The 230,686-nt window shown below is 35.2% G+C and carries 191 protein-coding genes, 3 tRNA genes and 1 pseudogene (2 of these 195 running past the window's edge); 82 read left to right on the top strand and 113 right to left on the bottom strand.

Annotated elements, in window-relative coordinates; translation table 11 throughout:
* From BN1354_RS03970 to BN1354_RS03935, 8 genes are all read right to left on the bottom strand, one after another.
* Positions 1-988, bottom strand: partial view of a hypothetical protein gene (locus tag BN1354_RS03970; RefSeq protein WP_053826282.1) — the beginning only. 1,175 nt of this gene lie to the left of the window's left edge; 988 of the gene's 2,163 nt are visible here — the first part of the coding sequence; it begins with the start codon at positions 986-988; its stop codon lies off the left edge, out of view.
* A 21-nt stretch (positions 989-1,009) separates the two neighbouring features.
* Positions 1,010-2,962, bottom strand: coding sequence for a fimbrial tip adhesin FimD (gene fimD, locus BN1354_RS03965; RefSeq protein ID WP_082331530.1), 1,953 nt, complete (start codon positions 2,960-2,962; stop codon positions 1,010-1,012).
* Positions 2,963-2,981: 19 nt separating this feature from the next.
* Positions 2,982-4,382: a fimbrial protein gene (locus tag BN1354_RS03960; RefSeq protein WP_053826280.1), complete on the bottom strand. Its 1,401-nt coding sequence runs from the start codon at positions 4,380-4,382 to the stop codon at positions 2,982-2,984.
* Between the two features lie 13 nt (positions 4,383-4,395).
* Entirely contained in the window at positions 4,396-5,301 is a 906-nt protein-coding gene (locus tag BN1354_RS03955) for a FimB/Mfa2 family fimbrial subunit (protein ID WP_082331529.1), read from the bottom strand.
* Positions 5,302-5,401: 100 nt separating this feature from the next.
* Positions 5,402-6,559: a fimbrial protein gene (locus BN1354_RS03950; RefSeq protein WP_053826278.1), complete on the bottom strand. Its 1,158-nt coding sequence runs from the start codon at positions 6,557-6,559 to the stop codon at positions 5,402-5,404.
* A gap of 62 nt (positions 6,560-6,621) precedes the next feature.
* On the bottom strand, positions 6,622-8,079 hold the full coding sequence (locus BN1354_RS03945; RefSeq protein WP_053826277.1) for a DUF3868 domain-containing protein: 1,458 nt from the start codon (positions 8,077-8,079) through the stop codon (positions 6,622-6,624).
* Between the two features lie 13 nt (positions 8,080-8,092).
* Complete coding sequence (locus BN1354_RS03940; protein WP_045089617.1) at positions 8,093-8,662, bottom strand: DUF3575 domain-containing protein; 570 nt, start codon at positions 8,660-8,662, stop codon at positions 8,093-8,095.
* A gap of 563 nt (positions 8,663-9,225) precedes the next feature.
* Positions 9,226-10,725: a tetratricopeptide repeat protein gene (locus tag BN1354_RS03935; RefSeq protein ID WP_053826276.1), complete on the bottom strand. Its 1,500-nt coding sequence runs from the start codon at positions 10,723-10,725 to the stop codon at positions 9,226-9,228.
* Positions 10,726-10,939: 214 nt separating this feature from the next.
* On the opposite strand from BN1354_RS03935, the gene tyrS reads away from it, so the two are divergent.
* Entirely contained in the window at positions 10,940-12,232 is a 1,293-nt protein-coding gene (gene tyrS, locus BN1354_RS03930; protein WP_045090887.1) for a tyrosine--tRNA ligase, read from the top strand.
* Positions 12,233-12,370: 138 nt separating this feature from the next.
* Positions 12,371-12,441 (top strand) — tRNA-Gln (locus BN1354_RS03925).
* Between the two features lie 109 nt (positions 12,442-12,550).
* Here BN1354_RS03925 and BN1354_RS03920 read toward each other — a convergent pair.
* The 6 genes from BN1354_RS03920 to BN1354_RS03895 form a co-directional block, all read right to left on the bottom strand.
* On the bottom strand, positions 12,551-13,423 hold the full coding sequence (locus BN1354_RS03920) for a DUF805 domain-containing protein (RefSeq protein WP_052673149.1): 873 nt from the start codon (positions 13,421-13,423) through the stop codon (positions 12,551-12,553).
* Positions 13,424-13,682: 259 nt separating this feature from the next.
* Complete coding sequence (locus BN1354_RS03915) at positions 13,683-14,576, bottom strand: sugar phosphate isomerase/epimerase family protein (RefSeq protein ID WP_045089619.1); 894 nt, start codon at positions 14,574-14,576, stop codon at positions 13,683-13,685.
* Positions 14,577-14,640: 64 nt separating this feature from the next.
* A complete protein-coding gene (locus BN1354_RS03910) occupies positions 14,641-15,507 on the bottom strand; it encodes a 3-keto-disaccharide hydrolase (RefSeq protein ID WP_045089620.1) in 867 nt (288 codons plus the stop codon).
* A gap of 92 nt (positions 15,508-15,599) precedes the next feature.
* Positions 15,600-17,069: a Gfo/Idh/MocA family protein gene (locus tag BN1354_RS03905; protein ID WP_045089621.1), complete on the bottom strand. Its 1,470-nt coding sequence runs from the start codon at positions 17,067-17,069 to the stop codon at positions 15,600-15,602.
* A gap of 338 nt (positions 17,070-17,407) precedes the next feature.
* Complete coding sequence (locus BN1354_RS03900) at positions 17,408-19,048, bottom strand: RagB/SusD family nutrient uptake outer membrane protein (protein WP_045089622.1); 1,641 nt, start codon at positions 19,046-19,048, stop codon at positions 17,408-17,410.
* Positions 19,049-19,085: 37 nt separating this feature from the next.
* A complete protein-coding gene (locus BN1354_RS03895) occupies positions 19,086-22,049 on the bottom strand; it encodes a SusC/RagA family TonB-linked outer membrane protein (protein WP_045089623.1) in 2,964 nt (987 codons plus the stop codon).
* A gap of 437 nt (positions 22,050-22,486) precedes the next feature.
* On the opposite strand from BN1354_RS03895, the gene BN1354_RS03890 reads away from it, so the two are divergent.
* Positions 22,487-24,142, top strand: a complete 1,656-nt coding sequence (locus BN1354_RS03890) for an AMP-binding protein (RefSeq protein WP_053826275.1) — start codon at positions 22,487-22,489, stop codon at positions 24,140-24,142.
* A 111-nt stretch (positions 24,143-24,253) separates the two neighbouring features.
* Here the strand turns inward: BN1354_RS03890 and carB (BN1354_RS03885) are convergent, their stop codons facing one another.
* From carB (BN1354_RS03885) to carA, 3 genes are all read right to left on the bottom strand, one after another.
* The gene (gene carB / locus BN1354_RS03885; protein WP_053826274.1) at positions 24,254-27,469 is read right to left on the bottom strand and encodes a carbamoyl-phosphate synthase (glutamine-hydrolyzing) large subunit; all 3,216 of its coding nucleotides are present in this window, start codon (positions 27,467-27,469) and stop codon (positions 24,254-24,256) included.
* Positions 27,470-27,533: 64 nt separating this feature from the next.
* Positions 27,534-30,839, bottom strand: a complete 3,306-nt coding sequence (gene carB / locus BN1354_RS03880) for a carbamoyl-phosphate synthase large subunit (protein WP_053826404.1) — start codon at positions 30,837-30,839, stop codon at positions 27,534-27,536.
* Between the two features lie 15 nt (positions 30,840-30,854).
* Positions 30,855-31,973, bottom strand: coding sequence for a glutamine-hydrolyzing carbamoyl-phosphate synthase small subunit (carA, locus tag BN1354_RS03875; protein ID WP_053826273.1), 1,119 nt, complete (start codon positions 31,971-31,973; stop codon positions 30,855-30,857).
* Between the two features lie 308 nt (positions 31,974-32,281).
* Between carA and BN1354_RS03870 the strand changes: the two genes are divergently transcribed.
* Positions 32,282-32,983: an SIMPL domain-containing protein gene (locus BN1354_RS03870; protein WP_045089627.1), complete on the top strand. Its 702-nt coding sequence runs from the start codon at positions 32,282-32,284 to the stop codon at positions 32,981-32,983.
* Positions 32,984-32,990: 7 nt separating this feature from the next.
* On the opposite strand, the gene BN1354_RS03865 is transcribed toward BN1354_RS03870, so the two are convergent.
* From BN1354_RS03865 to BN1354_RS03840, 6 genes are all read right to left on the bottom strand, one after another.
* Positions 32,991-33,683, bottom strand: coding sequence for an NUDIX hydrolase (locus BN1354_RS03865; RefSeq protein ID WP_053826272.1), 693 nt, complete (start codon positions 33,681-33,683; stop codon positions 32,991-32,993).
* 93 nt (positions 33,684-33,776) lie between these two features.
* Positions 33,777-34,925, bottom strand: coding sequence for a galactokinase (galK, locus tag BN1354_RS03860; RefSeq protein WP_053826271.1), 1,149 nt, complete (start codon positions 34,923-34,925; stop codon positions 33,777-33,779).
* 36 nt (positions 34,926-34,961) lie between these two features.
* A complete protein-coding gene (locus BN1354_RS03855; RefSeq protein ID WP_053826270.1) occupies positions 34,962-36,251 on the bottom strand; it encodes an MFS transporter in 1,290 nt (429 codons plus the stop codon).
* Between the two features lie 98 nt (positions 36,252-36,349).
* A complete protein-coding gene (locus BN1354_RS03850; RefSeq protein ID WP_045089631.1) occupies positions 36,350-37,426 on the bottom strand; it encodes an aldose epimerase family protein in 1,077 nt (358 codons plus the stop codon).
* Between the two features lie 133 nt (positions 37,427-37,559).
* The gene (locus BN1354_RS03845) at positions 37,560-38,870 is read right to left on the bottom strand and encodes a hemolysin family protein (protein ID WP_052673150.1); all 1,311 of its coding nucleotides are present in this window, start codon (positions 38,868-38,870) and stop codon (positions 37,560-37,562) included.
* A 31-nt stretch (positions 38,871-38,901) separates the two neighbouring features.
* Positions 38,902-39,804: a sugar phosphate nucleotidyltransferase gene (locus BN1354_RS03840; protein ID WP_045089632.1), complete on the bottom strand. Its 903-nt coding sequence runs from the start codon at positions 39,802-39,804 to the stop codon at positions 38,902-38,904.
* Positions 39,805-40,087: 283 nt separating this feature from the next.
* Here BN1354_RS03840 and BN1354_RS03835 point away from each other — a divergent pair, with 283 nt between their 5' ends.
* Positions 40,088-40,423, top strand: a complete 336-nt coding sequence (locus BN1354_RS03835; RefSeq protein WP_045089633.1) for a DUF4870 domain-containing protein — start codon at positions 40,088-40,090, stop codon at positions 40,421-40,423.
* Between the two features lie 46 nt (positions 40,424-40,469).
* Positions 40,470-41,267 (top strand): DUF4412 domain-containing protein, encoded by a 798-nt coding sequence (locus tag BN1354_RS03830; protein WP_053826269.1) that lies wholly within the window; start codon positions 40,470-40,472, stop codon positions 41,265-41,267.
* Here BN1354_RS03830 and BN1354_RS03825 read toward each other — a convergent pair whose 3' ends face one another.
* From BN1354_RS03825 to BN1354_RS03805, 5 genes are all read right to left on the bottom strand, one after another.
* Positions 41,268-41,951: an RluA family pseudouridine synthase gene (locus BN1354_RS03825; RefSeq protein WP_045089635.1), complete on the bottom strand. Its 684-nt coding sequence runs from the start codon at positions 41,949-41,951 to the stop codon at positions 41,268-41,270.
* Position 41,952: 1 nt separating this feature from the next.
* The gene (gene fabG / locus BN1354_RS03820; RefSeq protein ID WP_045089636.1) at positions 41,953-42,699 is read right to left on the bottom strand and encodes a 3-oxoacyl-[acyl-carrier-protein] reductase; all 747 of its coding nucleotides are present in this window, start codon (positions 42,697-42,699) and stop codon (positions 41,953-41,955) included.
* A 72-nt stretch (positions 42,700-42,771) separates the two neighbouring features.
* Positions 42,772-43,311 (bottom strand): TetR/AcrR family transcriptional regulator, encoded by a 540-nt coding sequence (locus tag BN1354_RS03815; RefSeq protein WP_053826403.1) that lies wholly within the window; start codon positions 43,309-43,311, stop codon positions 42,772-42,774.
* Between the two features lie 104 nt (positions 43,312-43,415).
* Entirely contained in the window at positions 43,416-44,000 is a 585-nt protein-coding gene (locus BN1354_RS03810) for a DUF3109 family protein (RefSeq protein WP_045089637.1), read from the bottom strand.
* Positions 43,969-44,883 (bottom strand): CPBP family intramembrane glutamic endopeptidase, encoded by a 915-nt coding sequence (locus tag BN1354_RS03805; protein WP_154904819.1) that lies wholly within the window; start codon positions 44,881-44,883, stop codon positions 43,969-43,971. Before BN1354_RS03805 ends, BN1354_RS03810 begins: the two co-directional genes overlap by 32 nt.
* Positions 44,884-45,064: 181 nt before the next feature.
* Between BN1354_RS03805 and tig the strand changes: the two genes are divergently transcribed.
* From tig to BN1354_RS03770, 7 genes are all read left to right on the top strand, one after another.
* Positions 45,065-46,510, top strand: coding sequence for a trigger factor (gene tig / locus BN1354_RS03800; protein WP_082331528.1), 1,446 nt, complete (start codon positions 45,065-45,067; stop codon positions 46,508-46,510).
* 144 nt (positions 46,511-46,654) lie between these two features.
* A complete protein-coding gene (clpP, locus tag BN1354_RS03795) occupies positions 46,655-47,326 on the top strand; it encodes an ATP-dependent Clp endopeptidase proteolytic subunit ClpP (protein ID WP_045089639.1) in 672 nt (223 codons plus the stop codon).
* 23 nt (positions 47,327-47,349) lie between these two features.
* A complete protein-coding gene (gene clpX / locus BN1354_RS03790) occupies positions 47,350-48,591 on the top strand; it encodes an ATP-dependent Clp protease ATP-binding subunit ClpX (RefSeq protein ID WP_045089640.1) in 1,242 nt (413 codons plus the stop codon).
* Between the two features lie 261 nt (positions 48,592-48,852).
* The gene (recQ, locus tag BN1354_RS03785) at positions 48,853-51,054 is read left to right on the top strand and encodes a DNA helicase RecQ (protein ID WP_045089641.1); all 2,202 of its coding nucleotides are present in this window, start codon (positions 48,853-48,855) and stop codon (positions 51,052-51,054) included.
* 106 nt (positions 51,055-51,160) lie between these two features.
* On the top strand, positions 51,161-53,098 hold the full coding sequence (dxs, locus tag BN1354_RS03780; RefSeq protein WP_045089642.1) for a 1-deoxy-D-xylulose-5-phosphate synthase: 1,938 nt from the start codon (positions 51,161-51,163) through the stop codon (positions 53,096-53,098).
* A 44-nt stretch (positions 53,099-53,142) separates the two neighbouring features.
* Positions 53,143-54,480, top strand: coding sequence for a Trk system potassium transporter TrkA (gene trkA, locus BN1354_RS03775; RefSeq protein ID WP_045089643.1), 1,338 nt, complete (start codon positions 53,143-53,145; stop codon positions 54,478-54,480).
* Positions 54,481-54,492: 12 nt separating this feature from the next.
* On the top strand, positions 54,493-55,959 hold the full coding sequence (locus BN1354_RS03770) for a TrkH family potassium uptake protein (RefSeq protein WP_053826267.1): 1,467 nt from the start codon (positions 54,493-54,495) through the stop codon (positions 55,957-55,959).
* A gap of 87 nt (positions 55,960-56,046) precedes the next feature.
* On the opposite strand, the gene clpB is transcribed toward BN1354_RS03770, so the two are convergent.
* Positions 56,047-58,638, bottom strand: coding sequence for an ATP-dependent chaperone ClpB (clpB, locus tag BN1354_RS03765; RefSeq protein ID WP_045089645.1), 2,592 nt, complete (start codon positions 58,636-58,638; stop codon positions 56,047-56,049).
* Between the two features lie 236 nt (positions 58,639-58,874).
* Between clpB and trhA the strand changes: the two genes are divergently transcribed.
* The 3 genes from trhA to BN1354_RS03750 all read left to right on the top strand — a co-directional run bounded on the left by trhA (position 58,875) and on the right by BN1354_RS03750 (position 65,226).
* Complete coding sequence (gene trhA, locus BN1354_RS03760; RefSeq protein ID WP_045090893.1) at positions 58,875-59,534, top strand: PAQR family membrane homeostasis protein TrhA; 660 nt, start codon at positions 58,875-58,877, stop codon at positions 59,532-59,534.
* A 593-nt stretch (positions 59,535-60,127) separates the two neighbouring features.
* Positions 60,128-63,265 (top strand): SusC/RagA family TonB-linked outer membrane protein, encoded by a 3,138-nt coding sequence (locus BN1354_RS03755; protein ID WP_082331527.1) that lies wholly within the window; start codon positions 60,128-60,130, stop codon positions 63,263-63,265.
* Between the two features lie 53 nt (positions 63,266-63,318).
* Entirely contained in the window at positions 63,319-65,226 is a 1,908-nt protein-coding gene (locus tag BN1354_RS03750) for a SusD/RagB family nutrient-binding outer membrane lipoprotein (RefSeq protein ID WP_045089647.1), read from the top strand.
* A gap of 87 nt (positions 65,227-65,313) precedes the next feature.
* Here the strand turns inward: BN1354_RS03750 and BN1354_RS03745 are convergent, their stop codons facing one another.
* The 9 genes and pseudogenes from BN1354_RS03745 to BN1354_RS03705 form a co-directional block, all read right to left on the bottom strand.
* On the bottom strand, positions 65,314-66,699 hold the full coding sequence (locus BN1354_RS03745; protein ID WP_045089648.1) for an MFS transporter: 1,386 nt from the start codon (positions 66,697-66,699) through the stop codon (positions 65,314-65,316).
* Positions 66,700-66,821: 122 nt separating this feature from the next.
* Positions 66,822-68,321: a histidine ammonia-lyase gene (gene hutH, locus BN1354_RS03740; protein WP_045089649.1), complete on the bottom strand. Its 1,500-nt coding sequence runs from the start codon at positions 68,319-68,321 to the stop codon at positions 66,822-66,824.
* A 14-nt stretch (positions 68,322-68,335) separates the two neighbouring features.
* Positions 68,336-68,920 carry a cyclodeaminase/cyclohydrolase family protein gene (locus tag BN1354_RS03735; protein WP_045089650.1) on the bottom strand — a complete coding sequence of 195 codons (585 nt, stop codon included), beginning with the start codon at positions 68,918-68,920 and terminating at the stop codon, positions 68,336-68,338.
* Between the two features lie 53 nt (positions 68,921-68,973).
* Entirely contained in the window at positions 68,974-70,053 is a 1,080-nt protein-coding gene (locus tag BN1354_RS03730; protein WP_053826265.1) for an amidohydrolase family protein, read from the bottom strand.
* Positions 70,046-70,639: a nicotinamide riboside transporter PnuC gene (gene pnuC / locus BN1354_RS03725; protein WP_045089653.1), complete on the bottom strand. Its 594-nt coding sequence runs from the start codon at positions 70,637-70,639 to the stop codon at positions 70,046-70,048. The genes BN1354_RS03730 and pnuC overlap by 8 nt, the downstream gene beginning before the upstream one ends.
* Positions 70,640-70,643: 4 nt before the next feature.
* The gene (gene ftcD, locus BN1354_RS03720; protein ID WP_053826264.1) at positions 70,644-71,540 is read right to left on the bottom strand and encodes a glutamate formimidoyltransferase; all 897 of its coding nucleotides are present in this window, start codon (positions 71,538-71,540) and stop codon (positions 70,644-70,646) included.
* 84 nt (positions 71,541-71,624) lie between these two features.
* Positions 71,625-72,263 (bottom strand): annotated as a pseudogene (locus BN1354_RS03715) (urocanate hydratase); the annotation flags it as partial.
* Positions 72,260-72,463 (bottom strand): hypothetical protein, encoded by a 204-nt coding sequence (locus tag BN1354_RS03710; RefSeq protein ID WP_053826263.1) that lies wholly within the window; start codon positions 72,461-72,463, stop codon positions 72,260-72,262. The gene BN1354_RS03710 and the pseudogene BN1354_RS03715, both read right to left, overlap by 4 nt.
* A 187-nt stretch (positions 72,464-72,650) precedes the next feature.
* Entirely contained in the window at positions 72,651-73,775 is a 1,125-nt protein-coding gene (locus tag BN1354_RS03705; protein WP_053826262.1) for an acyltransferase family protein, read from the bottom strand.
* A gap of 213 nt (positions 73,776-73,988) precedes the next feature.
* On the opposite strand from BN1354_RS03705, the gene BN1354_RS03700 reads away from it, so the two are divergent.
* On the top strand, positions 73,989-75,080 hold the full coding sequence (locus BN1354_RS03700) for an alkaline phosphatase (protein ID WP_053826261.1): 1,092 nt from the start codon (positions 73,989-73,991) through the stop codon (positions 75,078-75,080).
* A gap of 429 nt (positions 75,081-75,509) precedes the next feature.
* Here the strand turns inward: BN1354_RS03700 and BN1354_RS03690 are convergent, their stop codons facing one another.
* Entirely contained in the window at positions 75,510-76,160 is a 651-nt protein-coding gene (locus BN1354_RS03690) for an HAD family hydrolase (RefSeq protein ID WP_045089660.1), read from the bottom strand.
* 262 nt (positions 76,161-76,422) lie between these two features.
* On the opposite strand from BN1354_RS03690, the gene BN1354_RS03685 reads away from it, so the two are divergent.
* The 3 genes from BN1354_RS03685 to BN1354_RS03675 are packed head-to-tail and all read left to right on the top strand — an operon-like array spanning position 76,423 to position 79,513.
* Entirely contained in the window at positions 76,423-77,943 is a 1,521-nt protein-coding gene (locus BN1354_RS03685) for a Gfo/Idh/MocA family protein (protein ID WP_053826259.1), read from the top strand.
* Positions 77,944-77,992: 49 nt separating this feature from the next.
* Complete coding sequence (locus tag BN1354_RS03680; protein WP_053826258.1) at positions 77,993-78,895, top strand: sugar phosphate isomerase/epimerase family protein; 903 nt, start codon at positions 77,993-77,995, stop codon at positions 78,893-78,895.
* Between the two features lie 42 nt (positions 78,896-78,937).
* Positions 78,938-79,513 (top strand): DUF4126 domain-containing protein, encoded by a 576-nt coding sequence (locus BN1354_RS03675; protein ID WP_045089662.1) that lies wholly within the window; start codon positions 78,938-78,940, stop codon positions 79,511-79,513.
* On the opposite strand, the gene BN1354_RS03670 is transcribed toward BN1354_RS03675, so the two are convergent.
* The gene (locus BN1354_RS03670; protein ID WP_045090896.1) at positions 79,507-80,061 is read right to left on the bottom strand and encodes a plasmid pRiA4b ORF-3 family protein; all 555 of its coding nucleotides are present in this window, start codon (positions 80,059-80,061) and stop codon (positions 79,507-79,509) included. The genes BN1354_RS03675 and BN1354_RS03670 overlap by 7 nt on opposite strands.
* Before the next feature lie 280 nt (positions 80,062-80,341).
* Between BN1354_RS03670 and BN1354_RS03665 the strand changes: the two genes are divergently transcribed.
* Both BN1354_RS03665 and BN1354_RS03660 read left to right on the top strand, forming a co-directional pair.
* Entirely contained in the window at positions 80,342-81,094 is a 753-nt protein-coding gene (locus BN1354_RS03665; protein ID WP_045089663.1) for a copper homeostasis protein CutC, read from the top strand.
* A 43-nt stretch (positions 81,095-81,137) separates the two neighbouring features.
* Positions 81,138-83,471: a glycoside hydrolase family 20 protein gene (locus tag BN1354_RS03660; RefSeq protein ID WP_394331725.1), complete on the top strand. Its 2,334-nt coding sequence runs from the start codon at positions 81,138-81,140 to the stop codon at positions 83,469-83,471.
* A 141-nt stretch (positions 83,472-83,612) separates the two neighbouring features.
* On the opposite strand, the gene nfo is transcribed toward BN1354_RS03660, so the two are convergent.
* From nfo to BN1354_RS03615, 9 genes are all read right to left on the bottom strand, one after another.
* Positions 83,613-84,455, bottom strand: a complete 843-nt coding sequence (gene nfo / locus BN1354_RS03655) for a deoxyribonuclease IV (protein WP_045089664.1) — start codon at positions 84,453-84,455, stop codon at positions 83,613-83,615.
* A gap of 25 nt (positions 84,456-84,480) precedes the next feature.
* A complete protein-coding gene (locus BN1354_RS03650; protein ID WP_074010727.1) occupies positions 84,481-86,241 on the bottom strand; it encodes a sensor histidine kinase in 1,761 nt (586 codons plus the stop codon).
* Complete coding sequence (locus BN1354_RS03645; RefSeq protein WP_053826255.1) at positions 86,234-86,929, bottom strand: response regulator transcription factor; 696 nt, start codon at positions 86,927-86,929, stop codon at positions 86,234-86,236. The genes BN1354_RS03650 and BN1354_RS03645 overlap by 8 nt, the downstream gene beginning before the upstream one ends.
* Before the next feature lie 15 nt (positions 86,930-86,944).
* On the bottom strand, positions 86,945-87,685 hold the full coding sequence (locus BN1354_RS03640) for a phosphate signaling complex PhoU family protein (protein ID WP_053826254.1): 741 nt from the start codon (positions 87,683-87,685) through the stop codon (positions 86,945-86,947).
* Positions 87,686-87,753: 68 nt separating this feature from the next.
* Entirely contained in the window at positions 87,754-88,539 is a 786-nt protein-coding gene (gene pstB / locus BN1354_RS03635) for a phosphate ABC transporter ATP-binding protein PstB (protein WP_197271967.1), read from the bottom strand.
* The gene (gene pstA, locus BN1354_RS03630) at positions 88,527-89,402 is read right to left on the bottom strand and encodes a phosphate ABC transporter permease PstA (protein WP_045089667.1); all 876 of its coding nucleotides are present in this window, start codon (positions 89,400-89,402) and stop codon (positions 88,527-88,529) included. The genes pstB and pstA overlap by 13 nt, the downstream gene beginning before the upstream one ends.
* Complete coding sequence (pstC, locus tag BN1354_RS03625; protein WP_045090900.1) at positions 89,399-90,256, bottom strand: phosphate ABC transporter permease subunit PstC; 858 nt, start codon at positions 90,254-90,256, stop codon at positions 89,399-89,401. Before pstC ends, pstA begins: the two co-directional genes overlap by 4 nt.
* A 24-nt stretch (positions 90,257-90,280) precedes the next feature.
* A complete protein-coding gene (gene pstS, locus BN1354_RS03620; protein ID WP_053826253.1) occupies positions 90,281-91,342 on the bottom strand; it encodes a phosphate ABC transporter substrate-binding protein PstS in 1,062 nt (353 codons plus the stop codon).
* Positions 91,343-91,451: 109 nt separating this feature from the next.
* Positions 91,452-91,805, bottom strand: coding sequence for a hypothetical protein (locus tag BN1354_RS03615; protein ID WP_045089669.1), 354 nt, complete (start codon positions 91,803-91,805; stop codon positions 91,452-91,454).
* A gap of 487 nt (positions 91,806-92,292) precedes the next feature.
* On the opposite strand from BN1354_RS03615, the gene queC reads away from it, so the two are divergent.
* The gene (gene queC / locus BN1354_RS03610; protein ID WP_053826252.1) at positions 92,293-92,955 is read left to right on the top strand and encodes a 7-cyano-7-deazaguanine synthase QueC; all 663 of its coding nucleotides are present in this window, start codon (positions 92,293-92,295) and stop codon (positions 92,953-92,955) included.
* A 21-nt stretch (positions 92,956-92,976) separates the two neighbouring features.
* Positions 92,977-93,435: a preQ(1) synthase gene (gene queF / locus BN1354_RS03605; protein WP_053826251.1), complete on the top strand. Its 459-nt coding sequence runs from the start codon at positions 92,977-92,979 to the stop codon at positions 93,433-93,435.
* 25 nt (positions 93,436-93,460) lie between these two features.
* On the opposite strand, the gene BN1354_RS03600 is transcribed toward queF, so the two are convergent.
* Positions 93,461-94,264, bottom strand: coding sequence for a glycoside hydrolase family 16 protein (locus tag BN1354_RS03600; protein WP_045089672.1), 804 nt, complete (start codon positions 94,262-94,264; stop codon positions 93,461-93,463).
* A 163-nt stretch (positions 94,265-94,427) separates the two neighbouring features.
* Here BN1354_RS03600 and BN1354_RS03595 point away from each other — a divergent pair, with 163 nt between their 5' ends.
* The 8 genes from BN1354_RS03595 (at position 94,428) to BN1354_RS03560 (ending at position 105,659) form a co-directional block, all read left to right on the top strand.
* Positions 94,428-95,627 carry a pyridoxal phosphate-dependent aminotransferase gene (locus tag BN1354_RS03595; protein WP_045089673.1) on the top strand — a complete coding sequence of 400 codons (1,200 nt, stop codon included), beginning with the start codon at positions 94,428-94,430 and terminating at the stop codon, positions 95,625-95,627.
* 7 nt (positions 95,628-95,634) lie between these two features.
* The gene (locus BN1354_RS03590) at positions 95,635-96,882 is read left to right on the top strand and encodes an ABC transporter permease (RefSeq protein ID WP_045090901.1); all 1,248 of its coding nucleotides are present in this window, start codon (positions 95,635-95,637) and stop codon (positions 96,880-96,882) included.
* 316 nt (positions 96,883-97,198) lie between these two features.
* Positions 97,199-98,425, top strand: coding sequence for a metallophosphoesterase family protein (locus BN1354_RS03585; RefSeq protein ID WP_053826250.1), 1,227 nt, complete (start codon positions 97,199-97,201; stop codon positions 98,423-98,425).
* Positions 98,422-101,505, top strand: a complete 3,084-nt coding sequence (locus tag BN1354_RS03580) for an SbcC/MukB-like Walker B domain-containing protein (RefSeq protein ID WP_053826249.1) — start codon at positions 98,422-98,424, stop codon at positions 101,503-101,505. The genes BN1354_RS03585 and BN1354_RS03580 overlap by 4 nt, the downstream gene beginning before the upstream one ends.
* Before the next feature lie 94 nt (positions 101,506-101,599).
* Positions 101,600-103,105 (top strand): acetyl-CoA carboxylase biotin carboxylase subunit, encoded by a 1,506-nt coding sequence (gene accC / locus BN1354_RS03575; protein ID WP_045089676.1) that lies wholly within the window; start codon positions 101,600-101,602, stop codon positions 103,103-103,105.
* Positions 103,102-103,605 carry an acyl-CoA carboxylase biotin carboxyl carrier protein subunit gene (locus BN1354_RS03570; protein ID WP_053826248.1) on the top strand — a complete coding sequence of 168 codons (504 nt, stop codon included), beginning with the start codon at positions 103,102-103,104 and terminating at the stop codon, positions 103,603-103,605. Before accC ends, BN1354_RS03570 begins: the two co-directional genes overlap by 4 nt.
* Positions 103,606-103,616: 11 nt before the next feature.
* Positions 103,617-105,149: an acyl-CoA carboxylase subunit beta gene (locus tag BN1354_RS03565; RefSeq protein ID WP_053826247.1), complete on the top strand. Its 1,533-nt coding sequence runs from the start codon at positions 103,617-103,619 to the stop codon at positions 105,147-105,149.
* 165 nt (positions 105,150-105,314) lie between these two features.
* A complete protein-coding gene (locus BN1354_RS03560) occupies positions 105,315-105,659 on the top strand; it encodes a DMT family transporter (RefSeq protein WP_045090902.1) in 345 nt (114 codons plus the stop codon).
* 983 nt (positions 105,660-106,642) lie between these two features.
* Here BN1354_RS03560 and BN1354_RS03555 read toward each other — a convergent pair.
* The 4 genes from BN1354_RS03555 to BN1354_RS03540 form a co-directional block, all read right to left on the bottom strand.
* Entirely contained in the window at positions 106,643-107,236 is a 594-nt protein-coding gene (locus BN1354_RS03555) for an RNA polymerase sigma factor (RefSeq protein ID WP_053826246.1), read from the bottom strand.
* 235 nt (positions 107,237-107,471) lie between these two features.
* On the bottom strand, positions 107,472-109,199 hold the full coding sequence (locus BN1354_RS03550) for an acyl-CoA dehydrogenase family protein (RefSeq protein ID WP_045089680.1): 1,728 nt from the start codon (positions 109,197-109,199) through the stop codon (positions 107,472-107,474).
* Positions 109,200-109,248: 49 nt separating this feature from the next.
* Positions 109,249-110,268 carry an electron transfer flavoprotein subunit alpha/FixB family protein gene (locus tag BN1354_RS03545; protein ID WP_045089681.1) on the bottom strand — a complete coding sequence of 340 codons (1,020 nt, stop codon included), beginning with the start codon at positions 110,266-110,268 and terminating at the stop codon, positions 109,249-109,251.
* 50 nt (positions 110,269-110,318) lie between these two features.
* A complete protein-coding gene (locus BN1354_RS03540; protein WP_053826245.1) occupies positions 110,319-111,191 on the bottom strand; it encodes an electron transfer flavoprotein subunit beta/FixA family protein in 873 nt (290 codons plus the stop codon).
* A 253-nt stretch (positions 111,192-111,444) separates the two neighbouring features.
* Between BN1354_RS03540 and BN1354_RS03535 the strand changes: the two genes are divergently transcribed.
* Positions 111,445-112,491 carry a DUF6340 family protein gene (locus tag BN1354_RS03535; protein WP_154904817.1) on the top strand — a complete coding sequence of 349 codons (1,047 nt, stop codon included), beginning with the start codon at positions 111,445-111,447 and terminating at the stop codon, positions 112,489-112,491.
* Between the two features lie 298 nt (positions 112,492-112,789).
* Complete coding sequence (rho, locus tag BN1354_RS03530) at positions 112,790-114,748, top strand: transcription termination factor Rho (protein ID WP_045089684.1); 1,959 nt, start codon at positions 112,790-112,792, stop codon at positions 114,746-114,748.
* A 103-nt stretch (positions 114,749-114,851) separates the two neighbouring features.
* Here rho and truA read toward each other — a convergent pair whose 3' ends face one another.
* The 8 genes from truA to BN1354_RS03490 form a co-directional block, all read right to left on the bottom strand.
* Positions 114,852-115,601: a tRNA pseudouridine(38-40) synthase TruA gene (truA, locus tag BN1354_RS03525; RefSeq protein WP_053826243.1), complete on the bottom strand. Its 750-nt coding sequence runs from the start codon at positions 115,599-115,601 to the stop codon at positions 114,852-114,854.
* Positions 115,602-115,614: 13 nt separating this feature from the next.
* The gene (locus tag BN1354_RS03520) at positions 115,615-116,385 is read right to left on the bottom strand and encodes a 3'-5' exonuclease (protein ID WP_045089686.1); all 771 of its coding nucleotides are present in this window, start codon (positions 116,383-116,385) and stop codon (positions 115,615-115,617) included.
* An 18-nt stretch (positions 116,386-116,403) separates the two neighbouring features.
* Positions 116,404-117,531, bottom strand: a complete 1,128-nt coding sequence (gene dnaN, locus BN1354_RS03515; protein ID WP_045089687.1) for a DNA polymerase III subunit beta — start codon at positions 117,529-117,531, stop codon at positions 116,404-116,406.
* Between the two features lie 129 nt (positions 117,532-117,660).
* Positions 117,661-118,560 carry a site-specific tyrosine recombinase XerD gene (xerD, locus tag BN1354_RS03510; RefSeq protein WP_045089688.1) on the bottom strand — a complete coding sequence of 300 codons (900 nt, stop codon included), beginning with the start codon at positions 118,558-118,560 and terminating at the stop codon, positions 117,661-117,663.
* A gap of 1 nt (position 118,561) precedes the next feature.
* Entirely contained in the window at positions 118,562-121,054 is a 2,493-nt protein-coding gene (locus BN1354_RS03505) for an ATP-binding protein (protein WP_053826242.1), read from the bottom strand.
* 10 nt (positions 121,055-121,064) lie between these two features.
* Complete coding sequence (locus BN1354_RS03500) at positions 121,065-122,354, bottom strand: sigma-54-dependent transcriptional regulator (protein WP_053826241.1); 1,290 nt, start codon at positions 122,352-122,354, stop codon at positions 121,065-121,067.
* 21 nt (positions 122,355-122,375) lie between these two features.
* Positions 122,376-122,708 carry a hypothetical protein gene (locus tag BN1354_RS03495; RefSeq protein WP_052673158.1) on the bottom strand — a complete coding sequence of 111 codons (333 nt, stop codon included), beginning with the start codon at positions 122,706-122,708 and terminating at the stop codon, positions 122,376-122,378.
* 61 nt (positions 122,709-122,769) lie between these two features.
* Positions 122,770-123,081: an FtsB family cell division protein gene (locus BN1354_RS03490; RefSeq protein ID WP_045089691.1), complete on the bottom strand. Its 312-nt coding sequence runs from the start codon at positions 123,079-123,081 to the stop codon at positions 122,770-122,772.
* Positions 123,082-123,274: 193 nt separating this feature from the next.
* On the opposite strand from BN1354_RS03490, the gene BN1354_RS03485 reads away from it, so the two are divergent.
* Genes BN1354_RS03485 through BN1354_RS03475 form a run of 3 tightly spaced genes read left to right on the top strand, consistent with a single transcriptional unit; the run spans position 123,275 to position 127,145 of the window.
* A complete protein-coding gene (locus BN1354_RS03485) occupies positions 123,275-124,915 on the top strand; it encodes a dipeptidase (protein ID WP_053826240.1) in 1,641 nt (546 codons plus the stop codon).
* 26 nt (positions 124,916-124,941) lie between these two features.
* Positions 124,942-126,690 carry a phospho-sugar mutase gene (locus tag BN1354_RS03480; RefSeq protein ID WP_045089693.1) on the top strand — a complete coding sequence of 583 codons (1,749 nt, stop codon included), beginning with the start codon at positions 124,942-124,944 and terminating at the stop codon, positions 126,688-126,690.
* Entirely contained in the window at positions 126,687-127,145 is a 459-nt protein-coding gene (locus tag BN1354_RS03475) for a methylglyoxal synthase (protein ID WP_045089694.1), read from the top strand. Before BN1354_RS03480 ends, BN1354_RS03475 begins: the two co-directional genes overlap by 4 nt.
* 100 nt (positions 127,146-127,245) lie before the next feature.
* Here the strand turns inward: BN1354_RS03475 and BN1354_RS03470 are convergent, their stop codons facing one another.
* Both BN1354_RS03470 and BN1354_RS03465 read right to left on the bottom strand, forming a co-directional pair.
* On the bottom strand, positions 127,246-129,372 hold the full coding sequence (locus tag BN1354_RS03470) for a S46 family peptidase (protein ID WP_053826239.1): 2,127 nt from the start codon (positions 129,370-129,372) through the stop codon (positions 127,246-127,248).
* Between the two features lie 68 nt (positions 129,373-129,440).
* The gene (locus tag BN1354_RS03465; RefSeq protein ID WP_231623065.1) at positions 129,441-130,943 is read right to left on the bottom strand and encodes a lipopolysaccharide biosynthesis protein; all 1,503 of its coding nucleotides are present in this window, start codon (positions 130,941-130,943) and stop codon (positions 129,441-129,443) included.
* A gap of 190 nt (positions 130,944-131,133) precedes the next feature.
* Between BN1354_RS03465 and BN1354_RS03460 the strand changes: the two genes are divergently transcribed.
* Positions 131,134-132,681: a glycine--tRNA ligase gene (locus BN1354_RS03460; RefSeq protein WP_045089697.1), complete on the top strand. Its 1,548-nt coding sequence runs from the start codon at positions 131,134-131,136 to the stop codon at positions 132,679-132,681.
* Between the two features lie 19 nt (positions 132,682-132,700).
* Positions 132,701-133,243 carry a BamJ family beta-barrel-assembly machinery protein gene (locus BN1354_RS03455; protein ID WP_052673159.1) on the top strand — a complete coding sequence of 181 codons (543 nt, stop codon included), beginning with the start codon at positions 132,701-132,703 and terminating at the stop codon, positions 133,241-133,243.
* A gap of 84 nt (positions 133,244-133,327) precedes the next feature.
* Here BN1354_RS03455 and dacB read toward each other — a convergent pair whose 3' ends face one another.
* From dacB to BN1354_RS03400, 11 genes are all read right to left on the bottom strand, one after another.
* On the bottom strand, positions 133,328-134,767 hold the full coding sequence (gene dacB / locus BN1354_RS03450) for a D-alanyl-D-alanine carboxypeptidase/D-alanyl-D-alanine endopeptidase (RefSeq protein WP_053826238.1): 1,440 nt from the start codon (positions 134,765-134,767) through the stop codon (positions 133,328-133,330).
* A 78-nt stretch (positions 134,768-134,845) separates the two neighbouring features.
* A complete protein-coding gene (locus tag BN1354_RS12110) occupies positions 134,846-135,637 on the bottom strand; it encodes a polysaccharide deacetylase family protein (protein WP_231623064.1) in 792 nt (263 codons plus the stop codon).
* Positions 135,583-137,373, bottom strand: coding sequence for a glycoside hydrolase family 9 protein (locus BN1354_RS03440; RefSeq protein ID WP_053826237.1), 1,791 nt, complete (start codon positions 137,371-137,373; stop codon positions 135,583-135,585). The genes BN1354_RS12110 and BN1354_RS03440 overlap by 55 nt, the downstream gene beginning before the upstream one ends.
* 267 nt (positions 137,374-137,640) lie before the next feature.
* Positions 137,641-138,249, bottom strand: coding sequence for a porin family protein (locus tag BN1354_RS03435; RefSeq protein WP_053826236.1), 609 nt, complete (start codon positions 138,247-138,249; stop codon positions 137,641-137,643).
* Between the two features lie 173 nt (positions 138,250-138,422).
* Positions 138,423-139,688 carry a M16 family metallopeptidase gene (locus BN1354_RS03430; RefSeq protein ID WP_045089701.1) on the bottom strand — a complete coding sequence of 422 codons (1,266 nt, stop codon included), beginning with the start codon at positions 139,686-139,688 and terminating at the stop codon, positions 138,423-138,425.
* On the bottom strand, positions 139,663-140,427 hold the full coding sequence (locus tag BN1354_RS03425) for a DNA alkylation repair protein (RefSeq protein WP_074010704.1): 765 nt from the start codon (positions 140,425-140,427) through the stop codon (positions 139,663-139,665). Before BN1354_RS03425 ends, BN1354_RS03430 begins: the two co-directional genes overlap by 26 nt.
* A gap of 56 nt (positions 140,428-140,483) precedes the next feature.
* A complete protein-coding gene (locus tag BN1354_RS03420) occupies positions 140,484-141,440 on the bottom strand; it encodes an NAD(P)-dependent oxidoreductase (RefSeq protein WP_045089702.1) in 957 nt (318 codons plus the stop codon).
* Positions 141,441-141,559: 119 nt separating this feature from the next.
* Positions 141,560-141,633 (bottom strand) — tRNA-Asn (locus BN1354_RS03415).
* 33 nt (positions 141,634-141,666) lie between these two features.
* Positions 141,667-141,740, bottom strand: a tRNA-Asn gene (locus BN1354_RS03410).
* Between the two features lie 87 nt (positions 141,741-141,827).
* The gene (miaA, locus tag BN1354_RS03405; protein WP_053826235.1) at positions 141,828-142,733 is read right to left on the bottom strand and encodes a tRNA (adenosine(37)-N6)-dimethylallyltransferase MiaA; all 906 of its coding nucleotides are present in this window, start codon (positions 142,731-142,733) and stop codon (positions 141,828-141,830) included.
* Positions 142,734-142,793: 60 nt separating this feature from the next.
* On the bottom strand, positions 142,794-143,357 hold the full coding sequence (locus tag BN1354_RS03400) for an IS1096 element passenger TnpR family protein (RefSeq protein WP_045089704.1): 564 nt from the start codon (positions 143,355-143,357) through the stop codon (positions 142,794-142,796).
* 127 nt (positions 143,358-143,484) lie between these two features.
* On the opposite strand from BN1354_RS03400, the gene BN1354_RS03395 reads away from it, so the two are divergent.
* From BN1354_RS03395 to BN1354_RS03360, 8 genes are all read left to right on the top strand, one after another.
* Positions 143,485-143,811 (top strand): hypothetical protein, encoded by a 327-nt coding sequence (locus BN1354_RS03395; protein ID WP_053826234.1) that lies wholly within the window; start codon positions 143,485-143,487, stop codon positions 143,809-143,811.
* A gap of 44 nt (positions 143,812-143,855) precedes the next feature.
* Entirely contained in the window at positions 143,856-145,310 is a 1,455-nt protein-coding gene (gene rpoN, locus BN1354_RS03390) for an RNA polymerase factor sigma-54 (RefSeq protein WP_053826233.1), read from the top strand.
* 9 nt (positions 145,311-145,319) lie between these two features.
* On the top strand, positions 145,320-145,928 hold the full coding sequence (locus BN1354_RS03385; protein ID WP_045089707.1) for a phosphatase PAP2 family protein: 609 nt from the start codon (positions 145,320-145,322) through the stop codon (positions 145,926-145,928).
* A gap of 74 nt (positions 145,929-146,002) precedes the next feature.
* A complete protein-coding gene (gene gcvH / locus BN1354_RS03380) occupies positions 146,003-146,383 on the top strand; it encodes a glycine cleavage system protein GcvH (protein WP_045089708.1) in 381 nt (126 codons plus the stop codon).
* A gap of 6 nt (positions 146,384-146,389) precedes the next feature.
* Positions 146,390-146,896: a 5-(carboxyamino)imidazole ribonucleotide mutase gene (gene purE / locus BN1354_RS03375; RefSeq protein ID WP_045089709.1), complete on the top strand. Its 507-nt coding sequence runs from the start codon at positions 146,390-146,392 to the stop codon at positions 146,894-146,896.
* A gap of 10 nt (positions 146,897-146,906) precedes the next feature.
* Complete coding sequence (locus tag BN1354_RS03370; RefSeq protein WP_045089710.1) at positions 146,907-147,539, top strand: SIS domain-containing protein; 633 nt, start codon at positions 146,907-146,909, stop codon at positions 147,537-147,539.
* A gap of 4 nt (positions 147,540-147,543) precedes the next feature.
* Entirely contained in the window at positions 147,544-149,607 is a 2,064-nt protein-coding gene (locus BN1354_RS03365; RefSeq protein ID WP_053826232.1) for a dipeptidyl-peptidase 3 family protein, read from the top strand.
* Positions 149,608-149,782: 175 nt separating this feature from the next.
* On the top strand, positions 149,783-151,069 hold the full coding sequence (locus BN1354_RS03360; RefSeq protein ID WP_053826231.1) for a bifunctional folylpolyglutamate synthase/dihydrofolate synthase: 1,287 nt from the start codon (positions 149,783-149,785) through the stop codon (positions 151,067-151,069).
* A gap of 2 nt (positions 151,070-151,071) precedes the next feature.
* Here BN1354_RS03360 and BN1354_RS03355 read toward each other — a convergent pair whose 3' ends face one another.
* The 3 genes from BN1354_RS03355 to BN1354_RS03345 all read right to left on the bottom strand — a co-directional run bounded on the left by BN1354_RS03355 (position 151,072) and on the right by BN1354_RS03345 (position 152,914).
* Complete coding sequence (locus tag BN1354_RS03355) at positions 151,072-151,539, bottom strand: hypothetical protein (protein ID WP_045089713.1); 468 nt, start codon at positions 151,537-151,539, stop codon at positions 151,072-151,074.
* Between the two features lie 178 nt (positions 151,540-151,717).
* Entirely contained in the window at positions 151,718-152,317 is a 600-nt protein-coding gene (locus BN1354_RS03350) for a hypothetical protein (protein ID WP_154904816.1), read from the bottom strand.
* 6 nt (positions 152,318-152,323) lie between these two features.
* Entirely contained in the window at positions 152,324-152,914 is a 591-nt protein-coding gene (locus BN1354_RS03345) for a DUF937 domain-containing protein (RefSeq protein ID WP_053826230.1), read from the bottom strand.
* A 268-nt stretch (positions 152,915-153,182) separates the two neighbouring features.
* Between BN1354_RS03345 and BN1354_RS03340 the strand changes: the two genes are divergently transcribed.
* The 17 genes from BN1354_RS03340 (at position 153,183) to BN1354_RS03260 (ending at position 175,293) form a co-directional block, all read left to right on the top strand.
* Positions 153,183-153,977 carry a thymidylate synthase gene (locus BN1354_RS03340; RefSeq protein WP_053826399.1) on the top strand — a complete coding sequence of 265 codons (795 nt, stop codon included), beginning with the start codon at positions 153,183-153,185 and terminating at the stop codon, positions 153,975-153,977.
* A complete protein-coding gene (locus BN1354_RS03335) occupies positions 153,974-154,471 on the top strand; it encodes a dihydrofolate reductase (RefSeq protein WP_045089716.1) in 498 nt (165 codons plus the stop codon). Before BN1354_RS03340 ends, BN1354_RS03335 begins: the two co-directional genes overlap by 4 nt.
* Positions 154,471-155,046 (top strand): RNA polymerase sigma factor, encoded by a 576-nt coding sequence (locus BN1354_RS03330; protein ID WP_053826229.1) that lies wholly within the window; start codon positions 154,471-154,473, stop codon positions 155,044-155,046. The genes BN1354_RS03335 and BN1354_RS03330 overlap by 1 nt, the downstream gene beginning before the upstream one ends.
* 58 nt (positions 155,047-155,104) lie before the next feature.
* A complete protein-coding gene (locus BN1354_RS03325; RefSeq protein ID WP_053826228.1) occupies positions 155,105-156,259 on the top strand; it encodes a FecR family protein in 1,155 nt (384 codons plus the stop codon).
* Positions 156,260-156,477: 218 nt separating this feature from the next.
* Positions 156,478-160,179 (top strand): SusC/RagA family TonB-linked outer membrane protein, encoded by a 3,702-nt coding sequence (locus BN1354_RS03320; RefSeq protein WP_231623063.1) that lies wholly within the window; start codon positions 156,478-156,480, stop codon positions 160,177-160,179.
* 12 nt (positions 160,180-160,191) lie between these two features.
* Positions 160,192-162,027 (top strand): RagB/SusD family nutrient uptake outer membrane protein, encoded by a 1,836-nt coding sequence (locus tag BN1354_RS03315; RefSeq protein ID WP_045089719.1) that lies wholly within the window; start codon positions 160,192-160,194, stop codon positions 162,025-162,027.
* A gap of 148 nt (positions 162,028-162,175) precedes the next feature.
* Positions 162,176-165,256, top strand: a complete 3,081-nt coding sequence (locus tag BN1354_RS03310; RefSeq protein WP_394331718.1) for a golvesin C-terminal-like domain-containing protein — start codon at positions 162,176-162,178, stop codon at positions 165,254-165,256.
* A 43-nt stretch (positions 165,257-165,299) separates the two neighbouring features.
* Entirely contained in the window at positions 165,300-166,766 is a 1,467-nt protein-coding gene (locus BN1354_RS03305) for a glycosyltransferase family 2 protein (protein WP_053826227.1), read from the top strand.
* Positions 166,721-168,085 carry a SpoIID/LytB domain-containing protein gene (locus BN1354_RS03300; protein ID WP_045089723.1) on the top strand — a complete coding sequence of 455 codons (1,365 nt, stop codon included), beginning with the start codon at positions 166,721-166,723 and terminating at the stop codon, positions 168,083-168,085. Before BN1354_RS03305 ends, BN1354_RS03300 begins: the two co-directional genes overlap by 46 nt.
* A 49-nt stretch (positions 168,086-168,134) precedes the next feature.
* Positions 168,135-169,466 carry an MFS transporter gene (locus BN1354_RS03295; protein WP_053826226.1) on the top strand — a complete coding sequence of 444 codons (1,332 nt, stop codon included), beginning with the start codon at positions 168,135-168,137 and terminating at the stop codon, positions 169,464-169,466.
* Positions 169,467-169,502: 36 nt separating this feature from the next.
* Complete coding sequence (locus BN1354_RS03290) at positions 169,503-170,747, top strand: exo-beta-N-acetylmuramidase NamZ family protein (protein ID WP_045089724.1); 1,245 nt, start codon at positions 169,503-169,505, stop codon at positions 170,745-170,747.
* A 37-nt stretch (positions 170,748-170,784) separates the two neighbouring features.
* Positions 170,785-171,957 carry an acyltransferase family protein gene (locus BN1354_RS03285; protein WP_045089725.1) on the top strand — a complete coding sequence of 391 codons (1,173 nt, stop codon included), beginning with the start codon at positions 170,785-170,787 and terminating at the stop codon, positions 171,955-171,957.
* Positions 171,958-171,972: 15 nt separating this feature from the next.
* Positions 171,973-172,815, top strand: a complete 843-nt coding sequence (locus BN1354_RS03280) for an ATPase (RefSeq protein ID WP_053826225.1) — start codon at positions 171,973-171,975, stop codon at positions 172,813-172,815.
* 10 nt (positions 172,816-172,825) lie between these two features.
* Complete coding sequence (murQ, locus tag BN1354_RS03275) at positions 172,826-173,638, top strand: N-acetylmuramic acid 6-phosphate etherase (protein ID WP_045089727.1); 813 nt, start codon at positions 172,826-172,828, stop codon at positions 173,636-173,638.
* An 8-nt stretch (positions 173,639-173,646) separates the two neighbouring features.
* Complete coding sequence (locus tag BN1354_RS03270; protein WP_045089728.1) at positions 173,647-173,988, top strand: hypothetical protein; 342 nt, start codon at positions 173,647-173,649, stop codon at positions 173,986-173,988.
* 20 nt (positions 173,989-174,008) lie between these two features.
* Positions 174,009-174,833 (top strand): alpha/beta hydrolase, encoded by an 825-nt coding sequence (locus BN1354_RS03265; protein WP_053826224.1) that lies wholly within the window; start codon positions 174,009-174,011, stop codon positions 174,831-174,833.
* A gap of 25 nt (positions 174,834-174,858) precedes the next feature.
* On the top strand, positions 174,859-175,293 hold the full coding sequence (locus BN1354_RS03260; RefSeq protein ID WP_045089730.1) for a GNAT family N-acetyltransferase: 435 nt from the start codon (positions 174,859-174,861) through the stop codon (positions 175,291-175,293).
* A gap of 18 nt (positions 175,294-175,311) precedes the next feature.
* Here the strand turns inward: BN1354_RS03260 and BN1354_RS03255 are convergent, their stop codons facing one another.
* A complete protein-coding gene (locus BN1354_RS03255; protein ID WP_053826223.1) occupies positions 175,312-176,394 on the bottom strand; it encodes a 3-oxoacyl-ACP synthase III family protein in 1,083 nt (360 codons plus the stop codon).
* A gap of 138 nt (positions 176,395-176,532) precedes the next feature.
* Positions 176,533-177,687: a mechanosensitive ion channel family protein gene (locus BN1354_RS03250; RefSeq protein ID WP_231623062.1), complete on the bottom strand. Its 1,155-nt coding sequence runs from the start codon at positions 177,685-177,687 to the stop codon at positions 176,533-176,535.
* A 337-nt stretch (positions 177,688-178,024) separates the two neighbouring features.
* Here BN1354_RS03250 and BN1354_RS03245 point away from each other — a divergent pair, with 337 nt between their 5' ends.
* From BN1354_RS03245 to BN1354_RS03225, 5 genes are all read left to right on the top strand, one after another.
* Entirely contained in the window at positions 178,025-179,227 is a 1,203-nt protein-coding gene (locus BN1354_RS03245) for a saccharopine dehydrogenase family protein (RefSeq protein WP_053826221.1), read from the top strand.
* 79 nt (positions 179,228-179,306) lie between these two features.
* A complete protein-coding gene (gene pyrB, locus BN1354_RS03240) occupies positions 179,307-180,224 on the top strand; it encodes an aspartate carbamoyltransferase (protein ID WP_053826220.1) in 918 nt (305 codons plus the stop codon).
* A gap of 56 nt (positions 180,225-180,280) precedes the next feature.
* Positions 180,281-180,733, top strand: a complete 453-nt coding sequence (gene pyrI, locus BN1354_RS03235; RefSeq protein ID WP_045089735.1) for an aspartate carbamoyltransferase regulatory subunit — start codon at positions 180,281-180,283, stop codon at positions 180,731-180,733.
* 36 nt (positions 180,734-180,769) lie between these two features.
* Positions 180,770-181,705, top strand: coding sequence for a homoserine O-acetyltransferase MetA (gene metA / locus BN1354_RS03230; RefSeq protein ID WP_045089736.1), 936 nt, complete (start codon positions 180,770-180,772; stop codon positions 181,703-181,705).
* A gap of 146 nt (positions 181,706-181,851) precedes the next feature.
* Positions 181,852-182,853, top strand: a complete 1,002-nt coding sequence (locus BN1354_RS03225) for a lysylphosphatidylglycerol synthase transmembrane domain-containing protein (RefSeq protein WP_045089737.1) — start codon at positions 181,852-181,854, stop codon at positions 182,851-182,853.
* 77 nt (positions 182,854-182,930) lie between these two features.
* On the opposite strand, the gene BN1354_RS03220 is transcribed toward BN1354_RS03225, so the two are convergent.
* Positions 182,931-184,121, bottom strand: coding sequence for a lactonase family protein (locus tag BN1354_RS03220; protein WP_074010703.1), 1,191 nt, complete (start codon positions 184,119-184,121; stop codon positions 182,931-182,933).
* Between the two features lie 201 nt (positions 184,122-184,322).
* Between BN1354_RS03220 and BN1354_RS03215 the strand changes: the two genes are divergently transcribed.
* From BN1354_RS03215 to BN1354_RS03205, 3 genes are all read left to right on the top strand, one after another.
* Positions 184,323-184,769: a DUF5606 family protein gene (locus BN1354_RS03215; protein WP_045089739.1), complete on the top strand. Its 447-nt coding sequence runs from the start codon at positions 184,323-184,325 to the stop codon at positions 184,767-184,769.
* A gap of 60 nt (positions 184,770-184,829) precedes the next feature.
* A complete protein-coding gene (locus BN1354_RS03210) occupies positions 184,830-185,681 on the top strand; it encodes a phosphatidate cytidylyltransferase (RefSeq protein WP_045089740.1) in 852 nt (283 codons plus the stop codon).
* Between the two features lie 111 nt (positions 185,682-185,792).
* Positions 185,793-186,011 carry a winged helix-turn-helix domain-containing protein gene (locus BN1354_RS03205; RefSeq protein ID WP_045090909.1) on the top strand — a complete coding sequence of 73 codons (219 nt, stop codon included), beginning with the start codon at positions 185,793-185,795 and terminating at the stop codon, positions 186,009-186,011.
* A 79-nt stretch (positions 186,012-186,090) separates the two neighbouring features.
* On the opposite strand, the gene galE is transcribed toward BN1354_RS03205, so the two are convergent.
* On the bottom strand, positions 186,091-187,122 hold the full coding sequence (galE, locus tag BN1354_RS03200; RefSeq protein ID WP_045089741.1) for a UDP-glucose 4-epimerase GalE: 1,032 nt from the start codon (positions 187,120-187,122) through the stop codon (positions 186,091-186,093).
* A 307-nt stretch (positions 187,123-187,429) separates the two neighbouring features.
* Here galE and BN1354_RS03195 point away from each other — a divergent pair, with 307 nt between their 5' ends.
* Positions 187,430-188,293, top strand: a complete 864-nt coding sequence (locus BN1354_RS03195; protein WP_197271966.1) for a peptidoglycan bridge formation glycyltransferase FemA/FemB family protein — start codon at positions 187,430-187,432, stop codon at positions 188,291-188,293.
* Positions 188,294-188,569: 276 nt separating this feature from the next.
* Here BN1354_RS03195 and BN1354_RS03190 read toward each other — a convergent pair whose 3' ends face one another.
* Entirely contained in the window at positions 188,570-189,319 is a 750-nt protein-coding gene (locus BN1354_RS03190) for a lysophospholipid acyltransferase family protein (RefSeq protein ID WP_045089743.1), read from the bottom strand.
* Between the two features lie 194 nt (positions 189,320-189,513).
* Between BN1354_RS03190 and BN1354_RS03185 the strand changes: the two genes are divergently transcribed.
* Positions 189,514-189,798, top strand: a complete 285-nt coding sequence (locus BN1354_RS03185) for a hypothetical protein (RefSeq protein ID WP_045089744.1) — start codon at positions 189,514-189,516, stop codon at positions 189,796-189,798.
* 72 nt (positions 189,799-189,870) lie between these two features.
* Here the strand turns inward: BN1354_RS03185 and kdsB are convergent, their stop codons facing one another.
* Positions 189,871-190,623 (bottom strand): 3-deoxy-manno-octulosonate cytidylyltransferase, encoded by a 753-nt coding sequence (kdsB, locus tag BN1354_RS03180; protein ID WP_045089745.1) that lies wholly within the window; start codon positions 190,621-190,623, stop codon positions 189,871-189,873.
* 33 nt (positions 190,624-190,656) lie between these two features.
* Positions 190,657-192,039, bottom strand: coding sequence for an NfeD family protein (locus tag BN1354_RS03175; protein WP_053826219.1), 1,383 nt, complete (start codon positions 192,037-192,039; stop codon positions 190,657-190,659).
* Between the two features lie 146 nt (positions 192,040-192,185).
* On the opposite strand from BN1354_RS03175, the gene BN1354_RS03170 reads away from it, so the two are divergent.
* The 3 genes from BN1354_RS03170 (at position 192,186) to BN1354_RS03160 (ending at position 197,862) form a co-directional block, all read left to right on the top strand.
* Positions 192,186-195,431 carry a S41 family peptidase gene (locus tag BN1354_RS03170; RefSeq protein WP_045089747.1) on the top strand — a complete coding sequence of 1,082 codons (3,246 nt, stop codon included), beginning with the start codon at positions 192,186-192,188 and terminating at the stop codon, positions 195,429-195,431.
* 150 nt (positions 195,432-195,581) lie between these two features.
* Positions 195,582-196,874 (top strand): PQQ-dependent sugar dehydrogenase, encoded by a 1,293-nt coding sequence (locus BN1354_RS03165; protein ID WP_082331526.1) that lies wholly within the window; start codon positions 195,582-195,584, stop codon positions 196,872-196,874.
* Positions 196,867-197,862, top strand: a complete 996-nt coding sequence (locus BN1354_RS03160; protein ID WP_053826218.1) for an aldo/keto reductase — start codon at positions 196,867-196,869, stop codon at positions 197,860-197,862. The genes BN1354_RS03165 and BN1354_RS03160 overlap by 8 nt, the downstream gene beginning before the upstream one ends.
* 141 nt (positions 197,863-198,003) lie before the next feature.
* Here the strand turns inward: BN1354_RS03160 and BN1354_RS03155 are convergent, their stop codons facing one another.
* The 8 genes from BN1354_RS03155 to BN1354_RS03120 all read right to left on the bottom strand — a co-directional run bounded on the left by BN1354_RS03155 (position 198,004) and on the right by BN1354_RS03120 (position 205,112).
* On the bottom strand, positions 198,004-198,423 hold the full coding sequence (locus BN1354_RS03155) for a VOC family protein (protein WP_045089749.1): 420 nt from the start codon (positions 198,421-198,423) through the stop codon (positions 198,004-198,006).
* Between the two features lie 64 nt (positions 198,424-198,487).
* Positions 198,488-199,327, bottom strand: a complete 840-nt coding sequence (locus BN1354_RS03150; RefSeq protein ID WP_053826217.1) for a VOC family protein — start codon at positions 199,325-199,327, stop codon at positions 198,488-198,490.
* Between the two features lie 88 nt (positions 199,328-199,415).
* The gene (locus tag BN1354_RS03145; protein WP_045089751.1) at positions 199,416-199,865 is read right to left on the bottom strand and encodes an SRPBCC family protein; all 450 of its coding nucleotides are present in this window, start codon (positions 199,863-199,865) and stop codon (positions 199,416-199,418) included.
* A gap of 107 nt (positions 199,866-199,972) precedes the next feature.
* Complete coding sequence (locus BN1354_RS03140) at positions 199,973-200,881, bottom strand: TIGR01777 family oxidoreductase (protein ID WP_053826216.1); 909 nt, start codon at positions 200,879-200,881, stop codon at positions 199,973-199,975.
* Positions 200,882-200,973: 92 nt separating this feature from the next.
* Complete coding sequence (locus tag BN1354_RS03135) at positions 200,974-201,657, bottom strand: zinc metallopeptidase (protein ID WP_053826215.1); 684 nt, start codon at positions 201,655-201,657, stop codon at positions 200,974-200,976.
* A gap of 90 nt (positions 201,658-201,747) precedes the next feature.
* Positions 201,748-203,007, bottom strand: coding sequence for an adenylosuccinate synthase (locus BN1354_RS03130; RefSeq protein ID WP_053826214.1), 1,260 nt, complete (start codon positions 203,005-203,007; stop codon positions 201,748-201,750).
* 50 nt (positions 203,008-203,057) lie between these two features.
* The gene (locus tag BN1354_RS03125; protein ID WP_045089755.1) at positions 203,058-203,564 is read right to left on the bottom strand and encodes a Fur family transcriptional regulator; all 507 of its coding nucleotides are present in this window, start codon (positions 203,562-203,564) and stop codon (positions 203,058-203,060) included.
* Positions 203,565-203,660: 96 nt separating this feature from the next.
* A complete protein-coding gene (locus tag BN1354_RS03120) occupies positions 203,661-205,112 on the bottom strand; it encodes a glycoside hydrolase family 10-like protein (RefSeq protein WP_045089756.1) in 1,452 nt (483 codons plus the stop codon).
* Between the two features lie 170 nt (positions 205,113-205,282).
* Here BN1354_RS03120 and BN1354_RS03115 point away from each other — a divergent pair, with 170 nt between their 5' ends.
* A complete protein-coding gene (locus BN1354_RS03115; protein ID WP_045089757.1) occupies positions 205,283-205,795 on the top strand; it encodes a UpxY family transcription antiterminator in 513 nt (170 codons plus the stop codon).
* Here the strand turns inward: BN1354_RS03115 and BN1354_RS03110 are convergent.
* The 9 genes from BN1354_RS03110 to BN1354_RS03070 form a co-directional block, all read right to left on the bottom strand.
* Positions 205,787-206,257 (bottom strand): GAF domain-containing protein, encoded by a 471-nt coding sequence (locus BN1354_RS03110; protein WP_045089758.1) that lies wholly within the window; start codon positions 206,255-206,257, stop codon positions 205,787-205,789. The genes BN1354_RS03115 and BN1354_RS03110 overlap by 9 nt on opposite strands.
* A 77-nt stretch (positions 206,258-206,334) precedes the next feature.
* A complete protein-coding gene (locus tag BN1354_RS03105) occupies positions 206,335-207,015 on the bottom strand; it encodes a YiaD family glycine zipper/OmpA-like lipoprotein (RefSeq protein WP_053826213.1) in 681 nt (226 codons plus the stop codon).
* Positions 207,016-207,059: 44 nt separating this feature from the next.
* A complete protein-coding gene (locus tag BN1354_RS03100) occupies positions 207,060-207,383 on the bottom strand; it encodes a hypothetical protein (protein WP_045089760.1) in 324 nt (107 codons plus the stop codon).
* Between the two features lie 72 nt (positions 207,384-207,455).
* Positions 207,456-209,435, bottom strand: coding sequence for a membrane protein insertase YidC (gene yidC / locus BN1354_RS03095; RefSeq protein WP_053826212.1), 1,980 nt, complete (start codon positions 209,433-209,435; stop codon positions 207,456-207,458).
* A 13-nt stretch (positions 209,436-209,448) separates the two neighbouring features.
* On the bottom strand, positions 209,449-211,068 hold the full coding sequence (locus BN1354_RS03090) for a CTP synthase (RefSeq protein WP_045089762.1): 1,620 nt from the start codon (positions 211,066-211,068) through the stop codon (positions 209,449-209,451).
* A 140-nt stretch (positions 211,069-211,208) separates the two neighbouring features.
* On the bottom strand, positions 211,209-211,880 hold the full coding sequence (locus BN1354_RS03085; RefSeq protein WP_045089763.1) for a cell division ATP-binding protein FtsE: 672 nt from the start codon (positions 211,878-211,880) through the stop codon (positions 211,209-211,211).
* A complete protein-coding gene (locus BN1354_RS03080) occupies positions 211,880-212,338 on the bottom strand; it encodes a magnetosome magnetite crystal formation protein family (protein WP_045089764.1) in 459 nt (152 codons plus the stop codon). Before BN1354_RS03080 ends, BN1354_RS03085 begins: the two co-directional genes overlap by 1 nt.
* A gap of 39 nt (positions 212,339-212,377) precedes the next feature.
* On the bottom strand, positions 212,378-212,971 hold the full coding sequence (locus BN1354_RS03075) for a TlpA family protein disulfide reductase (protein ID WP_082331525.1): 594 nt from the start codon (positions 212,969-212,971) through the stop codon (positions 212,378-212,380).
* Positions 212,972-213,009: 38 nt separating this feature from the next.
* Positions 213,010-213,393 (bottom strand): VanZ family protein, encoded by a 384-nt coding sequence (locus BN1354_RS03070; RefSeq protein WP_045089765.1) that lies wholly within the window; start codon positions 213,391-213,393, stop codon positions 213,010-213,012.
* Positions 213,394-213,600: 207 nt separating this feature from the next.
* On the opposite strand from BN1354_RS03070, the gene BN1354_RS03065 reads away from it, so the two are divergent.
* Together BN1354_RS03065 and BN1354_RS03060 are read left to right on the top strand one after the other, a co-directional pair.
* Complete coding sequence (locus BN1354_RS03065; protein ID WP_053826211.1) at positions 213,601-215,313, top strand: S41 family peptidase; 1,713 nt, start codon at positions 213,601-213,603, stop codon at positions 215,311-215,313.
* A gap of 82 nt (positions 215,314-215,395) precedes the next feature.
* A complete protein-coding gene (locus BN1354_RS03060) occupies positions 215,396-215,854 on the top strand; it encodes an MgtC/SapB family protein (RefSeq protein ID WP_045090913.1) in 459 nt (152 codons plus the stop codon).
* A 5-nt stretch (positions 215,855-215,859) separates the two neighbouring features.
* Here BN1354_RS03060 and BN1354_RS03055 read toward each other — a convergent pair whose 3' ends face one another.
* The 6 genes from BN1354_RS03055 to BN1354_RS03030 form a co-directional block, all read right to left on the bottom strand.
* Positions 215,860-216,732, bottom strand: a complete 873-nt coding sequence (locus BN1354_RS03055; protein ID WP_052673163.1) for an N-acetylmuramoyl-L-alanine amidase-like domain-containing protein — start codon at positions 216,730-216,732, stop codon at positions 215,860-215,862.
* 21 nt (positions 216,733-216,753) lie between these two features.
* Positions 216,754-217,830: a chorismate synthase gene (gene aroC, locus BN1354_RS03050; protein WP_045089766.1), complete on the bottom strand. Its 1,077-nt coding sequence runs from the start codon at positions 217,828-217,830 to the stop codon at positions 216,754-216,756.
* A 3-nt stretch (positions 217,831-217,833) separates the two neighbouring features.
* Positions 217,834-218,445, bottom strand: a complete 612-nt coding sequence (locus BN1354_RS03045) for an FKBP-type peptidyl-prolyl cis-trans isomerase (protein ID WP_045089767.1) — start codon at positions 218,443-218,445, stop codon at positions 217,834-217,836.
* Positions 218,446-218,508: 63 nt separating this feature from the next.
* Entirely contained in the window at positions 218,509-219,681 is a 1,173-nt protein-coding gene (locus BN1354_RS03040; RefSeq protein WP_053826210.1) for a MalY/PatB family protein, read from the bottom strand.
* Positions 219,682-219,699: 18 nt separating this feature from the next.
* Entirely contained in the window at positions 219,700-220,539 is an 840-nt protein-coding gene (locus BN1354_RS03035; protein WP_045089769.1) for a DUF3316 domain-containing protein, read from the bottom strand.
* A 36-nt stretch (positions 220,540-220,575) separates the two neighbouring features.
* Positions 220,576-223,311, bottom strand: coding sequence for a DNA gyrase/topoisomerase IV subunit A (locus tag BN1354_RS03030; protein ID WP_053826209.1), 2,736 nt, complete (start codon positions 223,309-223,311; stop codon positions 220,576-220,578).
* A gap of 312 nt (positions 223,312-223,623) precedes the next feature.
* Here BN1354_RS03030 and BN1354_RS03025 point away from each other — a divergent pair, with 312 nt between their 5' ends.
* Positions 223,624-224,538, top strand: a complete 915-nt coding sequence (locus tag BN1354_RS03025) for a M48 family metallopeptidase (protein WP_053826208.1) — start codon at positions 223,624-223,626, stop codon at positions 224,536-224,538.
* Here BN1354_RS03025 and BN1354_RS03020 read toward each other — a convergent pair.
* The 5 genes from BN1354_RS03020 to BN1354_RS03000 form a co-directional block, all read right to left on the bottom strand.
* A complete protein-coding gene (locus BN1354_RS03020; RefSeq protein ID WP_045089772.1) occupies positions 224,535-224,993 on the bottom strand; it encodes a DUF4293 domain-containing protein in 459 nt (152 codons plus the stop codon). The two genes, BN1354_RS03025 and BN1354_RS03020, sit on opposite strands and share 4 nt — an antisense overlap.
* Before the next feature lie 3 nt (positions 224,994-224,996).
* Positions 224,997-225,329 (bottom strand): DNA-directed RNA polymerase subunit omega, encoded by a 333-nt coding sequence (locus BN1354_RS03015; RefSeq protein WP_045089773.1) that lies wholly within the window; start codon positions 225,327-225,329, stop codon positions 224,997-224,999.
* A 26-nt stretch (positions 225,330-225,355) separates the two neighbouring features.
* Positions 225,356-226,171, bottom strand: coding sequence for an outer membrane protein assembly factor BamD (locus BN1354_RS03010; protein WP_045089774.1), 816 nt, complete (start codon positions 226,169-226,171; stop codon positions 225,356-225,358).
* 80 nt (positions 226,172-226,251) lie between these two features.
* The gene (locus BN1354_RS03005; protein WP_045089775.1) at positions 226,252-227,763 is read right to left on the bottom strand and encodes a GH3 auxin-responsive promoter family protein; all 1,512 of its coding nucleotides are present in this window, start codon (positions 227,761-227,763) and stop codon (positions 226,252-226,254) included.
* A gap of 88 nt (positions 227,764-227,851) precedes the next feature.
* Positions 227,852-228,493 (bottom strand): Crp/Fnr family transcriptional regulator, encoded by a 642-nt coding sequence (locus tag BN1354_RS03000; RefSeq protein ID WP_394331724.1) that lies wholly within the window; start codon positions 228,491-228,493, stop codon positions 227,852-227,854.
* Between the two features lie 218 nt (positions 228,494-228,711).
* Between BN1354_RS03000 and BN1354_RS02995 the strand changes: the two genes are divergently transcribed.
* A protein-coding gene (locus tag BN1354_RS02995; protein ID WP_053826207.1) for a DUF5686 family protein crosses the window boundary here: on the top strand, positions 228,712-230,686 show its 5' portion. The gene runs 176 nt beyond the window's last position; the window shows 1,975 of its 2,151 coding nt (coding positions 1-1,975); the start codon lies at positions 228,712-228,714; its stop codon lies off the right edge, out of view.

Genomic DNA, 230,686 nt, shown 5'->3' with positions numbered 1-230,686 from the left:
GAATTACCAATGTTTTTTCAACCTCGAGCTTACTAATCCCATCTGATATGATTGGGTACTTTTCAATAATTGGGTCAAGTGCTGTATTATTGTGTGAAGCACCTTCGAGAGCATCATTAAACGATGTATATCCAGCTCTGGTTACGGTCTTAATTTTTACTATATAGTGATAATTACGCTCAATATCATACCTATTCTTTTCTAAATCTATTAAGTCGATTTTATAGTAGTATTGCTGTCCATTATAGTTTCCTCTTACAATTACAGTGGTTATATCAGTAGCATAAGCATTTTTACGCTCGAATAGATACTTTTCATCTGTTGAAATATCTGATGATTGTGCAGGAATTAAGGTCATATCCAAAGGTTCAGTTATCACACCTTCTTCAAAACCGGTAGTTGAACTATACTGAGCCACGGAACCTTTTGATGGTTTATTGTGAATTGTAAATCCATTAAATGTTAACTCATCAGCTTCATTTACTACACTTATCTTTGCCTGATTGCGTAGCAGGCTCACTGTTAAGCCACTGAAGCTAGTTGAAGAAATACCATTCTCAAGTTCTACTCTGGACCAGAATGTGGTGTTAGAAGTACTAAGTAATGCAACAACAGTTGCTTCATTCAACCCTGCAATATCGTTAAATCCACTCCAATCGTAATTTGATATGAAGTGAACAATTCTACTATTGCTACTTGATGGAAGTTGTACTATAAAAGTTCCACCTGTTTCTGTTTGATTACTCAACGTGGCCTGTCTTCTTGCAATGTAGTTCCCATTTTCATCGAAAACAAGCACATACATATCATTTACACCACCATTAGCACGAGTGACAACAGTTTTGAATTCCGGAATTATAGTGTTAAAACTCACAGCTATCTCCTCGCCCTCCTGTATCTGTTGATCAGGAGTTATAATTACATCCTGCGAGCAGCCTGCAATGATAATCAAGCAAATTAATGATATGGCTTTTATAATTTTACTCATAGCTTTATTGTTTTTACACTGTTAATTTTTTATGTCTCTAATGCAACGTACATAAGCTGAAGTTGAGCTACCATCGCTACCTCCAATCATTTGATAGGCTCCGTTGGAACTATAGGCATCCCAATACCATTTAGCAGTCATTACAAGACCCAGGCTATTATTAGGATTATTTTGCAATTCATCTATGAATTTTATTTCAGCCTGTGTAGGTAATCTCCAGCCTGATTTTTCAGTACCATCTTCTGCTGTTTCTGTATATCTTCTGCATTGTTCCTGAGCAAGTAAATAACTCTTAGGTAAACTTGCACCAAATTGTGAAGCCATTTCAAATCGCGGAGAAATCATATTAGCTACTTCTTCACTATTTACTGTTTGACCTTGGCTATCAGTAGGTGGAAATCCCCATATTAAATCACCTGCTGGTGCTAATGTGGTGATTGCATACATATATGGGTTATTCAAATTACTAGGTAATTCATAGCGAATCCCCCAAACATCTCGTCCCAACCAGTCTCTATCTACCATATATGACTGAACACCTTTTGTTACAGTAAAGTAAGTTGCAGGTAATTGTCTAACAGTAACTGTCTCCGTCAATGGACCGTTCGTAATCTGAAATTCAATGTCTTTTGGAATGAAGTTTATTGGTATTGCACTGGTTATTGTGATATTACCAGCTGCCACATTGGGTTGTACTGTTACAGAAGGCATTTGAGGTCCTGATGTAATAAATTGAGTTACAGGCTGACCTGTACTTGCATTAACATACGTATAAGAAGCCTTTAAACTGTTTGGCACCAATGTTACATTAGGAATTGATGAGTTGAAAGTAACTATATAGCTGTTTCTATTTGGCATAGTAACGACTCTTTCTGAAACAACCAGATAGTGAGAACCTTTAATATCTACCAATATTTCTTGTGTACCCCAATCTTTTATAATATAATTACCTTCAACTTCAACTGGCAATTCTTCAATACTTCCTAATATTTTTACTGTTACTGAAACATCATAAAGAAAATTACGCTGAATCTTTTTCATGTATTGAGCATCGTCGCCTGTTAAGTCTTTGGGTGATATTGGCACTCGGTATTTGTATGTTTTTGTTAGTTCAGTTGCATCTTCCTTTAAAGGGATAAATAGTTCGAAGTATGTTTCACGAGAGCCATTGCTACTCCAATCATTTTCATAAGCATAAAAAGGAGTAACAGTAGTATTTTTGTTATTCAGTTCTCTGGAAAGCTCATAGTAACCGGTTTCTTTCCAATCTGAACTACCTGGTGTGAAAGGAGTACCCTCATCCATTAAAGATGATTTATCTGTAAAATGAACAAGTCGGGCACTTGCATTTCCATCAAGTGTATAACCTGGTATATCAACTTCAACAAGATTGAGTCTTATTTTGGCTGCAGCACGTTTCAGATTTACTGTACCCAAATCAGGACTATTGATATTCACCACTTTAGAGATCATACCATCCATAACAAACGATGATTGTGGCGTAGATCCTCCGGTAGTTGTAAAACTTGTTGTCTGGAATACTATATCTTTCAATGTCTGTAAATTATCAGCACCTTCGGTTATAGTTGACAGATCTGCAGTATTATTTGCCACTACATAAATATCATATGATTTGGAGTTATCAACAAAAAGGGATCTTTTATCAGCTGATATAGGAATTGTGGCCTTTTTTGAAGCCTCATCATAAGTCAAACTATTAACTTTCCATTTGAGTGTTGATCCTTCATAAAAGAATATATCCAGGGAGTTTATTTTGTTTTCATTAAATGCTCCGTCTTCATCACCATCTTCTGTTGATAATGCTCTTGTTGATAGCTTTCCAAAAGAGATATTGATAGAAAAACTATCTTTATCTGCAATAGGAAATTCTTCTGCCTCATCACGATTACAAGCTGTTGTAATCAAGAACATCGAAGCAATGATTGCAATTAATATTTGTATATTCTTATTCATATCTTAGTCTCCTCTTTTTCTAGTTTGCCGGCTGACGAATAACTACTCTATTTCCTACACCAATTAAGTCGCTACCACTTATCAATGGTATTTCTGACCAGTTTCCACCATATCCAACATTTATGTAAAATTCTGTTACTCGCTCTTCATCTCCAGGGAGATTAATTGCTTTAATTATAATTTCAACCTCTTCATCTGTTATACCTTGATTTGTTCCAACGAATTCGAATGCTCCCACCATTGAAAGGTTAGCCACCCATGATGCATCTATTGGACTAGTTAGTTTAAAAGTGAATCTAACCTCTCTATTATTATCAACTGTATAGGTGTGGTTTGCAAGAGTTGGAGTGGGACTTATTGTGAATTTCCTTTCAAACGAGATTGAAGAAGGCAATACATTCCATGGAAGTACATTGGTTGTAAGCGATAATCCGTCGAATTCACCTATCCCTTTTATCGTACCATTTAACTGATAATGATAATTTCTTTTCAGAGAATAAAGATGATCAGCTGGTGTAATTTCAGATGATATTGGATCGCCTGCATTTCCGCTTGCTGATGTTATATTCTCATTTACATATACTCTGTATTTTGTTGGTATCCCATTATATAGCGCTTCAACCTCTAACTGAGTTGCTTTAGACTTATCTCCATTTGTAAGATTTTCGTATAGATATATATTTTCAAAATTGCTAATAGCAGCAGCGTCTGATGTCAAAGGCAGAGCCAAGTCAGGAGTGTGATTCCAATTCCAGTTATTAGCACCATCGTTTAAAACTCCATTATCCCAAATTGTTGTTATTCCCGCATTATTTAATAAAGAAACCTTTGTAATTGACACTTCTGCACTGGTATCTTTTTTAAATCTCAGGCTTAATTTTGAAGCTATACGAGTTAATACAATATCAGTACTATTGTGGTTAGATCCTTCAAGTGTTTCAACAGAAACCCCTGTTCTATTTCCGGTCATTACCAAAGGAAGATCCAATGGTCCGGTTACTTCTGATATAGTTTCGGACATAATACCAAAGAGCTGACTCTTTAAATTAACAGAAGCGAGTTGAGTTGATAATACACCACTTTCATTTGCTACTATATAAATATCTTTTAAACCGGTTGTAACTTCAAGAACAAAAGGGTTATTAAACTCAGACTCACCAATATTATATAATCTGTTAACCTCTAAAAAATCACCTGTGAAAACAAACACTCGAACTTTTGTGATTGCTTCATCACCGGTAAATAGCTGACCACCTGCTGCACGTGTAGTCATTCCATTAACACCTAGGTTCAATACAATAACACCTTTCTCTTCACAATCCACCGCTAACTCTTCGAACTGGCAGGATGAAAAAGCAGTAATGAACAACAGGGTGATAACTATATTCTGTAAGTAGTATGTATATTTATTCGTTTTCATAATTTCTCTTGTTTTAAAATTCTACATACTGATATACAACATTCCAAGGAGTGATCACCGACTTAATGCTTATCTCAGCACGGAAATCAATGATTATATTCAAGGTCTTACCAACTTCCGGTACCAATAGATTTCCATCGGAGTTTCTTTCGGCAGTGTGTATCAACTCACCATTATAATAGATATCTACTACGAAATATTCCGTTGGAAATGTATAGAATATTGGTGCAGAGAAATCTCCATTCTGATTTAAAGCTGCTCTTGGTGAATAGTTTACAGATTCACCAACAAGATTTCCATCAGGGTCGTATGTATTCATAGATGAACGGACTACATAAGTGTAGTTACCATCCTTGTTTCCATTCCACTCCTTAAGATTTATTGCTGTGATAGTTACACCACTTGTCATTCTTTTGATCTCAACAACGTGCGACTGGCCCCAACCGGAACCACCATACTCTACTGGTACAATAAGGTTTCCACGGAAGAAGTCTGAAGCAGGCTGTGCAAAACCATCCTTAACAGAAAGCTTTACATATAGGTCAACCAATTTCTTAACAGAGGATATTTGTGAGTATTCTAAATTGCTGTCAACATTACCCCAGGCAATAAAAGTAAGTGCTGTGAAACCGGGATAATCTATAACAATATCTATTGGCTTTCTGCTTTTTACCTGATCTTCATTTAGTTCAAAGGCTCCAACAAGATTTTGGTCTTCATCAAAAGCAAACAGAATAGCATTATATACTTCACCCGACTCTGTAATATCATTAAGATTGATATCCAGCGCTTTTATTGTCACTTGAAATGGCAGGGGACAGTCCGACAAATCCTCTTTAAAACAACTGCTAAGTAGCCCCGTAATCATCAATGTGACTACCACCATTAAGCTGAATTTGCTATTGTTGTTCATCTTCATCTATTTTTAGTTTTCTTCTTGTTCCGCGGAGGGGTATCACTCCCCAACCGCGGTATTTTTGTCGGATTTAATATCCTGTTTAGTAATTACAGCTCGTTAATTACCACTCAACGTTTTGAGTTACAACGGCCCAAGGAGCAACAGATACGTTGACATCAAGGAATGCCTCTTCGACCTCATCAATTGTAGGATTTCCAATTCCATTTATGGTCAATGAAATATTATATTGAGTATTGCGAGAAATAACATTTGTAGCAGCATATTCATTACCATAATCGTATCCTTTGTCATTTGCATTTACCCATATAGGATAGTAAGTGTATCCCTCTACGTCAGTATAAAGTCCCTCAGCAACTACAGGATTACCACCTTTTGTAGGTTTACCTCTTAAGACAATAAACATTCTCTGATTATCTTCTGTACTTGTATTTTCTGTTACATAGAAATATGGAGCATAAGTGTTTGAAATAGGAAATGAAAGTTCTGTTTTTTTAAAATTATCATTTTCAACTCCTACAGTGTAAGTGTTTTGAGTAGTAGGCCAAGCTTCACCAAAAAGGAAATTTTCATTTATTTCTAAAGATTCTCCAAATAGATTTGATGCTTTTGGCACATTAAACATAGCTACTTCGATATCGGTCAAATCATCAAAAATAGCTTGCTGATCTGCTGGAAGATTATTGCTCAATGCTGCAGATACAATTGCAACACGGGCATTTACACGTACTAGTGCTACTGGAGTTTCCGAAAGATTATTGGCTGATACTTTGTAATTATCAGATCCTGATGTAAAGCCATACTGATTTTCACCGGCAACTAATACAACTTCCTTCCTATCTGATGTCATTGGCAATCCATTGTCAATTACTACAGGCAATTCTTTAGTTTTAGCTAACAAATCTACTTCACTATCAACCTTACCAATATTTGCATTAGCTACAACATAAAATGTTTTAGGACCTGAATGGGTTTCAATTCCTATAACTTGTGTTACATCATCTGCAGTTGCTGTACCATATCCATCAGGCATACCACCTGAGAAAATGAACACCTCTAATGTCTTGATAACGCTCTCTGCCGCAAGTGTACTAGTTATATCACCGGCCAATCTAACGGATGGACCGTTACTTGTGGGAACCACTCTAACTGAAACTGTTGCCTCTGGTCCATCAATAATTTCAGGAACATCCTGTTCATTGTTACAAGCCATCATACCTAGTGCGATAGCTACTACTAATAATACTTTAAAAATTTTCATATTGAATTAATTTTAGAAAAGTGAATAAATGATTTTTAAATTTTCTCTATGTGTATGAATTACTAATTGTTTTTTATATATCTTTCTAACTGTTTCAAATTGCCTGAAGCAGCTTCATCGCCATTATCTATTGCTCTGTTGAAGTATATTACAGCTTGCTCGTTCATACCCTTTTGTGCATAACATACTCCAAGTAAATTCCAGGCAGCAGGGTTGTCTTTCATTTTTTCAAGTCGACTGAGTGCCGCATCTATATTATTGTTGTTTAGTTCAGCTACTGCTACATTTATGTTTGCTGTTTCGCTTTCCGGAAATGTGTTGACTGCAATCACAAACACTTCTCTGAATTCTTCACTATCTGCAGGGAATGTGTTGGCAACATGGAACATTTCGTTAAGACTTAGCAGGTTGGGGCTTGTTTTTATAATTTCAGACGCTTCCTTTACATTAAAAGGACGGGAAACAAAGGCAATATTGTAATCGTTTCTTCTGAGTTGTGGATAGAAATCGTTCAGAAGCCTTTTATAGGTTACTCCATTATCTAGTGCAATGATTCTTCCATCGCGTGCATCCTGATCTGAGACTGTATTTATTATCTCAATTATATCGTTCTTATTTGCTAAACCAGATGCTGCAACTGCTTCTTTTAAACCATTCCAGTCCTCTCCTGCCCATTTTATTGTGAATTGACTTACATCGTATTCATACTTGGTTTCTAAGAATTTGGCAAATGATTCTGCTCTTCTTTGAGATAAGAGAAGGTTGCTCTGACTTGATCCCTCGGGAGATGCATAACCTGTTATTGTGAAATCTGATATTGTTAGGTCCGGATTATTTTTTAGCTCCATAATAATATCTTCAACTTTCTTCAATTCAGTTGCATTGTTTTTATACTCTCGAAGCAGATTCCATCGTCCTACCATATAGTTTAGATATGCACTGTATGTTTCACTGCGCTGCTTTACCTCTTCTACATCAGGAACGATATAAGTGTAGCTGTATTCAGGAACAAATCTCTCTGGTAATAATCTATCTGTCAAAAGCATATCTGGCTCATTATCCAGGCAATCGGCACATCCAATTACTTCAGTTCTTAGCACAAACTGTGCATCGCGCTGCCATCCATCAAATGGAAGTGATGAGGCGTACTGAATAGATTGATCTGTTCCGTTTTTACGAATAACCTTACTGTTTTCTGGAAAATTGAGAACTACCTTTCCTATGCTGTTGTATGATCTTTGAAGTACCTTGTTTCTAAGTTTCCCTATTACTGTAAAAGGCTCCAGTTCTTTAGCATCTTCTGTTTCCTTTGAAAGAATTACAGGTGTAACTATTAACATCTCATTTTTATTCAACTTCAGGTTGTTTAGATTTACATCCATTGAAATGTTGATGACATCACCCTCTTTTGAGATGTTGAGATTTTCTATTGTCAGTTGATCATTATAGTATTCCTGACCAAATACATCGGGTAATGTGATGGTCATCAATGCAATTACTATATATATAATCTTATTCATAAGTTTATCTTTTTTATTTTATCAGATATATAAGGGATACTGCTGCCTTGGTAACTCCAAAGTAGTTTTTGTTGTTGCTTTCTAATAAGGTACCACATTTTGCACATGGATATTTATCATAATCAAGGTATACATACCCGGCACCCAGACTGGCTTCAAGGTTCCATCGCTTAGATAATATCCATTGATAACCATATGTTAAACCGCCTCCATAACCGTAACCTTGATATCGGTACTCTTTCAGATCTTTTAATCTGCCAAGTGGTACATCAACTCCACCTACATTATACTCACCAATTAATGCATGTATACCAAAAAAGTGACCATTAAAGCTTTCACATGTCCAGTAACGAAGTTCGGGTTGTACAATCCAATGTTGTACTTTTTTATTATCTTTGAAGACAAATGGGTTGTAACCAACACCTATATCTATAGTGACTTTTCTATTAAATGAAAACTCAAGTCCCAGGTTTGGTGTGGTGGTTGCCCAATGGACTAAATTTGTCTTTAATCCTACACTTTGAGAAAAGGAGTAGGAACTGATAACAAATAGGATTACAATTGAAAGAAATAATCGTTTCATATCTCGCTTATTTTTGACTCAAAATTATTGTCATTAGTGGACAAACGTTTGTCCTAAATCTGCAACTTTTATAACTAAAACGTCATTAACATTAGTTAAATTGTAATTTAAAAAGCATTTCATTTGCATATCCACTTGATTATCAGGCTTATTTTTAGTCAAATATTTTTGCTCTCTTAAATCCACTTTTTAACTATAATTTTTACTGAAAACTTACAAAATCGCTCCAGTCATGACTAAAAAGAATGTATTTCTTTTGATAAATAATCTGAACTGTGATTTTATTACTTTCTTAAAAAATTCTACGCAAAGTAAAATACAAACAAAGCAATGTCAAAAAAACGACATACTACAAAACTACAACATCTTATATATATCTGTTTATTAGATAGATGCATGTATATAAAGTCCACAAAGTCTAATTTAACAGAAAAAAAGACTTTCTGGGGTTATGTGAAAAATATAAATTTTTAATGGTGCAAAAAGAGATATTTGGAGTATTTAGGTAATACTCCAAAAAACGATAATAAAAATAATTTTATGGACAGAGTATGTAGGATATATTAATCAGAAAAAGAGGAAAGATAGTGCTCTATACTAGCACCGGCAGGTAGGTTTAATTTTTTTCTTAAACGGTTTTTTTTAGTTTGTACGGTTCGATGTTCAACAAAGGTATATGTCGCTATATCCTTAGATGGGAAATTAAGGAAAATCATGGCTGCAAGATTAAGTTCTGTATTTGTAAGATTAGGATGCTCTTTTAGTAACCGTTTTGTTGGTTCTGGATAAATTTCCTGAAATCTTTTTAAAAATGCAGGGGCATTTGTTTTTGCAAGCTCAATTAATTCCGAAAATGATTCATTTAGTTTTTGTTCTAACTCCTTAGTCTTTTCCTTTTTTAATTCAACCTGCTTTATTGTTTCTTGTAATTTGGCTTGCAACATTTTTTCCTCTTTTTCTTTTTTTAATAAAAGCTTCTTTCGGGAGTTTTTAGAGACTAAAAATATTAATACTATAAGAATTATTGAAGATATAGAAATATAGGTAAATTCCTTAATTCTCTTTTTACTGTTATTTATTCTCTCTTCTTCAATAAATATCTGTAATGCTGGCTTTACACTATTTAATCTCTCGGTTGTAAGCTCTTCATTTATTATATTCTGCTTTTCTGTATAAAACCTTACAGAATCTTCATTACCCATTTGTCTGAATAAGTCGGCCATTTGTCCATATACTACACTAGATTCACTCTTTATCTTAGTTACTTCAAGGTTCTCAAGAGCTTTTTTATAGTAATACATGGCAGAGTCCGGATTTTCTTTGTATAGCTCCATATCACCAAGATATATATATGTTCTTGATTGATATCTATATTGATATTTATCTGTCAGTTCCAATGCTTTATCAAAAAATTCCTTTGCTAATTCAAAATCTCCCACCTTGGAATACAAACTGCCAAACGAAGAGTATAAATTAACTAGATTACTAAAGAATATTGATTCATCTAAAGACTCCAGAAGTTCTCTGTTTCTATTCATATAATATAATACTGAGTCTGAATCATCTATTGTACCATAAACAATGCTCATATTTTCATATGTAAGACTCATACAGTAGTCTCTATCCTTCTTTGGTTCTATCTTTTGTGCTATATCAAGACATTTTATAAACTCTCTGATGGATTGATTTGACAAATTAAGGTATGAGAAGATTTGCCCTCGAACCCTACTTAATTCAAACAATACAGCAGGATCGTTTTTTGCAAAAGGCTCCTTTTCCGCAAGAGACAAGAACTCCAATGATTTTTCGTAACTACCTAAATAGAATAGTGTTTGGCCTAAATTAAGGTATGATTTTGCTTTTCCTCTTGAATAACCTATCTCATCACTTATTGAAAGAGCTCGATATGCATATTCAATTGCTGACTCAATCTCTACATTTAATTTACTTTCATAGCTTTTCTCCAGTAGACTGTCTACTATAGCTGATTTGTTATCCTTATTTTCTTTTGAAAATAGACCAGGGGGTAACAATAGTAAAATAGATAAGATTAAATAAAACATATTTGCAAAAGAATTGAAGATTCATTCAAAGTTAGTCCTTTTTTTCTCACTTTTTACATAAAATTGGCAAAAGTGAGAAAAATATCTACAAGTAAGATTAATTAAAATGAGTGATTTACAGTCTGTGTGATTTCCATAAAGTATTATATCGTATTCTTTTTTATTATCTTTGCAACTCTTTAAAACAATATACAGATTATATAACTTATTTATGTTGAATTTCGTAGAAGAACTGCGCTGGCGTGGCATGATTCATGAGATTATGCCGGGTACAGAAGAGCAGTTACAGAAAGAACGCACATCAGGATATCTTGGAATTGATCCTACCGCAGATTCACTACATATTGGTCATCTGGTAGGTGTAATGATGTTGAAACATTTCCAGAGAGCAGGACACACCCCTATTGCACTTGTGGGCGGAGCAACCGGAATGATTGGTGACCCATCGATGAAGTCAGCTGAAAGAAAGCTGTTGGATGAAGATACTTTGCGCCACAACCAGGAGGCTATCAAAAAACAGTTAGCTAAATTTCTTGACTTTGAAAGTGATATACCAAACAGAGCAGTATTAGTTAATAACTACGACTGGATGAAGGATTACAGCTTTCTTAATTTCATCAGAGACATCGGAAAGCATATAACTGTGAATTATATGATGGCTAAGGACTCTGTAAAAAAACGTTTAAGCGGGGAATCAAGCGAAGGGATGTCGTTTACCGAATTCTCTTATCAATTATTGCAGGGCTACGATTTTCTGCATCTGTATAGAGAAAAAGGTTGCCGAATACAGTTAGGCGGATCTGACCAGTGGGGAAATATTACTACCGGTACTGAACTCATCAGAAGGGTTGAAGGTGGTGAGGCATTCGCCTTGGTTTGTCCACTTATAACTAAAGCTGACGGTGGTAAATTTGGAAAAACTGAAAGCGGTAATGTATGGCTTGACAGACGCTACACCTCTCCATATAAATTTTATCAGTTCTGGCTAAATATAAGCGATGAAGATGCAGATAAATATATAAAGATATTTACATCTCTTCCTAAAGAGGAAATTGATGCGCTGACTGCTGAACAGGCTGCTGCTCCACATTTACGCCCATTGCAAAGGAAACTTGCAGAAGAGCTTACAGTAATGGTTCATTCTCGTGAGGACTATAACATGGCTGTTGATGCTTCTCAGATATTATTCGGAAGATCTACTTCTCAGGCTTTGCGTAATATTGATGAGGAAACATTTATGCAGGTGTTCGAAGGTGTTCCTCAATTTACAATTTCAAAAGATAAATTGTCAAATGGTATTAAGGCAGTTGATCTGCTTACTGATGATGCAGCTGTATTTCCTTCAAAAGGTGAAATGAGAAAAACTCAGCAAGCTGGTGGGGTGATGATCAATAAAGAAAAACTGGCGAATTTTGATGAAAATATTGATCTCTCTTATCTTATAGGTGGTAAGTTTATTGTTGCCCAGCGTGGTAAGAAAAACTATTTCCTTCTGATTGCAGAATAATGTCTCCTATTATTTATGACAACAGTTTAGAAAGAGACTATAATAGCTGCTTTTTTGATAAATTGAGGTCGAAATATTTGGAACGTTAAAACTTTTATTATACTTTTGCACTTGCTTTTCACGAAGCAATTTAAGGATTGTCCCATGGTGTAATGGTAGCACATCTGATTTTGGTTCAGCCGGTTGAGGTTCGAGTCCTTGTGGGACAACACAAATAACGGCATATTTAGCAAATTTACTGCTTTATATGCCGTTTTTGTATTTATAAATATGAGTTTTAGTTAGAATATAAATTCACAATCAATCCTATCTCATATTTTATTTTCTAAATCTCGTGGAAATAATACTAATAAGTCGTGGAAATAAAAGCAACACTCCACCAATTAACCACATCCACCTGATATAGTCATCTAAAGTTTTCCAGGTAATAAGATCAAAACTTATGGCTTCATGTATTGTTGCCGAAACAGCAAATAGAGTACCTCCTACTATTTCTAATTTAGCAACTATAGATGCCTTTTTTACTCTCTCTTCAACTTTAATCTCTTCGGATTTGGTTAAATAAATCTCTTTATAGATAGTTTTCGACGGATCTGATCCATATCGATTATCACCTTTTGTTCCTTTCAGAAATAATAGTATAAAGTTTAAAAATGGAATTAATATCAACCACCCGGATCTGTTTATATCATGTATACGCCTTACCCAAACAGTAGTCATAGGTATCATCATTGCTAAAGGAAATATTAAAACCAAGAACTCCAGAAATGAATTTAAAATGGTTTGCTCTAAACTAAAATTGGATATAATCAGTAATACAATCCAAATGAAATATGAGACTAAAATGAAATACCAGAATTCAGAGCGACTTGCTCTTCCATTAAATTCTGTATATTTCTTCAGTGCATTCCAGTAATGCAAAAACATGCTGATTTTATTCGGTTTTATTTCAATTATTTCTTTATGTGGTTCCTCCTTTACGTTTACTTGAGTTGATATTAATTTCTTTTCTCTTGCAATCTCGGCCTTTAATATCATTTCTACTTCATAAGGATCATCTCCAAACTCTTGTGCTTTACGCCTTAAAAGTTGAATTTCTTTTTCTTCAAGATTACCCACAATAACCGCTGTATCAATATAAGGCCGTATTGCCTCTGAAACTCCAAGATACTTTTTATCTATGTTACTCATATATATTTTTCTGACGCACTTTCTAGATACTAAAATATAAAAAAAGGAGAAAGATACAGTAGTTGCAGGAAAAAAAATTAATTCATTCGTTTAATGATTTTATCCATTTTTTACCCAAATCGTAGTTAGCAAAAAAGGAAACTAAAATCCAAATATGAACCGTTGAGAATGGGATCAAGAAAAAATAAAAAACCCCGAACAAAACTGTTCGGGGCAGGAATATTTGTTTATTAAATTGGGTATTATAAACAATATTTCTTTATTTTGAGTAGCTTGCTTTTACAAACTCTGCATTGTTAAGATAGTCGTAACTTTCTTTTACACCATCAAGAGGAGTACCTGTGTATCTCTCAACTTCTACTACCATATATTTGGCACCTGCAACTTCTGCATTATTGTAGATAGCTTCAAAATCAACCTGTCCGCTCTTACCAATTTCCAGTTCATCCTTAATATGAAGTATTTCAAAGCGACCTGGATATTTATTCATGTAAGCAACTGGATCTTGGCCGCCTTGACCTACCCAATAAACGTCCATCTGATAGAATACTTTGTCTGGATCAGTATTATTAATCATGTAATCATACATCATTTCACCTTCAATTTCAGTAAACTCAAAATTGTGGTTGTGATATCCAAATCTGATACCTGCAGCATTACATTTTTCACCAATCTGGTTGAAGTAATCGCAATAAGCCTGAAGATCAACAAGTGTTTTTGGAGTAGGAATCCAAGCAACAACAAGATATTTCATGCCAGCCTCTTTATGAGCCTGAATTGCGGTATCCCACCATGCCCATGTTTCTTCCCAATTGGTATCAGCAGCTGGGTCTGCAAGGGGTCTTCCTGCATGTGAAGAAAGAACTGTCATTCCTGCGTCTTCAATTGATTTTTTGAAATCTGCCGGAGACATATCATAGAATTTTCCATCATTGTAACCAGCAGCTTCTACACCTGTATATCCCATCTCAGCAACAGCTGCGATTGTACCTGTATAATCAGCTTTTATGTCATCACGTACAGAGTAAAGCTGAATGTATATGTCTTTTTTGTTTTCAACAACTGCTTCCTGCTTTTGGCCCTGATTGCAAGCAGTAAAAATAAATAGGCAGCTCAGGAATAATGCACTTAGATAAGTAGAATGTTTTTTCATTGTAATTGAATTTAAAAAAAAAGAATATTATCGCAATTCAGCAATAATATTCTTTTAATTGTTTTTAGTCTAATATTTTAACTCTAATATTTTTAAACCAAACATCATCACCATGGTCTTGTAATCCGATATAACCTTTTCTATCAGGTCCGCCACAGTTATTTAGCAATTCAAATGCGAGAGGCCATTTGTCCTGACTGAACTTACTTGCCTGAAGCATGTCTGTCCACTGCTGAGTCCATAAATGATACTCAACAACATTTTCATTATTCTGTCCATGTACTACAGTACCTTTATAAACCATAATCTTTGCACTGTTCCATTCTCCGAATGGGTTCTGATTTTGAGGTACAGCTGGAATCATGTCATAAAGAGATGCAGACTGTCTGTTGTTATCCTTGCCTAATTTAGCATCTGGGTGGTTTGCATTATCCAATACCTGGAATTCAGGAGCAGAGATATAGATTGGTTCCATTCTCTCATTTCCATTCTCGTCGGTAGTACTGATTTCTTGTGCAAGATAGAAAATACCTGAATTTCCACCTTTAGAAACCTTCCAGTCTAAAAGAAGTTCAAAGTTCTGAAACTTGTGGCTGAAGATTAAATCACCTCCATCACCATCTTGTGCTTCACCACCACCTGAACCATTAAATTTTATAGCTCCATCCTCAATTGTCCATTTGCCAGGAACTTTATCTTTTCCATAGCCTCTCCAACCGGTAAAATCTTTACCGTTGAAAATTACAATATAACCTTCACTATCAGTTTCGAATTGTGATAAATCCACCTCAGGATTATCAACTACTGTATATTGAGGAGTTCCACTTACATCTTCAGTACTTTCTGCTTCCTGAGATTTCTGTGCGCCTCCTCCACAAGCTGCAAACATTGTTGCAGCCATTAATGACGCTGCATAAAAAATTTTCTTCATAACTTCTTCAATTTAAATTATACTGGTTAATCATCTTCAAAAGAGAGGAGCGGCGTTAATATAACGCTACTCCCTCCTCATTAGTTGATTTATTACGGCATGTCTGGTAATTTCCAGCCGTTGTGATAAGTATGTTTAATCATTTCATTTGCGTACTCAACAGCATTAACAGGTTCTGTCCATGTTTTTGCAAATGTTGGGTGACCGTCTGTAATCTTGAAACCATCTTCGATGATTGTTCTTACAGTTGCATCAGAAGGAATATTAGTGAAACGCATATTTTCACCATCCCACTCAAGCTCCTGATTCAGTCCCTGAAGTCTTACAGCAAGAACTCCCATAACAACCATTTCATTGAAAGGACCTGCTTCAGAGAAAGGAGATGCTGTTTCAACACGATTTTCAGGAGATTCTTTACATGCACGTACCCAGTCCATTTCATGTGAAAGAGTAACTTCACGCTGAGTTTTTGGAGAGTTTGGTGTGCGACCTGATACTAACCATGGGTTAACACCGTAGCAACCACAAATCAATGTATCTTTAGTTCCGTGGAAAATAACACCACCACCCTGATCATTCAGGTTCTTTCCTGCAGGAACGCCTTCCGGACGCATTGGCTGAAGACCTCCGTCGTACCAGTAAACTTCTACTTCAGGCATAGCAACCTTAGGAAGATTTGGACGTGCAGGGAATGTAAATTTAACCATCTGAGCTGTAGGAGCGCAGTCAGTTAGAAGCATAGTTGAAGAAGCTTCTACTTTTGATGGGTAACCAAGGTTCAAACCTTTAAATACTGGATGTAAAATATGGCAAGCCATATCACCAAGAGCACCTGTACCAAAATCCCACCATCCGCGCCAGTTCCATGGGTGATAAATTTCATTGAAAGGACGTTTTTTTGCCGGTCCAATGAAAAGATCCCAATTCAATGTGGATGGCACTTTATGAGCTTCTTTAGGTGTCATTAAACCTTGTGGCCAAATAGGACGGTCTGTAAATGTTTCTACTTTAGTTACTTCACCAATCACTCCATCTGCGATCCAGTCGATTACCTGACGTACACCTGCACCTGATGATCCCTGGTTACCCATACTGGTAGCAACTTTATATTTCTCTGCCAGTTTGGTTAACAGACGAGACTCATAAACACTGTGTGTCAATGGTTTCTGAACATAAACATGTTTTCCCATTGTCATTGCATCAGCTGTAATGATAGCATGAGTATGGTCTGATGTAGCTACAACAACTCCGTCGATAGATTTGCCCAGTTCATCATACATACGTCTGTAATCGTAATACTTTTTAGCTTTTGGGTATTTCTCGAATACACGCTGACTATATTTCCAGTCCACGTCACAAAGACCAACGATATTCTCGCTTTGAAGGGCGTTCAGGTTTGAATTTCCCATACCTCCGATACCTACAGCAGCGATATTTAGTTTATCACTAGGTGCTTTGTAGCCCATGCTTTTTCCAAGTACCGATGAAGGTACTACAGTTAAGCCGGCAGCCGCAAGTGCTCCGGTTTCTAAAAATCTTCTTCTTGAAATGTTTGATGACATAAGTACTTTTTTTTAGGTTTCACTTATTGATAAATGTATATATTTTATACTATCTTATTTACAAATATTTAATCTATTTTTCAATAGTTTTCAGAGCATTAAAATAAATGTAATTCACTTATTTACCTTTATGGGACTACATTAGAAATACGCAATTTATATTTTTTCTTTTTCGCTTTTCATTAAATAGATGCGTAAAAGTAAGATAAATTAATTTGAAAACGAAATTTTAGGTGTAAAATTCACCCATTATTACTTATTTTAATATCTGAGAAACTTTTGCAACAAAAAGCCCCGGCAATACCGGAGCTTTTATGTATTATTATTAATTACAATGATTATTGATTTCCTTCATAACCCGGATTCTGAATCAGATTAGGATTAGCCGCTAACTGAGTATGAGGAATTGGGTAAAGCTCTTTGCTTGGATCGTTACTTGGTTCATGATCCCACCAGCTTTTTGTAACATAAGCACCAAATCGTATAAGATCTGTACGTCTTTTACCTTCGAAAATAAGCTCTCTTCCACGTTCTTCCAACAGCTCATCCATAGTCAATGTAGCAGTTGTATACTGCTCTGCTGGCCAATCTTCTTCGGTAAATGCACGCTTTCTTACAGCATTAACCAGATCAACAGCTTCCTGAGTTGCAACACCACCATTTTTGCGCATGATTGCTTCAGCTTTATTCAAATAGATTTCAGATAATCTGTAAATCATATAGTGGTTCTCGTGATAATTATCTTCATCGAGTCTTCCAGCTTTATATTTATTGAATCTAGCTCCACTGTTTTCTTCACCTTCTGCCATGCTGCCTTCACTTGTAAAGTCACCTTCACTCTCTCTTCTGATTGAGTTCACATATACAAGTGGCTCACCATTATACTCTTCAGTTCCGAGGATAGGTTCTCCTGAATCTATATCATACTGAGGTCCGAATAGGAACCATTCCTTTTTACGAAGGTCATTATCCTGATATGCATCAAATGCAGTAGGTATAACAACAAATGCATTCCAACCAGAGAAATCATAACCTAACGCTCTACTCATATTAGAGTATCCAAAGTAAAAGCCTCCCCAACCAAAAGAGAAACCACCCTGTTTACTGAAAGCAAATTGGAATAATGCTTCATCAGCAAATTTATTGGTATTAGAGAATGTCTCCAACAGATCATCAGCCAGCTTTGGTGTACCATTAACGCCACCTGCCTGACCGCTTATGATTTTATCACATGCAGCAATTGCTTCATCATACATTGGAGTACCAATATGATATTCTGCATTAAGGTAAAGTTCAGCCAACATTGCATAACCTGCAGTTTGTGATACCCTTCCCACCATTTCCTGTGAATAAGGAAGAAGTTTGGGCACATAAGTTTCAAGTTCCTGCTTTATGAAAGCAAATACTTCTTCTTTCGACTGTGTGGGAGGATTCTGTGGTTCACCAACAGTAGTAATGATAGGTACATTACCCCACAGTTCCATAATTTTCATATAGTGGAAAGCACGTAAAACATATAGTTCTCCCAATATAGCAGCCATTTCAGTATCAGAAATATCAATAGCATTATTGTCGATACTTTCCAGGTCCATTATCGCAGAGTTTACATATCCAAGACCTGTCCACATTAGAACCCAAGCATTACGCATACGGTTTTCATTTGCTGTCCAAGTGTGATAATGTTGTCTGAAGTGGTCACCTCCATCATATCCGTGTCTTCCTTTCTGTGGCCAGGCAACCTGATCTGAAGAAAGCTCAGCATGATAATAATAACCATTTTGTCCTGTTGGTGCTAACCATGCCTGCATATGAGTAAATGGCCTCAATGCAGCTTGTAAAACCTCTGTCCTATTATTATAGAAATTAGATTTATTCAGTTCACTGTAAATGTTCTCATCTAAGTCAGTACAGCTATTCAGTGTGAAAACCAATACCGCAGTGAGAAACAGAGCAATTCTATTCAGTATATTTTTTTTCATAGATTATTTATTTTTTTCTGTATGGTATTCATACTTATTAAAAACTAACATTTACTCCAATCGACCACGACTGTGTTCTTGGATAGTAATCTCTTTTGTCAACACCAGCTTCAAAACCTGTGTCCTGAAGTTCAGGGTCAACTCCTGAATAACCAGTTAAAGTAAGAATATTTCTACCTGTTACATAAAATCTTAGATTAGACACATAATCAGATTTCAATGGAACATTATAGCCTAAAGTAACATTATCTAGTTTAACGAAATCACCTTTTTCTAGATAGTAGTCAGAATACTGAGGATCATCGTTCAACTCATTATGCTTGGTAACAGCTGTTTTAAGCATATTATTTGGTAACCATTTTTTATTACCGAAATAAAGCTCTTTAAGATTAAGAATATCAAAGCCAAATTTACCTCTGAAAAGAAGAGTCAGGTCAAAATTCTTATATCTGAATGTATTATTAAGTGATGCTTGTACTTTTGGTACACCATTACCAATAATTTTAAGATCATCTTCCGAAATTTCAGAAGCTCTTGCAGTAGATCTATCTTTCTTATAGAACAACCACTTACCATCTTCATCAAAACCTGCAAATTCTTTACCATAGAAGTTACCTACTGCACCACCCTCTTCAAGTCTGAATGCCTCACCAAGGTTACCCGGTGAAGGTAATCCATAGAATGAAAGCCAGTTTGCTTTAAATACATCACTTGAAAGCTTTGTAAGTTCGTTTGTCTGGTAACTTGTTGCAAGATCGATATCCCAGCTGAAATCTTTATTATTGATAGCTACACCAGAAAGTTGAAGTTCAACTCCTGAGTTTCTGATTGAACCTACATTAGTATAGATGAAATCCCTTACATATGGTGGCTGTTGTGCATTGTAGTTATACAGCAAGTCTTTTGTATTTCTGTTATACAGATCCAAAGAACCGCTTATTCTTCTTTTAAATAATGCGAAATCAACACCAACATTTAGCTCCTGCTTCTGTTCCCAGCGAAGATCAGGGTTTGGGTTTCTTGCAGCACCATAAGTCTGATAGTAAACACCATTTTGTGGGTAAACACCACCTGTACTTAGAGTAACTAGCGACTGATAGTTAGGAATTCCCTGGTTACCAGTAACTCCATATCCTACTCTGAGCTTCAGTTCATCTATTGCATCAACATCATACATGAATCCTTCTTCCGAAATGGTCCATCCTGCCGATAATGCCGGGAAAGTACCCCATTTGTGGTTAGCACCAAAACGAGATGATCCTTCATGACGTACAATTGCTTGTAAATAATATTTATTATCAAATGAGTAGTTTACACGACCAAAGAATGCAACCAATGTATTGTCATTTTTGCTGCTTCCCATACCTGGACGTGGTAATCTGGTATTCTGTATTGCACTTCCGGCTCCAAGATTCCAATCCAAGAAAGCATCAGTTGTGAATCCATTATTATTAACATTAAAGCTTTCTTCAGTATTGTACTGATAGCTATAACCAACAAGTCCGGTTACAGTATGAACATCATTGAATGTTCTTCTATAATCTGTTGTTGCTTCAAATGTTTTGCTCCATGATAAATAGTTTGATTTAGAAGCATATCCCATTCCCTGGTAAGAAGAACCCGGTCTGTTATCCCAGTCTTTTGAAGAACGGTAGTATCTGTCGTTATAAGTATTGCGCAGATAAGAACCAAAACCTGATACCGACCAGTAATCAGTTAATTTAACCTGCAGGCGGACATCTGCTGATGTAGTTTGCTGATCTCTTTCTGATATCCTGTTAGCAAGACGAGAAAGAGGATTGTAGTTATTGTAAGCAGTTGTTTCATAGAAAGTTCCATCTTCATTATAAAGAGGAGCTGTAGGATTACGTTGAATAGCCTGCTCAAAATCACCTGTTCCACCACCAAGAAGGTTAGCCTTATTGAAATTGGTAGCAAGATTTAAAGACATTGTTAATCTGTCGTTAAGTCCTTTTTGATTAACATTAACACGTCCACCAAACTGTTCGCGAGAGTTTTCCTTAGCTATACCCTCCATATTACTATAAAATACAGATGCTCTATAGTTTGTATTTTCAGTTCCTCCTGAAGCAGCAAAATTGTGATATTGGCTTAGGTTGCTTTTATTAATCAATTCATCAAAAAGATCAGTATCAGCACCAAAATCCTGATTTTCATTAATTAAACCCTGTTTAATCAAATCTCTGAAACCAGCTGCATCAAAAATTTTCGGTCTCTCATTTAAAATCTCATGCTGTGCATAAGATGAATAATTGAACTGAGGTGCGCCAGCGCGACCTTTCTTAGTTGTAATTAAAATTACACCTGAGTTACCACGTGTTCCATAGATAGCTGCTGCAGAACCATCTTTCAGGATATTGAAAGACTCGATATCATCAGGTTGCAGAAGATCAAGACTACCTCCTGGAATACCATCAATAACGATTAGTGGAGTTCTTGTTCCTGACAAAGAAGCAATACCACGCAACTGAATATCCATACCTGAGTTAGGGTTACTGCCTCCAACACGTGTCATGTTTAATCCTGCTACCTTACCCTGAATAAGGTCCATAGCATTTCTTACTCCTCCCTGATTAAAATCAGCTGCAGTAATAGTCTCAATAGAAGAAGTAACTTCTCTTCTGTCCATTGTACCATAACCAACTACCACAACCTCATCCAATAGTTCAGTGTCTTCTGTTAAAGTGATGTTAATAATAGATCTGCCTCCAACCTGAACATTTTGATTCTGCATACCAACGTATGACACCTCAATAACACCATTGGACGGTACTCCGGATAAGGTATACTCCCCATCAATGTTTGTAACTGTTCCGTTAGTTGTACCCTGAACAAGGAGTGTTACTCCGATCAATGGCTCACCGTTCACATCAGAAACAACACCTCTTACGGTAACATTCTGTGCAAACAAACCTAGCGATAATACCCACACAAATGCAGATAAAATCACTCTCACATGAATAGTCTTAAGTTCTTTCATTCTTTAATTTTTAAGTTAAACGACAAAATAGTTTGAGTCACGAAAAATTCGAATTTCTCATGTATTTAATAAAAATTTTTTTGTATTATTTTCACAATATGAAGAAGTTTCACACAGTTTAGTTTACATATAGCTCCAAACGTTTATAATGGAGTAGTTTTAACACATTAAAACTGTTTATTCACTAATAGTATCAATTTTTCGCAGACAAAGATATAACAAAATTAATATAAAGCAAACTTTATTAAGTAAAAAGGAGCCAAAGAACCGACACTTTAACATTTAATGCTATTAATCTATTGTGATCTAATAAATTAATATTATTTAAAATCACACCCCTATATTATTTATGTAAATAATATGATAATAAATACTTGTTTATTTTTATATTATGTGTAACTTTATCACACACAAATAAGATATAATAAAGCACAATAATGAATCAAAACAGTTTTTTAGGTATAATAGAACAGAGTATTAGAAATAACTGGGATCTGCCTGCTATGACAGACTACGAGGGAAAGACTTTATATTACAGAGATTTCGCTCGTGAAATTGATAAACTTCATGACATTTTTAAAGTAGCCGGTGTACAACGGGGAGATAAAATCTCACTTTGCGGAAGGAACAGCTCTAACTGGGCTATAGTCTTTTTCGCAACACTGTCATATGGTGCTGTATCTGTAAATATCTTAAATGAATTTGATAAAAGCAGTGTACAGTTTATTGTGGATCACTCCGATTCTAATCTATTTTTTGTAGATGAAAGTATCTGGAGTGGAATTGATGAAACCAAAATTCCTAAAGCAGAAACTGTTTTCTCTTTGGATAATTTCTCATTACTGAAGTCTGTTTCAGATGACTTGAAACAATTTATTTCTAATGCTTCTGACTATTTTACTGAAAAATATAGTAAAGGCTTTTTTGTAAATGATATAAATTTCAGAACAGACAAGCCTGAAGAGCTGGCATTAATCAACTACACCTCAGGCACCACCAGTAGTCCAAAGGGTGTAATGCTTCCCTATAGAAGTCTATGGTCAAATACCAAGTTTGCAATGGAAAATGTGAATTTCCTTCTGCCCGGGGATAATGTAGTATGTATGCTGCCAATGGCACACACTTATGGTCTTGCATTCGAGATTCTGAATTCCATAGCAATAGGCTGTCATATCCATTTTCTTGGAAAAACACCTTCTCCAAAGATTCTTAAGGATGCATTTACAAAAACAAAACCCAAGCTGATTCTTGCAGTACCACTTATTATTGAAAAAGTTGTCACTAAGGTAGTATTCCCAAAACTGAAAAAAGGTTCAGCTGCTACTCTTAAGAAAATACCATTACTGAATGTTCTTGTATTTTCTAAAATACGTAAGGGGATGATTGAGTTTTTCGGAGACAATCTGGATGAAGTTGTTATTGGTGGAGCTGCTTTAAACAAAGATGTTGAAAATTTCCTGAAGAAGATAAAATTTCCTTTTACAGTGGGATATGGTATGACTGAATGCGGACCTCTCATTTCTTATGCTTACTGGAAAGAGTATAAGAAACGTTCTTCAGGTAAGGTTGTAGACAGAATGCAGGTTAAAATTGATTCAAGTGATCCTGAAAATGTTGTTGGTGAAATACTGACCAAGGGAAGTAATGTTATGCTTGGTTACTATAAGAATGAGGAAGCAACTAAAGAGACATTTACTGCTGATGGATGGCTAAAGACGGGCGATCTTGGTACTATGGATAAAGACAATTTCATCTTTATCAAAGGCCGAAACAAAAATATGCTTTTAGGTCCTTCAGGTCAGAATATCTATCCAGAAGAGATTGAAGAGAAGCTTAATAGCTCAGATTACATTAGCGAGGTCCTTGCAATTGAAGAGAATCATAAGATTGTAGCACTAATAGTACCTGATAAAGATGTGCTTGAGTCAGAAGGTGTAAAAGAAGAGCAGTGGAACTCTTTCTTCTCTAAAATAATTGATGATGTGAATTCCTCACTTCCTAATTATAGTCAGATTTCATCTTTCCGCATTCAGGAAGAAGAGTTTGATAAAACACCTAAAAGAAGTATTAAGCGATTTAAATATCAGAAGTAACGTATTAAAAAGTAAAATGATTGTTTTTTCGAAGTTTTACATTATTCAATTAAAGAATTTGTACTACATGAAAAAACAATCATTTTTTATTTTATATTAAAAATATCCCGTTTAATATTCGTCCCAGCTTTTAATCTGAACATCATCGAGATCCATTGTGCAAAATGCAGTAATAAATGCACTTGCCAATCTTGCATTTGTAATCAACGGAATATTGTAATCTATTGCACCGCGACGAATTATATAGCCGTTGGTTAACTCTCTGCGAGTAACATCTTTTGGAATATTTATAATGAGATCGAATTTCTTATCAGCTATCATTTTCTGAATATTGTTCTCTCCATCTTCATCAGGCCAGTTTACTTCGATAGCGTTTATGCCGTTATCAACGAGAAACTTCTGGGTACCGTGACTAGCATATAATTCATAATTCCTTTCTGCCAGTAGTTTACAAGCATCAAGCAGATCAACTTTTGATTTCATCTCTCCTGAAGAGATCAGAATTGCTTTTTCAGGAACTTTATATCCTACAGAAAGCATCGATTTTAGTATTGCTTCTGAAAAATCATCACCAATACAGCCAACCTCACCAGTTGATGCCATATCAACACCCAATACCGGGTCGGCATTCTGTAGTCTTGAAAATGAGAATTGCGATGCTTTAACACCAATATATTCAAGATCGAAGACTGAACTGTCCGGTTTTGTATAAGGTGCATCCAGCATTATTTTTGTCGCCGTTTCAATAAAATTCTGCTTTAATACCTTTGAGACAAAGGGGAAGGAGCGACTTGCCCTCAGGTTACACTCTATAACTTTGATCTCGTTGTTTTTAGCTAGATATTGAATGTTGAAGGGACCGCTTATATTAAGCTCTTTAGCAATCTGTTTTGAGATCTTCTTTACACGACGCATGGTCTCAAAATAGATCTTTTGAGCAGGAAATACCAGTGTTGCATCACCTGAATGAACACCAGCAAATTCTACATGTTCAGATATTGCATACTCAACAACTTCTCCATTCTTCGCAACTGCATCAAACTCGATCTCTTTTGCGTTCTGCATAAAGCTTGACACTACAACCGGATGTTCTTTAGAGACGCTCACAGCCATTTCCAGGAATGTACTCATCTGATCTCTGTCATAACAAACATTCATAGCAGCACCTGAGAGTACATATGATGGTCTGATAAGTAAAGGAAAACCAACCTCATCAATAAAAGCATCAATCTCTTCTTTACTACTAGCCTCTTTCCATCTTGGCTGATCAATGCCAAGCTCATCCAGCATGCCGGAAAATTTATGCCTGTTTTCTGCCCTGTCAATATCTGTAGGCTGAGTTCCGAGAATAGGAACATTTTGGCGGTAAAGCTTCATTGCCAGATTATTAGGAATCTGTCCTCCAACTGAAAGTATAACCCCCTTAGGAATCTCCACATCAATAACATCAAGCACTCTCTCGAAAGTAAGCTCATCAAAATAGAGTCTGTCACACATATCATAATCGGTAGAAACAGTCTCAGGATTATAATTTATCATTACTGAGTCATACCCAAGCTCACGAGCAGTTTGCACTGCGTTTACAGAACACCAGTCGAACTCTACAGATGATCCTATCCTGTATGCTCCTGAACCTAATACTATTACTGACTCCTTACACTCCTCTTTGTATGGAATATGTGGTTTAACTTCTCCATAGGTGAAATATAGATAGTTTGTTTTATCAGGATGGTCAGATGCCACAGTATAAATTCTGCGAATTACAGGAGTGATATTCAAACTTTTCCTGTGATTGCGGACTCGTATCTGCTCATTCTCCATATTACCATCAGGTTCCTCAATTAACCTTGCAATCTGGAAGTCAGAGAATCCAAGTCTTTTTGCTTCACGAAGTACATCTTCAGGAAGCTCCTCTATCTTGTTGTATGAAGATAAAACTTTGGAGTATTTATGAATATTTTCAAGCTTTTCCAGAAACCAGGGATCAATTTTGGTAAGCTCTTCAATTTGTTCAACACTATAACCTTTTTCAAAAGCATCAGCAATTGCAAAAATACGCAGATCGGTAGGTTTGGAAAGGGACTCTTCAATATTGTCGAAAGTGATCTCTCTGTTGCCAACAAAGCCGTGCATCCCCTGCCCGATCATTCGCAAACCTTTCTGTATGATCTCTTCAAATGACTGACCAATTGACATTACCTCACCTACTGACTTCATTGAAGATCCAATCTCGTGACTTACACCGTAGAATTTGTTTAGATCCCAGCGAGGAATCTTCACAATCATATAATCTACCTTAGGTGCTGTGTAAGCTGAGTTGGGTGTACCCATTTCACCAATCTGATCTAAAGAATAACCTAAGGCAAGTTTTGTAGCTACAAATGCAAGAGGATAACCTGAAGCTTTTGATGCAAGTGCAGATGAACGACTCAATCGTGCATTGATCTCGATAATCCTGTAATCATTTGTCTCAGCATTAAATGCATACTGTATATTACATTCACCTACTATACCAATGTGGCGAACAACTCTCCTGGCTACATCTTCCAATAGTTCAATCTGATCCTTACGAAGTGTGATAATAGGTGCAACAACAATACTCTCACCTGTATGAATACCCAGTGGATCAAAGTTTTCCATAGGTACTACAGTAAAGCAGTGGTCGTTTTTATCCCTAATCACCTCAAATTCAATTTCCTTCCAACCTTTGAGACTCTCCTCTACCAGTACCTGATTAGAGAATGAGAGTGCACTTTTACACAACTCAACAAACTCTTTCTTATTTGCACAGATACCTGAACCCTGTCCTCCTAATGCATATGCTGAACGGAGCATAATAGGAAAACCAATTTCATTAGCAGCTTCAAGAGCTTCATCGAGCGACTCAACAGCTCTTGATTTTGGCGTTTTTGCCTCAATCTCATCAAGTTTCTTCACGAACAGATCACGGTCCTCCGTAATCATAATCGCTTCAACGGAAGTTCCCAGTACCTTCACATCATACTTTGCAAGTATACCACTCTGGTAAAGCTCAGTTCCACAGTTTAATGCTGTCTGTCCCCCAAATGCCAGAAGTATTCCGTCAGGCTTCTCTTTTTGTATAACCTTCTCAACGAAATAGGGAGTTATAGGCAGGAAATAAACCTTATCGGCTACACCCTCTGATGTTTGTATAGTAGCAATATTAGGGTTTATTAATACTGTTTCAATACCCTCTTCACGCATAGCTTTAAGAGCTTGCGAACCTGAATAGTCAAATTCACCCGCTTGTCCGATTTTAAGGGCTCCGGAACCCAGTAGAATTACTTTCTTAATAGATTGATCCATTTATATTATATTTTCTGAAATATTAGTCTGCTTAATTAATCATAACTTAATTAACAGCCTGATTTTAATTATACTCTCCCCAATGTTTAATTTTAATATTATCCTGCGAGATTCTGCAGAAAGCTTTAATAAAAGCACCTGCAAGTCTTGCATTTGTAATCAGAGGAATATTATAATCAATTGCTCCTCGCCTGATTCTGTAACCATTTGTAAGCTCTCTTTCAGTCAGGTTTTTTGGAATATTTATAATCAAGTCGAATTTTTTATCGGCTATCATATCATTTACTTTCAGTTCTGCATTTTCATCATCAGGCCAGGCAACAAAGGTACTCTCTACCCCATTCTCTTCCAAAAACTTTTGAGTACCACCGGTTGCAAATAGATTATAACCATTTTTCCTGAGCAGGCGGCATGCATCAAGCAGTGCTACTTTTGACTTTGTACCTCCCGAGGATATCATAATATTCTTTTCAGGAATCCTGTAACCAACGGCCAGCATCGAAGTGAGCAAAGCATCATCAAAATTACTGCCAATAGCTCCCACTTCGCCTGTAGATGCCATATCAACACCAAGTACAGGATCGGCTTTCTGCAGTCGTGTGAATGAAAACTGAGGTGCTTTAATACCTACATAATCAAGATCGAAAGCCGATTTTTCAGGTCTCTCCACCATTATATCAAGCATCACTTTAGTTGCTAACTCAATAAAGTTTATTTTCAAAACCTTAGATACAAATGGGAAAGATCTTGATGCTCTCAGGTTACACTCGATAACTTTTATATCATTATCCTTAGCTAGGAATTGGATATTGAATGGTCCTGATATATTTAACTCTTTTGCGATTTTACGAGTTATCTGTTTTATTCGTCTTACTGTCTGCACATAAATCTTCTGAGCAGGGAACAAAATGGTAGCGTCACCCGAGTGAACACCGGCAAATTCTATATGTTCTGAAATCGCGTATGCTACCAGTTCACCATTCTGTGCTACAGCATCCATCTCAATCTCTTTAGAATCTTCAATAAATTCTGATACCACCACAGGATATTTGCTTGAAACTTCAGTAGCCAGGGTTAGGAATCTTTCCAACTCTGTTTTATTGGAACAGACATTCATTGCGGCACCTGATAAAACATATGATGGTCTCACCAGCAATGGGAATCCAACTTCATCAACAAACTGATGAATCTCATCAAGTGTAGTAAGCTCCTTCCATCTGGGCTGATCAATCTCAAGTCTGTCGAGCATAGAGGAGAACTTATGACGATCCTCTGCGTTATCTATACTTTTTGCAGATGTCCCCAATATATTGACACCGGAATTATCCAGTCTGACCGCCAGATTATTAGGAATCTGTCCTCCTACAGATACAATTACTCCATATGGATTCTCAAGCTCTATTATATCCATAACCCTCTCATATGAAAGTTCATCAAAATAGAGTCTGTCACACACATCATAATCAGTTGATACCGTCTCAGGATTATAGTTGATCATTACAGAGCGGTAACCCTCTTTACGTACGGTATTCAGTGCGTTAACCGAACACCAGTCGAATTCTACCGACGACCCTATTCTGTAAGCACCGGAACCCAGTACAATCACCGAGCGGTGGTCACCCAAGTACTTAACATCACTCTCTGCTCCATTATATGTCAGATATAAGTAGTTTGTCTGTGCAGGAAACTCTGCAGCTAAAGTATCTATTTGCTTAACGAATGGAACTATTCCAAGTTTCTTCCTGTATGCTCTTATATTGAGAGGACCATTTTCACTGATATTTTCTTTATAAAGAGCTTTAGCTATCTGATAATCTGAAAAACCTTGCTGTTTTGAAAGTCTCAGTAATTCGATAAACTTGTTAAGCTGATTATTTTGATTCTCATTATATTCATGAAGTTTACTATTTCCATTTCCAATAACTTCATTAATATCTGCATTCAGATCTATTCTTTCAGAATCCAGTTGTTCAAGCTGTTCGGCAGTGTCAACAATCTTGCGTAATTTATTCAGGAACCATCTGTCAATTTTGGTCAGATCATGTATCTGATCAACTGTATATCCCTTTCGGAAAGCTTTACTGATAACAAATATACGCTGATCTGTAGGCTCCCTTAAAGCCTTATCTATATCCGGAATTACCAGTTCTTTATTTTCCACAAAGCCATGCATGCCCAGACCAATCATTCTGAGTCCTTTCTGAATTGCTTCTTCAAAAGTGCGGCCAATTGACATAATCTCGCCAACCGATTTCATACTGGAACCGATCTCTTTTGAAACACCGCTGAATTTACCTAAATCCCAACGTGGTATTTTTACAACTATATAATCCAGTGCCGGTTCAAAGAAGGCACTTGTGGTTTTAGTAACCGAGTTTTTAAGATCGAAGAGTCCATAACCGAGTCCCAGTTTCGCAGCAACAAATGCCAGCGGATAACCAGTGGCCTTGGAAGCAAGAGCAGATGAACGGCTCAGTCGCGCATTTACCTCAATAACTCTGTAATCTTCTGATTCAGGGTCGAGGGCGTACTGAACATTACACTCTCCAACAATTCCGATATGTCTCACAATTTTAATTGCCAACTCACGAAGTTTATGATACTCGGAGTTGGTAAGGGTTTGTGAAGGAGCAACTACTATACTTTCTCCAGTATGTATGCCTAATGGATCAAAATTCTCCATATTGCACACTGTGATACAGTTGTCGAATCTATCTCGTACAACCTCATATTCAATCTCTTTCCATCCTTTTAAAGATTTCTCTATAAGTAGTTGGTCAGAATAATTTAATGCTTTTACTGACAGCTCTTTCAGCTCTTTTTCATTATTGCAAAAACCTGAGCCCAATCCACCAAGTGCATAAGCAGCCCTCACAATTACAGGATATCCGAGCTTTTCCGCTGCTTCAAGTGCTTCATTAGTAGTAGAAACAGCGTAACTCTTGATTGTCTTAACATCAATCTGATTGAGCTTCTTTACAAACAGATCGCGGTCCTCAGTATCCATAATTGCCTGCACGGGAGTACCCAGCACCTTTACACTATATTTTTCAAAGATACCCGACTTATACAGCTCTACTCCGCAGTTAAGTGCAGTCTGACCACCAAATGCCAAAAGAATTCCATCTGGATTTTCTCTTTCAATTACCTTCTCCACAAAATAGGGAGTTACAGGTAAGAAATATATTTTATCGGCCACACCTTCAGATGTTTGTACCGTTGCAATATTTGGATTGATAAGGATAGTTTCAACTCCCTCTTCACTTAGTGCTTTAAGTGCCTGAGAGCCTGAATAGTCAAACTCTCCCGCTTCACCTATCTTCAGGGCTCCAGAACCCAGCACCAATACTTTTTTTATATTATCTAAAATCTGATTTGTCATAAATCACAATAATTTTACAAACTCGTCAAAGAAATAGCGTGTATCATTTGGACCTCCATTTGCTTCCGGATGAAATTGTACTGAGTAAAATGGTTTTGATTTGTGCCTGATACCCTCATTGGTTCCATCATTCAGGTTAACATACCATGGTTCCCACTCTTTGCCTAAACCCTTATCATCTACTGCATACCCATGATTTTGGGATGTAATGAAACATTGATTACTCCCTACTCTTCTAACCGGTTGGTTATGGCTTCTGTGTCCATATTTAAGCTTATATATTTTTGCTCCGGCTGCTTTAGAAATCAACTGATTTCCCATGCAAATTCCGAATATTGGTTTATCACTATTCATCGCTTTGCGGATATTTTCAACTGTTGCTATACAGTGGTCAGGGTTGCCGGGACCGTTTGAAATCACTACACCATCAAAATCTATTGTATTGAAGTCATAATCCCAGGGCACACGTATCACTTTTACTCCCTGCTTAATAAGTTCTCTCAGAATATTTAGTTTGACGCCGCAGTCTACAAGTACTACCTTTTTTACTCCATCCCCATACTCAATTACCTCTTTACAGCTTACTTCTGCAACCAGATTTGTAAAATCAGGATTGTAAAAACCATCTTTACTTATGTTGACTTCTGCCTTGCTTGCATCTTTTGTTTTTTCTGAAACATGACTCTCATCAAAAACAATCTTTCCCAATAGTGAGCCTTCTTCACGAAGTATTTTAGTGAGTTTACGGGTATCTACATCGCAAATACCCGGGATATTCTCATTCTTAAGCCATTCTCCAAGGCTTTCAATTCCGTTCCAGTGAGAGTATTCAGAAGTATAATCCTGTATTATCAACCCTGAAGCATGAATATGTACAGATTCAAAAAAATCGGAAATTCCGTCTGTTTCGCCTTTGGCTGGAACTCCGTAATTTCCGATTATTGGATAAGTTAGTGATAATATTTGTCCTTTGTAGGAGGGGTCTGTCAAGCTTTCGGGATAACCTACCATTGAAGTACTGAAAACAACCTCTCCCGATGTCGGCTTTTCAGCCCCAAACGATTTTCCTTGAAAGACCATCCCGTTTTCAAGGATCAATCGCACCGGTGTTAATTTGTGCATAGTGCGAGTATTAATTTTGTTTGATATATACTATGTGATATTAGGGTACAAAGATAGAAAAAATATTTTGAAGTAATAGATAGTAATTGAAATGTAATAGCATTTAGAAGTTCTAAATTTTATTTATGCAAAAGATGATAAATTATAAAAAAGATCTTTTTTCCTGCTATGAAAACAATTATTTATTTTAATCATTATATTTGTAAAAAGCTTTTATATAAAACATTTCAATATTTGACAGTTATATAAACTTTTTCAGTATGATTTAAAATCATATATTTATAATCAAAAACCTAAAAAACAGGATTATGAAAAACTGGATTGTAGAATCTATAATTTTAGCGATCGCACTATTGGCGTTTGGAATTTTATTAAACAGAGGTATTAACAACTTTACAGATCGCGACCGCGTTGTAACTGTAAAAGGACTTGCAGAGATGGAGGTGCCGGCAGATAAAGTTATCTGGCCTTTGATGTATAAAGATCTGGGAAATGATCTGACAACTCTTTATACAAATATTCAAAGTAAAAATAGAACTATTGTTGATTTCCTGAGGTCGAACGGTATTACAGATGATGAGATAAGCATAGCTCCACCTGAAATAATTGATATGGAGGCTGAACGTTACCTTAACCAGGCAATTCAGTACAGGTATAATGCAACCTCTGTGATAACTGTTACTTCTAATAATGTGGATCAGATTCGCAAACTAATTTCGGAGCAGACAGAATTGCTTAAACAGGGGGTTGCAATAACAGGTGGTGATTATAGATATAATACATTATATGAATTCACAGGCTTGAATAGTATCAAGCCCGCTATGATTGAAGAGGCAACTAAAAACGCGAGGGAGGCTGCAGAGAAATTTGCTCTTGACTCCGGAAGTAAGCTGGGTAAAATAAGAAATGCATCTCAGGGGCAGTTTACCATTACAGACCGAGATGCAAATACTCCATATATTAAAAACGTGAGAGTTGTGACTACTGTAAATTATTATTTAAAAAATTAATTATTTATCATAGCGAGAATCGATTTCCCTCTTCTATAAATTTTTCGTATCTCTCTTTATTGAAGGTGTAGTAATATGCCCCCCTCCTGGAGTTTACTTTATCTTTCTCGTCAAGTTTGTCGAGAAGATTCATGTTGCTTAGCTTTTTCCTGAAATTGCGTTTGTCTAATTGCATTTGATAAATGGCTTCATATAGATCCTGTAGTTCAGTAAGCGTGAATTTTTCATCGAAAAATTTAAATACAATCGGCTGATTTGAGGCTTTATATTGCAAAAGCTTTATAGCGTCTTCTACCATTTTGTTATGATCAAAAACAAGCTTTGGCAATTTACTTACACTTAGCCATTTTGCATCATACTTTTTTGCAAGTGATGTATTGAAATTTTCGGAATTGACTAAAGCGTAGTAAGCAACAGAGACTACTCTACCACCTGAATCACGGTCTACATCACCATACGCACCAACCTGTTCCATATATATATCTTTGTGGCTTGTATAACGAAATAGTATTTTTTCAGCAGCTTGATCAAGACTTTCCCCATTTTCCATAAACCCACCCATCAGTGACCATTCGTTTTTCAAGGGTTCTACAGGTCTGCGGGTTAATAATACATTAAGTTCTTTATCTTGAAATCCAAAAATAATACAATCAACTGCAATGAGGAATTTATCATTGTTTTCGTAGTATGTTTGTAACATAGTAGGTAAGGTAAAAAAATTATGTTTAAAAAAAAGTTGGAAGCCGGAACAAATAGTAGCTCCAGGCTTCCAACTAAATTTTAGTTGATAAAATTATAGTTTGCGTGCACCGTCGCTGATAACAACGTCATACACTTTTGGTTCATGACCATACTTTTCTTTAAATTGTTTTTTTGCATCTGCAATAAATGAGTCGTACAACTCATCTTTTACAAGGTTAATTGTGCAACCGCCGAAGCCGCCACCCATTACTCTTGAACCGGTAACGCCATGCTCTTTGGCAATATCGTTAAGGAAATCGAGCTCTTCGCAGCTAACATCATAGAGTTTACTCATACCGTGATGGGTTTCATACATCTTTTGACCAACGGTTTCATAATCTCCCTGCTGAAGTGCATTACTTACATCAATCACACGTTGAGTTTCCTCTATTACATATTTAGAACGCATGTAATCTTCTTCCGAGATTTGATCTTTAACTTCATTAAGCATGTCCATTGATGCATCACGAAGGAATTTAACTTCCGGATGAAGTTTGCTTATAGTTGCAGCTGTATTTTCGCATGATGCACGACGTGCATTGTATGCTGAAGATGCTAGCTCATGCTTAACAAGTGTATCTAACAGAACTAGTTTATAGCCTTTCGGATTAAAAGGGAAATATTCATATTCCATTGATTTGGTGTCTAAACGAATAAGATGACCCTCTTTTCCAAAGATTGAAGCAAACTGATCCATAATACCGCACTTTACACCAACATAATTGTGTTCGGTGCTTTGACCAATGCGTGCAAGCTCAAATTTATCAATTCCCAGGTTCAGTAAATCGTTAAGAGCGAATGCGTATGTACTCTCCAGTGCTGCTGATGAAGACATACCTGCTCCAAGTGGAACATCACCTGCAAAAACAGTATCAAATGCTTTTACTGTGCCTCCTCTTTTTATTATCTCACGGCATACACCAAAAAGATACTTTGCCCAGCCTTCATTTGGAGCATCCTCCTCAATAAGACCAAATTCTGAGCTTTCGTCCAAATCAATTGCGTAAGCTCTTATTTTATCTGTACCATTGAATCTGATGGCAGCTATCATACCTTTGTCGATAGCTCCCGGAAATACAAAACTTCCGTTATAATCGGTATGTTCCCCAATTAAGTTTACACGTCCGGGGGACGTGTAAACTTCAGGGTTTTCATTATTGAATTTCTCTTTGAATATCTTAATTACTTGTTCTTTTGTCATATTTAATTTTTAAAGTTTAGGAAAAGGATCTAATCCTTATTCTGTTGCTCTTTTGTTTACTTTAGATCCTATTAGGCCGTAGAATAACAGATAAGCCAGTGCAGCAATAATTAACCAGTAACTAGAAATGTATCCTACAGCATCTGCAATGCCACCCTGGATTGCAGGAAGAATACCACCACCGCAAACCATAGTCATGAAAATACCTGCAGCTGCCGGTGTATATTTACCCAATCCTTCAACTGCAAGATTGAATATACTTCCCCACATAATTGAAGTACAAAGACCAACCAATACAAAGAACAGTGCATTGATAGGCACTTCGGCCAAACCAAATGAAAGAGCACCTTCAGCAGATCTTTGTAATACAGGAAGTTCAACAAGGTTGGTTGTTGGTGAGAAGATAGCAGCCAGAACCAGTACCAATCCCACTATTGAGAGAGAGCTGAGCATAGTCTTGCTTGACACCTTGCTTCCTAGTGATGCTCCAACCAAACGGCCGATTAACATAAGGAACCAGTATGTACCTGTAACAAATCCTCCGATAGTGGCACCTACAGATGGCATCTCTTCAAGCCAGTACAACATGATGTAAGGGTTACCAACCTCAATACCAACATAGATGAATATGGCTATTGCACCTAATACGAAATGTTTGAATTTAAGGGCACCTGACATCAGACTTCCCATTGATTCCTTTGATTCGGTAATGTGTGGTTCAGGAATATTTACTGACCATAATACAAAGAATACAACTGCAAATACGCCCATTGCAATATACATAACAGGGAATACATCGCTGATTCTTGCACTTACAGCATCACCAATAAGGATACCTACGAAAGCAGGTGTGAAAGTAGCCATCAATGAGTTGAAAGATCCACCAATTTGAATCAGCTGATTTCCTTTGTTACCACCACCACCTAATGTATTCAACATTGGGTTTACTACGATGTTTAATAAACACATAGAAAAACCTGCAATAAATGCACCAAGCAAATAAATAGTAAAGGCTAAAGATTCAGGTGAATGTCCTGATAGGAATTGCACTAATACTCCTATGAAACCTACAGCAACTGCAATAAGGGCAGTTTTCTTATAACCTACACGTTGCAATAGAATACCACCCGGTATACCCATTACTGCATAAGCAATGAAATTGGCAAGGTTTCCTAATAGTCCAAGGAAATTTGATACAGCAAACTGTTGTTTTAATACTAATCCCATTGGTGCGGCCAGATTGGTCACAAATGCGATCATTCCGAAAAGTGCGATCATCATAATAATTGGCACTATCCGATTCTTGTTTTGAGTAGTAGTGTTCATACTTTTAATTTAATTAATGATTTTATATTACTTTTTGACTAAATTTACACTTTTACAATTGCCTGTTTTATAGGTTCTTATTATCTTATTTTAAAGCATTACTCTACAGAAAATCTAAAATCTGTTCTTGAGCTAAACGTTTCCCCCGGCTCTAATATAACCGATGGATAATCAGGTTTATTTATGCTGTCGGGAAAATGTTGCGTTTCAAAACAGACAGATGATCTCTCAGGGTAATTATGACCATTCTTGCCAATGAAGTTTCCTGTAAGCCAGTTAGCAGTATATAGCTGAAGTCCCGGTTCCGTAGTATATATATCCATTCTGATACCGGTCTTGGGAGATTTGCAATAACCTGCAAAAGAAAACTCTTCTGAGCTATTCTTATTTAATACAAATGTGTGATCATATCCTTTACCAAATCTCAGTTGCTCGAAATCATCATTTATTCTTTTACCTATTTCAACCGGAGTTGTAAAATCCATTGGAGTATCCTTTACAGGTTCAGGATCTCCATAAGGAATTGCAGTGTTATCTGTAGGGAGATATTTATCTGCATTCAGCATAAGAATATGATCTCCAACATGAGGATCACCTTCGCCGGAAAGATTGAAATATGAATGATTCGTGAGATTGAGTATTGTGGTTTTATCTGTTTCAGCTTTATAATCAATTCTGAGTGTGTTATCTTCTGTTATAGTATATGTAACCCATACAGAAAGATTACCTGGGAATCCCTCTTCTCCATCAACAGAGAGATAATATAATTCAATGCTGTTTTCTGTGAGTTTTGTTACCTCCCATACAACTGAATTAAATCCTTTAATACCACCATGTAGGGAATTGGGACCGTTATTGACTGTAAGCTTATACTCTTTGCCATTCAGATAAAAAAGGCCGTTGGCAATTCGATTTGCTGTTCGGCCACATATTGCTCCAAAATAGGGTTCTTCTGAATCGAGATAGTCATTGATATTGGGATGTCCTAAAACAATATCCTGAAAAAAATCATCTTTATCCGGTACCATCAGTGATACTATTTTAGCGCCATAATTTGTAATCGTTACTTCACTTCCAACTTTGTTTGTTAGAATGTATAATCCGGTTTGCTTGCCATCTACGATTTTTTCAAAAGCTTCACCAAGCAAACCGGACTTGCTATACATTTTGTTCATGTTATTTTCTTGGTTTTTAAATTAAGATAAGGATGAAGATTGATTTTTTAAATTGGTGTAAAATTAACACAGTTAGTATTAACTACCTAACATTTTTTTGTGTTATAAAACATAATATAGCGATTTTAACAAATCATATTACTACACCTTTCACATCCATCTTCCTCGTTATCAAAACTTTATCAATTTTATTACCATCAACATCCATAATCTCGAAAATAAGATTGTTATACTCAAACTTATCACCGACACCTGGAATCTTATTAATACAGGTAAAAACGAAACCTGCAACAGTAGAATAATCAATTTTATCGAAGTCGACTATGAAGTCTTCGTCAAATTGAGTTAATATTTCAATTGGTGCCTCTCCGCTTACCAACGCAGAATTATCTTCCCTAATAAATATAAGTGGTTCAGTTGATTCTACATCCGTTTCCTCAGGAACATTACCTACAAGATTTTCAAAAATATCATGAATTGTAATAATACCATCGAGGCTGCCATACTCATCTACAACAACTGCAACGAACTTATAACTGTTCTTGAAGTTCTCAAGCACTTTCTGGGCTCGTACGGTATTTGGAACTATAATTGGCTCCATTATCAGCTCTTCAATTGTGAAATCTTCCTTGCTGTTAAGTCGCATAAGAAAATCACGCATTGATATGATCCCTACAAAATCATCTATTTTTTTTCTGCATGCAAGTATCTTACTATGCTTTGTCTGTAGTAATTGTTCAATTACCTCTTCCTTGCTTTTACTTATATCCACCCATTCTACATCTGTTCTGTGGGTCATTAGATGTCTTGCACGTTTATCTGAAAAATAGAACACCTGTTCGTGGATGATATTTTCCTGAACATCAATTATACCTTCATGAGAAGCAGTTTTTAGCATAGCACGCAATTCCATTTCTGAAATTACATCTTCCTTTGGTTTCAATCCGATTAACCTGTTGATAAAACCGGTAGAAAAAGAGAGAAGCTTGACAAAGGGATAAAAAATAATACTTACTGCATAAATAGTTGGAGCTACTGCCACTGCCATTTTTTCTGAATAATTCAGAGCTATTGTTTTGGGCACCAGCTCGCCTATTACAATGGAGATATAAGTGATCAGAAATACAACGGTCACCATTGATATCCCTTCTGCAAAAGGAGCAGTGAATGCGAATTGATCGAAAAAGGGCACCAGTTTGCCTGCGAAGGCCTGACCTCCGTAAGCACCATTTATAATACCTATTAAAGTAATTCCTACTTGTACTGAGGATAAAAAATTATCAGGGTCGGACTGAAGCTTCAGCGCACGAGAAGCTCCGTTTGAACCATTCTTATATGCTGATTCCAGTTTGTTTTTCCTCGCTGAGACTATTGCTATCTCGGAAAGGGCAAAAAAACCATTTAGCAGAATCAGCAAAAGAATGATGATAATATCTATCCACATAATATAATGATAGAAAAATTACTTGAATTTATTACCACAATGGCGTTGGATAAGTACCATTATCTGATAGTTCTTTCAATTTGGCTACAACATCTGGTCTGTCTTCAGCATATGTTACTCCAAACCATTTTGAAGGTGTATCCAAGACCCTAACTTTAGCTGTTTTATTAACTATCAAATGGTTTACTAATAAAGGAATAAAAAATTCTGCTTTGATATTATCCTGATTATCTTCCAAAAATTTTACAAAATAATCATCTGAATATTTAAAGTAATCGGGAGTAAAACCCCACATATTCATTGATACTGGTGTATTATCTTCTACAGCAATCCACTGGTCATTCTCATCCTTAAAGCAAACTTCACCATTAATTCGCTTAACCTGGGTGCGTTCTACAACACCAGTAAGATAACCGTTTTCATCTGTCTCACATACACCACGTGCAACTGTACCACTTTCAGAAAGTGTGTTTCCTATGCGGTATCCTATCATACAGTAGTTGTTTTCGCTATTATTAAGTTCAGAAAGTGTATCGGCCAAAATCTTAAAGCTTTCGCGACCATAGAAATCATCTGCATTGATCACTGCAAAAGGCTCATTGATAACATCTTTTCCCATCATTACAGCATGGTTTGTGCCCCATGGCTTTACTCTTTCAGGGTTAGGTTTGAAGCCTTCAGGTAATTTATCAAACTCCTGGAATACCAGTTCAACAGGAATTTTCTTCTCATACTTCTTAACTATTTTGTCTCTGAAGTCCTGTTCAAAAGATTTACGAATTACAAATACCAATTTGCCAAATCCGGCATTTACAGCATCAAATATTGAATAGTCCATTATGGTTTCCCCATTAGGTCCTACTCCATCTAATTGCTTTAGACCGCCATAACGGCTTCCCATTCCTGCTGCTAATACAAAAAGTGTAGGTTTCATTTATTATCTTTTTAATTTAATCTCTTATGCAAATGTAATGTTTTTATATAAAAAGCGGAAACAAAAAAAGATTATTGATTATATCGCTTCAATTCAGGCTACATTTTGGTAGTAGTAATTTTGTTAAATTTTTACATTTCGCTGATTAGTTAAAACAATTTTTAAAGCTATGCGTTAAGTAGTGAAAGTAAGGTGATTGTGTAAACTATCCGAAACATGTTCTAGAGATTAATACACTTAATTATAGGTACTTTTACATTTAAATTAATTAAAATAATAAATCATGGAAACAAATGTATCAAATGATGTACAGGGCAAAAACATTGCCATTATTTCTTATCTCACCGTTATCGGGTTAGTACTCGCTTTTGTTATGAACAACGAGAAAAAAGAACCGTTTGCAAGTTTTCATATCAGGCAATCTTTAGGTCTTGTTATAACAAGTATAGCTTTAGCTATTATAAATGTAATTCCTGTACTTGGATGGATAGTAAGTATTATTGGCTACTTAGTTCTTTTATACATGTGGATAGTTGGATTACTTAACGCTGTAAACGGCAAAGAAAAAGTTGTCCCTATTCTTGGTAATAAATATACAGAGTGGTTTAAAACTATTTGAAGTTTAGACCAATGTTTATATATTCATATCTAAAGATTTACAAATAATGAAAAAAGTAAATTTATTTATCCTGTTTATAATTATTTTCGGATTTGGATTTACTGATAGTGCAAATGCTCAGTTTCTAAACAGACTAAAAAATAAAGTGCTTGAAAAAACAGAGGAGGTTATAATAGACAAAGCAGCGGACAAAGCCGCGGAGAAGACTTCTAATGCAATGGAAAAGATACTTAATCCAAATCTTGAAGGTCTGTTTAACTTTGGTGGAAAATCTGTAGATCTCGCTGATCTGCCTGAAGTTTACCGTTTTGATTATGACTATACTGTAAAGATGACTACAGAAGGTGGAGAGACAAATATGAACTACCTATTCAGTAAAAATGATTCTTATATAGGTATAAAAACAGAGATTTCTCCTGATATGATTATGATTTTAGATAATTCAAAGAATGTCTTCATAATTAAATCAAACGAAACTGTAATTGCAAGGGAGTTAACTACCGATCAGGAATTAAGCGAAGAGGATCTTGATATTAAATATGACTATACTTTTTCTGAGTTACCTGATCGTGAATATCTTGGATATAATTGTAAAGGATTTAAATTAGAAAGTGATGAGCATAATATAATTGTATATTTTGCACCTGAAATAAATGTCCGTTTTGGGGATACTCGAGGCCAGGGTATTGCTAATATGCCAAAGGAGATGATAGCATTCACAAAGAAGTATGAAAATGGACTCATGATGTTTATGGAAATGGAAGATAATTCAAAGAAGGGCAATAATATGACAATGGAATGTATTGCTTTTAATGAATCGTCTACAAATATCAGATTAAAATAACTATCTGTCTCTGACAGATTCTTCAAAGGATTTCCATAAATTATCCATGGGAACTGGTGCAGTAACTTCTATTTTTACTTTTGATACGGGATGTATAAAAGATATGCTTCTTGCATGTAAACTAATACTACCATCGGGATTTGAACGTTCAGCGCCATATTTTAAATCTCCTTTAATTGGAGAGCCTATCTTGGCTAGTTGACATCTAATTTGATGATGACGCCCAGTCTCAAGATTAACTTCAAGTAGGCTATAGTTCTGTGATGTACTAATCAATTTATAGTGCATCACAGCTTTTTTTGTATTAGGTTTCTCTGTATTGAAGGCGGATGACTTATTCTTTTTTTCGTCCTTGATAAGGTAATGAACTAATTTATCCTCTATTTTAGAAGGTCTGTTTTTAACTATTGCCCAATAAACTTTATCAATTGAATCTTTTCTGAACATCTCATTTAACCTTGATAAAGCTTTACTAGTTTTTGCAAATATCACTACCCCACTTGTTGGTCTGTCAAGTCTGTGAGTTACTCCACAAAAAACGTTGCCGGGTTTGTTATATTTATCTTTAAGATAATCTTTAACAATTTCCGACAACGGTTTGTCTCCGGTTTTATCGCCTTGAACGATCTCACCGGGTAATTTATTAATTATGATTATATGATTGTCTTCGTAAAGAACAGTCATATCAGCTATTCATACCACCACAAACGTTAATAACTTGACCACTTACATACGAAGAGAGGTCTGAAGCAAGAAAAAGAGCTACATTCGCAACATCTTCAGGTGTTCCGCCACGTCTTAATGGTATCTGCTTTGTCCACTCTTTTTGAACTTCTTCAGAGAGCTGACCTGTCATATCGGTAATAATAAATCCTGGAGCAATTGCATTTGCACGAATTCCACGTGAGCCCAATTCTTTTGCGGTTGATTTTGCTAAACCTATCATACCGGCTTTTGAAGCTGAGTAGTTTGCTTGTCCTGCATTACCTGACACGCCTACAACAGAGCTCATATTTACTATGCTTCCTGATTTCTGACGCATCATTATTGGTGTAACTGCATGTATAAAATTGAATGCTGATTTCAGATTCACATTAATAACAGCGTCCCACTGCTGCTCAGACATTCTCATGATAAGACCATCTTTTGTAATTCCTGCATTATTGATAAGAATATCAATTCTGCCAAAATCTTTCATTATCTCATCAACTACAGCATGCGATTCATCAAAATTTGCCGCATTTGAAGCGTATCCTTTACATTTTACCCCCATAGAGGAAATTTCCTGTTCTGTAGCTTTGCCTGATTCATCTATAACTAAATCTGTAAAAGCTATATTTGCTCCTTCAGATGCAAATTTCAATGCAATAGCTTTACCAATACCACGTGCAGCACCGGTTATAAGCGCTGTTTTACCTTCTAATAATTTCATATGAATTGTTGTTTCTAATTAATTAGTTCTGATTTTATTAAAATATTTTTGTAGCAGAATATTGATGGAAAATCATTCTGAATATAGGCCTTTGAATATCAGGTTAGATATCAGCTCCCTGTCGCCCTTTTTACTGTAATCTAGTTTAAGCGCACCTCTTATAGTTGGAACTTCTAATCCCTTAAATGCGTAATGCAATATTTCTGCTGTCTGTTTTATATCTTTAAGGTGAAATATTCCTTTTTCACACCCATCTCTAATGATAACCTCAAGATAATATATCTCTTTGTTATCAAACCCTTTGCGTACTGTTTCTACCTGCCATATATCTCTGAAAAAATCTGCTTTCAGAGTACCATTGCGGGTAACAACTTCTTTAATAGCATTAAGTCTTGTAAATGCCAGCATTAGTAATTTGTCATCAGCGGGCATGTCACGTCTGGTTACTTCCTCCAGTTTATTATATAGAACATCCAGCTCTGATTCTATTACAGCCTTGTAAATATCATTTTTACTACTGAAATAGGTATACAATGTTCTCCTACCCCGTTGAGATGCTTTGGCTATGTCGTTCATAGTGGTGCTTTCTACACCATTCTTTGCGAAAAGCATACGGGCTACATCAATTAAATCTTTTCTAGTTTTTGAAATCGCAGATGACACTTTTTGCACATTTTAAATATATATGTGCAAAAATATAACAAAGATTTATATTTTCAACTCTTTTCTTCGTTTTTTTCCATCAGTTTGCCAGCCTCACAGACTTCATTGTACCATTCCTGTCCAAATTTTCTAATTAATGGCTCTTTTAGAAATTTGTAGAGGGGTAATCCGTGCTGTCTACCAAGAACAGTGGCTGGTTCGCAGATCGACCATTTATGATAATTTACTGCCGTAAATTCTACATACTTTTGAAGTCTTATAGGATATAGATGACAAGAGATTGGCTTTTGGATGTTTATTCTTCCTTCACGATATGCATTATCAATTGCACATTTGCATACTCCATTCTCATCGAAATATGTAAAGACACACTCCCGGCCTTTGATAATAGATGTAACAAGTTCTCCATCATAATCTTTATAGGCAATACCCTGCTCTTTTATCAACACTTGAGCTGCTGGTGAAAGGTCATCCCAAATCTCCGGAAGAATTTCATTAATTTCTTCGAATTCGTAATCCTCTAACGGAGCTCCGGATTCTCCATCTACACAACATTGTCCTTTACACTTACAAAGATCACAAATAAAGTGTTCTTTAAATATATCGTCAGATATTATTGTATCTTGAATTTGTATCATTATTATTATTTTTTGAAATTAGTCTATTGTATATCCAAAACAGTGCTATTGTAAGCACCAAGCTAAAAATAGCCAAAACCACAAACTGAGGTGTTATTGAAATATTTTCAATATTCTTATACCACTCAGCATCGCCCCAGAAGAAATTTATCAAGATTACAGTGGCATTATTCAGAAAATGGAATATGATTGGAACATATAGGTTTTTAGTATATATAAATAGATAACCAAGTATTGCCCCTAAAAATAATCTTGGCAAGAATCCATAAAACTGAAAATGTATAATACTGAAAACAAGGGCGGTCAACCAAACTGCGATATGACCATTTTTAAACTTTTCCTGTATAAACTGTTGTAATGCACCGCGAAAGAACAGTTCTTCTGAAATTGCAGCGAAACCTGCTATCACAATGATATTTAGGAAAAGTGCACTAAGCGATTTTCTCGATAAGATCAAATTAGTAGTTTCCAAGGCTGCATCTTCCATCATTCGCATAAATTCTTCAATACCTTTCATACTTTCCGGCAACACCATTCCTTTATTCAATTGCACTAAAAATGATGCAAAAAGATAAGAGAAAATAAATGCAAGAATAGCAAAAGGGATATTGTACGACTGTTTAACATTATCTGCTACTCTGAGGTATTGTACGGGTTTGTTATTTGTCCATGCTACAATTAAATACGCAGGTAATCCGATTGCAAAAATCGATTGCATGATTGTATCTACATAAATACCTGAAATCTCTCCATAATCTTTGATTACAGGTATCATCAAAATTAATCCGGCAAATAATCCTGCAAAAAAAACTCCAATTAATAGAAATAAAAAAAGATAAGCTATTTTAAATCCCGGAGAAGCAGATATAAGAATTGGACGCATCCTTCCTGTTCTTTTATTAAAGATATCTTTATCAAACCACAAAGATAATAGAATTACTTTTTATAGGACCAGAAAATAATTTTTGCAATTTGAAAGAATAACACTAATTTTGCACTCTTGTTTAAAAAAATGTTTCAAACGGTTGAATTTAACCGACTTTGAATAAAATAATCCATTTCAAATGAAGTCAACACTTAACAAAATCGACGAGGTAAACGGAACAATCCTAATTGAGCTGGAGAAAGCTGATTATCAGGATAAAGTAGATAAGTCGTTAAATCAATTCAGACAAAGAGCTGAAATACCGGGATTTCGACAGGGTAAAGTTCCAAAAAGCGTTATACAGAAACTTTATGGAAAATCAGTCCTGATTGATGAAATCAACAAAATTGTGACAGAAGAGGTTAGTAACTTTGTACGCGATAACAAGTTGAAAATACTTGGAGAGCCTCTGAATGACCAAAGTGAAGACAGGCAGGTTGATTTAGATAAAGATGAAAATTATAAATTCTATTTCAATATTGGACTGACTCCTGAATTCGACCTAAAACTGGGTAAAGAGATTGAACACACATATTATAGTGTAGATCTGGAAGAAGATTTGCTTAACAAGCAGATTGATGCATACAAGCAGAACTATGGCACTTATCTGAAAGTTGAAGAGGAGTCTGTTGAAACAGACCTGATTAAAGGAACTCTTACTGAAGTAGAAAATGGAGAAGATAAAGAGAATGGCAAAGTAATTGAAAACGCCATCTTAATGCCATCATACATAAAGGATGAAGCAAGTAAAGCTAAATTTATTGGATCAAAAGTAGGTGACAATATTATCTTCAACCCAAAAACTGCCTACAATAATAATGAGGCTGAGGTAGCATCACTTCTGCAATCTACTAAAGAAGAGATTAAAGACGTTAATTCTGATTTCCGTTTTGAAATAAACGAAGTTACTCGTTATAAAGAGGCTGAATTAAATCAGGAGCTGTTTGATCGTGTTCTTGGAGAAGGTGGAGCGACAACTGAAGAGGAATTCAGAACAAAAGTTAAGGAACAGCTTGAAAAACAATTCAAGCCTAATGCTGATCATCTGTTCATTCATGAAATGAGAGACATCATTGTTGAGCAAATGAAAGATGTTAAATTCCCTGATGAGTTCCTGAAGCGCTGGCTGCTTGAATCAAGCGAGAATAGAACTGAGGAGCAGGTAGAGGAAGATTATCCAAAAATACTGGAGGATCTGAAATTTCATATCGCAAAACAGAAGATCATTGAAGAAAATGAAATAAAAATTGAATTCAAGGATATTGAAGAACTGGCAACTGAAGTGGCAAGAGCACAGTTTGCTCAGTATGGTATGACAAACTTACCGGCAGGTGTACTTCAGAATTACGCTAAGAGCATGCTTGAAAAAGAAGAGACTGTTCAAAATCTGTTTGAAAAGGCTACTGAAGATAAAGTAATCGACTGGCTGAAAGAAAATATAACAGTAATCGAGAAAAAAGTTTCTTCTAAAGAATTCAATGAAATTATGACTGAACATTCGCATTTACACAGCGAAAATGTAGCGGATGAAAATGAAGTTGAAAGTGAGACTGAAGAAGTATCTTCAGACGAAACTAACGAATAAGATGTGAATAGGTGCTGAAAACAACTTATTTTTTCAAGTAATTGTTTATAAATTCAATTTTTAGAATTAAATTTGTTTTATTTCTGGCACCTTATTTGCAACAGTTCAACTGATAAACTATGTTGAACAACCAAAATAAAAATTATGCAAGACGATTTTAGAAAATATGCAGTAAAACATCTTGGGATGAGCGGATCCAGACTGGATAGTTATATGAAAATAACCAGTCAGGGTGGCTACATATCTCCTACTATTATTGAAGAGCGTCAATTGAATGTTGCTCAGATGGATGTTTTTTCACGATTGATGATGGATAGAATTATCTTTCTGGGTACAAGTATAGATGATTATACTGCCAACGTTATGCAAGCTCAGTTACTTTATCTGGATTCATCTGATCCCGGTAAAGATATTTCAATTTATATTAATTCTCCGGGTGGTTCTGTTTATGCAGGGTTAGGAATTTACGATACAATGCAATTTATTTCAAGTGATGTATCAACAATTTGCACCGGAATTGCTGCATCTATGGCAGCTGTTTTATTAGTATCAGGAACTGAGAAAAAGAGATTCGCACTTACTCATTCAAGAGTGATGATTCACCAGCCTATGGGAGGTGTTCAAGGGCAAGCTTCTGATATCGAAATAACTGCTCGTGAAATAGCTAAAATAAAGAATGAACTATACACTATCATATCCAAGCACTCCGGAAAACCTATCGAAGAAGTAAGCAGGGATTCTGACCGTGACTTTTGGATGACTGCTTCAGAAGCAAAAGAGTATGGTATGGTTGATGATGTATTGATAAGGAAATAAATCCAGGAAATTAATATATTATTATGGCGAAAAAAGCAAATAGTAGTAACCACTGCAGTTTCTGCGGAAGAAGTGAACAGGAAGTAAATCTACTTATTTCCGGGGTAACGGGTTATATTTGTGACATGTGTACCGAGCAGGCACACGAAATTGTCAATGACTCATTTAAAAGTAGTGGAAAATCTGATGTGGGTATTACACTTTCGACATTGCCAAAACCTACTCAAATCAAAGATTTTCTAGATCAATATATTATAAAACAGGATAGTGCTAAAAAATTTCTATCAGTAGCGGTTTACAATCATTATAAACGTATTTTACAGAAAAATGCAAAGGATGAAGTAGAGATTGAAAAGTCTAACATCATAATGGTTGGAGCTACCGGTACCGGCAAGACACTTTTAGCAAGGACTATAGCTAAAATGCTTCAAGTACCTTTTACAATTGTTGACGCTACAGTTCTTACTGAAGCCGGTTATGTAGGAGAGGATATTGAAAGTATACTTACAAGACTACTTCAGGTAGCTGATTACGATGTGAATGCTGCTGAGAGGGGAATTGTTTTTATAGATGAAATTGATAAAATAGCACGAAAGAGTGATAATCCGTCTATTACAAGAGATGTAAGTGGAGAGGGAGTACAACAAGGACTTCTTAAACTCCTTGAAGGATCGATTGTAAATGTTCCACCTCAGGGAGGCCGTAAGCACCCTGAACAGCGTATGATTGCGGTTAACACCAAAAATATACTTTTTATATGTGGTGGTGCTTTCGACGGCATCGAGAAAAAGATTGCTCATCGTCTTAACAGTCATGTAGTTGGCTTCGCAGCTTCTCAGGAAAAAGCAATAATAGACAGAGATAATATGCTCAAATACATTACTCCACTTGATCTGAAATCATTTGGACTTATTCCTGAAATTATCGGTCGTCTACCTGTTCTGACCTATCTGGAACCTCTTGATAGAGATTCACTTTTACGCATTCTTGTTGAGCCCAAGAACTCAATAATCAAACAGTATCAGAAGTTATTCAGTATGGATGGCGTTACTCTTACATTTGATCAAAGTACATATGAGTTTATTGTGGATAAAGCGATTGAGTTTAAATTAGGTGCACGAGGTCTCCGATCTATTGTTGAAGCAATCATGATTGATGCGATGTTTTCATTGCCATCAGGGGATAAGAAAAAACTACATGTTACCCGAAAGTATGCAGTAGAACAGCTGGAGAATTCCGATATTCATCATTTGAGAGTGGCATAGAGAAAATTTTTCTATAACTTCCGTACTTTTTAATATCGGAAGTAAATTAAAAAAACGCATGGTTTAACCTGCGTTTTTTTAATGGATATAAATGGTTTTATTTGGAGCAAAATATTTTTTAAACTATCTTAGAAGTGAATTTATAATAAATGTTCAGAAGGTAAATTTCAAGTTTAATGCATTAATATTGGATATAAGTAATACTTTTCTATATTTGTAGAATACTTGTCATTTTAGGTTTTTCCCCGGATAGTTGAATAAATGAAAAATAAAGATATAATATATAATGGTTTAAAAAAGTATTTTGGATTCGATACTTTTAAAGGCAATCAGGAAGCCATAATAAATAGTATCTTATCAGGTAAGGACACTTTTGTTCTAATGCCTACAGGTGGTGGAAAATCTCTTTGCTATCAATTACCTGCACTTTTAATGGAAGGTACTGCAATTATTATTTCTCCACTGATTGCATTAATGAAGAATCAGGTAGATGCAATGCGGAGCTATAGCGAGAAAGACGGTATAGCTCACTTCCTCAATTCTTCTTTAACCAAAGCTGAGATAGAAGAAGTGAAAAAGGACATTGTATCCGGAAAAACCAAGATGCTTTATGTTGCTCCTGAATCTCTTACAAAACAAGAAAATATTGAATTTCTAAGAAGTGTCCCTATTTCATTTTATGCAGTCGACGAAGCACATTGTATTTCAGAGTGGGGGCATGATTTTCGGCCTGAATATCGTAGAATCAGACCTATAATTAACGAAATAAGTCCAAGACCTATAATCGCACTTACGGCTACTGCAACTCCAAAAGTTCAGCATGATATTCAAAAGACATTGGGAATGACTAACGCAGAAGTATTCAAATCTTCTTTCAATCGTCCCAATCTAAATTATGAAGTACGTAAAAAAACAGATCAAATAGATAAGGAAATCATTAAGTACATACTTTCACAAGGCAGAAAATCAGGTATTGTTTACTGTCTGAGTCGAAAGAAGGTTGATGATTTTGCAGAGATACTGCAAGCCAATAATATAAGAGCACTGCCTTACCATGCAGGAATGGATGCGGCTACACGCTCAAGCAATCAAGATGCTTTTCTGATGGAAAAAGCAGATGTAATTGTTGCTACAATAGCCTTCGGAATGGGTATAGATAAACCGGATGTACGTTATGTAATCCATTATAACATTCCAAAAAGTCTTGAAGGTTACTATCAAGAAACAGGTCGCGCCGGAAGAGATGGTGGTGAAGGCAAGTGTATTGCTTTTTATTCAGAGAAAGACTTACAAAAACTTGAGCGTTTTATGCAAGGCAAGCCGGTATCGGAGCAGGAAATTGGCAAACAATTGCTTCTCGAGACAGCTGCCTATGCAGAAACATCTGTTTGCAGAAGAAAAATGCTGCTGCATTATTTCGGTGAAAATTTTGATCTCCCTAATTGTGAAAATTGTGATAATTGTTTAAATCCTAAAATAAAAGTGGAAGCAAAGGAATTACTAATTACTGTATTAGAAGCTATTACTGCTCTTAAAGAAAAACAAAAAGCCGAATATATTATTGATTTCCTTGTCGGAAAAGAATCATCTGACATTGAAACATATGGTCATGACCAACTTGAAGAATTTGGTTCGGGTGAAGATGAAGAAGAGAGCACATGGGAGGTTGTCATAAGACAAGCATTACTTGACAACTATTTGAAAAAAGAAATTGAGAATTATGGTATTCTCAAAATTACGAAAAAAGGTAAAGATTTTCTCAAGAATCCTGTTTCATTTAAAATAACTAAAATAGATGAAGATGAGGATGATATTTCTGATCTGGAAAGTGAGGATTCAGATATAATGGCATCAGGAGGAGTCAGCGGAGGAGCTGCAGATCCTGTACTATTTTCGATGATGAAGGATCTCAGGAAAAAATTATCCAAAAAACTGAATGTACCTCCATATGTGATTTTTCAACCCTCATCTCTTGAAGCAATGGCAACCTCCTATCCTATTACTTTGGATGAACTGCAAAATATACCAGGAGTAGGATCAGGAAAGGCTAAACGCTATGGTAAGGAATTCGTAGAACTTATTAAAAAACATGTTGAGGAAAATGATATCACACGTCCTGAAGATCTTCGTGTGAAAACAGTACCTAACAAGTCTAAACTTAAAGTATCAATCGTACAGGCTATTGACCGTAAAGTAGCTCTTGACGATCTTGCTGAATCCAAAGGTATCGACTTTAATGAGATGTTGTCCGAAGTTGAGGCAATTGTTTATTCAGGAACTAAAATCAATATTGATTATTTTCTGAATGAGGTAATGTCTCAGGATGTAATCGACGACATCTACGCCTATTTTAAGGAAACCGAGAAGGATGACCTTGAAAAAGCTCAGGAAGAACTTCCTGAATATGATGAAACCGAAATAAGGCTTGTCAGAATTAAGTTCTTCTCAGAATTGGCCAATTAAGAAGTTATTGAAATAAACTATTTCTCTTAACTGTCGTTATAAGTAATTGAAGGGTTAATGACTAAATGGTTCTTAAAGATACCCCGAAATAAGGAGTTTGATCCAAATGAAATATTTGCAAAATATAAATAGTCCCGACGATCTTAAAAAACTAAATGTTGATCAACTTGAAACAGTTTGCAGTGAGTTAAGGGATTTTATTATAGAACAACTTTCGTATAATCCTGGCCATTTCGGCTCAAGTTTAGGTACCGTAGAGCTTACTGTGGCCCTTCACTATCTGTATAACACCCCATATGACCGTTTGGTGTGGGATGTTGGACATCAGGCATATAGTCATAAGATACTTACCGGACGTCGCGATAGATTTTCTACTAACCGTAAGTTAGGAGGACTATCTGGCTTCACAAACCCTTCGGAAAGTGAGTATGATACGTTTATAGCAGGACATGCTTCAACTTCAATCTCAGCAGCACTCGGTATGGCTGTATCAGCATCATTGCGTAAAGAAAATCGCAATATAGTTGCAATAATTGGTGATGGTGCTATGACCGGAGGATTAGCCTATGAAGGTCTTAATAATGTTTGCTCACAACCAAACAATCTTCTTATTATCCTGAATGACAACAACATGTCTATAGATAATAATGTTGGAGCTATACAGGATTACTTAGTTAAGTTAACTACTTCTACAAAATATAATCGATTCCGTAACAATATATATCAAGGCTTCAAAAGACGAAATTTAATATCTGAGAAAGATAAAAATCTGGTGTTACGCTTTAATAATAGTGTAAAATCACTAATTACTAAAGAGCAGAACATATTTGAAGGCTTTAATTTGAGATATTTTGGTCCCGTAGATGGTCACGATCTTCCCAGTTTAATAAGAATACTAAGGAATATCAAAGACATGCAGGGGCCAAAACTGCTGCATATCAAAACTGTTAAGGGTAAAGGATATGAACCAGCTGAAAAATCTGCCACAGTTTGGCATGCACCCGGTCTGTTCAATGTAGAAACTGGCGAAAGAGTTGTCAAAGATGTAAAGAACCAGCCTCCATTATATCAGGATGTATTTGGCCACACACTTGTAGAGATTGCAGAGAAGGATGAGAAAATAGTAGGAGTTACACCTGCGATGCCTACAGGTTGTTCTATGACATATATGATGGATAAATTTTCTGACAGATCATTTGATGTTGGTATAGCAGAAGCACATGCAGTTACTTTTTCCGCAGGTATGGCCAAGGAGGGATTGATTCCATTCTGCAATATATACTCTTCATTCATGCAAAGAGCTTATGATCAGATAATCCATGATGTAGCTCTACAGAAACTTAAGGTAATTATGTGTCTGGACAGAGCAGGTTTAGTAGGTGCTGATGGTCCCACTCATCACGGTGTCTTCGATCTTGCCTATATGCGTCCAATACCTAACTTAGTGATCTCGGCACCATATAACGAGCATGAACTGAGAAACCTGATGTACACAGCTGCTTATGGAAATGACGGGCCATTTGTTATACGGTATCCTCGTGGACAAGGTCAGCTTATTAACTGGCAAAATAAACCTCAAATATTACCTATTGGAAAAGGTAGAAAATTAAAGGACGGAGACGATATTGCAGTACTATCGTTAGGAGCCATAGGCAACAATGCAGCCAGTGCTATTTCAGAGGCTGAGAAATTAGGAATAAGCATTGCACATTACGATATGGTTTTTCTTAAACCAATAGATGAGGAATTGCTGGATAATATAGCCAAAAAGTTTAAACACATTATTACTGTTGAAAATGGTGTTATCAAAGGTGGCTTAGGAAGCGCTGTACTTGAATTTCTTTCAGAAAAACAGTACTCCGATTCCGATGTCAGAGTACATCGTATCGGTATTGCAGATGAGTTTATTACACATGGTTCTGTATCTGAATTACAGGAAATTGCAGAGATTAATCCTGAGAGTATCTTAAAGAAAATCCTGCAGGTTTATTTTGATTTGACTGGAATAAAACTACCTTCAGAAGAGACCATTGTATCATTATAGTCCTTAAATGAATAAATAATCGTTGGAGTAATTTACAGCTATCAATGAAAATTTTAATTGCCGGAGCCGGTGCAGTGGGTACACACCTTGCCAGACTTCTAGAACAGGAGAATCACGACATAACGCTTATCGATGGGGACAAAGAGCGTTTATCTCTTATACGTGACAACTCTGAAATTCTTACATATTTGGGAAATTGTACATCCCTGAATGATTTGGCAGCAGCCGGTGTTGGCAGTGCAGACCTTTTTATTGGAGTTACACCAGAAGAGTCTAAAAACATTAACTCATGCATGCTCGCCTCAAATATGGGTGCTAAGAAGACTCTCGCCCGTATAGACAATCATGAATATTTATTACCTAAAAACCAGGAATTCTTTGAAAACCTGGGTATTCATTCAATGATCTATCCTGAGCTTGTAGCAGCAAGAGAAATTGCAATGGCAATAAAGACTCCATGGACACGTTTCTGGTGGGAACTATGCAATGGAACTATTGTTTTAATTGGTGCAAAAATCAGAAATAATGCTCCTCTGGTCAATAAGTATCTATATGAACTTGATCAGCATGTAAAACAATTTCACATAGTAGCTATAAAACGTGGAGGCACAACAATAATTCCTAAGGGTAGTGATCAAATTCTTCATAATGATATTCTTTATTTTGCCACATTAAAAAAATATGTAGATATTCTTCCTGAACTCCTTGGTAAAAAGTCTTTCGAGACAAAACGTCTTATGTTCATGGGTGGAAGCCGCATAACTATGCGCACAATTCAACAACTGCCTCAGAATATTGACATTAAGATTATTGAGCAGGATAGAGAAAGAGCCGAATTTTTAGCAGAAAAATGCCCTTCGAATGTTACAGTCTTTATAGAAGATGGTAGGAATGCCGAGTTTCTAATCAGAGAAGGTATAAGCGAAACCGATGCATTTCTGGCATTAACTGCAAATTCTGAAGCTAATATACTCGGTTGTATGATGGCAAAACAGTATGGAGTAAAGAAAACTGTTGCCGAGATTGAAAATATAGATTATATATCTATGGCAGAGCAGTTAGATATTGGTACAGTCATAAATAAAAAACTTATAGCAGCAGGTAAGATTTATGAATTGCTCCTAAAGGCTGATGCATCAAATATAAAGAGCCTCACATTTGCCAATGCCAATGTAGGAGAGGTAATTGCTAAACCTAAATCAAAAGTGACCAGGAAAAAGATTAAAGACCTGAAGTTGCCTCCTGATATTACTTTTGGTGCATTAATCAGGGATGGTGAACCAATTTTAGTTGAAGGTAATACACAAATAGAACCTAATGACCGTGTTGTGGTTTTCTTTCTGAACAGATCGATCAAAAGTATTGAAAACCTGTTTAACTAGTTTTTATAAAAAATGCACAGATTTAATTACCGGTTTGTTTTCAGCAGTATTGGACTTGTATTGATGATTGAAGCTTTATTCATGCTATTCTCCGCACTGATTGGTGAATATTACAATGAATCAGCTGTAAGAAGTATTTATATTTCATCAATTGTCACTTCTCTATCTGGTACATTTTTCATGTTTCTGGGAAGAAAGAAAAATAAAAGATCCGGTAATATCACCAAACGTGAAGTTTATATTACTGTCACAGCGGTATGGCTGGTGCTGTCTGTCTACGGTACTTTACCCTATCTGCTGAGCGGATCCATACCCTCCTTTACTAATGCCTTTTTTGAAAGTATGTGTGGATTCACTACAACAGGTAGTTCAACACTTTTCAATATTGAGGCATTTCCTAAATCACTACATTTCTGGCGTAGCATAACTCAATGGATAGGCGGTATAGGTATAGTTATCTTTGTATTATCATTTATGACCGTTTTCGGAAGTGTATCAGCTCATTTTTATGAAGTAGAGTCAATTGGTATCGCAGAAGATCTGTTTCGTCCAAGAATAAAGGAAGTATCTAAAAATATCGCTCTTACTTATGTTGCGCTTACAATTATTGGATTCTTTTTTTTATGGGCGGGCCCAATGGATGCTTTTGATGCTGCCTGCCATACCTTCTCTGCAATATCAACAGGAGGATTTTCAACAAAACAATACAGTATCGCATCATTCAACTCTCCTTTTACAGAATATGTTATTACTCTGTTAATGTTCTTTGGAGCAACAAACTTTCTTTTGATATCAGCAATTTTCTCGAAATTTTCATTTAAGATGCTAAAGAACGAAGAGTTTCGCTGGTATGTATCACTAATTATGCTTTTTACAATTGGTATAACAGGAGCATTACTTGCAACCGGTCAAATGTCAGATATTGAAGAGACCTTCAGAACAGTACTATTCCAGGTTGTTGCAGCCATAACAACTACTGGATATGCGACTGTGGATTTTCTGGCATGGGGACCATTTTACTGGCTGCTCTTTCTTGTTTTGATCCTTTTTTGCGGTTGTGAAGGATCAACTTCAGGAGGGATGAAGATTTCCCGACTTGTTGTCCTTGCTAAAAATTCACTATTGGTTTTTAAGCGGCAGGTACATCCCAACGCCCTCTATATGGTCAAAATTAACAATAAAGTAGTTTCAAATGATTCAATTTCAAAGGTTATAGCTTTTGTTTTCCTCTATATTTTTGTTACAATTATGAGTGCTGTAATATTAAGCCTCACCGGTATGACCTTTGAAGAGTCGATAAGCGTTGCACTCTCAACTATAAGCAACTATGGTTTTGGATTGGGATCATACGGTCCCAGTGGCACTTTTGAATCAGCCACAGTATTTGCCAAGTATTTCCTATCATTTCTAATGCTAGTTGGTCGTCTCGAGATATTTACTGTCCTCTCACTATTTGTTCCAAGTTTCTGGAAGCGATAAAAAAAATAGGTCCCAACAAACTGTTGAGACCCTTAATTAAACTTAGAACATCAATCTATTCAGATTAGATATTAAAGGCTGATTTTATCAATTATTTTTGAAATAAATAATATCATCAATTGCTTCAATAGTAATCGGTTTTGATTTATCAATCTTACCTGACAACAACTCTTTTGAAAGTTGATTCAGTACTTTTCGCTGAATTACCCTTTTCACCGGTCTGGCTCCAAACTCAGGATCATAGCCCGATTCAGAGATACTACTGACAGCCTCATCACTATATTTGAGCTCAATACCGCTTTCAGCCAGCGACTCCCTTACCTTATCCAATTGTAATTTTACAATCTGAGTAATTTCATTCTCCTTCAAAGGAGCAAACATTATAGTTTCATCTATACGATTAAGAAATTCAGGTCGTATAGTCCTTTTCAACATATCCATCACCAGATTTCTGGTTTTATCAATAATCTCATCTCTGTTAACAGGGTTTATCTTCTCAAAATTCTCTCTGATGAGATCAGAACCCATATTTGAAGTCATAATGATTATTGTATTCTTAAAGTTAACCACCCTGCCCTTGTTGTCGGTTAAACGACCATCATCAAGCACTTGAAGAAGTATATTAAATACATCAGGGTGTGCTTTTTCAATCTCATCAAAAAGCACTACAGAGTAAGGTTTACGACGAATAGCCTCAGTCAGCTGCCCCCCTTCATCATAACCCACATATCCAGGAGGGGCACCAATCAGACGAGTTGCGCTAAACTTCTCCTGATATTCACTCATATCAATTCGAGTCATCATATTTTCATCATCAAACAGATACTCGGCAAGAGCTTTCGCAAGCTCAGTTTTACCTACCCCAGTAGTTCCTAAAAAGATAAACGAACCAATTGGCCTCTTAGGATCACTTAGTCCGGCACGACTACGTCGTACAGCATCTGCTACAGCTGTTATTGCTTCATCCTGACCAATTACTCGCTTATGGAGCTCTTCCTCCAAATGCAATAACTTATCGCGTTCACTTTGAAGCATCTTGCTAACAGGAATACCGGTCCACCTCGATACCACATCTGCAATATCTTCAGCATCAACCTCTTCCTTTATCATAGCGCGACCACCCTGTCTTACATGCAGCTCTTTCTGTAGTGCTTCAATATCATTTTCTTTTTCCTTTATCTTACCATAACGCAGTTCAGCAACTTTTCCATAATCACCTTCCCGTTCGGCTTTTTCAGCCTCAAACTTAGCATCTTCGATCTCAATCTTGGCTTGTTGTATCTTATTGATAAGTTCTTTTTCTGACTTCCACTTAGCCGAAAATTCAGCTTCTTCTGCTTTAAGATCCTCTATTTGTTTAGTTAGCAAATCCACCTTAGGCTGATCATTTTCTCGTTTAATTGCCTCACGCTCTATTTCCAGCTGTTTCACCTTCCTCATTAACTCATCAAGTTCCTCCGGAACAGAATCCACTTCCATGCGTAATTTTGCAGCAGCCTCATCCATAAGGTCGATAGCCTTATCAGGTAAAAAACGGTCAGTGATGTAACGACTCGACAACTGCACCGATGCAATTATTGCCTCATCTTTAATTCTCACCTTATGATGATTCTCATAACGCTCCTTCAATCCCCTCAGAATTGATATAGAATCGGTTTCAGAAGGCTCGTTAACCATTACAGTTTGAAAACGACGCTCTAAAGCTTTATCTTTTTCAAAATATTTCTGGTATTCATTAAGAGTAGTAGCTCCAATTGCTCTAAGCTCACCACGAGATAAAGCAGGTTTAAGAATATTTGCAGCATCCATTGCCCCTTCACTCTTTCCTGCACCAACCAAGGTATGTATCTCATCAATGAAAAGAATTATCTCTCCATCAGACTTAGTAACCTCATTCACAACCGATTTAAGACGTTCTTCAAACTCTCCCTTATATTTTGCACCTGCAATCAATGCACCCATATCCAATGAATATATCTGTTTACTTTTAAGATTCTCCGGTACATCACCACGAACAACTCTATAGGCAAGTCCTTCTGCTATTGCAGTCTTACCTGTACCAGGTTCACCTATAAGTATCGGATTATTCTTCGTTCTCCTGCTTAATATCTGCAATACACGTCTTATCTCTTCATCACGACCAATTACTGGATCGAGCTTACCCTCACGAGCCTTTTCAATCAGGTTTACTGCATATTTACCAAGAGCCTGGTAAGTATCCTCGGCAGTCTGACTTGTTACCTTATCACCTTTCCTTAAATCGTTTATTGCTGACTGAAGCTGATTAACTGATATACCGGCATCTTTCATCATTTTAGAGGCACTATTTTTCTCATCCAATATACCTAGTAGCAGATGCTCAATAGAGATAAACTGATCATCCATTTTACCGGCAAAATCAGCTGCTTTTTGAAAAACAGCATTAGTTTCCCTGCTCAGCATGGGCTCACCTCCTGAAACACGTGGAAATGATTGGATCTCAGCATCCACTACCCTCTCCAGATTCTGACTGTTTACAGTCAATTTATTAAATAGAAAGCTGGTAACATTTTCACCAACAATCATAATACCTTTAAGTATATGAGCAGGTTCTATCATCTGTTGATTATTACCTTGTGCAATTTCGATAGATTTCTGTACAGCTTCCTGCGCCTTTATTGTAAAATTATTAAAATTCATATCGTTAGTTTTTTATTTGTCTCTCTGTATTGTTTAATTTAATATCAGATTCACAACAAGATAAGGTCAAAATCTTTGCCACAAATAAAATATGACTTTTTGTCATATCCCAATATTATCTCATATAGGTTAAAAAATTTAGTATGAACAGTTACTTTAAATAAATCTGTTTATCAAATTTGATACCCATTTTGTTTATCAGAACAAGAAAAAATTTGGGTACATTTGCAGTAAATATGAGTAAAGAAAAATTCTATACAATCAGAGAAGAACGAGCCAATTACCTTACCCACGGATTTGGCTTGTTAATGGGCATAATAGCTACCGGAATCCTGATTAATAAAGCAATGGGGTCAGGAGACAAATGGGCATTATGGGCATACTCTTTATTTGGTCTAGGTATGATTGTCTGTATGGCTGCATCAACAGTATATCATTTTGTACAAGAGCCGACTAAAAAGCAGAAATTACGCCATTTTGACCATGCGTCAATATATTTACTGATTGCCGCCAGCTACTCACCCTTTACCCTGATATTATTACTCAAAGAAGAACCTCTATGGGGCTGGCTGCTCTTTTCACTTGTATGGCTAATTGCAATTATAGGTATCTCTATCAGTTTCAGGCAACTAAAACAAAACAGTAACCTGAAAACAACCTCATATGTATTTATGGGACTAGTAGTTCTCGTTGCATTTAAACCTCTGATAGATGTTGCTAACTCTAAAGATTGTATAGAGGTTATATACTGGTTAATTGGTGGAGGTGTTTTTTACATTATCGGTGCCCTCATTTATGCTACAGCCAAGAAAGAGTTTGTACACTCCATTTTTCATCTCTTCGTTTTACTGGGACTTGCAAGTCATATCTATGCAGCATGGTTAATCCCCCTTTAAATCCTGATTTAAAATCACAGAATTTCTTTTATTTTTTCAATTTCAAACACTTAATTTCAACTTTATTTCAGTGTTGAGTTGTATTGTCACAAAACATCTTTTAGTGATAACAGTGTCATATTTTATTCATACATGTGTCTTACTTTGCTTTTGACTCACTCTTACATTCCTCTTATATTACTCATATATTAAGGAATAAAGTAATAATCATGCAATAATTTAAATTAGTTATGAAAGCTTTTTATTGTTTATAATTTAGTGGTTAATTATTGTTATATATATCAATTTTCAGCCCTTAATGTGTATTTATTCTTGTATTATGTTTAATTTTGTTACTGTCTTTTGAGATAAATATAATAACCTCATAAAATATCTTTTAATAATATTAAAAACTAACTGATATCGAAAAGGTGTTATTTTATACTTAAGGTGTTATTTCCCAGGCAGTATCTCCATAATATTATTAAATATTATTTGAGAAATACTCCAAATTTTCAAGTTAATTAATTTATTAATCGTCCAATTACGCAAGTAGTTATAGGACACAAAACTTTTATTGAGCCTCATTTTCATCAATCTAATTTAAAAAAAGTATGGAAAAGAAAAAAAACAATTGGTTCAAGGGCATTTTGATGAGCGTATTCTATCTCACAGCTTTTTCAATTTCTGCTCAAACCTTAAATGTTAGTGGTACAGTTAGCGATGACACAGGAGCCGAAGTTATCGGTGCCACAGTAATTGTAGTTGGTGATCCATCCAAGGGTACAGTTACTGATATAGACGGTAATTACACATTGAATAATGTTCCTGCAAACGCCTCTCTTCAGTTCAGTTTTGTAGGAATGGTCAATCAGGTTATCCCTGTTAATGGGAGAACCACAATCAATGTTGTGCTTGTTACCGACACCGAAATGTTGGATGAAGTGGTTGTAACTGCACTCGGTATTTCAAGAGAAAAGAAAACATTAGGTTATTCACTACAAGAACTTAAGGGAGACATGCTGTTGGAAACTCGAGAAAACAATCTTGCCAATGCATTGTCAGGTAAAGTCACTGGTTTGCAAGTAATTCGTTCAAGTAATGGTCCTGCAGGGTCCTCAAAACTGGTACTACGTGGTTATAGTTCACTTACCGGTGACAACCAGCCACTTATTGTAGTTGATGGTATTCCTGTAGAAAACTTCACCGGTAGTAGTAATAACGACTACTGGAACCCTTCAACAGATATGGGTAACGGTCTCGGGGACATAAATCCTGAAGATATTGAGAGTATGTCTGTTTTGAAGGGAGCCTCCGCTGCTGCATTATATGGATCACGTGCAGGTAATGGTGTAATTTTAATTACAACAAAATCGGGAACAAAACGTGAAGGACTCGGAATTACAGTATCCTCATCTGTAGGATTCGAACAGATTCTGACTTCACCTGAAATGCAGAATACTTTTGGACAAGGTGCTGATGGTATTTTTGATAATCGCAGTAATTATAGCTGGGGTCCGAAAATCACCGGTCAAAATGTAACAAAATGGGATGGTTCATCATCCACATTACAAGCATTTAACAATGTAGATAATTTTTTTAATACAGGTGTAAATCTGAATAACAATATCTCATTTCAGCAACAAATTAATAATATTTCTATATACACCTCGCTTACACGTACAGACGACAAGAGTATGATTCCAGGATCAGATCTTTCACGTACCAACCTGATGACACGTTCACTGGCAAAATTAGGCAGCAGTCAGAAATGGACCATAGACACAAAGGTTCAATATATACAGGCTAAAGCTAATAACCGTCCATTATCAGGTCACAACAACTCCAACAGTTTCCGTACAATGTATCTGCTTCCGGTGTCAATGGATATCAGAGACTTTTCAAATCCATTAAATGAGTTCGGATCAATGGTATGGTATGGAGGTGGACAGCAGGTTAATCCTTATTGGTCTGAACTTTATAATCTTAACAGTGACTCAAGAGATAGGTTTATATTCCATGGCTCGTTACGTTATGATATAACCGACTGGTTAAGAGCTGAGGTTAAAGGTGGAGCAGATATGTACACCAATAGTACTGAAACAAAACTATACGGAGGTAGTCCGCTTAGCAATACCGGTCGCTACAGCATGGGTAAGAACACCTTTATCGAAACCAATTACAGCAGTATGATTGTTGCACAGAAAGATAATCTTTTCGGTAAAATTGGTGGTATGGCAACATTGGGTGGTAACCTCATGAAACAAGAAGCCAGTGGAATTTCGGGCAGTTCTGGAGAACTTGAAGTACCAAATTTATTTTCACTTAACAATGGTCAAAACAACCCATCTGTGGGTGAGTCGTACAGTTCAAAGAAGATAAATTCTGTATATGGAATGCTTCAGTTGAATTATGACGGATACCTATTTCTTGAAGGAACATTTCGTAACGACTGGTCATCTTCACTATCACCAGAAAACCGCTCATTCTTCTACCCTTCTGTAAACACTTCATGGGTAATTACCGATATGCTGAATAAGATGGGAACCAGTAATTTGAGATGGTTAAGTTACGGAAAAGTGAGAGCATCATATGCTATGGTGGGTAACGATTTACCTCCATATCAGCTTTATAACACCTACTCTATAGGTAAAGACCCATTAGGTAACACAACTGCAGGTTTAGGAAGCACATTATATGATAGCAGTGTTAAAAGTGAGTTAATCAAATCAGTAGAGTTGGGTGCAGATTTCCGCTTCTTCAACAACCGTCTTGGATTTGATTTCACATGGTACAAATCAAATGCTACTCGCCAGCTGATCAACTTACCTATGGACCCATTAAGTGGTTTTACAAGTAAGAAAATCAATGCAGGTAATATTCAAAACAAAGGTATTGAGTTAATGGTTAACGGAACAATAATAGAACCAGTTAATCAAGGATTTGGATGGGATGTTCAACTGAATTACTCTAAAAATAAGAATACCATTGAAGAGCTGTATGAAGATGTTGATATTTATGCACTTGGCGGTTTCGACAACCTTCAGATACTTGCAAATGTGGGAGGAGAGTATGGTGAAATATGGGGAACCACATTCAGCCGTGTAGAAGATGAATCCAGTCCTTACTATGGTAGAAAAATATTGACTGCCGATGGTCTGCCTACAGGAAATACAGAAAAGAAAAAGATTGGTTCACAAGTTCCAGATGCACTATTAGGTATCACCAACACATTTAACTATAGGGGATTCGCACTTAGCTTTCTTGTAGATGGTCGTTTCGGTGGACAGATGTTCTCAACAACAAATCAGGCTATGCAATTTGCCGGAACAGCTGCAGTTACAGCACCTGGAGGTGAACGCACCGATATGGTACTTGATGGTGTTGTACCTACTGGAGACGGTGGATATGTTGAAAACACAAAATCTATTACTGCACAGCAATATTGGAATACAGTGACTTCAATAACAGGCAACTTAGGTATTGGAGAGGTGAATATTTATGATGCAACCAACATTCGTCTACGCACACTTCAACTATCTTACAACCTGCCATCAAAGATATTGGCTAACACTGCTTTTCAGCGAGTAAGGCTTGGCTTTTCTGCCAATAACCTGTGGCTTATATCCAGCCATATGAACGGTGTGGATCCTGAATCAACATTTGCAACCGGTACAAATGCAGTAGGTTTTGAGAACACAGCTCCTCCAACTGCAAGAACTTACTTATTTAATGTTACTCTCGCTTTTTAAGCAGTATGTTTAATAAAAAGTTCAACCAATATAATTCATTAATAAACAAGAATATGAAAAATAAAATAAATAAAGCTATATTGCTCCTTTTTGGATTTATAGCATTCGCTTGCTCTGATTTCGAGGAACTAAATGTTGACCCTAAAGCGGCCAATTCTGAGCAAGTTCAGGTAGAATATGTAATCAATGATGCTCTTATAGGGCCACAACAAGACCCACATATTGCAGAGCGTGTTTTCGTTTTGTATTGGAAAACAGCTGCCCGTCAACATCTAAGTACCGGAATTGCCGGTGGCACATATAATGATGACTGGTCGAGCGACTACTACAGATATCTTTCAGGCTGGCTTAAATCAGCAAATCTAGCTGTATCATTAGCACAGGAAAAGATTGATAATGACCAGACCGTTCCTTATACAAATAATCTTATGCAGATTGCCCGTATTTGGAGAGTCTACCTGATGAGCGAATTCACAGATAATTTTGGTCCTATGCCAATTGATGCATTCAATGGCAGCAATCCTGAATTTAAACCCGAAAATGAGGTTTATTATTATATGCTTGAAGAGCTTGCCGATGCATCTTCTCAGCTAGATCTTACTGCTCCTGCTGTTCCTAATGATGTTACAAAGTATGACCAGGCATATGGTTTTAATTATCTTAAATGGAAAAAATATGCCAATTCTTTGAGATTAAGACTGGCTATGCGTATTTCAGAGGTTGATCCCTCCAAATCTAAGTCAGAATTTGAAGCAGCTGCAGCTGGTCCACTAATCACTGCTGCCGACGATATCTTTGGAGTAGATGAAAGACCGGGATGGGATGCACTAACAGGTGTAATGAGTCGTGAATGGAACTCACAACTTCTATCAGCAACTTTAAATAACCTGTACATCGGACTGGGAAGTATCCCCTCATCTGCTGTTTTACCTGAAGCCTTGCATGGAAATATTAAAGATGCTAATTATATTGGCATCAGATACAACAATCATATTCCTTCAAAAACTAACGACCCATCTACCGGATTCTGGATGGATGGTCTGCACCAAGTAATAGACCCAAGAGCATATGAGGCATTTACTATTCCGGGTGATTTTGAAAATCCAAACTTTTCATATTTTCCTACATATGAAAATACTCCCTCAATAGTAAAAAGAAATCTACTAAATGAAAATGGTAGTGTATTTGTTGAAATTGATGCTACATATACTTGGAATGCTCATACTATTGGAAACTGGGGTCCTATAGGCTCTTTAAATCAGGTACGTAATTTCATTGGAACAATACCTAAACTGAGTCATCAATTCAGAGGAAGTCAGTCAAGACGAATATTCTTTGGCGACTGGGAGACCTATTTTCTTCTTGCTGAAGGAGCACTAAGAGGATGGAATGCAGGTACAACTGCTAAGGATGCTTATGAAAATGGTATTCGTGCCAATTTTGCTTACTGGGGATTATCTGAGCATGTTGCTGCTTACCTGGAATCAGAATCTTATAATAGAGCCGGTACTTCTGTTAAATTCGATCATACAGCTGAACCACCTGCATCTGTTGTAATGAACTATATTGATGGCTACACTGGCCAGCCGGGTACATTTAATTATACTTTCCCATCAAATACAATTTATATGAATGGAACTGTAAAGAATGACCAGTTGACAAAAATAATTACACAGAAATATATTGCACATATGCCTTGGTTACCACTTGAAGCATGGAGCGATCACCGTCGTCTGGGATTACCATTCTTCGAAAATATTGCTGTTGAATTGCCAAATAACGATTTGCCTGATTTAACTTCAAGTAATTACATGACCAATAGCGTTAGATTCTTCCCTCAGAGATTAAAGTATCCATCTTCGTTACCAAATACAAATCCAGATGGATATGCTATTGCAACAGGATTCCTCTCTAATGGTAAAGATGAAGTCCTTACTCCGCTATGGTGGGCAAAGAAATGATATACGTGGTATGTCGTATGACATGACTAGTACTAAAAAAAACCGCTCTGTAAAAAGAGCGGTTTTTTATTTATAATAAAATCTATATTAACCTTCAATATTTGGTGACTCTAGACCGTAACCTTTTTTCTTATCTTCTGCTTTAAGTAAAAATGCAAAAACTAGTGCTAACAGACCAAAACCAGTAAAGATAAGCATTGGAAGAGTATAATCGTATGTATTAACCATCATTCCATCTCTCATAGTCTGACCTGTAATACAATATTTTTCAAGCACCCAGCCAATCAGTAAAGGAACTCCCATCAATCCCCAGTTCTGCACCCAGAATATTAAGGAATATGCTGTTCCCAGTCGTTTCTCCGGAACAATCTTCGGCACAGAAGGCCACATTGCTGAAGGTACAAGTGAGAAAGCTACCCCAAGTATTATTACAAGAATCATAGCAATAATCCAGTTATTGAGCATCTGAACTGAGAATAAAGCGTGAACAACTATAAGTAATAAAGAGCCAATTATCATAATTGAGGCACCTTTTCCTTTTCTATCGTAAATACCTCCAAACAATGGAGTGAGTAGTATATTTCCAAAAGGCAACAGCATCGGTATTAAACCTGCTATATTTTGATCAACACCAAACTTATTTACCATCAAGTCAGTTGCATATTTCAGGAAAGGGAAAACAGCTGAGTAAAAGAGTACACATAATATTGCAATATACCACCACCCTTTGTTTGTTAAAATTTTTCCTATATCTGAAATTTTGAATTCATCTTCGTGACTTATTTCTGCCTGCACATCATTAGCTTCAGATGCATCCAGTTTCTTATCCATCACCATATAAACTATAAATGCAATAAGACCGATACATAGACCAATTAGGGCAACTAATACAGGACGTGACACATCTATAACTCCCAGAGCTCTGGCAATAGGCACAGAGAACCCTAATGCAAATGCAGTACCAACTCTTGCTAATGCCACCTGCATACCCATTGCAGTTGCCATCTCTTTTCCTTTAAACCACTTTACAATTATCTTAGATACAGTGATACCGGCTACTTCAACACCAACGGCAAAAACAGCAAAACCAATACAAGCCCAAAAAAGCTGAGCATTAAGCCCCATAATTGTTTCACCATCTAATACGTGAGTAGACACTGCCCAATATTTTATAGCAGTACCAATTACCATCAGAGCAGTAGCTCCAAGACCTGTTATTCTTATCCCCAGTTTATCAAGAATTATTCCTCCTAAAATAAGCATTACAAGAAAAACATTAAACCAACCGTATGAGCTGGTATATACTCCATAATCAGCTCGTGTCCAGTTTAACTGACTTTCAAGTAAACCTACTATTGGTGACAATACGTCTGTTAAAAAGTATCCGCACATCATTGTAAAAGATACAATCAAAAGTGCAGTCCATCTTGCCGCTGCAGAATCTCTGAGCGATTTTCTAACTGTTTCTACCATTTAAAAATATATTTAACTTATTAATCATTTTAAAGAGAACAAAGATAATTAAAAAGTCATTATTCATGACCTTTTGTTATTGTTATGTCTGAAATAAAGGGGTATTTTAAATAAAATGACAGCTAAAGTGCAGAAACTTGTAACCTGTTGAGGTATGAGGAGGTTTTACGTATCTCCTTATACATAACAATATCCTCATCAATGAAGGGAACCTCTTTACGATATCCCTTCAGCACTTTTTCGATTATTGGTGATGATTTCAGCGGGCGTCTGAACTCAAGTGCTTGAGCAGCATTCATCAACTCTATTGAAAGTATTATATCCAGATTGTCCATCACCTTAAGAAGCTTTATTGCCGATGTAGCACCCATACTAACATGATCCTCCTGACCATTTGAAGAGACAATAGAATCAATACTTGCCGGGGAGCAGTATATCTTATTTTGACTTACAACAGAGGCTGCAACATATTGTGGAATCATGAACCCTGAGTTAAGCCCCGGGTTTGCCACCAGAAATTCAGGCAGACCTCTTTTTCCCAGTATCAATTGCGCAATACGTCTTTCGGAGATATTACCCAGCTCAGCCATAGCAATTGCAAGAAAATCATATGCGATAGCCAAAGGTTGACCATGAAAGTTGCCTCCTGAGATAATCTTATCATCATCAGGAAAAATTGTTGGATTGTCGGTTACCGAATTAATCTCGGTATGAACAACCGACTTTGCATAATCAATAGCATCTTTTGTTGCCCCGTGAACCTGTGGTATACAGCGAAAGGAGTATGGATCCTGCAGATGTTGTTTTTCTCTGGTGATAATCTCGCTACCTTCGAGGAACCTGCAGATATTCTGACTTGTTTCGAGCTGACCAATATGTGGTCGTATAAGGTGTAGTTTTTCCTCAAATGGCTCAATGTGACCATCATATGCATCTAACGACATTGCAGCTATCAAATCGGCTCTGACTGACAACCGCTGGGCCTTCATAATTGCATATACTCCATGTGCCGACATAAACTGTGTACCATTTAACAGCGCCAGACCCTCTTTACTCTGTAATTTGATAGGCTCCCATCCAAACTCATCAAGCACAAAACCTATATCTTGCTTTTTCCCCTTATAAAAAACATCTCCAACACCAATAAGAGGAAGAAAAAGATTAGCAAGTGGTGCCAAATCGCCTGATGCACCTAATGAACCTTTATCATAAACAATAGGCAGAATATCATTATTAAAGAGATCAAGCATTCTCTGTACAGTTGCTACCTGTACCCCACTATATCCCAGTGACAATGCATGAGCTTTAAGAATAAACATTAATTTAACTATTAGTGGCGTAACTTCATCACCAACACTACATGCATGTGATTTTACCAGATTTTCCTGCAGCGTGCTAAGGTCTTCATTCGAAACAGTGCGATCACACAAAGAACCAAACCCAGTGGTTATTCCATATAATGGAGATTGCTCTTTCTCAATTTTGCTATCGAGGTAATCACGACACTTTTGTATTCGCTCTTTGGCTTCCGGTGCAAGTTCCACTTTAATATTATTAGACAAAATCCATTCAAGATCTTCAATAGTAAGTTCTTTTTGCCCGATTAAATAAATGTTTTTCATAATTCTGTTGTTTGTCAGAAGGTGTTATTTTCTATTTCATTGCATTTCTCTGTCATGTAATATACAAATTCCTCATCATCGATATTTTCCAAATTTATCCTGACGTTTAACAATGAACCTTTGATAGCTGCTTCACATGCCAACAGCCCTACCTTGCCATCAGAATTAGCATTTATATTTCCTTTCTGTATAGTTTCTTTTATCAAATCTTTCATACAGTATGCTCTTTGAGCAATTGACATTGGAATATAGGATGCAATTTTAGTTGCATGCTGAATTTTCCTATTTCGTTGAGCAATCTCTTCATCACTGTTTTTAGGTAGTTGATATGCATCCATAACAAGTTGATATGAGACCGCATCTCTATCAATGTCATTAATAAACTGAGCTCTGTTCTCAGACATAATCATAGCGATCTCTTTCATTCGCTCCTCAACATCTGAATACTTTTTTCTACCAATTGTCAGCTTGGCAACCATCTCAGTTAATGAAGCTGCAATTGCAGCCAAAAGTGCTGAAGAACAACCACCACCTGGCACTGCATCATTTGAAGCTGTCTTCTCCAGAAATTCCTTTAATGTTAAGTCTTGTAGTTTCATATGATTAGTTTTTTATTCAAAGGTATCATATGTAACATGCATATATGCTAGTTTTATATAACAACTTCTCCTTTTATTATTACTTTTTCAACTATATTCATTCCAACATTATACGGTAGAAATTTATAAGATGGATATTGCAGTAAAATCATATTACCATGCTTCCCAATGTCAATACTACCTATTTTATCCGCACGGCCGATTGCAGCAGCACTATTAATTGTAAATGCTGTAACAGCTTCTTCTGGTGACATATTCATATAAATACATGCAATTGCAAACAGAAGAGGTACTGATGAAGAAAATGAGCTTCCCGGATTAAGGTCGGTTGCCAAAGCAACAATACAACCTGAATCTATCATTTCACGAGCTCTTGCATATTTTTCTCTCAATGAAAAAGCGGTCAATGGGAGCAGTGTTGCAACTACATTGGATTCAGCCATTGACATAATTCCATTATCAGAAGCTTGCAATAGATGATCGGCAGAGATGCAGTTTAGTTCAACTGCTAATTCAGTACCACCTAACTGAGCAATTTCATCAGCATGCATTTTCAGTTTTAATCCATATTGTCTGGCAGCCTCCAGATACCTTCTGGTTTGCTCAATTTCAATTGGATGAACTTCATTTAAGTACTTCATGATACGCAGTTGCTTAATTTCAGTTTCCTTATCGAGACCATAACCACTTTTGCCTTCCACAGTAGTTATTCCCAGATGCAACATAGCATCAAGCCGCATTTTGCCAGACTTAATCAACTCATCTTCCGAGGCTTCACGAGTCTTAAGAGTAGTACTTAAAATGCCCCCTCCCCAGTTCATGATTTCCATATAACTGTCACCTCTCATTCTCCATGAAAATTCCTCCTCCCGATATCCACCAAATACAAAATGAATATGCGGATCTACGAAACCAGGTAACAATGCTCTACCGGAAGCATCAAGTACATGATAGTCTGACAGATTTACATCAACCTTTTCATCTTGCTTTAGAATAAGAGAAATAAGACCATTAGTTACAATTACAGTACCATTTTCAATTATACTAAGATCTGACATCTCCTTGCTGCGTTTTCCTTCAAAACCGCTGCATGTAACTACCTGTGATGCATTTTTAATTATAAGGTTACTCATTGTTGACAATTTTACTTTTTAATTTTTGCCTCCACTCTTTCCATCCAAGAATTGCCAGTATAAGAAATACAGTGTACTGTATAGATGTAAAAAACAAACCTTGAGAAGCAAAAATTGGAATTGATATTATATCACCAATTATCCAGAACAACCAGTTCTCGATCTTCTTTACAGCCATTAAAATTGTTGCCACCAAAAAAAATGCAGTATTGAACGAATCTATCCATGGCAGATAAGATTCCATATATTCAATATTATCTCTGTTTACCCAACGCAGAATAAAGAATACAATTATATATATCAATACTACTGAAAACCATGATATTACATTTTGTTTAATTGTGTTTTTGCTTATCTCTAACCTCTGATTGTCACTTTTACCTGACCACATATACCAGCCGAAGATATTTGAAATAAGGTATACAATATTAATACCTGCATTAGCAAATAATTTGGCAATGAAGCAAATGTATATGTAAATCGACACGTTTGCAATTCCGAAAGGGAAAACAAGTATTTTCTCCTTGCGAGCATACCAAACACTAAGTATTCCAAGAATTACAGCAATCAGTTCTAACCAATTCATCAGGCTATTCCATTAGTTTAATTTCAAGAACCTGTTTAATTGAAAAATTATCCAATCCCAGGTAATATGCTACAGAATCAACAAGTGCTTCCAAAGGTACCAATCCTATTACTTCGCCACCGGCAACAGTCACTCCATACCTTTTTGCTTCCATTCTCACCATTTCATGTGCTCTGTAGATTGAAGTTTTTGTATAGTCGGTCAGATTCATAGACACCTGAGTTATGCCTTTATCCTCCAATTCAACACCCATTGCTTTGCAAAATCTAAGTCCTCCACCAATATGTCTCACTTTTTTAGCAATCGCAGTTGCAATTTCTAAATCTGATGTATTAAGATTTACATTATATGCCACTAAAGGCATTCTGGCGCCAACAGCTACAGCACCTGCAGTAGGGTGTGGTTGTAATGGACCAAAATCAGGTTTCCACTCAGGAGAAAGCATTTTTTCTTTTAACCCTTCAAATTCACCTTTACGTACATTTGCAAGATTTTCGCGATGTTGTTGTGTAGCCGATTTCTCATATAAAAAAACAGGCAGATTATATTTTTCTCCGATAGCATCTCCCACCTCCTTTGATAATGTTATTGCCTCATCCATTGTTACATTCTTTATAGGAATAAAAGGAATTACATCCACTGCCCCCATTCTTGGATGCTGACCACTATGTTTAGTCAGATTAATAAGCTCAACTGCTATTCCTACTGCTTCAATTACTGCTTCCTTAAGAGCTTCGGGTTCACCTGCTACAGTGATTACCGATCTGTTATGGTCAGCATCACTACTATAATCAAGTAGTTTTACATTGTCTTTCGCACGGAATGCATCCGCAATCTTTTCTACTATTTGCTTATCACGTCCCTCACTAAAATTTGGAACACACTCTATGATTTTATTCATCAATATATTAGTTTCTGTTTAATGTTTTAACTATATAGTTATGCTTAACAAGTTCTCAATAATGAATTGCAATTTAGCAATATTTCAGATAATATCATTTAATAATCTCTCATTAACCAAATAAGGTTCTGTGATTTTATATTCCTGAGAGTGGTTAATATTAAATTCTTTTACTGTTTTCATAGCATTAGTATTTCTTGCCCAGGATCTGCGGGCAACACCACCCACAACATCCCAAAGTATAGCAGAACGAAGTATTTCATCAACTCTTTCACTTCCGTCAAGTACCATACCAAATCCACCGTTAATTGCTTTACCTATACCAACACCACCTCCATTGTGAAGTGCAACCAGACTCATTCCTCGGGCTGCATTACCAGCAAAACATTGTACTGACATATCAGCCATAATATTACTGCCATCCTTTATATTGGCAGTTTCCCTGAAGGGTGAATCTGCACCACTCACATCATGATGATCACGCCCAAGCATAACAGGACCAATTTCTCCACTTCTAACCATCTCACTGAATCGAAGCGCAATTTTTAGTCGTCCTTCAGCATCCTGATATAATATACGTGCCTGAGTACCAACTACCAGTCTGTTCTTTTCAGCCTCACGAATCCAAACCCAGTTATCTCTGTCCTGCCCACTCCTTTCAGGATCAATACATTCCATTGCTGCTCTGTCTGTTTTTAAAAGATCAGCATGCAATCCACTTAAACTCTACCCCTGGCTTTAAGCTCTTCTAAAAATTCTGGTGCCAGCAATGAGTGCTGTTCAGGAGGTATGTATCTTAGAGCGTTCTTTAAAGCTATTTTAGTCTGTAACTTTGTTAATCTATAACCTCTGTCAGGTGCACGTAGTATGCCTTCCTGAAAATGAGGATATGGAGGTAAGGTATTCTCTAACGTGATACTCATATAATTTATTCATGGTTATTATACATCAGCAAACATACGACAAATTTAATATTTTAAATATATTTGCCAACACTTTAATTCATTAAAACAGAAACAGTTTAAAGATTAAAACTATCAACCATAAAAAAATCCAGCAAGAGGGACTATCCCCTTCTTGCTGGAAAAAATGACTAAAAAAAGCAAATAGTTATACCTTGAGGAAAATCTTCTTTTTATATAGCAGATACAGGAATAACCATCCAACTATAACATATCCAATTGCAATAATTAGTGGAGACCATGCTTCAGGAAGCAGTTCTGCAATTCCTCCAAATAAAAAGTCTGTTGCCCTTCCAAATCCTATAATTCTGTTAGCGAGATAAATTGTAATGGGGTTCATACCGATTACAACAAAGAAAAATGCCCATTTTTGATACTTCCAAACATCAATTATCAGATAAAAGATTGTCATTAGTATTATACTTATTCCACCAACATAGCATACAAATGAGCTAGACCATAAGTTTTTATTGATAGGGAAAACCAGATTCCATATCTGACCGATGATGATTAGTATTACTCCTCCTATTGCCATGTAGAGAACTTTCTTCATAGGCTTATAGGTATTCTTTAGAAGTTCACCTACAAGCATACCTAAAAGTCCGGTACTAACAGCCGCTATAGTAGGTAATATTCCTTCATTATCTCCAAACTCGTAGCAGCACAACCTGCCTGGTAGAAGTGTCCTGTCAATATAACTTGATATATTTCCTTGCATTGAATATCTGTCAGGGTCACCAAAATCAGGTGCTTTAAATATAAGGAATAGTAACCAATAAAATATCAATAACCCCCAGAACCACACCATTCTTGATTTCCAGTTCTTTGTTTTCATGAAAATCAGTGCTGCAAACATCCAAGCCAGTCCAATACGTCCAAGTACACTTGGAAAACGCATAGCCTCTATATTGAAAATGATACCGTTATTATATATTAATCCAAGGAGCACCAGAATAAGACCTCTTTTAAAGATATGTCGATATAGTGCTTGCTTTCCTCCTTTTACAGCCAATCTTTTTGATACAGAAAAAGGAAAAGATACACCAGCAATAAAAAGGAACAATGGGAATATCATATCATAGGCTTGAAAACCATGCCATTCAACATGGGTCATTTGCCCGGCCCACCATTCCAGAACCGGCCAACCTGTTAATGCACCCAGCAGAATGAAAACTTCTTCTGCCCCCATTATCCAAAACATATCAAACCCTCTTAACGCATCCAACGACTTTAAACGATCGGATGGTTGAACCTTTAAGTCTGCGTTTTTCATTGTTAATCAATCAATTAATCTGTTAATATTTATCAACCCACAAGAGTTACTTCTCTGGCAGGAAGAATTAAATTTAGTTACTGTTTCACAAGAAGAATTTAAATGATACACAAATATAACCAATTATAGATATTATTTCAGAATAATAAGTTTAAATTTGCTTACTATTAACAATGTATAATCAGAAAAAATATCTAAAACCAATCAAAAGTTATGAGAAAAATTACTATCCCATTGCTTATCGTACTGTCTTTAATTATAGTACAATGTTCTTCAACAAAAAATACAACATTAATATCAACGGAAGCGCCTATAGTTGAAAATGTTATTCTGTTAATTGGAGACGGAATGGGTGTTAGTCAGGTCTATTCGGGCATTACAGCTAATAATGGGCTAAATCTTGAAAAATCACAATATGTAGGATTTTCTAAAACTTATTCAGCCAGCAGTTATATTACAGACTCTGCAGCAGGAGGTACCGCAATTGCAACCGGTACAAAAACAAATAATGGTGCAATTGGTGTTGATGCTAAAGGAAATGATGTTAAATCAATACTTGAATATGCAGCTGAAAATGGTAAATCCACAGGTGTTGTTGCAAGTTGTGCAATTACACATGCTACACCGGCATCCTTCGTTGCACATCAGCCAAACAGAAATATGCAGGAAGAGATTGCTGTTGATTTTGTAAATTCAGATATCACACTGTTTATTGGTGGTGGAAAGAAATATTTTGCTGATCGTTCAGATAAAGTAGATCTTTTTAAACAATTGAAAGATAAAGGATTCAAGGTTGCTTTTGATATGAATGATGTAAAACAAACAACTTCCGGTAAACTGGCAGCACTAATTGCAGATGAACACCCGGCAACTTATCCTGAAAGAGGAGAATTTCTACCTGAGAGTGTTCAAACAGCTCTGGATATACTTGATAATAATTCAAAAGGATTTTTCCTTATTGTTGAAGGCTCTCAGATTGATTGGGAAAGTCACGACAATAATGCAGAAGGTGTAGTAAATGAAATGATTGATTTCGATAGAACAATTAAGGTGGCTTTTGATTATGCAGACAAGAACCCGGGTACACTTGTTGTGATTACAGCTGACCATGAAACTGGTGGAATGGCACTTACAGGAGGCAGTTTTGAAACTGGAGAGGTTAAAGCTGCATGGGGATCAACAGGTCACACCTCTGTAATGGTACCTGTATTTTCTTACGGCACTGGTGCAGAAAAGTTTGCAGGAATATATGAGAACATAGATATATACAATAAAATCATGAGTCTTTATGGTTTTGAAAAATGACATTTTCAAGCTGATAATTTCCTGCCTTCTGGTTAGTCTGCTTATTAAGCTTCCTCAATGGCTGGGACTAGTTGCAGACTCTGATGAATACTACATCAAAAATGTAGCTGTTTCAATTTTTTTGGGATTATCAGCTTATACATATCTTACACAAAGCAAGATCAATAGAAAACAATTAATTATATCACTGCTGATATTTATTTTATCAGCAGTGTATATTAATTCCTTACCTAATGGTGAAAAAAGCGATTCTGTGACCTTGGCATACATACATATCATTCCTTTTTCCCTTATTTTTCAGATTTATGTAACTTTTATTTCAAGATTGTGTTACAAAGGAATATTTTATGTAAAATATGATTCTGATTTATAAAATTACAGATTAATAACAGGATTAAAATTCTGCTGCTATAGTTATGTTTCAATTTATCAGAAAATCGACTTGTCAATCTCATTGAACGAAGTTATAACATCATGATTGTAGTTACTGTATTCAGAGTTGGTTGAGTTCACTATTATAATTTTTCCGACTTTCGAATTTTCAGCAGCACCAATTCCGGATGATGAGTCTTCAAAAATCAATGCATTCTCCGGTTTGACATTTAACACTTTCATTGCTCTGACAAAAATCTCAGGATTGGGCTTACTTTTCATTGTACCGTCGTTATACACTACTTTGTCAAAATTGAAGTACTCTCCAAGATTTAAATGTTTGAAATAGAACTCAACATTAAAAAGGTCTGATGCAGTTGCAATAGTGAAGGGAATATCTTTTGATTGTAGATATTTAAAAAACTCCACTGCACCGGGAGCAAGATTCATCTCCTGCTTCAAACAAAGTGATTGATATATACTCTCTTTCTCAATTATTAATCTCTGAACTTCATCTGATGAAAACTCTTTTTTGAAGATATTTGCAAGTATATCAGCATTATTTTTACCATGAATTTTTCGATCTTTTTCTTCATCATCAAGATTTAGTGAATATCTTTCTAGAAAAATATCCCATGCCTGATTATGCAGTTGAGTATCGAAAAAGAGTGTCCCGTTAAAATCAAATATTACACCTTTAATTACCATATTAACTTTTGAATATTGTATAAACTGCAAAGATAGCAATAAGCTCTGTAACGATTCCTGTTGGCTATTTAAAATTCACAACTTAATTATTATATTCAAGATGATACACTTAAATAAAAGAAACTTGATATATTTAGTTATTTCAATATATTTTTCTATATCTTTGGTTTTGTTACCCTTCTCTTTCTAATCTTTTATGAAGATCCTTATCATTTTAATGATTAATAAAAGTGATTTTATAATTTGAAAACACTATAAGGATATGAAAAAGATTAAACGTCGTGATTTTTTAAACTATACCGGATCGGCAATAGCATTTACAGTAATTCCAAGAAATGTATTGGGTGGTGTTGGATTTGTAGCTCCAAGTGATAGAATAAACATAGGACTTATTGGAGTTGGTATGCAACAAATGGGTGAATTAATAAATCTAATTCCCGATAAAAGAGTTCATATTGTCTCGGTATGTGATCCAAATAAATATCCTATTGGTTATCATCAGTGGGGACCTGGCAGTGATTTGAAGAAAAGTGTAAGAAAACTTCTGGGTGATTCAACCTGGGGAGGTGAGGTTAATGTAACAGCAGGACGTGACTGTGGTCAGAGTTTTGTAAATAAATATTACGCTAAAGAAAGAAATAAAAACAGTTATTCTGGTTGTACTGCATATTCAGATTTCAGGGAAATGCTTGAGAAAGAAAACGATATAGATGCAGTAAAAATTGTTGTTCCTGATCATGCTTATCCTCCTATAATTTTAAAAGCTCTTGAAAAAAACAAACATGTTATCTCTCATAAACCATTAGGTAATAGAGTTCATGAAACAAGAGCCATTTTTGAGGCAGTTAAAAGTAAACCCAATCTAATAACTCATATGCTTGCCTGGGGCGCTATACATGATAGATATCAAACTGTAAAAAAATGGATTGACGACGGAGTAATTGGAAACCTAAAGGAAATACATAACTGGTCATATCGTCCAGTATGGCAACAGTGGCAAACTACTTTTAAAGATCGACCTGAAATTCCTGAAGGTTTTGATTGGGACTTATGGTTGGGAGCATGGCCTGACAGACCGTATCATCCAAACTATACACATACAGTCTACAGGGGTTGGTATGATTTTGGCGCCGGAAGTATTGCAGACATGGGAATTTACAGTCTATGGCCTCTGTTCACAACATTAGGTGTAGATGCGCCTCCATTTGCTGTTGAAACAATGGGAACAACAACTAAAACAATTGGTGAGTTTGATGAAATGAAGGATGTACCAAACAGTGTTGCATTTCCATTATCTTCAATAGTAAGGTGGAAATTTAGTGCATCTGAAAACTGTGGTCCTTTTGATCTATTCTGGTATGATGGAGGAATGAGACCTCCTACTCCACCGGAGTTAGAAGTTGATAATAAAGTTTTCGAAAGTGAGGGAATGATGTTTGTGGGTGATAAAGGTAAGATCTTAGGTGGATTCAGATGCGAAAACCCTGTCATAATACCAGTATCAAAAATGATCGAAGTTACAGGCTCAAAAGAGATACCTCGTTCAAGAACAAGTGTAAACTCTACTGATGTCTGGATAGAAGCAATCTTAAACAACAAGCAATCACCTGGTAATTTCCTTAGCTCCTGGCCAATAATTGAGACTGCACATTTAGCTGCAGCAGCATTTAGAACTGGAAAGAAGATTAATTATGATCACAAGAACATGACTATTACAAATATACAGGATGCAAACCAATATTTATATCGTTCTGAATACAGAAAAGGCTGGGAAATTAAATGATTTAAATAGAAATAATAACTAATATAATTAACAGTGAAAACTTAATAGTATGAAAAAAGTATCCCGAAGAGGTTTTCTTGAAAAAACATTAGCAATTGGAGCAGGCTCATTTATTGCTCCTTCATTATTAAATATGCAACAGGCATACTCAAAAAACAGTACAATAGCTGCTGCAGGCTCTCAGTGGATAGGAGAAAATAACATTTCTCTTGCTCAGTGGGCGTTAGTTGATGAAATAAATAAAGGTGAGTGGAAAACATTAGACTTTCCCAGAATCGCTCGCGAAGATTTTGGTATAAGCGGTATTGAATTCGTTAACACACTGTTTGAAGTTCCTATTGCTACTTATTTAAATCGATTAAAAAGGAATGCAGATGAACATGGTGTTAAAATGGTATTGATTATGGTTGATGCAGAAGGTGAAACTTGTACTCCATCAAAAGAGGAAAGGAAGCAGACTGTTACTAATCACAGAAAATGGATAGATATTGCTCAGTACCTTGGTTGCCACGCAATTCGTACAAACTGTATTGGTGCAAAAGATATTGATAAAGGAGAAGCTCTTAAATGGTCTGCCGAAACATATAATATGATGCTGGAGTATGCCGTTCCGGCTAATATTAGCATACTGATTGAAAATCATGGAGGTGTATCAAATGATGCCGACTGGTTAGATTCTTTAATGAAAGTGGTTAACAGTAAATACTTTGGAGTTCTTCCTGATTGGAGGCAACCCGGAGCTGAATTTGACAATGTAGGATTTCTGGAAAAAACTCTTCCTTATGCAGGTGGTATGTCTTTTAGAAATCAGCCGTCTGATGAACTTACTGAAAAAATGATTAAAATGACATATGATAGAGGTTTCAGAGGATGGTATGGAATTGAATCCAGCGGCCGCGAGAATATTTTAAAAAGTAAAGAATTACTTATGAAGCATTTACCAATGAAGTAGTATATTAAGTAAACCTGGATAAAGTAAAAATAGTAAATCTATATGGAAACTGTCAGTGCAATTGCTCTAGGAATTGGTTTGAGTGCCAGTGCAGGTTTCAGAGTATTTATACCACTTCTCATAGCAGGAATTGCTTCTCACTTTGGAGTCTTGCCATTAGGTGAAAGTTTCGAATGGATGGGGTCAACTCCTGCCCTCATATGTTTTGGTGCAGCAGCAGTTTTGGAGGTTTTGGCATATTATATTCCATTTATTGATAATTTAATAGACACCATTGCAACACCACTTTCAATTGTTGCAGGTACACTGCTGATGACATCTGTTTTCCCTGCAGAAAACGAATGGATGAAATGGATATTAGGTTTTATTGTAGGAGGTGGAGCAGCAGCCACAATTCAAAGTGGCAGTACAATTACACGACTATTTTCATCTAAATTTACAGCAGGGGCAGGTAATCCCGTAGTTTCCACAACTGAGGGTGTGGCAGCTACGGGATTTTCTATCCTGTCTTTGATAATACCAATTATCGTAGCAATTTTAATAGTAATATTGATAGTTTTTATTCTCCGTATTTTATATAAGAAGTTAATTAAAAGAAAGAAACAATATGTTCAGTAATGTAATCTTCTGTTAACTTCATCTATATTGAAATACTCCGGATCGAATCTCTCATCAAGCCAATCTTTATAATTTTCATAATATTTGTGTTGAGGATTTTTTAGTATAAATAGAATATCATGATATCCATTTATTCCTCCACAATCTTCAGGAGGACAACTCATCTTACCTTCTATACAAACAGGATATTTAATCTGTGGATTGACTGTTGTTATATCCTCAAGAAAGATATCATGCTCCCATCTGTCACCATAATCATACTCATAGGTAATCCTATCGTGCTTTTTAGTAAGCAGATCAGCAACAGTTAAATCTCTATAGTCTATTTTATTGTTCTCATCCAAAAAATCATCTCCTTCAATTTTCAATGTATAAAATGTATTGTTTTTCTCAAAATAATGAAGATGTGAATTTTCCCATCCCATAGATGTCTGAATCACTTCATGAAAGTCAGCCAGAGACATGTCAGAAGGTATTAATACACGTCTCCAGATCTTAGGCTTACTACCTCTAAGGACAATTTGAATCTGAAATATTATATCTTTCATACTGGTAAGAATTAAATGGTTGAGCATTGGAAAGAGTTCTTATTAATTAAAACAATATTTCTATTAATTTAGTTTTTAAGACTTTAGTTAATCCAGTCTTATCTTAGTAGTCATTTTGTGAGTGCAAGCAATATTTAAAATATAGTGTTTTGTTTAAAACCTGTTTTTATTAAAAATTACAGTAACATAACAGCAGAATCCACTATAAAATCATTATATTTTATTATGTTTGCACCCTTAATTTAAATATTTTATTTTCTAATCATATTTATTAAATCATATGTCAAACGAATACTTACTCGAGATCTGTGCTAATTCAGTAAAGAGCTGTGTTGAAGCACAAAAAGGTGGTGCCTATCGTGTAGAGTTGTGTGCCGGTATTCCTGAAGGAGGAACTACTCCATCTTATGGCGATATCATTTTGGCACGTCAACTTTTGAACATAAAACTCAACGTGATTATTCGTCCACGTGGTGGTGATTTTTTATATGACGACCTTGAACATAAAATTATGCTTCAAGATATAAAAAATGCCGTCAATTTAGGTGCAGATGGTGTTGTATTTGGATGTCTGACTGCTGATGGAGATATTGATATTAAAAGAAATAAGGAGCTTATTGAAGCTGCAGGAGATTTGAGTGTTACATTTCACAGAGCATTTGATATGTGTAAAGATCCTTTTGTTGCACTAGAAAAGATTATTGAACTTGGATTTGACAGAATACTTACTTCAGGTCAAAAGCCAAAAGCGGCGGAAGGTGTCAGTCTTCTTAAAGAATTAGTAAGAAAAGCAGGTGATCGTATTATAATTATGCCAGGTAGTGGCGTTAATGCTGAAAATATAGCATTTCTTGCTAAAGAAACAGGTGCAAAAGAGTTTCATCTTTCTGCAAGGGAAAGTATTGAAAGTGGTATGCTGTATCGAAACCCTGGATTAAAAATGGGTGGTACAACAGTTGTAATTAATGAGTTTGAAGAACAGGTTACAAGCTCAGAAATTGTCAGAAAGACCATTGAAGCACTTCAAAGATGAAAAAGTCCCAAATTAAATAGACAACTCAATTTAAATTATAAATATAATGCAAATGTTTAAACAGTTATTTTTCTTTTTGCTTTTAGGTTTTATTACCTCATGCGGCATAGGAGGACGAGGTACTTCTGAAGCTAATTATGAGGTAGTACCTCTTCCAAAAGAGATTACTAAGGAAACCGGTGAAGCTTTTACTCTTACCTCATCAACAAAAATTATTTATCCTGATGGTAATGATAAAATGAAGCGTAATGCAGAGTTTTTGGCTGAATACATAAGTATTGCCACAGGAATTAAAACTTCTTTAGATACTGAAACTCAGGATGAAAATGCTATTATTCTTTCAACAGGACTTGAAAGTGATAATTCAGAAGCATATAAAATAGTTGCAAATAGTAAAGCAATTACCGTTAAGGGAGCATCTGAAGCAGGTGTATTCTATGGAATTCAAACATTAAGAAAAGCAACACCAATAGATAGAGTTGGTTCTGTATTGTATTCAGCTGCAACTATAAATGATGAGCCCAGATTTGCATACCGAGGAATGAGTCTTGATATTGCACGTCATTTCCAACCAGTTGAGTTCATTAAGAAGTATATAGATATGCTAGCTCTTCATAACGTAAACAGGTTTCACTGGCATCTTACAGATGATCAGGGCTGGAGAATTGAGATTGACTCGTATCCAGGACTCACTGAAGTAGGATCAATGAGAAGTGAAACTGTGATAGGACGTAATTCTGGCGAGTATGATGGGACTCCTCATGGCGGATACTATACTAAAGAGGAATTAAAAGAGGTGGTTGAATATGCCAGAGAGAGATACATCACAGTAATACCTGAGGTAGACCTGCCTGGCCATATGCTTGCAGCTCTGACTGCTTATCCTGAGTTAGGTTGTACTGGCGGACCTTATAAGGTAGTTGGCGAATGGGGTGTATTTGATGATATATTATGTGCTGGTAAAGAAGAGTCTTTTGAATTTCTTGAAGCTGTACTTACAGAAGTGATGGAGATTTTCCCTTCAGAATATATTCATATCGGTGGTGATGAAGCTCCAAAGACCAGATGGGAAGAGTGCTCTCTATGTCAGGCTCGTATTAAAGAGCTGGGTCTAAAAGATAAAGATGGTCATAAAGCAGAACATTTCCTTCAAAGTTATGTGACTGCCCGTGTGGAAGAATTCCTGAATAGTCACGGCAGAAGAATTATTGGATGGGACGAGATATTAGAAGGTGAACTGGCGCCTAACGCAACAGTTATGTCATGGCGAGGAATGGATGGCGGCATTCAGGCAGCAAAGATGGGACATGATGTGATTATGACACCAACCACTTATGCTTATTTTGACTACTATCAGGCACAGAATTCTGCTGAAGAGCCATTTGGGATCGGAGGATTCCTGCCTGTTGAGCAGGTATACAGATTTGAACCTGCACCTGATATCCTGACAGAGGAAGAGAAAAAACATATTCTTGGACCTCAAGCTAACCTGTGGACCGAGTACATTAAAGAATCCTGGCATGTTGAGTATATGGTTTTACCGAGACTTGCAGCCATGAGTGAAGTTCAGTGGATGCAGCCAGAGAATAAAAATTATGAGAACTTCCTTGAAAGGTTACCTCGACTTATTAAACAATATGAAAAACTGGGCTACACATATGCTACACATGTATTTGATGTTCAGGGTGAGTTTACTCCAAATTTCGAATCAAATAAACTCGATATTACCTTTTCAACCATAGATGATGCTGATGTATACTATACACTTGATGGCAGCGATCCTTCAGAATCCTCCACATTATATGATGGAACATTTTCTATTGATGAAGATGCTGAAATAAAAGCTGTTGCTATTCGTAATGGAGTTAAAAGTAAAATCCTGTGTGAAGTAATAAGTATCAGCAAATCAACATACAAACCAGTTGAATTACTTTCTACCCCGGCTCGCAGTTATGAATATTCTGGTGCCCCTATGTTAGTGGATGGACTTAAAGGTAAAAACACAAACTATCGTACAGGTAGATGGTTAGGTTTTCAGGGTGATGATCTTGTAGCGATAATTGATATGCAGGAACCAACTGAAATCAGCTCTATTGAGGTAAATAATGCAGTTGTTACAGGAGACTGGATATTTGATAGCTCAGAAATTATTGTTGAGTCATCAGACGATAAAAGAAACTTCTCATCTATTATAACAGAGAAGATTTCAGACCAGAAAAGTGAACATTGGTCAGATATATCTACGCATAACTTCTCATTTGACCCTGTAACTGCACGTTATTACAGAATTACAATTAAGCCTACTGTAATGCCTGAATGGCATCCTGGAAGCGGGAGACGTGCATTTATTTTTGTTGATGAAATAAGCCTGAACTAAGTTTATAATATATCAATAAATCATAAAGGGGCTGTCCTTTTGGAACAGCCCCTTTATCTTTATCTAAACTTATATTATAATTACAATTGCAATTTTTTATATTAGTAATTTAAATGTGCATAAATATCATAGGAACACAAACTATTTCTGTAAAGAGTATAATAACTGAATCTCTTCAGCCCATAGTGATTCATCAGGAGTCTCTAGTATAAGTGGTAAATTATCAAAACGTGGATCATTCATGATGAATGAAAAAAGATCCATATTCATTAAACCTTTACCCAAGCTGTCATGACGGTCTACTCTTGATGAAAGCTCCTTTTTTGAATCATTTATATGCATACCTTTCAGATAATTAAAGCCTATTATGCTATCAAATTTCTGAAAAGTCTCCTCATAAGCCTCACGTGTTCTGATTTCATACCCGGCAGCCAATGTATGAGCAGTATCCAGGCAAACACCCACTCTGCTTTTATCCTCCACTTTATCTATTATATAAGCAAGATGTTCGAATGTATGCCCCAGATTTGTACCTTGCCCTGCTGTATTTTCAAGAACAGCACAAACCCCTGAAGTTTCTTCAAGCGCAATGTTTATTGATTCTGCTATCCTGTCGAGACATTGATCTACAGATATTTCATTCAGATGACTTCCAGGATGAAAATTCAGACGATTTATACCTAACTGTTCACAACGCTTCATCTCATCAATAAAAGCCTGACGAGATTTTTTAACACCATCATCAGTTGGATTGCCCAGATTGATCAGGTAGCTACTGTGAGGTAATATATAGTCTGCTAAATAACCAAACTCTTCACAACGTGACTTAAAATTTATAATATTCTCCTCCTTATATGGTGCCGCAAACCATTGACGTTGATTTTTTGTAAAGAAAGCAAATGCTCTTGCCCCTATATTTTTTGCATTAAGTGGCGCATTCTCCACTCCTCCTGATGCGCTTACATGTGCTCCTACATATTTCATTATATTGTATATTTAAGATAATTAATTATTTAACTCGTTTGGGTAAAGTGATTAAAAAGTATAACCCACCTTCGGGACGATTTTTGACTATTATATTTCCTTTATGAAACAGAATTGCATTCTTAACAATAGAAAGGCCTAATCCGGACCCTCCATCATTTCTTGTTCTGCCCTCATTTATTCTATAAAAACGTTCGAAAATACGTGGCAGAAATTTTTCTTCTATTCCAACTCCGGTATCATAATACTCAAAATAATATGCATCATCACTTTCATTAGAACAACTAACAGAAATATTAATATTCTCACCTCCATAAGTGATAGAATTTTCTGCCAGATTTCTGAAAATTGAATAAAGTAGAGTACGACTTCCATTTATTACAATATCATCAGCCACATTAATTATAAAATTATCCTGCTTTTCATTTAAATCTACAGTCAAGTCCGATTTTAACTCACTCAGTAGCTCTTTTATATTTACAGACTCAAGTTCGAACCTATCAGTTGCTTCTTCAATTTTTGTAAGCAGACTAATATCCTGAATCAATTCTGAGAGACGTATTGTTTGTGCATATGCTCTCTCAAGGAAATTCTGAATTCTTTTATTCCCCTCTGCATCTTGATTCTTATGAAGACTCAGTATCGTTTCCAGATAACCTCTTATACTTGTAACCGGTGTTCTTAGCTCATGAGCAATATTATTGGTCATCTCCTGTTTAAGCAAGCGGGTCTTCTCTGATTTTGTGATATCACTGATATATAGTTCAAAATTATTATCATCAAAAACTATAACTCTAACGTTAAACTGCTTGCCACTTTTTTCGAATCGTCTTGTGTATAAATTATTCTTTCGACTCTTATTATTTAAGAATTCAACAATATCTTTAAATGATGGGTCAGAAAAGAGTTGTTCTACCTCCAAAGTTGGCTTATCCAGAATATTATTCAGATATTGTAAAAAATGAGAATTGGCATAAAGTTTTTTTCTATTCTCTGAAAATATAGCGATTCCCTCTTCTGATAATTGAAAATGCTGCAACAGCTTCTCCCTTTCTCTTTCCATTTTTTTTCTGTTTTCCTGCAGCAGATTGTAGTTTTCTACTATATCAGCACTCACCTCTCCCACTTCATCATCTGTGAATTTAAAATCTTCAGGTATTGGTTTACCTTTTTTCAGGCTTAAAGAGAACTCTCTGAGTTCACGCATAGATTTTGTAAATCTATTAGCATAATAGTACATCATCAACACACAGGCAATTAGAAACAGAAGTATAAAGTAGATAAAACTATTCTCAGAATTTATAAAAGTTTGAAGTTTCATATCATAAGGCAATGCCATACGAATAAAAACGCTGTCGTCATACTTTTTGGAATAATATAAATACTTGATATCATTACTTTCTGACATACGTATATTAGAACCTTCACCAAAGGTTATAGTTTTCTGAATCTCGGGTCTTTTAATATGATTTTCCATCAACTCTACATCAACCTGATTATCATAAAGAACCTTTCCTTGCCAGTCGATAATAGTCAGTCGCAATTCCGGTTGCATATACTGTAATTGTTGTTCAACCAATTCAGCATCAAGCTCAGGAGATACAGAATTATTCTTAATATACTTGTAAACTATATCAGCATTATTCTCAAGTGTCAGTTCAAGACTTCTTGTACGCTCTTTTATTATCTGCTTTTGCTCAAAATGTATAATGCCAACTGTGAATACAGCTATTATCAATGAGAAATAAATTATAATGCGTCTTTTAAAAGATATTCTTCTATTCATTTTCATTTTTATCATTAAAGTTAAGGTAATAACCAAAACCGGAGCGATTTACTATCATACTGCCATACTCTCCCAATTTCTTTCTTATTCGGGTTATATGTACATCAACAGTTCTATCCAAAACATATTCATTCTCTCCCCAAACGCTGCTCAGTATGTCAGCTCTTGTCAAAACTTTTGGAGATGCTTGAGTTAACAAAGATAATATTTCAAATTCTTTTTTTGTAAGAGAAACCTCTTTATCCTCGATAGTTACACGACTGGCTGAAATATCTATATTCAAACCTTCAAAACTCCACTTTGTGACTGCCGGTTGAGCAATAATTGAAGTTCTCTTTATCAAAGCTTTCACTCGGGCTATAACTTCCTTTACTGAGAATGGTTTTGCTATATAATCATCAGCCCCCAGTGAGAAGCCTGTTAATAAGTCATTTTCACTATTTTTCGCAGTTAAAAATATTATTGGTACATAGTTACCCTCTTCCCTCAGTATTTCAGCCATTTTAAATCCTGAAATACCATTCATCATTACATCAAGAATTATAAGATTATGAACATTGCTCAATATTTTCAGTGCTTCTTCACCTGAGTTGGCTACATCTACTATATACCCCTCATTTTCAAGATTAAACTTAAGAATATCACAAATATCCTTCTCATCGTCCACAACTAATAATCTCTCTTCCATGAAATAAAGGATATTTTATTTACTATCCGGTTTATTATCGATTCTCACAATTTTATCGTGTCTTATATCTTTACCTTCGATAAGAAAAACTGCCGATTCGGCAATATCAACAGCCTTATCACCAATACGTTCAAGAAAATATGAAATACTATTCAGGTTCATTATATTTACTAGTGTTTGCTTATCAAGAACTTTATTGCTAAAATCCTCTGCCAGCTTCTTCTCAATTTTTCGTTCTAGTTTATCAACTTTATCATCCATTAAAATAGTATCATATGCCATCTCATTGCTCAAGCCGGAATATGCGAAAACAGCTTTTCTCAACATCTTATCTGTTTGAGTAAACATCTTATCCACCGGTTTTCTATAACTCTCGAATCCCGGAACATCAAAATCAATTTCTCTTAGTGCCTGGCTGATATTTTCGATCAAATCACCTACTCTTTCAATCGAAATAGTCATATCATGATAAGACATCAGCCTTCGCAGATCAGAGGCTCTAGGAGTAAAAAGCATAATAGCATTTATAACCTTCTCCCTTATTGTAAGATCCAGTGAATTTATAATCTTCTCATTTTTCTTAAGAATGTCCAGTATGTCAGTATTATGGTTATCCTGAAGTAATTCTGCAGCCTTTATCATTTGCGTAAGAATCACTTCAGACAACAGCTGAAAATCACTATGTAACTGATCAAGATATTTATCTTTTATCCCAACTACTGGGGTGCCGGTTCTATTTTCATTCTGAGTATCCATCTTTATTGATTTATTTTTTGTTTATAATTCAGTTAACTCACAACAAATAATGATTAATAATTTTTTGGTTAACCAAAAACCCCTGTCAGATATTCTTCTGTACGTTTATTCTTAGGCTTAGTAAACATTTGTGTTGTGTTTCCATGTTCAATCAGCTCACCAAGATACATAAACATAGAGTTGTCCGAAACACGTGCTGCTTGTGACATGTTGTGAGTAACAACAATAATAGTAAAATTCTGCTTCAGTTCCAACAATAACTCCTCAATTTTGTTTGTGGAGATAGGGTCCAGCGCAGAAGTAGGCTCATCCATCAGCAATACTTCCGGTTTTAGCGCTAAAGCACGTGCAATACAGAGTCGTTGCTGCTGCCCCCCTGACAGAAAAGAACCTCTCTTGCTCATTACATCCTTAACCTCATCCCACAATGCAACACTCTTTAGACTTTGTTCTACAATCTCATCTTTCTCTTTCTTACTCAATCGTATACCGTTAAGTTTATATCCTGCAAGAACATTCTCATATATACTCATAGTAGGAAAAGGATTAGGTTGCTGAAACACCATACCTGCAAGACGGCGCACTTCCATAGAGTCCATTGTTAAAATATCTTTTCCTTTCAGGATAATCTCTCCGGTTGTCTTGATATTAGAATAGAGATCATGCATGCGGTTGATTGCACGCAGCAAAGTACTCTTTCCACACCCTGAAGGTCCCATAATTGCAGTAATAGTATTGGGATAAATATCCGTTGACACTTTTTTTACAGCGAAGGTGCCAGGATTATAAGAGACAGAGACATTCTTCAACTGAAGAACAGGTTTCAATTCTTTCGTATTTTCTATATTTTCCATTTGCGTGCTACAATTTTAGCTATCCAGTTCAAGCAAAATATGACAATTAGTAATAATAATGATGTTGACCATACAAGTTCTACCAGATTTGGATCATTATAAAAATCCCAAATTAAAAGTGGTAATGCACTGGTTGGTTCAGTTATATTCCAGTTAACCACAGATGCACCAAGTGCGGTAAGCATCAATGGAGCTGTTTCCCCCAATACCCTTGATATTGCTAGTAGTATACCTGTAAAAATTCCTCCGAATCCGGAAGGTAGTAATATATTAAAAACAACACTGGTATATGAAGATCCTAAAGCCAATCCGGATTCTTTAAACGATGGTGGTAACATTTTCATTGTCTCCTCGGTGGATCTAACTATCATAGGCAACATCATCATAGTTAATGCCACACTACCACCTATTGCTGAATAGCTCCCCAAAGGTTTAACAACCCAGGCATATGCAATTATACCAATCACTATCGATGGCATTCCCTGAAGCAAATCTGTTAAATAGCTAATAAAACCTGCAAATTTTTTATCGCGGTTATCAGAAAGGTAAATGCCTATAAATAATCCCAGTGGCACTGAGATCAGTATAGCTAACCCTACAATTAAGATTGAACCGGTAATACCATTTAAAACCCCTCCCGGAATGGGATCTCCATTCATATTTGCAATTAAAGCATCCATTGAAGAGGGAGTAACCTTTGTGAACAGGTTGATATTAAAATTTTTATATCCTTTAGAGACTACATCCCATAAAATTAGGAAAAGCGGAATCATTGCAAAAAACGAAAACAGCCAAACGAGGAAATAAACAAGCTTGTCTGTTCCTTTTCTTGAATTTATTGATGATTTTGATTTTAAACTCATACACTTGCTAATTTTTTCATTACCAACTTAGCAACCATATTAATAAGTGCTGTAATAATAAATAAAAGAAGTCCAATTGCAATCAGAGAACTAAGTTTTATTCCATCTGCCTCTCCAAACTGGTTGGCAATAACACTAGCCATAGTATTACCAGTATCTCTCAGCCCCTTAGGAACTCTGTCAGTATTACCAATAAGCATTGTAACCGCCATAGTTTCACCTAATGCTCTTCCAAGAGCTAATATATATGATGCAACAATACCTGATCTTGCAGTTGGTATGCTAATATTCTGAATTACTTCAAACTGAGTAGCTCCGAGACTATAAGCTCCCTCCTTAAGTTTATTTGGTACCATTGAAATAAACTCTGTACTAAGTGACGATGCATAAGGAATAATCATTATTGCCAATACTATTGATGAGAGGAAGATGCCAAAGCCCTGTGCATTTATGCCCAAATCAATAACTAAAGGTCTTACTGCATAAAATCCCCAAAGACCATAAACAATAGAAGGTATACCAGCAAGCAGATCAACTATAGACCTTACAAAGGATGATATCTTCTTTCCTTTGAAATATTCACCATTGAATAGTGCTACTGATAAAGAGAAAGGAACACAAAGAAATAATGCAAAGAATGCAGTATACAATGTTCCAACTATAAATGACAAAGCACCATACTCTTCAGTTGCCGGGCGCGGGTCCCACTCAGGATTGGAAATAAATCCCCATACTCCATATTCCTGAAATGCTTCAGTCGATCTACTTACCAATGCATATATAATACCAGCTGTTAATAACAGAATAATAACTGCAGCAAAAAAAAGTAAAAACCGGAATATCTTATCTCTCATTTCACCAAGTTGTTCTTTCAATTTTTATGGAGTAATTGATAAGCCACTATAATTTATCTGATCTATTAGTTTACGATTCTTTTCGAGGGCCTGCTCCGATAAAGGTGCATAATTAATTTGAGCCGCTACTTTTTGTCCTTCAGGACTAATTACATAATTCAACAGCTTTACAATATCCTCAGCTTCCTCCATCGAACGGTTATCATAGTCCTGATTCTTATATACCAGAACCCATGTAAAAAGGCTGATAGGATAAGCATTTGGGTCGTCTGAGTCAGTTATTGTTGCTCTCATATCGTCTGGAAGAGGAACATTTGCTGCCGCTGAAATCGTTTCCAGTGTTGCATCAACATAATTACCGGCTCTGTTTTTCAATTTTGCTGTTGGTAATCTCAAAGTCAGTGCATATTCCGAACCAATATAACCAATAGCTCCTTCAGTTTGCTGAACTATTCCAGCCACTCCCGGATTGCCTTTTGCAGCAATACCAGCTGGCCATTTAAGCGACTTTCCCATCCCCACTATACTTTTCCATTCAGGGCTGATTGCTGATAAATATTCCGAAAAGTTAAAAGTAGTACCACTTCCATCCGACCTGTAAACAGGTGTTATTTCAAGATCAGGCAGATTTATGTCAGGATTTTCACCTTTAATAAGAGGATCATTCCATTTTTTGATTTTACCAAGATATATATCAGAAATAAGTTGACCAGTCAAACGTAAACTATCTATTCCTTCCAAAGTATAAGCCATTACCACGCCACCCATACAAGTTGCAATGTGGATTACCTCTGCATTCATCGATTCAATCTCCTTCTCATTTAGAAAAGCATCACTTGCACCAAAATCAACAGAGTGATCTCTTAAACTTCTTATACCTCCACCACTGCCAATTGCACCATAATTAACGGTTTTATCTTCATTGGCCCGCATAAAATCTCTAAAAACTATATTATAATAGGGATACGGAAAAGTAGCACCTGCGCCTGATATGGTACTTCGCGAACTACTTCCTCCTGTAGCTGAATTATTATAACATGATTGTAATAATATAGGGAAGAGTAAAAATAGAAATAATTTCTTCATTAAAAATAAACCTAAATTGTCTTGTTTTTAAGAATCATGACAAAAGTACAATTTGAAAGTTACAATACTATTACGAAAATGTTACGAGTTTGTTAAGTTTGTTGAGGTATTATTTTCTGGCACCTAAAAATTTTTCTACTACATTACTGAATTCAATTTTCTTTGAGGGATCCCATTTCCACAAACTATCACCTAAAAGTTGTAGGATTTTATCAATCTTCTCTTCACGAGTTAATGTGGCAAGTTGGTCTGCATGTAAAAGCAGGGTAATTTTCTCATCAGAATAAACAGGATATTTTTGATCCAGATCGAACTGTGTTTCCCTTGTACCGCCATGTCGCAAACCCAGGAAAATACGATAATGTTTATTATCATCCCACTTCCATCTAACCAGAATAGCTTTAGCCATGCTATTAAGCTTGGAATTATTCTCAAGGATCTGTTTCATTAAATTATCGTCCATGGTTTATTAACATTTTATAGCAATTAAAACTAAATAATAGGTAGCAAAAAAAGCACTATATACAAAAATTGACTATTTTTGTATCACTGTCATTTTTATATGACACCTTAATTGTGGAGCCGTCCTAATTGTGAAATTTGGACGGCTTATATTTTTTTGCAACATCCTATCCGAAAAATATAACAATGAGTTCAAAAACATGTTCATTCTATTTAGTTAAATCAATATCCACATCAAATAATTTTATTTAGCACAAATTATAAACTAACCATATACAGACAGTTAAACAGATGCAGTTATTTATTACAGCATCATAATCAGGTTATATTTCATACTAAAAACAATCATTTTTATACTTTTAAAATTATTATAGATAATGATTAGTGTAAAACTCCTCAAGATTATCTGTTTAAATTTTGTATTTTTGCAATTGAAAAGGTTTTACTTTTCTGTGTAGCTTAGGGAACCACATAAAAAACAAAGTATAATGAAAGATTATTCTAATGAAGACGCACTTGTTTTATTTTCAGGTGGTCAGGATTCAACTACTTGTCTCTATTGGGCAAAACATAATTTCAGGAATGTATATGCACTCTGTTTTTCTTATGGACAGAGACATTCGCAGGAAATAAAAAATGCAGAACGAATTGCTAAAATGTCTGATACTCCCTTCCAATTACTGGATACAGGAATTATTTCACAATTAGCTCCCAATTCACTTACTAACCTCTCAATGCAAATGGATTCAGAGAAACCGGCTGACTCCTATCCCAATACATTTGTACCAGGTAGGAATCTTCTCTTTTTAACATTTGCAGCAACTATCGCTTATGCAAAAAACATACGGCATATTGTAACCGGAGTTTCGGAAGCTGACTACAGTGGTTACCCAGACTGCCGCGATACTTTTATCAGATCGGCCAATGCTACTCTTAACCTTGCTATGGATAAACAGTTTGTAATCCATACTCCTCTCATGTGGCGGAATAAAAAAGAGGTGTGGCAGCTGGCAGACGAACTGGGTGTATTTGAAATCGTAAGAGATGAAACTCTTACTTGCTACAATGGAATAATAGCAGAAGGTTGTGGTCATTGTCCTTCATGTGTATTAAGAAATAAAGGATTGAAAGAGTATCTTGAAGAGCGTTAAATCAATAATTTACTAAATAATATGGAAATAAAAGGATTAAGCCATCTTGGTGGCAAAACAGAATATAAACAGGATTATGCACCTGAAATGCTGGAGGCATTTGAAAATAAACATCAGGGGAACGATTACTGGGTTACTTTCGATTGTCCTGAGTTTACCAGTCTATGCCCAATAACCGGTCAGCCCGATTTCGCAACCATTCGCATCGATTATATTCCAGATGTTAAAATGGTTGAGAGTAAAAGTTTAAAACTATATCTCTTCAGTTTCAGAAACCATGGAGCGTTTCATGAAGATTGCATCAATATTATAATGAAGGATCTTATAAATCTGATGAATCCAAAATATATTGAAGTTACAGGTATATTTACACCACGTGGAGGTATAAGCATATATCCATATGCAAACTGGGGACGTGAGGGTACTAAGTATGGAAAAATGGCGGAAGAGCGACTGTTGAATCACTCTATCCCCCTGTAAATATTGGTTTAGTAAAAACTCTCAACTAATTTTCATCGGTAGTTAAATTGACTGAATTGGGTTCATAGAATCGTACCCAATCAATATAGAAATCAACAGGTAGCCCTGCGTGATCTGTGTCTTTGTCCAGTCTCAGACCAATATAAAGATCAAAGTCGAGATCGTTAAAAGGAAATTGTCCCGGTATTTTTGTTGGAATACGGGGATATTTTTTTGTACGTGTGCCATCAACATAAAAAACCACACTATCTGGATATTTTTCAACACCATATATGTGATATTCGATTGGATTAACACCAACCAATGCACTTGATGGAGGATTGTCAGGCATTCCCTCTGTTGTTGTATATTGTGAAGTTACAGACTGATAGATAAATTCATCAGTATCATATTGCTCAATTAAATCTATTACAATATTTTCTGAGCTATTATTTGGAAAAAGCGATATATAAGGTGTGACACCATATGTAGGGTTAATTCTGGCTCTTATTTCTAATCTTTTTGTTTCGTTTGCTTTAAAAGCCTGAGTATAGATACCTCCGGTTATAAAAGGCAGTTTTTCATTTCCTTCAGGGTCTTGCATGCCTCTTAACACAAGATTGCCATCTTGTAGTTTGTAAAGCGACTCACTATCACTCATATATCTGAACGAATGTTGTTTGTCTCTTGGTGTTTTAGACCATACAGACTCATTTGAAAACTCATCAAAATCATCTTCCCAAGCAAGTGTCCAACCTTTACGATATGTATCATCATTATTGTACTGTCGGAAACATGATGATAAAATTGCAGTTGCAATTATTAAAATAGCTATTAAATACTTTCTCATTAGTTTGAAATCTCTATAACATTTACTTTATAATAAATTGAGGCACAAAAGTAAGCATAATACATTTTACAAAATCCCAATCTCTTTCAATTTGTGTTAATCATTCGAAAAGCAACCAAAGGCAAACTTTTTTATTACCTTTGCTACTTAATTTTTTTATTTTATGCCTGATATTTCAATGCGTGGTTATCAAATGCCCGCTTCACCAATACGTAAACTAGCACCACTCTCAGATGCAGCTAAAGCTGAGGGAGTAAAAGTGTATCATCTGAACATCGGACAACCCGATTTACCTTCACCTGTAACTGCATTAGATGCAATCCGCTCAATTGATCGCATCACACTGGAATATAGTCCAAGCGACGGCTATTTATTCTACAGGAAGAATCTGGTTGAATATTATAAAAAATTCAACATTAATTTATCTCCCAACGAAATTATCGTAACAGCAGGAGGTTCTGAAGCTGTATTATATGCATTTATGGCTTGCCTGAATCCGGGTGACGAGATTATTGTACCTGAACCAGCATATGCAAATTATATGGCATTTGCAATCTCAGCAGGAGCAGTAATAAGGACAATTCCTTCTGATATGGAGTCAAACTTCGCACTACCGGAAATAGAGGAGTTCGAAAAACTTATCAATGAACGCACTAAAGGAATTCTTATATGTAATCCAAATAATCCAACAGGATATGTTTACACTCCACAGGAAATGGAGAAAATAAGGTTACTGGTAAAAAAATATAATCTATATCTTTTTTCTGATGAAGTATATAGAGAGTTTATCTATAACGATACACCATATATTTCGGCATGCCACCTGGAAGGTATTGAAGAGAATGTTGTACTTATAGATTCAGTCTCAAAACGTTATAGTGAATGCGGGATCAGAATAGGTGCATTAATAACAAAAAACATAAAACTTCATGATACAGTAATGAAGTTTTGCCAGGCAAGACTAAGTCCTCCTCTGATTGGTCAGATAGCAGCAAACGCCTCGCTTAGCGAAGACAGCAGTTATATGCAGCGTAATTTCAAGGAGTATAAGAGTCGACGTGATTTTCTAATCGATCGCCTTAACAAAATACCTGGTGTATATTCACCAATGCCTCAAGGTGCTTTCTATACTCTTGCAAGGCTGCCTATTGATGATGCTGATAAATTTTGTGCATGGTGTTTGTCGGATTTCCGCTATGAGGGACAAACTATATTTATGGCTCCTGCTACCGGTTTTTACGTAACACCTGGTTTGGGCACCAATGAGGTTAGAATAGCATATGTACTTAATACTGAAGACCTTGACAAAGCGCTTACAGTACTCGAAAAAGCGTTGGAAGAGTATAAGAATGTGTGTATGTAAAACAAAAATGAATTCGGAACTTTTCATAGCAAGAAGGATTTATAAAGGGGAGAAGAAACTTGACAAACAGGTTTCTTCGCCTGCTATTAAAATTGCTATTGCCGGAATATCATTGGGACTGGCAGTAATGATTGTGGCTGTATGTATTATAGTAGGATTCAAAAAAGAGATTCGCGGTAAAGTAATAGGTTTTGGGTCGCACATTCAGATAACAGCTTTCGAGAGCAATGTTTCATACGAGCACACACCTATAGCAATATCGGATACTCTTATCAATATACTTTATTCAAATCCTGAAATAAGTCATGTTCAGGAGTTTATTACTAAACCGGCTATAATAAAGACCGATGACGACTTCCTTGGTGTAGTTCTCAAAGGGGTTTCTGACAGCTATAACTGGGATTTTTTCAGGACCAATCTTCTTGAAGGTGATATAATTAATCCTGATGATACAACTTCGGCCAATCAGGCAATTATATCTAAAAGCATAGCTGATAAGCTTCAGTTGAAAACTGGTGATAGATTCACCTGTTACTTCGTTCAGGAGCCCGTACGTGCCCGTCGTTTTGATATTACTGGTATTTACGAAACAAATTTTGAAGATTATGATCAACTCTTTATACTGACAGAGAAAATCATTCTTGGAAACCTTAATGAATGGGATGACGATATGGCGAGTGGCATTGAAGTGCTTGTCAAGGATTATGACAATCTGGATGTGACAGCACAGAATCTGTTCTTCGAGATGTCTTCTTATAAAGATCGTTTTGGAAATGCACTCTATACACGATCTATTAAAGATATTAACCCAATGATTTTCAACTGGCTTGAGCTCCTTAATATGAATGTGTGGGTAATCATTATACTAATGTTGATAGTATCAGGCTTCACCATGATTTCGGGGCTATTGATTATAATACTGGAGAGAACAAATATGATTGGTATTCTGAAATCAATTGGCGCTAGAGACTTCAGTATCCGCAAAGTATTCCTTTACCTCTCCGCATTTCTTATTGGAAAAGGAATGCTCTGGGGCAATATTATTGCTCTTGTTTTTTGTATTATACAACACCAGTTCAATATACTTAAACTTGACCCTTCGACCTATTATCTATCAGCAGTACCGGTTGATCTAAACGTGATTTACATTATACTACTCAACATAGGTACACTATTGGTATCATTACTGATGATGATTGGCCCTTCTTACCTGGTTGCCAGGATAACTCCTTCAAAATCAATCAAGTTCGAATAGAATATTCATTTTACACATATACTGTCAGAATTGATCTGTCTGTCACTCGATGTAAGATATATCCAAATATGAGTGTCCTCAAAATTCCAATTGTCACTCAATTCAATAGATGCTTCCCCATCTTTACGCTTGGCTACACCCGAATACTTAACTGTCACCTTTAAAACCATCTTTAATTATCTGGTTAAGAGGAGACAACCCTTTATTTACCAATGAAAACTTCATGCGATGAGCAAGAATTAAGAATCTTTTTTACTGAAAGTATTCTCATTAAATCGATAGGTAAATGTTATATTTGTGATAATAACTTATTAGAATGAGAATACTACACACAGCTGACTGGCATTTGGGTAAACGTCTGGAGGATTTTTCCAGACTGGATGAGCAATTTGTTGTAATGAACGAGATTTGTGAAATTGCAGATCGTGAGCATGTTGATATAGTACTTGTATCGGGGGATCTGTTTGACACGTTTAATCCACCTACGGAGGCGGTGGATCTATTCTATAAAACATTAAAGAGATTATCTAACGGGGGAAGGCGACCTGTATTAGCTATTGCTGGTAATCATGACTCTCCTGACAGGATAGAAGCTCCAGATCCTTTGGCACGGGAGTGTGGAATTATTTTTGTGGGCTATCCTAAATCAGTTGTACCTGTTTTTCATCTTGAAACTGGTGTTAAGATCTCTTGCGTTGATAAGGGTTTTATTGAATTGATGCTTGCAGAAATTGATTTCCCTGTCAGAATATTGGTCACTCCTTATGCTAATGAATATAGACTCAAACAGTTCCTTAATGCAGAAGATATTGATTCTGAACTTCGCAGAGTACTTGAAGATCATTGGAAGAATATTGCAGACAGGTATTGTGACAACAGCGGTGTTAACATTCTAGTTTCACATCTTTTTATGATAAAAAAAGGCGGCCCCATCCCTGAGGAACCTGAGGATGAAAAACCTATACTGCATGTTGGTGGAGCTCAAGCAATATTTACTCAAAATATCCCTAAACAGATTCAATATACAGCACTGGGACACCTGCACAGGATGCATAAAGTGGATGATTCTGTTTCACCTGTTTATTACAGTGGCAGCCCAATTTCTTACAGCTTTTCAGAGGCTAATCAGAAGAAGTTTGTTCTGATTGCTGACATATTGCCTGGTGAAAAAGCTGAAATAAGAGAGATTGAACTATCTACAGTGAGACCTCTTCTAAGAAAACGTGTCAACGGAATTGATGAGGCTATTGAATGGCTCTCAGAAAATCAAAATGCATTGGTGGAGTTGACACTGGTTACGGATACTTTTATAACTCCTTTAGACAGAAGAAAGTTGAATTCTGCTCATCAGGGTATAGTAACGATAATTCCAGAGGTGATTAGCGAGGATTTAAAAGTAGAGAACAGGCATAAGCAGATAGATTTGAACAGAAGTATGGAAGAGCTATTCAGTGACTATTTTACTCATGAGAAAGGTCAAGCTCCGAGTGAAGATATAATGAGCATTTTCAGAGAAATATTGGCAGAGGAGGAAGAAGAATGATACCTATAGAATTAACAATTGAAGGATTATATTCATACCAGAAGAGGCAGACGATAGATTTTAGAAAGTTGACTGATGCAGGACTGTTTGGTATCTTCGGAACTGTTGGAAGTGGTAAATCATCTATATTAGAGGCTATTACTTATGCTATATATGGTAAAACTGATAAACTGAATATTTCAGGTGATAATCGATACTACAACATGATGAACCTGAAATCTGACGAGTTATTAATCGATTTTATTTTTGAAACCGGAAAAGATAGTAATTCGTACCGCGCAATTGTAAAGGGGAAACGAAATAGAAAACGATTTGAGGAGGTTAAAACGTTAGACCATACTGCTTACAGAAAAATGGGAAATGAATGGATTCCTGTAGAAATTAGTGAGCTGGAAAAAGCAATTGGTCTTAATTATGTAAATTTCAAACGTACTATAATAATTCCCCAAGGACAATTTCAGGAGTTTCTTCAACTTGGTAATAAAGATAGAACCACTATGATGAAGGAGCTATTCAATCTTCAGAAGTATGAATTTTTCCATAAAGTGGTTTCTCTGGAAAGTAAAAACAACAACAGGAAAAACCATTTGGATGGCCAGCTTCAGCAGTTAGGGCAGATTGATCCTGAACAAATTAACATATACAGTAAAAAACTTTTAGATCTTGATAAAATAATTGGTGAGCTTAATGATAAAGTTGCCGGACTTAAAAAGGAAGAGGAAGAGCTCAGGAAAATCATGGAGTTGATTCAAAAGAGAGATAAGGCTGAACGTAATTTGAATGTATTAATTAAACAGGAACCTGAATATAAACAACTTAAAATAGAGATTGAAAGATACGAATTATGCGCTATGAGCTTCAAGCATCTGCTCGACTCATTAAAGGAATATCGGAGTAAAGTTCAGTCTCGCAGTGAACTAATTGAATCTGACAAAATTAAACTTGAAACTCTTAACAAAAATATAAAAAAGCTGGAGAAAGAGTTAGGTGATCTAAAACCTCTGTATGAAAAAAGAGATGAACTAAAACGTAAAGCTGATGAACTTGATACATTACTTAAAATAAAACAGCTTGATAAAAGTGTAAAGGAACTTGAATCGAGAGTTGAAAAGGGAGCTGATTTCTGGAAAAAAACCGAACGGAATGTTGGAGATTTAAAAGAAGAGAATGACAAACTTGATGTCAACTTAACTGAGTTAAGAAAAAACTTACCTGATATAGCTTTATTATCAAATATCAGAAACTGGTACAATGAAAAGAATTTAATTGAGCGACAGATTTCAGATATTAACAGAGAAATAGATAAGTATAAAGCTAAACAGAATGAATTAATCAATAAGAAAAATATTCTGCTCAAGGACTACATACAAAAAGGTGAGATTTCAGCAGATATGAGTTTTGATGACTATTATCATTATCTCGAAATATCTCTTGATAATATTAAAAAGAGACAGAGTGAATTCAGAGATCAGGAAGGTCATGTTTTAGTTAAAGCCAAATTGGGAGCTTATGCTGAAAACCTGCAGGAAAATTCGCCCTGCCCTCTTTGCGGTTCTCTGCATCACCCCGATATATTCAGAAGCGAGGATATAGAAGAGCATCTGGAGAGTATCAATACAGAAAAGACTGAATTAGAAAAAGAGTTTGATACCACTTCCTCAATAATAAGGCAATTGAATTTAATTGAAGCAGGTTACAACGAAACAGTATATCATCTAGAAGAATTAAGTAAATCTAAAAATCAAATTACCAACAACTTATCAGTTCATTTAAAATTATTTGTTTGGGATAAGTTCAGGAAGGTTGAAGAACTTGATTCCGCTTTCAGTGAGATGGAGCTTAAACAGGCTAAGATTAAATCATGTGAACTGGAACTACAAGAGAAAGCCAAAGAAATTAAGAATCTCGAAAAAACTCTTGAGCTTGCAAGGGTGAAGCTTGAAAATCTGAGAAAGGAGCTAACAGAAGATAAGACTGAATTGCAGACTTTAAAAGGACAATTGAGGATAATTGAGGTTGAAAAATATAACGAGTTGAATGAAGTTGCGATTTATGAAGAACAGACTAAATTAATTAAAGAACATGACCGAATTGAAAAAGCTTATACAATAGATAATGACAATCTTCAGGAAGAAAGAAAAAAGAGAGATTTATTAAAAGGAAGACTGGATACTAATGTTATTGAATTAGAGAAAGAGAAGTCTGCTATTGTGAAAATAGAGAAAGATATTGATTCGGAGTTGGCAAATTCTGACTTTAAATCTGTTGAAGAGGTTAAAACAATTTTATCTGAGTCAATTAATATTCAAAACGAGAAAAAAAGAGTTGATCAGTTTTATAAAACTCTTTTGGAAAACCGTACTTCATTTGAACATATTAATAAAGAGGTTGGAGGGCAAATATATGATAAGGTTTATCATGATAAATTGAACAGTGAAATCAGGTTGATTAATGATCAGCTGGATATGTTCATTAAAGAAAGAGTTGAGATTGAAATTAATTTGAAAAACTTAAAGAAAAATATAGAAATCCATAATCAATTGCGCAAAGAACTTGAAGATGTTGAGCATAGATCTGAGAATCTGAAGACGATGAAAAGTCTGTTCAAAGCCAGTGGATTTGTAAACTATATTTCATCTGTTTATTTACAAAACCTTTGTAATGCAGCGAATGACAGGTTCTTCCAGTTAACAAGACAAAAACTTAGTCTGGAAATAACCCCGGAAAATAACTTCCAGATAAGAGATTATATGAATGGTGGTAAAGAGAGAAGTGTTAAGACTCTCTCAGGAGGGCAAACGTTCCAGGCCTCATTATCACTGGCTCTGGCTCTGGCTGATAACATTCAGAAGATAACTCAGTCGCATCAGAACTTCTTCTTCCTGGACGAAGGATTCGGATCGTTGGACAGAGAGGCTTTAAGTGTGGTTCTTGACACTTTAAAAACACTACGAAAGGAAAATCGAACTGTAGGCATTATTTCACACGTTGAAGAAATGCAACAGGAAATTGAAGTTCATCTACGCATTGAAAATAGTTCAGAAAGAGGCAGTATTGTTCATTACAGTTGGGAAGAGTAGTACTAAAACTGTATCCGATGCAAACAAATAGTATAAATATTTGTTCATAATATGTTCCTTTAAAAAAAATCATTAAGGCGTATATTAAAAATAAATGATACAGAAAATACTAATCGCAAACCGTGGTGAAATTGCTGTGCGTGTTATGCGAACATGTAAAGAAATGGGCATACAGACTGTTGCCGTTTATTCAGAAGTAGACAGAACATCTAGACATGTAGCCTATGCTGATGAAGCAGTAAAAATAGGTCTTGCGTCTGCTGCTGACAGTTACCTGAATATTGAGAAAATTATTGATGCAGCCAAGAAATTTAAAGCGGATGCTATTCATCCAGGTTATGGTTTTCTTAGCGAGAATGCTGAATTTGCCCGTCGCTGTAAAGAGGAAGGAATTATTTTTATAGGTCCTTCGGCAGAAAGTATTGAGGCAATGGGCGATAAGATATCGGCACGAAAGAAAATGATAGAGGCAAAAGTACCGGTAGTTCCCGGTACATCTGAGGATCTGAAGCCAAAGGATCTGTTCAGAGTTTGTCGTAAAATTGGTTTCCCGGTTATTATTAAGGCAACAGCAGGCGGAGGTGGTAAGGGTATGCGACTTGTTTATAAAGAGAAGCACCTGCAGGAAGCTTACGATGCTGCTAAGTCTGAAGCGATGGCTTCATTCGGGAACGATTCTGTTTACATCGAAAAATATATTGAATCGCCCCACCATGTGGAGATACAGTTTTTGGGTGATACTCATGGTAATGTGGTGCATCTGTACGACCGTGAATGTTCAGTTCAGCGTCGTCATCAAAAGATAATTGAAGAGAGCCCCTCCCCATTTATTGATAAAAAAACTCGCTTGGCGATGGGTGCAATTGCAGTAAAAGCAGCTAAATCTATCAACTATGTGGGTGCCGGCACTATTGAGTTTCTGGTGGATAATGATATGAATTTTTATTTCCTGGAGATGAATACCAGATTACAGGTTGAACATCCTATAACTGAGGAGGTACTTGGTGTTGACATCGTTAAAGAACAGATAAATATAGCAAACGGAAGAAAAATCAGCTTCAGACAGAATCAGCTGCATCAGCGTGGCCATGCGATAGAATGCCGAATTTATGCTGAGGATACAGAGAACAATTTTGCCCCTTCACCTGGCGTAATACACTCTATTCAAACTCCCAAGGGTTTAGGGGTACGAATTGATACACATATATATGCAGGTTACGAAATCTCTATCTTCTACGATTCAATGATAAGCAAACTTATAGTATGGGCAACCAACAGAGATGTCGCACTAGAACGTATGAGAAGAGTGTTGTATGAATATAAGATTACCGGTGTTAAAACCAATATTGATTATCTGCGTCGTATTATGGACAATCTTGAATTTGTACAGGGAAATTACACCACCCATTTTATAGATGAGAATACCAATAAACTTCAAAAAGGGAATGTACTGGAAGATGAGATAGAGGATATGGCTATTATTGCAGCTTATATTGATTATGTAGTAAACAATAACGATACACCAGTTGCTGCAAATGACAACCAGCCCATAAGTAAGTGGCGTGCATTTGGAAAACAAAAAGGAGTTTTAAGAATATGAGAGCCAAAATTGAAAACAGGATACGTGATGTTGAACTGATATCCAAAGATGGTAATAAGGTGGAGATTTCTGTAGATGGAAAAATATATGATATTGATGTTGTAATGTCAGAGAGTGGATTTTGTTCAATAATTCATGAAGGGAGATCTTATAATGCTGAAGCTGTCAGTCATTCAGATGGTAAATATACAATAACCACTAATTTTCGTCATTTTGACATTGAACTGTCAAATCCTCAGAAAAAATATCTCCGAGGCAGGCAGTCCTCAACAGATGAAGTACAGGAGACGATAATCTCTCCAATGCCAGGAAAAGTGATTAAGATTTTAGTGTATGAAAATATGGAGGTTAAACAGGGAGATCCACTAATTGTTGTAGAAGCAATGAAGATGCAGAGCACTTATACTGCCGCACAGGATGCTATTGTTGAGAAGATCCATATTGAAGAGGGTGATTCGGTAGTCAGAGATCAGCTGCTCATTACTTTTAAAACCAATTAAAAAGATTTATAATGACTTTAGAAGATATATATAAAGATTTTAAAGAAAAAGATAAAGCTGCCGAAAATGGAGGCGGTGAGAAAGCCATAGCTAAACAGAAGAAAGCCGGAAAGCAGACAGCGCGAGAAAGAATCAACATGCTTTTAGACGATGACACTTTTGTTGAAATTGACAAGTTTGTACTGCATGACTCGCACAACTATAATATGCAGAATAATAGGGTTCCAGGCGATGGTGTTGTTACAGGATATGGAAAGATTGATGGGAGAATTGTTTACGTATATGCATACGATTTTACAGTTTATGGAGGTTCCCTATCTCGAACTAACGCAAATAAAATTGTAAAAATACAGAAGTTGGCTCTAAAAAACGGAGCTCCGATTATTGCATTGAATGATTCAGGTGGTGCCAGAATTCAGGAAGGTGTAATGGCACTAAGCGGCTATTCAGAGATTTTCAATAATAATGTAAAATCATCAGGAGTAATTCCTCAGATATCCGCAATACTTGGTCCCTGTGCCGGTGGTGCCTGTTATTCACCGGCATTGACCGATTTTATTTTTATGGTCAGGGATGAGAGTTATATGTTTGTTACTGGACCAGATGTAGTAAAAACTGTTACTCATGAGGAATTGACAAAAGAAGAGCTAGGTGGTGCTTCTGTACATTCTTCAAAGAGCGGTGTTGCGCATTTTGTTGGGAACGATGAAGAAGAGACTCTTATGATGATCAGAGAGCTGATTAGCTTTCTTCCATCGAACAATATGGAGGACCCTCCTATGACTTCTACTCGTGATACTAATAATCGAAAGACTCCGGATATTCATAAACTGATTCCTGAAGATTCAAATATACCTTATGATATTAAAAAGCTTATTGAGGAGGTTGTAGATGAGAACTATTTCTTTGAAGTAATGCCTCAATTTGCTCAAAATGTAGTAGTTGGATTTGCAAGAATGGGAGGAAAGCCTGTTGGTATTGTTGCAAATCAACCAGCTTATCTGGCAGGGGTACTTGATATTGACGCATCTGACAAAGCAGCAAGATTTATTCGATTCTGCGACTGTTTTGATATTCCTATAATCACTTTTGTTGATGTGCCCGGATTTCTACCGGGAAGAGATCAGGAGCACAATGGAATTATTCGTCATGGTGCTAAGATTATGTATGCATATGTAGAGGCAACCGTTCCAAAGATAACTTTGATCACACGCAAAGCTTATGGCGGCGCTTATGTTGTGATGTCATCCAAAGAGTCAGGTGCAGATATCAATCTTGCCTACCCTAATGCTGAGATTGCCGTTATGGGTGCAGAAGGTGCAGTAAATATTCTTTACCGATCATCTGTTGGAGAAGATCGTCAGAATGCACTAAATGAGTATAAAGAACTGTTTTCGAACCCATACAGAGCAGCTGAGAAAGGTTACATCGATGAGATTATTCTTCCTGAAAACACACGTTTTAAACTGATTCAGGCATTGGAAATGACTGCTAACAAAACTGCAAGCAATCCTCCAAAAAAACATGGTAATCCTCCTTCTTAGAAAATTATTGGCAGGACTATTTTACTAAAAGACACTGTACTGGATAAAAAGCCCTATGAAGGGCTTTTTACTTTTGTATGTAACTATTTCAAAATTAAAAAGATTTATATAATTATCTTTGCATGATTAATATAATAGTAATCAGTTAATAACTTCAATATGAACTTGAATTGGGTAATTTTAATTATTGGTGGCATATTTGAATCCCTCTTTGCCTTAAGTCTTGGAAAGATGCAGCAAACCACCGGTAAAGATATGTTAGGGTGGTTAATTGCCTTTATCCTATTTGTTTCTTTAAGTATGTTGCTACTTTTTAAATCGATGGGTGGTGAACATCCTATTCCCACAGGTACAGCTTATGCTGTTTGGGCTGGAATTGGTGCAGTGGGAACAGTTGTGCTTGGAATATTAGTCTTCAAAGAACCTGTTACATTTTGGAGAATCTTTTTTCTTAGTACACTTATATTATCAATAATAGGTTTGCAGTTAACCTCTACAGTAGCAAAATAAAGTCTTCATTATATTTTAGTTGTGGTTATATTTCATTTGATTTGAGTATTAATCTTAATTAATATGATACTTATTCTCGATTGATGTGAGTCCTGTAAACGATTTGAAGGGGCTTGTTGATAACTTGTTGATATGTTGTTAACAACCTGTTTATATGTTGTTTATAATTACAAGTAAAAATATTTGCTTTATATTTTGTATAAATATTATATTTGCCATGAACAAAAACGATAATGAGTTCGTTTATATTCAAAAGAAATAGGAGTTCTTTGACATTTTGTACAAATCAGTTAGATTCTTATTCTAGAGATGAATAAAAGTATTTATCCAGTGATGGATATAATATTTGTTCAATCTCCAATGTTTATGAAGTAATAAACTGAAAAGTTTAATACGTATGGACTGAATAAAAAATCTATTGCAATTGTGAACTTGTAACTACAGTTGTTTTTGGCTTGAGATGCACTATAGGATTTAAAAAGTTTTGTTTTATATCAAAAGTATAAATAGCTGTTTGTAAGTTCTTTGAGTAAATCGAAAATTAGAATATATTACAAACTCGTACTTATCTCATTATTGGGAGAAAACGACAGTAATAAATTCTAAGCTGAATATTATTTTACATTAGTATAATTCATTCTGCTTCACAATTTAGAAATTTATTATCAAACGATTAATTGTTATCGATCCGAATGATATATAATACTTCTCATAACTGTTTAATCAGCTTCAAACACTGATTAGGAAGTAATTAGAAGTATCTGAATTCTGAAGTATCCGCTCACAGATAAGTATTGAACCTCAAAGTTCAATTTCTAATCTTAGATTTTCGAGAAATTCTAAAGAATTGAATACATCTTCATAATTTGCGCTGAATGTGCAAAAAGAAGAGAACTCCTTCCATATAATTAAAAGCCCCTGTAAAAAGGGGCTTTTTTTATGAATTAGATTTAGATTTTGTATTGGTAAATTATTATCTGTATCTAGTTTATTGTTAGTATCATACGGTTGTCAGTTGCCATTTTTCGGATATTTAAAATTGCATACCGCATCCGACCAAGTGCTGTGTTTATACTTACACCGGTTATATCTGCAATTTCTTTAAAACTTAAATCCTTATAATAACGCATCTCCAATACTTCACGCTGTTGTTCCGGCAGATAACATATAAGTCTCTTAACATCCTCAAGTACTTGCGTTTTAACCATCTTTGATTCGATAGTTTCCTCGCAGAAAGAGGGATTGTTAAACAAGTCAGCCTCATTCTCATCATTGGAGATAATTTTCTCATTCTTTTTCTGCCTGAAATGGTCGATAATAAGATTATGAGCAATTCGCATTATCCATGATTTAAATCTGCCTGATTCAGTATATTTACCCTGCTTAATTGTTATTATTGCTTTGATAAAGGTATCCTGGAATATATCTTCTGCCAGACCGTTATCTCTAACAGTGTGATAAATGTAGTTGTAAACTAATTGTTTGTGCCTGTTTAATAGAGTGTCAAACGCTATATCATTGCCCTCTGAATAAGAAACTACCAGTTCCTCATCGGACATTTTAGAATAAATATCCATGCTTTACTTATTAAATTGTTATGTAAAATTTAATTGTGTAAAGAGGACTTATAGGCTATTAATTTTTGCGTTTGTTATTTATCTGTAACAAAGAAAAACAAAATAAATTCTAATTCCAAGAAAGAGAAATAAAAAAAACATATCGTACTGCAGCATATAGAGTGTTGAAAAAATAAAAAGGGGCAAACTTAATTGTTGCCCCTTATATTTAATTTAACTGTTTAAAACAGTTAATCTATTTTACTTCTGCCAGATCAGCAGGCTTATAGTATGCTATATCCTCTACTCTGGCTTCTGTAATAAATTTGTGGTTCTTTATAACTTCTATATGACCAAAGTGAATGTATACTTCAGCACTTCTACGGAACAGATCCTGATTTTTATTAGCATCCTGAAGAAGAAGATGCCCACAAATAATATGCGCAGCACAATCAACTAACCTGCGAGCGTGGAAATCAAGATATTCATCATCTTTTTGTGAAGTTACTAGCTCAGTGAGTTGTTCGTACATCTGAGTCATCTCAGCAAGCGTTCTCTTTAATGGCTCTAATTCAGGGACAACCGTCATTGCTTCATATTCTTTTATTCGTTGAAGGTACGTACCTGTTGTAACATGTCTGATAGCTGCTATAACCTGTAGTTGTGTTGTACCTTCGTAAATATTGGTAATACGTGCGTCTCGATAGAGTCTTTCACACTTATAGTCTTTCATATATCCTGATCCACCATGAATCTGAATTGCATCGTAAGCATTCTGATTGGCATATTCACTGCTCATTCCTTTACCCAGAGGTGTGAATGCATCAGCTAAGCGGGAAAAATATTTCATTTCATTCCTCTCTTCAGGTGTTAGCTTGCGTTCTTTACTAATATCCTCAAGTGTTTTATACATATCAACAAAACGACTTGTTTCATAAAGCAATGTGCGTGAAGCATCTGTTTTAGCCCTCATATTTGCAAGCATTTCATACACAGGAGGAAAGTTTATTATGGCTTTACCAAATTGACGACGCTCCATTGCATAGTTGTATGCTTCACGTGTTGCCGCTTCAGATATACCAACAGATTGAGCCATAATTCCCAGACGTGCGCCATTCATTAATGACATTACGTAGCGTATGAGTCCTAATCTTCTACTGCCAACAAGCTCTGCTTTTGCATTCTTATAAACTAGTTCACAAGTTGGTGCACCCTTTATACCCATCTTATTTTCTATACGACGTACATTAACACCTCCGCTGTTTTTGTCGTAAATAAACATTGATAAACCACGTGCATCTTTAGTGCCATCTTCCGAACGGGCTAACACCAGATGAATATCAGCATCACCGTTTGTGATAAATCGCTTAACACCATTCAGATACCATTGATCTTCTTTCTCGTTATATGTAGCCTTTAGCATTACTGCCTGCAAATCAGAACCTGCATCTGGCTCAGTTAGGTCCATAGACATGGTTTCTCCTTTGACTACACGAGATATATATTTATCTTTTTGCGCTTCGTCTCCAAATTCGTAGATTGTTTCACCACAGTCCTGCAACATCCATATATTCTGAAAACTGGCATCAGCACGACTTACTATGTCTGCACTCATCATATAAGGGACCATAGGAAAATTTAGTCCACCATATTTGCGTCCGAAACGCATCCCCATAAGCTCAGCTTTAATAAGCACATCAAGATTTTCTTGTGTATTGGTTGCATAAGTTACCCTTCCATCTGAAACAGTGGGACCAGTGTGATCTACCTCTTCAGCATTTGGATCAATTACTTCTCCACATATTTCTCCAACTACCTCAAGTACTTTGTCGTAACTGTCCATTGCATCTTCAAAGTCAATTGGTGCGTGATCGTATGTTTCGCTTTCAGTGTAATTTCTCTCTCTCAGTTCCACAATTCTCTTCATAAGTGGGTGCTGAAGATAGTGACGAAATTGTGGTGTATCTGTATAAAAGTTTGCCATATTTGTTTTTTGTTCAATTTCTTATTTCTAAGGTAAGATTTAGGTTTTCTTACTTACTGTTTTTCTTATAATATTTAATCATCTTAGGGATGACGTTTTCAACTTCACCTGTAATAACATAATCTGCAATCGAATTAATAGGTGCACTTGGATCATTATTTATAGAAATAATGATGGAGCTCTCTTGCATACCGGCAATATGCTGTATCTGACCAGAAATTCCGCATGCTATGTATACCTTAGGACGAACTGTAACACCCGTTTGTCCAATTTGACGTTCATGTTCAGCAAATCCTGCATCAACTGCTGCTCTTGAAGCTCCTACTTCGGCACCAAGTAAATCAGCAAGTTTATAAAGTAAATCGAAGTTCTCTTTAGATCCAACTCCATAACCTCCGGATACTATTATTGGAGAATTCTTGATATTAACTTTTGACTTCTCTATATGACGGTCGATTATTTTTACAATTAGATCTTTATCATTTACATAATCATTTACATCATATTTAATTGTTTCGCCCTTATAGAATGGATCGAAGATCTCTTTTTTCATTACACCTTCCCTTACCGTTGCCATTTGAGGACGATGATCCGGATTTACTATATTTGCTACAATATTTCCGCCGAATGCAGGCCTTATCTGATAAAGTAAATTCTCATATACTTTACCCTCTTTTTTGTTTTCATGATTACCAATCTCAAGTGAAGTGCAGTCGGCAGTTAGACCACTACCTAAAGAGGATGAAACGCGAGGACCTAAATCTCTACCAATTATAGTTGCTCCTAAAAGACAAATCTGAGGTTGTTCTTCTTTAAAAAGTTTCACTAAAATTGATGTATGCGGCAAGGTTGTGTAGGGTGCTAGTCGCTCATCATCAAAAACATGCAGCACATCAACGCCATAAGGGAAAATCTGTTCTCCCACTTTCTCGAGATTAATACCGGCAGCAATTGCTTCAACCTTGCACCCAAGTTGATTTGCAAGGGAACGCCCTTTGGTTAACAGTTCCAGGCTGACATCAGCTACTATGCCATCTTCAATCTCTAAATATACAAATAAGTTATTCATTCTTACTTTTTCTATAGTTTTCTGATTTTTTTACTAATTAAACTCTTTGCTCAGCCAATTGTGTGATTTTCTAAAAGTTCTTTTATTAGTTCTTCTATTTCAAAATCGCTGTCGGATATATGTTTACTCTCCTTAGTTTGAAAGACAACATTCTCTGTCTTCTTTACTTTAGTAGGTGAGCCTGATAATCCACACTGAACAGGATCAGCTTCAACATCTGCCACACTCCATTCGGTTAGATTTAGGAATGGGCGACTATCATAAATATCGATATAATCTAGATTTTGAACCTGACGTTCTGTAACTGTTTTTGCATGTTTGTACTTAAGCAACAACTTAGCATTTCTTGGTCTGCATGAACGCGCAGAACCGTTTACAGTAATGAGAACCGGAAGAGGACATTCAACAATTTCTACTCCGTTATCTAATCTGCGTTTAATTCTTATGCTTTTTTCTTCTATATTTTCAATACTCTCAGCATATGTAATTTGAGGAATGCCTAATTTTTCAGCAACTTGTGGTCCTACTTGAGCGGTATCTCCATCTATTGCTTGACGACCAGAAAATATAAGATCAAATTTCCCTATTTTTCTAATTGCCATAGATAAAGCATAAGAGGTTGCTAAAGTATCTGCACCTGCAAAAGCTCTGTCTGTTAATAGTACTCCATCATCTGCTCCTCTAAAAAGCCCTTCGCGCAAGATGTCTGCTGCACGCCCCGGTCCCATTGTAAGAATAGTAATTTTTGTTCCGGGAAAACGATCTTTTACTTCAAGAGCCTGTTCGAGCGCATTGAGATCTTCGGGATTAAAAATTGCTGGCAATGCAGCTCTGTTCACTGTACCATCGGCTTTCATAGCATCCTTCCCAACGTTGCGGGTGTCGGGGACCTGCTTAGCCAACACAATAATGTTAAATGCCATCTTTAAGATTGTTTCAATTATAAGTTTTTCATAAAAGTACAAATATACAAAAAATCACTTTTCATAATGTTCTTTTGATGATATAAATCAGTTAAAATTAAAGCAAAGTGCGAAGAAAAATAACAATTTATCAGGTTAGAAATATTATAAATAATCTATACCTGATTACAAAAACCTTTACTTCAACAAATATGTTAATTAAATGTGATATATTTGTTGTATTCTTTTTGTGCTTAACAGATCAACAGATAATATGAAAAAGATTTCTCACTATATTTTATTTTCAATCATAGGTATTTTGCTTTCAAGCTGCTCAGGCTTGAAATATTTAACAGTGGAAACACTTGAGCCGGCTCAGGTAAATCTTCCTGATAATATTCTAAGAGTAGCCGTCGTAAATAATGTTGTTCAGCAGCCAGATGAAATCGGTCATGATCTAATTAAGTTAGGTAGCAATAGTACAGAAAGAGAAAAAGCTTCATCCGACAGTATAGCAATTTTCTATACAGAAGCTCTAACTCAATTTCTTGATGAGGCAGATTATTATCAGCGTGTAACATATTATAGTAAACCTCTGAGAGAAGATTCTGATTTTTTTATGGAGAAACCCCTATCTCCTGAAAGGATGAATGAAATTAAAAGTGAAACAAGATCAGATGCTGTTATATCTCTTGATAAGCTTATTATTGAAACAAATAAGAGAGAGCATTTCAGACAGTTTGGATCTACATATGCTGATTTGAAGGGTAAGATTTATTCAATAATCCGCGTATATTTACCTACAATGAATGGGAAAATACCTGCTGTTCAATACACAGACAGTCTATATTGGGAAGGTTTTGATCTGCAGGATAATATAATGTTTACAGAAGTAAAACTGCCTTCAAGAGAAGAGGCGATGAAGTTATTAGCAATCCATGCAGCAGAAAAAATGAGCAATGTTTTTGCTCCTCATTGGGAAATGCAAGACAGGTGGTATTATACAATGCCGAATAAATATATGCGTGAAGGTGAAACTTATGCTAAAGTTGCAGACTGGAATAATGCTATAATTAAATGGGAATCGTTTTATAATTTACAATCAAACAAAACTTCAAAAGCTAAAGCAGCAAGTAATATAGCTCTTGCCTATGAAATGTTAGACAATATGGTAGAAGCATTTGAATGGGCTAAAGAGGCAAATAAACTTTTCAATGAATCAACCTCACCTAATTCACTGGAAAGAAGAAGGTCACAGTTGTATATGAACGAAATTGAAAGAAGGCGAAGTAATTCCAACAGGATTGATTTATGGGAATAATAACTTCCATTTTTACTAACGTTTGCTGTTTATCACATTTTACGTTAAATTAAGGCAGTTAGAAAAAAAATAAGTGAAGTTCTTACGTGAATTAAAAAAAAATGGTACCTTTGTCTTTGAATCTGCGACAGTAAAATAAACTCATACTACTGTTAATTATTTACAAATTCATTCAAAACTCAATTATATCCACCGAGCTTTTTTACGTTTTATGGAATAGATACCTCCGTAATTAAACCGGGATATAATTCGAACATATCATTTATTCAATAACCATAACGAATTTCAAATAATCTACATGGCTTATAACATTATTGAGCTTAATGAAAAGCTTACAACAGAATTACGGGTCCTTGCAAAAGAGATGGGAATAAGACGCCCTGATGCATATAAAAAAGAGGAGCTAATCTATAAAATTCTTGATGAGCAAGCAATTGCTGAAACTAAAAAACTAACCTCTGACAGTGGTTCCAGACAAGGTAATAAAGGAAGAAATGCTTCTGACAATAATACAAAGAACCAAAAAAACAGAGATAATAAATCTGAATCAAAATCAGCTTCAGTAAAAAAAGTAGAGTCAAAAAAAACTGAACCTGAAAAATCTGAAACTAACAACAAGGATCTGATTAAAAGTCAAAATCAGTCAAATAATGTTTCTGTTCAAACTGAAAAGAAAGATAACCAGCAGAGTGTAAAAAACACACCGTCAAAAAATATATCTCAATCTCCAAATAAAGCGGTAGAAAAAGTGGCAGAAAAATCAACACCTGAAATCATTAAAAACACAACTGCCAATAGCCAGGATAAAAAGGAGAATGTGAAGGAAATTAAGGATGACTCTGTACAAAAACCAACTGGAAGGCCAATTCAGCTGGTATTTAGATCATCTAAACATCGTAATGAAGAAAAGAAGAGTGCTCCTGCTCCAGTAACATTGCCACCTGTTGTAGCAGAGGACCCCGAGGCTGAATCAGAAAAAGCAGCAAGTGCTGCAATCCCACCAGTTGAAAAGATGTCAATTCTGGATCTTATAACACCATCCCCAATTCAGTCTAAACCTCAGCAACAAAATCAACAGACAAAGTCTCAATTAACTACTCAACCACAGAAACAGAAAGAAAAAGAACCATCTTATGATTTTGATGGAATTTTAACTGCTTCTGGCGTTCTTGAAATTATGTCTGACGGTTATGGATTTTTACGTTCATCTGATTACAACTATATGTCATCACCAGATGATATATATGTCTCTCAGTCGCAGATCAGACTGTTTGGGCTTAACACAGGGGATGTTGTAGAGGGACCAATTCGCCCTCCAAAGGAAGGTGAAAAGTTTTTTCCACTGGTTAAAGTAGATCGACTAAATGGACGCAACCCTGATGCTGTACGTGACCGCGTTCCGTTTGATCATTTGAAACCATTATTTCCGGATGAGAAATTCAATTTAACAAAAGGTCATAATGACAATCTTTCATGCAGGGTGGTTGATATGTTTACGCCGATAGGTAAAGGTCAGCGTGGATTAATTGTGGCACAGCCTAAAACTGGTAAAACAGTTCTTCTGAAAGATATTGCCAATGCAATTGCTGACAATCATCCTGAAGTGTATATGATTATACTGCTAATTGATGAAAGACCTGAAGAGGTAACTGATATGGAGCGTAGCGTTAATGCTGAAGTTATTGCGTCTACCTTTGATGAGCCTGCAGACCATCACGTAAAAATTGCTGAAATAGTACTTAACAAAGCAAGACGATTAGTTGAATGTGGTCATGATGTGGTAATTCTGTTAGACTCTATCACTCGTCTAGCAAGAGCATATAATACAGTTCAACCGGCATCAGGTAAAGTACTTTCAGGAGGTGTTGATGCAAATGCATTGCACAAACCTAAACGCTTCTTTGGAGCAGCAAGAAATATTGAAAATGGTGGTTCACTAACTATAATTGCTACTGCTCTTACCGATACAGGTTCTAAAATGGATGATGTAATATTCGAAGAGTTTAAAGGTACAGGTAACATGGAACTTCAGCTTGATAGAAAATTATCCAACAAGAGAATTTTTCCTTCTGTGGATATTATAGCTTCAAGTACACGTCGTGATGACCTGCTACTATCAGAAGAAACTCTTAATCGTATGTGGGTATTACGTAACTTCCTTTCTGATATGAACTCTGTTGAAGCAATGGAATTCTTACTTAATAGATTAAGACGTACATCTAACAATGAAGAATTTTTAATCTCAATGAATGATTGATAATCAAGTAAACTAACACTTTTATAAAAGAAATAACGCGGTAACTTTTAAGTTTTCCGCGTTATTTCTTTTTACTCAAAAACCTGTCCAACAATTTCTTATTTTATCTCCATATATCATCTGGATATTGCACATTATCCAAAAAAAGTGCATTTCCGGGAACAGAATCACCAGCAACTTGTCTGTTTTTAGCATTTATAATTCTAATGAGACCTTTCTCGTCGAGTCGTCCTCTGCCAGCTTCCAATAATGTTCCTACAATTGCCCTTACCATATTGCGTAAGAATCGGTCTGCTTTTATTTCGAAAACATATAAATTACCCATTCGTTTCCAGACGGCATATTCTATACTGCAAATATTTGTTTTTACATCAGTATGAAGTTTACTAAAACTTGTAAAGTCCTTTGTTTGTATTAATAATGGACAAAGAGCATTCATCTTATCAATATCTGGAATAAAATTCACTCTATAGGTAAGTTCATGATGAAAAGGATCTTTCTCTGTTGTTATATAATATTTATATGTTCTGGAAATAGCGCTAAAACGTGCATGCGCATCAGGCTTTACCTCATTTATTGAAAAGATTGCAATATCTTTAGGTAGAAAACTATTTAGTTTGAAAACCAAATCTTCAGATGAGAAAGGATCTCCAACCCAATCAAAGTGTGCTATCATTTTACTGGCATGTACACCTGCATCTGTTCTGCCTGCACCCACAACTTCAACTTCTGAACGAAGAATTGTAGATAGTGCATATTGCAGCTTTTCCTGCACACTTAAACCATTAGGTTGTATTTGCCAACCAACATAGTTTTTCCCGTTATATGAGAGTGTTATAAAGAAACGCGCCATTGAAAATTAATAATTAACCATTCATCTCTCTCAAACGGATCTTAGTAAGTACCTGTTTGGTGTTAAGCGTAAAATCTCCATCCATCATCCAAGAGTAGTAACTCGGTTCATTTTTTAACACTTCAGAGACAGGTTTCCCTTTGTGTTTCCCAAAGTTAAACACTTCTACCCCACTCTCGTTTAAAACGATACGACCTGCCAAGTCAACATTATTATTAAAACTTGAATATTCTTTTGATAAAGAATCCACACTATTCTCAAGATCAGGATATCGATCCAATTGAGACTTTAGAACCTCATATGTAGCAATTACATCAGCCTCAGCAGAATGTGCATTCTCTAATTTTTTATTACAATAGAATGAATATGCTGCCTCAAGAGTGCGTTGCTCTTTTCTGTGGAAAATTATTTGAACATCTACAAATTTTCGCTTACTTATATCAAAATCTACTCCAGCCCTCAGAAATTCTTCTGCTAACATTGGAACGTCAAAACGACTGGAATTAAATCCTGCCATGTCACATCCCTCCAACATTTCTGAAAGTGATTTAGCAATTTGTTTAAATGTAGGACAGTCCTTAACATCCTCATCTGTAATACCATGAATTGCAGTTGATTCAGGCGGGATAGGCATTTCCGGATTAATACGTCTGGTTCTCGATTCTTCTTTCCCGTTAGGATAAACTTTTAACAGAGATATTTCGATAATGCGATCACGTGTTATATTGATCCCGGTAGTTTCTAAATCAAAAAACACTAACGGGTTTTTCAGCTTTAATTCCATTTTAACGTTTTAAATTGATTAGTCATTTAACATCATCGGCATTAAAAGAGTCAGCATATCTTCATTAGTCTCTTGTTCTACAGGGAGAATAAGTCCGGCTCTTGATGGATCAGACAATTCAATTCTAACATCGGAACTTGGAATGTTATCTAATATTTCTATTAAAAAAGCAGCTTTGAAACCTATATTCATTACATTTCCTGTGTAAGAACATACTATTGTTTCCTCTGCAGCTGTGAGAAAATCAATATCTTGTGCAGTTATTACTATTTTCTCTTCTGATAATTGCAATTTAACCAATCCTATTGATGGATTTGAAAATACGGACACCCTCTTTAGTGCATTAAGCAGAGTTAATCTGTCTAATGTAACAGTATTGCTGTTATTTTGAGGAATCACTGAGTTATAGTTCGGATATCTTCCTTCTACAAAACGACAAATCATTTTATAATCACTCATTGTGATATATGCATTATTTTCATCAAAGTTTATTGTCACTGTACCTGTTTCCTTTGGTAAAAGAGCCTTTAATAGGTTAGCAGGTTTCTTAGGTAGAATAAAAGAAGATCGACCTTCACCCTTTGCTTCGGTGGTTGTAACTCGAACTAATTTATGTCCATCTGATGCTACAAATGTGAGGTTATCAGATGTTATATCAAAGTAAATTCCGTTCATTACAGGGCGGAGTTCATCATCAGCAGTTGCAAAAACAGTTCTGTTAATTCCAGACATTAGCATATCTGCTTCTATTGTGAGACTCATAGAAGTCTCTTCTTTCAAAGGTTTTGGTTCAGGATATTCATCACCTTTTAATCCTACAAAATTATATTTTCCGTTATGGTAATAAATAAAGACCTCCAGAGTTTCATCATTTATATCAAATGTTAAAGGTTGATCAGGAAGCTCTCGTAAAGGATCCAGAAGGTTTTTAGCATTGATTGCAAGACTACCTTCTCCTTCTGCATTATTCACTTCAATCCATGTTTCCAGACGTGTTTCACTATCTGCAGCAGTCAATGTAAGCTTATTACCCTTTAACTCCAGCTTAAAGCAGTCCAGTATAGGTAATGTACTTTTGGAATTAATGACTCTACTAATTGCCTGCAGATGATTCAACATCGTAGCGCTTGATGCTATAAATTTCATGTCAGTATGTTTTTTTTAATTCTTTAGCAAATATATGAAATATTCTTGGAGCTCCGGCTGTTTTAAGGATTTCTTTTTTTCTGTACTTCTCTCTTTAAATGCTCCTTTTTATTTTGATTTATTCATCTATTATCTTCTGTTTCTTGGATGATGTTCAATTATTTCCTGCCTTAAAAAAGTTCTGTCTATATGAGTATAAATCTCTGTTGTTGCTATTTTCTCATGTCCAAGCATTTCCTGAATTACTCTTATATTCGCACCTCTCTCTAAGAGATGAGTTGCAAAGGAGTGACGAAAAACATGAGGACTAACATCTTTCCTGATACCTGCAGCCTCTGCATACTGTTTAATAAAATAAAAAACAGTTATACGTGACAATGCAGTACCTCTTCGAGAACTTACAAAAACAATATCTTCATAACCCTTCTTTATATAGATCTGACCTCTATATATCAACCAATTATTTATCTCTTGAATTGCTGTTTCAGATATAGGAACAAGTCGCTGTTTATCACCTTTCCCCACTACCCTTATAAATCCTTCATCAAAATATAAGTCAGAAAAACGCAGATTAGTTATTTCAGAAACTCTCAGTCCGCAACTGTAAAGTGTTTCAATGATAGCATAGTTGCGTGTACCCTCCAAGGTTGAAACATCAATCACAGAAAGAATCGAATCTATTTCTTCAATTGATAATACAACTGGCAATTTCAATCCAGTTTTAGGTGAATCAAGCAAATCTGTTGGATTATCTTCTCTGTAATTATCCAGCATAAAATACCTAAAGAATGATTTTAGTGCTGAAATAACCCTTGACATGGATCTTGGAGAAAGATTATTATCATATAATCCAGCTAGAAACTCCTCCAGATCGGATGTTTTTATTGAAATAAGAGATAACTTTTCTTCTTCTATAAATAATAACAACTTATTTAAATCACGGATATATGCTTCAATTGTGTTTTTAGATAATCCTTTCTCAAAAAGTAAATATCTTCGGTATTTATCTGTGACATTTTTTAGATTCATATCATTTATTAATTAAATGACTGCTTAGTTCAACTCCCTCTTCAATACTATATTCTATAGCATTCATTAAGTAGTTTATATCTTCCTTACTTACATGTTTATTCCTCTCTAACTGTTCCATAATGCCGACTACCTTCTCATGTCCTATCATGCGAAACAGAGGCAGCATTTTATGTGAAATTTTGCTGATACTCACAAAATCATTATCCTTTATTGCATTCTTCAGAATCAACTCACTTTCCTTGGTTTCATTGATAAATGATTTTAGTATTTCACTTGATGCATCAATATCATCTTTTACAAACTCAATTAATGCACTTACACCATTTAGCTTAAGATTATAATCCTCAGAAGAGTTTATAAAAGAACTGTTTATATATTTTGAAATCTTTTCGTAAAGTTGATTAAAGTTGAAAGGTTTACTTATGAAATCTTTAAAACCGGCAGCTTGAATCATCGATATAGAAATATCAGATCTGGCAGAAAGTGCCAAAACAGGAATTTCGACATTTTGATCTCTAAGCTTTTCATTGACACTTCTCACCAAATCAAAGCCTGATTTATCTCCTAATTGAATATCTATGAGAATGATATCAAAATTATTACTATCTATAATACCTAATACATTATCCGGATTTGATTCAGTTGTACAATTAATTTCTTTCTTCTGGACTATCTCTGACATCATTTTCAATTGAACAGGATCATCATCAACATAAAGCATTGACACATCTTTCAAATCATCATATTTTGAAAACCCTTTCCGGTCTTTATCTCTATCTGTAATAACATTTAAAGGGATTTCAACAACAAATTCAGATCCCTCACCTTTGGTTGAAGTAAAACTAATCTCACCGTTGACAACCTTTACGAATCCTTTTGTAATAGCTAGCCCCAAGCCACTACCTTCAACATGTTCTCCTTTGTTATTATTTTTTATGAATTGCTTGAACTCGTTGAAAATATCCTCCTGATCTTCAATGTCAATTCCCTCTCCTGTATCTGCAACTGCAAAATTTAGAACTGTTTTTGAATCTGTCTCATGTGTATTAGCAAGAATTGTAATTTGACCATGAGAGGTATATTTCACTGCATTTGAAATTAGATTACTGAAAATATGCCATAAAACGTAATTATCACCAAAACATAGCATGCCTTCGGGTATCTTATTTTCAACTTTAAACTCGAGACCTTTTTTATCAGCCAAGGGCTTGAAGCTATTTGTTGATTCCTCAATCAGAGAGTATAAACTAAATTCTGATTCCTGTAATTGCCAGCCCCCTTTATCAAGCTTATGAAAGTCGAGTAATGTTGAAACAAGCTGTAAAACATTTTGGGCTGATAATTTAATATTCTGGAGATAAAAATTGCTCTTCTTATTATCCTTTTCCTCAATCATAAGATCGATATAACCCAATATTGAACCTGTAGGAGCTTTAATGTCGTGGGATATTGTAAGCATCAGCATCTCCCTGTAGCTAAGCAAGTCCGTTATACGTTTATTGGATTGCTCCAATTGCATGCGATATCGATGACTTTTATTGATATCAATTAAAAATAATACTGCGAAAATTATTGCAAAAATTATAGAAAGCAAAGAAACAACAAACATTGTATTTTGTGACCTGGATATTGCTCGAGACCTCTCACTGATTAATAATAGTGATTTTTTAATCTCTTCATGTTCAATATTCTTTAACAATTCATCTATTTGAGAGGTGAGCATTCTGTTGGTTTGACTCATTACCTCCTGTCTTCTGATCAAATCTGTATGAATCTCTCTTTGTCTTCTTAAATCAAGTCTTTCTGAATAAATAACTTTATTAATAATTGTATCCACAATAAGTCGGAACTCTACATCAGATACCAGGGTTTTGTTTTCAATTACTATTGTAGAGTCCTGTTTAGCATTAAAAACATCGCGGACACGATTAATAAAACTTTTTCGCTCACCTGTAATAACAATTGTATCACTTCTTGCTATATTTGGATTACTTATATTTATCTTTTCAAGATAATCTGAGATATCTCTGTTTAATTCTTTTGGAACATATCTACTATCAGTCTCTCTTATAATATTTGGAGATTTACTAATAGAGTCAAGTAATGAAGAAATATCTAATAAATTCTCACTTTTGATTTTCATTAAAAGACTGATACTGTCAAGTTTATTTTTTCTAATTTCATCATCAGTGTACTCTTTTAATCTTTCAAGGTTCTTTTTCACAGCAGGTATCAGAGAATCATATTTAGCATAATACTGTTCAGCTCCCTCAGAAGTCAGCAAGTCCTGCTCACTTTCAACCTCATAAAGCATAGAGAGAATATTACCTACTATAATCAATTCAGAGGTATCTTCATTTCGTACTTTCTTATTAGAAAAATCCACCAGATTATTATATAAAGCTATCAGACCTGTTATCATTACAGAAACAACTAAAAGATAGCTTAATATAACACTCACTTTAATATTTGAAGCCCCTTTTTTCTTCATTACATAAGGATTATACCTTTACATTATATAGCTTTATTTTATTATACAATGTTTTTCTGTCAATATTAAGAATAGAAGCAGCCATTGTCTTATTTCCTTTTGCCAATTCAAGTGCCTGACAGATTTTCTCTTTCTCGTAATACTCCTTTCTCAGACTTTGGATACTTCTTTTAATTGGCTTCTGACTTTCATCTTTCGATTTTTCATAATTAAAAAGGTCATCTATTAAATCAGCTTTTATTACGCTTTCTTCAGTTAGCAAAGCTGCTTTTATAATAATATTTTTAAGCTCTTGTATATTACCGGGCCAATCATACTCAACAAGTTGCTTCTGAATTACAGGGTCAATTTCTGTGATTTCTTTGTTTAATGTAAAATTTGCAAATCTGAGGAAATGTGTAGCAAAAAAGATAATCTGTTGCGCTCTTCCTTTAAGTGAAGGTAATATCACACAATCCTCTATTATGAGATTGTATAGTTTAGGTGTAAGTATCTTTTGTAGATCTTCAGGCTTTTTCTCAGAACTCAAAATAACCTGAGTAAACTCTTCATCTCTGCTCTGTCTTGTAATTATTTTTAATAAATCATCCTGCAAAAAATTATTCAGCTGATCTATTTCTCGTACATAAAAGAGACCACCCTTTGCATTTTCAAACTTCTCCTTCAGTTTTAATTCTCCCTCTTTTATCTGACTTTTATTACTCTTTTTGCTAACAATATCATTCGCATCCAAACAAACAAGCGGTTTAGATCCATTAATCCCTTTTTCGTATATATATTTTACTGCTGAAAACTTCCCTGTACCTCTATCACCTAATATTAACAGGTGTGTGTTATTTTCTGCTGTATTGTTTAGTTGTCTGAATAGTTGTTTATAATCTTCATCTGGAGGTGTTATATAGTCATTCTTAACAGGATTATTTCGATTCGAAATTTCAAGCTTTAAAAAAGCTTCATCAATTTTATTGAATAATTTCTCCGGATCAATTGGTTTTGATATGTAATCCACTGCACCGTTTTTCATTGCTTCAACTGCTGAATCAATATCTGCAAAACCTGTCATCATGATAACAAGAATATCCGGATCATATTTTTTAACCCACTTTAAAAATGCAAACCCGTCTGTATCTGGCATCATTATATCACTAAGGATCATGTCATATGGGGACTCCCTTACCTTCTCTTTAGCTTCTTCGGCATGAGAAGCTGTATCAACATTGAATCCTTTTTTAACTAACCAGGATTTCAACATCAGGCAAACGGTTAAATTATCATCAATTACAAGTATTGTTTTATTCATCTTTAATTAAACATATGTAAATTACCCCTTTTTTTCTTTTTCGAGCTCTTTAGGTAATACATAGGAGGAATATAACAAGAATATTCCGCCTGCCACCATAACTAATACCCATTCATTCCTGTTTTTAAACATCAGATAGGTAGCAGCAATCATTAACAGGCATGATAATATCTGGAAGTTATAAAGTCTTTTTCCTCTTATGCTCTTGCCGGAGTAAGGACTGGTAACTGTAATTACTGAAAACAGTGCAACAGAAAATGCCATAACCCATGAAGCCGCTAAAGGGTAAAACATAAATAGTAATGCAGATAAAAGGATTAATATCCCTGATATTTTAAATAAAATACTTTTCATAATTATTTATAGCTGATTCATATTTTCAAATCTTCAATGATCAAATGCAAAAGCTACTATTTTATTTATGATCAATAATAAAAATTTCTTCGTTTTCTTTTTTCATGAAATAATTCTCACGAGCAAACTTTTCAAGGTCATCTGTGTTTGATTGTAATTCATCTAATTTCTCTTTGTCTGACTTTGACTGGTTCTGATAAAATTCAATCTGTGCTTCAAGGTCTTTTATTTGAGATTCATTCCTTAATCTTTTTAGTATACTACTATCACTAAAAAAGAAGAGCATAAGAATAAGTACCAAAAGAATGATAATTTGAGTTACAGTTAATCCTGCCACTCTTTTAGTCCCAAATTTTTTAATATTATCTTTCATTCAGACTTGTTCACTGAAGGTTTGATTTATAAAACAAAAATAGATTTTTTTTTCTACTTTTGCTAATCAATGTGTGATAATTATCTAAAATATCACTTGTGCAGTTTAGGCTGTTTGCACAATAAAAAGTATCTTTACAGGCTAGTTAATAATTTTAGCTACAAAACAAGTTTAATATATATTTAAATTCAGCATGAGAAAAGTTTCTTTGATTATTCTTCTGGTTTTGTTTACCACATCCTTAACATTTCCATGTACTAATTTATTGGTAGGAAAGAAAGCATCCACAGATGGTTCAACAATTATATCCTATGCGGCCGACTCATATGGGCTCTATGGAGAGTTATATCACTGGCCTGCAAAAGAGTATAAACCTGGTGAAATGCTAAAAGTTTATGAATGGGATAGCGGTAAGTATTTAGGTGAAATTCCTCAGGTTCTGAAAACATACAATGTTATTGGTAACATGAATGAACATCAGCTGGCAATAGGTGAAACTACTTTTGGAGGAAGAAGTGAACTTACTGATTCAACCGGAATCATAGACTATGGCAGTCTGATTTACATTACGCTTCAGCGTGCAAAAAATGCCAGAGAAGCAATAAAGATTATGACCAGCCTTGTAAGCGAATATGGATATTATAGTTCAGGAGAGTCTTTTTCTATTGCAGACCCAAATGAAATATGGGTTATGGAGATGATTGGAAAAGGTCCGGGAAACAAAGGTGCAGTATGGGTTGCAGTCAGAATTCCCGATGATTGTGTAACTGCTCATGCTAATCAGGCACGAATCCAGCAATTTCCATTGAATGACCCTGAAAATTGTATCTATTCGCCTGATGTAATTACTTTTGCACGCGAAAAAGGGTATTTTACAGGAAAAGACAGCGAGTTCAGTTTTGCAAAAGCGTATGCACCACTTGATTTCGGAGCATTAAGATTTTGCGAGGCACGAGTTTGGTCGTTCTTCAACAATGTCAATAAAGATATGGGTAAATATGTTACCTATGCACAGGGATTAACTACAGATCCAATGCCTTTATATATAAAACCTGATAGAAAACTAAGTGTACAAGACATTCAGAATCTGATGCGCGATCATTATGAAGGAACTGAATTAGACTGGCGCTTTGACGTTGGTGCGGGACCTTTCAACTCACCCTATCGATGGTCTCCACTTACATATCAGGTAGACTCTGTTGAATATTGTAATGAAAGACCAATTGCTACACAGCAGACTGCATTTTCATTTGTAGCTCAAATGCGTTCATGGTTGCCTAATGAAATTGGTGGTATACTTTGGTTTGGTATAGATGATGCGGCTCAAACTGTATATTACCCATTTTATTGCGGTCACAACGAAGTACCTCATGAAATGAAGATTGGTAATGGTGATTTGCTTACCTTCTCATGGACATCCGCTTTCTGGATTCACAACTGGGTTTCAAACTTAGTCTATACCCGATATAGTGATATGAGCGAAGATATGAAAAAGGTGCAATCAGCTTTAGAAAATAGATTCCATGCTTCACAACCTCAAATTGAAGAAAAAGCATTAAGTGTACTTGAACAATCAAATCAGGATGCTGTAAAATACCTCACCAGTTACACCAATAATCTCGTAACTGAAGGTGTAGCAGAATGGAAAAAACTTGGTGAATTTCTAATGGTTAAATATATTGATGGCGTAATTAAACAGGAGGAAAATGGTAAATTTAAACGAAATCCATATGGCCAACCTGCTAATCCTTTACGTCCAGGCTACTCTAACGAATACTACCAAAAAATAATCGATCAAACAGGTGATAAATACAAAGTTCAACCTGTAGAATAAAAAGATAAACATAATACATTTTTTATATGAAAAATGAGACTTTAATATCACTAGTAACGGATAAAGCTAATTCATGGCTGGAGGGTGATTATGATGCTGATACAAAAAAGGAAATTCAGCAATTGCTTGACAATGAAGACAAGAGCCCTCTTATCGATGCATTTTATAAAGATCTGGAGTTTGGAACTGGTGGACTACGAGGTATTATGGGTGCCGGTAGCAACAGAATGAATATTTACACTGTCGGTACTGCAACACAGGGACTTTCAAACTATCTTAAAAAAGAGTTTGCAAACCATGATCAAATTAAAGTTGTAATTGGACATGACTGCCGCAATAATAGTCGCAAATTTGCCGAAGTAGCAGCAGATATCTTCAGCGCAAATGGCATAAAGGTTTATCTGTTTGAAAACCTGCGCCCCACTCCTTTAATCTCTTATGCAATCCGTAAACTGGGATGCCAGAGCGGAATAATGGTAACCGCCTCTCATAACCCTAAAGAATATAATGGTTATAAAGCTTACTGGAATGATGGTGCACAAGTATTGGCTCCTCATGACAGAAACATCATTGCTGAAGTAAATCGCATTAAATCCAATAGTGAGATAAAATTCAAAGGTGATAAGAAACTCATCGAAATTATTGGTAAGGATATGGACAACGCGTTCATTGAAGAGGTAAAGAAACTTGTACTATCACCGGAATCAATTCAAAGAAACAGCGATATTAAAATTGTATATACACCTATTCATGGTACAGGTGGTACATTAGTTCCAGATGCACTGAAAGCGGTTGGTTTTACAAATATAATTCATGTACCCGAACAGGATGTCATAAGTGGTGATTTCCCCACTGTAGTTTCTCCTAACCCGGAAGAGCCTGCTGCTCTTGACCTTGCAATAAAAAAAGCAAGGGAGACTGATGCCGACCTGGTTATGGCCACCGACCCTGATAGTGATCGCATAGGAACTGCAATACGTGATGATAAGGGTGAATTTATTCTTGTTAATGGTAATCAGACACTTCTATTATGTCTTTACTATCTGATGACCCGGCGTGAAGAGCTGGGACTTCTCACAGGTAAAGAGTTTATTGTAAAAACTATTGTATCTACTGAACTTGCCAAAGTAATTGCCCAAAGCAAAGGTATTGAGATTTATGACAGTTACACTGGTTTCAAATGGATAGCTGATATAATCCGCAAAAACGAAGGAATAAAGAAATATATCGGTGGAGGTGAAGAGAGTTACGGTTTTCTTGCAGGTGATTTTGTCAGAGACAAGGATGCTGTATCCGCCTGTACACTATTTGCAGAGATAGCAGCATGGGCAAGAGATAACGGAAAATCTGTATATGAACTGCTTCAGGATATTTATCTTGAATATGGTTATTCAAAAGAGGTAGGAATATCTCTCGTTAAGAAGGGAAAAGAGGGTGCTGAAGAAATAGAAGCTATGATGAAAAACTTCAGAGCAAAACCACTCACCTCTCTTGGAGGATCTCCTGTTACACTAATAAAGGATTTTGGAAAACTTGAAGCGGTAGATTTTGTACGCGATGAACAGATAGCTCTCGAAATGCCTACAACTTCTAATGTAATACAGTACTTCACTGAAGACAATACAAAAATGTCTATTCGTCCTTCAGGAACTGAACCAAAAATAAAATTTTATATTGAAGTAAAAGGCTACGCTAAAACAAGAGAAGAATTAGAACAGGCTGAAAGAAAAGCAGATGAAAAAATAAATGAAATACGTGAAGAATTAGGTATATGAAACGAAAACTTACAATTGCACTGGTAGCACATGATCATCGAAAAGCAGATATGGTAGACTGGGTTATATATAACTCTGATTTCCTGTCTAATCACCATCTTGTTTGTACTGGAACAACAGGAACACTGGTAAGAGATGCGTTAAAAAATGAGGGTGTTAACCCTGAGTTCACAATAATGAATTCTGGTCCTATGGGAGGTGATGCCGAAATAGCAGCTAAAGTTGTTCGAAAAGAAATTGACCTTGCAGTATTTCTTATAGATGATCTCAACGCACAACCTCATGAAGCAGACATTATGATGCTGCTCAGACAGTGTAGGGTGCATAATGTACCTATCGCATGTAACAGGTTTAGTGCAGACCTTATGATAACAAGTTCTCTGTGGGATGATGAAAATTATGTACCATCTCCCCCGAGGTATGAAAAGTTCAATAGGGATGAATATCTTTTTTAGTCATTGATATTTTATATTAAACATTAATTTAATAACCCCTCAAAAGCATTAACTTGCAAATGAGGGGTTTTCTGTTATTTTATTGATTCAATGCGATCTATTAATCTACCAGATTCAATTCATTAACTATATGTGGTGCTTCCATAACTTTATCCAGCATATATAAAACATATAATATATCAACACTGATCATACGTTGCATTTCAGGCTCGAATAATATATCTCCACTAAGAGACTCCCAGTTTCCATCAAAAGCCAGACCAATGAGTTCTCCTTTTCCATTAATAACAGGGCTTCCAGAATTTCCACCGGTAATATCATTTGTAGACAAGAAGTTTACTCTCAATTCACCATTTTCATCTGAGTATCTGCCAAAATCCCCAGAAAGGATAGCTTTAAGAATATAATCCTGAACATTAAACTCAGGGTCTCCTGGTTTCTGTTTTTCCAATATACCCTGTGTGGTTGAGTAATAATTATACCAAACAGCATCACGAGGCTGATAGCCCGCAACAGAGCCGTAACTCAAACGCTGTGTAAAATTAGCATCCGGATAAAATGCTTTGTCAGAATCCATTTCAATTAATGCTGCCATAAATTCACGCTCACCTCTCAGTACATTCTCATAAAAAGAGATCATCTTACTTGATAATTCATAACCCATATCTGCAGCAGATAGTGCGAGCTCCATCGCAGGATCTTTACTCAACACCTGTGTGTCTGCAGTCTGCAATAAAACCAGTAGCTCTTCCAAAGAAGTAAACTGAGTGTTATCAAACAGCCAGTCGGCATATCTCTCATAATCACCTTCAAAAAGAGAATCAATCTTTTGATAAATATCAGGCTGATATTCTTTCGGAACTCTGTCAGCATAAAGCTTCATCAATGCCGGTAAAACTTTTCTATCTAGTTTTGGTTCATAATTTTTATATGACTCTACCAATCTCTCGTTAATAAAATCCTGTTTATCCTGTTCTGTACCTTCTGCGTCAAATTGCAAAATAGTATTGGCAAATCTGATCAATTCAATTCCATTATTGAATGTTTCAAGGTAGTAAGTAGTATATTTAGCTAAATCACCAGAATTTGAATACGCTTCATTTAATATATCAAGTGTATTTCCGTATTTCTCTTTATTCACAGGATTACTATTTATCCATTCCTGTAATCTGTTCTCCAGTAATTTTTTCTTCTCTATCACTCCAAGGTTGGCTATTGCCTCATTCATACCCATAGAATTCTTCCAGTAGTTTGAGCTGCCTGCATATTTGTTAGCATACTTAATTCTTATAGTATCGTTTTGAGTCATTGCTTCCCACCAGATATCCTGCTTCACTCCCCTAACCTCAACACGTGGTTTATTTTCCGATTCCACACGCTGCTGAATACCCCAGGAGGACATATAACGCTGAGTGCTGCCAGGGTAACCAACTGTCATAGAAAAATCACCCTCCTTCACTCCATTTAGTGATACAGGTACTACATATTTGGGTTTATATGGTTTATTTGTATCACTATAATTTGCCGGTTTATTATTCTCATCAGAATAAACCCTGAACACTGAAAAGTCACCTGTATGACGAGGCCACATCCAGTTGTCGGTATCTCCTCCAAACTTGCCAACCGACTGTGGAGGAGTTGCTACCAATCTTACATCTCTGAACACATCATATAGTACAACATAAAATCTGTTCCCTGAATAGAAAGGTACAAAACGTGCACTTGTGAAAGGATCATTTTCATACTCTTTAATCAATTCGTTAGACAAAGAGTCAATAGTTAGTTCACGCTGAATTTCACTCAAAACCGATGGAAGATATGGTATTATTTTGTCAGTCACCTCCTCCATTGATCTTAAAAAAGATACAGTAAGTCTGTCGGCATACAGCTCATCATCCTGATTAGCAGCAACAAATCCATCTTTGAGATAATCATGCTCAACTGAACTCAAACGCTGAATTGAGCCAAACCCGCAATGGTGATTTGTGAATATAAGTCCTTGCTCCGATACAGCAACACCTGTACATCCTCCGCCAAATATAACAACTGCATCCTTTAAAGAAGGATTGGTATCGTGATAGAGCTGATCTACAGGTAATGTAAATCCCATCTCCTGCATTCTGGCAACACTCTGACTATTCAACTCCTTCAGAAGCCACATTCCTTCATCGGCATTAGCGGCCAAAGTCAAACAAAATATCGATATCGATAAAAAAAGTTTTCTCATAATTGATTCCTAATTCATTAATTATATTGTAAATTTTAATACTATATTATTTTATATCAACCACTTGATTAAATATCAGTTGGATTATTCTTTTTTAAGTAGTTCCCAATCACCGGCCATTCTGTCAATGGCAGCTCTTTTTTTATTACCACAAGCAGATATAATAATATTAAAGCTGTACTAATAGAGAGTCTGACCCAAAGATTGTCAACACAAGCGTAGGAAACGGTAATCCCTGCAAATAATAACATTGACAACATAAAGAAAAATCCGGCCGATTTCAAGTTATATGGTATAGGATAGTTTTTCTGACCCATAAAATATGAGATCACCATCATTATAAAGTTGGCAAAAAAGGATGCCCATGCACAAGCCATATAACTGTAAGCTGGTATAAATATAATATTTATTGCAATGGTTAAGATAAAGCCGAATATAGAGATATACGCACCCCATTTAGTTTGATCTGTCAACTTATACCACAACGACAAATTAAAATAAATACCAAAAAACAGTTCCCCCATAAGTACAATAGGAACCACCTTTAATCCAACATGATACTTTATTGGAAGTAGAAATTTAATAATGTCAATAAAGCCAATTGTAACTAAAAATATTAGTAAACCGAATATAATAAAATACTTTGTGGCGTCGCTAAACGACTGCTTATCATCATAGCTCCCCCTGTTTCTCGCAAAAATAAATGGTTCAAAAGCATAGCGAAATGCCTGAGTAAACATCACCATGATAACTGCAATCTTAAAATTCTGTCCATATATCCCCAGTTCGGTAAATGCAAAATCATTATTCGGATAAAACCATGGAAAAACAATCTTATCTACGGTCTGATTCAGTATTCCTGCAATTCCCAAAATAAGTATCGGAAAAGAGTACTTAAGCATCTGTTGTAATAACTGCTTATCAAAAATGAACTTAATTCTCAGCTCAGGTGAAACCATTAAAAACTGTATTACAGATGCTGACAGGTTCGAAATAAGTATATAGTCTACCCCATTATTTATGTCAAACCATGAGAATGCACCCGGAAATTTTGATTGAAGCCATGGACAAGCAAGAAAAAAGAAAAGGTTGAAAAGTATAGTCAAGACAACATTTAATATCTTGATCGTAGCAAAACGAATAGGTCTTTTCTTAAATCTTAATTTGGCAAAAGGAATGGTCCCTATAACATCTATACAAAGAATGGTAATCAGTAAGAGCAGCCAATGAGGTTTCATTTCTGTACCTCCTAATACAAACGCTGCAGGTTCTAAGAAAAACAGAGATATAACAAAGAATATCAGTGTAGTAGATAATATGCTGATAAAAGTTGTTGAAAAAACCTTTTCTGGGTCCTTCTCTTTATTGGCAAACCTGAAGTAGCCGGTTTCCATCCCATATGTAAGAGTCACCTGCAGCAGAGCCACCCATGCATAGAAGTTAGTTAATACTCCAATATCGGAAATTCTTGGCAACACGAATGCCCAATAAAGAGAAAGCAGCCAGCTAAGGAGTTTAGGCAGTACACTTCCAACACCATAGAAAATGGTTTCCTTAGCCAAATTTTTCATTCCGCCAGACATATAAACACTGTTATTCTGAGATTAGAAGACCGATAGTCATATATAGCTACAAAAGTACTGATTTTTCCGCTAAGACATAACCTGAAAGGGAGTCAATTATTTATCTTTAAGAAGAATGATTGTCAAAATATCGAAAAAAACCCTTTACTTTGTATGTTGAATCAGATAATTATTACACATGGCACTACAGGAAGAGGTATTTAAGAAAATAATATCACACAGTAAAGAGTATGGGTTTGTTTTCCCTTCAAGTGAAATTTATGATGGATTAAGCGCGGTATATGACTATGGTCAGAATGGCGTTGAATTAAAAAACAACTTAAAAAAATATTGGTGGGACAGTATGGTTCTGCTGCATGAGAATGTTGTTGGTATAGACTCTGCAATTTTTATGCATCCAACAATATGGAAAGCTTCAGGACATGTGGACGCTTTTAATGACCCGCTGATCGACAACAAAGACAGTAAAAAGCGTTACCGTGCCGATGTATTGATTGAAGATCACCTGGCTAAACTGGATGATAAGATTGAAAAAGAGGTTCAGAAAGCTGCAAAACGTTTCGGAGACTCTTTCGACGAGCAGATGTTCAGGGAGACCAATCCTCGTGTTCTGGAAAATCGTCAGAAACGTGATGAGGTTCATTCTCGCTTTGCAAAAGCTCTTAATGATAACAATCTCGAGGATTTGCGTCAGATTATCCTGGATTGTGAGATAGCTTGCCCTATAAGCGGTACAAGAAACTGGACAGAGGTAAGACAGTTCAATTTGATGTTTTCTACAGAAATGGGAGCAACCTCTGATGGTGCAATGAAGGTTTACCTTCGACCCGAATCTGCCCAGGGTATCTTTGTTAACTTCCTTAACGTTCAGAAAACAGGTCGTATGAAGGTTCCATTTGGTATTGCACAGATTGGAAAAGCCTTCCGCAACGAGATAGTAGCACGTCAGTTCATCTTCCGTATGCGTGAATTCGAACAGATGGAGATGCAGTTCTTTGTTGTTCCGGGAGAAGAATTAAAATGGTTCGAACATTGGAAGAAATTAAGAATGGAATGGCATCAGGCACTTGGATTTGGTGCTGATAAATATCGCTTTCATGATCATGATAAGCTTGCACACTACGCCAATGCGGCTACAGATATTGAGTTCGAAATGCCGTTTGGCTTCAAAGAAGTAGAAGGAATTCACTCACGTACAGACTTCGACCTTAGTCAACATGAGAAATTCTCAGGCAAAAAAATGCAATACTTCGATCCTGAACTTAATAAATCATACACTCCATATGTGGTTGAAACATCAATCGGTGTCGACCGTATGTTCCTTTCTATTCTAGCAGGTTCATATTGCGAAGAGACACTTGAAAATGGTGAAACTCGTGTAATGATGAAATTTCCTGCTGAGTTAGCTCCTGTGAAGCTGGCAATTTTGCCATTAGTAAGAAAGGATGGACTGCCTGAGAAAGCTCGTGAAATTATGGATGATCTTAAATTCAGTTTCTCTTGTCAGTACGACGAAAAAGACAGTATTGGTAAACGTTACCGCCGTCATGATGCAATAGGCACACCATTCTGTGCAACTATCGACCATCAGACACTGGAGGATAACACTGTTACTGTGCGTTACCGCGACTCAATGGAGCAGGAAAGGGTTGCTATCGACTCTCTTCAAAACATTATTGCACAAAAGACTGATTTGAAAAATCTATTGAAAAAACTTTCAGTATAAAGATTATAAAACCACAACAATGAAACTAAAACTATCATTACTCCTCAGCCTTTTTGCATTCATTTTGTTTTCTTCATGCAATGAAGAAGAAACATTTGATGAAAAGTGGAAACTCGATAACGAAGCTCAGTTCTCTAAAATATCTTCTAACTCTGAATACTCTAAGATTAACTCCACTTCAGGTATTGGATTTATAATGTATAAGGTGATTGAGTCTGGTGAAGGTGAGGTCTCACCCATATTTACAGATGTAGTAAAAGTACGTTACACTGGTTGGTATAAATCTGATTGGACAAAACCTGACAAATACAATGATGACAAAGGCAATGTAATCATCAACAAAGTTGTATTCGATACTACTTCAAAGAATGATGTTCCCAGAAGTTTCAGTGTGAACGGGGTTGTTGATGGTTTCTCAACTGCATTACAACATATGAAAGTAGGTGATAAATGGGAAGTATGGATGCCCTGGAGACTTGCTTATGGTGTGACCGGTAAAGGAAATATCCCAGGATATACGACTCTTGTATTCGAAATTGAACTGGTTGAAATAGTTGAATAACTCAAACAAAAAAGGAAACTCCAAAAAGAGTTTCCTTTTTTATTGTGATCAGTTACTCAGTACTCAAAACTATTGAATAAAGATCTATAAACTCAATAAGAATTGCTCAATTATTCCTCTGACTTGTGTATTAGTTGTATTAAACTTGTTTACCATTACCGCAAAAGCATACTTTTTATTGCCATCAATTAAATAACCGGCATAACACTGTACTCCACCAATGCTGCCACTCTTTGCAATTATTTTTCCACTGTACTTTGTATTACGCATAAAGTTACGTAATGTTCCCTCCTGACCCGCTTTTGGCAATGAACTGATAAATGCTTCACTGTACCTGCTGTCATTATGCATATATGTAAGAATATCCGTAAGGAATTTTGGACTTACAAAATTTTGTGGTGCAAGACCGCTGCCATCGTGCATTAATAAAGATGAGATTTCTACTCCTTTACTTTTCCAGTATTCAGCTGTAACTTTAATGCCTGCATCCAATGCATTCTCATTAATATCTTTAACATCGTTTCTTCCAATTGTTCTTATAAGATGTTCAGCATAGTGGTTGTTGCTCTCAACATTAACCTCTCTTACAATTTCATACAAGGGATGGGATAATTGGGTAAATATCGACTGCCCTACTCTATAATAGGAGTACGTTTTCTTTGGTGAACAGAGTCTTTTTAAATAATCCTCCCTTGCCGTTTCAACATTGTTGACTTTATAACCTGCCTTATTTAGATAATCAGCTAAGATCTCTCCTAAAAGCATCCCCGGATCCGGGATATCGCCTTTTATGCTAAATGATGTTCTACCGGCAGGAATATCTCCTCTTAAAGTTCTTTCGTATGAGAAAGGGGCACCATAAATATATCCGTTGTCGCGACCAGTATTGTTAAGTTTAAGTTCATTATTAAAAGTTAGTCTTTTAATTACAGGTTCTGTTCTCAAGATAACCGGACAACTATTTTTATCAACTGTATTAAAAAACAGGCGGTAACTATTGTCAAATATACTTATTCCATATGTGCCGGATGCATAATAATTACCAATATCAATCCATGTCCATTCAGATGAAACACCCTCATAACCAAACAGATCATCTACGATATACAGTGAATAGTTTTGATTTTTCGAAAGAGTTTTACTCAACAACTGTACGCTATTTATAAAGAAACCATAACGATTTTCACTAAATACCTCACTACCTAATGTAGGGTCACCGGACCCAATTACCAAAATTCGTGAAGGATCATCAACATCAAGAGCTACTTCTGTACTATATCTGTAGTTATCACCCAGTGTCTCTAATGCAGTAGCTGTTGTAACCAGTTTTAATACCGAAGCAGGAGTTAGTGATTTCTCTGCATTATGAGAAACTATGCTTTTACCTGTTGTAATATCAACTACAGAGATTCCTACTGATGCATGTCTCAATAATGGATTATTTACTACATTTTGCACATTCTGCTGAGAGTAAACCAGACAGCTTATGGAAAATATAAATGTTGTATATAATATTCTCAACATATTTTCAAATTTTGAATTGATTTTAGACAACTTTAAATATCAGCTATTTACATGATAATAAAACAATTATATTCAATTTTATTTATTTGAGTCTGTCTTCCCAAGCAGATCATCAATTCTGACAAAATCATAACCTCTCTTTTTAATTTCGATTATCAGATCATCCATACGATCATATAGTTTATCCATTCTCTTCGGATCTGTACCAATATGAATCAAAAGTATAAAACCACTAAGCCCATTTTCATCCTTTTCTTCATATTTCAAAATATTATTATAGATTGTTTCAGATGACATATAGTTATTCATATCAGGTGTGGTATAATCAGCATTAGATGTTGTACCGGGAGTAAAATTAACTACCACTACTCCCATTTTTCCAGCCCATTCACTTATTTCTTTGTTATACCATTCATAAGGAGGCATAAAATATCTAGGCGACTCAATCGACAACCCAATGCTCTGCATTGCTAAATAGTTATCTTTCAAATCACTCTCAAACTCTTCACGTGTTACTAATGTTGAATCACGCTTTGTCCAATCGGCATAAAGCAGATGTTTGTCTGAGTGAGGTGCCATATAGTGTCCAAACTTCTGAAGTTTTCGGGAGATTTCTGGATACAACCTATAAAATTCACCAGTAAGAAAGAAAGTGCCTTTAATGTCATGTCTCTTTAAAACAGTCATTATTGTTTCTGCACCATCAGCAAATTCATGTCCTGTAAAAACGAGTGAAAGGTTTTTTATATTTCTATTACCTCGGATTATTCCGCCCTCAACTAAGGTTACTGCATTACAAGGACTAACGTTTTCAACTAATCTTTTTTTTTTGCATGCGATGCCAGATAGCCAAAATAATAGGTCATACATGCTGTACCATCCATAGTGGGTTCGTTGGTCGAATAATCAGCAAAATCATCGTGATATACAACATGGTCTGACTGAAACTCGGCATATTGATCATCATTTGCAAGATAAATACCTTTCAGACTACCAAAAATAGAACTGTAAATTGGTCCGTCAACAATACCCCCAGTTATAGGATAACCTTTAAGTTTTGTGAATGCTGAATGAGTATCTACAGGATAATCCCCATTTTCAGGATATCCAACAATCATCGATGTACCCCATGGATTGCATCCTAGCAGCCAGTCACGCATAGCAGTTTCAATTTCAAGATATGTATCATCACCTGTTAGTTCGTTATACAACCTGCACTGAGTAATGAAAGCAAGAGTCAGGTTATTTGAGCACCATATAAAAGGAATGCCATTCATAAAAGCATTTCCTTCCGCTCTGTCCATAACACGCTGTATACCACTCTTCATATTGCGGATAAATTCACTGCTGGCTTTCTTATCTGTGTCTTGAGCCGCAATCTGATAGTGACCCATATTAATAAAAGGATACCATTGATAGTGACGGGCAGAATCAGCGCCCATCCATGGTGTTACAGGTTCCTTGCGACCATAATTTATTGCATCGGTAAGATATTTATTTTCTCCCGTAGCTTTGAAAAGTTCTGATGCAGCAAGCTCCATATCATCAACCCAGTTGTCCTCTTCATAAAAATAGGGAGCACCACCGGGAGCAGTCTGACTTACCCCAGGATTAGCAGCACCATTGTTATACGCATCAAGGGATTTCTGTTTCAGCAGTTCTGAGAATTCCGGATAATATTCAGCCAGAATCTCTGCACCTAAAGAAAATGAGGAGGAGTACTTCCCTAATGTTGAAGCCATACCTGTACTCCTGTTTTTATAATTAAACAATCCCTGTGGCTCAGGACTAACAAAGTAGATAGCTCTCTCCTTTCCGGGACCCCAACCATAATCGGCCATCTGCTCACTTGGTATTGTAAAACCAATATGATCCCTGTCGTCAGCAAGCTGATTGAAGTAAGTATCAGAATCTGGATTCATCTTCACCAGCCAGTCTAATCCCCACTTTGCCTCATCCAGAATATCTGGAATTCCATTGGCCCCCTCATCACCATTTGCATCGTGATAGTCACCAAATGTGTCAGGATATTTGGAGTAGGCAAAAAGCATCTGGTAAACAGCATTAGCTGTTGTTGCTACATATTGCAGGTAATCTGATGCATCATGCCATCCACCTATGGTATTGTAATATAAACCATTCCTTTCACCTTTAGGGTCACCAACTGTAATACCATCATGAACATGACAGGAGTCTTTTAAAAATGGATTGTAACCACATCTTTGCTGACGCATATATTTCAGAGGAATCTCTGATGCATCAGCATATATATCATCACCAATTCGGAATGGAACAGATTGGATATTATTAATTCTGACAAAATACTTACCCGGTTTAGTAAATTCCGTAAAATCGAGTCTGGCCGAAGAATCGAAACCCCAGGTTTTACCAGTATTTCTAACTTTTGTTCCTTTGTATACAATCTCATTTGTGCTGTAATCAACAAGTTCAAATGATTTTTGGGTGACATCTGATTTGCTGATGAAGACTGCAACTTTAATGTCGTTTTCGAGATATCCAATCTGATTAACACGGATCCAGCTGTTTTGAGAAAATAAAACTGTTGTTATAATTGAAAAGAATAAGGTAATAGATATATTTTTCATACAAAGTAGAGTTTAGAATCTATATTAAACTACTATATTAATTGTTGCAAATATAACAATTAAATATTAATAAGGTATTTACCATAAAAAGACTTCTCAACATTCTTGTTTTACTCTTACATAAACCTAACTTATATAAGGAATATAAGAAGCAGATAAGAGTCAGTAAAGAACTAAATAAAAGTCAAGTTTACATTATAAGTAAACTTACAAGCACAAAAAAACCTGCATAATTATTTATGCAGGCTCTCTAAAATATCTTATAAATTAGAATTTGTATCCAACAGATAGGTAGGCGTTTTGATTTTTCACGTTTCCATTACTGGTATTCGAAATATTTACCAATCCCATATCCCATCCTAAGTCTACTAGAATTGGTCCGAATTCAGCTCCAACACCAAGGCCAAGTCCTGCATCAAAAGGTTTGTATTGTGACATTCCATCACCAAATATTTTATCTACTTCCAATGAACCTAATTCTCCTGCATCCAGTTTTCTACTTCCACCAACTCCATATGCAGCATAAGGTCCTGCATGAAACACAACTCTTGTTCCGGGAGTAACATCAATTTTATATGCATAATGAACAGGCAGCTGTATATACATAAGGTTTTCTGTATAGTCTAAATTTCCTGAATCATACTTATACCCTTTTGTAGTAAAAAACAAACCAGTTTGAATTGCCGAATTGAAAGAGAAGTCGATGTCAGCTAATAAGCCAACATTAAACCCAATTTTCACATTTTCATTATCCAGTTCATCTCCATATAAGTTGGACATATTAATTCCACCTTTAACACCTAAACTCACCTGAGCACTTACAGCTGTTACCATTGCAAACAATGCTAGTACCAGCATTAATTTGATTTTTTTCATAATTAAAATTATTAGTTAAGTTTGTTTGTTCGAAGATATATCTTCAAATACTGTTATAAAACACCTCCTGTAGGTTATTTGTTCATTAATAGAGAGATTTAGACTCAACAAAAAGTATATAGAGAAAATGTATAAGTTGATGCTATTTTAACAGTTTACTGTAAAACAGACCATTAAATATAGACAAGTTCGAATTCTCCGGTATTGAAAATTTCATTAGCCATTTCTAAAATCTGTGCTGATGTTACATTGTTTATTTTTGAGAAAATAATATCCAGAGAAGACGATTGGTTGAAATGCAGAAAACTCTTAGCCATAACAAGTGAGTTGCTTTCATTATTCTCAGCTGATATTCCCATCTGTCCCATCAGCTGACGTTTAGCCACGGTTAGTTGCATAGGTGTAAGTTCTTTGGTCATTAATCTCTTTATCTCTTTATTAATTAACTTTCGGCACTTTTCCCTGTTTTTAGGATCACATGCATAATATATAGACAAAAAGCCTGTGTCGGTATATAATGTATGATTTGATTCAACATTGTAAACCAGTCCATGTTTTTCCCTTAAGGAGCTGTTTAGCCGGCTATTCATGCTCCCTCCTCCAAGAACGCTGTTAAGCAGATAGAGTACATACTTATCAGGATTATACATGTTCATTGTTTTCCAGCCCAAAACAACGTGCGACTGTGTAGTATTCTTTTGAATTACCCTTGAAATTGGTTTTAAATAACCGGGAGACAGTCGTTTTTTTACTTCAGTATTCAAAGCACCAAAAACATTCTTTTTAAATGCAAAGTGTTTTTCAGCCTGCTTAATTACCTTTTCAAAAGGAGTTTTTCCAAAAGAAAAAAGAACCATATTCTCCATCTTATACTGACGGTTCACAAAATTGAGGATATTGTCTGATTTGAAACTGTTAAGAGTTTCTTGATAACCTAATATATAGTGACCAATTTCATGACCTTCAAACATAAGATTTTCAAAGTCATCAAATATCAATTCGGCAGGAGAATCATCATATGAGTTAATCTCATCCAGTATAACCTCACGCTCTTTACTTATCTGGTTTTCGGAAAACTCAGAATTGAAAATTATATCACTTAGCAGCTCCATTGCACGTGGAAAATGTTCCTGCAGGAAAGTAGCATATATAAAGGTCTCTTCCTTTGTAGTATATGCATTCAGGTCACCTCCTACATTCTCCATCCTATTCATTATATGATGTGCTCTGCGGTTTTTTGTACCTTTAAACAACATATGTTCCACAAAATGAGCCATACCATATTCTGATGGATACTCGTCACGAGTTCCTGTATTTATAACCAGTCCACAATAAGATATCTCCGATGGAAACTGTCTGTGAATTATTCGCAAGCCATTTTCCAGTTTATAGCTATTTAAAGTGTTTAGTATATTATTTTGTTCTGAAAACTTGTTCATTTTGTATTCTTGTCCCCTCTACCTGTTTTCCTATCTGTCTGTAGCTTAAATAATATTTTCTCAACTCATCAGGAAATTTCTCAATCGAGTATCTGAGCATTGTACGTGGCATAATAGCTGCATGTTTATTAAGAAAGTGTAACAATACAGCCTCATCTCTTTTCCCGACTTCTCGCAACATCCATCCACAAGCTTTATGCATAAGATCATGTTGGTGTGTGAGAAACATCTCTGATAATTCTAATGTATCATTAAAATCGTTATTTCGTATAAATGTTAATGTTGAAATTACTGCTATACGTTGATCCCAGAGCAGTTCGCTTTCTGCAAGTTGATATAATAGAGACCTATCTTCTCTGTTTTTGAGCCATTCGCCCACTATCTTATATGACGAAACATCAACCAGATCCCAGTTATTTATATGAATTGTATTTGCTAAGTAGTAGTTAAGTATCTCATATTTAACTATTTCATTGGCCTTTTTAAATTGATGTGTTAGAATTACCAAAGCACATAATCTGCACTCATGTAATTCATCTTCAAGCAACTTTTTATTTTCAGATAAAGGTAAGTCGGGATATTTATTTGCTACACTTCGAGTTTCAGGCACAGTGCATCCTATAAATTTATCACCATATCCATACTCTCCTTCGGCAGTTTTAAAGAAATAAGCAGAATGATTTGCTCTTTCGGGACTTCCTAATGCAATAAGTTTATTTTTAATTTCTAGTGCGGACATATATACAATATTATTTATTACATATATATAAACAGATTGGATAATTTAATATGATTTTAATTTACACGTGAAATAGGATATGTACCTTCATAGAAACCTACAATATTCTGTGCCATCTCTACCGACATGGCAATTCTGTCCTCTAAAGTTTTAGTTCCTGCATGAGGTGCCAGCAGCACATTATCAAGCTCTAACAACTCGGGAAGAATATGGGGTTCATTCTCAAAAACATCAAGAGCAGCAGCCCATATTCTGTTCTCTTTTAATGCTTTTAACATTGCCTTTTCATCAACCATATCACCACGTGCTGTATTGATAAAAACTGCTGTTTGTTTCATCATATTAAACTCTTTCTCTCCAATCATATGATATGTCTCAGGAGTTGAAGGGGCATTGAGTGATATAAAATCGGCAGTTTTCAACAATTCGTCCTTTGAAACAAAACGGGCAGAATATTGCTTCTCTATATCCTCAGCCAGCCTGTTTCTGTTATTATATATTATATTCATACCTGAAGCAACTGCTCGTCGTGCCAGAGACTGACCAATTCTACCCATCCCTATTATTCCAAGAGTTTTTCCAAAAACAGGAAGACCAGCATCTGTATAAGTACCCCAGCTTACACCTTGTGGAGTACGAATCTTTCGGTCATAATACCCTATCCTTCTGGCTGCTCCAAGAAGAAGAGCAAAAGCAAACTCAGCAGTTGGCTCTCTTGTGGTTTTTGGAATATTTGTTACCACTATTCCCTTTCTTGTTGCATAATCTACATCAATATTATTGAACCCGACTCCAAAATTAGAGATTAATTCAAGATTTACACCTCTGTCCATTATTTCCTTATCTGTAAAAAAACTAAAATTTGGTACTAATACATCATATTCCGGTATTAATTCAAGAACCTCTTCTCTTGAAAAAAAAGATCTATCTTTGGGAAGGGTGAGCTCATATTTATCATTTAAAACAGTAAGCCCTTCAGGTTTCAGGCGGTAAGTAATTAACACTCTCTTCATCTTGAATTGTGAATTTAATTAGGAAATAGTTTGTCAACCGTTTTAACGGCAAAATAGCCGATTTTGTTGTAATTAATAATATAAAACAAAAAAAACGAGCCTTTTGACTCGTTCTTTTGCTCTTCCTCTTGGACTTGAACCAAGGACCCTCTGATTAACAGTCAGATGCTCTAACCAACTGAGCTAAGGAAGAATATTTCACTTTTTAATCTTAAATCTTTTTTTGCTCTTCCTCTTGGACTTGAACCAAGGACCCTCTGATTAACAGTCAGATGCTCTAACCAACTGAGCTAAGGAAGAATTATTTGCTTTTCTAAAAAGTGTTGCAAAAGTAGTACAATTTTCCGAATGTTCCAATAGTTATAAGAAAAAAAATACATATGTATTTCACTGTGGCAGCAAGTTCAGTATTCTTTCTACAACCATATCTTCTGAGTTTGACAGATTTATCCAATTTATATCTTTATCTTTTTTAAACCAGGTTATCTGCTTTCTTGCATAATTTCGTGAGTGTTGTTTAATCTTATCAATTGCAAAATCAAGTGTACACCTTCCATCAAAATATTCGAAAAGCTCTTTATACCCCACTGTATTTAATGAATTAAGATGCCTGATAGGATAAAAACTGCGCGCTTCTTCAATAAGACCTTCTTCAACCATATTTTCAACGCGCCTGTTTATTCTATCATATAATTGTTCTCTATCCATATTAAAACCAACCTTTACAATATCAAAAGGGCGTTCCTTTTTTGAATTAGTACGTAATGAGGAATAGGGTTTTCCTGCCATCAAACAAACTTCAAGAGCATGAATTACTCGTTTTGGATTTTTCAAATCTACTTCGGAATAAAACTGTGGATCCAGAATTTTCAGTTGCTGGCGAATAGGATCGAGGCCCTCTTTTTTATATAACTCCTGAATATCTTTTCGTAATGAACTATCAATAGTAGGTATATCATCAATACCATTACAAACAGCATCTATATACATCATAGAACCTCCAGTCATAACAATAACTCTATGATCTTTGAAGAGCTTCCGGAGCATTGCTAATGCCTCCTGCTCATATATACTTGCACTATAATAATCTTCGGGAGATAATATTTCAACGAAATAATGTGGTACGCGCTGCATCTGTGCTTGAGTAGGTGCGGCTGTACAGATACTCATACCCTTATAGATCTGCCTTGAATCGGCTGATAATATCGGACTGTTTAATTTCTCCGCCACGTTTAGACTCCACTCGGTCTTACCAACACCTGTAGGACCAAGCAATACGAGGAGGATATTCATTATAATTTTTGGATTTAAAGAGTTTAATATTAATAGATTAGGTAATAATATAAACTTAATTTAATAAATATCAGCTGAATCAGTATTTGATGAAATGTCGATCTCGTCCAAACCATCAAAACCTTCCTTATCTAATTCATCCAGATCAAAGTTTTCATCACCATAAAATGATTCGCCCAAATCAAAAGTTACTCCTTCATGCTTTACATCCTGTATTTCAGTAATCTGAACAGGTGGTTCACCTTCAGAAACAGTGCAGATAGCTTTTTTTAGATTTTTCCCGGGTATTATTTCTGATAACTCAATATATAAAGCACGTTCGGTCAGATATTCAAACACGAACATAAGTTTTTGTTTTTCATCCTCAAGAAAATCACTTAATACACACTCATCCATTGTAAATGAATCTTCATCTGAATCGGTATCCATTTCAACCAGAGTAATTTCCTGCTTCTTTCGCCATTTATTATCAGTGAGAAAAAATGAAGCCATCTCTTTATCACTATAACCGGTGCAATCCAATATGGATTTATATAAATCCAGGAATGTTGCATCAGCATCTATTTTAATTTCCCTTTTGAAGTTGTCAACTTCATCCGACAGAATTAGAAACTTGAATATCATTGCGATCTTTTTTTAAACATTGTTGACGTTTCAAAGGTAATAAAAAGTTTCAAATTCCAACATTCAACAGAACAATAAATAGGTGAACCTAATAAGTGGGAAATTGTTTTATACTTAAACAAAACTGATGAAAATAATGAGACCAAGATACTTGCCAATAGATCCGGAATACTTCGAAATTATTGAGGAGCAGATGAAAAAAGATGAAACAAGAGTGATTTATTTTACTTTTTCGGATGAGCCTGAACTGGGGGAGTCCAACGGCAGGATTATTAAAATCGAGAATAACAGGGAAGAAGGAGATTTCCTTATTTTCGAAAATGGAGAAAAAGTGAGATTGGACCGGATTGTGGTTATTAGTGGAATACCCGGACCTGCATATGATGAATATGATTCATATGCATTGGCACCATTAACCTGTAAGGCAGGATATGACGACTCATTTTGTGAGTAAGTTCAGAAATAATTATCTTTGCCATAGAAATTATATTCTCGTATATGGCTTTAAGGCAGCAACAAGAACTTAAACAGATACAACGGCTATCACCTCTTCAGATGCAGGTGATTAAGCTGATTGAACTTAATAATGTTGAAGTAGAGGATCGGATAAAACAGGAAATTGAAGAAAATCCGGCACTTGAAACAACTGATAATGACCTGTCTGAAAGTTCAGTTATTGATGATGAAATATCCGAAGCAGATAATTTGACCCAGGATGAAATGATTCTGGGTGATTATTTTTCAGATGATGATATTCCCGATTACAGACTTAACAAATCAGAGAGAAAGAGTGATACTGACTTTTTCGAGATCAGCTATTATGATGATAAATCATTGCATGATTATCTGTTTGAACAAATCGGACTAATGGATTTGGACTCAGAAAAACAGACAATAGCTGAGTATATTATAGGCAATATTGATGAAAACGGTTATCTGCAAAGAGATTTGCAATCTATTTCCAACGACCTGCTTTTTCAGCAACAGCTGGATGTAACTCCTCTGCAACTTGAGGATATATTATACGAAATTCAGGATCTTGACCCGGCAGGTATAGGTGCACGTGATCTTCAGGAATGCCTGCTGATACAACTCGGTCGAGAAAAACAATCTGAAGAGGTTGAAATTGCAACCACTATAATTACGGATTATTTCGAGGAATTTTCCAAAAAACATTACGATAAAATAATACGTCTGCTAAACATCACTCAGGAAAAATTAAAAGATGCAATTGAAGTAATTATTTCTCTTAATCCAAAACCGGGAAATACTCTTGGAGGGACAATGCAGACTGCAATGAATAATATTACTCCCGACTTTATAGTCGATTCGTATAACGGTGAAGTGACAATTCAACTGAATAACAGCAATATACCTAACCTAAGAGTTAATCGTAATTTTTCAGAAATGCTAAAGGGATATACTGACAACAAAACCAGTATGTCATCAGATGATAAACAGGCAATACTTTTCATGAAGCAGAAGGTGGATTCTGCAAAATGGTTCATTGATGCAGTAAGACAAAGGCAAAACACTCTGCAACGTACAATGGAAGCAATAGTAAGCATTCAGTATGATTTCTTTCTCACTGAAGATGAAACTATGCTAAAACCAATGATTCTAAAAGATGTGGCTGAAAAAACCGGATTTGATATTTCTACTATTTCAAGAGTCAGTAACAGCAAATATGTACAGACAAATACTAATATTTATCCACTGAAATATTTTTTCTCTGAAGCAATGCAAACCGTAGATGGCGAAGATATTTCATCGAGAGAAGTAAAATCTATATTAATGGAGAGTATAGAAAATGAAAATTCTGCAAAACCTCTTACAGATGAACAGCTTACAAAAATACTTAATAGCAAAGGTTATGTTATTGCCCGTAGAACTGTTGCAAAATACAGAGAACAATTAAATATTCCCGTGGCACGTTTGAGAAAAAAACTTTAACTTTGTCCGATGAAATCGATAGCACATGTAATCTCCACAGTTTTCCAGCCATTATTGATGCCGGCGTACAGCATTTTACTACTGTTCGCTTACACCTATTTTGGTGCAATTTATTCTCATAAATTCTGGCAAATAATTACTCCCGTACTGTTCTTTTCATTTATTATTCCGGCAGTACTTATAACTATATTATATAAACTGGGTATAATTTCGGATCTGTCACTTAAAGTTCGAAAGGAGCGTATTTATCCATATTTAATCACACTTATCTCATACACTGTAATGATTATATATTATTACAGAATGAATATGCCTACCTGGTTTATGATGATTATGGCTTCATCTGTTGCCATTATGATAATTGCCATACTTATTACATTTATATGGAAAATAAGTGCACATATGTTTGGCATTGGAGGTCTGACTGGTGGTGCAATGGCTGTTTGTTATTTCGTAGAACGCTCCAACCCCTATATTATGTTTATGGGTTTGTTTATTCTTGCAGGATTAATAGGTACATCCAGACTTATCTTAAAACGACACACACTTTCGCAAGTTATAGCCGGGTTTCTACTTGGTTTTATTGTGTCTTTTACGTTTGTTTGGATCGGCACATAAGCAAGCTTTTGTAATTAAATTATTATATTGTACATTTACAATTATTATTTATAAAATAAAAAAAATAGACTACTATGAATTTTCCTGAAAACTTAAAGTACTCTTCCGATCATGAATGGGTGAGAGTGGAAGGCAACGAAGCTTTTATAGGTATTACCGATTTTGCTCAGGAAGAGCTGGGTGATATTGTGTTCATTGATGTATCTACAGAAGGTGAAACTCTCGAACAGGGAGAAGTGTTTGGAAGTGTAGAGGCCGTTAAAACTGTATCTGACCTGTTGATGCCTGTTAGTGGTGAGGTTCTGGAAATAAACCCTGAACTGGATGACGCTCCTGAGATGGTTAATCAAGATCCATATGAAAAAGGATGGATAATAAAAGTTACAATTGAGAAACCAGAAGAGTTAGATGGCTTAATGTCTGCTGCTGACTACAAAAGTTTTATCGGAAAGTAAGATTATATGAAGCCTATAGTAAGTATCATTATGGGAAGCACTTCTGATCTTCCTGTAATGGAAAAAGCAGCCAAGTTTCTTGATGAGATGGAGGTGCCATTCGAGATAAATGCACTTTCAGCTCACAGAACTCCTGAAGAGGTTGAAATATTTGCAAAGGGTGCTGCAGAAAATGGTATCAAGGTGATTATTGCTGCAGCAGGTATGGCTGCACATTTGCCCGGAGTAATTGCTTCAATGACATCAATACCGGTTATCGGTGTTCCAATTAAAGCATCACTGGAAGGGATTGATGCACTGCTTTCAATTGTGCAGATGCCACCTGGAATACCTGTTGCAACCGTTGGTATAAACGGATCCCTTAATGCTGCTATACTTGCTTTGCAGATGATTGCCACAGGAGATGAGGCATTGCAAAATAAATTGGTAGAATATAAAATTTCACTTAAAAATAAGATCAAGAAAGCTAACGAAGAGTTGGCTCAGGTTTCATATAAATATAAAACCAATTGAAGTTCGTAAAATGACGTACGAAGAAATACAAACAATCCTAAAGAAGGAAACAAACGCAATTCTTAATATTCCTATTACTGACCAATACGAGAAAGCAATCGATTTAATTGTAGAGTACGTACATGAAAAACGAGGAAAGCTTGTTATTAGCGGTATGGGTAAAGCAGGACAGATAGGACAAAACATATCAACAACCTTCTGTTCTACGGGTACACCATCAATTTTCCTGCATCCCAGTGAGGCTCAGCATGGTGATCTTGGAGTACTGCAGGAGAATGATCTTCTGCTTTTAATTACAAATTCCGGTGAAACACGTGAGATTATTGAGTTGGTTGAACTTGCCAGAGGATTATACGAGCAAGTACCAATTATTGTAATTACCGGAAATAATTCAAGTGTACTGGCAAAAAAAGCAGATGTATTTCTGCTTACCGGAAATCCTGCTGAAGTTTGTCCATTGGATCTTACCCCTACTACATCTACAACAGTAATGACTGTAATGGGAGATATACTTGTTGTAGGTACAATGAAGAGAATTAATTTCAGTATTAGCGAATATGCAAAAAGGCACCATGGGGGTTATCTGGGAGATAAATCCAGAAATGCAGAAATTCGTGTTAAAGAACTTAATAAAGAGAAATAATTGTATGAAAAAAGTAGTTTTTATGCTAACAACACTGTTACTGCTTGCAGCCTGCAACGGCAAAAAAGAAGCAGGCTCAAAACCGGCAGCCGACGATGGTATCGACTCAACATTTGAATATAAGGTCGACCGGTTTGCAGATATTGAAATATTAAGATATCCTGTTCCAGGATTCAACAGTCTTTCACTAAAACAGAAGGAATTGATTTATTACCTATCACAAGCTGCTCTTGAAGGACGTGATATCTTATGGGATCAGAATAATCGTTATAATCTAACTATACGCAGAGTATGTGAAGGTGTGTATGAGAATTACATGGGTAACAAATCTTCCGATGACTGGAAACAATTTGAGACTTATCTTAAACAGATTTGGATGGCAAACGGTATCCACCATCACTATTCTGAAGATAAAATCATACCACAATTCTCACAGGAGTATTTTGTTTCTCTTGTAAAAAGCGTTGATCCGGGAAGAATGCCTTTCCGTGATGGTATGGCTGCAGATGAAACTTTAAATGAAATACTTCCTGTTATGTTTGATCCGGCAGTTATGCCAAAAAGAATGAATCAGACACCGGGAAAGGATATTATTCAGACTTCTGCCGTAAACTTCTATGAAGGTGTAACTCAGAAAGAGGTTGAAGATTTCTATAACGCCATGAAGGATCCGAATGACAACACACCAGTATCATACGGTCTTAATAGTAAAGTAGTCAAAGAAAACGGTGTAGTTACCGAAAAAGTTTGGAAGCTTGGTGGAATGTATGATAAGGCAATTGAGCGTATAATTGGATGGTTAGAAAAAGCATCTGAGGTTGCAGAAAATGACCATCAAAAAGATGTAATCAAAACTCTTATCGAATATTATAAAACAGGTAATCTTCAAACTTTTGATGAATATTCAGTTAAATGGGTAACTGATACAACTTCACGTGTTGATTTTATTAATGGTTTTATTGAGACGTATACTGACCCTATGGGACTGAAAGCCACTTGGGAGTCACTTGTTAATTTTAAAAGTATTGAGGCATCAGAGCGCACCAGAATTATCAGTGAGAACGCACAGTGGTTTGAGGACAACTCTCCAATAGACAACCGTTTTAAGAAAGAAGAAGTAAAAGGTGTTTCTGCTAAAGTAATTACTGCTGCTATTTTGGGTGGTGATACATATCCTTCAACTCCAATTGGTATAAATCTGCCAAATGCAGACTGGATAAGAAGAGATCATGGATCTAAATCAGTTACTATAGATAATATCACTTTTGCATATGATAAAGCTGCAGAAGGAAATGGGTTCAAGGAAGAATTCATGTGGAGTGAAAAAGAGATTGAGCTTACTAAAAAGTATGGAACATTAACTGATAACCTGCACACCGACTTGCATGAATGTTTAGGTCATGGTTCAGGTAAGTTGCTTCCAGGAGTTAGCTCTGATGTTCTTCAGGCATATGCTTCACCACTGGAAGAAACCCGTGCCGATCTGTTTGCACTTTACTATCTGGCTGATCCGAAGCTAGTTGAACTTGGTTTATTACCTGATAATGAAGCTTATAAAGCTGAATACTACTCATATATTATGAATGGTGCTATGACTCAGCTTACCCGTATACAACCAGGAAAGGATATTGAACAGGCTCATATGCGTAATCGTGCTACTATATCTAACTGGGTAATTGAGAAAGGTAAGGCTGAAAATGTGGTAGCTTTTGAAAAGAAAGATGGTAAAACCTACATCGTGATCAACGATTATGATAAGTTACGTCAGCTTTTTGGAGAATTGCTTGCTGAAGTACAGCGTATTAAGTCAGAAGGGGATTTTGAAGCAGGTAAAAACCTGATCGAAACTTATGGAGTAAAGGTGGACAAGAATCTACATGAGGAGGTTTTATCAAGATACGAAGCTCTTAATATTGCACCTTACAAAGGTTTTGTTAATCCTGTTTATAAGCTTGTAACTGATGAGAATGGTAAAGTAACAGATGTGACAATATCTTATAAAGAGAACTACATAGATCAACAATTACGTTATTCTAAACAGTATTCTGTGCTTCCACTTAAAAACTGATTTTAATCAGACTACATACTTAGGATATTTATATTTTAGCACTGAGTATTGAATAAATATAATTAACAAGAGGGTGTTTCACATATGTGATTCTACCCTCTTTTATTAGTTATAAAATAGTTACATTTATACTGTTTTTCAATTTAATATTTCCATTTAAAAGGTAAATAAATAGATGAATTATAATGAGACTTTAGACTACTTGTATAGTCAGGCACCTGAATACCAAAGGATAGGTCACGCTGCTTATAAAGAGGGACTGGACAACAGTCTGGCATTAGATGAAATTTTTGGTCATCCTCACAAGAAATTTAAAAATATACATGTGGGAGGAACCAATGGCAAAGGATCTGTTTCGAATCTTCTGGCTGCAATTCTTCAGATGTCAGGTTATAGGGTTGGATTATACACATCTCCTCACCTTATTGATTTTCGGGAACGAATACGTGTAAATGGTGAGATGATCAATAAGGAATATGTGATTGAATTTGTCGAAAAATACAGAGATAAATTTGAACCGGTGATGGCCTCTTTTTTTGAACTTACAATGGAGATGGCTTTTTTATATTTTGCCGAAAAAAAAGTTGATGTTGCTATTATTGAAGTTGGACTGGGTGGCCGTTTAGACAGTACTAATATAATTTTTCCAGATTTGAGTATAATTACAAATATTGGATTAGATCATATGAATTATCTTGGTAACACACTCACGAAAATTGCAGCAGAAAAAGCTGGTATTATTAAGAAATACACTCCGGTAATAATTGGAGAAATTGGAAATAGTGATGTTGCACAGGTTTTTATTGATAAGGCAAAATCTGTTGAAGCTCCTATTGTTTTTTCTGAAGTTTATATGAGTGATTTTGTTGCTGACAGATTGATAGATAAGATTTTTTATAAATCAGCAAATTTCGACAATATCACAGGACAATTAAGTGGTCCTGCTCAAGAGTATAATGCTAGAACCGTGTTAACAGCAGTTGATATTTTGCTGGAACTGGGGTACAACATTCCTAAAGATGCCGTTTACAAAGGATTTGAAAAAGTAACTGAAATAACAGGATTAATGGGTCGATGGCAGCTGTTAAAAACAGAACCCAAAATCTTTTGTGATATTGCACATAACTCTCATGGAATTAAATATGTAATTGAAAGACTGCTTTCAGAAGAATTCAAGAGACTTCATATTGTATTTGGAATGGCAAATGATAAAGATACTGAGTCTGTATTGAGATTATTACCCAAAAATGCAAATTATTACTTCACCAAAGCTTCCGTTCAAAGAGCTCTTGATGAAACTAAACTAGCTGATATGGCAGGTGAATTTGGTTTGCAGGGATACATCTGCCCTACAGTATCAGAAGCTGTAATAAAAGCAATTAAAAATGCCGATAAAGAGGATATTATCTTCATCGGCGGAAGTTCATTTATAGTAGCAGATGCCTTACCAATGTTTATCTGATATTACCAGATCATAACTATCCTGAAATTATAATTTTGGCGGGCATTCTGATCTTGGAAACCATCGGAAGGTTCTATATAAAAGGTTATTCGATTTGTCAGATGGCTATATTCAAAACTTATCGTTTCGGTAAAATCTATAACGCCTCCCTGCCCATTATCTTCAAGAAAACTTCTAATATATGGGAGAGGTGTCTGGACTTCATCAACACCCTGAGTTCCAAGGAAAATAAATCCATGTACTACTCCGTCTTCATAAATAAACTCATCAATAGCCGGCAACTGCCTTACAGCTTCCCATCTGTTAAGATTTGAGTTCCAACTCCACTGTGAAGCTGTAACATTAAAATTTTCTATATTCCAGGCCGTCTCAATAAAATCATCACTACTATCACTGCAAGATGTCATTACGAAAGCCGTACCCAAGAATAGAATCCCTGCAAAAATCGATACTAAAAGTTTTCTTTTCATATTTAATAATTATTGATAATGTTATTTGAAAGTAAGACCTGTAAAATCATCTTTCGTTTAATTTAAAACAATAAAAAGGAAGAATAGTTTGAATAAAAAAGGCTACTGCCTATTAAAATAAGTTTCATTAAAAGGCAGAAGCTATTTTTTTGATGTTATATTTTACATCTGTTTACAATTACCAAATTAAAACAATCCTGAAATTATATAATTGAGGAGCATCCGGATCTTTGGCTAACTGAGAGTCCTTAATAAAAAAAGCTACGGTACTCGGATTTCCGAATTGATAATCCACACTGATAGTTTCAGTGAAATAGACAGGATTCCCAAAATCATCATCTCCGGCATAATATGTTTCAACATAAGGCAATAATTTTTGTACCTCATTAACTCCCTGCTCCCCTATAAATACATATCCTAACTGTGCACCCTGTTCATAAATAAACTCAGTTAGTTCCGGCAGATTAAAGATAGCCTCCCATTGCATTGCATTATTATTCCAAACCCAATCAGATCTGTTTACTGTTATATTTATTATATCCCACTGTGTGAACTCGAGACTGTTATTATTTTTATTTATTGCATCATCAATTAGTTTCTTTATCTCTGCTTCACTAAGCCCACTTGACGGATTCTGATTTCTTATGGCCTGTTCTATAAGCCTTCGCGCTTCAGCTTCAGTAATGTAATCATCTGGCACTGAACATGAATAACTGATTAACATCAGACTAAAAACAACAAACGATATCAGATTTTTTTTGATTTTTTTATGTCTCATTTTCATTTATCTTTTCTTACTAAACATATCAAATATATCATCGATTACATCACCATCGCCATCTTTATCGAGTGTTCCACTAATCATGTCCATGATTCCTCCACCTGATCGACCTTGACTTCCACTTCCAAGCAATCCTCCCAGAAGATCACCTAACCCCCCTCCCCCTGTACTTGTCTTTCTTTTTTCTTTTCCCAAGTATGCCATTACTATTGGTGCAAGCAGAGCAAGTAGAGGCCCTATTTTCCCGGAACTAACACCTGTTTTTTTAGAAAGTGTTTGTTCTACAGCTGTTCTTTTACTACCAAATACATGTCCAAGTATACCATCTCCATCATTTTGTAATTCCTGTGTCTGCCCTTGCAGAATATTTGACAGGTTATCCAAAAGCGAACCATCATGCTTTGATTCTATGGCTCTGTTTAGACTCTCGGCCCCTTCAGCTGTTTGAGCATTTTTAGTCATTCCTGCAAGTATAGCAGGTATAGCAGTGCTAACTACTCCTGAGGCTTCTTTCTCGTTAATTCCCAATTTATCGGAAATACTCCTGATTAAGGATTGTCCAGTTGAGCTGTTTAGTAATTCTGATATATCCATATGATTAAGGAGTTAAACTGTTAAATAAAAATGACGTAATACACACAAATATACTATTTATAACAACATCCATAGAGGTTTCGTTCTGAAATTATTTGATTGAGGAAGAAAATCACCACATAAGGAGATAATAAATTGTTATTATATAAACATTATGTTACTACTTAAACTTGTACTCAGGAAAAAAACAGTTATTTTTGTCATAACAGAAGTTTTCAGAAAAAGACAAGCTGAAAACATAATTCTCGATAATAGGATAAAACTAAATATGAAACAATATCTTGATTTATTGCAAAGAGTACTTAACGAAGGTACTAAGAAAGAAGATCGTACAGGTACCGGTACCATCAGCATATTCGGTCATCAAAGCCGATTCAGCATGAGTGATGGTTTTCCCGTACTTACAACCAAAAAACTTAATCTGAAATCTATTATACATGAACTATTATGGTTCCTAAAAGGGGATACCAATATAAAGTACCTGAATGATAATGGTGTCCATATCTGGGATGAATGGGCAGAAGAGAATGGGGACCTGGGACATATTTACGGTTATCAATGGCGTTCCTGGCCAGACTATAATGGAGGACATATAGATCAGATTACCCAAGTGGTGAAAGATTTAAAGAACAATCCTGATTCGAGGCGAATAATAGTTAGCTCCTGGAATGTTGCAGATCTTCCAAATATGAACCTGCCACCTTGTCATGCTTTCTTTCAATTTTATGTTGCAGATGGTAAACTAAGTCTGCAGCTATACCAAAGAAGTGCAGATCTTTTTCTTGGTGTCCCTTTCAACATTGCTTCATATTCACTTCTCCTAAAAATGATGGCTCAGGTGACAAACCTGGAAGAGGGTGATTTTATTCATACGTTTGGCGATGCACATATTTATTTAAATCATTTAGAACAAGTAAAACTTCAACTAACACGTGAACCACGTCCGCTACCGCAGATGAAAATTAACCCTGATGTAAAGGATATTTTTAAATTCAGATATGAAGATTTTGAGCTAGTGAATTATGATCCGCATCCTCATATTAAAGGCAAGGTTTCAGTATGATAGCTATTGTTGTTGTTATTGACGAAAAAAATGGAATAGGTAAAAATGGAGGATTACTGTGTCATCTTCCAAACGACTTGAAACATTTTAAGAAGATTACTACTGGGCACACCATAATTATGGGAAGAAAAACATATGAATCATTACCTAATGGTTCATTGCCTGATCGGATAAATATTGTAGTGACATCAGGTGATGTAAATAATTTTCCCGGATGTATTGTTGTACGCTCAATAGAAGAAGCTCTGTCGGTAAGTAAAAGTCACGAAAAGGTTTTCATAATAGGAGGTGGCGAGCTTTACCGCACCACTTTCCATCTTGCCGACACACTCTATCTAACTCGTATTCACAATACATTCAATGATGCCGATACTTTTTTCCCTAATATTGATTTTAAAGATTGGGAGCTTATAGAGGAGGAGAGGCATATGGCTGATGATAAACATTTGTACCCTTATACATTTTTAACCTACTATAGAAAAAAAGTAAAGTAATGATCGATGATGCGTGGAAACTATTTTTAGAGGGAGATGATAAATCTTTCTCTAAGATTTATCATGCTTACTATTCGGAACTTTTAGCTTATGCATTAAATCTTGGATTCGATGATGAACGGAGTAAAGATGCAATACAAGATATTTTTTTCAATATTTATACTTCAAGAAAAAAATTAAACCACATTCAAAATATAGAATTTTATCTGCTCAGAAGTCTAAAAAACAGACTTCTTGACATTAGAAACTTGGAACTAATTGAAATTGGAGAATTACAACAAGACTACTTTGAAGAAAATGAGAAGATTGTAATTGAAAAAATTATTGATGAAGAAAAAGAAATACAGCTAAAAAATAAGTTAACTAACTTAATTAAAACACTACCTCCAAAGCAGAGAAGAATTATTCATTATAGATATCAATTGGATCTCAATTATTCAGAAATAGCTGAAATTATGAACCTTTCAACTGATGCTGTGAAAAAAAACTTATATCGTGCATTAAAGAAAATGAAAGGTGCATCACCATCCAATTCACTATTGTATTTAATACATTTATTCACAACACTTGGTTAATATTTATTAATTTAGTCCTTTTTTCAATTTTTCCATGTCTTTATTAAAAAGAGTGTAAATGAAATTGAAATTAGATTATAAGGATTTTTTATGTGATGACCTTTTTGTCTATTGGAGGACTCGTCGCACAGTTAAACTAACACAGTTTTGGGAAGATTTTATTAATAAAAACGAACATCTTAGAGAATCTTTTGAACTAGCCATTGCAACTTTCGATGAAATTCAGAAGAATAAGAGTGAGTGTATAATAGATGAAGAAACAGTAAACAGACAACTTCAGGATAGAATTTACCATTTAAAAAAAAGAAAACAATTATCCATTATAGTCACCTCAGTTGCCGCATCTCTATTTATAACAATAATTTCAACAATATACATTCTTACATCTAATACTAATAGTATACCGGAAAATCAACTTACTTCAATTGGTGAAGTAATGAGTCAGGATAAGATACAGTTAATCTCCGGAGAACAATCATTTGATATTGAAAACAACTCTATGGTTCAATTAACTGAAGGGGAAAATGCGTTAATACATGATTCAATTACTCAAAAACAGATTGACCTGAAAAACAATCAAAACAAGTTAATTGTTCCATTTGGGAAGAGATCTTCTGTAATTCTTGCTGATGGCTCATTAATACACTTAAATTCAGGAACAGAAATGGAGTTCCCATCAGCTTTTTCTAATCAGGCAAGAGAAATAAAAGTTAAAGGTGAAATATTTATTGAAGTTACAAAACAGAGTACTCCATTTATTATACATACACCTAAATCACAAATTACAGTATTTGGTACATCATTTAATGTATCTGCATATACAGATGAAGAAAGTGAAACTGTTGTACTTGTAGAAGGCTCAGTTCAAGTAAAAAATAATGTAAATTCATTGACTTTGAAACCTGGAGAAATGGCGATTCTAGACAATAATAGCATCCACAATCAAATGGTGGATGTAACGGAATATGTTAGCTGGAAAAACGGATATATGAACTTAAACAAAAATTCCTTAACCGAGGTTTTAAGAAAAATTGGCCGATATTACAATGTTGAATTTCATTTTGATAATACTTTGAAATTAAAAGAACAGACCTGTTCCGGTAAACTTTATCTTTCTGAAAATATTAATGATGTCTTAGAATCGTTCTCACAAATGACTTTTCTAAAATATTATATTGAAAGTGAAGGTGTTATTAGTATAAAAAAAGAATAAATGTAACTTAAATCAAATATATGTGTAATCTAAAATTAACTGCCTATGAAATAAGAATATGATGTTATAAAAAGGCCGTATAATGCGGGAACATTATTCGGCCTGTTAAGCGAATCTAATTTATTGGTAACAAATTAAATCTCAATCATAAAGATATGCAAGATAAACCAAACTTTAAACAACTAAACTTGAAAAAAGACAGCAAGTTTTTAAAAATTATGAAAATATACTTTTTTATAACTTTACTTTCTGTTTTTTCAATTGCAGCAGAGAACACCTACTCTCAATCAAAATCAGTTAGCATTGATGTTAAGGGAGTCACACTGCGTGAAGCGTTGCAAGAAATTGAAATGAACAGTGACTATTTATTCCTCTTTATGGATAATACTGAAAGTGGATTATCCAGGAGAGTAAACGTCTCTTATAACAACAGATCTATAAATGAGATTATGGATTTGTTGTTGAAAAACACAGACTTGGTCTACTCAATAGTGAACAGACAAATAACAATTTCAAAAAAGCCAATACTCGATGAGAAAGCGACGGAAAAGTCGACTATCATAAAAGAACTTCAACAAGATGGGAAGCTAATCTCGGGTACAGTATTAGATGATCAGGGTATACCTATTATCGGAGCAAATATCATTGAGTCAGGAACTACAAATGGGACAATTACAGATATTGATGGAAAGTTCACTTTACGTGTTTCAAATGAAGCTTCAATCCAGGTCTCCTTTATAGGATATTTAAGTCAGACAGTCAGTACTGCAGGAAATACAAGCTTCACAATAACACTCAGAGAAGACACTCAAGCACTACAGGAATTAGTAGTTGTGGGTTATGGCACACAGCGAAAAGAAAACCTGACAGGTGCAGTATCTACAGTAAATGTTGAAGAGACTCTTGGAAGCAGACCAATATCTGATGTGGGACGCGGATTACAGGGATCAACTCCAGGTCTTTCCGTTATTGTACCTAGTGGAGAGGTGGGCTCCGATCCACTAATAAAGGTTAGAGGTCAAATAGGTTCTTTTGAAGGTAGCTCACAACCTCTAATTCTTCTGGATAACGTAGAAATACCAAGTATTCAGGTTGTAAATCCAAATGATATTGAATCAATCTCAATATTAAAAGATGCTGCGAGTGCTTCGATATATGGAGCTAAAGGTGCTTTTGGGGTTGTTTTAATCACCACTAAGAAAGGAGCAACAGAAGATCAGGTTAATGTACAATACTCAAACAACTTTGCTTGGCAAAATATCTCCAAAAGAATGGAGATGGGTATGCTTGATGCAATGGAGTATTCCATTTTGGCAATGGAAAGAGTGGGAGGATCTGTTTCAGGTGCTTTCTGGCAAATTACCAGAGAAAGTTATGAAAAATCAAAAATATGGCATAATACATATGGTAAAATGGGACCGGAAGAACCAATGGTTTATGGTAGAGACTGGTATGTTGATGCCAATAACCGTAAACTGGGATTAAGAACATATGATCCATATGACTACATGATTAAAGAGTGGACACCTACTATGACTCATAATCTGTCGGTAAATGGCAAAAGCGGAAAAACCACTTTCAATGTAGGTCTTGGCTATCTTCATCAGACAGGTATGATGAAAGAAGCAGAATATGACGATTTTACCCGCTACAATGGTACAATTAGGTTAAGTAGTGAATTAAGTAAATATTTCACTTTAAGGGCAGGAGCTATTTACTCTAACAGAGATAAAAGGTATCCATATGTTACAAACAGTACTACTGCTGACCCATGGTTATACCTGTATAGATGGGGACCGGTTCAGCCTATGGGAACCGAGAATGGAGATCCTATTAGGAGTCCTGCTTCAGAAATTTCACAAGCTAATACTGCAAATCAGGAAAATAAATACTTTAACGTTAATATAGGTGCCTTGGTAAATATTACTGATAATTGGGTTGTAGATTTGGACTTTACAAATGCAAACGAAACCTTTATTAATAACCGCTTGGGTACCAGATATACAGCTTTGAACTCATGGGGCGGAGCTTTACCACTTACTGATGCAGAAGGAAATAGAATTTATGTAAACGATCAGGGTACGCCGGTGCCTTCAACAACACCTAATGCATTACCTGCTTATAAACTTAGCTTAACAGAATATACAGCTCATGGAGCTAATCCTGACCATATATACCGTAATGTTTTGAATGGTGTAACAAACACTCTCAATATATATACAACTTACAATTTGAAACTAAAAGAAGATCATGCTTTCAAATTTATGTTGGGTATGAACAGAGTAACATATGATGCCAAGAGCAACTGGTCACAGAAAACCGACTTAGCAGATATTGTGAATCCTCAGTTTGGAAAAGCAGTGGGAACAATGACATCAGGTGGAAACACTTTCTGGGAAGCACAGTTAGGCTACTTTGGTCGTATCAACTATGCATTCAGAGATAGATATCTTTTGGAAGGAAATTTACGTTATGATGGAAGTTCTAAGTTCCCATCAAGACTTTGGTGGCGCTTCTTCCCTTCAGTATCTGCAGGTTGGCGTGTTACTGAAGAAGCATGGATGGAGTGGATAACACCGGTTGTTTCATCAATGAAACTAAGAGGCTCCTGGGGTGTGATTGGAGACCAGACCGTACCAAGTGGACTTTATGCTCCTTCAATGTCTACAAGTCAAACAATGTGGCTTGATGCAAGTGGAGCAAAGGCTGTTGCTGTTGGCACACCAACTGCTATCACAAGAGATATTACTTGGCAGGATCTGGAGAATACAAACCTTGGTGTGGATCTATATTTTCTTAATAATACTCTTGGCGTTGTATTCGATGTTTATCGCAGAGATACCAAGAATATGATAGTTCCCGGGGAAGGTGTATCTTTCACGTTTGGTGCAGGTGCTCCAAAAGGAAATTTTGGTTCTTTAAGAACTGAAGGATGGGATCTTAGTGTTGACTACAACTATCGTTTTAAAAACGGATTGGGTATAAACGCTATGGCTACCCTATCGGATGCTGTTACTACTATTATGAAATATGGAGATACAAACAGTATAGATGGATGGTATGAAGGAAAAAAATATGGAGAAATTTGGGGTTACAGAACAGACAGATTATATCAGGAGAGTGATTTTGTGAGAGACTCAAATGGTGAGTTGCAAAAAATTGTTTTAACCGCAAATGAAAGCCAAAAATATGCCGGAAGAACAGTAAATAAACTCTCTGATGCAAATGGAAAACCTGTTTATCAGGCATTTCTGCAGAACAGTTCTAACTTCTTCTTTGGTCCTGGTGATGTAAAATTTGTGGATCTGAACGGTGATGGTGAAATTGATGCAGGTAGTCGTTTATTAGACGATCATGGCGATTTGGAAATAATAGGTAATTCAACACCAAGATTCGAGTATGGTCTGCGTTTAGGTGCAGATTGGCATGGTGTGGATGCTTCTGTATTTATTCAAGGTGTAGGAAGCAGACAAATATGGGGTGTAGGATTCTTAACAACTCCTGGTTTTCATGCATCTGATGGTGCTATGCCACAAGCCATTGCTGGAGACTTTTGGAAACCTGACAGAACAGATGCTTTTTATCCGGCTCCTTACAACTTGGCAGGAAGTAATACTGGCAATAATATGCAGGTTCAATCAAAGTATCTGCTTGACATGTCTTATACCAGAATTAAAAACGTTACTATTGGATACAGTTTCCCAAGTAGTTTAATGAATAAAGTGATGGTTAATAACCTTCGCGTTTATCTTTCTTTGGAGAACTTCTTCACTTTTGATAATTTAAGGGGACTACCTATCGATCCTGAAGTTATCTCGGGATATTCAATGTTCAATGAGACTAACTATAACTTAGGCAGAACAGGTGTTGGTACACCTACTTTTAAAAGTGGATCGGTTGGTTTACAAATTAATTTTTAAAATAGAAGAAACATGAAAAAGAATATAATAATAAGCAGCTTATTACTTATTGTTTTATTAATAAGTAGCTGTTCCGATGTACTTGACAGACCTGAACTAAATGATATGAATGATGACACTTATTGGAGAAATGAGACTGACCTCAGACTCTTCGCCAATGGTTTTTATATCAATTATTTTGTCGGTTACAACAATACATGGGGAGTAGCATATGCCCCATTAAGGGGTTATTACTTCAGTGATGACTTTTCAAACACTAATGTACAGTCAAATTTTGAGTCCAGTGCGCCATCAAGTAGGGGAAGTACATCTGAAACACCAGATATGCTGATTCAGTATGCAGGACCAAACTGGAATTTTGCCTGGGTAAGAAAGTCTAATTTATTTATAGACAGAATTGAAAATGTAGCCAAGTCTCAAATAAGTAGTGAAGCATATAATCACTGGTTGGGTGTCGCTCGCTTTTTCAAGGGTTTTGAATACCATAGACTTGTAAGAGTTTTTGGTGATGTACCATACTATGAAACACTCTTTGATTCTAGTGATCTTGATAAAATGTATATTGACAGAACTCCACGTGGAGAAGTGATGGACCGGGTATATGATGACCTGATGTTTGCATTCCAGAATGTGCGGTTAAATGATGGAGATAATGTTCTTAACAGGTACGTTGTAGCAGGATTTATTTCCAGAATTATGCTTTTTGAAGGAACATGGCAGAAGTATCATCATAATGATCAGGCAAGAGCTAAGAAATATCTTGAACTGGCAGTAGCTGCCGGAGACTTCGTAATTAATAGTGGAAATTACAGTATCTCTTCAGACTTCAGAAGCTTATTTGGCTCTCAAGACCTTAAAGGAAATCCTGAAATATTAATGTATCGTCATTATGATGCTGCACAAGGTGTAACACACCATGTAGCCTCCTATTCTAATGGATATGAGAGTCAATCTCCTTCAGCAAACTTATCACTCGCAAAATCCTTTCTATGCGTTGATGGTCAGCCATATAAACTATCAAGTGTTGAAAATGCTGATTCGTTGAATATTAAAAATATGATTAGAACTCGTGACCCGAGATTTGAAGCTACTTTTCAAGATGTACCAAAAGTACAAGCTGCAACATTGTTGTATGCAAGTAAATTTATAGATAGAACAGGGCCTACATTTTGGAATTCAGGTAATATACCTCCTATGTATGGAAGTAATTCCAATACAAATGATGCTCCTGTAATGCGTTATTCAGAAGTACTTTTAAACTGGATTGAGGCAAAAGCGGAACTTGCAACGTTGGGTGGATCTTCTGTAACACAACTTGATATCGACATTTCCATTAATCAGATAAGAAACAGACCATTAGACTCTGAAGCTATTGCAAAAGGTGTACAAAAAACAGCTCCAATGAGTCTGGCAGCGCTACCTGATGACCCGGATCGTGATCCTGATGTATCACCTTTGATATGGGAAATCAGACGCGAAAGAAGAATGGAGTTTGTATTTGAATATTCTAGACTCCTGGATATCAAACGCTGGAAGAAAATCAATTATATGAGTGCTACACAATATCCGGACAACTTACTTGGTTTGTGGATAAATGTAAAAGAAGAACTACCTTCTTTACTTGTAAGTGAGAAAGTGGGTCTGTTGAAAGTTAAGAAAGCCGATGGAACAGTTGTAACTTATGATGGAACAAACGATGATGAGATGGTAGGCTTTTATATGATTGAAAATGGAACTGACCGACAGGCATTTGATGACAGAGTGTATTTAGCACCTGTGGGAACTGCTCAGATCGACCAGTATAAAGATAAAGGTTTTACTTTGACTCAAACTCCGGGATGGAATTAATTTACTAACTTCAATTTCCCCAAAAGAGGGTAATATCTTTGTATGATTTTACCCTCTTTTTTTAATATAATAGTTCAGATTACAATTCAGTCATTTTCACTACATTTGTAAAATTGAGTGCGATAAAGTCCCAATGAAAATATAAGTAATGCATATGAGACGATACATTTTTATTGCATGCATGTTTGCCTTGACCTACGCATCATTTCCTCAGGACCAAGTTCAGGACCCATTGAAAAACAGTTTAGCCAGGTCATTGACAAACATTTACCAGGAAACACTGCTTCGACCGGGAATAGTAAATATTGACAGTATATTTATTAATGACAAGAAAAAAAGTATAGAGATTTACACAAACCTTTCACTTTCATACCTCCCAATGAGGGAACTAACCATAAAGCGGGTATATGACAGTGTGCGATATCATATACCATTTAATCAAAAAAAATATCGAATCAGTGTCTATTCAGATGAAATGGAAATAAGTGAACTTATTCCCAATTTCCATAGAAGTAAACAATTAGACAAGAAAAGAATAATTTCACAAAAAGCAACTAAACCCTTAGTGACAAATATTTCAAATCCTGCTGGCACTTTCTTGAAGGGATTACAAAACAATCACATTGCATTATGGCAAAGTCATGGCTGGTATTATGAGCAAAAGTTAGGACGATGGGAATGGCAAAGAGCAAGAATATTTCAGACTGTAGAAGATCTTTATACTCAAAGCTATGTGATTCCCTTTCTTACTCCGATGTTAGAGAATGCAGGAGCTAATGTAATTCTACCTAGAGAACGTGATTACAACAAGGTGGAGTTAATAATTGACAGAGATGGTTATAGCTCAGGAGAGTATAGAGAAATAAATGGAAGAGAATCATGGTATGACAACGATTCTTTTGGATTTGCTAATATAAAAGAGTTTTACACAGATGGTGAAAATCCCTTTATGTTGGGCAAGGCAAGGCAAATAAAAACAATATCCAAAGGTGAAGAGAGTATAGCTGAATGGATCCCGGATATAAAAGAAAAAGGCAGATATGGTGTTTATGTCTCTTATAAAACTTTGAAAAACAGTAGTGATGAAGCTTTATATAGTGTATATCATTCAGGTGGGAAAACAGATTTAAAGGTAAACCAACAGATGGGTGGTGGAACCTGGATTTTTCTTGGATATTTTGATTTTGAGGAAGGAAGAAATAATAAGATAACACTTACAAATAAAGGGAAAAAAGCTGGAAGAATTATTACCGCTGATGCTGTAAAAATTGGAGGAGGAATGGGAAATATTGCACGAATGCCTCATCCGGAAGGTTTTGATTCTGAAAACATTAAAAGTTCTGAGAACTCAGGTCAGAACATGAATGAAGAAAATAATAAAGCTAATTCAAACAATTTAAAGTCATTAATAAAATACACACCCGAAATTAGTGGGTATCCCAGATACACCGAAGCTGCAAGATATTGGATGCAATGGGCAGGAGTACCTGACACTATATATAACAGAAATGAGAGTAAGAATGACTACATAGATGATTATTCAAGTAGAGGATTCTGGGTGAACTGGCTGGCAGGCGGTTCATCTGTTCTGCCTAAGGAGAATGGATTAAACATTCCGCTGGATCTGGCATTTGCATTTCATACAGATGCCGGCACCTTCTGGGGGGATACAATTGTAGGCACACTTGGAATATATATGACCCATTATAATAATGAGTTATTTGAAAATGGTAAATCCAGATGGGCTTCACGTGATCTATCTGAATTGATTATGGATGAAATTGTATCTGATATCCGTAGAGAATTTGAACCTGAATGGACCCGACGTCATTTATGGAACCGATCTTATGCTGAAGCTCGTATACCAAACGTACCAACAATGCTGCTTGAATTACTTTCTCATCAAAATTTTGCAGATATGCGTTACGGACTGGATCCAACTTTTCGGTTTCTGGTGAGCAGATCCATTTATAAAGGAATGCTAAAATATATATCAACACAATATAAGAGACCTTATGTTGTACAGCCTCTTCCAGTTAAAGACTTCTCAGCTACATTCTCAAATGATACTGTAATACAATTAAACTGGAAGCCAACAGTTGATATATCTGAGTCAACGGCTTTTCCAGAAAAATATATTGTTTACACACGTATAAATAATGGTGGATTTGATAACGGAATACTGGTTACAAATAATAGTTATTCAACTGTAATAAAGAAAGATCATATTTACAGTTTTAAAGTAGTTGCAGTAAATGATGGAGGAATAAGCTTCCCATCAGAAATATTATCTGTTTGCAGAAAATCTGATCAAAAAGGTGAAGTATTGATAGTCAATGGATTTACAAGAATCTCTGCTCCATACAGTTTCACTACTTCTGAAGATAGCATAGCTGGTTTTGTTGGAAGTGTTGACAATGGTGTACCCTATATTGCAGATTATCACTTTATTGGACAAATGCATGAGTTCAGAAGGACGATTCCATGGATGGATGATGATGCATCAGGATTTGGTGATAGTAAAGCTAATTTTGAGACCACCAAGATAGCAGGAAATACTTTTGATTATCCTTACATACATGGATTAGCTTTTGCAGATGCAGGATACTCATTTGTGTCAACTTCTGCAAGTGCTGTTGAATCCGGCTTAGTGGAAATTGAAAATTTTGAGACTGTTGATTGGATATTAGGGAAACAGCGTGAATGGATAGTCGCCAGAGGTGCTAAACCCCCGAGGTTTAAAACTTTTTCCAGAATTGAGCAGGAACTAATAACAGATTATTGTAAAAAAGGAGGCAACATAATTATAAGTGGTGCATTTGTAGGTACTGACCTATGGGACAATCCATACTCAACAACAGAGGATAGAGAATGGGCTCAGAATACATTGAAATATAAATGGCGTAACAATTATGGAGGAGTGACAGGAAAAATCAAGTCTGTGCCTTCGCCATTCCATTTGATTAAAGGGAATTTAGAATACTATAATGCACTTAACAGCGAAGGATATGTTGTTGAAAATCCTGATGCAATAGAGCCTGCAAGTGAAAACGCTTTCACCATTTTTCGTTATGCAGAGAACAATCTTAGTGCAGGTATTTTATACAAAGGTGAAGATTATAATAGTTGTATTTTGGGATTCCCAATTGAATCAATTACAAATCAAGAAAAGATAAATAGTCTTATAAAAAACATTATGCAGTCATTTTTTGAGTATTCAAATAATTAATTAGCATAAGATTACTCTGAAAATATTTATAAACTAAATCAATATGAAAAAAATAGATGCTTTCATTATTTACTCTGATGCCAATCAGGCACAACAAACTGTAAATGAACTAAAGAAATCAGATACAATTAACAATATTTTATTACTTACACCTGAAAACATCAATGAGACAATTGAAGGATGTAAAAGTATTGAAATAGATACATTACTGAGTAGTAATACAATTAAAAAGATTGCACTAAACACTGAATCTGATTATACGGCACTATACATGAAATCAACTGCTTTGAAATTGGGCTATTTTGCCTTAGAAAGAATGATACAGATTGCAGAAGATAGTAGTGCCGGAATGGTATATTCTGATTATTTTGCAATAGTTGCTGGAGAGAAAAAAAACTATCCAGTTATAGATTATCAGGAAGGCAGTTTAAGGGATGATTTCAACTTTGGTTCATTTATCTTATTTAATAGCACTGTTTTTAAGAGAGCTGCAGAAAGAATAAACAGTGAAGATTATAAATTTGCGGGATTATATGACTTACGTCTTAAGGTGTCACAAATAGCTGATCTGGTTCATATTAATGAATTCCTCTATACAGAATTTGAAGAAGACAACAGAGAATCGGGAAAGAAGATATTTGATTATGTAGATCCAAAAAACAGACAGGTACAAATTGAAATGGAAAAAGCATGTACTCAACATTTAAAGGATGTGGGGGCTTATCTTGAACCAATATTCAATCCTATAGAATTTAATATGGATGAATTTGAATATGAAGCTTCTGTAATAATTCCAGTACGAAACAGAATTAAAACTATAAAAGATGCTATTGCATCGGTTTTAAGACAGAAAACTGTTTTCAAATTCAATCTTATAGTAGTAGATAATCATTCTACCGATGGTACTACCGAGGCTATAGAAGAATTTAACAATGACTCTCGTTTAATACATCTAATTCCGAACCGTAATGATCTTGGAATTGGTGGTTGCTGGAACCTGGGAATACATCATCCTCAATGTGGAAAGTTTACAATCCAGCTTGACAGCGATGATATTTATAGCGGAGAAGACACTTTGCAAAAGATTGTCAATGCATTTTATGAACAAAATTGTGCAATGGTAGTAGGTACATATCAAATGACCAACTTTGATCTGGAAATGATCCCCCCAGGAATAATCGATCATAGAGAATGGACTCCTGAAAATGGACGCAACAATGCATTGAGAATAAATGGCTTAGGCGCACCAAGAGCTTTCTACACACCAATTCTACGTGAAATTAAGTTGCCAAATACGAGTTATGGTGAAGATTATGCTGTAGGATTAAGAATATCACGAAATTACCAAATTGGGAGAATATATGATATATTGTACCTGTGCAGACGATGGGAAGATAACTCTGATGCATCACTTGATATTGTCAAAATGAATGGTCATAACCTTTATAAAGATAGAATAAGAACATGGGAACTTCAGGCGAGAAAGAAAATAAAACGAGAGAACCTCTGATACATGTAGGTATTCTACAAAATCAGAATAGAATCAACTTCTCATTACTTTCAACTTATAAACTTCAAGGAAAAAAGTTTTCGAAAGGAGATTATTTTGTAGAGATCGATAATGGTCAGATTAGTTTCAACGGAGAGAGATATGATCAGTTAACTTTTGAAGCAGATCAATTGCATAAGGACAGCTTTGAAATTAAAGATGTAATTATCGGTGTACAGTTTCATTGGGAGAGAAAAGAGAATCAACAGTTTTTAGGTGGATTAAAGTTTATTACTACCGGAGTGGGTGAAAATAAATCTATTACTGTGATAAATATCGTCTCTCTTGAAGATTATCTAAAGAGTGTTATCTCTTCTGAAATGAGTTCTACCAGCTCGGAAGAATTACTAAAAGCTCACTCTATTATATCACGAAGCTGGTTGCTTGCACAGATCATTAAAAACAAATCAATAAACAAAGAAAAAAAAGTTTATCAGACTTCAATTGAAACACCAACTGAAATTATAAGATGGTATGATCGGGAAGATCATGAAGATTTTGATGTTTGTGCAGATGATCATTGTCAGCGCTATCAGGGAATTACAAGACAAACAACAGAACTGGTTGACAGAGTTGTAAATGAGACTTGGGGAAAGGTTATTTCCTATAAGGGTTCTATTTGTGATGCACGTTATTCAAAGTGTTGCGGAGGCATAATGGAAACATTTGAGAATGTTTGGGAACCAATTGTTCATCCATATCTTCAGGGAAAACCGGATAATTATAGTGGTATTCCATTACCAGACCTTTGTATTGAAGAAGAAGCCGAAGAGTGGATCAGAAGTTCACCAGATGCATTTTGCAACACTCAAAACACTAATGTGCTTAAACAGGTTTTGAATGATTATGACCAGGAGACTGCTGATTTTTACAGATGGACAAAAACGTATAGTCAGGAAGAACTTTCAGCATTAATTTATGAACGTACCGGGATTGATTTTGGAGAGATAGTTGACTTACAACCTTTGGAAAGAGGTACATCCGGACGAATCATTAAACTTAAAATAATAGGGACTGAAAAGGTTTTAGTTATTGGTAAAGAACTCGAAATCAGAAGAGCTTTATCCAAATCTCATCTTTACAGTTCTGCTTTTGTTGTTGATGCCTCAGAAGAAAATGATGAAGGTATACCTCAAATGTTTGTATTAACAGGTGCCGGATGGGGACATGGAGTCGGACTTTGTCAGATCGGTGCCGCAATGATGGCTGATAAAGGTTATAAATACAAAGAGATCCTACTTCACTATTTTCCCGGGTCTAATATCAAAACAGAATACTAATAAAACATTTGACTAAAAGTCTTTGCTTTACAAACAACTAATAAAAGAAATGAAAAACAAACTAAGTAGAAAAGCAACATTTCGTAATCCATGGACATGGGTGCCTACTCTTTATTTTGCAGAAGGTTTACCTTATGTAGCAGTTATGACAATTTCAGTAATCATGTATAAACGATTGGAACTATCGAATACAGAGATTGCACTTTATACAAGCTGGCTTTATTTACCTTGGGTTATTAAGCCATTTTGGAGTCCATTTGTAGATATACTTAAAACTAAACGATGGTGGATAGTTTCCATGCAATTGCTTATTGGTGCAGGTTTGGCTGGAATTGCATTCACCCTCCCTACCCCATTTTGGCTTCAGGCTTCACTCGCTTTCTTCTGGCTTATGGCATTTAGTTCAGCCACTCACGACATAGCTGCTGATGGTTTTTATATGCTATCTCTAGATGATTCTCAACAATCATTTTTTGTTGGTATAAGAAGTACTTTTTATCGACTTGCCTCTATAACGGGACAAGGATTTTTAATAATACTTGCAGGTTTCTTCGAGAGGAAAGTAGACATACCAACTGCATGGAGCTTAACCTTTTTCATTATGGGTGGATTATTTATTGCATTTTTCGTTTACCATCGCTTTGTTCTCCCATATCCAGTCTCAGATTCAGGTAAAGCAGCAAACACTCCAAAAGAAGTAATGCGTGAATTTGGCAATACATTCAGATCTTTTTTTACAAAGAAGGGTATTGGACTGGCTCTTGTTTTTATACTATTATACCGTCTTGCAGAAGCAATGCTGGTAAAACTTGCATATCCTTTTCTACTTGATCCCAGAGAAGTTGGAGGTCTCGGCTTAGCTACACAAGATGCAGGTATAGCATATGGAACTGTTGGAGTTATTGCGTTAACTATCGGAGGAATAATTGGTGGAATATTAGCATCACGTCAAGGTTTGAAATATTGGTTATGGCCAATGGCATTAGCTATTACACTTCCAAACGCCGCCTATCTCTTATTGTCTGTTTATCAACCAGAAAATTTTCTTTGGGTAAACCTTGCAGTATTCATTGAACAGTTTGGTTATGGTTTTGGATTTACTGCTTATATGTTATACATGATTTATTTTTCACAAGGTGATCACAAAACTGCACACTACTCAATTTGCACAGGTTTTATGGCACTTGGAATGATGTTGCCGGGTATGGCCGCAGGTTGGATACAGGAACAACTTGGATATATTAACTTCTTTATATTTATATTGATTGCTATAATACCAACTCTAATAATTATTCCATTTATGAAAATAGATAAGGATTTTGGTAGAGCTAAGAAAAAAAATAAAAAAACCGAAACAGACAATAGTGGGGATAATCAGTAATCTGATTATTAAAAACAAACAATTTATTAATATAGTATGAAAATAAATAATATTATATTGCTAGTTACAGTTATTGGATTTATATTTTGCACATCATCTTTTGCTCAAGATATAAAGATTAAGACAGGAATTGAGGTTCTTAAAAATGATAACTTTAAACAACTACGAGGAAAACGAGTGGGATTAATTACAAACCCTACAGGAGTTGATGACAACTTAAGATCAACTATAGATATTCTACACGAGGCTAATGGTGTGGAATTGGTTGCGCTTTATGGACCTGAACATGGGGTACGAGGTGATGTTCATGCAGGAGACAAAGTATCCGATTTTAACGATCCGAATACTGGAGTACCTGTCTATTCTCTGTATGGTTCTACAAGAAAACCAACTTCTGAAATGCTTGAGGGGATTGACGTATTAGTCTATGATATACAGGATATTGGTTGTCGCTCGTACACATACATTTCTACTATGTACCTGGCAATGCAGGCTGCTTCAGAAAATAATATCGAGTTTATGGTACTTGACCGTCCAAACCCCTTAGGTGGACAAAAAATTGAAGGTAACCTTGTTGAGGATGGCTTCATTTCATTTGTAAGTCAGCTTAAGATACCATATATATATGGACTTACATGCGGTGAGTTAGCCGAGATGATTAACGGTGAAGGTATGTTAGAAAATCCCTGTAAATTGTCTGTAATTAAGATGAAAAAATGGAAAAGAAAAATGAAATTTGAAGATACCGGCTTGCCTTGGGTCCCAACCTCACCTCATATACCATTCTATCACTCTGCCTACTATTATCCTGTTACAGGAATATTGGGTGAACTAGGTTATGTATCAATAGGTGTTGGTTATACCCTACCTTTTGAAATTGTTGCCGCCGAATGGATAAATGCAGAGGAATTTGCCGCTGCCCTTAATTCTAAAAGTCTATCTGGAGTTAATTTTCGTCCAATTCATTTAAAGCCCTACTATTCTGTTGGCCAAGGTGAGAATTTTCAGGGAGTCCAAATATATATTACCGATTTCTCCAAAGTTCGCCTCTCAGATATTCAGTTTCACATCATGGAAGTGGCAGCTAAACTATTTCCCGATAAGAAAGTTTTTGATCATGCTTCAGAAAATCGGTACAATATGTTTGACAAAGTATGCGGAAGCGATAAAATCAGAATTGAATTTTCAAAGAACCATTCCTATAAAGATATAAGCAGACATTGGACTAAAGATGAAGATTACTTTAGAAAGCTTTCAAAAAAATATTATCTTTATAAATAATAAGCACAATTTTATCAAATTACATTTAGCCGTATAAATGAATAAAATTACATTTCCACATCAAAGTGGCAGACTATTATCACTGGATATACTTAGAGGAATTACAATAGCCGGTATGATTATGGTAAATAATCCCGGATCGTGGAATTATATTTACACACCACTTGGTCATGCTCATTGGCACGGTCTTACTCCAACCGATCTTGTATTTCCGTTTTTTATGTTTATTATGGGTGTATCTACATACATGTCCCTAAGAAAATTCGATTTCGAACCATCAGGCGCTGCAATATGGAAAGTAGTACGTCGCACGATATTAATTTTTTTAATTGGACTTGCATTGGGATGGTTTGGACAACTTTGCAGGGGACTTGCATCAAGTGAATCATTTATTGAGGCTGCCGGTCATTTTGATACAATTAGAATTCTTGGAGTTTTACAGCGGCTTGCTCTTGCATATGGATTTGCATCACTGATAGCGCTTCTTTTTAAAGAAAGGCATATCATATTGACCATTTCTATACTATTGATTGGGTATTATTTTTTGCTGTTGGTTGGTAACGGATATGAGATGTCGGAACAGAATATAATTTCTGTTGTTGACAGAGCAATATTAGGAGAAAACCATATGATAAGTGATTGGACAGAAGAGGGTGTTAAAATAGCATTTGAGCCAGAAGGATTATTAAGTACAATTCCATCAATAGCCCATGTCCTTATTGGTTTTCTTTTTGGAGGTTTAATCATAAAACATAAAGATAATCATACAAGAGTAGAAAAGCTATTGATCTGGGGAACTGTTTTGGCTTTTTCCGGGCTGCTTTTTAGCTATAATTGTCCTATAAATAAAAAAATCTGGAGCCCTACTTTTGTTCTTACAACAACTGGTTTTGCAGCTCAATTGCTCGGTTTATTAATATGGATTATTGATATCAACCAAAATAAAAAATGGAGTCGATTTTTCCATGCTTTTGGAGTTAACCCTCTGATAGTTTATGTCTTTGCCGGGGTTATGGCAAATCTTTTATTAAATATTAAAGTTAGCTGGCAAGGCGAAATTATACCAATTAAGAATTATATATACAGCACTCTAATTCAACCATGGGCAGGTAATTATTTTGGATCGTTATTATACGCTCTCTTATTTGTATCAGCTTGTTGGTTGTTTGGCTATATTTTATATAAGAGAAATATATACATAAAGATTTAATTATAAAACAGCGTTTTGAAAAGATTAATTGCAGATAGTGGCGCAACTAAGACTGATTGGTGCCTCATAAAAGGAAATGAAATATTAAAACATTATTCAGGAAAAGGAATAAGTCCGGTATTTCAAACAGAAGACCAAATATCAAATGAAATTCATAATAATGTTTTTCCTGAGTTCAAAGAGTGGAATATTAGTAAAATTCATTTTTATGGTTCTGGATGCATAGCTGAAAATATTCCTATTGTAAAGAATGCAATTTTTAAGATATTCCCTATTGAGACTATCGAAGTTTATAGTGATCTGATTGCAGCCGCACATAGTTTATGTGGCCATAAACCTGGAATTGCATGTATATTAGGTACTGGAAGTAATTCCTGTGAGTGGGATGGTAATAGAATAATAAATCAGATCTCACCTCTAGGATTTATTTTAGGAGATGAAGGCAGTGGTGCCTATATAGGTAAAAAATTGATCGGAGATGCTTTAAAAAATCAATTGACACCAGGATTAAAAGAGTTGTTACTAGACGAATATGAACTAACTCCCTCAATCATTATCGACAAAGTTTACCGCCAACCCTTTCCAAGTCGTTTTTTGGCAAGCCTATCACCATTTATTAGTAAACATCTGGATGATGAGTCTATCAGGCAGATTGTAATTAATAGCTTTAATGACTTTTTCAAAAGAAATATCATGCAGTATAATTTTAGTGAAAAGAGTGTTAACTTTGTGGGTTCCATTGCCTGGTATTATTCGGATATATTAAAAGAAACTGCACAATTAAATGGAATTATTACAGGAAAGATATTGAAATCCCCTATGATCGGTTTAATTGAGTATTATTCAAAAACACTTTAATTGAAATTATATGTCATTTGATAAGCTAACAGAACAACCATCTCTTTACGACAATCTTGAAAATAAAACAGTTGAAGAGATACTTCATGAAATTAATTTAGAGGATCAGAAAGTAGCTTTAGCTGTTCAAAAAACAATACCGCAAATAGAGAAGCTGGTTACTGGTATCATTGAAAGAATGAAAAAAGGTGGACGTCTTTTCTATATAGGTGCAGGTACTAGCGGTAGACTTGGAGTATTGGATGCATCAGAAATTCCTCCAACCTATGGGATGCCAAACACCTATGTGATTGGATTGATTGCAGGAGGCGATATAGCTCTGCGAAATCCTGTTGAAGCTGCAGAAGATGATTTTGAAAAAGGATGGGAGGAATTAAAAGAGTTTAAGATTAATCAAAATGATGTTTTGGTTGGAATTGCAGCATCGGGTACAACACCCTATGTTATTGGAGCTTTACGCAACGCTCGTGCAAATGGAATTCTTACTGCAGCGATATGTTGTAATCCCGGATCACCTGTCGCAACAGAAGCAGATATAAAGATAGAACCAATTGTGGGACCTGAATACGTAACTGGAAGCACAAGGATGAAATCAGGTACAGCACAAAAATTGGTTTTGAACATGATTTCAAGTACAACAATGATTAAACTTGGCAGAGTAAAAGGCAACAGAATGGTTAATATGCAGCTCACAAACCAGAAGTTAGTTGACAGAGGTACACGTATGTTAGTTGAAGAACTAGGTCTACCCTATGAACAGGCTAAAAATTTATTGATATTACATGGTTCAGTTAGTAACGCATTGAAAAACTTCAGACAATAATTTTTATAATGGCAGTTATTATTCAGACTAATCATCCGGATATTTTATTGGATAAGATTTACGAAGCAATCGAAAATAAAAAGGCCGAAAAGTGGGAGTGTACAGAGGATGGAAGATTAACTTATGGTGCATTAATATGGAAAAATGAAGCTTTTTTTAAACCCCAAATCTGGGTAGATGATAAGGAGTTACGTTTTGGATTGTTAAAACGAAAAGACAGAAAACATATCTCCTCAAAACTATATGCTACATTTCATACAAAGCTAATAGAGATGCTCTTACTCAGATTCGATAAAGATTTTAAATCTGTAACTGCTACTGCTAATAGAACAGATCCAGATTGTTTTTAATATTCTTATGAACTTTTGACATGAATAAAAAGATATTTATATTTTTCATACTTGTAAGTTACACAGTTTTATCTGTTGCACAGGAGACTAGTTATAAAACAGTTTTAGACATTCCGTATTACGATGAAATTACCAGACAACAAAATAATTCAATAAATGAGAGATGTAACTTAGATATATATTATCCCACAAACGTAAAAAGATTTGCCACTATTGTTTGGTTTCATGGAGGTGGACTTACAGCCGGAAATAAAGAAATACCTGAAGCACTTAAAAACAAAGATCTTTGTGTAATTGGTGTAAATTACAGACTTTCACCGCAGGCTAAAGCACCTGATTATATTGAAGATGCAGCCGCGGCTGTAGCATGGGTATTCAAAAATATAGAAGAATTTGGAGGAGACAGATCAAAAGTTTTTGTTTCAGGACATTCAGCAGGAGGATATTTGACAATGATGATTGGATTAAATAAAGAATACTTAGCAAAATATAAAATAGATGCCGACAGTATAGCCGGACTTATCCCTTTAAGTGGACAAACTATAACCCATTTTAATATCAGGGAAGGATATGGCATGAAAGATACACAGCCATTTGTAGATAAGTTTGCCCCACTTTATCATGTAAGGAATAGTGCACCTCCGTTATTACTGATTACCGGGGACCGTGAATTGGAGATGCTTGGAAGATATGAAGAGAATGCATATTTGGCACGAATGATGAAGATTGTAGGACATAAAGATACAAGACTTATTGAAATTCAAGGATATGGACATGACATGACGTTTCCTGCTTTCCCTTTATTAATAAGGGAAGTTGATCAAGTTTTGCAATTGAAAAAATAAACTATTATATTATCCTGAAAAAAGAATGTATATAGAAAGAATAACACAAATTGATGAAAGTATTGTTGATGCTTTTAAGAAATTAATGCCCCAACTAACAGGAAGAGATGAGTACCCATCATATGATGAACTTAATAAAGTTATTGAATCAGACAATGTTCATCTATGTCTTGCATATGATGAAAATAAAAGAGTGATTGGAACAGTAACAGTGGTATTTGTTACTATTCCTACAGGTGAAAAAGCATGGATTGAGGATGTAATTGTTGATAAAGATGAAAGAGGAAAAGGTCTTGGTACTGCTTTAATATGGCACGCATTACAAATTGCCCGCGATAAAGGAGTAACCAAGATTGACCTGACTTCACATCCCAGTCGTATAGCCGCAAATAAACTATATCAAAAATTAGGATTTGAGAAAAGAGAATCTAATGTTTACAGATTCAATCCTGATAAGTAGTAATCTGAATGAGTAAATTTATGGGAGTTTATAAACAACGTTGTTTATATTCATACCTGCACCAACGGAAGCTAATACAATAATATCACCACTCTCAAGTTGATGATCGTCCATTGTATCTCGAATAATCATATCCAGTAGTGTAGGAACTGTTGCTACAGAGGAATTCCCAAGCCATGAGATTGTCATTGGCATAATATACTCAGGAACTTCATTAATATTATATAGCTCAAACAAACGCTTCAAGATTGCATCGTCCATTTTTCCGTTTGCCTGATGAATCAAAACTTTACTTATATCAGTGATATTTAAGTTTAATTTATCAAGGCCTGCCTTAATTGCATTTGGTACGTTTGACAATGCATATTGATATAGTCTGCGACCATTCATTTTTAGAAAATGCACTTTTTTCTTTGCAAGTCCTGGTTCATATGAATATCCCATATAAAGCATTTTTGCATAATCCAATGCATCACTACGTGAATTATGGCCAAGAATACCTATCGGGGTCTCGCTCTCTCTTGCTTCCATAATAGCTGCTCCTGCTCCATCTGCATAAATCATACTATCACGATCGTGAGGATCTGAAATACGTGAGAGTACATCGGCCCCAACAACTAGTATTTTTTTAGCATCTCCTGATTTGATATAGTAGTCTGCCTGAATAACTGCCTGAACCCAGCCTGGACATCCAAACAACACATCGTATGCAATTGCGGAAGGGTTTCTAATGCCTAGTTTCTGCTTTAATCTTGCAGCCATCGTTGGTAAAACATCTATTTGAATATCATCAACTCTGGTTTCTCCGAAATTGTGTGCAAAAATTATATAGTCTAGTTCTTCTTTATCTATACCTGCAGATTCAATAGCTTTATTAGATGCAATAAGTGCAAGATCTGAAGTGACTTGATCATCTTCTGCATATCGCCTTTCTGCAATAGTCGTAATTTCTTCAAATTTACGGGTAATTTCTTCATTAGGAGTATCTAACTTCTTCCCAGTTGAATCATAAAATTCATTTGAGTGAAAGAAATCATTCTTAATTTGTTTAGTTGGAACATAACTCCCTGTTCCCGTAAATACACTATATATTTTCTTCATTATGCACCGTTATCTATAAATGTTAAACATTTGATTAACCTATATTAAAACAATTAAATAGCAAAGATATAAAATTATTCATTCAAAATTCTTTTTAAATTTTGAAATTAAATTTTATCAGAATCAACTAATAATTAATTAATCATTCGAAAGATCTTCAAACAACTCAAGTTCAAAATAGACCGCTGCAGAAGTTATATGATCAAAAATATCGGATACAATAGCTTCATATTCAACCCATGCAGTAGTTGCAGTAAAAAAGTATAACTCAAGTGGCATTCCTTTCTCATTAGGCTGAAGTTGTCTTACTATAAGTAATAATTCCTTGTGGACCTTTGGATGACTCTTCAAATAATTATAAATATATTGCCTGTAAAGGCCAATGTTAGTTAGATTACGTCCATTGATTAGCAATGATTTGTCAACACTGTTTTCTTTGTTGTATTTGTCTATCTCTTTTACTTTGGTTTTAACATATTCTGAGATAAGTTCGATTTTGTAGAGATGTTCTAGTTCATCAGGTCTGATAAAACGTATTGTACTTTGTTTGATATGCACTGAACGCTTAAGTCTCCTACCTCCTGTCTCTTGCATCCCTCGCCAATTTTGAAAGGAATCTGATACCAATGCATATGGAGGTAAGGTGGTTATTGTTTTATCAAAATTCCTAACTTTAACTGTTGTTAGCGTTATTTGAATGACATCACCATCAGCACCATATTTTGGCATCGTTATCCAATCACCAATTCTAACCATATCATTAGCACTTACTTGCAGACTGGCAACAAAACCCAAAATGGAATCTTTAAAAATTAACATTAATATTGCTGATCCGGCACCCAGGCCTGCGATAACTGTAGTTGTATCTTGTCCTGTGAGAATTGAGAACAGTATAATAAATCCTATAATGTAAAAGACAATCTTGATAACCTGGACATAACTATCAAGTGGTTTATCTCTCAGACTTGGTTTTAATCGTATTGTATCAGAGGCAGCATTAATTACTGACATGATAAGCCAGATGATATAGAATATCAAATAGACATCTGCAGCCTTATTCATAAAATTCATTAGCTTGGGAAATTGGTCGAACACTATAGGAATAGATCCTTTAACTATACTGAATGGTAGGACCATTGCCAAATAATGCGGAAATCGTCTTTTTTCAAGATGAGTAAGAATTGGAATCTTAGTGATTTTTGCAGATCTGTTTAAAATCAGTCGTAATATATATCGGGTTATGTTTTGAACAATAAATACCACAATAATCAAAGCAGTTGCTAATAATAACATATTAAGGTACTTAACCCCTATCTCCGAAATGCCGATATCGTTTAATAAATTTATAGACCAATTACTTATTGCGCTTGTTGATCGTGATATTTGCTCTATTTTTTCCTCATTCATAGTTTGTTATCAATTTTATATACTCAATCTTAGATGTGCAGAATAATTACTATTTATGACAGGATTATATCTTTTTGCTCAGTACAAATATAGTAATTTCACTTTAACTAAAAAAAGCACTACTTAAAACACCCTTTGATTCTATTTTCAACAATAGACATTATAATAATGATTTTTTATGTAAGTTTGTACTAAGGAATATCAAATTTAAAATACACAAAATATGGGAAAAGTACTTATTATTGGTGCCGGAGGTGTTGGTACAGTGGTAGCCAATAAGGTTGCACAGAACAGCAATGTTTTTACAGATATCATGTTAGCAAGCCGCACAAAAAGTAAATGTGATGATATTGCAGAAAGTGTAAAAGAAAGAACCGGTATAACAATTAAAACTGCCAGAGTTGATGCGGATAATGTTCCTGAATTAGTTGCACTAATGAATGAGTTTAAACCCGAAATTGTTATAAATGTTGCTCTTCCTTATCAGGACCTAACAATAATGGATGCCTGTTTGGAAGCGGGTGTAAACTACTTGGACACCGCAAATTACGAACCAAAGGATGAGGCAAAGTTTGAGTATAAGTGGCAATGGGCATACAAAGATAAATTTGAGAAAGCAGGATTAACAGCAATTCTTGGTTGTGGATTCGATCCAGGAGTTACTAGTATATTTACTGCATACGCTGCGAAACATCATTTTGATGAGATTCATTACCTCGACATTGTAGATTGTAATGCCGGTGATCATGGAAAAGCATTTGCTACGAACTTCAATCCGGAGATAAATATTCGTGAAGTAACTCAGAAAGGGAAATACTGGGAAAATGGAGAGTGGATTGAAACAGAGCCACATGAAATACATAAACCTCTCACCTACCCTGAAATAGGACCAAAAGAATCATACGTAATATATCACGAAGAGCTGGAGTCACTAGTGAAAAACTTTCCAACCCTTAAACGTGCTCGTTTCTGGATGACTTTTGGTCAGGAGTATCTTACCCATCTTCGTGTAATTCAGAATATAGGTATGGCTCGTATTGATGAAGTTGAATATAATGGTCAAAAGATAGTTCCTATTCAATTTCTTAAGGCGGTGTTACCTGATCCGGGTGAACTGGGAGAAAACTATACCGGTCAAACATCGATTGGCTGCCGTATAAAAGGAGTAAAAGATGGTAAAGAAAGAACCTATTATATATATAATAACTGCAGTCACGAAGAAGCTTATAAAGAAACAGGTGCTCAGGGTGTAAGCTATACTACTGGGGTTCCGGCTACAATAGGAGCTATGATGTTTATGCAGGGAATTTGGAAAAAACCGGGAGTTTTTAATGTTGAAGAGTTTAATCCGGATCCGTTTATGGAACAATTAAAAATTCAGGGACTTCCCTGGCTTGAGTTGTTTGACATTGACCTGGAGGTTTAAACAGGTTTTACAAAGTTTATTTTGAGTCATTTTGATTACTTTTGTGAAATAAAGTTCTCGATAAGAAAAAAATTAATATATGCAGGCCAGAAGTTTAGTCAACATCGGTGATTATGATCAGTCGGATATTTTTCGTATTCTAGAAAGTGCAACTAAATTTAAAGAGAATCCAAACCGTGATCTGTTGAAAGGTAGAGTATGTGCCACTCTATTTTTTGAACCATCTACACGAACACGCTTAAGTTTTGAAACCGCAGTGAATCGTTTGAGAGGAAGAATTATTGGATTCTCTGATTCAGCTACAAGTAGTTCAACTAAAGGTGAGTCACTAAAAGACACCATCATGATGGTCAGTAACTATGCCGACTTAATAATAATGCGACATCATTTGGAAGGATCTGCCCGCTATGCTTCTGAAATTTCACCAGTACCTGTTATAAATGCTGGTGATGGATCGAATCAGCATCCTACACAAACAATGCTTGATCTGTTTACTATTTACGAAACACAAGGTACTCTTGAGAACCTCACAATAACGATTGTAGGAGATCTGAAGTATGGTCGCGCTGTTCATTCTCTGATACAGGGTTTATCGTACTTCAATCCCACTTTTAACTTTGTTGCACCTGAGGAGTTGCATATTCCCGAGAAATACAAGTTGTTCTGCGACGAAAAAAATATTCCTTACAGAGAATACACTAACTTCTCGGCCGAATCTATAAATAGTGCTGATATTCTATATATGACAAGGGTACAGAAAGAGAGATTTACAGATCTAATGGAGTATGAAAAAGTCAAGAATGTCTATGTTCTTCACAATGAAATGTTATCAAAATCTAAAGAAAATCTTAAAGTATTGCATCCATTGCCAAGAGTTAAAGAGATAGATCAGAATGTTGATGAGAACCCAAAAGCATATTATTTCCAACAAGCAAAAAACGGAATGTACACCCGACAGGCTATAATATGTGATCTAATGGGAATAAGTGTGATTTAATTCAAGCACTTGTTTTGGAATATCTGTAAGTTAAAAGAAATAAATAGTTAGAATATATGGGAAAAGCATTACAAGTTGCCGCACTTGAAAACGGTACAGCAATTGATCATATTCCAACTGAGGCATTATTTAAAGTCGTCTCCCTGCTTCAGTTGCAGAGACTTGACAACCGTATTACAATTGGTAATAACTTAAACAGTAACAAGATGGGATCTAAAGGTCTAATCAAAGTCTCTGATAAGTTTTTCAAGGAAGATGAGATTAATCGTATTGCTTTAGTTGCACCGAATGTAAAACTAAATATTATCCGTAATTTTGAGGTGGTTGAAAAGAAAGAAGTTATCTTACCGGACGAAATTATTGAGATCGTTAAGTGCAATAATCCCAAATGTATCTCCAATAATGAACCAATGAAGACCAGATTCCATGTTACTGATAAAGAAAAAGTGGAAATACAGTGTCATTACTGCGAGATTAAAATTAAAAAAGAGGATATCGTTTTAATATAGAAACGATAGTATTTAGGTTATAAAATAAAATAAATTATGCCATTAAATTTACCCGATAAATTACCGGCTATCGAAATATTGAAAAAAGAATCCATTTTTGTTATGGAGGATTTACGGGCTTCGACTCAGGACATACGCCCTCTCAAGATTCTCATACTTAATCTCATGCCACTTAAGATCTCAACAGAAACCGATCTATTGAGATTACTGTCAAATTCACCATTACAGATTGAGATTGAATTCTTGGGACTTTCTACTCATACACCAAAAAATACTCCTATTGAACACTTGATGTCGTTCTACACTAATTTTTCTTCAATTAAGAACAGGTATTTTGATGGAATGATTATTACAGGTGCACCAGTTGAAATGCTTGAATTTGAAGAGGTGAATTACTGGAGTGAAATGACTCAGATATGCGACTGGGCACGAACTCATGTGACCTCAACTTTTTATATATGTTGGGCTGCTCAAGCAGCTCTGTACCATTTTTACGGTATTAAAAAATATCCTTTAGACAAAAAATTATTTGGAGTATTTAAACATAAGGTCAATGACCCTTCATTTCCGTTATTCAGGGGATTTGATGATGAATATTATGCACCACACAGCAGACACACTACACTCAAAGCCGAAGAGATAAAACAACATAACGATTTGACTATATTATCTGAGTCAGATGAAGCAGGTGTTTATATAGCAACATCACGAGGAGGAAGAGAGTTTTATGTGACAGGCCATTCTGAATATTCACCTCTGACACTTCATAACGAATACATTAGAGATAAAGAGAAGGGAATGGATAATGTTGCCCCCCCCTTAAACTACTATAAGAATAATGATCCAACTCAACCACCTTTAGTTAAATGGAGATCACATGCAAATATGTTGTATATAAACTGGTTGAACTACTTTGTTTATCAAGCCACTCCCTATAACATCCATGACATAACTTTATTGGGTAACTTGTAATAACTTAAATATTCGATCTATCATATACATCATATTATCTGCTTAGAAAGCCAAGTGAAGCTTTTATTTTAAGTCACAACCTGGCATGACATAGCTCTATACTATAATTTATGGTAACATTCATCCGAAAATATCGAATTTATATTATGACAGTACTTTTAGCTACTGTTATTATTCTTATAAGCAGGTTTATTGGATCAATAGATTTTGATAAATTTAAGATGTATTTATCAGAGATGCCTGGAATGTTTGCAGGAGTTGTAATTGCTTCATTAATATCCTACAGTGCATCTACAATTGCATGGTCTTTATGTTTAGGAGACGCAGGAAAAAAGATCTCATTTTCTTCACTTTTTATGTATCGGCATGTTGGTGAGATGTTATCTGCTTTTAATCCGACAAGTGTAATAGCAGGAGAAAGTCTTAAAGCAGCTATTCTATACAAAAAAGGAATTGATGGTACAAAAGGTGTTAGTTCAATACTTTTACATAGGGTATTATTTGTTATCTCAAGTGTTTTGTTAATGGTATTTTCTATACTATATTTAACTATTGATTCTATAACAAGTAATGGCACAAACTTTCTACTGATTATAATATTTATCATTATAATATTTGCTCTTTCTTTTTTGGTTTTAAGGTTTATTGTTCATCCTAAACTATTTATTGCTAAAACAATAGATAAACTAAGAAAAAAAACTAAGTGGAAATTTCTATCGAATAAATTGATACACTCTTCTTACGAAATGAATAGAGTGACCTCAGATTACTTCAGTGATAATAAGGGACGATTTCTTATTGCATTTTTATTATGTATTGTATATTGGATTTTCAGTGCTATAGAGTTTTATATAGTATTAATAATGATGGGACTAGACATAAGTCTGATGCAGACAGTAGTTATCGAAATGGGTGTCTCTCTATTTAAAACTATAGGAATGGTAATACCAGCTCAAATTGGTGTTGAAGAGTATGGTAATAAAGTAATGTTAGATGTTATAGGTGTTGAAAGTAACGAGATCTGGCTTGTGGTTACACTAATGAGAAGAGGTCGTCAGTTATTCTGGCTACTTATAGCTGGTATTTTCGCAATGTTAATTTCAAAGAAATCGAATATTAAATTAGGAAATAACAGAAACAGTGCATGACACTATACTTCTAGCTTAGTTATGATTTGTTACAAAATGAAAGAATTAGAATTTATAGAAAAACATCACTTGTAAAGTTATTCAATAGATGATAATTTTATGCAGACTGGCTTACTTATATATATATTCCGATTTGTATTTTTCAGCATTCCTGTTTCATTATTTATTTCATATACTTCTATCTTATTTTCATCTCTACTTGCTAATAAAAGGAATTTACCATTAGGTGTAATTACAAAGTTTCGAGGATGTTTTGCTGTAAGCTGATATCCAACTTTAGTGAGTAATCCATTATCAGTATTAATTGAAAAAATTGAAATTCCATCAGCATTTAATCTATTCGATGCGTACAGAAAGCGACCATCAGGAGAAACATGAATATCAGCACTACCTCTTGCGCCTGTAGTATCAGATGCGATTGTCTGAACTAAATCAGGAGTTCCATTATTATAATTAAACACCAGCACTTCACCTGATAATTCCCCTAGTAAATAAAGGAAACGACCACCGTCAGGGTGAAAATCAAAATGTCGAGGTCCTGTACCTGATGGAAGAGAAAATTCTTTCAGACTATTTTGTTGTAAAGAGGGCTGACCCTCAAATGGTGAATCCAATACTGAAATACGATATAGTTTGTCAGTTCCAAGATCTGTTGCAAAAATAAATTTACCATCAGGAGAATACATAACACTATGTAAATGAGATTTACTCTGACGAACAGAATCTGGACCATTGCCTTCAAAAAACAAAACTGAATTTGCAGCAGATATTATTCCTTCACTATTTACTTGAAATGTAGTAATACTGCCCCCGCTGTAATTAGCAGTATGAATATTTTCTCCTTTACTGTCTATGGTGATATAACATGGATCGGCACCTATTGTAGGTTGAAAATTAATTGGTGTGAGTAAACCTTTTTCTCTATCGAATGAGAATGAATTAACAAAACTGTTTTTTTCTCCACCCTCACAGACAGCATAAACAAATTTCATGTCGGGACTTAATGTCAGATATGATGGATTTTCCATTTCAACCATACTAATTGAGTCTGATGCTCCTGTTAATATATTTAATTTGTTTACATATATCCCTTTACTTCCATTCTCAGAAGTGTATGTACCAATAAGCATAAACATATCTCCATCATTGCTTTGCAATATAGATTCTACAGTTTGGTCTTCATCCGAATCTACCCTTTCAGACTTATTCCCAATACATGAAATAAGAGAAGTGATAATTAGCAGCATTGTTACAATTTTATTTATCATATTTCTTGATTTTTTATAGGTATTACGAAATTATATGAATTTTCTTGATAAAGGCTACTTATCAAAGAAATAATTCAGTAAATAAGAACAATACAAATAAAATATTTTTGTAGAATTTGCGATAATAGTTGCGAATAATGCCGAGTCTGATTACTTTTGCAGTCTGTTAAATGAAGAGTTTTTTAAATAACAAATAAAATTATGCTAACCAAAATATTATCAATTACCGGACGTCCCGGATTATATAAATTAATCTCTACAAACCAAAACATGAATATCGTTGAATCCTTGATAGATGGTAAAAGGATCCCGGTATATATGCACGAAAAGATTGTAGCATTAAGTGATGTCTCGATGTATACAAATGATGGTGATATTCCTCTTAAAGAAGTATTTAAAAAAATAAAAGAAAAGGAGAATAGTAAACCTGTTTTACTTAACTCAAAATCATCTTCAAAAGAATTATTCAGTTTTTTGATAGAAGTCCTGCCTGAATACAACAAAGAAAGCGTTTACGCATCAGATGTTAAAAAACTTATTTCATGGTACAATATTCTTATTGAAAAAGGAATTGATTTTGAAACTGAGGAATCAAAGACTGAAGAGAATGAATTAGAAGAGCATGCGGAAAATGAATCTGAATTATAAGAGAATACACATTAGATAGTAATTTCACGATTCATCCGGAAGTATTGAAAATCGCATTGAATGAATTTATTGAATATTAGGGACCTTATCACACGTGCTGCTGCTGGGATTCTATACATACTAATTATTTTACTTGGTGTGTTAGGAGGAAGATATCCTTTTATTATAATCTTCAGCTTTATACTCGGCATTGCATTATTCGAATTTTACCGAATGATGGAGAAAGATACATCCCATGCTATTAGTAAGATTTTCAATATCACAATGGGCGTTTTGATATTCTTAGCTGCTTTCCTTTATCTGGAGAATATTTCAAAGTATTTACTGCCAGCAACAGTTCTGGCTTATTTTCTTATTCTAATTTCTTCCACAACCTTCATTAAGAGAGATGATGTATTGCATGGAATAATATACTCAGCTTTTGGACAGTTATATATAACATTACCATTATGTCTGCTTATGTTAATTTCATATTCCCAGCCATTTAATTATGGAAACAATAACTATGATCATATATTAATTCTCGCACTTTTTGTTTTTCTTTGGGTAAGTGACACAGCAGCTTATTTTATAGGATCTCTTATAGGTAAACATAAACTGATAGAACATATCTCTCCAAAAAAATCAATTGAGGGATTTATTGCAGGTATTTTTTTTACAGTCATTTCATCTTTTATTTTCGCAAAATTATTTCCTGATCTATCAATAGCTTTTTGGTCTATTTACGCAATAATAGTTTCTTTATTTGGAACACTGGGGGATTTGTTTGAATCATTAATAAAAAGAACAAGCTCTGTAAAGGACTCCGGGAATTTAATTCCCGGGCATGGTGGAATTTTAGACAGAATAGATAGTCTGATTGTTGCAATACCAGCCGTATTTCTATATTTTATAATTTATTTCACAATATAATTTTTTTTATTACAGTATCCTCTGCAAATTTTGAAATGGATATTTATTCTTTTTTTAAAACAAAAAGACCAGTTTGTACGTTTCAACAGTAACCAAAATAAAACAGGCAAAATGAACAAGAAATCGATTGGAACAAATGCCGGCATAATCTGGAATCTATTAAATAATAATCAAAGATGGAATATTAAGCAGCTATGTAAAAACTCTGGACTTTCAGAAAAGGAAGTATATAGTGCTATTGGCTGGCTTGCAAGAGAAAACAAGATCGAGATAGAGAAATCTTCTGATGGTGATGAGGATTTTTATTTAGTAATCGAATATTATTTCTGAATATTTACTTGAAAATATCGTAATAAAAAAGTCTGAAATTATTAGTTCAGACTTTTTTATGAATTATTCTAATCAACTATCACATAATTCCTTTTTCACTAAGACGTTTTTGCCAGTTCCATGCAGAAGCTATTGTATCTTCAAGAGATTCCTTCGCTGTCCAACCCAAAACATTATTAGCCTTATCCGGTTGTGCCCATATCTGTTCAATATCACCTTCTCGGCGGTCAACTATTTTGTAGTTTAGAGATACCCCTGAAACTTTCTCGAATATTTTTATTAATTCCAATACTGATGCTCCCTTACCTGTACCTAAATTAAATATCTCTACTCTATCTTCAGATTTGTCTTGCAACATACGTTCTATTGCAACAACGTGTGCTTTTGCAAGATCAACAACATTTATAAAATCCCTTATACAAGATCCATCAGGAGTATTGTAATCATTTCCAAAAACGCTCAACTGTTCTCTGATACCTATTCCGGTTTGTGTTATATAAGGTACAAGATTTTGAGGAACTCCTATAGGTAATTCTCCAATCTCACCTGATGGATGAGCTCCTATGGGATTAAAGTATCTAAGAATAATACTTTTAATTGGTGCTCCTGAATGTACAAAGTCCTGAATTATTTCCTCATTAATCTGTTTAGTATTTCCGTATGGAGAAGCTGCTGGCTTAATTGGTGCATTTTCATCAATAGGATTTTTATCTGGTTCTCCGTAAACTGTACAAGATGAAGAAAAAACTATGCCTTTAACATTATTGTCTGGCATTAACTCTAATAAATTAATTAGTGAGACTAAATTATTTCGATAATACATTAATGGTTTATGGACAGACTCTCCAACAGCTTTGCTAGCAGCAAAATGAATAATACCATCGAATGAATTTTCTTTAAACAATAATTCTAAAGCATTTTTGTCTGTACAATCCATTTCATAAAACAATGGTCTAATACCTGAAATCTTTGCTATTCCATCTAATACATCAACATTTGAATTTGATAAATTATCAATTATTATTACCTCAAATCCAGCATTTTGAAGTTCTACCACAGTGTGAGATCCAATATAACCAGTTCCACCGGTTACCAAAATTTTTTGTGCCATATTACCTTAATGTTATTATTTTATTTTTTAACTTTCAAAATTACTAAAAATAAGGTTTGTTAGTATATGCATATAGAGTTATTTATAAATGTTTTATAATTGTTGCCAATTAAATATTATTCGTATTTTTGTTTTATAGGTAATTAAAGAGTTTGATTTGTTCCAAAGTTGAAAATAAGATATGACTGAATATGCTGTAAATGTATATTACAAAAAAGAGGATCTTCCCGAGCTGAAAGACATAAATTTTTTTCATTACACTTCATCGTTTGACTGGTATAGTAACTCACCTGCATATACCCCATTAATGATTGTTGCATTTGATAACAATAAACCTATAGCATCAGTTTTTGCAGTTATTATTAGAAGAAATAGTTTCTTACGAGGTTCATTTTTTAAAAGGTGTATTGTATCTCAGCAACCCTCTTTTTATGATGATAGTTTTTCAAAAATAGATTTATTCAATTCACTTATCAGACAACTTGTAAATGAGGTAAAAAATAAAGTTTTTTTAATTCGTTATGATAGAATCAATAGCACTGTATTTGGTTATAAAGGTTTTAGAGAAAATGGATTCTACTCTACCAAATGGATTAACATTAGAAACTCACTACAGAGAAAAAGAAGTATTTGGGATCAACTATCAACTACTAGAAAAAATCAGGTAAATAAAGCAATCAGAAAAGGAGTCAAATTAGAAGAATTTAATTCTGAAGATAATTTGCTTGAAATATATAAACTTATTGAAACTACTAATAATAAGAAAATATCTCATAGATTTCCACCTTATAAATACTTTGAGAACTTTTACCGATTTTATATTCTTAAAGGTAAAGGAACAATATTATTGACTCGGTTTCAAAATAAAATAATCGGAGGAGTAATACTAGGCTTTGAAGACAAAAAAACAGCTTATTGTTTATATTATTGGGGAAAATCCAAGCGATACAAAACTATTTATCCTACTATATTCACTCTTTACTCTGCGATGAAATTAGCCGAAGATAAAGGTTTTAAATATTTCGATTATATGGATGTTGGGTATATTAATAAAAATGCCGGTAGACCAAGATTTTTACTTCAATTTGGAGGTAAACAATCAGCTACCCGACGCTGGTACAGATATAATTGGGGAATACTTAACTTTTTAGCTTACAAATTTTATGATTAGTCTTTTTTTGTGAATGAATACAAATATCATAATTAATTATTAGAAATATCTACCATTTACACTAAATAAGATTAAAATAGACATATTACTTACCTCATAATTTGGAATTAATCATTCAACACTGTATATTTGCACCGTGTTTTTCATGGTATTAGATTTAAGGTTAACAATGAAGATTGGTTGTCGTGAGACAACCATTCCTTTTTTATATACATACCATTAATAATTCGATTTTCACATACAATTCTCAAATAATACAACTAGTCTAGTTTTAAATTATTCTTTTTCATCTTTGTCTTTGTATTTATCCCAAAGTCCCGAATATATTATTTCTTTGGTTTTATTAATTATATCTGGTATTGAATCCTCATTTATTTCATCTGAGGGGATGGGCTTATGAATAACAAGTTCTAACTTACCTGGATTCAAATTAAGAGTATTTCTTTTCAAAACATCAAATGAACCGTTTATTGTTAATGGAACTATCGGGAGATTCAATTCATGAGCAATGTAGTATGCTCCCATTTTAAAACGTCCCATTTTTCCAGTATGGGATCGTGAACCTTCAGGGAAAATAACCATAGAAATTCCATCAATAATCTTTTCTTTTGCATTTATTATACTTTTAGCTCGAGTATTGGGGGTTGAATTGTCAACAAATACATGTCCAGCTTTTTCAGAAGCATAACCCACAAAAGGTATCTTACGTAGGCTCTGCTTTTGCATCCAAATTATCTTTTGATTTAAAAAGCCATAAACCAGAAAAATATCAAATGCTCCCTGATGATTTGCCACAAAAATATAGGACTGTTTAGGATCCAAATTCTCATGCCCACTTGTTTTAACTCTGCATAACGATAACCAACAGGTGAGCATGCACCATAATTTTGGTGGATAGTAACCCCAGAATTTATAACCAAACAGTGTTGTCATAATCATGACAACTAATGCTGTAATTAGAGTAATCACAAAGAAAATTGGAACAAAAATTATCCAGTTATATAAAAAATATAGAATTTTTACCACAACTTTTATAATTCACAATAAACAATTTTACAAAAATAAAAAAAAGTAGTTGAATAAGGCAATTATATCAATTTTTCGATTGCTTTTGATTATAGGCTGCATTTAAAATATTTTTTATCACAAATAATTTCCTAGTTTGTTGAATTTTGTGTTTATTTGTGTTACGAAATCAATAACATAATTATTATACACACATGAAAGAATTTGCAAAATACATCGGCGTAATAGTAATGCTAATTGGCGTTGCTTTTTTGATCGTACCATTTTTTATGGGTACTATCACTAACACTAATCTAATCATTGGAATGGCCTTAATAATTAATGGTATGTTAGGATATATCTATACCAACAACATGAAAAAAGGCAATGTAGTTAGCAACATCCTTTGGGCAATTTTCTTATTTATTGTGCCGTTTATAATCTATTTCTTTGCCAAAAAGAATGCATATTCGGAAGAAGAATTAGCAGCATACAATTAATTTGATTTCATTTCAGACATCAATAAGACAAAATAAAAAAACACCCCGGAAATATGATTCCGGGGTGTTTTTTTATGCTTTCTCCCTCAAAAAATCTAATGCTTTCTTCATATCCTCCGGTGTATCGATAGAGATAGTTTCATGTTTAGTAATTGCCACTTTGATACGAAACCCATTATCGATCCATCTTAATTGTTCTAAAGATTCAGCTTTCTCTAATTCTGAAGGTGATAATTGAGTGATTTTTTCAAGTATATCAGTCCGATATCCATAAATCCCGATATGTTTGTAGAACTGATGTTTACTTAACCAGTTGTCTTGTTGAACATCTCTTATGAAGGGAATTACTGAACGACTAAAATATATAGCTTCATATTTCTTATTTAGGACTACTTTTGGTGAAAGTGGATTCATTAATTTTTCAAAGCCATCAGTTGATTTAAATGGTTTTACCAAGGTCGCAATTTCTACATCAGGAGCTGAGAAGCATTCAATTATTGAATTGATTTGTGAAGGAAGTATAAAAGGTTCATCACCTTGTATATTAATAACTACATCATATTTCTTATCAATCTTTGATATAGCTTCCATACAACGATCTGTTCCACTACGGTGATGCTGTGAAGTCATAACTACATTGCCTTGAAAATTCTGTACAGCTTCATATATTCGCATATCATCAGTTGCAACATATAAATCAGGTAAAACTTTTTGCACTTGCTCGTAAACTCTTCTGATCATTGGTTTTCCGTACATATCAGCTAATGGTTTGCCAGGAAAACGCGTAGATGCATATCGTGCTGGTATTATGGCAGCAACTCTCATATTATTTACTATAATTTAAATTGTTGTTTAATTCTACTTCCTTATCACATAAAGTTGAAAGTTTTCATAACGTTTCACTAATACTTCATCTCCTTTTTCAATCATACCTCGCAATGAAATAGCATCATATAATTGCCCTTCAATATTAACTTTACCAGAAGGTCGTAGAACAGTTGCTGCGAGACCTGTTTTTCCTACAATCTTAACAGGTTCTAATGGTACAGAGACAAAACCTTCTTGATCTGCATTTAAGGCTACATTAAGTAAAGGACCTTTCTTACCTATTCTGCTCATTAAGTAAATAATAAGAACGATGCCCATACCCATACCTCCAATGACAGTCATAAAAGCTTTGAATATTTCTCTGGCAGGTAATCCTTCAAAATTGAAATGTATATTACCTATGAGAGCCAGTATTAGAGAAGAGAGTACAGATATTATACCTAAAATTCCGGCTACACCAAATCCAGGTATAACAAATATCTCGAAAACTATAAAAATTAATCCTAGTACAAAAAGTAAAACTTCCCAATTTTGTGCATAACCTGTTAGATAAAGCGGAGTAAAGTAAAGTAATGCAGCACTAATTGCAATAGCTGATGGGAAACCAACTCCAGGAGATTGTAATTCAAAATAGATTCCTCCAATGATAAACATTATCAAAAATGCCTGAAATACACCGTTTGTTAGAAAACCTCTGATTTTATCATAAAAAGTAGGATTATAAATCTCAATAACGTAATCATTATATCCTAATTTCGAGACAATTACTTCATGTACACTTTCAACAATTCCATCACAATAACCAAGTTCTACTGCTTGACTTGCAGTTAATGTAAGAATTTGCGTTGAATCAGCGTAACCAGATATAACCAACCTTCTGTCAACCATAGCTTCCGCCACTAATGGGTCTCGTCTCCATTTAGTGATTGTATCTCCATTTTCTACTGTAATAGTTCTACCGTGACTCTCAGCAGTAGCTCTCATTATAGCTCTCATGTATGATTGATATTTATCCGGTGCCTCAGCTCCGGTTGCACCTTCTACAACTGTTGCCGCACCAATAGAAGAACTGCTCCTCATATATATACTATCACAAGCTATTGCAATTAATGCACCAGCTGATGCAGCATTCACATCTATATAAACATAAACCGGGATTTGAGTATTCAGAATTGCAGTACGCATTGAATCTGCCTCCAGAACAGCTCCTCCATAGGTATTCATATGCAACAAAATAGCATTTGCTTTTTGTTGATGCGCTTCGTAAATTCCATTTCTTAAATATATCCATGTATTACTACCAATATTCTCCTTAATATTTATCTGATAAATTATTGGTTTTATATCTTGAGCCTTAGTATCTATAGATAAGAAAATAAGAATCAATAGAAAAGATAAAAATATTTTTTTCATTAGTAAATGGATTATATCAACAAAGATAATAGAATTTACAATTATCTATTTATTATATATACTAAAGTCTTATTAAAACTAATATTAGGCTAACTATTATATTCATTTTTATTATGTAAATTTGAAGTTTATAAAATTTTAATTTAATGAAGAAGCTATTATTAATTACAATTGCAAGCCTTATTTATATTCAAGCCTCTGCAGTGAATGACGCGCGAATGATGCGTTTCCCGGACATAAATGGTGATCTTATAGTATTTGTATATGCAGGTGATATTTGGAGTGTTAGCTCTAATGGTGGTGAAGCCAAAAGATTAACATCGCATCCAGGTATTGAATTGTTTCCAAAAATTTCACCTGATGGAAAGTGGATAGCCTTTTCAGCAGAATACTCAGGGAACAGACAAATTTGGGTTATGCCTTCTGAAGGTGGATCAGCCAAACAGCTTACATTCTATAATTCTGTTGGTGTAATGCCTCCAAGAGGAGGTTTTGATAATGTTGTATTAGATTGGACACCAGATAGTGAAAACATACTATTTAGAGCTAATAGAACTACATTCGGCGAAAGAAATGGAAAATATTATACTATTAGTATTAAAAGTGGCATGGAAAAGTCTCTGCCAATTGTAAATGGTGGTTTTGCAACATACTCACCTGATGGTTCACAATTATGTTTTACACCTGTTGACCGTGAGTTTAGAACATGGAAAAGATATAAAGGTGGTCGTGCCACAGAATTATGGACTTACAACTTAGATAACAATACTTCCGAGCAGATTACAAACTGGACCGGATCTGATCAATGGCCTATATGGTATGGAGACAATATTTTTTATGCTTCTGATCAGAGTAAACGCCTTAATATACACCGCTACAATCTCAATACTGGAGAAAGTACTCAAATTACATCTCATACAGAGTTTGATGTTATGTGGCCTTCAGGAAGTAATGGGAAACTGGTATATGAGAATGGAGGTCATCTGTATACACTTGATCTTGAAAATGGGAATTCAAAAAAAATTAGTGTGTCTATAAATTTTGATAATCCCAATTTACATCCATACTTTAAAAATGTAAAGGAATTTATAGGAGAATACTCTTTATCACCTACTGCCAAAAGAGTCTTATTTGAAGCAAGAGGTGATATATTCAGCGTACCTGCAGAAAAAGGTGAAATAGTAAATCTTACAAATACTCAGGGAATTCGTGAGATCTCACCGGTTTGGTCGCCTGACGGAAAACAAATTGCATTTTTCTCTGATGAAACTGGTGAATATGAGCTTTATCTTCTCGAAAATAAGGAAGGTGCAAAACCCCGTCAGATAACAAAAGGTTCCTCAGCTTGGAAAAATAGCGCAGAATGGTCACCTAAGAGTACACACTTGATTTATAGTGATCGTACATTAGCCCTTTGGCTAGTTGATGTATTAACAGGAATGGAGAAAAAAATTGATACAGCTTCAGGGGAGGAAATTAGAGACTATACATTTTCTCCAGATGGTGACTGGATAGCATACAGTAAATCTTCGCCTAACTATCAATCAGCTCTTTGGTTATATCAAGTATCAACTGATAAAAAATATCAAATTACTGATGCGGTTTTCTCAGATGGTAATCCATTTTTCAGCACAGATGGTAAATTTTTATTTTTTCTATCCAATCGTGATTTTAATTTGACTTTCAGCAGTTATGAGTTTGATTATCTATATAACAATGCAACTAGAATTTACGCAATTCCACTTCTTAATGACGGTTCTAGATTAAATTATTATGAAAAGGATGTTGAACCTAATGGAACAGATGTATCTAGTGCAAATGAATTTAAAGAAAAAAACAATAAAGATGTAAAGGTTAGGATAGATATAGAAGGCATTCAGAACCGAATAGAAGTACTTCCAATGGCATCTGGAAATTATAATATTATAGGTACGTCTGAGGAAGGATTATTATTCTCTTCCGGCAACAAGATATTTAGATTTAATATAAAAGAAAAGAAAGTAGAGGATATTTTAGAGGGTGCTGGATTTGCAATATTATCTGCCGATGGAAAATCTTTTATTTATAGAAATAACGGAAATTTTGCAATTGCAAAAAATCAGCCGGGACAAAAAGCAGGAAATGGCAAACTTGATCTTGATAGACTTATGATGAAGATTGATCCGGTAAAAGAATGGGAACAAATATATAACGATGCTTTCAGAATATTCAGAGACTATTTTTATGTAGACAATCTTCATGGTGTTGATTGGAAAGGTATAAAAGAATCATATAATCAAATACTTCCATATGTACCTAGTAGATTCGACTTGGACTATATACTTAATGAAATAGTAAGTGAAACCAATACAGGTCATTCATATGTAGATTGGGGTGATATAGGTAAAGTTGAACGTATTAACGGAGGTTTATTAGGAGCAGATCTCGAAGCAGATCTTGCCTCAGGACGTTATAGGATAAAGAAAATTTATGAAGGAGAAAATTGGAATGAAGAACGTCGTTCTCCTCTTACGGAAAGTGGGATATTTATAAATGAAGGTGATTATATTATTAGCATAAATGGTATAGAATTAACTACTGACCAAAATCCCTACGAATTACTTGAAAATTTAGGTGGAAGTTATATTGAACTAAGTGTTAACCAAAAACCATCTGTTACAAACGCTAAAACATATGCAGTAAAAACAATCACCAGTGAGCATGAATTAAGATATTTAGATTGGGTGAAAAGCAGACGTGACTTAGTTGATAAAATGTCTGATGGAAGAATTGGATACATCCATGTTCCTAATACTTCCTATGAAGGTAATATGGAACTTTTCAGAGGTATGCTTACATACAACGATAAAGAAGCTCTCATAATTGACGACAGGTATAATGGTGGTGGTTTTATTCCTGACAGAATGATTGATCTTCTTAATAGAAGAACACTTGTCTACTGGCATAGAAATAATATTGAGTTGCCTATGAAATCACCTGGTATTGCACATGATGGTCCCAAAGCCATGCTTATTAATGGCTATTCCTCTTCAGGTGGCGATGCATTCCCATATTTCTTTCGTAAAACAGGTGAAGGAAAATTAATTGGGACACGTACTTGGGGAGGTCTGGTAGGAATATCTGGCAATGCTCGTCTTGTTGATGGTGGTTATATATCAGTACCAATGTTTGGTGTATATGATGAAACTGGTAAATGGATTATTGAAGGTGTTGGTGTATACCCTGATATTGAAGTTGTTGATCGACCTGAAGAATTAGCAAAAGGCAATGATCCTTCTATTGAAAAAGCAGTTGAAGTTTTATTAGATGAATTAAGAAAAACTCCACACAAAATAATTAAATCTCCTACTCCTCCTGACAGATCAGAGTGGATTGAGATTGATATAAAGTAGATTTTACAGAAAAATTATATTACGAACGGGTGATAAAATATTTTATCCCCCGTTTTTATTTTATCATCATACACGTTAAATATCAATTTGTTAAAACTATTATAATTCTACTTTGTTGTAATATTAAATTCAAGTTAAAATTAATATTATATGAAACATTTAATAATTACATCAATTTTTTCTTTGTACTTCCTTTTTTTATCAGCAGCATGTGATGAACAAAAAACTAAGAATGAACAGGAAATACCAGAAAATAAATTTCCTCCTGTAGAAACACAAAATCCCAATACTGATTATACTCCTGCTTTTGTTGGACAAACAAGAATATCAGGTGTTAAAACAATTACACCGTACGAAGCAAAAGTTATTTCTACTGAGTTTGATAGTCCATGGGCTGTTGTATTTCTACCAGATGGTCGTCTGGTTATAACAGAAAAAGGGGGATCATTGCGCATAGCAACTACTGATGGATCTGTTAGTGGGAAAATATATGGTTTCCCTGAAGTAGATGACAGAAATCAGGGAGGATTATTAGATGTAGCACCAGCACCCGATTTCACAACCAGCAGATTGCTCTACTTTACATTTGCAGAAAGAACACCTAAGGGTTCTTTAACAGCTGTTGGAAAAGGTAGGTTGTCAGATGATGAAACAAATATAGAAAACTTTCAAATAATATACCGTGCTATACCTTATTTCGATAATAGTATGCATTTCGGAAGTAGAATTGTTTTTGATAAAAGTGGTAATATATTCATTACAACAGGGGAAAGATCAAGTCTTGAAACACGATACAATGCTCAAAAGCTTGAGACAGCTCATGGAAAGGTGATACACATTACTCCTGAAGGTAAGGCTGTACCGGGAAATCCATTTATTAACAAAGCAGGTGCTCTTCCAGAAATATATAGTTATGGACATAGGAACCCACAAGGATTAGATATTCATCCTGTAACAGGAGAACTTTGGCTTAGTGAAATGGGGCCTCGAGGTGGTGATGAATTAAATTTAATTGAGGCAGGAAAAGATTATGGCTGGCCTACAATAACCTATGGGATAGAATACAACGGGAATACAATCGGTGATGGTATTACCCAAAAAGAAGGAATGGAGCAACCTGTCTACTACTGGGATCCGGTATTATCACCAAGTGGTATGGTATTTTACAATTCAACTGTTATTCCTGAATGGGAAAACAATCTATTCATAGGGGGGTTAAGCAGCAGACATATTGCACGTATTGTAATAGAGAATGGCAAGGTAGTTGGAGAAGAACGTTTACTTGCAGATGAGGGTGAACGTTTTAGAGATGTTGAATCAGGCAGTGATGGAGCACTTTATGCAGTCACTGACTCAGGAAAATTATACCGCATTGCTAAAACAAATAGTAATAAATTGCTGATGTTTTCAAAAAAAAGCTATAAATATAAGCAACATGGATAAACGACAATTCATAAAAAACAGTATAGCTGGTGCAATTGCGTTAGGAGCAACAAATAAGGTTAACTCTGCTTTTACAGTAACCGACCTTAATTCAGGTATAATAAATACAGTACCTAAAATTAAGCGCACATTAGGTAAAACTGGTTTCAATGTATTCCCTGTAATTTACGGTGGAATTATATCAAGTAGGGATGGTCAGGCTGCATCCAATAATTATGTAGCATGGGCTTTGGACAGAGGAGTTAATTATTTCGATGTTGCTCCCTCTTATGGCGATGCTGAAGAGAAACTTGGTCTTTCATTAAAACCTCACAGGAAAGACCTGTTTCTTGCATGTAAAACAACTATCCGTACAAAGAAAGAAGCCGAAAAAGAGTTTGAAGAATCTCTAAGATTACTTCATACAGATTATTTTGATGAATTTCAATTGCATAGTCTGACTACACCTGAAGATGTGGATAAAGCTTTTGATTCAAATGGTGTAATTGAAATGATTGAGAAAGAAAAAAAGCGCGGTCGAATTAGAAAAGTGGGATTCTCTGCTCATTCACAAACCCAAGCTCTACGTGCTATGTCGCTCTATAACTTTGATACAGTTATGTTTCCTATAAACTGGCAAATGGATATGCTTGCAAAATGGGGTTCAGGTGTAGCAAATGATGCTAAACAAAGAGATATGGGTGTAATTGCTATAAAAGGTTTAATACATCGCAAATGGCTGAATGATGCAGAAAGAGAGACTTACCCAAAATCTTGGTGTAAACCAATAGATGTGAGTAATCCTGAAATGGGTGTAGCTGCTCTGAAGTATACCTTCAAGGCTGGAGCAGATGTGATTATCCCTCCTGGCGATTTCCGCAATTTCGCTTTTTGTGTTGATCATATAGAAGAAATAATAAATGAGCCTTTAACACAAAAAGAGATGACTCTACTTGACAATGAATTTTTGGCCGTAAAAGATTATCCATTTTTTAATCCTCAGGCATAAAAACATTATGTCTAGTTTAAACCCTGCCTTTAGAATAAATAATATCGTAAAATATGTATGGTTAATAGTTAAATTGACCGATGTTTAAAATTGATAATTTAATACATCGGTCAAAAAGTATATTATATAAATTAAGCTGTTTTACTCACTCTTATAATAGTTTATCATCCAACATACACCATATTTGTCTTTAAAACTACCAAAATAGTCACCCCAAAACATTTCTTCCATAGGCATTTCAATTTCACCATCTACTGAAAGTTCTTTAAAAAGTCTATCAGCCTCTTCTTTACTGTCAGGTGAAATACATATGTAGTTATTATTACCTGATTTGAATTGAGATTTCATATTTGTAGGTGCATCTGATCCCATTAAAACATCTTTACCAATTGGTAGACTTACATGCATTATCAGATTTTTATCATCTTCTGATGCTTCCATTCCTTCAATTTCTCCCATTTTTGAGAAATAAGTAAATTCACCTCCAAAAACTGTTTTATAAAAATTGAAAGCCTCTTCACAAGTGCCATCAAAATTTAAATAAGGATTTAACTTAGTCATAATTCTAATCGATTTAATTTGTATTAAAAAAATTCACATTAATAGAACTTTTTAAAATGTAACTTTACATTACAGAGTCACTCAGTCTCCTAATATCAAGCTTTTTCATGTTAATCATTTCTTTCATTACTTCAGGAGATTTTTTTAGCAGCTCTTTCAAAACACTTGGAGCAATCTGCCAACAAATGCCAAATTTATCTTTTAACCATCCACACATTCCTTCCTCACCACCATTTGAAATGAATATATCCCAATATTTATCTATTTCCTCTTGCGTTTTGCATTCAACAACTAGAGAAACACCTTCTGAGAAGTTAATTGAATTAAGATTTGAACTATCCATTATCATCAACAAGTAGTCAAGCATCTTAAATTCAGCATGTTGTATATTCCCTGGTATTTCACCCTCATCCCCTGTATATTTTAAAACACCTAACTTCTCTGAGTTTGGAAATTTTGAAGTATAGAAATCAATTGCTTCTGCTGCTTTACCATTGTTTTCTCCGACAAACATTAATGTTGGAACAATCTTTTGAATTATATCTTTTTCATTTGCAGTAATTATTTGCCATGAAACATTATATCGGTCCTCAACCCATGCATATTTTTCACTGAAGGGGTAAGAATCTAATGGCATTAAGTCTTTACCTCCTTTTATTAATTTATTATACAAATCTTGCACTTCGAAAGCAGATGTAGTTAGATACATCAGAGATATTGTTGGATTTGGGTGAGCCATTTCCCCACCGTTTAGTAGCATTACACGCTGACCAACTATATTTAAAACTACTGCCCAGTTATTTTCATCGGCAATCTCGATATCAGTAAACACAGATAAATAATACTCTGCCATTTCTTTAGCATTATTCTTGCACATTATGCAAGGGTAAATTATTTTGTCCATTTTATAAGGGTTTAATTATCAGCTTTATATTATAGAAATCAACAAAAAGTCTTATGCTATACAATTACAAGGATGATAAAATAATAAGCTATACATTGTAATACTGATCTTCTGCTTCCCTCTTTAAGGAATTGAGCCAGTTTATCATGTATGTTTCCAGATTATTTTTCATGAATCCCCTAAAAATATTCATAAGCAGACCTTCCATACTTTCCACTGAAATTACTTCAGTAGTACCATTTTTGTTTTCTAATTTCCAATTGTGAATACCATAAGATCCAAAAGCTTTACCACTCCACCCAAACAATCTAAACGGTTCAATTGTATGTATTGTTGAAGTGATTTTAGCTCCATCTCTTATCCAATCAAATGATGTCCCTGATAAGAGTTCTCCTTTTAATTTTGCCTTTTTCACATTTGGATTCCATTCCGACCATTTATTTATATCAGTTAGAATTTCCCATACAACTTCTAATGGTACTTCAATCTCTATACGTTTTTCAATTTTTACAGGAGCATTATCATTTATTGGAATCATATTAAAATCAAGTAAGCATAAATAGATTTTTGTAGTGTAATAAAAAAATTATTCAACTATAAATACTAAACATAACAAAAATGAGAATGTTTATATTATTATGTTAATTAAAATGACTCCTTAATTGCTTCTGAAGCTGTATTGAATTTAAAAATGAAACCCTTATCTATGATTTTTCGGGAAGATATTCGACTACCTTCTAATATCATTCCAGAAGCTTCGCCCATGAATAATCGAAGCATAAATGATGGTATTTTTGGAAAAAAGAATGGGCGCTTCATTTCTTTTGCCAAACAGCGCATAAATTCAGCGTTCGAAATATGTTCTGGTGAAACAGCATTATAAACACCTTCCATACTTGTATCTTCAATTGATTTAATATAAAGATTGCATAAATCTTCTAAGTGAATCCAACTAAAAATCTGTTTTCCACTACCAAATGGTGAACCTATTCCAAACCTAACAGGAAGTTTAAGTTTATTAAAAGCATGGCTATTTTTATGGATTACAAATGATGTTCGAAGTACAACAGTACGAATGTTAAGTTCTTTAGTGAAATTAAAAGCAGCAGCCTCCCATTTCTTGCAAGTCCTACTTAAAAAGTCGTTCTTAGCAGGAAAATCATCTTCATTATACACTTTCTCATCAGTGTGCATTCCATAATATCCAATAGCAGAAGCTGATATAAAAATTTCAGGTTTTTTATTTAATTTAATCAATGTATCAAGTATAAGTCTGGAAGTTAGAACACGACTTTCTACAATTTTTTGCTTCTTTTTTCTGGTCCAGACACCTTCACCTAAATTTGAACCTGCAAGGTGAATAATTATATCTGCTTGTTCTAAAGCATCTGAGTCAATTTCACCTTTACGGTAATCCCATCTATATCGTGGAATTTGAGCTTTGACAAAACGCTCTCTACTTAGCCATATTACTTTATAACCCTTATCTAGTAGTAGTTTTGACAACCTACTTCCTATCATACCTGAACCACCGGTAATTAAAACAGTTTTCATAAGATTAGAACTAATTATGATCGTAAGATATATTTAAACAAAAAAAGACGGCATTTGTTGCCGTCTTTACTATATGTAATAAACTATCAGTATCATCTTCTGTTGCCACTCATTGCTATCATTATATAATATAGTAATGTAGCAAGTGAACTAAGCGCTGCAACAACGTAAGTATAACCAGCCCAGCGTAAAGCATCCTCAGCCTGGGAGTGATTGCTTACATCTGTAATGCCAGCACTACTCAGCCAACTCAATGCTCTATTTGTTGCATTTTTTTCAACAGGGAGTGTAATAAAACTAAAAAGTGTTGATAGCCCAAAGATTACAATACCAAACCATAGTAGTAATGGAAATGTCTCTACTAGAATTATACCTAATAATAGAACCCACATTACCCATTTTGAGGTGGAAGATATTATAGGTACTAAAGCAGAACGCATTTTTAAGGGAGCGTATCCCAAAGCATGCTGTAAAGCATGTCCAGTTTCGTGTGCTGCGACTGCAGCAGCTGCTACACTATAGCTATCATAAACAGGCTCACTAAGATTTATTGTCTTTTTTAGTGGGTTGTAGTGATCAGTTAGCGCACCTTTAGTAGAAATTACCTGCACATCATATATTCCATTATCATGTAGCATCTTCTCAGCTACTTCTCTACCTGTCATTCCGTTTCTGAGAGGTATTTTAGAATATCTCTTAAACCTATTTTGAAGACGGGCTTGTACTATCCAACCTAAAAGAGCTATACCAATAAATATAATCCAAATTAATGCCATATAAGTTAGTTTGTAAATCTGTTTAACAGTTTGTTGCTATAATAGTTCATGATATAACGGCAAAAACCATACCAGTACTAAAAATTATATTTATCTTACTATTGTTTGTGCTCTATCTGGACCTAAAGAAACAATTGATATTGGAACTTCCAACTCTGACTCTAAAAACGTAATATAATTATTGAATTCTTCCGGAAATTCGTTTTCAGACTGCATTTTTGACATATCTGTTTGCCAACCGGGCAATTCTATATATACTGGCTCTATATCTCCCGAGATATCGTATGGAAGATTTTCAGTTTCTACTCCATTAATTTTGTAAGCTACACATGCTTTAATTGTCTCAAAACTATCAAGTACGTCACTTTTCATCATAACAAGTTTAGTAACGCCATTAAGCATTATAGTATATCTCAATGATACCAAGTCAATCCAGCCGCAACGACGTGGACGTCCAGTAACGGATCCATATTCATTGCCATTATCACGTAATTTCTGCCCATCTTCATCAAAGAGTTCAGTAGGGAATGGACCACTACCTACCCTTGTGCAATATGCTTTAAATATTCCGAAAACATCACCAATACGACGTGGTGCAATTCCTAAACCAGTACATGCTCCTGCACATACAGTGTTTGAGGATGTTACAAATGGATATGACCCGAAATCTATATCGAGTAATGATCCTTGTGCTCCTTCAGCTAAAACGGAACCACCTTCATTAAGATAATCATTAATAAACTGCTCGCTGTCAATAAACTTATATTCTTTCATTTTTTCAATGCCAGCGAACCAATCAGCCTCTAAAGAATTAAGGTCATATTCAATATTATAATTATCGAGTTCTTTTTTATGACGTTCCACTGCTTTCTGATATTTCACTTTAAAGTTATTCAAAATATCTCCAACTCTTAGCCCGTGGCGTCCTATTTTGTCTGTATATGCAGGACCAATGCCTCTTCCGGTTGTACCTATCTTTTCTTCTCCCATAGCTGTTTCAGATGCAGCATCAAGCAGTCTATGTGTAGGCAAAATTAAATGTGCTTTTTTTGAAATGTATAGTCTGTCTGTCAATTTATGACCACTTTTTTCAAGAGCTTCAACCTCCTGTTTAAATAGAGCTGGATCAATCACAACACCATTACCAATAATGTTCAATTTACCTTCTTGAAAAATACCTGAAGGGATTGATTTCAGAATATATTTTTGCCCCTCAAATTCCAATGTATGTCCGGCATTTGGACCACCTTGAAAGCGTGCCACAATTCCATAATTTGGTGTCAGAACATCAACAATCTTTCCTTTGCCTTCATCTCCCCACTGGAGTCCTAATATAACATCGACCTTCATTTTAAATCTTTTTTTTTGGATGCACTAGTCAACCACTTTCTATTAAATTACTATTTATCTTTAGTTTTATCTTTTACTGAACGTGTAAGTTTTCTTAGTTGCATTTTTTTAGCGTGACTGCATTTGCTACATACTCCATAAATATACATACTATAATAACTTACATTGAATTTTCTTATTTTTTTAAGTTGAGCAGGAGTGAGAATATCATCGTTTTTCATTTCCCAGACCTCACCACAAATTGTACAAATCAGATGATTGTGGTTTTCATTCCCATATGCTCTTTCGTAGTTCGAAATATTACCGCCAAATTGATGTTTTATTACCAGTCCACAGTCCAATAATAGATCAATTGTATTATATAAAGTAGCACGACTAACTCTGAAATTCACTTCAATCATAGATTTATAAAGTGTATCCATGTCAAAATGCCCTTTGGTAGAATATATATGATCCAATATTGCGAATCGTTCTGGAGTTTTACGATGCTTATGCAAAGTTAGATACTCCATAAACTCATTTTTAACCTGTTTCCTCAATTTCAAATTGGCATCCATAATTACAAAATTATTCTATTTTTTCAATTATTCTATGTTTCGACCATCATTTTATTTTTACTTCTGAATGGTTTGTTATGCTATCAATATTTAATCCTACTTTATTGTTTCTGAATGATAAAAGAATGCAGGAATACTTACATCACTCTCATTGTGAAAGGAGTCAGATGTTGTTACATAGTAATAATAAGCTTTTTCATCATTCAGTACTGGAATATAAAGTACATTATCTTTTAAACCTGTAGCAATTATATTTTCTGCTCTATCTATGCTTAAATCATCACTTACACTCCTGTATACATTATATGTTACTCTCTCACCTTCAATTTCTTCCCATTTTAACTCTAAAGTGTCCTTTGTTATTTTTTCAGCACGTAAATCATTTGGTCTGTTTGGGATTGAATCTGATAACCATTTCATCGGAGGTAACTTTGCCGGATGTTCGTATAACTTATTCAGACTATCTAAAATTCCTTTACTATTGGAGAGAATATTTTGTGTTCTAAAGAAAGCTTGCCCATCAACCCGGTTTTTTCTGGCATATTCTACCTGATCTAATATATCATTGGAACTCCATCCTAATTCTATAATCTGATATGCCCCTAATCCGGGTACTAAAATTCTTTCATTACTATTTATCTTCCAATCGTCAAGATATGGGTAAAACAATTCATCTTTATAATACATCATAGGATATAACGCATCATGTTTACCTAGTTTCATCCACTTTCCTGCATCCTGAAAAACGGTCTCAAATGCTGTCCATCCTCTGCCTCTATCATTTATAGTTCTATAGCGACCCAAAGGAGAGCTGCTCACCTGTACCCATGGTTTTTGTTTCTTAACAAAATCGTATACTTTAGTTATGAAACGAGTAATATTATCTCTTCTCCAGTCAGCCCTGGATAAGCCTTTCCCATAAATTCTATAAAGACCATCATCTGGAAACTGGCCTCTATTATCTGGATATCGTATATAGTCGAAATGAATCCCATCAACATCATAATTATTTACTATCTCCTCTACGATAGATATAAGATAATCATCTGTTCTTGGATTGCCTGGGTCAAGAAACCATTCACCTTTGAATTTTTTAGTTATAGTTGGGTTTTTCTTTGTAACTGATTTAGAGCCTAAACTTCTAACATGTCTGTCTCCCCCTAATGGGTATGTCACTATCCATGCGTGACATTCTAAGCCTCTTTTGTGAGCCTCTTCAACGGCAAATGCAAGCGGATCAAAATCATGTTCTCCTTTGTCTCCGGCTGCTATCAATGACGACATCGGTTCAATAACTGATTTATAAAAGACTTCGCCACGTGCACGAACTTGAAACATTACTGTGTTGAAGTTATATTTCTTCAATGAATCAAGTATCGAAATAAGTTCTTTTTTTTGATCTTCCTGACTTTTACTGTTTGTAGGCCAATCAAGTCCATAATTAGTAGTTAACCAAACAGCTCTCACTTCCGTAGCAGGTATTTCGGAGGGGATTACAACAACCGAACTTAATAACAACAGAATGAGCAAAATAAATATTTTGTTCATTAAATCAAGTATCTATATATAATATTATCTACAAATTTAATGTAAAAAATGAAGGATAATTAGTAATTTTCATAAAGTTAACAGTTTTAAAAGTATGACCAATTATTAACGTACAGCTGATATTAATTTTTCCTTATATTTGCAGCTAACTAAAAAGAAATTAATCAAACATGACAAAAAAGAGATGGCTCGCTGTTTACGTTAATATGCATCATGAAAAAAAGGTAAGAAGTAGATTATCTGCCCTGGGGATTGAGAATTTTCTGCCTGTTCAAACAGAGATAAGACAATGGAGCGATCGTAAGAAAAAAATTGAGAAGGTACTTATTCCTATGATGATTTTTGTTCGTGTAGACACTGAAGAACAGCGTATTGTTATAACTCAGCCATCGGTTATCAGATATCTTGTTTTACGTGGTGAGCACTCTCCTACAGTAATTCCTGATGAACAAATGGAGAAGTTTAGATTCATGCTTGATTTTTCTGATAAACCAATTGATTTCAATACCGAAAATTTTGTTCCCGGTGAAAAAGTTAAAGTTATCAAAGGGCCACTTATTGGCTTAGAAGGTGAACTGGTAAATGTAGAAGGTAAATCTATTATTGCTATCAGAATTGATCAACTAGGATGTGCAATTGTAGAGATGAGCAGAAGTATGGTTGAGAAATTAGATTCACAATAGTAGAGATATCTTCTCAAGATAATATGCATCAGTTTCATCAAATGAATCTAGTTTATCACTATCTACATCTAGCACAGCAATAACTTTATTCTCTTTTAAAATAGGTACAACTATTTCAGAGCGTGACATAGAGCTGCATGCAATGTGACCGGGAAATTTATCTACATCAGGTACAATAATTGTTTTTTCTTCTTTCCATGATTTCCCACATACTCCTTTTCCAAAAGCTATATTTGTACAAGCAATTGGCCCTTGAAAAGGTCCCAAGACCAGTCTGTCACCCACTACCCTATAAAACCCAACCCAGAAAAAATCAAATGTCTCTTTCAAAGCAGAAGTGATATTTGCCATATTAGCAATCAAATCATCTTCATTTTCCACTAATGACTCCAATTGCGGGTATAGTGTCTTGTATAATTCTTCTTTTGAAGACCCCTTTGAAATAATTAATTCTTCAGCCATAAATTTTAAAAAAAATCGCGCAAATAGAAGCGCGATTTTAGTTTGTATTTAACTTTATAAATCAGTTATTACCTTACTTATTTTGCCTGTTCTTTGGCTTCCTGAATCATTTTCGCGTTAGGTAAAATAAAAACCTCAACTCTTCGGTTTTCGCTTCTACCTGCTGCAGTACTATTATCAGCAATAGGTTGAGATGAACCAAAACCTTCATAAGACATTCTCTGTCCTGAAACGCCTTTAGAATTTAAATAATTGTAAACTGATTCTGCACGACGCACTGACAAAGGATTGTTGATTGCATCACTTCCTGTACTATCAGTATGACCATAGATCTCAACATCTGTATCAGGGTTATTAAGTAATGAAGTGGCAAATTTGTCAAGAGATGCTCTTGAAGCACTATTTAAAGTACTTGAGTTAGTTGCAAAAAGAATACCTGATTCAAAAGTAACTTTTATTGCTTCCCCTTCATTTACTTTTTCGACTTGAGCTCCTTCAATTTGTTCCAGTTCTGCAGCTTGTTTATCCATTCTATTACCAATGATTGCACCAGCTGCACCACCTACAATTGCTCCTATACCAGCTCCAATTGCTGCTCCACGGCCTCCGCCTGCAATTGCTCCAACGCCTGCTCCTACTGCAGCACCTCCGCCTGCTCCTATGGCTCCTCCCTGAATTGTACGGTTAGCACCGCAACTTGAAATAATGAGAGAGACACCTAACAGCGAAATTGCCATTAATTTTGAAAATTGTTTCATAGTTTTTATTGATTTGGTGAAATATGTTTTTATAAAAAAAGGTTTTAATCAAATAAGTTCAGTGTATCACAATATGCTAGCTCACCAGCTACTATTGCTTCTATCTGTTCGTCGGTAAATTCCCTAACATTGTCTTTACGGGCATTTTCAAAGATGTAATCCAATAATTCGTCTTCATCAATTTCAATTTCAGATTCTTCACTTGCATCAAGAAATCCCTTATCTTCATAAAACTCATAAATCAGATCAACTATATAGTTAATCTCATCATCGGAAAACTCATCCTTCATTTCTTCTGGAAGGTGTTCTTGAATAAATCTCAGGGAATCTTCTTCGTCATATTCAAGTTCTTTCTTTACTTCGCTCATAACAAAACTTTTTAGGTGTGTATTAAGTTAAAACAAATATATAAAAAATAAGTTCACATAAGAATTTCAATCCTACTTCCGATAATTTCGCTTAGCATTTTGCTTTGCTTGTTCACGTGCTTGCTTCTCTTGTAGTTTTTGAGCTTCTTGTAAACGAGCCATAAATCCTGATTTTTTCCTAGGTTTCTTCTTGTTTTCTTCTAATTGTGCTAATATCTTTTCTTCATCTATTACTTTTTTCATAATTAATGTAATTACAATTGTAATCAATGTTGAAAGGAAATAATAGTAGTTTAATCCTGAAGGATAAGAGTTAAGAAAGAAGAACATAAAAACACTCATGAACAAAGGCATATTTTTCATACCAGGCATAGTTTGCTGACCGGTATCCATAGAAGCCATATTATATTTGGTGTATATTACGTTTGTAATTGTCATTAACAAACAAAAGATACTAATATGATTACCTAAAAATCTGGTAATTATTGGAATATTGCCACTCCATGAAATTAATGAGTCAAAAGTAGACAAGTCATCTGCCCATAGAAAACTTTGTTGACGAAGCTCAATTGCTGATGGAAAGAAGAAAAATAGAGCTAACAAGACAGGCATCTGAATAAGCATAGGAAGACAACCACTCATTGGACTAACACCTGCTTTACTGTAAAGCTCCATAGTGGCTTGTTGTCTTTTCATCATCATATCTTGTTCCTGACCCGGGTATTTTTTCTCAATATCTTGAATTTGCGGTCTCAATACACGCATTTTTGCAGATGAAATATATGACTTGTAAGTTAATGGTGATATGATAATTTTGACCATTATAGTCAGAATAAGAATAATAAGTCCCATACCCCAGTTTAAAGTCAAGAAATAGTTAAACACAGGTATTACAAACCATTTGTTTACCCAACTAAGCCATTTATAACCAAGACTAACTATTTCTTCCAGTTCAAGCTTATCTGAATTATTACTTACTCCATCATCATAAGATTTAAGTGTATTATAATGAACCGGTCCGAAGTAGTATTTAAAACCTGCACTTATAAGATCACTTTCTGTACTGATTTCTACTGGAGCCCATACTTCTGCCTTATAGTTCTTTATATATTCAGAATCATTTAGTAATTGTGATGTAAGAATTGTGTTATTAAAAGGTTTATCGGCAATCACTATTGCAGAAAAGTACTGATCTTTAAAAGCGAACCATTTTATTGGATCTGGAAGTTCTTTTTGGTCATTTTTTGATTCACTAAGTTTACTATCATCCTGTTTGTCATACTTGTAATGGATACGAGAATAGCGATTTTCGAATGCACGACCCTTTTCCTGTTGCCTTACTTTTTGTTCCCAGTTTAATTTGAAATTGGCAAGACTTTCTGGATGCAATCCATTTCTCATACCCGAAATACGTATGTCAAAGTCTAACATATATTCGTCTTCAGGAAGAGTGTACACTAAATCAATGTATTGTTCAGATGAGTTCTGTAAGCGCATTATTACAGTTTTACCATCTGCACTTTTTATTGGTGTAAAGTACTCATTTTCTGTAGATATTCTTAAACTATTACGATTGAATAGCTCCAGATTAAAGCGAGACTCCTGATCATTTTCAAAAAGATATAGGCTGTCACCCTTATAATGTAGATATTCTTTCAACTGAACAGATTGAATTTTACCTCCTTTAGTATTTAGCAGCAATCTTATTTTATCATTTTCTAAAACAACAATCTCTTCATTTACTGGCTCATTAGCTAAAATTGTAACTTCTGATGTTGAATCATTTATAGCTTCATTATATGGTGTACCGGCTCTAAAAAAGTCCGATAGACTTGAACCTTGCCCTAATACTGAATCGTCACTCAGTGAAGTACTGGCCTGTTTTGATCCTAATTCTGTTGCAATTTCTGCCTGTTGCGCTTCAACTAATGCTATAGAATCTCGTAGACGTTTCTGTTCTGCTATTTGCTCCTTACTAGGTCTGTTGTATATCGTGAAAGCAACTATGATCGCGGTAATCAACAGTAAACCTATAATCGTATTTTTATCCATTAAATCCTTAGAATTATTTTTTTCTAATTTCTTTTGTAATTGCTGCAGCTGACATGAAACTCATAAATAGTGGATTTGGTGATATAACAGTACTATTATACTCCGGATGGAATTGAGTTCCAATATACCATCTCAAACCAGGAACTTCTACTATTTCCACTAATTCAGAATCTGGATTGATCCCGGTACATTTCATACCTGCAGCTTCAAATTTTGATTTATATTCATTATTAAACTCATACCTGTGGCGATGACGTTCCTGAATTTTCAACTTACCATACGCTTTAGATGCCAATGATCCTTTCTTAAGTATACAATCATAAGCACCAAGACGCATAGAAGCACCCATATTAGTAATATGTTTTTGTTCCTCCATCAGGTCAATAACCTTATCTTCAGCTTTTGGATCCATCTCTGTTGAATTTGCACCGGGCAAATTCAAAACTGATCGTGCATATTCAACAACCATACACTGCATGCCTAGACAGATACCAAAAGTTGGAATATCATTCTCTCTTGCATATTTCAAAGCAATAAATTTACCTTCTATTCCTCTCTGTCCGAAGCCGGGGGCTATGACAATTCCATCAGCATCTTTCAGCTGTTCTGCTACATTCTCTTCAGTAATTTTTTCTGATTGATATAGATCTAAAATCAATTTTCTATCATTATATATTGCAGCCTGAGAAAGAGCTTCAGTAATTGATTTATATGCATCTGGTAGTTCAGCGTATTTACCAACCAACTTAATTTTTACATGTTTTTTAGCATCCTTTCTTTTTTGTAAAAATGCATTCCATGCCTCCATTTTTGGGCTATCACCAGTTGGCAAATTCATCTTTCGCAAAACTACTTCATCCATGCCCTGACGTTGCATCATAGTGGGCACCTCATATATTGTAGAAACATCTACTGACTGCATTACTGCTCCTTGTTCAACATTACAAAAAAGAGCTACTTTATCAAGTATGTCTTTATTTAACTTACGCTCAGTTCGCAATACAAGCATATCTGGCTGTATACCATGAGACTGAAGTTCTTTAACAGAATGTTGAGTAGGCTTGGTTTTTACTTCTCCTGCTGCTGAAATATATGGAACATAAGTAAGATGTATACAATAACAGTTTTTCCCTAGCTCCCACCTTAATTGACGAACTGCTTCCAGGTATGGTGTAGATTCAATATCACCAACTGTACCTCCAATCTCGGATATTACAAAATCAAATTTGTTCTTTATGCCTAAAGATTTAATATTACGTTTGATCTCATCAGTAATATGAGGTATTACCTGTACAGTTTTACCCAGAAAATCACCTCGTCTTTCTTTTAATATTACATTCTGATAAATACGTCCAGTTGTAATATTGTTATCTTTTGTTGTTTGAATATTAAGAAATCTCTCATAGTGTCCTAAGTCAAGATCTGCTTCATGACCATCAACCGTTACATAGCATTCTCCATGCTCATATGGATTTAATGTTCCGGGATCAACATTAATATATGGATCAAATTTTTGAATTGTCACCTTATACCCTCTTGCTTGCAGTAGTTTACCTAGCGACGAAGCAATTATACCCTTTCCTAAAGAAGAAACAACGCCTCCTGTTACAAATATATACTTTGTGTCAGCCACGATTGTGATGTATTATTTATTATTTTTTTGAAGATGCAAAGGTACATATTTTTTAGAACATTGAATAACGATAGTTTGTCAATGTTCAATTATTAGTATGATATATTATTAAGAAAGGTGAAACTTTTTCAGTATAATAATCACATTGGTATGAGATTCATATCTTCACATCGCATAATTTTACCTGGAAAGGCTTGAACAATTGAGTAGTTGTGTGTTGACATTATTACGGCTGTGCCCCTCCCTGAAATATCCTGAAGGAGAGAAACAATCTGACTACCAGTTTCCGGATCCAAATTACCTGTTGGTTCGTCAGCTAAAATAAGTGCTGGAGAGTTAAGTAATGCTCTCGCAATTACTACTCTTTGCTGTTCTCCACCAGATAATTCATGAGGCATTTTATAAGCCTTGTTTTGCATCCCAACCAATACCAGCACTTCATTAATACGGTCTTTGATTTCACGCTTATTTTTCCAGTCAGTTGCGCGAAGTACAAACTCAAGGTTTTTTTCTACTGTCCTATCTATAAGCAGCTGAAAATCTTGAAAAACAATACCAATTTTTCTTCTTAGAAATGGTACATGTCTGCGCTTAATAGATGCAAGTTCATAATCAAAAACACGTGCACTACCATATTCAACAGGCAGCTCAGCATACATACTTTTCATTAGAGTACTTTTGCCTGATCCTACTTTTCCAATTACATACAAGAAGTCACCTCTGTTTACAGTAAGATTGACATTACGAAGAATTATGTTTTCTTCGCGATTTAATTGCACATTTGAGTAGTTTACTATCTGTTCTTCAATCATTATTTAATAAATTGTATCGTCAGCGGATATTTCCAGTACTCGCCGTTATAGGCTTTTACTGTAGCGATAATAACTAAAATAACATACAATAGACCAATAATTATCGCGATTGGAATACCAATAATCGTAATAGCAGCTACTGCTGCATAAATCACATAACTAATCATAAAATTAAGAATATTCTTACCATGCAAATCTACGTTTACATTAATATCCTTATTGGCAATCCACATAATTATCGGGACTATAAAACCAGCACATGGAACGATTACTCCTGCAAACTGAGATAAATGCATAAGCATTATGTAGGTGTTTTCTGTCATTCCGAATAGAGGCCTTTTCCCGGAGCCAATTGAAGTATTATTAAGGATTTTCTCTTTCTCGCGCTGGTATTCCTCCTCTGTAATACTCCCTTTCTCTCTTAATTCATCAAGGATTTTTAAATCTTCATAATTCATCTTTCTGATTTTTTTAGGAATAATAATCAAAGATCATAATTAGTTTTGAAGTAATCTATCTATTGTTTCAACCATATGGTTAAACTCTTCTTCTTCAAACAATCGGGTTAGCATTACAATTTTACCTTCTTTATCAATTATAACATTACGTGTTATCCCGGCATTAGCCTCAGCATATAAACTAAATATTCCGGCATCAGGATCAAGACCGATAGGATATGTAACTTTTGTAGCTTCAATTAATTCTTCAATTTTTTCTACAGGCTCCTCTCTATCGATCCCATAAAGTGCGAACTCAGGATTATTTTTGTGGCGTTGCCAGATTCTTGACTCAATATGAGGCATTTCTTTTCTACAAACTCCACACCAACTCGCAGTAAACTGTAACATTACAACTTTACCTCTTAAAGAAGAGAGTTTTACTATATTCCCATCTGGTAGTTGCATGTCAAAATCAGGAGCCATTTCTCCTACATTAACCAAAAATTGATAACCTTCGGTTTTGTTTTGTTTCTCTTCTGCATTCACTGACTCTACACTTTCTATTTGGTTAGAGTCTGATTTACTACTTGAAGAATTGCCGCATGACATCAGTAATAGAACTATAAAAGAGATAAATAAATTTTTAACCATAATATACTATTTTACACAAAGATAATTTTTTTCCAGAATTATACTCTTCTCCTTAAGAAAATAACAGCTATAACTGTTGCAACCAGAGATCCTAAAATATCAGCAATCCAATCCCCTAACTCAGCACTTCGTGTAGGGAAATAATATTTCTGTAATAATTCAATTACACCTCCATATATTACTGGTATCAGTAAACCCCAAAACATCCATCTTATAAAAATAGGTTTTTTATTGTGTAATTTATAATAGTCATATAAAGAAACAGCCGATAACAGAAAAAACATTCCAAAATGAACAATTTTATCCCAAGAAATTCCCTCTGGCATTTGAGGAACACTATTAGAAGGGATTAAACAGGTACCTATAAAAATCAACAGACTTATTAATATGGGAAGTAATGTATAACGTAGTAGTATTTTCATAATTTTGTTTTAAAACCACCTTAGTAGTCTGCAAAGATAATATCATTTTAATTTATCATAATATTTAATCTCCTTACATTCGATATTTATAAACATATAACTAAAAGAAAATACTGATTTCAGGAAAAATTTTGTTCCTTTGTTAATGGAAGAAATGAAGCATTGGCAACATTTTTTATATGCATACAAATAAATTTTAATGCTAAAATGAAAAAATATATTCTTTTATTACTCACCGGATTATTTACTTTACAAATTTATGCCCAAATAGCATCAAGTGGCCAAAATCAACGTTATTACGATATCAATAAAAATATCGACATTTTCAATTCGGTGTTAAGGGAGTTAGACATGTTTTATGTTGATAGCATAGAGGTAAATAAACTAGTTCAGGGAACAATTCATAACATGCTATCGAGACTCGACCCATATACAGAATATTACTCTGAAGAAAACATTGGTGAACTTCAATATATGACCACTGGCGAATATGCAGGTATAGGAGCTATTATTTCTTACAAAGATGGTCAGGTTATTATCAATGAACCGTACGAGGATTTACCGGCAGCAAAAGCAGGACTAAAAGCGGGTGATGCTATACTTGAGATTAATGGCGAAGATATGCGGGAAGCAACAGTAAAAGAAGTGAGCGATAAGTTAAAAGGAACACCAGGTACGACCATACAATTATTAATTAAACGACCAGGTGAAAAGGAATATAGAACCATAAATATAGTAAGAGAAAAAATTGAAATAGACCCAGTCACTTACTCGGATGTATTCAATGGAAATATTGGTTATTTCCACTTTGGAAGCTTTACTTCCGGTAGCTCTGATAGAGTTAAGGAGACTGTGGAACAACTAAAAAACAAAGGGGCTACGTCGCTAATAATGGACCTTCGAGGTAATGGAGGTGGAATTTTAGACGAAGCTGTAAGTGTTGTGAATTTATTTGTTCCCAAGGGTGAGGAAATAGTATCAACCAAAGGTAAAGTAACTCAATGGGATAGAAGTTATTTCACACAAGACCAACCTCTGGATGAAATAATACCGATAGTAGTACTTATCGATACCGGTTCTGCTTCTGCATCAGAAATAGTTGCAGGAGGACTTCAGGATCTTGATCGAGCAGTTATTGTAGGTAATAGATCATTTGGTAAAGGATTGGTTCAAACACCTCGTGATTTGCCTTATGGTGGAAATATGAAAATTACTACTTCTAAATACTATATTCCCAGTGGCAGGGGTATTCAATCACTAGACTATTCTCATCGAAATCCAGATGGTAGTGTCGCCCGTGTACCTGATTCTTTAACCAATGTATTTTATACCAGAAATGGCAGAGAAGTACGTGATGGTGGTGGTATTACTCCTGATATAACAGTACCTCAGGAAGTTGGTAGTAGGATAGCTTATTATCTCATGGCTGAAAATATAATTTTTGATTATGTTACAGATTGGGCACAAAATCATGAGAAAATTTCAGCTCCAGATCAATTTGAATTGTCCGATACAGACTATGATTCATTTAAAAATTATGTAAAAACAAGGAATTTTGAATATGATAAAATGAGTCAACGGTCTTTGAATCAATTAAAAAGCATCATGGAGTTTGAAGGATACCTAAATATTGCTGCTGAAGAATTTAAAGCACTTGAAGCTAAACTTCATCCTGATATTGACAGGGACCTTGAACTATTTAAAGATTTAATTAAAGATATGATAGAATCTGAAATTGTTCAACGGTATTATTATAAGAAAGGAGTTCTGTTACATCAGTTAGCCAGTGATAAAGTGTTTGAAAAAGCAATAGAGGTTCTTCAAAACAAGGAAATGTATGATGCAATATTAAAACCAATACCTGAAAACATTCCTCCTGTTGAAGAAATCAAGGAAAAACTCAAAGATCGTTACTCTTAGTATTATTGAACCCTATATATCTCAGATTGTTGTTAATAAAGATTTAATCAGATAATTATTAAGTAAAATAATCTATTCGACTATGTTCCCAACAGAGTTTATTATAGGTCTTCTGGCAGCTTCTATTGCAGGCGGTGCAGTAGGACTTGAGCGTGAGACAAGTAACAAAAGTGCAGGTCTAAGAACAAATATGCTGGTATCAGTTGGCTCTTCTGTTTTTGTTATGATTTCAGCCTACTTGATGGAAGGGATACAAACAGGTGATCCTTCCAGAGTAATGGGCCAAATAGTTACCGGTATTGGTTTTCTTGGTGCAGGTGTAATACTTCACAGAGGTACTAATGTTAAAGGATTGACAACAGCTGCAACCATATGGTGTAGTGCTGCACTTGGCTGCCTTGCCGGTTTTGGGTTATACTGGGAGCTTGCAGCTACAACACTATTAATAATCATAATAAATACACTCCTGAGGAAAACTGATATATTATTCAATAATAAGAAGAATAACAAATCTGACGACAATAATAAAAGATTCGAATAAGGCAACTATAATACTTTTGCTATAATAATACCGGTACATGAGCTTCTGCTATTACAGTAGTTGCTTAGTAATTGTTTATCAATTACAATCTCGTTAAGAACAGATGAGGCATGTATAAATTTAAGCTCCCTATCTTTTCTAAATGCAAAACTTACATGTGTGACATCCAGTCCTTCTAAACTTGTAGTAAAACCTACTACTGACATATGTGGTATTAATGAATCTGATTTGGCTATTTTATCCTTTGGTAAATAATAAAAGCCTCCTCTGTCATTAATTTTAGTTTCCACCTTTATTATTTCATTAAGAGTTGTATCATCATCAGTTAATTGATTATATGAAGTACGGTGTTCAGACATGAAGTTTATAATCTTATTGTCCTTCACCCCACCAATTTCACTGGTAATATCTTTCATTATACCATTCTTACTGTTCTCATATATCCAGTCAATTGTATAATGTAATCTAGAATGGTAGCCCAGAATTACTTTATCCCTATATCTGATTGATTTTAGATTATCCGCATAAGCCTCTATAGTAGGTTCTTCCTCTAAAGCTGTCATAGATAAAGCAATAACTGTTTCCACAAAAGTAAAACAATCGAATTCGCGGAAATTCACAGTCAGTTGTTCAACCACATTCTGATCCAAAGTATGAGCCACATAAGGTTTCCCTAGAAAAAACAAAGCAGTTTTTTCCATAATCAGATCCTTACTATTAGATTTCCAAGGCTTTATATATTCAATATAATCATCAAAAACTATCCTGTCCTCAAGTAAAAACTCAGTTTTTACTTGTGCAATTATATTACCTGGTATAATTATTAAAATTAAAGCCAGAATAAATATATTCTCTTTTAAACAAGATAGTTTTTTCATGATTATAATTATTAAAAAATTTTACGACTCAGGTTTATTAGCTTTTGAGATTAGATAGTAATCCATTATTGTCATATATGCCATTGCTTCTACTATTGGAACAGCACGAGGTAATACGCATGGATCGTGACGACCTCTAGCTTTTATTGTTGTATTCTTACCTGTAATATCTACGGTTTGCTGCTCCATCAAAATAGTTGAAACGGGTTTGAATGCAACTCTAAAATAAATATCCTGTCCATTAGAAATACCAGCCTGAATTCCACCTGAATAATTAGTTCTGGTACTTATTGTTCCATTAGAATCGTAAAAAGAATCATTCACTTCAGACCCTTTTTTTGAAACATTAAAGCCCATACCATATTCAAAACCTTTTACTGCATTAATTCCAAGCATTGCAGCACCAAGAGCAGTATGAAGTTTCCCGAAAACAGGTTCACCGAGTCCTACAGGAACTCCTTTAATAACACATGTTATAATTCCACCAATCGTGTCTCCCTGATAACGTGTCTCTTGAATCAGCTTTATCATCAGTTCAGCTACCTCCGGATCGGGACATCGAACAATGTTATCATCAATCTTTGTAAGATCATACATTCTGTAATCATTCTCAAGACCTATATGTCCTACCTGAGATGTATAAGCTTTAACATCAATTCCAAGTTTATCCAGATATAGTTTCGCTACTGCACCACCCACAATACGGGCAATTGTTTCACGTGCAGATGAACGACCACCTCCCCTGTAATCCCTTATACCATACTTCTGATGGTAGGTAAAATCTGCATGTGATGGTCTGTAAGCATCTTTTATATTACTATAGTCATTTGACTGCTGGTTTTCATTTTTTACAATAAAACCAATTGGTGTGCCAGTAGTTTTTCCTTCAAAGACTCCTGAAAGAAACTCTACAGTATCTGATTCCACTCTTGGTGTAGTTATACGTGATTGCCCAGGCCTTCTCCTGTTAAGTTCATTTTGAATAAGATCTAAATCGAGTTCCAAACCAGGAGGGCAACCATCAATTACTCCCCCCACTGCAACACCATGAGATTCACCAAAGGATGTTAACCTGTATAATCTTCCAAATGTATTCATATATTAGCAATTACCACAACCTCCTGAACCACAACCTCCACCATTTGAGCTGCCACAACCGCATGATCCTTCACCTTCTGCACCAGAGCCTTTCGAGCCACAATCGCATGAACCACAACCACAGCCTCCACCAGAGAATAGAGCTGCAATTTCTTCGGCCGAGGCATCTCTAACACCTAATACCTTCCCGGTAAAATACATATTTTCTCCAGCCAGAGGATGATTAAAATCCATTGTTACAATATCCTCCCCTATTTCTACTACTGAACCCATTAATCTATTACCGGAAGAGTCCATCATTGGTACAACATTTCCTTCAAAAAGGATCTCATTATCAATTTTTCCTTCTATCTCGAATATCTTTTTAGGAAGTTCAATTATCTGAGCATCATCATATTCTCCATATGCTTGATCTGGAGTCAAGTGAAAGTTAAACTCATCACCCTGCTCTAATCCTTCAATCTGTTTTTCGAAAGCATCTAGCATCATATTGGCTCCGAATATAAACTCCATCGGTTGTTCCGCTGTAGCTTGCTCCATTAATTCTAGATTATCTCCTTCTCCTACATTCAGGTCATATGAAAGCGTAATATATTTGTTTTCTGAAATTTTCATTGTCTATTATTTTTTTAATTATTTATTTGGATTTGAATATTAACAATCAAGTATAAATGAAGTTTATTTATTAACAGCGTTTTTAAGATTATTGAGAGCTTTTTCAAGTACTTGTTTTGACGTTCCAACATTCAATCTCATAAAGCCCTCGCCTCCTGGACCAAAAATTGTTCCATCATTAAGAGCAAGTCCTGCCTCATTAACAAATAGTTTTTTAAGTTCAGACTGTGAAAGTTTCAAAGAAGAACAGTCAAGCCAAACTAAAAAAGATGCTTCTGGCAGTATAGCTCTTATTTGTGGAATGTTTTTTTTCAAATAACTATCAACAAAATCAACATTACCCTGAACATATGTTAGCATCTCATCAAGCCAGTCATCACACTCATCATAAGCTGCACGGGTAGCCGTATATGCAAATAATGTTCCCTCGTCCAAGCATCTTGGCTTTATATAGCTTAAAAATTTTTCTCTGATTTCTTCATTTGTGATAACTGAAAATGAGCTTACTATCCCGGCAATATTAAAAGTTTTGCTTGGAGCCATTAGGGTGATAGAGTTATTATTTGCCTTATCAGACACTGTTGCAAAAGGTATATGTTTATATCCTGGAAGTGCCAAATCAGAGTGTATCTCATCTGAAATAACCAGAATATTGTTATCGTAACAAATTTCCGCAAGTTCTGCTAGTTCATCATGAGTCCATACTCTCCCGGCAGGATTGTGAGGATTACAAAGTATAAGCATCTTACACTCTTTTTCAGATGCAATCTTGCGTAGTCCTTCAAAATCCATTCTATATTGACCGTTATACTTTATTAACGGATTATTAACCACATTTCGCCCTAAAGAGCTACTCACAATCCTGAAAGGGTGATACACAGGAGGCTGTATAATGATATTATCTCCTTTATCCGTGAATTCATCTATTGCAAAAGCTAAACCTTTTACAACTCCGGGGATATATGTAATATCATCTTTTTCAACACTCCATCCATGTCTTCTTTCAAGCCAATTTATTATTGAATTGAAGTATGATTCTGATTGAATTGTATAACCAAATAACCCATGCTCCACTCTTTTCATAAGAGCTTTGGTGATTGCAGGTGGAGATTTAAAGTCCATATCGGCAACCCACAGTGGAATAAGATCTTCACGTCCGAAAAGCGACTTTAAATTCTCAAGTTTTGAACTTTCTGTATTTGACCTGTCAATTATCTCGTCAAAATTGTATTTCATACCAATAAAAACAATTATCTAATAGTAAACACTCTTTATTATACTTTTATCTTGAGCCCTTTTACCACCCACATAGAGAGATTCAAATGCAAGACCTAACATAAACTGATGAGCATTAGTCCTGGTAATAAGCTCATTAACATCAGTAGCATAATAATCCCACAGATAACCTGTGCGGATTGTTAAATTTTTAAACGGAATATCAACTGTAAAATAGCTTCTCAGTGCCAACTGATTATGAAACGAACCAAAATGCACCGTTCCTTTATCATTTCCTAGTGTAAATATTTCGTAGTAAGAATGTCCATATTCAGGAGAAAAAAACATTCCTGCAAAAGGTGTCGATAACTGCCATCTTAGACTTAGATTACGCAATTTGTATAACACCATAGAAGATAAATTTAAATTGACATATGTTTTGAGTGAGCCTGGATTGTTTGTGTTTCTTACGTTATAAATACCGCCGAACAGTGCTTCAGTTCCTCCACCACCATACAGACGCAATTTCCCTGAATCAATTAGTGGATAAAATATATTTAAATTATAATTTAGATTACCCCAATATTCTGAAGAAGAAAGAGTAGGGTTTTTTGTGATTGCTGTTTGAATTCGAAACTGATTCTGAATTAAAATATTACTTCCATATTTCCTAGATGCTTTGATACGATCATGTAATAGTGAAATTGCAATTCCTTCATATTTTATTGGAGAAAGATAGCTGTCTTCTAAATATGCTTTTCCTATACCTATAAGTGTAGATTGATTAACAGGAATAACTGATTGCTGAGTGGACTCCTGAGAAAATAGCAGACAACTTAAGCTAAACCAAATAAAAACTAAAAAAGGAATCCTTTTCATCTAATATATTTGTTACATATTTGTGGTTTCAAACCATTAATCAAATAGCTTCATCTGACCAGAAATTTCATCTCTCAAATCAGAGTCTGATATATTCTCATTGCCATTTTCACTTCCCTCTTCATCTATCTCCACCTTAGTAGAGCTTTCTTTATTTACTGGTTCCGGGAATCTTACAGGCTCCAATTCAATTACAGTTTCTACCTCAAAATTTGATATTCTCTTACCTTTCGCTTTATAACTTTTTTCACCTATAAACTCTTCAGCATCCAATTCGATTGGTTCACGGAAGCTATCATTGCCTCCAAAGATAGCTTTTACTCTTGGATAAACTACATCTGTCAGCAAAAATAAGCGTGATTCACTATTTTCACCCATAAAGTTGAGTGGTTTCTCAGTTGCATCCATTGTAAAACGCTTGAGATAGGCATATCCCTGATCTGCATCATATAGCGCAGCAGTCCACACTTTATGTTCATCAAATTTCTCCACAATTAGTACGTCATCAGGAAAGTGATTAGAAAGATCAAAGTTACATTTATAGAAATCTCCACTTTTTGTGACTACTAAAATCATATCATCACCCTGGAATTCTCCCAGATATTTTCCTCCACCTTCATAATTGAGTCTAAAGACATCCGGATCATACCAGACTTTTCTTCCCCCTAATGTTGATAGGCCTTTCTGTTTTAATTGAATTCGATGTACATCAGCCTTGGTAAGAATATTTCCAATTGTACCCCTACCCCTGATTTCTATTTCACTAAAATCTTTTTCAAATTGAAGAATACGAAGTCTTGGTTTTGGTTTTAAAATCACTCTAATGGTTTCAGCTTCTCCATTTGGATTAGCACTGAAATATGCAATTCTTGAGCCAGGTTTACCTTTAGTCAAATCATATTCTTTATCTCTTGTAACACCTGTGACAGCAAACCTTTTAATATAATGAGGTGATGTCCTGCCATCTCGATAAACTACATTATAGATAGTTCTTTTGTCGTTCTTTTTAAAAACATTTGCATAAAGTATTCCTTTACCAACAAACATTTTATCGCTCACTTTAACCACTTTATATTTTCCATCTTTGAAAAATACAATAATGTCATCTATATCAGAGCAATTACAAACAAATTCATCCTTTTTAAGACCTGTGCCTATAAAGCCCTCTTCTCTGTTTATATATAGTTTCTCGTTTGCTTCAGCTACTTTAACAGCCTCAATGTTTTCGAAGCTCCTAATCTCAGTCTTGCGTGGGAAATTCTTCCCATAGCGCTCTTTAAGCATAAGGTACCATGAAATAGTATAATCAACCAAATTGTTCAGATTATGATTAATTTCTTCTATTTCTTCAAGAAGTCTGGCAATAAGTTCATCAGATTTACTTGCATTAAACTTCAGAATTCTTGCCATTTTAATCTCCATAAGCTTATGGATATCATCACGATTTATTTCTCTTATAAATGATGGTTTATAGGGTTCTAAACGTTTATCGATATGAGCAATAGCTATATCCATATCTTTAGCGTTTTCAAACTCTTTATCCTTATATATACGCTCTTCTATAAATATTTTTTCGAGTGATGCAAAAAGATGGGCTTCCTGCTTCTCACCTCTTTCAATCTCCAGTTCCAGCTTTAACAGATCTTTAGTTCTGTTTACCGATGCAATCAACACATCGCTTACAGTAAGAAAATGTGGTTTATCATTATCGATAACACAACAGTTAGGAGATATACTTATTTCGCAATCAGTAAATGCATACAATGCATCTATAGTCTTATCCGATGATACACCTGGTGCCAACTGTACATGTATTTCTACTTCCTGTGCGGTTATATCATCTACTCTCCTTATTTTTATTTTTCCCTTTTCATTAGCTTTAAGTATTGAGTCTACCAGTCCTGAAGTAGTTCTTCCATATGGTACATCTTTAATTACCAGAGTCTTACTATCCAGCTTAGTAATTGTTGTACGCACCTTCACACTACCTCCACGCTCACCATCGTTATATTTCTCCACATCAATATACCCCCCAGTTTGGAAATCAGGATAGAGCTTAAATGACTTACCTTGCAGGTAAGCAACTGAAGCATCACAAAGCTCATTAAAGTTGTGTGGTAAAATTCTTGAAGAAAGACCTACGGCAATACCTTCGGCTCCTTGCGCAAGAAGAAGTGGAAATTTCGCCGGAAGAGTAATCGGTTCTTTATTCCTGCCATCATATGATGGTTTCCATTGAGTAGTCTTAGGGTTAAATAAAACTTCCAGTGCAAATTTGGATAAACGAGCTTCAATATAACGAGGTGCTGCAGCACTATCCCCGGTAAGTATATTTCCCCAGTTACCCTGAATGTCTACTAACAGATCCTTTTGCCCCAACTGCACTAATGCATCACCAATAGATGCATCACCATGTGGATGAAACTGCATCGTATTACCAATAATGTTGGCAACTTTATTAAAACGACCGTCTTCTATGCGCTTCATTGAATGCAAAATACGACGCTGAACCGGTTTCAAACCATCTGAGATATGTGGAACAGCACGCTCGAGTATTACATACGAAGCGTAGTCCAGAAACCAATTCTGATACATCTTTGATAAGTTTAGAGTACTGTCTTCGCCCAACCTTACAGGCACTCTCGAATTTGTACCGACCCCTGAGGAAAAACTTATCTCTAATTCATCATCCTGCAAGTTTACATCTTCATTGTTCTGCAGGTCGTCATTATTTTCTATAATATCGTCGTTGTTAATCTTTTTAGAAGACATATGTCAATTAAATAAACAGATATTTACTCCCTGAAAAGGAAGTACACATAGTTTTTTTGGTGTAAATTATTTGCTTAAAACTGCTCAAAGATATGAAAAAATGGGTTAATTTCAAAATTGATTAAATTATCAAATAAGTTGATAAATGCTACATTTGAACTGATATTTCGACAACTGCAATCACAACTTTCACAATTTTAATTATTTTTGCTTCATAATTAAAGGAAGAAAGCTTTCATTATTGTTGTATAATAAGAGATATCAATTTCTTAAATAATAAACAGACCAAAGAATTAACTAAACAGCATAGCTATGGGAAAAATTAGAATACCAAAGTCATTAATTAAAACATCACTGATATTTTTTGCAGTTTCATTTATAATATCATGTGGAAGTGTACCATTTACAGGCAGAAGGCAGTTACAGTTGGTTTCAAATGACGAGGTCATTGCACTTAGTCTGCAACAGTACCAGGAATTTATGCGTACTGCTCCTGTAGAACGTGGCACAGCATCGGCACAAATGGTAAACCGTGTTGGTAACAGGATAGCTAAAGCCGTTGAAACTTTTTATAAAAGCAATGGTTATGAATCTGAACTAAAAAATTATGCCTGGGAATTCAATCTGGTAGCCGACAAGAGTGTAAATGCTTTTGCAATGCCCGGTGGCAAAGTTGTTGTATACACAGGATTATTGCCTGTCACACAAACGGAAGAAGCTTTAGCTGTCGTTATTGGTCACGAAATTGCACATGTTATTGCTCAGCACTCTAATGAACGAATAAGTCAACAGGTTGCTTTACAGTATGGGGGTGCAATTGCAGGTGGACTCCTTGGAAATTCAGAGTCAACTCGACAAATCGCTTCTACAGTGTTTGGTCTTGGTGCTCAATATGGAGTAATGATGCCTTATGCACGAAAACAAGAACTCGAATCTGATGAAATAGGTGTAATAATTATGGCTATTGCAGGATACGACCCAAGAGTGGCAATACCCTTTTGGGAAAGAATGGCTCAAGCATCAGGAGGTGCGGGAGTACCCGAAGTATTAAGTACACATCCTGCAGATAGCAGAAGAATTGAACGACTTACAGCAATTATGCCTACTGCGCTACAATACTACAAAGGTTCGGGAGTTCAAAATGAAACAACCGAACCAATTAAAACTAAAGCTCCAGTACCTGTAGAAACAAATAAAGCCAGAACATCCGAAGAGTGGACGTTTTAGCCTCTCAACCGGTTTAAAGACTGCACTAAAGCCTCATCCGAACCTATTCTCCTTATTGCCAAAATTGTTAGGATGATGGCTATTAAAGGCATTATTAAACCAACACCAATTTTATTAAAAAGGAGCTCTTCTACTGAATATACTTTGTAGAAAATAAATCCAAAAAACAGATAGAATCCAATCATCAATACAAGATTGAAAATGGATAGTCTTATCTGCAACATTCTCTTTTTGTATAAAAAGATAGTAATTAAAGCCAGCACTGAACTACCTATACTGATAGCAAACAGACCCCATGTGGAGTCATTTAATGTTCCATTCAGGTAAATACCCATAGACTCGAAAACAACCTCTTCACTATAATTATAATTAAAGGTTGCTAATGGAGTTGAAGATGCAATCAGCATTGCTGCAGCTGCCAGAACCAGGAAAATTGTTTGAATACGTTGAAACATATTTCAGAACAAATCTTTTTCTTTCGAAGGGTTACGATAATAAATTTCGTTCTCTTTCCACTCTTCAATTGCAAGCAATGAAGGTTTAGGGAGTTTTTCGTAGAATTTGGATATCTCAATCTGTTCGTGGTTTTCAAAAACCTCTTCCAAATTATCACTATATGAAGCAAACTCCTGAAGTTTTGAATCAAGATCCTGTTTCATATCTATGCTAATCTGATTAGCTCTTTTACCAATAATTCTAACCATCTCATAAACATTTCCAACCGGTTCTGACAATTTCATTACGTCACGGGTTTCTGTATTTGAGCTTGCGGCTATTTTTCTGTAATCCATATTTTATATTGAATGTTAATTTAAAATCAAGTTGTAGGCAAAACATCTATTTTGCTTTGTGCTTCTTTATAATATTCTTCGGCTTCAGCTATATACTTTCCATTTGGGAATGTATTGGTATAGTTAAAATACTCATCAACAACCATTCGATAACGTTCAGGTTGTGCCTGCAATGTACTTCTCTGTGCGAATTCATACCTTGCACGCAGTATTGTAATCTGATACTCCTCCATATATATTGAAAATGGATAGCTTTTCATTGCTTCCCTGGCAGTAATAACTGCTGATTCATAGTTATTACCCATATAATTACCAAGGTTCAAATACAACTGAGCAGCAAGTAGTTCTTTATAAGCCAGTTTCTCCTGTAATTCAAACAGATAATTCTTTGCTTGCTCAGCACGTTCTGTCTGAGGATATCTTTCTATATATTTCTGAAACTCTGCAATTGCTTTGTATGTCTTTGTTTGATCTAATCTAGCGTCAGGAGAGTCGAGATACATCCCGTAGGCTGAATAAAACAAAGCAGCTTCGGCATATTCACCATTTGGATATGTGTTGTAGTAAGTAGTAAAAACTTCAGTTGCCGAAAAATAGTCTCTTGAGTTATAATGACTCTGTGCTAACAAATACAACGATTCTTCAGCTTGTGCAGTACCTTTCATAAAAGCAACAAGCTCTTCAAGCAGTGTTACACTACGACTATACTTACCCTCTTCGAAATATTTTTTAGCATAGCTATACTTCAAATCCCTATCGGTACTTTTCAAAATTTTATTGTACTCGCTGCACGAACCGAGGGCAATAGCGAACATCAAAAAAAAGATAAGTTTAAGTTTCATCTTGTTACAAGTCGGTTTAAGTTCGCAAATTTACTTAATCTTTCTCATTTAAAGGTATCTTAATCCTATTTTATTCTATTTTAGGATTTTTTTGATACAAAATCTAATATACTATCTATATATCTACGGTCATTTGACAGCTTGGGAACTTTGTTCTGACCTCCAATTTTCTCCCTTTGTTTCATCCAGCTATAGAAGACACCTTTCTCTAATGATCTGACAACAGGGATATTTAATGATAGATTATAAGAACGTTTAGCTTCATAGTCTGAATTAAGCTTTTTAAGGCTCTCATCCAGCAACAATGTGAATTCCTTCAAATCATTCGGCTCAGTTTCAAACTCGATTAACCACTCATGAGCACCATTATGACTTTCCGAAAAATATACCGGTGCAGCAGTATATTCATTAACTTTTGCTCCTGTCTTAAGACAAGCTTCTTCAATTGCCTTATCTGCATTGTCCACAATCAATTCTTCCCCAAATGCATTTATGAACTGTTTTGTACGTCCTGTTAGTCTGAAGAGATAGGGGTTGATTGATGAAAATTGTACTGTATCTCCAATCTTATAACGCCAAAGACCTCCACTTGTAGAAATTACCATTGCATACTGCCTTCCAATTTCAACTCCTTCTAATGGAACAGTCTGAGGATTTTCTTTATCCCACTCTTCAACAGGAATAAATTCATAATACACTTCATTATCCAAAATAAGCAGCATATCACTCGATTCAGGTGTAAACTGAACACCAAAAAAACCTTCTGATGCATTATAGGTTTCCCAGTAATTCATTTTATCAGATGGGATAAGTTTATTAAACTGAGATCTGAATGGAATAAAACTCACCCCTCCGTGAAAAAACACTTCAATATTTGGCCATATATCGGTGATGGATCTACCAGTTTCTTCAACAATCTTTTTTAATAAAACAAGCATCCACGAAGGCACACCAATGAGAGCACGTATATCAGTTTTTTTTGAATATTCTGCAAGCTTTTCCAGCTTCTCCTCCCAATCAGGAAGCAGGGCAATCTCTTCGGGTGTCCTTCTTTTTTTTACAGCTCTTGGAAGATTCTTCATCAGAATAGCAGAAATATCCCCAGTATATATACTATCACCTATCATATTAACCTGCTGACTACCCCCCATCACCAATGTTTTTCCCAAAACAAATGTCGTTTCTGGATGATGAACTGCGTAAGTTCCAAGCATATGGTAACCTGCACGATAATTCCCATTATAAAGAGACTCTTTAGTTACAGGGATATATTTACTTTTATCTTCAGTTGTACCTGAAGACATCGCGAACCACTTTACCGGTGTGTCCCAAAGTACATTCTCTTTTTTATCTACGATTATTTTATTCAGATATGGTCTTAACTCTTCATATGATATTACAGGCACATTCTTATTAAACCCACTGTAGTTTTTAATATTAGCGAAACCCATTTTTTTTCCATAAAGAGTGTTCTGACCATGTTCCAAAAGATATTGTAGTGTTCGCAGCTGTGTGTCTAGTGGATTCTCCAAGAAACTTTCCACAGGTTTGTAATAAGAGTTTAGTATCGATCGTGCTATTCTTTGAATCATCCTTTTCCTGAAAATTGTGGGGCAAAGGTAAACAGGAGTTTCATTAAACTGAAAAATAATTTCACAATTTAAAATAAAAAAAATCTATTTATCCTATTCGGCTTATTTTTCGAAGTCTTTCTTCATCGATTATTTTTATTTTTCTCCCATCTACAGCTATGATTCTTTCATTAGCAAAATTCGATAGCGTCCTGATGGCATTTGAGGTTGTCATATTTGATAAACTTGCCAGATCCTCACGGGCGAGGTAAATATTTATTGTTGCACCATCCTCTTCCAAACCATAGCTTTCTTTAAGGAATATCAATGATTCAGCCAGACGTCCCCGTACATGTTTTTGAGTTAAGTTTACAACTCGTTGATCTGCTATACCCAGGTCAACCGAGAGCATCTGGATGAAGAACATGGCAAGGTCCCCATTTTTTCTAAGAAAAGACTCAATTAGTTCCATGGGTATCATGCAAACTGTGCAGGATTCAAATGCAGATGCAGCAGTAACATACGGTTCTCTTGCAAAATATGCTCGATAACCGAAATACATAAAAGGGCGTATTATCCGGATTATCTGACTTCTCCCACCTACCCCACTTTTGAATATTTTTACCTTTCCTTTGAAGAGGCACATGAGGTCTTTAGGAGTTTCATCCTCAAGATAAATAAGTTCGTTTTTCTTAAAATTAAGTACACGAGCGTTTTCACGTAAAAGATTACGCTCAGCATCAGACAACATTCTCCAAATCTCTGGCAATGTTGATGACAAATCGATTAATTCTTTACTCTTTCCTGGCATGAGTGCTGCAGAACTATGTTCTAGAACACAAATATATAAGTTTTTTTTAAGTGTTGAAAAAAATAATTTCTTTATTTAGAAGAAAGTACTGTTAAATATATATGTCTCATATCAAAAAAAACAGAATTATTTAAAAAAAAATGTAAGTTTGTATTTGTATGAATAGAGGTAAGATAATACAAACTATACTTTTTTTGTTAATCTCACTGAGTTGTTTTGCATCCGAGTCTCTTCCTCTGGATACATTACTTATAAGAGTGATGAATGCTGCAGAAAAATATAATGACTTGGTGGAAAGCTATTCCGCCGAAGTCTATACCCGTTCATATGTTGAAACAAAAGAAAAAAATTTCCTATATAAATATACTCATCTGATCCCACAATTTGTTATTCATGATCCTCACAACGACAATGCTTTAATAGAAACAATAAGTAACTACAGATTCGACTATCCAAATAACTATGTACAGGATATTAAACACGTTTCAGGAACTATATCAAGTAAAAAAGATATTGAGTCAATTCCATTTAAACTTATAAATATTAACATATACGGTGAAACAACAAATGATGAGAGTTTTTTCATGCCATTACGATTTAGTACAGCTAAATATTACAACTATCAATTATCTAAAACCTTCACAGAGAACAACAAAACATACTATTATATACACTATACCCCTATTTATGAAAACACTAAACTATTAGAAGGTTATTTTATAATTGAGAGAGGTACATGGAGAGTGATTTTTTTCAGAGGTGAGGGAGTGGATATTTTTTCTGACTTCTCCTTTGAAATGACTATGGGTAACGAGTGGATAACCAATTATCTGCCAGTTAACCTGATAATATATCAAACTACATCTTATTTGGGGAACAAACTTGCATCAAGACACCTTGCAAATATAAATTATAATGAGATAGAGCTTAGAAGTATTACTGAGCCTGAAAGATCTTTGAATATCAGTGATTTTTATAAGATAAGGCTCGACTCAGTTCCTGTAAGAAGTGACACTGCTTTTTGGAATACCCACAGACCAATTCCTTTACAAGCACAAGAAAAAGAGGTTTTACTTAATTACCTGCAGAGTTTAAAAGAGAAAGAATCTGACAAAGCAAATGGTAATAATTTAGAAGATCCCAAAATTGCGCAACAACTGGCTCAAAGAATGGTTATGAACTCCAGTTACAAATATAAATCGGTGAGGTTGGGATATTCGGGACTTTTTAATCCATTAATGTTGGGATATTCTACAAGGGATGGTCTAACCTATCGTCAGAAATTATCATTCAATATTGACTTAAGTCACAACCGTACTGTAAAAATTGATGCATTTGCCGGGTATATGTTTCGGAGAAAGGAGTTTTTTACTGATTTAACAACAACTTGGAACTACAACCCCTTTCGCTTAGGTAGCGCATCAATTTCATTAGGTAATGGTAATCCTACATACAGTTCACTATTTGTAGATCAGATACAGGATAGTCTTAAAAATAAGGGGCTTTCTTTTGAAGATATATCCCTTTTTTACTACAAAGATTACTACATTAAACTATTTAATACTATGGAGTTGACAAATGGTCTTCTTCTTCAAACAGGTATTGATTATCATATCAGAAAAAGCAAAAACACTCCTACTCTGCTCCGATCCACAAATAGCGCGATTGAACCAATAGAAGATATGTTTGGTACAAAAAGATCATTTGCACCATTTGTAAGAGTAAGTTGGACACCAAGACAGTATTACAGATATGAAGGTAGACAAAAAATATATGTAAGATCCTCATTTCCAACATTTAAAGCAGAGTTATCCAGGAGTTTCAAGGACATATTAGGAAGCACCTCAATTTTTAATCGTGTGGAGTTTGATATTAGTCAGAATATCCCAATTGGTTTAATGCATTCATTTCAGTACCATTTGGGCGCAGGTCGTTTTATAAACCAAAAAACTGAATACTTTGCAGACTTTGTTTACTTCGCAAAAAACAATTTCCCTGAAAACTGGAATGATGGTTTAGGAGGGGTTTTCAACCTGTTAAGCAGAGATTTATACAATGCCTCTGACTCATACATTCAGGCGCACTTCATGTACGAAACCCCATTCTTGATATTGAAGAATATCCCTTTTGTAT

It is taken from the genome of Lascolabacillus massiliensis (assembly GCF_001282625.1).
Lineage (GTDB): Bacteria > Bacteroidota > Bacteroidia > Bacteroidales > Dysgonomonadaceae > Proteiniphilum > Proteiniphilum massiliensis.
The sequence above is the reverse complement of the archived record's forward strand: the minus strand, read 5'-3'. Positions and strand labels throughout refer to the sequence as shown.

Coding starts and splice junctions, on each gene's coding strand:
- BN1354_RS03305 (WP_053826227.1), top strand. CDS start 165,300: ATGAAAAAAATAGATGCTTTCATTATTTACTCTGATGCCAATCAGGCA.
- dxs (WP_045089642.1), top strand. CDS start 51,161: ATGAAATATTTGCAAAATATAAATAGTCCCGACGATCTTAAAAAACTA.
- pstB (WP_197271967.1), bottom strand. CDS start 88,539: ATGGAAAATATAGAAAATACGAAAGAATTGAAACCTGTTCTTCAGTTG.
- purE (WP_045089709.1), top strand. CDS start 146,390: ATGAAGCCTATAGTAAGTATCATTATGGGAAGCACTTCTGATCTTCCT.
- BN1354_RS03310 (WP_394331718.1), top strand. CDS start 162,176: ATGCATATGAGACGATACATTTTTATTGCATGCATGTTTGCCTTGACC.
- BN1354_RS03910 (WP_045089620.1), bottom strand. CDS start 15,507: ATGAAGAAAATTTTTTATGCAGCGTCATTAATGGCTGCAACAATGTTT.
- rho (WP_045089684.1), top strand. CDS start 112,790: ATGGCTTATAACATTATTGAGCTTAATGAAAAGCTTACAACAGAATTA.
- BN1354_RS03490 (WP_045089691.1), bottom strand. CDS start 123,081: ATGAAAGATAATATTAAAAAATTTGGGACTAAAAGAGTGGCAGGATTA.
- BN1354_RS03395 (WP_053826234.1), top strand. CDS start 143,485: ATGAAAATAATGAGACCAAGATACTTGCCAATAGATCCGGAATACTTC.
- BN1354_RS03350 (WP_154904816.1), bottom strand. CDS start 152,317: ATGAGACATAAAAAAATCAAAAAAAATCTGATATCGTTTGTTGTTTTT.
- BN1354_RS03730 (WP_053826265.1), bottom strand. CDS start 70,053: ATGAGTAACCTTATAATTAAAAATGCATCACAGGTAGTTACATGCAGC.
- BN1354_RS03045 (WP_045089767.1), bottom strand. CDS start 218,445: ATGAAAATTTCAGAAAACAAATATATTACGCTTTCATATGACCTGAAT.
- BN1354_RS03890 (WP_053826275.1), top strand. CDS start 22,487: ATGAATCAAAACAGTTTTTTAGGTATAATAGAACAGAGTATTAGAAAT.
- BN1354_RS03215 (WP_045089739.1), top strand. CDS start 184,323: ATGCTAACCAAAATATTATCAATTACCGGACGTCCCGGATTATATAAA.
- BN1354_RS03300 (WP_045089723.1), top strand. CDS start 166,721: ATGGGAACTTCAGGCGAGAAAGAAAATAAAACGAGAGAACCTCTGATA.
- BN1354_RS03455 (WP_052673159.1), top strand. CDS start 132,701: ATGAAACTAAAACTATCATTACTCCTCAGCCTTTTTGCATTCATTTTG.
- BN1354_RS03505 (WP_053826242.1), bottom strand. CDS start 121,054: ATGAAGAAAAAAGGGGCTTCAAATATTAAAGTGAGTGTTATATTAAGC.
- fimD (WP_082331530.1), bottom strand. CDS start 2,962: ATGAATAAGAATATACAAATATTAATTGCAATCATTGCTTCGATGTTC.
- BN1354_RS03960 (WP_053826280.1), bottom strand. CDS start 4,382: ATGAAAACGAATAAATATACATACTACTTACAGAATATAGTTATCACC.
- clpX (WP_045089640.1), top strand. CDS start 47,350: ATGGCGAAAAAAGCAAATAGTAGTAACCACTGCAGTTTCTGCGGAAGA.
- BN1354_RS03570 (WP_053826248.1), top strand. CDS start 103,102: ATGAGAGCCAAAATTGAAAACAGGATACGTGATGTTGAACTGATATCC.
- queC (WP_053826252.1), top strand. CDS start 92,293: ATGAAAGATTATTCTAATGAAGACGCACTTGTTTTATTTTCAGGTGGT.
- BN1354_RS03615 (WP_045089669.1), bottom strand. CDS start 91,805: ATGGACGATAATTTAATGAAACAGATCCTTGAGAATAATTCCAAGCTT.
- BN1354_RS03195 (WP_197271966.1), top strand. CDS start 187,430: ATGATTGTTGCATTTGATAACAATAAACCTATAGCATCAGTTTTTGCA.
- BN1354_RS03245 (WP_053826221.1), top strand. CDS start 178,025: ATGGGAAAAGTACTTATTATTGGTGCCGGAGGTGTTGGTACAGTGGTA.
- tig (WP_082331528.1), top strand. CDS start 45,065: ATGAAGTCAACACTTAACAAAATCGACGAGGTAAACGGAACAATCCTA.
- BN1354_RS03425 (WP_074010704.1), bottom strand. CDS start 140,427: ATGTCCGCACTAGAAATTAAAAATAAACTTATTGCATTAGGAAGTCCC.
- dnaN (WP_045089687.1), bottom strand. CDS start 117,531: ATGAAATTTATAGCATCAAGCGCTACGATGTTGAATCATCTGCAGGCA.
- BN1354_RS03830 (WP_053826269.1), top strand. CDS start 40,470: ATGAAAAAAGTAAATTTATTTATCCTGTTTATAATTATTTTCGGATTT.
- BN1354_RS03500 (WP_053826241.1), bottom strand. CDS start 122,354: ATGAATAAAACAATACTTGTAATTGATGATAATTTAACCGTTTGCCTG.
- yidC (WP_053826212.1), bottom strand. CDS start 209,435: ATGGATAAAAATACGATTATAGGTTTACTGTTGATTACCGCGATCATA.
- trhA (WP_045090893.1), top strand. CDS start 58,875: ATGAGTAAAGAAAAATTCTATACAATCAGAGAAGAACGAGCCAATTAC.
- BN1354_RS03070 (WP_045089765.1), bottom strand. CDS start 213,393: ATGAAAATACTACTACGTTATACATTACTTCCCATATTAATAAGTCTG.
- BN1354_RS03520 (WP_045089686.1), bottom strand. CDS start 116,385: ATGGAATTAAAGCTGAAAAACCCGTTAGTGTTTTTTGATTTAGAAACT.
- BN1354_RS03550 (WP_045089680.1), bottom strand. CDS start 109,199: ATGGCAAACTTTTATACAGATACACCACAATTTCGTCACTATCTTCAG.
- BN1354_RS03460 (WP_045089697.1), top strand. CDS start 131,134: ATGGCACTACAGGAAGAGGTATTTAAGAAAATAATATCACACAGTAAA.
- BN1354_RS03535 (WP_154904817.1), top strand. CDS start 111,445: ATGAAAAAGATTTCTCACTATATTTTATTTTCAATCATAGGTATTTTG.
- BN1354_RS03545 (WP_045089681.1), bottom strand. CDS start 110,268: ATGAATAACTTATTTGTATATTTAGAGATTGAAGATGGCATAGTAGCT.
- BN1354_RS03265 (WP_053826224.1), top strand. CDS start 174,009: ATGAATAAAAAGATATTTATATTTTTCATACTTGTAAGTTACACAGTT.
- BN1354_RS03685 (WP_053826259.1), top strand. CDS start 76,423: ATGAAAAAGATTAAACGTCGTGATTTTTTAAACTATACCGGATCGGCA.
- BN1354_RS03285 (WP_045089725.1), top strand. CDS start 170,785: ATGAATAAAATTACATTTCCACATCAAAGTGGCAGACTATTATCACTG.
- fabG (WP_045089636.1), bottom strand. CDS start 42,699: ATGAAATTATTAGAAGGTAAAACAGCGCTTATAACCGGTGCTGCACGT.
- BN1354_RS03705 (WP_053826262.1), bottom strand. CDS start 73,775: ATGAAAAACGCAGACTTAAAGGTTCAACCATCCGATCGTTTAAAGTCG.
- BN1354_RS03675 (WP_045089662.1), top strand. CDS start 78,938: ATGGAAACTGTCAGTGCAATTGCTCTAGGAATTGGTTTGAGTGCCAGT.
- rpoN (WP_053826233.1), top strand. CDS start 143,856: ATGGCTTTAAGGCAGCAACAAGAACTTAAACAGATACAACGGCTATCA.
- BN1354_RS03345 (WP_053826230.1), bottom strand. CDS start 152,914: ATGGATATATCAGAATTACTAAACAGCTCAACTGGACAATCCTTAATC.
- queF (WP_053826251.1), top strand. CDS start 92,977: ATGGAAATAAAAGGATTAAGCCATCTTGGTGGCAAAACAGAATATAAA.
- BN1354_RS03030 (WP_053826209.1), bottom strand. CDS start 223,311: ATGTCTTCTAAAAAGATTAACAACGACGATATTATAGAAAATAATGAC.
- BN1354_RS03905 (WP_045089621.1), bottom strand. CDS start 17,069: ATGTCATCAAACATTTCAAGAAGAAGATTTTTAGAAACCGGAGCACTT.
- BN1354_RS03155 (WP_045089749.1), bottom strand. CDS start 198,423: ATGACTAAGTTAAATCCTTATTTAAATTTTGATGGCACTTGTGAAGAG.
- BN1354_RS03145 (WP_045089751.1), bottom strand. CDS start 199,865: ATGATTCCAATAAATGATAATGCTCCTGTAAAAATTGAAAAACGTATA.
- BN1354_RS03645 (WP_053826255.1), bottom strand. CDS start 86,929: ATGGAAGAGAGATTATTAGTTGTGGACGATGAGAAGGATATTTGTGAT.
- BN1354_RS03935 (WP_053826276.1), bottom strand. CDS start 10,725: ATGTTTTATTTAATCTTATCTATTTTACTATTGTTACCCCCTGGTCTA.
- BN1354_RS03470 (WP_053826239.1), bottom strand. CDS start 129,372: ATGAGAAAACTTTTTTTATCGATATCGATATTTTGTTTGACTTTGGCC.
- pstA (WP_045089667.1), bottom strand. CDS start 89,402: ATGAGTTTAAAATCAAAATCATCAATAAATTCAAGAAAAGGAACAGAC.
- BN1354_RS03920 (WP_052673149.1), bottom strand. CDS start 13,423: ATGAGTAACATAGATAAAAAGTATCTTGGAGTTTCAGAGGCAATACGG.
- BN1354_RS03755 (WP_082331527.1), top strand. CDS start 60,128: ATGGAAAAGAAAAAAAACAATTGGTTCAAGGGCATTTTGATGAGCGTA.
- BN1354_RS03330 (WP_053826229.1), top strand. CDS start 154,471: ATGATCGATGATGCGTGGAAACTATTTTTAGAGGGAGATGATAAATCT.
- BN1354_RS03035 (WP_045089769.1), bottom strand. CDS start 220,539: ATGAAAAGGATTCCTTTTTTAGTTTTTATTTGGTTTAGCTTAAGTTGT.
- BN1354_RS03480 (WP_045089693.1), top strand. CDS start 124,942: ATGAAAAATGAGACTTTAATATCACTAGTAACGGATAAAGCTAATTCA.
- BN1354_RS03290 (WP_045089724.1), top strand. CDS start 169,503: ATGAAAATAAATAATATTATATTGCTAGTTACAGTTATTGGATTTATA.
- BN1354_RS03335 (WP_045089716.1), top strand. CDS start 153,974: ATGATAGCTATTGTTGTTGTTATTGACGAAAAAAATGGAATAGGTAAA.
- BN1354_RS03355 (WP_045089713.1), bottom strand. CDS start 151,539: ATGAAAAGAAAACTTTTAGTATCGATTTTTGCAGGGATTCTATTCTTG.
- kdsB (WP_045089745.1), bottom strand. CDS start 190,623: ATGAGAGTTGCTGCCATAATACCAGCACGATATGCATCTACGCGTTTT.
- BN1354_RS03365 (WP_053826232.1), top strand. CDS start 147,544: ATGAAAAAAGTAGTTTTTATGCTAACAACACTGTTACTGCTTGCAGCC.
- BN1354_RS03430 (WP_045089701.1), bottom strand. CDS start 139,688: ATGAACAAGTTTTCAGAACAAAATAATATACTAAACACTTTAAATAGC.
- BN1354_RS03440 (WP_053826237.1), bottom strand. CDS start 137,373: ATGAAAAATATATCTATTACCTTATTCTTTTCAATTATAACAACAGTT.
- BN1354_RS03105 (WP_053826213.1), bottom strand. CDS start 207,015: ATGAAACAATTTTCAAAATTAATGGCAATTTCGCTGTTAGGTGTCTCT.
- dacB (WP_053826238.1), bottom strand. CDS start 134,767: ATGTTGAGAATATTATATACAACATTTATATTTTCCATAAGCTGTCTG.
- BN1354_RS03270 (WP_045089728.1), top strand. CDS start 173,647: ATGGCAGTTATTATTCAGACTAATCATCCGGATATTTTATTGGATAAG.
- BN1354_RS03125 (WP_045089755.1), bottom strand. CDS start 203,564: ATGGATGCCAATTTGAAATTGAGGAAACAGGTTAAAAATGAGTTTATG.
- BN1354_RS03850 (WP_045089631.1), bottom strand. CDS start 37,426: ATGAACAAAATGTATAGCAAGTCCGGTTTGCTTGGTGAAGCTTTTGAA.
- BN1354_RS03805 (WP_154904819.1), bottom strand. CDS start 44,883: ATGCGTCCAATTCTTATATCTGCTTCTCCGGGATTTAAAATAGCTTAT.
- BN1354_RS03475 (WP_045089694.1), top strand. CDS start 126,687: ATGAAACGAAAACTTACAATTGCACTGGTAGCACATGATCATCGAAAA.
- BN1354_RS03320 (WP_231623063.1), top strand. CDS start 156,478: ATGAAAATATACTTTTTTATAACTTTACTTTCTGTTTTTTCAATTGCA.
- BN1354_RS03595 (WP_045089673.1), top strand. CDS start 94,428: ATGCCTGATATTTCAATGCGTGGTTATCAAATGCCCGCTTCACCAATA.
- BN1354_RS03040 (WP_053826210.1), bottom strand. CDS start 219,681: ATGAAATACAATTTTGACGAGATAATTGACAGGTCAAATACAGAAAGT.
- ftcD (WP_053826264.1), bottom strand. CDS start 71,540: ATGAATAAAATCATAGAGTGTGTTCCAAATTTTAGTGAGGGACGTGAT.
- pstC (WP_045090900.1), bottom strand. CDS start 90,256: ATGAGAGATAAGATATTCCGGTTTTTACTTTTTTTTGCTGCAGTTATT.
- BN1354_RS03900 (WP_045089622.1), bottom strand. CDS start 19,048: ATGAAAAAAAATATACTGAATAGAATTGCTCTGTTTCTCACTGCGGTA.
- BN1354_RS03370 (WP_045089710.1), top strand. CDS start 146,907: ATGACGTACGAAGAAATACAAACAATCCTAAAGAAGGAAACAAACGCA.
- BN1354_RS03670 (WP_045090896.1), bottom strand. CDS start 80,061: ATGAAAGATATAATATTTCAGATTCAAATTGTCCTTAGAGGTAGTAAG.
- galK (WP_053826271.1), bottom strand. CDS start 34,925: ATGACAAAAGAACAAGTAATTAAGATATTCAAAGAGAAATTCAATAAT.
- BN1354_RS03665 (WP_045089663.1), top strand. CDS start 80,342: ATGTCAAACGAATACTTACTCGAGATCTGTGCTAATTCAGTAAAGAGC.
- BN1354_RS03315 (WP_045089719.1), top strand. CDS start 160,192: ATGAAAAAGAATATAATAATAAGCAGCTTATTACTTATTGTTTTATTA.
- galE (WP_045089741.1), bottom strand. CDS start 187,122: ATGGCACAAAAAATTTTGGTAACCGGTGGAACTGGTTATATTGGATCT.
- pnuC (WP_045089653.1), bottom strand. CDS start 70,639: ATGAATTGGTTAGAACTGATTGCTGTAATTCTTGGAATACTTAGTGTT.
- BN1354_RS03360 (WP_053826231.1), top strand. CDS start 149,783: ATGAATTATAATGAGACTTTAGACTACTTGTATAGTCAGGCACCTGAA.
- BN1354_RS03640 (WP_053826254.1), bottom strand. CDS start 87,685: ATGGATACTCAGAATGAAAATAGAACCGGCACCCCAGTAGTTGGGATA.
- BN1354_RS03955 (WP_082331529.1), bottom strand. CDS start 5,301: ATGAAGATGAACAACAATAGCAAATTCAGCTTAATGGTGGTAGTCACA.
- aroC (WP_045089766.1), bottom strand. CDS start 217,830: ATGAATACATTTGGAAGATTATACAGGTTAACATCCTTTGGTGAATCT.
- BN1354_RS03255 (WP_053826223.1), bottom strand. CDS start 176,394: ATGAAGAAAATATATAGTGTATTTACGGGAACAGGGAGTTATGTTCCA.
- carB (WP_053826274.1), bottom strand. CDS start 27,469: ATGGATCAATCTATTAAGAAAGTAATTCTACTGGGTTCCGGAGCCCTT.
- BN1354_RS03325 (WP_053826228.1), top strand. CDS start 155,105: ATGAAATTGAAATTAGATTATAAGGATTTTTTATGTGATGACCTTTTT.
- BN1354_RS03690 (WP_045089660.1), bottom strand. CDS start 76,160: ATGGTAATTAAAGGTGTAATATTTGATTTTAACGGGACACTCTTTTTC.
- BN1354_RS12110 (WP_231623064.1), bottom strand. CDS start 135,637: ATGTATGACCTATTATTTTGGCTATCTGGCATCGCATGCAAAAAAAAA.
- BN1354_RS03465 (WP_231623065.1), bottom strand. CDS start 130,943: ATGAAAAATTTGGCTAAGGAAACCATTTTCTATGGTGTTGGAAGTGTA.
- BN1354_RS03565 (WP_053826247.1), top strand. CDS start 103,617: ATGACTTTAGAAGATATATATAAAGATTTTAAAGAAAAAGATAAAGCT.
- BN1354_RS03115 (WP_045089757.1), top strand. CDS start 205,283: ATGACAAAAAAGAGATGGCTCGCTGTTTACGTTAATATGCATCATGAA.
- nfo (WP_045089664.1), bottom strand. CDS start 84,455: ATGAAATATGTAGGAGCACATGTAAGCGCATCAGGAGGAGTGGAGAAT.
- xerD (WP_045089688.1), bottom strand. CDS start 118,560: ATGAATCTAAAAAATGTCACAGATAAATACCGAAGATATTTACTTTTT.
- BN1354_RS03745 (WP_045089648.1), bottom strand. CDS start 66,699: ATGGTAGAAACAGTTAGAAAATCGCTCAGAGATTCTGCAGCGGCAAGA.
- clpB (WP_045089645.1), bottom strand. CDS start 58,638: ATGAATTTTAATAATTTTACAATAAAGGCGCAGGAAGCTGTACAGAAA.
- BN1354_RS03160 (WP_053826218.1), top strand. CDS start 196,867: ATGGATAAACGACAATTCATAAAAAACAGTATAGCTGGTGCAATTGCG.
- BN1354_RS03260 (WP_045089730.1), top strand. CDS start 174,859: ATGTATATAGAAAGAATAACACAAATTGATGAAAGTATTGTTGATGCT.
- BN1354_RS03590 (WP_045090901.1), top strand. CDS start 95,635: ATGAATTCGGAACTTTTCATAGCAAGAAGGATTTATAAAGGGGAGAAG.
- BN1354_RS03815 (WP_053826403.1), bottom strand. CDS start 43,311: ATGCTTTTCGCAAAGAATGGTGTAGAAAGCACCACTATGAACGACATA.
- BN1354_RS03650 (WP_074010727.1), bottom strand. CDS start 86,241: ATGAATAGAAGAATATCTTTTAAAAGACGCATTATAATTTATTTCTCA.
- BN1354_RS03065 (WP_053826211.1), top strand. CDS start 213,601: ATGAAAAAATATATTCTTTTATTACTCACCGGATTATTTACTTTACAA.
- pyrB (WP_053826220.1), top strand. CDS start 179,307: ATGCAGGCCAGAAGTTTAGTCAACATCGGTGATTATGATCAGTCGGAT.
- gcvH (WP_045089708.1), top strand. CDS start 146,003: ATGAATTTTCCTGAAAACTTAAAGTACTCTTCCGATCATGAATGGGTG.
- BN1354_RS03020 (WP_045089772.1), bottom strand. CDS start 224,993: ATGTTTCAACGTATTCAAACAATTTTCCTGGTTCTGGCAGCTGCAGCA.
- BN1354_RS03340 (WP_053826399.1), top strand. CDS start 153,183: ATGAAACAATATCTTGATTTATTGCAAAGAGTACTTAACGAAGGTACT.
- BN1354_RS03435 (WP_053826236.1), bottom strand. CDS start 138,249: ATGAAAAAAATCAAATTAATGCTGGTACTAGCATTGTTTGCAATGGTA.
- BN1354_RS03100 (WP_045089760.1), bottom strand. CDS start 207,383: ATGAGCGAAGTAAAGAAAGAACTTGAATATGACGAAGAAGATTCCCTG.
- BN1354_RS03250 (WP_231623062.1), bottom strand. CDS start 177,687: ATGTTATTATTAGCAACTGCTTTGATTATTGTGGTATTTATTGTTCAA.
- BN1354_RS03700 (WP_053826261.1), top strand. CDS start 73,989: ATGAGAAAAATTACTATCCCATTGCTTATCGTACTGTCTTTAATTATA.
- BN1354_RS03025 (WP_053826208.1), top strand. CDS start 223,624: ATGGGAAAAATTAGAATACCAAAGTCATTAATTAAAACATCACTGATA.
- trkA (WP_045089643.1), top strand. CDS start 53,143: ATGAAAATTTTAATTGCCGGAGCCGGTGCAGTGGGTACACACCTTGCC.
- BN1354_RS03770 (WP_053826267.1), top strand. CDS start 54,493: ATGCACAGATTTAATTACCGGTTTGTTTTCAGCAGTATTGGACTTGTA.
- BN1354_RS03135 (WP_053826215.1), bottom strand. CDS start 201,657: ATGGCATTAATTTGGATTATATTTATTGGTATAGCTCTTTTAGGTTGG.
- hutH (WP_045089649.1), bottom strand. CDS start 68,321: ATGAAAAACATTTATTTAATCGGGCAAAAAGAACTTACTATTGAAGAT.
- accC (WP_045089676.1), top strand. CDS start 101,600: ATGATACAGAAAATACTAATCGCAAACCGTGGTGAAATTGCTGTGCGT.
- BN1354_RS03060 (WP_045090913.1), top strand. CDS start 215,396: ATGTTCCCAACAGAGTTTATTATAGGTCTTCTGGCAGCTTCTATTGCA.
- BN1354_RS03845 (WP_052673150.1), bottom strand. CDS start 38,870: ATGTGGATAGATATTATCATCATTCTTTTGCTGATTCTGCTAAATGGT.
- pstS (WP_053826253.1), bottom strand. CDS start 91,342: ATGAAGAAATTATTTCTATTTTTACTCTTCCCTATATTATTACAATCA.
- BN1354_RS03750 (WP_045089647.1), top strand. CDS start 63,319: ATGAAAAATAAAATAAATAAAGCTATATTGCTCCTTTTTGGATTTATA.
- BN1354_RS03205 (WP_045090909.1), top strand. CDS start 185,793: ATGAACAAGAAATCGATTGGAACAAATGCCGGCATAATCTGGAATCTA.
- BN1354_RS03855 (WP_053826270.1), bottom strand. CDS start 36,251: ATGAACACTACTACTCAAAACAAGAATCGGATAGTGCCAATTATTATG.
- BN1354_RS03085 (WP_045089763.1), bottom strand. CDS start 211,880: ATGATTGAAGAACAGATAGTAAACTACTCAAATGTGCAATTAAATCGC.
- BN1354_RS03150 (WP_053826217.1), bottom strand. CDS start 199,327: ATGGACAAAATAATTTACCCTTGCATAATGTGCAAGAATAATGCTAAA.
- BN1354_RS03580 (WP_053826249.1), top strand. CDS start 98,422: ATGATACCTATAGAATTAACAATTGAAGGATTATATTCATACCAGAAG.
- BN1354_RS03485 (WP_053826240.1), top strand. CDS start 123,275: ATGAGAAAAGTTTCTTTGATTATTCTTCTGGTTTTGTTTACCACATCC.
- BN1354_RS03940 (WP_045089617.1), bottom strand. CDS start 8,662: ATGAAACGATTATTTCTTTCAATTGTAATCCTATTTGTTATCAGTTCC.
- BN1354_RS03080 (WP_045089764.1), bottom strand. CDS start 212,338: ATGAATTATGAAGATTTAAAAATCCTTGATGAATTAAGAGAGAAAGGG.
- BN1354_RS03555 (WP_053826246.1), bottom strand. CDS start 107,236: ATGGATATTTATTCTAAAATGTCCGATGAGGAACTGGTAGTTTCTTAT.
- truA (WP_053826243.1), bottom strand. CDS start 115,601: ATGGCGCGTTTCTTTATAACACTCTCATATAACGGGAAAAACTATGTT.
- BN1354_RS03585 (WP_053826250.1), top strand. CDS start 97,199: ATGAGAATACTACACACAGCTGACTGGCATTTGGGTAAACGTCTGGAG.
- BN1354_RS03915 (WP_045089619.1), bottom strand. CDS start 14,576: ATGAAAAAACATTCTACTTATCTAAGTGCATTATTCCTGAGCTGCCTA.
- BN1354_RS03055 (WP_052673163.1), bottom strand. CDS start 216,732: ATGAAAAAACTATCTTGTTTAAAAGAGAATATATTTATTCTGGCTTTA.
- BN1354_RS03710 (WP_053826263.1), bottom strand. CDS start 72,463: ATGAGTATCACGTTAGAGAATACCTTACCTCCATATCCTCATTTTCAG.
- BN1354_RS03000 (WP_394331724.1), bottom strand. CDS start 228,493: ATGTTGTCTGATGCTGAGCGTAATCTTTTACGTGAAAACGCTCGTGTA.
- BN1354_RS03540 (WP_053826245.1), bottom strand. CDS start 111,191: ATGGCATTTAACATTATTGTGTTGGCTAAGCAGGTCCCCGACACCCGC.
- pyrI (WP_045089735.1), top strand. CDS start 180,281: ATGGGAAAAGCATTACAAGTTGCCGCACTTGAAAACGGTACAGCAATT.
- BN1354_RS03120 (WP_045089756.1), bottom strand. CDS start 205,112: ATGAACAAAATATTTATTTTGCTCATTCTGTTGTTATTAAGTTCGGTT.
- BN1354_RS03735 (WP_045089650.1), bottom strand. CDS start 68,920: ATGAAACTACAAGACTTAACATTAAAGGAATTTCTGGAGAAGACAGCT.
- BN1354_RS03220 (WP_074010703.1), bottom strand. CDS start 184,121: ATGATAAATAAAATTGTAACAATGCTGCTAATTATCACTTCTCTTATT.
- BN1354_RS03895 (WP_045089623.1), bottom strand. CDS start 22,049: ATGAAAGAACTTAAGACTATTCATGTGAGAGTGATTTTATCTGCATTT.
- BN1354_RS03005 (WP_045089775.1), bottom strand. CDS start 227,763: ATGATTCAAAGAATAGCACGATCGATACTAAACTCTTATTACAAACCT.
- murQ (WP_045089727.1), top strand. CDS start 172,826: ATGTCATTTGATAAGCTAACAGAACAACCATCTCTTTACGACAATCTT.
- BN1354_RS03840 (WP_045089632.1), bottom strand. CDS start 39,804: ATGAAACCTACACTTTTTGTATTAGCAGCAGGAATGGGAAGCCGTTAT.
- BN1354_RS03075 (WP_082331525.1), bottom strand. CDS start 212,971: ATGGTTAAAAATTTATTTATCTCTTTTATAGTTCTATTACTGATGTCA.
- BN1354_RS03385 (WP_045089707.1), top strand. CDS start 145,320: ATGAAATCGATAGCACATGTAATCTCCACAGTTTTCCAGCCATTATTG.
- BN1354_RS03140 (WP_053826216.1), bottom strand. CDS start 200,881: ATGAAAACTGTTTTAATTACCGGTGGTTCAGGTATGATAGGAAGTAGG.
- miaA (WP_053826235.1), bottom strand. CDS start 142,733: ATGAATATCCTCCTCGTATTGCTTGGTCCTACAGGTGTTGGTAAGACC.
- BN1354_RS03295 (WP_053826226.1), top strand. CDS start 168,135: ATGAAAAACAAACTAAGTAGAAAAGCAACATTTCGTAATCCATGGACA.
- BN1354_RS03945 (WP_053826277.1), bottom strand. CDS start 8,079: ATGAATAAGATTATATATATAGTAATTGCATTGATGACCATCACATTA.
- BN1354_RS03810 (WP_045089637.1), bottom strand. CDS start 44,000: ATGATACAAATTCAAGATACAATAATATCTGACGATATATTTAAAGAA.
- clpP (WP_045089639.1), top strand. CDS start 46,655: ATGCAAGACGATTTTAGAAAATATGCAGTAAAACATCTTGGGATGAGC.
- BN1354_RS03680 (WP_053826258.1), top strand. CDS start 77,993: ATGAAAAAAGTATCCCGAAGAGGTTTTCTTGAAAAAACATTAGCAATT.
- BN1354_RS03870 (WP_045089627.1), top strand. CDS start 32,282: ATGAAAAACTGGATTGTAGAATCTATAATTTTAGCGATCGCACTATTG.
- BN1354_RS03420 (WP_045089702.1), bottom strand. CDS start 141,440: ATGAAGAGAGTGTTAATTACTTACCGCCTGAAACCTGAAGGGCTTACT.
- BN1354_RS03110 (WP_045089758.1), bottom strand. CDS start 206,257: ATGGCTGAAGAATTAATTATTTCAAAGGGGTCTTCAAAAGAAGAATTA.
- BN1354_RS03015 (WP_045089773.1), bottom strand. CDS start 225,329: ATGGATTACAGAAAAATAGCCGCAAGCTCAAATACAGAAACCCGTGAC.
- BN1354_RS03170 (WP_045089747.1), top strand. CDS start 192,186: ATGAAGAAGCTATTATTAATTACAATTGCAAGCCTTATTTATATTCAA.
- BN1354_RS03010 (WP_045089774.1), bottom strand. CDS start 226,171: ATGAAACTTAAACTTATCTTTTTTTTGATGTTCGCTATTGCCCTCGGT.
- recQ (WP_045089641.1), top strand. CDS start 48,853: ATGAAAAATAAAGATATAATATATAATGGTTTAAAAAAGTATTTTGGA.
- BN1354_RS03835 (WP_045089633.1), top strand. CDS start 40,088: ATGGAAACAAATGTATCAAATGATGTACAGGGCAAAAACATTGCCATT.
- BN1354_RS03865 (WP_053826272.1), bottom strand. CDS start 33,683: ATGTTACAAACATACTACGAAAACAATGATAAATTCCTCATTGCAGTT.
- BN1354_RS03130 (WP_053826214.1), bottom strand. CDS start 203,007: ATGAAGGTCGATGTTATATTAGGACTCCAGTGGGGAGATGAAGGCAAA.
- BN1354_RS03175 (WP_053826219.1), bottom strand. CDS start 192,039: ATGAAAAAAATATTTTTATCTTTTCTATTGATTCTTATTTTCTTATCT.
- BN1354_RS03400 (WP_045089704.1), bottom strand. CDS start 143,357: ATGATATTCAAGTTTCTAATTCTGTCGGATGAAGTTGACAACTTCAAA.
- BN1354_RS03495 (WP_052673158.1), bottom strand. CDS start 122,708: ATGAAAAGTATTTTATTTAAAATATCAGGGATATTAATCCTTTTATCT.
- metA (WP_045089736.1), top strand. CDS start 180,770: ATGCCATTAAATTTACCCGATAAATTACCGGCTATCGAAATATTGAAA.
- BN1354_RS03165 (WP_082331526.1), top strand. CDS start 195,582: ATGAAACATTTAATAATTACATCAATTTTTTCTTTGTACTTCCTTTTT.
- BN1354_RS03210 (WP_045089740.1), top strand. CDS start 184,830: ATGAATTTATTGAATATTAGGGACCTTATCACACGTGCTGCTGCTGGG.
- BN1354_RS03825 (WP_045089635.1), bottom strand. CDS start 41,951: ATGACTGTTCTTTACGAAGACAATCATATAATCATAATTAATAAATTA.
- BN1354_RS03600 (WP_045089672.1), bottom strand. CDS start 94,264: ATGAGAAAGTATTTAATAGCTATTTTAATAATTGCAACTGCAATTTTA.
- BN1354_RS03950 (WP_053826278.1), bottom strand. CDS start 6,559: ATGAAAATTTTTAAAGTATTATTAGTAGTAGCTATCGCACTAGGTATG.
- BN1354_RS03225 (WP_045089737.1), top strand. CDS start 181,852: ATGACAGTACTTTTAGCTACTGTTATTATTCTTATAAGCAGGTTTATT.
- carA (WP_053826273.1), bottom strand. CDS start 31,973: ATGCACAAATTAACACCGGTGCGATTGATCCTTGAAAACGGGATGGTC.
- BN1354_RS03185 (WP_045089744.1), top strand. CDS start 189,514: ATGAAAGAATTTGCAAAATACATCGGCGTAATAGTAATGCTAATTGGC.